The organism is Streptomyces endophyticus (assembly GCF_035798155.1).
Lineage (GTDB): Bacteria > Actinomycetota > Actinomycetes > Streptomycetales > Streptomycetaceae > Streptomyces > Streptomyces endophyticus.
In genome coordinates, this window is record NZ_JAOZYC010000002.1 from 1 (window position 1) to 181,482 (window position 181,482).

Consider the following 181,482-nt stretch of genomic DNA (forward strand, 5'->3'; position numbering starts at 1 on the left):
CCCCCGCGCGACCGGGCTGCCCGCGCGCCGGGTCGCGGAGGCCCTCGGCCACCTCGCGGAGCGCGGCTGCACGCTGCCGGCACCGCGCGGCTCCGCCCTCCCGCTCGCGGTGCCGCCGGCCACGGCGCTGCGCAATCTGATCCACCGGCACCAGGCCGAACTGCTGCGCCGCTCGGCCGAGTTGGAGGACCTGACGGGGGCGGTGGACCGGCTGGCGGCCGGGTTGGTGACCGCCACGCCCGCGGACGTCCGGGCGATGGGCATCGAGACGGTGCGCGGCGGCCGGGCCATCGCGGAGCGCGTCGCGGCGATGCTGGCCTCGGCCACCACGGAGGTGGCGCTGCTCGACCGCCCGCCGTACGCGTCCAGCCAGCCGGACGGCATGCCGACGCCTCTCGACGTGGCGGCCCCCGTGCGGCGCGGGGCGCGGGTACGGGTGGTGGTGGACCGCGATGGCCTCACCTTCGCCGGGCGGGCGCGGGGCCTCAACGACCTTGCCACGCAGGGCGTTCAGATCCGGGTCGGCAAGGACCTGCCGACGAAGCTCTTCACGGTGGACCGCAGGGTGACCCTGCTCCCGCCGACGGACGCGGCGGACCCGACGGCCTCGGCACTCGTCGTCGGCGACTCACTCCTCAGCCACGCCCTCGTCCCGCTCTTCGACGCGGTGTGGGAGCGGGCGGTGCCGATCGGCGCGGACTCCCCCGACGAGATCACGGACGAGGACCGCGAGCTGCTGACCCTCCTGGCCTCGGGCCTCAAGGACGAGTCGATCGCCCGCCGCCTGGACCTCCACGTCCACACGGTGCGCCGCCGCATCACCCGCCTGATGACGATGCTGAACGCACAGACACGCTTTCAGGCGGGTGTGACGGCGGCGCTTCGGGGCTGGCTGACGGTCTAGCCAATCAAGCCCGCTCTTTGGACGAGAGCCAGCGGGGTCCGGGGCAGAGCCCCGAGACCCCGGCCCCGTCGCAGGTCACGCGGCGACGGGAACCTCCACACCGGCGGGCGCCAGCGCCAGCTCCAACACCTGCCGCACATCGTTCACCGGGTGCACCTCCAGCTTCTCCAGCACCTCCGCAGGAACATCGTCCAGATCCGCCTCGTTCCGCTTCGGGATGATGACGGTCGTGATCCCCGCCCGGTGCGCGGCCAGCAGCTTCTGCTTGACGCCACCGATGGGCAGGACGCGGCCGGTCAGGGAGACCTCGCCGGTCATCGCCACATCCGTACGGACGAGCCGCCCGCTCAGCAGGGACGCGAGCGCCGTCGTCATCGTGACGCCCGCGCTCGGCCCGTCCTTCGGGACGGCGCCCGCGGGGAAGTGGATGTGCGCGCCGCGCTCCTTCAGGTCGGCGACGGGCAGCTCCAGTTCGGCGCCGTGCGAGCGCAGGAAGGAGAGCGCGATCTGCGCCGACTCCTTCATGACGTCGCCGAGCTGACCGGTGAGGGTCAGGCCCGCCGCGCCCGTCTCCGGGTCGGCGAGGGACGCCTCCACGTAGAGCACGTCGCCGCCCGCCCCGGTGACCGCGAGCCCGGTCGCGACGCCCGGCACGGACGTGCGCCGCTCGGCCGGGTCCTGCGCCGACTCGGGCACGTGGTGCGGCCGCCCGATGAGCGGGCGCAGATCGCCCTCGCCGACGGTGAACGGCAGCTCCCGCTCGCCCAGTTCGTGCTGCGCGGCCACCTTGCGGAGCACGCGCGTGACGGACCGCTCCAGGTTGCGTACGCCGGCCTCACGCGTGTACTCGCCGGCGAGCTTGCGCAGCGCGTCGTCACCGATGGTGACCTCGTCGACCGCGAGCCCCGCGCGGTCCAGCTGGCGCGGCACCAGGTGGTCGCGGGCGATGACGACCTTCTCGTCCTCGGTGTAGCCGTCGAGACGGACGAGTTCCATGCGGTCGAGCAGCGCCTCCGGAATCGCCTCCAGGACGTTCGCGGTCGCCAGGAAGACGACGTCGCTCAGGTCCAGTTCGACCTCCAGGTAGTGGTCCCTGAAAGTGTGGTTCTGGGCCGGGTCGAGGACTTCGAGCAGCGCCGCGGCCGGGTCGCCCCGGAAGTCGGAGCCCACCTTGTCGACCTCGTCGAGGAGGACCACCGGGTTCATCGACCCGGCCTCCTTGATGGCGCGCACGATGCGGCCCGGCAGCGCGCCCACGTACGTACGCCGGTGGCCGCGGATCTCCGCCTCGTCCCGTACGCCGCCGAGCGCGACGCGGACGAACTTTCGGCCCATGGAGTGCGCCACGGACTCGCCGAGCGAGGTCTTGCCGACGCCGGGCGGGCCGACGAGCGCGAGCACGGCGCCGCCACGACGGCCGCCGACCACGCCGAGGCCACGGTCCGCGCGGCGCTTGCGCACGGCCAGATACTCGGTGATGCGCTCCTTCACGTCGTCCAGGCCCGCGTGCTCGGCGTCGAGGACGGCGCGGGCGCCCTGGATGTCGTAACTGTCCTCGGTCCGCTCGTTCCACGGGAGTTCGAGGACGGTGTCGAGCCAGGTGCGGATCCAGGAGCCCTCGGGCGACTGGTCGCTCGCCCGCTCCAGCTTCTCGACCTCCTTGAGCGCGGCCTCGCGGACCGTCTCCGGAAGGTCGGCGGCCTCGACGCGGACCCGGTAGTCGTCGGACTCCTCGGCCGTGTCCTTGGCGTCGCCGTTCAGCTCGCGCAGCTCCTTGCGCACGGCGTCGAGCTGGCGCCGCAGCAGGAACTCGCGCTGCTGCTTGTCGACGCCCTCCTGGACGTCCTTGGCGATGGTCTCGGCGACGTCCTGCTCGGCGAGGTGGTCGCGCACGTGCTGGGTGGCGAGCCTCAGCCGCTCGACCGGGTCGGCCGCTTCGAGCAGCTCGACCTTCTGGGCGGTGGTGAGGAACGGCGAGTAGCCGGAGTTGTCGGCGAGCGCGGACACGTCGTCGATGGCCTGGACGCGGTCCACGACCTGCCAGGCGCCGCGCTTCTTCAGCCAGTTCGTGGCGAGCGCCTTGTACTCCTTGACCAGCTCGGTCACGGCGCCCGGCAGGGGGTCGGGCACCTCTTCCTCTACGGTCAGGCCCTCCACCCACAGGGCGGCGCCCGGCCCGGTCGTGCCGGCGCCGATGCGCACGCGGCCGACGCCGCGGATCAGGGCGCCGGGGTCGCCGTCGGCGAGGCGGCCGACCTGCTCGACGGTGCCGAGCACGCCGGTGTTCGCGTACGTCCCGTCGACGCGTGGAACAAGCAGCACCTTCGGCTTGCTGGGTCCAGTACGCGCGGCGGCCTGCGCGGCCTCCACGGCGGCTCGTACGTCGGTGTCGCTGAGGTCCAGGGGCACCACCATTCCGGGCAGCACGACCTCGTCGTCGAGCGGCAGCACGGGCAGGGTGAGCGGTGTGGACGTCGAAGCCATGATCTCCCCTTTGGCAGTCAAGTTGAGTTACATGGACTCAATGCATGAGAGCTCCCAGATGTTCCTCCGAGAGCGTTCGCTGTCAGCGATCACGCTGTGACCCGGCCCGCCGTCACCCCACCGGGACACCGACCACCTACGCCACGGGGCTCCGCCCCGGACCCCGCTCCTCAATCGCCGGAGGGGCTGGATTTACCCACCCCCGCCTTGGGCAATCTGCCCATCACGAGGGCACCGGCCCCGGCGGCCGTCCAACGGCAGTCGTAGCGCGCATACGGGCGGGATGCGGGACAGCTGGGAGGACGCGCTGTTCGGCGGCGCGTACCGCAGGGCCGCGCCCCGGTTCGGGTCGTGCCATGTGCGGCTGCGGCCGGAGGCGGGCGAACGGGCCACCTTCTGCTTCGGCGACAGTCACCTCGGCCCGGCCGACATCGGCACGTTCGACGCCCTGCACCCGGTGCTCGCCGCCGTGGTGGCGGAGATCCGCGCGCTGCCGCACGGGCGACCGCGCGGCACCCGCACCGGCGACCTGCTCGAAGGGCTCGGGCCGCCCGTCGAGTGGCACACCGGATTCGTGCTGCGCCCGGCGGGCCTGGACGACAAGCTCGCCGCCTTCCGGGGCCCCGCGCTGCCCTCCGCCGTCACGTCCCCCCCCTGGACTGGGCGGCGTACGGCGATCCGGATGAAGTCCTGCAGTACATCAAGCAGTTGTGGCACTGCGTGGCCAGGTTCGGATCACCCTCTGTGACGAGCGCCATGTGAGACGTGGGACACAGAAAATACCCGCGGGCCACCCACCTCGTCGGCCACAATGGCGGCCATGACGACCCTGCACGACCCCGATCCACCCGTCGTCCTCGATCGCCGCGAAGGCCCCTTCGGCGAGGTGGTCCTGCGCCGTCACGGCGACCTGCTCCAGATCATCGCCAACGGCACCTTCCTTATGGACACCTCCGACGGCCGCTCCGAGCGGCGCCTCGTCGACTCGGCGCTATCGGCGCTCTCGGCACTCCCCTCACCCGCCGCCCGCAGGAAACCACGCGTCCTCATCGGCGGCCTCGGCGTCGGCTTCTCCCTCGCGCACGCGGCCGCCGACCCGCGCTGGGGCGGCATCACGGTCGTCGAGCGGGAGCCCGCGATCATCGACTGGCACCGGCACGGCCCGCTGCGCGAGCTCTCCGCCGGGGCCCTCGCCGACCCCCGTACGGAAATCGTCGAGGCCGACCTCGTCCGGCATCTGCGCACGGCCACGGACACCTACGCCGCGCTCTGCCTCGACATCGACAACGGTCCCGACTGGACGGTCACCGAGGACAACCACACCCTTTACGGACCGTCCGGCCTCGCTGCCTGCAAGGACCGACTCGACCCGGGCGGTGTTCTCGCCGTATGGTCCGCACAGCCGTCAGCAAATTTCGAAGAAACCTTGCGGAATGCCGGATTCCAGGCGGTGCGCACCGAAGAGATCCCGGTTGTCCGGGGCGTCCCTGACGTGGTGCACCTCGCACTGAGGCCCACGTAGCCGACCGGCGGTAACTCCCCGTACGCTGACGTCCGAAACCCGATCATTCAAGCGTCAAGCGCGTCACGACGGCGCGCACTCAGGGGCGGGGCGATGGAGCAGACACACACCTCCCACAACACCACCACGACGACTCAGGGAGCCCAGCGCCGGGTCCTTGTCGTCGAGGACGATCCGACCATCGTCGATGCCATCGCCGCCCGGCTGCGTGCCGAGGGATTCCTCGTGCAAACCGCTCAGGACGGCCCGGCGGCGGTGGACACGGCCGAGGCCTGGCAGCCCGACCTGCTGATCCTCGACATCATGCTGCCCGGCTTCGACGGCCTGGAGGTCTGCCGCCGTGTGCAGGCCCAGCGTCCGGTGCCGGTCATGATGCTCACGGCACGTGACGACGAGACGGACATGCTCGTCGGCCTCGGTGTGGGTGCCGACGACTACATGACCAAACCGTTCTCCATGCGGGAACTGGCGGCGCGCGTGCACGTGTTGCTGCGCCGGGTCGAGCGGGCCGCGCTGGCCGCCACGACACCGCGCAGCGGCATACTGCGGCTCGGCGAGCTGGAGATCGACCACGCGCAGCGCCGCGTGCGGGTCAGGAGCGAGGACGTACACCTCACTCCCACCGAGTTCGACCTTCTCGTGTGCCTGGCGAACACACCGCGCGCGGTCCTCTCCCGTGAGCAGCTGCTCGCCGAGGTGTGGGACTGGGCGGACGCCTCGGGCACCCGCACCGTCGACAGCCACATCAAGGCGCTGCGCCGGAAGATCGGCGCGGAGCGCATCCGCACCGTGCACGGCGTGGGTTACGCACTGGAGACGCCGAACCCGTGAGCGGTGGGGACCGGAACCCGGCATCGGGCGGGCGGCCGCACCGGCCGCCGTTCAACCCTCAGTGGGCGTCCGGCGGTCTGCGCCCCTTCTCCGTCAAGGCGAAGCTCGGCACGCTCGTCGTCGTCTCCGTCTTCATCACCACGGGCCTGCTCATGGTGGCGATGTACACGGCGACGGAGCTGCGCTTCATCACGGTGTTCTCGATCATCGCCACGCTGCTGATCACGCAGTTCGTGGCGCACTCGCTGACGGCTCCGCTCGACGAGATGAACACGGTGGCCCGGTTCATCTCCAACGGCGACTACTCACGCCGGGTGCGCGGCGCGGGCCGGCGCGACGAGATCGGCGACCTCGCGGTCACCATCAACCGCATGGCCGACGAGCTGGCGGCCCAGGACCAGCAGCGCAAAGAGCTCGTGGCCAATGTCTCGCACGAGCTGCGCACGCCCATCGCGGGCCTGCGCGCGGTTCTGGAGAACGTCGTCGACGGGGTGATGGCCGCCGATCCCGAGACGATGCGCACGGCGCTCAAACAGACGGAGCGGCTCGGCCGCCTCGTCGACACACTGCTCGACCTGTCCCGCCTGGACAACGGCGTCGTGCCGCTGAAGACGCGCCGCTTCGAGGTCTGGCCGTATCTGTCGGGCGTCCTGAAGGAGGCCAACATGGCGGTCTCCCAGCGCGCGGGACTCGCCTCGGGCTCCGGCACCCATACGCGTACGGACGTCCATCTGCACCTCGACGTATCGCCGCCCGAGCTGACGGCGCACGCCGACCCGGAGCGCATCCACCAGGTCGTCGCGAACCTCATCGACAACGCGGTGAAGCACTCCCCGCAGCACGGCCGCGTCACCGTCTCCGCCCGGCGCGGCCCCTACCCCGAGTCGCTCGACCTCGAGGTGCTCGACGAGGGCCCCGGCATCCCGCAGTCCGAGTGGCACAAGGTCTTCGAGCGCTTCAACCGGGGCGATGCCGACGCCGGCGGCCACAAGGGCAAGGGCGACGGCGGCACGGGTCTCGGCCTCGCCATCGCGCGCTGGGCCGTGGAACTGCACGGCGGACAGATCAGGGTGGCTGAATCCACTCGGGGCTGCCGGATCAAGGTCACTCTTCCGGGAGAGCCCGGAACGCAAAGTTGACGTAGGGTTTCGGTCAGTCAAGGGTCAAGAGCGCGCCGGGCACACACGAACACGCCGGGCGCGCATCCGAACGTACCGAAACCTCGCTTGTTTCCCGCCATTTCCCGGCCCGAAACGCAACTTCCGGTGTGACTTACGTGACGGATGACCGGCCCGGTCTGCACGTCTCGCGGATGGAGGCGTAGCCTTTATTCCCGCTGTCCATCACCTTGTGAGAAGCGGAAGAGGGCGGTTAACGCCGTGTCGTCACAGTCCCCCAGTAGCTCGAGCAGCTCCACCGAGACCGACCAGGCCGGACAGGGTAAAAACCCTGCGGCGGCATTCGGCCCCAACGAGTGGCTCGTCGACGAGATCTATCAGCAGTACCTCCAGGACCCGAATTCGGTCGACCGAGCCTGGTGGGACTTCTTCGCCGACTACAAGCCAGGTGCCGCGGCCGCGGGGGCCGCGACGACCCCGAAGCCGGCCGAGAAGCCCGCGGCCCCGGCCGCACCCGCAGCACAGGCCCCCGCCGCGCCCGCGAAGCCCGCAGCCGCAGCTCCCGCACAGGCTGCCGCCGCACCCGCGCCCGCGAAGCCCGCCGCTCCGGCTGACCCCACCGCGCCGAAGCCGGCCGCTGCGGCCACCCCTGTACCGAAGAAGGCTGAAGAAGTGACGACCGAGGCCCCTGCCGGCCCCGAGCTCGTGACGCTGCGCGGCCCCGCCGCCGCCGTCGCGAAGAACATGAACAAGTCCATCGAGGTCCCCACGGCGACGTCCGTGCGCGCGGTCCCGGTGAAGCTGCTGTTCGACAACCGCATCGTCATCAACAACCACCTCAAGCGGGCCCGCGGCGGGAAGATCTCCTTCACGCACCTCATCGGGTACGCCATGGTGCAGGCCATCAAGGCCATGCCGTCGATGAACTACTCCTTCGCGGAGAAGGACGGCAAGCCGACGCTGGTCAAGCCGGAGCACATCAACTTCGGCCTCGCCATCGACCTGGTGAAGCCCAACGGCGACCGCCAGCTGGTCGTCGCGGGCATCAAGAAGGCCGAGACCCTGAACTTCTTCGAGTTCTGGCAGGCCTACGAGGACATCGTCCGGCGCGCCCGTGACGGCAAGCTCGGCATGGACGACTTCACCGGCGTCACGGTCTCCCTGACCAACCCCGGCGGCCTCGGCACCGTCCACTCGGTCCCGCGCCTGATGCCCGGACAGTCGGTCATCATGGGCGTCGGCTCGATGGACTACCCCGCGGAGTTCCAGGGCACGTCCCAGGACACCCTGAACAAGCTCGGCATCTCGAAGGTCATGACGCTCACGTCGACCTACGACCACCGGGTCATCCAGGGCGCCGCCTCCGGCGAGTTCCTGCGTATCGTCGCGAACCTGCTCCTCGGCGAGTCCGAGTTCTACGACGAGATCTTCAAGGCCCTGCGGATCCCCTACGAGCCGGTCCGCTGGCTCAAGGACATCGACGCCTCGCACGACGACGACGTCACCAAGGCCGCCCGCGTCTTCGAGCTGATCCACTCCTACCGGGTCCGCGGCCACGTCATGGCCGACACCGACCCGCTGGAGTACCAGCAGCGCAAGCACCCCGACCTGGACATCACCGAGCACGGCCTGACGCTCTGGGACCTGGAGCGCGAGTTCGCCGTCGGCGGCTTCGCGGGCAAGTCGATGATGAAGCTGCGCGACGTCCTCGGCGTGCTGCGCGACTCGTACTGCCGCACCACCGGCGTCGAGTTCATGCACATCCAGGACCCGAAGCAGCGCCGCTGGCTGCAGGACCGCATCGAGCGGCCGCACGCCAAGCCGGAGCGCGAGGAGCAGCTGCGCATCCTGCGCCGGCTGAACTCGGCGGAGGCCTTCGAGACCTTCCTTCAGACCAAGTACGTCGGTCAGAAGCGGTTCTCCCTGGAGGGCGGCGAGTCCGTCATCCCGCTGCTCGACGCGGTCATCGACTCCGCCGCCGAGAACCGGCTCGACGAGGTCGTCATCGGCATGGCCCACCGCGGCCGGCTGAACGTCCTGGCGAACATCGTCGGCAAGTCGTACGCGCAGATCTTCCGGGAGTTCGAGGGCAACCTCGACCCGAAGTCGATGCACGGCTCCGGCGACGTGAAGTACCACCTGGGCGCCCAGGGCACCTTCACCGGCCTGGACGGCGAGCAGATCAACGTCTCGCTGGCCGCCAACCCGTCCCACCTGGAGACGGTCGACCCGGTCATCGAGGGCATCGTCCGCGCCAAGCAGGACATCATCAACAAGGGCGGCACGGACTTCACGGTCCTGCCCGTCGCCCTGCACGGTGACGCGGCCTTCGCGGGCCAGGGTGTGGTCGCCGAGACGCTCAACATGTCGCAGCTGCGCGGCTACCGCACGGGCGGCACGGTCCACATCGTCATCAACAACCAGGTCGGCTTCACGGCGGCTCCCGAGTCGTCGCGCTCCTCCATGTACGCCACGGACGTGGCCCGCATGATCGAGGCGCCGATCTTCCACGTGAACGGCGACGACCCCGAGGCCGTCGTCCGCGTTGCCCGTCTGGCCTTCGAGTTCCGCCAGGCGTTCAACAAGGACGTCGTCATCGACCTCATCTGCTACCGCCGCCGCGGTCACAACGAGTCGGACAACCCGGCGTTCACGCAGCCGCTGATGTACGACCTGATCGACAAGAAGCGCTCGGTGCGCAAGCTCTACACCGAGTCCCTCATCGGTCGCGGCGACATCACCCTCGAAGAGGCCGAGCAGGCGCTGCAGGACTTCCAGGGTCAGCTGGAGAAGGTCTTCACGGAGGTCCGCGAGGCCGTCTCGCACCCGGCCGCCGCCGAGGTCCCCGACCCGCAGGCCGAGTTCCCCGTGGCCGTGCAGACGGCGATCTCCCAGGAGGTCGTCAAGCGCATCGCCGAGTCCCAGGTCAACATCCCGGACCACGTCACGGTGCACCCGCGGCTGCTGCCGCAGCTCCAGCGCCGCGCCGCGATGATCGAGGACGGGACGATCGACTGGGGCATGGGCGAGACCCTCGCCCTCGGCTCGCTGCTCCTGGAGGGCACGCCGGTCCGTCTCTCCGGCCAGGACTCGCGCCGCGGCACCTTCGGTCAGCGCCACGCGGTCCTCATCGACAACAAGACGGGCGAGGACTTCACCCCGCTCCTCTACCTGTCGCCCGACCAGGCCCGCTACAACGTCTACGACTCGCTGCTCTCCGAGTACGCGGTCATGGGCTTCGAGTACGGCTACTCGCTGGCGCGTCCCGAGTCTCTGGTGCTGTGGGAGGCGCAGTTCGGTGACTTCGTCAACGGTGCGCAGACCATCGTCGACGAGTACATCTCGGCCGCCGAGCAGAAGTGGGGCCAGACCTCCGGCGTCACGCTGCTGCTGCCGCACGGCTACGAGGGCCAGGGCCCGGACCACTCCTCGGCCCGCGTCGAGCGCTTCCTCCAGCTGTGCGCGCAGAACAACATGACGGTCGCCATGCCGACGCTGCCGTCGAACTACTTCCACCTCCTGCGGTGGCAGGTGCACAACCCGCACCACAAGCCGCTGGTGGTCTTCACGCCGAAGTCGATGCTGCGCCTCAAGGCCGCCGCGTCGAAGGTGGACGAGTTCACGGTGGGCGGCTTCCGCCCGGTCATCGGCGACACCGAGGTCGACTCGGGTGCGACGGACCCGAAGGCGATCAAGAAGGTCGTCTTCGTGGCGGGCAAGCTGTACTACGACCTCGAGGCCGAGCGGAAGAAGAGCGGCGTCACCGACACCGCGATCATCCGCGTCGAGCGTCTGTTCCCGCTGCCGGGTGCCGAGCTCCAGGCCGAGATCGCCAAGTTCCCGAACGCCGAGAAGTACCTCTGGGCGCAGGAGGAGCCGGCGAACCAGGGTGCCTGGCCGTTCATCGCGCTCAACCTGATCGACCACCTGGACCTGGCCGTCGGCGCCGATGTGCCGCACGGCGAGCGCCTGCGCCGCATCTCGCGGCCGCACGGCTCGTCCCCGGCGGTCGGCTCGGCCAAGCGTCACCAGGCCGAGCAGGAGCAGCTGGTGCGTGAGGTCTTCGAGGCGTAGGCCCCGAACCTCGGCGAGCAAGGCCGAAGGCCCGGTCCCCTTTCGAGGGGGCCGGGCCTTCGGCCTTTACCGCAGGTGCGCTCACGTCACCTGCGGTTCGAAGTCCCAGTACGGCCGGTTGCGGGCCCGCGCCGACAGGGTGTGGACGTGCTGCTTGCCCAGAGTCGCGGTCAGATCGGACAGCGCCTCCTGCTCGGTCTTCTCCGCCTCCTGCCGGTTGCCCAGGCCCCGCAGGTCGGCCGCGTGCGCGACGCGCGCCGTGAGGGTGAGCGGGTGCGTACGTCCGAGGCTCTCCGCCGCGCGCGCGGCCGCCGACCTGCTGAGGGCGGCCGCGGACTCGGTGTCGCCGACGAGGTTGCGCAGCGCCGACGCGTTGACGGCGCAGCCCACGGTCCACGGGTGGTTCTCGCCGACCGCCGCGGCCATGTCGGTCATCGCCTGCTCGATCAGCGCGTGGGCCAGATCGCGCTCGCCCACGCTGCGCAGGATCAACGCGTGGTTGGCGCGGCCCCCGGCGATGAACGGGTGCCCTTCGGCGAGCTTCTGCTCGTAGCGCGCGAGGGTGTACTCGCTGGTCTCCCGCGCCTGGTCGATGTCCCCGTGCTCGCGGATGAAGCAGCTGTGGCTGACGGCGGCGGCCAGCGTCTGCGGGTCGTTGTCCCCGAGCTGCCGTTCGTAGCGCTCCCGTACGCGGGTGAACAGCGGGCCCGCCCTGCCGTGGTCGCCGAGCCGGTACAGGCACTGCGCGAGATTGTGCTCGGCGAGCAGCGTCTGCGGGTTGTCGCCGCCCATGACGAGGCGGTACTCCCGCACGTTCTTCGCCTGCATGGACTCGGCCTCGGTGTAGCGGCCGAGCAGCCGCAGGTTCGTCGCGTAGTGGATCTCGGAGAACAGTGCCCAGGGGTGGCGGCTCTTGAGGAGCAGCTTGCGCGCCTCAAGGGTGCGCCGGTCGATGTCGAGGCTCTCCTTGTAGCGGCCGAGCAGACGCAGCGCGAAGCCCAGGTTGTTCAGGGCGTTGAGGGTCCGGGAGTCCTGTTCGCCGAGCAGCTCGCGGTAGGCCGGGTACAGCCAGTCGTACAGCTCGCGCGCCTCCTCGTAACGGCCGAGGCCCCACAGGTCGGCGCCGCGGCCCATGTTGGCGCGCAGATAGTCCAGGTCCTGCCCGCCGCGCTCGGCGAGCAGGTGGTCGACGGCGATCCGCCCGATCTCCTCGGCGCGCTCGTACTCACCGGCCGCGCGCAGCAGGTTCGACAGGTGGTAGGAGAGGTCCCAGATCCGCTGGTGGGTGTCGCCGAGCCGGCGCCGCCACGTGGCGAGGGCGCGCTCGCCGAGCTTGATGCCGGAGACGTACTCGCCCGTGAAGTACATGTAGCGCAGGCAGTTGAGGACCATGTTCTGGACCTTGCGGTCCGTGCTCTGCAGGACGTCGGCGTACTTCAGGTGCGGCACGATCGCCGCGTACTCGTCCCACAGGCGGGTGTCGGTGGCCCGGCCCGGGTCGGCGGCGGCGAGCGCCCTGCGGACGACGTCGATGAACTCGCGCCGGTCCTCGTCGGGCATGTCCTTGTGCACGATCTGGTGGACCATGCGGTGCAGGTACAGGGACTCGCCCGCGGCCGCCGACTCGTCGCCCACCGCCTCGTGCGACTCCAGGCGGACGACGGAGTACTGACGCAGCTGGTTGATCGCCTTGTTCCACAGCAGCGGGTCGTTGAGCAACCCGGCGACCTGCTCGGGCAGTTCGTCGTGCGGCATCTCCCGCAGGAGGCGTACGGGGATGAAGCCGGGCGCGAAGAACGTGCACAGGCGCAGCAGGTCGATGGATTCGGGGACGGTCTCGCGCAGCTTGTTGAGCAGGATCGACCAGGCGGTCTGGAAGGCGACCGGGAAGTCCGCGGAGACCTTGACGACGTCCTGGTCGATGCCGCCCTCCAGGAGTCCGATGTACTCCTCGACGGACATGTCCGAGTCGTTGAGCCAGCCGGCCGTCTGGTCGAGCAGCAGCGGCAGGTCCTCCAGGGCCTCGGCGAGCTGGTCGGCGTCCGGTTCGGAGAGCCGGGGCGCGCGGCGCCGGATGAAGGCGACGGACTCGCCGCGGGAGTAGACCGGCACCTCCAGGAGCTTGCTGTTGTGCTCGGTCCACTCGGGGTTCCTGGAGGTGATCAGGACGTGTCCCGGGCCCGTGGGCACCAGGTCCCAGATCTGGTCGGGTTCGTCGGCGCCGTCCAGGACGAGCAGCCAGCGCCCGTAGGGGTCACCGCGGCGCAGCGAGTCGCGCACGGCGCGCAGCCGCTCGCCGTACTCGGGCCCGGTGGGCAGGCCCAGCTTCGGGGCGAGTTCGGCCATCAGACGGCGGTACGTGACCCGGCCCTCGGCGTTGACCCACCACACGACGTCGTACTCGGAGCCGAAGCGGTAGACGTACTCGGCGGCCAGCTGCGTCTTGCCGACCCCGGACATGCCGTGCATCGTGAGCACGCCCGCGCCGGGTTCGGCGCCCTGGAGCAGGTGGTACGCGTCGTTGAGCAGCGGCTCGCGGCCCGTGAAGCGCGTGTTGCGGCGCGGTACTCCGCCCCACACCTCGGGCATGGAGGCGGGGAAGCGCGGCCCGCGCCGCTCGCCGGTGGGCAGCTCGGGCAGCGGGTCCGTCGGCAGGTCGAGCCGGTCGAGCAGGCGGCGCTCCGCCTCGTCGGCACCCATGTTGGTGAGCTGCGTCGCGGCCAGCACGGTCGTGGCGGTGGGCAGCGACGCGGTGGTCACGGAGACGGCCGCGAACCGGGCGGCTTCGGGGGCGACGACCTGGCGCAGCGCCGCGTTCCACTCCTCGTGGGTGCGCGGTCCGAGCTGGAAGTACCACTCGCTGACGATGACGAGGATGCGGCCCTCGGTGAGCATCAGGTCGCCCAGCAGGTCGGTGAGCGGGACGTCGGCACGGGAGTCCCAGCGCGCGTACACGACCCGCAGGCCGCGCCGTTCGAGGCGGTCCCCGATCCAGGCCGCCCAGGCCCGGTTGAACCCGGCGAAGCTGATGGTGACCGTGGATTTCCCGGTCCCCTTGCCGGTGGCTCCGACCGGCCTACGGATTGCGGACATGCAGCGGCCTCCCGGCACGTGAGGGTAGAACCATGCCCAGATTTTCGCCCCAACCGGACGCGAATATCACCCAGTTGACCGCATCCGGCGTGCGGCGAACAAGGTACGCGCCGCGTCCACGTAGGCACGCGCGCGTGCGGCGTGCCCGCGGGGCGGCGGGTGCTCGTCGAGCCGTTCGTACGTGGCGACCATCTGATCCACGAGGCGCCGCCCCTGCGGGGTGAGGTCCGTCGAGCCGACGACGGCCGGGAGCGCGGCTCCCACCTGCTCCTTGCAGCGTGCGTGCACGGCCCACGCGGACTCGCGCTCGGCGGTCCTGCCGACGCGGAGCGCGCGCCGCTGGAAGAAGTCGGCGAGCGCCAGATGCGAGTACGCGCCCTGGAGCAGCCCGTCGAAGGGGCGCGGGTCGGGGCGCCACGGTGCGAAGTAGCGGGCCGCGCCGCCCGCCCGGTGGAGCGGCACCAGCTGGGCGACCGTGAGGAGCTTGGTGTGCTGGAGCTCGTGGACGAGGGTCGCCGCGAACACCGGCGCCGTGGGCGGGGTGCTGCTGAGGACCGCGCCGAAGGCCTCACGCCGGGTGCCGCTGCAGGTGCCGGCCGTGGCGTCGTACGGGTCGGAGCCGGGCGGCGCGGTGAGCGGGACGAGGCAGCGCAGCAGGGCGACGGCCTCGGTGAGCCGCTGTTCGCCGCCGAGGCGCAGTTCGACGGCGGTGCCCGACCAGGCGTGCAGCCAGCGCTTGCGCTCGGCGTCGTCGAGGGTGGCGGGTCCGCCGGCGCCCCGGTAGTGCGCGCCGCCCTCCGCGCCGCGGTACGGGTCGAGGTCGTCGAGCGGGGTGGGCCCGGCGCCCCCGGTGAGGCCGGGCAGTGCGTAGGCGGGCGTCCAGGCGGGGTCGTCGGACCAGGCTCCGGTGCCGCGCTCCGGGCGGACGACGACGGGGACACAGCCGCGGTCGCGGATCTTCAACTGGCCGTATCTGTAGGTGACTTCGTACGTCGTGCCGTCCGACGCCGAGGTGTGCAGCGCGCCGAGCGAAGGCAGGCCGAGGACTCCGCCCCGGACCGACAGGCGAACACTGAAGGGGAGGCCCGCGCGGGCGGCGGACGCGGCGGCGAGCGCGCTGAAGTGGGCGAGTTCCCGGGCGAGTTGGCGGCTGCGCAGGTGCGCTCCCGGCAGGGTGGGGTCGGTGCGCAGCAGTGTCAGGCAGCGCTGGGCCCAGGGGCCCACCAGGGGGTGCAGGAGCCGTTCGCGGGCCGGTGAGCCGGCGGGCCGCCGGGCCGTGGCGTCCGCCGCCTCAAGCAGCGCCCAGTCCTCCCTGAGGCGCCTGCGGGCGGGCGGCGGGCAGACCCGTGGGTCCGCTTCCGTCGCGGCGTCCAGCACGGCGCGCAGCGTGAGCAGCCTGCGGGTGTCCTGGGCGCGGACGAGCAGCCCGAGTGCCTGCGGGCCGCCTTCGGTGCGGCCGAGTTCGGTCAGGGCGTGGTCCGGGAGTGCCGGAAGCATCACGGGTGGTCCCCTTCGGGGTGGGCGGCGGGCACCGTGTCCGCGGTGAGCACCGCCGCCACGTGACGGATGAAGCGCTGCAGGTCCGCGCAGTACACGGACGGGTTGGCGAACCCGTGTCCCGCGCGGTAGCGGTGGGCGTACTGGCCGCCGCCGCAGACGTCGAGCAGCGGGCAGGCCCGGCAGTCGGCGGCGAGCGCGGCGGCGCCCGCCTGCCGGGCCGCGACGGCGGGGTGGGCGAGCGCGGCGTCGAAGTCGTCGTGGAAGACGTCGAGTCCGGTCCAGGCGGCGCCTTCGTAGGCGGACTTGAGCGAGTCGACCTGCTCGATCGTCCCGTCGGTCTCGACGACGACGGCGTCGAACGGGGCGAGGCCGAGCGGCTCGACGGCCGAGGGCAGGCCGAGGAGCAGCGCGAGGCACTCCTCGAAGAGGCGCACCCGCGCCTCCCGGTGTCCGGCGCCCCACCAGCGGTCGAAGGCGGCGCACAGCCAGCTGCCGTACACAGTGCCGCTCGGTTCCCAACCGGGCGGCGGCGCCGACCAGTTGCCGTGCGGCAGGAGCAGGTCGAGCGTCGGCGGGCGGAGCGTGAGCAGCGACTCGTACGTCTCCACCGGGTCCTGCGCGGGGTCGATCACGGCGAGGATCCCGGCGTACGAGTCCGGGAAGCGCTCGGCGACCAGACGCGCCCCGCGGGTGGCGGCGGTCCAGGACGGGCGTCCCGCACGGTCGACGCGACGCGCGTTGTGGGCGGGCAGGCCACCGTCGAGGCTGATGCCGACGCGGACGCGGTGCCGGGCGAGGGCCGCGAGGCGCCGCTCGGTGAGGAGCGTGGCGTTGGTCTGCACGACGGCGTGCACCTCACACCCCTCGGGGGCCCGCTCGCGCACGAGGGCGGTGAAGCGGCCGAGTGTGGCGGCGCCCGCGAGCAGCGGCTCGCCGCCGTGCAGGACGAGCGAGAGGTGCGGGAGTCCGTGTACGCGCGCGTGCTCGGCGATCCGGGTCGCGGTGCGGTCGAGGACCTCGGGTGACGCGGCGGCGGGGCGGGTGCTCCAGGTGTGGTCGGGTCCTTCGTACAGGTAGCAGTAGCGGCAGGCGAGGTTGCAGCGGCCGTGCATCTTCACGACGAACTGCCGGAAGGGTGCGGGCCGTTGGTCCGGTGCCCGTGCGGCGGCGGCCCCCTCGGGGACTCCAGCGACTCCAGCCACTCCGGTACCCCCCATGCCGAGCGCCCGCAGGGCGGGCTCGCGCGTACGGGGCGCCTTCCCGGTGGGGCGCGCGGCACAAACGTGGTCGGTCCAACGTTGTCCGGTTCGCCCGCGCGGGGCGGCCGAAACCAGCTCCGCGCGAGACCGTGTCGCGTCAGAGCGCGCTGTTGAACCCCCAGAGCATCTCGCCCGGCCGCTCCTCGCGCTCCCGCAGGTCCGCCAACACCGCGTCCAGGACCGGGTGTTGTGCCTCACGTAGTTCGGCGAGGCTCAGGTCGGTGAGGTCGGGGCACGGTTCGGCCGGCTCCTGGCGTGGCTCCTGTACGTCCATGACGTTCCCCTCTCCCCGGCCGACGGCCCGGTGTCAGTCCAGCTCGGCGAGGCGCTCCGCTGTCTGCCGCGCCGTCGGTCCGCTCCTCGTCACGTTGCCGTCGGGCAGCCTCGACCACTCGCGGCGTGCCGCCCGATAGGCCTCGCGGGCGGCACGCGGGCGCGCCGCCGCTTCGTAGGTCATACCCCGCAAGTGGTGTGCCTGCGCGCCGAGAAGGACGGCTTCCTGGCGGGACCGCTCCGTATCGGCCTCCCGCTCGGCGCCGCGGGCCGACTCGGCGGCGTACCGGAACGCGTCCACCGCCTCGTCGAGTCGGGCCGGGCGGCCGAGGCTGCGGAACACCTCGAACTGCACCTGGCCGAGCTCCAGCCAGCTGCGCGCGGCCGGCAGGAAGTCGTCCGCCTCCGCGGCGGCGAGGCCCAGGAGGTACTCGGCCTCGCGCAGGTCGACGCGGTCCCCGCGCGCGCGGTAGCGCAGCATCAGGGCACGGCCGAGCAGCAGCAGCCGGTGGGCGAGCCGGGCGCTGCCCGCCGGGGTCTGGGAGCGGCAGTCCCGCAGCACCCGGATCGCCCGCGACAGCGCGTCCTGTTCGGCGGGTGCGGCCGGTTCGGCGCCCGCCCTGCTCAGCAGTACCTCACCCCACTCCGCGAGCGCGTCGGCGTGGGCCGCGGAGTCCCTCGGCATCCAGTGCGCCGCCTGCTCGAAGTGGCGTGCCGCTTCCTGGAGTTCGCGCGGGTCGCCGGACTCCGTGTGCCGGGCGCGGGCGACGCGTCCGGCACGCAGCAGGACCGCGGCGCGCAGCCGCTGGTCGCGCGCCTCCGCGAGGGCCTCGTCGACCCGCGCCGCCGCCTCGTCGAGGGCGTCACCGGAGCCGAGCAGGGCGTCCACCAGGTCGAGCAGCACCCGCACCCGCGGTACGCCGCCCGGGTCCTGCGCCTCGCTGTTCAGGGCGGTGCGCAGCGAGCCCGCGGCCTGCTCCGCATACCTGACGGCCTGCTCGCCGTCGGCCGCGGCGCCGGACAGCCGGAGCAGGATCCGGCCGTGGGCGAGCGGGAGTTCCGGCGGGTGGCGGCGGTCGGGCCAGGTGTCGACGAACGCCTCCAGCATGCCGACCGCGCCCTGGAGCAGCGCACTGTCGCCGCCGAGCCGCCACTGCGCCTCCAGGGCGCCGACGCGCTCCAGGGTGAGCCGCAGCGCCTCCTGCTCCGCCAGGTCGGGCGCCGAGCAGGCCACCGCGTACTCCCGGTCGGCCCTGCGCAGCAGTTCGAGCGCGCCGTTCCGGTCGCCGCGGCGCCTGCGGTCGGTGGCTGCGGTGGAGAGCACGCGCGCGAGGACGGCACGTTCGCGCAGCGCGTGCGGGTGGGCCGCGGCGCGCTCGGCGGCCTGCTCGGCCTCGCGCAGGAGCTCCGCTCCGCCCTGGACCTCCCACAGGAGCAGCACGCAGTGGGCGTACTCGGCCCACAGCTCGAAGTCCCGCTCCGTGAGCGACTCGTGCTCGGTGGCGCCGCGCAGCAGCTGCACCGCGTCGATGAGGTCCTGCACCATGCGCTCGCCGTCGAAGCGCGCGGCCAGCGCGCGGGCGCGGGTGACGGCGGGGTGGGTGGGCGGCGCTTCCTGTGGCCCTTCCTGTCCCGGGCGCCCGTACAGCGCGAACTGTTCGGGCAGCGGCATGAAGCGCTCCAGGACCCGCGCGGCGACCTCGGCGAAGGGTTGCGGGACCAGGTCGGCGCCGCCCGCCCCGGCGTCCCCGTTGTCGCCGCCCACGGTGTGCGGGGGCCGGTATCCGGTGCCGGTGCCGGTGCCGGTGGTGCGGTCGGTGCCCGCGTCCCCGCCGCCGTCGCCCAGCTGTGCCAGCGCGAGGGCCGGGAAGTTGGGGCCGCCCTTGTCGAAGCGGGCCTCGATGTACTCCGAGCAGTGCTTGAGGACCAGCACGGCCTCGTCCCTGCCGAGCGGCCCGAGCAGCGCCTCCTGCACGCCCGGCGCGAACTCGTACCACTGGACGCCATCGCCCTCGTGCTCCTCCTTGGCGCGCGTGAGCAGCCCGCTGAGCAGCACCTCGGCCAGTTCGGACGGCCCCGAGCCGGGCAGCATGGTGCGCTGCACCAGTTGCATCACCGGCAGGCAGAGCGGGGCCGCCGCCAGGAATCCGGCGAGCCGGCTCGCGTCCGGTGAGGCGGTGGAGCGGAACCGGGAGACCAGTTCGAGCACCGAGGGCCGCTGCGCCTGCCGGCCCGCCGAAACCCGCCGCTGGTCCGCCCTGACCCAGCCGACGGCCCCCGCGACAGGCCCCGCCCCGGCCCCCGAAAGGAGCCGCGCCCAGGCGCCGAGCGCCACCGGCTCCGGCGGCAGCACGGGCACCGGCAGCGCACCCGCGCGGGCCTGCACCGAGGGCCCCGCCGCCGTCCGCACGCGCAGCGCGGCGGCGCCGCCCAGCGCCTCGCCGCGGCTCAACTCCCCGTACGAGACCGGGAGCCGGGTCCGGTTCCACATGCGCTGCGGCAGGGGCTGGAGCACGGCGGCGGGGGCCTGCCGCGCCAGCTGGTGCAGGAGACGGTGGGCCCGGCCGCTGCGCCACAGCGGACCCGCGCAGTCGCTGATGAGGAGGGTGACCTGGCGGCCCGACGGATCGCTGAGCCGGTCGGTGGAGTGCAGCGGCGCCCCGTGCAACTCGGGGCTGCGGCTGACGGCGGCCTGCGCGTCCGGGCCCTCGTGCAGATAGCTGACCTGGATGTCCCAGAAGGCTCCCAACTGGCCGAACACCTGCTCAAGTTCGGTGAACATCCGGTCCCACACGCGCATCGAGGAGGAGGCGTCCATCACGAGGCTCAGCCGCGCGTCCGCGCGGGTCACCGCGCGGAACACGGGCAGGACGAGGCCGCCCGCGCGCGCGGTGCGCTCCGCCGTCGCCGTCTCGTCGAGCACCGAGCGCAGTGGCGGGGCGGCGCTGCGATAGCCCTGCAATGGCCGCAGGGCGCGCTGGAGTTCGAGCGGGGCGGGGAACGCGGGCGCCGCCGGGACGCCGACCGGGAGCGGGGAGCTGCGACCGGTCCGGCGCGCGCGGCCGTTGCCGGGGCGCGGGACGGGGTACAGGGCGACGCGCCGGTCGCCGGCCTCGTCGTACACGTGGGGAGCCGGCCCCTCCGGCTCCCGCTCCGCAGGCGTGGGATCCGGGACGGTCGGTATCTGTGTCGGCCGCGGCCCTTCGTAGGTGGGTCGCTCGCCGGGGACGGGCTCCTGCTGATCCGCGGTCTGCGCGGGACGCGCGTACCGGGCCAGCCACAGCGCGTCGCACAGCCCCTCGGCATCGGGGTCGAGCCCGATCTGCCGCAGCCTGGCGATGAGTTCGGCGACGGGGTCGCCGCCCTGGCGTCCGGGCTCCGAGGGCGAACCGGGCCCCTGACGCGCCGTCGCGTCGGGAGTCACCGCTTCACCTCGGGCGGTCGAGTCGCTGGATCAGGAGGTCGGCGAAGGATTCACGGCTGGTGGGAGCGGCCGCGTCGGTCAGATAGATCGCGTTCAACAACTGGTCAGTAGCGAGAAGTTCACTACGCGACCGCTCCAGGAACCGATTGATCAGATCGTCACCCGCGCGTGCCGCCTCGTCGCCGAGATGGGCGCGTACGAAGGTGGCGAGCCGGTTGTGGTCGGGCCTGCCGAGTTCGAGGTGGATGCAGCGGCGCATCAGCGGTGCGGGGAAGTCGCGCTCCCCGTTGCTGGTGAGCACCACGAACGGGAAGGCGTTGCAGCGCACCCGGCCGTCGCGGACGCGGACCTTGACGCCGTCGGCGGTGAGCACCTCCGCCTCGCCGTCCGGTAACCGGTCGGCGACCCGCTCCAGTTCGGGTATCGCGAACTCGCCCTCCTCCAGCACGTTCAGGAGGTCGTTGGGCAGGTCGATGTCGCTCTTGTCGAGCTCGTCGATGAGCAGCACGCGCGGCGTCGGCGACGGCAGCAGCGCGGTGCCCAGCGGACCGAGCCGGACATAGCTGCCGATCCCCTCGACGGCCCCCGGCGAGCCGGCCGCCGAGCCGAACCCGCCCTGCGCCGCGATCTGCACGTCCTGGAGGCGGGCGATCGCGTCGTAGTGGTAGAGCCCGTCCTGGAGCGTGGACCGGCTGACGATGGACCAGCGCAGTACGTTGCCCAGGCCCAGCTCGTACGCCACCGAGTGCGCGAGCGTGCTCTTGCCCGCGCCGGGGCTGCCCGTCACGAGCAGGGGGCGGCGCAGATACAGCGCCGCGTTGATCATTTCGAGCTCTTCGGCGCCAGGCCTGTGCAGCTCCGCCAGGTGCCGGTGCGCGCCGAGCCTGCGGTCCTCGGAACGGTCGCCCGCGCCCGATTCCTCGGTGGACCGCCCCGAGAAGTCGCGCCAGGGCGGCGGCGGAGGCAGGCGGTCGAGGCCCTCGTGGGGTTCGCCGGCGCCACGGTAGATGAGCCACTCACTGGATTCGGTCATGGTCCGGTCCTCGTCGTCACTCGTCCAGCAGGGCAGCCGAAGGGACGTGCCTCACGGTATCGATGGTTCGTGGCGCTGGTAAGGGTTCCGTGGGGAGCTGGCCTGAAGGGCTCGGCGGCGCCCCGGCGCGAAATCCGCGCGGCAGCACGGAAGTTGGGGCGTGCGATGGCCCGGCGCACGACGGCATCACGGGGCCTCCAGGAGTTCCCCGGAGCCCGGCAGCGGCTGGTTCGGATCGTCGTAGAACAGGGCGATGCCGTCGGCCCAGTACGCCTCCGTATGGCTCGCCAGGAGCTTTCTGCGCAACTCGTGGACGCGCTCCGGGAGATGCCGCGCCCCGCGCGCGTCGGCGACCGTGACGGCGGCGCCACGGTGGAACTCTCCGCACACCGCCGCCGAACGGGCCGGGCCGCGGCGCCACAGGGCGACACCGAAGCCGCCCAGCAGTATCCGGGCCAGCGCCTCGGTGTCGTCCTCGTATCGATGCTCTCCATAGCGACACATCACCGGTACGGATCCGGGCGACAGATTGCGCAACTCGAAGCTCTCCGGAACCGGCCTGGGCACCCCGTCGTCGCAGTCGAGGATCTCGGCCCGGGCGCCGTGCGCGTGCAGCCAGCGCCAGCGGTCCGCGCGGTCCGCGTCCGACTCCGGCGGGGCCGGGGCGCCGTACTCGAATCCCGGCTCGCCCGGCAGCCGGTCCCGGTCGCCGCAGCGCAGCACGACGGGGCCGCGCACGCCGAGCGGCGGTTCGTCGGGCCGCAGCCGCCAGCCGTCCACCGGCAGGTCGAGGCGGGTGTGCGGGAGCACCACCTGGAGGATCGCGGGCCACCCCGGCTCGTCGCACTGCCGGAAGGCCTCCGCGAGGGGTGCGGCGAGCCGCTCCGGGAGGGCGTCGGTCGGGGTGCGCTCGTCCTGGCGCACGCAGTCGCGCGCGCCGCCCGGCCGGGTCACGTACACCTGCCAGTCCCAGTGATCCCGCTCCCAGCCACGCTCGACGAGTTCGAGCAGCGCGGCGGGCCGGGCCGCCCGGTCCGGGGCCGGCTCGGGCGCCGCGCCGGGTGGTCTGCGCTGCCTCAGGCGCTCGACGCGCTGCTTCTCGATGCGCCGTCTGCGCGCACCGTCGAGCCGCCCCTCTCCGGCCTGCCGCACCCACTCCCACAGCGCCTCCTCCGCGCCCGCCGTGCCCGGCGTGACGAAGGGGCGCTCGGCCGAAAGGACCCGCATCGCGTAGTCGAGCACGAGCCCGCGCACGCCCTCGTCGTGCGCGCCCTCGTACAGGGCCCCGAGCCCGTCCCGCCAGCCGCGCGGCGAAGGCAGCGGGGCGCTCCCCTCGAACTCCGGGAGCGACTCCATGATGTCGAGCAGACCGCGGGTGCTGACCGGGGGCGGCAGGTCGGCGAGCCGGCCGAGCAACTGGACGCGCTCGCCCGCGGTGAGCGTCCGCCCCGGCCGCGCGCCGAGCCGGCTCTGCACATCGGCCCAGGTGTTCCGGGCGGGCTGCGACTGCCGCTGACGGTCCCGGTGGTAGCGGTCGTGGGCGTGGCAGACCGCCTGGTAGAGGTCGTCGTGCTCGGCCCGCACCGCCTGCCCCGGCACCGGCGCGGGCAGCGTGCGCAGCTGCTCGATCCCGATGGACGTGCCGCCCCGCCCGTGGTCCGCCCGCGACTTCAGTACGCCGATGACCTCGCCGCGCACCGGGTCGACGACGGGGCCGCCCGAGATCCCGTACGGCAGGTCGTTCTCCCCGAGGCGCAGCTGCACGCCGGACGACCAGTCGCCGATGGTGCCCTTGACCGCGATCGGCCCGTCGAGGCGGCACACCTGTCCGTCCACCACGGTCCAGCCCGCGTAGAAGACCTCCCCCTCGCTGTAGTACGCGGCAGGCCGCTCGGCTACGTAGACGCACTCGTGGTCGACGGGTTCGCGCAGCCGCACGAGGGCGAGGTCGGGGGCGGGCCACTTGCCGGGCACCGCCTGACCGACGCCCTCGGGGAGCGTGGCGACGACCTCCGCCGGTACGTGGGACGTGCCGCGGCCAGGGCCGCTCTCGAAGGCGACCGCCAGCTCGCCCCCTTCCCCGCCGCGCGCCACATGTGCGCAGGTCAACACCCAGTTCGGGGCGATGAAGAAGCCGCTCCCCTCGAAGCTTCCGGGTTCGTCGGCCGCACACCCGGCCCCCGTGCGATGAATGCGCACGGTGGCCGCCATGACGAGTTCACGCAGTGCAAGGAGGGCGGCATCCCGCTTGCCCGGTGCGCCCCCGTCGTGCCCTGGAGTCATGCCCCGGCCCCGGCGACGGTCGGGTCCGCTCCTCCGTGCGCCGGGGCGCCGGGCCCCTGCGGGTTCTCCAGGTCGGGCGGTCCTTCGTTCCAGGTCAGCGTGACCTTGATGCCCGCCTTCGCCTCACCGTCCGCGAGCAGCCCGACGACCTTGCCCGCCTTCGCCGTCAGCTCGACGCCGAACTCGACGCTCACCTCGTCGGGCCGCACGGCGCGCAGCGGCCGCGCGAGGGATCGCGCGACCCCCGTCACGAGCCCGTGCAGACTCTCGACACTCGCCTCGACGCGGTCCGTGAATCCGGTGTCGGAGTACGACAACTCCCCTTCGCTAACGCCAAGTTCATCGGCCGTACCGGATATCCGGGCCCACACCGGGGTCCCGTCCGGCAGCGCGATCCGCGCGACCCTTGTCTCTTCCTGCCCCATACCGCTCCCCCGTTTCCCGTTCCCCCGCGACCCCCTTGCGGGACAAGGGTCATTCCCAGGATGAGCAGCAGCTACCCCTCGGGCGGGCCTCATGGTCGCCGGTCCCCATAGGCTTGGAGGCCAGTCACACCACGTCCGCGCGTCCGCGCGGGCCCCGCACGCAGGAGAAACAGCCCCATGTACTTCACGGACCGCGGCATCGAAGAGCTGGAGAAGCGGCGAGGCGAGGAGGAGGTCACCTTCGAGTGGCTCGCCGAGCAGCTGCGGACGTTCGTCGACCTCAACCCGGACTTCGAGGTCCCGGTGGAGCGGCTCGCCACGTGGCTGGCGCGGCTCGACGACGAGGACGAGGACGAGGAGTAGGTCCTCAGGCCGCCTTCCGCGCCGCGCGCACCTTGTCGTACGCGAACCCGAGCGCCCCGTGCAGCAGGAGCAGCGCCCCTGCGGCGGTCCAGCCGCCGCTGCGCCGCCGCAGGCCGTGCACGGTGAGCGGCAGCCCGGCGGCGAGCTGGGCGGCGGCGATCAGCCGCGCTCTGGGGCCGCGCAGCCAGGGGCCGGCGCTCGTGGCCTCCACGACATCGAGCTCGGCGTGCACGGCGTCACGCCAGCCGGACCAGCTGACCTGCTGCGCGTCCGGCTGGACCCGCGCGACCTCGCGCAGCCGGTCGGCGGGTTCGCCGGGGGTCAGCCCGGCGGGGAGGGTGAGTCCGGTGCGGGTGAGCACCGCGAGCAGGCCCAGCATGCGGGCGCGGGCATCGGCCGCGCTGTCTCCGGTCTCAGCGGGGTCGGGTTTCGCGAGGGCTTCGAGGGCCTGGAGGTCGAGTACGGGGTCCAGGCCCAGGCGCGCCGCGAAGGTGCGCAGCGCCTCGGCCTCGCCGACCGGAGTGCCGTTCGCGAGCCATTCGTAGCCGACCGGGCGGCGGAACCCGGAGGCCAGCGTGAATCCGCTGCGGTCGGCGTCCCACCACAGAGCGAGCACCGGCCAGGTCGCGCCGACGGCGAGCGCGCCCGCCCAGCCACCGAGCACCCGGTCGACGGGTTCGCCGCCGCCGTCCTCCATGGACAGCCACGGCTTCGCCTCGGGCACGAGGACGCTCCACTCACGTCCGGCGCGGGTGAGCAGCATCCGCTCGCGCAGCAGCTGGGCGGCGGGCCCGACGACGGACGGTTCGGCGCGGCAGAGCAGCAGCGCACCGGCGGGTTCGAGGGACGACATGGCCCCACGCTAGGGCAAGTCGGTGCATTTCCGCAGCAATTGGACGGCCCATCGGGCGTCGGGGCACGGACTTCCGCGACAGTCTTGACTTTCCCCATCCGCGATATATCGTGTTTGACAGAGGACGCGATATGGCGCGTTCACTCCCGCCGCCGAGGAGGTCGCACCATGCCCGAGTGGTCCGTCACGGAGCCGCAGAAGCTCGTCTTCGACGAGCCGGTGTCGGCCCTGCACGTCCGCATCGTGAGCGGTGCGGTGAATGTGGTGGGGACGGCCGAGGGCCCGGCCCGCCTGGAGGTCTCGGAGATCGAGGGACCACCCCTGCGCGTGACGCAGTCGGACGGCACCCTCACCGTCGCGTACGACGACCTGCCCTGGAAGGGCTTCCTCAAGTGGCTCGACCGCAAGGGCTGGCACCGCAGCGCGGTCGTCTCGCTCGCGGTGCCGGCGGACACCCGGGTCGAGGTCGGCGTCGTCGGCGCCGGCGCCGTGGTCTCGGGCACGGAGGGGCACACAGAGGTGAAGGGCGTCACCGGCGACACGACACTCGTCGGTGTCACGGGCCCGGTGCGCACCAGCACGGTGTCCGGTGGCGTCGAGGCGCAGGCGGTCACCGGCGACCTCCGGTTCAATTCGGTCTCCGGGGACCTGACCGTCGTCGACGGCTCGGGCTCCTTCGTGAAGGCGGACACGGTGAGCGGGTCGATGATCGTGGACCTGGACCCCGCGGGGCCCACGGACGTGAGCCTGACGAGCGTCTCCGGCGAGATCGCCATCCGCATCCCGCACCCGGCGGACACGGAGGTCGAGGCGAACACGGCGAGCGGAGCGGTGTCGAACGCCTTCGAGGACCTGCGGGTGGCGGGCGCCTGGGGCGCGCACAAGATCACCGGCCGCCTGGGCGCGGGCTCCGGCAAGCTGAAGGCGACGACGGTCTCCGGATCGATCGCCCTACTGCGCAGGCCCCCCTCGGAGGAGTCCCCGCACCCTCCGGAGCCCTCGGACACCCCCGAGCCGCAGGACGCCGACCCCGCCGACAAGAAGGTGCTCTGACATGCCCCCCGTCTTCGCCCACGGCCGCCTGCGCCTCTACCTGCTGAAGCTGCTCGACGAGGCGCCGCGCCACGGGTACGAGGTGATCCGCCTCCTTGAGGAGCGCTTCCAGGGCCTGTACGCGCCCTCGGCCGGCACGGTCTACCCGCGCCTCTCCAAGCTGGAGTCCGAGGGCCTGGTCACGCACACCACGGAGGGCGGCCGGAAGGTCTACGCGATCACCGAAGCGGGCCGGGCCGAGCTGGCCGACCGCAGCGGCGAGCTGGCCGACCTCGAGCTGGAGATCCGCGAGTCCGTGGCCGAGCTGGCGGCGGAGATCAGGGACGACGTGCGGGGAGCGGCGGGCGATCTGCGCCGCGAGGTGCGTGCGGCCGCGTCCCAGACGCGCACGGCACCGGGCGACTTCACCGACACCGAGGCCTGGCGCGCCACCAAGGAAGAGGTGCGGCGCGCCAAGCACGAGTGGAAGGAGCAGGCGCGGCGCGCGAAGGACGAGAGCCGCCGGGCCCGCGAGGAGGCCCAGCGGGCGCGCCGCCAGGCCAAGGAGTCGCAGGAGCAGGTGCGGGCACAGGCGGCGGAGGACTTCCAGCGCATGGCCAAGCGCGTCCAGGAGCAGGTGCAGGACCACTTCACGCGCGGCGACTGGCCGACGGGGGTGCGCGAGGGTCTGACCGAACTGGCCAAGGAGTTCGGCGAGTTCGGCAAGTCCTGGAGCAAGGACGCCGGGCACACCGCCCCGGCTGGCCCCCCGGACGACTCCCCCGCCGCCCCCCAGTACCGCCCCCCGAGTGACGAGGTCCCCGCCGAGTACGTCCCGTCGTGGGCCTCGGAGGACTCCAGCGGCGACCCGGCCCGCGACCTGGACCGCCTCCTGGACCGCTTCCGCGACGACATCCGCGACGCGGCCCGCGACCACGGCGTCACGGAGTCCCAACTCCGGGACACCCGCCGCCACTTGTCCCAGGCGGCGGCCCACATCGGGGCGACGCTGCGGACACCGAAGGCGTAAGCCCCCGCGACCGCCACCGCCCGGGGCCGCGCACCCATCACCACGGGCGCCGACCCCGGCACGGCTCAGCCCGCCGCCGCCTCCCCGCCTCCGTACAGCACCCGCTCCACGCCGGTCGCGGTCACCCCGTGGTCCGCCAGGACCTCGGAGGCGATGCCCGGGCGGGAGGTGAGGGCGAGGAGGAGGTGCTCGTCGCCGATCGCCCGATCGTGGTGGGCGAGGGCGATGCGCAGGGAGGATTCGAGCACCCCCTTGGCCTCACGGGCGAACGGCCGGCGCCCGCCGACCTTGCGCCCACCGGTCAACACCCCCTCGCCATGGGCCTGTTCGACCCGCGCGACGACCTCTTCCACGTCGATCCCGATGCCCGCGAGCGCCTCGCTATCGGCCCGCGAGAGCCCCGCCCTGCGCCGCGCGCCCGCAAGCGCACTCCCGATGGACGTACGCCGCTCCTCCGTGTCCGCACCGAGCGCGCCGAGCACGAACGCGCCGCGCGTTCCGCTGCCGTCGAGGAGTGCGAGCACCATGTGCCCCTCGTCGACGCGCTCCGCGCGCTCCCGCTCGGCCTGGGCGACGGCCCCCTTCACCACATCCCGGGCGCCCTGGGTGAACCTCTCGAACATCGTTCATCGCCTCCCGTACTTCTTGTGCACGGCCTGCCGGCTGACCCCGAGTTCGGCCGCGATCTCCTGCCACGACCAGCCCTGATTGCGCGCACTGCGCACCTGTACCGCTTCCAGCTGCTCAAGGAGCCGCCGCAACGCGGCGACCGCCCGCAGCCCGACCCGCGGATCGCGGGCCCCCGCCTGCTCGGCGAGATCCGTCGCATCAGTCATGATGTCAATGTAGGTTGACACGCGGTCGACGTCAACCATAGTTGACAACGTGGGCACGAAAAAGGGGCGCCCGGCAGGTCACCGGCACGCCCCTCCCCGCGCCTCGTCAGCGCGTCGTCAGACGCTCAGTACGACCTTCCCGAACAGCTCGCCACCCGCCATCTTCTGGAAGCCCTCGCGGGCCCGGTCCAGCGGCAGCACCTCGTCGATCACCGGCCGGACACCCGTGGCGGCACAGAAGGACAGCAGATCCTCCAGCTCGTCCTTGGCCCCCATCGTGGAGCCGACGACCTTGAGTTCAAGGAAGAAGATCCGGTTCAGCTCCGCGGCCGGCGGGTTCGGCCCGCTCGTCGCGCCCGAGATGACCAGGGTCCCGCCCGGCTTCAGGGACTTGACGGAGTGCGACCACGTGGCGGCGCCCACCGTCTCGATCACGGCGTCCACCCGCTGCGAAAGACGCGCACCCGTCTCCACGGCCTCCACGGCCCCGAGCTCCAGGGCCCGCTTGCGCTTCACCTCGTCACGGCTGGTCGCGAAGACCCGCAGCCCCGCGGCCTTGCCGAGCACGATCGCGGCCGTCGCGACCCCGCCGCCCGCGCCCTGCACGAGGACCGAGTCACCGGGACGTACGCCGGCGTTGGTGAAGAGCATTCGGTACGCGGTGAGCCACGCGGTCGGCAGGCACGCGGCCTCCTCGAAGGAGAGCTCCTTCGGCTTGCGCAGCACGTTCCACTCGGGCACGGTCACCTGCTCGGCGAAGGTGCCCTGGTACTTCTCGGTGAGGATGGAGCGCTTCTCGCGCGGCCCGACCCCGTATCCGGTCTGGCCGATGACGGAGTGCAGGACGACCTCGTTGCCCTCACTGTCGATCCCGGCGGCGTCACAGCCGAGGATCATCGGAAGGGACTCCTCCCCCAGGCCGACCCCGCGCAGCGACCACAGATCGTGGTGGTTGAGGGAGGCGGCCTTGACGTTCACGGTGGTCCAGCCGGGCCGGTTCTCGGGGGCGGGCCGCTCCCCCAACTCCAGGCCGTTCAGCGGCTGATCACGGTCGATTCGGGCTGCGTAGGCGGCGAACATGACCTTGACGATAGGCGCCGCTCCCCCGGCCGGGGAACCACCGTCACCTGTGACACACGTCCCGTAGCCAGGAACGCCACGAACACGGGAAAGGCCCCGCCAGAGGCGGGGCCTTTCCCGAACAAGCCGAACGAGCCAGGAACTACCGGCGCGCCACACCCTCGGCGCGAGCGGCAGCGGCAACCGCCGCGGTGACGGCCGGCGCCACCCGCTCGTCGAAGGGCGACGGGATCACGTACTCGGCGGACAGCTCGTCACCGACCACCGCGGCCAGCGCCTCGGCCGCCGCGATCTTCATCGTCTCGGTGATCCGGGAGGCCCGGACCTGGAGCGCGCCGGCGAAGATGCCCGGGAACGCGAGCACGTTGTTGATCTGGTTCGGGAAGTCCGAACGCCCGGTCGCCACGACAGCCGCGTACTTATGGGCGATGTCGGGGTGCACCTCGGGGTTCGGGTTGGCCATCGCGAACACGAAGGCACCCTTCGCCATGGAGGCGACCGCGGGCTCGGGGACCGTACCGCCGGAGACGCCGATGTAGACGTCGGCACCCGCGAGGGCGTCCTCAAGGGAGCCGGACAGGCCCGCCTTGTTGGTGATCTCGGCCAGCTCGCGCTTGACCGGCGTGAGGTCCTCGCGGTCCCGGCTGACGATGCCCTTGCGGTCCGTGACCGCGACGTCGCCGAGGCCCGCTTCAAGGAGGAACTTCGCGATCGCGACGCCCGCCGCACCGGCGCCGGAGATCACGGCGCGCAGCTCGCCGAGCGTCCGCCCGCTGAGCCGGGCCGCGTTCTTCAGCGCGGCCAGCGTCACGACGGCGGTGCCGTGCTGGTCGTCGTGGAAGACCGGGATGTCGAGGCGCTCCTGGAGCTTCTTCTCGATCTCGAAGCAGCGCGGGGCCGAGATGTCCTCGAGGTTCACGCCGCCGAAGGACGGGGCGAGGCGCACGACGGTGTCGACGATCTCGTCGACGTCGTTCGTCGAGAGCGCGAGCGGCACCGCGTCCACGCCGCCGAACTGCTTGAAGAGAATGGCCTTGCCCTCCATCACCGGGAGGGAGGCCTCGGGGCCGATGTCACCGAGTCCGAGGACGGCCGAGCCGTCCGTCACGACGGCCACGACGCTCGACTTCCACGTGTAGTCGTGGACGAGCTCCGGCTGCTCGGCGATCGCGGTGCACACCTTCGCGACGCCGGGCGTGTACGCCAGGGACAGGTCGTCCTTGTCGCGGACCGGCACGGTGGCCTGCACGGCCATCTTGCCGCCACGGTGCAGCGCGAAAGCCGGATCGAAGGGCTCGTCGGAGCCCTCGTTGCCGGTACTCGCGTCGCTGCGAGGGTTGACGATCTCCGCTGCCACTTTTCTGACCCCTTAAGTCATGTTGCACAGGTTGAGGGTGGTTCCGTCCCTGATTGAGGAACGGGCGGGCACCGCGCACGCGCCGGACGGTCCTGTGGTGGGCCGCCCCGTGGGCACCTGCACGACGGACGCGCCGCACGCGCGCCCTGAGCCCCGGATGAGGGGTGTAAAGAACCTTCTTACCCGACGCGCAGTGTCGACGACGAGCCCGTCCGTGATCGATCACGCCTCGGTGACATGACTCATAGCCGAATATATGGACAAGTCCACAAGGCGATCGCACAAAACGAGGGAAGTCCGCCCGAATGGTGAGACAGCGGGCGGCCCACCGGAGATTCTCCGGTCGCCGGGCCGAAGACCCGCAGAAGATGTGGCTCCCATGCACCGCGATGTGCCCGCCTGTTGGCGTTCTTGGGTCACCCGTTATCCGATTTTGACATGGCTGACCTCCTGAATCGGTAAGTCCGAATGGCAAGATGCCGTCATCACACGAGGTCGCGACACCCGAAGGTGTGTGCCACGGCGACCAGCACGGCAACTCCCACACCCAGCCGGAGGAACCAACCATGACCGCAAGCACCACCCAGCGCACGACCGCGAAGTCCGCGAAGTCCCGGATAGCCGCGGTCGGCGCCATCGCGGTCGCCGGCACTCTGCTGCTGACCGGCTGCGGTGACCAGACGAAGTCCGACGACAGCACCAAGAGCGGCTCCAAGGCCGCGCCGCTCGCGGACAAGCTGCCGAAGGAGATCCGCGACAAGGGCGTCATCCGGGTCGGCTCGGACATCGCCTACGCGCCCGTCGAGTTCAAGGACAAGTCCGGCAAGGCGGTCGGCATCGACCCCGACCTCGCGAAGGCGATGGGCAAGCAGCTGGGCGTGAAGTTCGAGTTCCAGAACGGCACGTTCGACACCCTGGTCACGGGCCTGAAGTCGAACCGCTACGACCTCGCCATGTCGGCCATGACCGACACCAAGGACCGCCAGAACGGCGTCGACTCCGACACCGGCAAGAAGGTCGGCGAGGGCGTCGACTTCGTCGACTACTTCAACGCGGGCGTCTCGATCTACACCCCCAAGGGCAAGACCCAGTCCATCAAGACCTGGGACGACCTCTGCGGCAAGAAGATCGTCGTGCAGCGCGGCACGGTCTCCCACGACCTCGCCAAGTCGCAGGCCAAGAAGTGCCCGTCCGGCAAGAAGCTCGGCATCCAGTCCTTCGACGACGACCAGCAGGCACAGACCCGGCTGCGTTCCGGCGGCGCGGACGCCGGCTCCTCCGACTTCCCGGTCGCCGCGTACGCGGTGAAGACCTCGGGCGGCGGCAAGAACTTCCAGCTCGTCGGCGACCAGGTCGAGGCCGCCCCGTACGGCATCGCGGTCTCCAAGGACCAGAAGCAGCTGCGCGACGCGATCAAGGCCGCCCTCGACGCGATCATCAAGAACGGCGAGTACGACAAGGTCATCGCCAAGTGGGGCGTCGAGGCCGGTGCCGTGAAGTCGGCGACCCTCAACGGCGGCAAGTGACCGCGCGTTCCACGTCATTGACCGCGCGGCTCACGTCATGGACGTCCGCGACGTCGTGAAAGGCAACATCCGTGTCTGTTGACATAGACAAGACGGGCGGCGGCCCCCAGGACACACCGCCGCCCGCGACCGGGCCGACCCCCATCAAGGCGATCCCGGTGCGGCACTACGGCCGCTATCTCTCGGCCCTGATCGCCGTCGCCCTGCTGGCCCTGATCGTCTACGCGTTCGGCCAGGGCAAGATCAACTGGGGCACCGTCCCGGACTTCTTCTTCGACGACCGGGTCATCACCGGCGCCCTGAAGACGCTGCTCCTCACGGTCCTCGCGATGGCGATCGGCATCGTCGGCGGCATTCTGCTCGCCGTCATGCGGCTGTCGAAGAACCCGGTGACCAGCTCCATCGCCTGGTTCTACATCTGGTTCTTCCGCGGCACCCCGGTCCTGGTCCAGCTGTTCATCTGGTTCAACCTGGGCCTGGTCTTCGAGTACATCAACCTCGGGCCGATCTACAAGGACTACTGGTCGTCCTTCATGACGCCGTTCCTGACGGCGCTGCTCGGCTTCGGTCTCAACGAGGCCGCGTACATGGCGGAGATCTGCCGCGCCGGCCTGCAGTCGGTCGACGAGGGCCAGACCGAGGCCTCGCACGCGCTCGGCATGAGCCACGGCAAGACGCTGCGCCGCGTGATCATCCCGCAGGCGATGCGCGTGATCGTGCCGCCCACGGGCAACGAAGTCATCAACATGCTGAAGACGACGTCCTTGGTGTCGATGGTGCAGTACACCGAGTTGTTCCGGGTCGCGCAGGACATCGGTCAGCAGTCCGGCTCCCCGGTGGAGCTCTACTTCCTCGCCGCCGCCTGGTACCTGATCATGACCTCGGTCCTCAGCGTCGGCCAGTACTACATCGAGCGGTACTACGCGCGCGGCTCCAGCCGCCAACTGTCGGCCACGCCATGGCAAAAGGTGCGCGGGAGCTTGTTCTCCCTCGGCCGTCCGAACGGAGGCATGGCATGACCACATCCGCCATGGTCAAGGCCGAGCAGGTCCACAAGTCCTTCGGCCACGTCGAGGTCCTCAAGGGCATCGACCTGGAGGTCAAGCAGGGCGAGGTCTTCTGCCTCATCGGCCCCTCCGGCTCCGGCAAGTCGACGTTCCTGCGCTGCATCAACCACCTGGAGAAGGTCAACGCCGGCCGGCTCTACGTCGACGGCCACCTGGTCGGCTACCGGCAGCAGGGCGACAAGCTGTACGAGCTGCGGGACCGGGAGGTCTCGTTGCAGCGCCGCGACATCGGCATGGTGTTCCAGCGCTTCAACCTGTTCCCGCACATGACGGCGCTCGAGAACGTCATGGAGGCGCCGGTCCAGGTCAAGAAGCAGTCGAGGTCCGAGGCCCGCAAGCGGGCCCAGGAGCTGCTCGACCGCGTCGGCCTCGCCGACAAGTCGAGCAGCTACCCCTCGCAGCTCTCCGGCGGCCAGCAGCAGCGCGTCGCGATCGCCCGCGCGCTCGCGATGGAACCGAAGCTGATGCTCTTCGACGAGCCGACGTCCGCGCTCGACCCCGAGCTGGTCGGCGAGGTCCTCGACGTCATGCGCGACCTCGCCGAGTCCGGCATGACGATGATCGTCGTCACGCACGAGATGGGCTTCGCCCGCGAGGTCGGCGACAGCCTCGTCTTCATGGACGACGGCGTGGTCGTCGAATCCGGCGACCCGCGCGAGGTCCTCACCAACCCCCAACAGGAACGCACCCAGGCCTTCCTGTCGAAGGTCCTGTAAACGGGACGATCAAGCCCAACTGTGCACCATTCAAGCCCCTGCGGCGATTGAGCAGCGGGCATGGGGCAGAGCCCCAAATCAAGCCCCTGCGGCGATTGAGCAGCGGGGTCCGGGGCAGCGCCCCGCGACCGCGACGCCGTCGCCGCGGGGGCTCACCCATGCCGTCACTTCACCGCAAGCACCAACGCGTCCGACGGCGACCGCCACACCGCCCGCGCCTCCCCGAACCCGCCCCCGCGCAGCGCCTCCGCATGCCACGCCACCGACGGCATGTCCCCGTCCGCATGCTCCCCGTAGATCTCGAACCGCTCGGCCGTGGGCCCGGCCAACACCGGATCCGCCGCGGCAAGCTGCCACCACTCCGCCCAGTCCACCGCCCCGCCGGTCTTCGCGGAGTCCATCCGCGCGTGCCGCAGCGCCCGCTCCGCGGCGTTGATCCGAGGCGTCGTCTGGTCGATCATGTGGTCCGCGTTCATGAAGACGCCGCCGTCGCGGACGAGCCCGGCGACCTGACCGTAGAGCGTCGCGAGGGGTTCGGAGTGCAGCCAGTGCAGGGCGGTGGCGGTGAGCACGGCGTCGTACGAGTCGTGCGGCAGCGCCTTCGTCCACTGCGGGTCCTTGAGGTCGGCGGTCACGAACGCGACCCGCTCGTCCCCCTCGAACGTGCCACGCGCGATGGCCAGCAGCGCCGGATCGAGGTCGACGCCGACGCTCGTGGCGCCGGGGAACCGGCTGAGCAGCCGGTCCGTGATGCTCCCGGTGCCGCACGCGAGGTCGAGCACCCGGGGCGTGGACCCGACAAACGCCTCGACCATGTCGAGCATGACCCGGAACCGCTCCTCGCGGTCCGGCATGTACCACTCCTGCTGGCGGTCCCAGCTCTCCTGCCAGGCCCGCCAGTCGGTGGTACGAGTGGTGGCAGCGGTCTCGGACATGAACCCTCCCGTAATACCCTTAAGGCGCGAGCGAGTATTACCCTCGCTCGACACGACGATAGAGCGCTCCGGTAAGGACTACAAGTGGAACTGGCCTATTACTCGGACTACGCCGTGCGCCTCGTCAACACCGAGGAGCCGGTCCGCGGCAAGGACTCCCTGACCACGGTCGACGCGGTGCGCGCGCTCTTCGGCGCCAACCAAGAGGCCGCCCGCCGCGCCACGGACGCCGATCTGACCCGCTTCAGGGGCGTACGAGGACGGCTGCGCGCGGTGTTCGAGGCGGCCGACGGGGGCGACGAGGAACTCGCAGTGAACCTGCTGAACTCGCTGCTCCTGGAGTTCCCGGTGAGCCCGCAGATCTCCGGGCACAACCACCGCGACGACGACGGCCGCCCGCTGTGGCACCTGCACCTGTCCGACCACCCGTCGAACGCGACGGCCGGCTACGCCGCCATCGCCGCGATGGGCCTCGCCTTCCACCTCACCGAGTACGGCGTCGACCGCCTCGGCCTGTGCGAGGCGTCCCCCTGCCGCAACGCCTACCTGGACACTTCCACCAACCGCTCCCGGCGCTACTGCTCGGACCGCTGCGCGACCCGCGCCAACGTCGCCGCCTACCGCGCCCGCAAGCGCTTGGAGGCCGACCGGTCGCCGAGCACGGGACGTACCGCGGAGAAGGCCCAGGACAGCACCGCCGTCACCGAGCGCTGACCCTCGCCCTCGGCCCACGGCCTGCGGCGCCGCAGCCGGCCGCGCACCTTCGCGAGCACCAGCTCGTCCGGCACGACCCCGTACACCGTGCTGTCGCCCCCGGCTCCCGGGTTGTCGCCGAGCACCCACCAGCCGCCATCGCGCCGCTCGGCGATCCGCTTCACCACCAGCAGATCCTGCTGGAAGGGGTGGCGCAGGACGATCACATCGCCCGCCCGCACCCGCGCGCCGTGCTGCACCAGCATCCAGTCACCGGGGTACAGCGTCGGGACCATGGACGGCCCCTCCACCTCAATGATCTGAAACGGCACCTTCGCCTCGCGCATCTCCTCGATCGCCTCGGGCATCAGAAGACCTCCCCGGTTCCCACCGCTGCCTACGCAGCTACTCCCGCCGGACCGCTGCCCTTACGGTCCCATCCTCCACCAGTCCCAGTCCTGCCCCGGACTTTTGTCCTAAGCCGCCGGGGGCACCCGAGAAAAGCCGTTCCCCACGGAGTAATGTCGCTCCCGAGAAGACGATCACGAGGAAGGAACAGCTACATGCTTTCCCGCCTGTTCGCCCCCAAGGTGAAGGCCAGCGCTCACTGCGACCTCCCCTGCGGCGTGTACGACCCGGCCCAGGCCCGCATCGAGGCCGAGTCGGTCAAGGCCGTCCAGGAGAAGATGGCCGCCAACGACGACGCGCAGTTCCAGACGCGTGCCATCGGCATCAAGGAGCAGCGCGCCGAGCTCGCCAAGCACCACGTCTCGGTGCTCTGGAGCGACTACTTCAAGCCGCCGCACTTCGAGAAGTACCCGGAGCTGCACCAGCTGGTCAACGACACCCTGAAGGCCCTCTCGGCCGCCAAGGGCTCGTCGGACCCGGCCACGGGCCAGAAGGCTCTGGACTACATCGCCCAGATCGACAAGATCTTCTGGGAGACCAAGAAGGCCTGACCCAGGCCCTGTTCACATCAGCGACCGGCGGGCGGTGCACCTCCGCGGGCCCCTTCGGCATCCCCCTCCGGCTCCACCCCCTCCGGCATCACCCCTTTGGCACCATCAGGAGTCCCTTCTTGTCCCCGCGCCGCCCCCGCGTCCTCTACGTCACCGATCTCGCGTATCCCGCCCAGGGGCGCCGCTACGGCGACGAGGACATCGGGCTCACGTCCCGGCTGCGCTCCGCGTTCGACCTCGCCCTGTGCCACCCCTTGGACGCGACCGCGCTCATGGACGGCTTCGACGCCGTCGTGGTCCGCAACAGCGGCCCGGTGCTCGGCTACCAAGAGGCGTACGCCGAGTTCCGCGCGCAGGCACTGGAGCGCGGCACGAACGTCTACAACCCGCTGACCGGGCGCGCCGACATGGCCGGCAAGCAGTACCTCCTGGACCTGACCACGGCCGGCCACCCGGTCATCCCGACGGTCGACCGGGCGGCGGACCTGGACCGGCTGCCGAAGGCCGACACGTACATCGCGAAGCCGAAGCTGGGCGCGGACTCGATGGGCCTGCGCGTCGTACCCGCCGCCGAGCTCGCCGAACTCCCGTACGGGGACGGCCTGCTGGTACAGCCGCGCATCGACTTCCAGTACGAGGTCTCGTTCTACTTCGTCGACGACCAGCTGCTGTACGCCCTGTACGCGCCCGATCCGGCGCGCCGCTGGGAGCTGCGCCCGTACGAACCGACCGCCGCGGACCGGGCGTTCGCCCGCTCCTTCATCGAGTGGAACACGCTCCCGCGCGGCATCCAGCGCGTCGACGCCTGCCGCGCGCCGGGCGGCGAGCTGCTCCTCGTGGAGCTGGAGGACCTCAACCCGTACCTCTCGCTCGACCTGGTGGACGAGGCGACGCGGGAGGCGTTCGTGACCGCGATGGAGGCCTCGGTGCGAGCCGGCATCTGAGGCGCGGCGTCTGAGGTGGAGCGTCTGAGGTGCGGCGTCAGCCGGCGTCGGCCTCCCGCCACATGGGCCAGATCGTCGGCCCGTCCGGCAGGTCGATCGCCGTCCCGGTGAAGACGAACCCGAGGCGCTCGTACAGCTCCCGGCTGCGCGGGTTGCTGGCCTCCAGGTAGGCGGGCAGCCCCTCGCGGTCGCAACGCTCGAGCACCGGCGCCATCAGCGCGGTCCCCAGGCCCTGGCCCTGCCGCTCGGGCTGGACGCCGATCATCCACAGGTAAGCGTGCGCCCGGCCCACGGGATGCGCCTGCGCCGTCCACCGGGCTATCTGCTCCACCCGTACGTTGTCGGGGTCGACGGCCGCCCGCACCTGCGCGGGCACGTCCTCGTCGCCCTCGTCCTCCGGCTCGGCCGGCATGTCGATCCACAGCGCGACGGCCGAACCGTCCTCGGTGAGATCCACATATCCGTCCGCGAACGTCACCTCCGCGAACACCCCCATGAGCCCGGAGTGCCGCTCCCGGCGCTGCTGCTCACCGGGAAACACCCAGCCGCTGACCGGGTCGTCCATGAACGCCTCGTCGAGCAGCCGCACCACGAGATCCCGGTCCGCCTCCCCCGCACGCCTGATGCCCACACCCATCCGTCTCGCCCCTCACCCAACCAGCTGGTCCTGCACGGCCGTTGGCACTCTAGGCGATCACCCACGACCCCGCCGCCCCGGCCGGGGTGCCGTACGTGATGACGGCACCCCGGCCGGCGGACTTCAGTACCCGCGGCGCGTGACGAACTCCGCCAGGGACAGCAGGCCGTCCGCCGCCTCCGGCACCGGGACCGCCTGCGACAACCGGTCCACCGCGCGCGACATGTGGTCCGCGGCCTGCGCCTGCGCCCAGTCCCGGCCACCGGCCCGCTCCACGGCCAGCGCGATCGCCTCCAGTTCCGCCACTCCTTCCTTCTTCGGTCCCGGCGGCCCGTACAACGCCGCCAGCTCGTCCGCCGCCGCACCGCCGGAGGCGAGCGCGGCGACCACGGGCAGGGACTTCTTGCGTACGGCCAGGTCCGCACAGGCCGGCTTGCCGGTGCGGACCGGGTCGCCCCAGATCCCGATCACGTCGTCGATCAGCTGAAAGGCCAGTCCGGCACAGCGCCCGAACGCGTCGAGCGCCTCGACCTCCTCGTCGTCGGCCCCCGCGTACAGGCCGCCCACCGCGCAGGCACAGCCGAGCAGCGCCCCCGTCTTGGCCTCCGCCATGGCGAGGGTCTCCGGCAGGGACACGTCCGTCGGGTCCCGCCCCTCCAGGGCGACGTCGACGGCCTGGCCCTCGCACAGCTCCACCACGCAGGCCGCGAGCCGGGCGGCCGCTGCCGAGGCCGCCGGGTGGCCCTCCTCGGCGAGCAGGCGCTGCGCCTGGGCCTGTATCGCGTCGCCCGCGAGGATCGCGTCGGCGTCCCCGAACACCGTCCACGCGGTGGGCCGGTGCCTGCGGGTGGCGTCCCGGTCCATCACGTCGTCGTGCAGCAGCGTGAAGTTGTGGGTCAGCTCCACGGCGGCCGCCGCCCGCACCGCCCGCTCGGGCCGCCCGCCGAGGGCCCGCACCGCCGCGAGCACGAGTGCGGGCCGCACGGCCTTGCCCGCGTTCCCCGTGGCAGGCGTGCCGTCGGCGTGCTCCCAACCGAAGTGGTAGCGGGCGACGCGACGCATCGAGCCCGGCAGGGCCTCCACCGCCCGCCGCAGCTCGGGGTCGACCGCGGCCCTGGCCTGCGCCAGGATCGCCGATGCCTCCTGCGCCTCGTATCCCTCCGCCGCGGCCGCCGCGGCCACCTCTGCTGCCACGCGCGCCTGCTCTCTCACGGCTGGCTGTGTCATGGACTCACCCCTGAAAGGGCGCGGACGGTGGAGGTTCCGCTGTGGGTGGGCGCGTACCTCCTCGGTGTACCCGCCCGGTCGGACGGGGACACGGCGAACGGGGCGCGGCTCGTCACCGCCACCTGCCGACCTCGACGTTCTCCAGGACTCCGAGCGCGTCGGGCACCAGAACCGCCGCCGAGTAGTACGTCGTCACCAGGTACGAGATGATCGCCTGCTCGCTGATGCCCATGAACCGCACGGACAGGCTCGGCTCGATCTCGTCCGGGATGCCGGACTGGCGCAGTCCGATGACGCCCTGGTCCTCCTCTCCCGTACGCATGCAGATGATGGATGTGGTCCGCGCGTCCGAGACCGGGATCTTGTTGCACGGATAGATCGGCACACCGCGCCAGGTCGGGATGCGGCTCCCGCCGACGTCGATGCTCTCGGGGACCAGGCCCCGCTTGTTGAGCTCGCGGCCGAACGCGGCGATCGCCTTCGGGTGCGCGAGGAACAGCTTGGAGCCGCGCCGCCTGCTGAGCAGTTCGTCCATGTCGTCGGGGCTCGGCGCCCCGTCGTGCGGCTGCAGCCGCTGCTCGTACTCGCAGTTGCTGAGCAGGCCGAACTCCCGGTTGTTGACCAGTTCGTGCTCCTGGCGCTCCTTCAACGCCTCGACCGTGAGCCGGAGCTGGTGTTCCGTCTGGTTCATGGGCTGGTTGTAGAGATCGGCCACGCGCGAGTGGATGCGCAGCACGGTCTGGGCGACGCTCAGCTCGTACTCGCGGGGCGCGGATTCGTAGTCGACGAAGGTCCCGGGCAGGACCGCTTCCCCGACGTGACCGGCCGCGAGGTCGATCTGCTTCTCGCCGTACGCGTTGGCCCGCTGCTCGGGCAGCGAGCGCAGCTGCTGGAGGTGGTCGCGCAGCGAATCGGCGCGCTCGGCGACCTGCTCGAAGTCGCCCCGCGGCAGCGTGAGTACGGTGCACGCGGTGGCCGCTCGCGCCGTGTACTCCCAGATGCCCTCCGGGTCGAGCAGCGCCTGGTCGCCGAAGTACGCGCCGTCGGCCAGCACGCCGAGCACCGCGTCGTCCCCGTAGGGACCGGTGCCGACCTTCTCGACGCGGCCGTGTGCGAGCAGGAATACCTCGTCGGCCCGGCTGCCGAAGGAGGCGAGCAGCTCGCCGGCCGCGAACTCCCGCTGGGTGCAGCGCCGGGCGAGCTCGCCAAGCACCTGCTCGTCCTCGTAGCCCCGCAGGGCGGGGAGCTCCCCCAACTCCGCGGGGATGACCGTGACGTCGTCCCCCGTCTTCACGAACGTGACGCGTCCGTCTCCGACCGAGTAGCTGAGCCGTCGGTTGACCCGGTACGTGCCGCCCTTCACATCCACCCAGGGCAGCGTCCGCAGCAGCCAGCGGGAGCTGATCTCCTGCATCTGCGGTGCGGATTTGGTGGTCGTGGCCAGGTTCCGCGCAGCGGACGTGCCCAGACTCTTCTGCGGTTCTGGGGCCTGCTCGCGGACCTCTTCGCCTACCGACATGTGCAATGCCCTCCCGATCATGAACTGACCTGCGCGGACAAGCTTTCAGCACGGAGCGCGAGCGCACCATTACACAAATGAGCGGGAATGAATGGCGGACGGGTGGGGCATTGGGTGGGTACTTTTCGCACCCTCCCGGCTCATGTTCCGCCGGCAGCCGGAACTCGAAGATCCCGGCGCGCGTTGGTCAGGAAACGGTAAAGACGAGAAGGGTGATCACCATGGCGGGATTTATGGACCGGGCCAAGGAGCAGGCGCAGCGCGGCCTGACGCAGGGCAAGCAGAAGCTGGACGACGTGCAGGCGCAGCGCGCGGGCGGCGATCTGCTCAAGCGACTGGGCGCGGCGTACTACGCGGAGCGCAAGGGCACCGGCAGCCCGGAGGCCACGCAGCAGGCGCTGCAGGCCCTCGAGTCGCACATCGCGGCGAACGGGGACGGCGTCCTGCGCAGCTGAGCGCCCTGGCCGCCGACGCCGCGAACCTTGTGCACGTTATGCGAACAGCCGGTCACTGAACGGCAGTTCCGGGTAAAAGCGAACCGTACGAGACGGTGCGCAGTCGGCGGCCGTCGCTCCCGCCAAGGAGGCGGCCGTGGCCCCACCCATGTCCGCAAGCAGCTTCATCAAAGCCCTCAAGGACGAGGGCCTGACGGTGGTCGAAGTCGGTGACTGGCGGCATCACAACCGCAATCACATCGGCGACTGGGGCCCGTTGAACGGGGTGATGATCCACCACACGGCCACGTCCGGGAGCGCCAGCACGGTGCGCGTCTGCCGCGACGGCCACGCGAACCTGCCGGGGCCGCTGTGCCACGGGGTCATCACGAAGGACGGCCGCGTCCACCTGGTCGGCTACGGCCGGGCGAACCACGCGGGCCTGGGCGACGACGACGTGCTGCGCGCGGTGATCGCGGAGAAGGCCCTGCCGCACGACAACGAGGCGAACACGGACGGCAACAGCCGCTTCTACGGCTTTGAGTGCGAGAACCTCGGCAACGGCGACGACCCCTGGCCCGCCGCCCAGTTGGAGGCCATCGAGAGGGCGGCCGCGGCGATCTGCCGCCACCACGGCTGGACCGAGCGCTCGGTCATCGGTCACCTGGAGTGGCAGCCGGGGAAGGTCGACCCCAAGGGCTTCACGATGGCGTCGATGCGGGGGCGCATCAGGGACCGGCTCAAGTAGCCGCCCGCCGCCGAGCGGGCGGGAACCCGGCCAGGTGTCCGACAATGGCCGGGTGTCCCGCTCCACCGGCTCCGGCCTGCGCCCCCGCCTCCCGTCTCCCCTCATGGAGGTCGACGACGAGCGCTTCGCGCGCCATGGCGTGCGTCTGCTGCTGAAGCGGGACGACCTGATCCACCCGGACCTGATCGGCAACAAGTGGCGCAAGCTCGCCCGGAACCTCGACGAGGCAGCGGCGCGCGGCCGGACGATCGTCACCTTCGGGGGCGCGTACTCGAACCATCTGCGGGCCACGGCCGCGGCGGGCCGTCTCCTGGGCCTGGCCACCGTCGGCGTCGTCCGCGGCCAGGAGCTCGCCGACCGCCCGCTCAACCCGTCGCTGTCCCGCTGCGCGGCCGACGGGATGCGCCTGCACTTCGTCGACAGGTCGACGTACCGGCGCAAGACCGATCCGGACGTGCTGGCCGGGCTCCTCGACGCCGCCGGCGCCGCGGACGCGTACGTGGTGCCCGAGGGCGGCAGCAACTCCCTCGCCGTTCAAGGCTGTACGGACCTCGGCCGGGAGCTGCGCGGCCACGCGGACGTCGTCGCCCTCGCCTGCGGCACGGGCGGCACCCTCGCGGGGCTCGCCGCCGGTCTCGCCCCCGGCCAGCGCGCCGTGGGCGTCGCCGTCCTCAAGGGCGGGTTCCTGGAGGACGACGTCCGCGCCCTGCAGGAGGCCGCGTTCGGCGGTCCGCGGGGCTCCTGGCGCGTGGAGGACCGGTTCCATTTCGGCGGCTACGCGCGCGTGCCCGCCGAACTCGAGGCGTTCGCCGAGGACTTCGAGTTCCGCCACGGCGTGCCCGTGGAGCGCCTCTACGTCGCCAAAGCGCTGTACGCACTCGTCGCCCTCACACAAGAGGGCGCGTTCCCGCGCGGCACGACGCTCGCGGCGGTGATCACGGGCGCCCCCTTCGAGGGCGCTCGACCTTCGGCTCAGTCGTCGACCTCCCGGTAGGCGGCGGCCTCCTCCAGGTCCAGCTTGCGCAGCAGTGTCCGCAGCATCTCGTCGTCGATCCGCCGCTCGTCCCGCATCCGTACGAAGACCTCGCGCTCGGCCGCGATCGCTTCCCGCGCGAGCCGGCGGTACGTGTCGTCGGCGGACTCGCCGGTCACCGGGTTGGCCTGCCCGAGCCGCTCCCACACCGAGTTGCGGCGCCGCTCCAGAACGGTGCGCAGACGGTCCTGGAGGGGTGTGGGCAGGCAGTTGCGCTCGTCCCGCATCAACTCCTCCACGCGCTCCTCCGCGGCCACGGAGGCGGCGTTCTGCGCCTGGGCCTCGGCGAGCGTCTCGGCCTGCGCGTCCCGGCCGGGCAGCTTCAGGAGTTTGATGAGCGGCGGCAGCGTGAGCCCCTGGACGACGAGGGTCCCGATGACCGTCGTGAAGGTCAGGAAGAGCACCAGGTTGCGCGAGGGGAACGGCTCCCCGTCCTCCGTGACCAGCGGGATGGAGAACGCGATGGCCAGCGACACCACGCCCCGCATGCCGGCCCAGCTCACGACCAGCGGCCGCTTCCAGTCCGTGTCGCTCTCACGCGCGCGGATGCGGCGCGACATGCACCACGGCAGATAGGTGGCCGGATACGACCACACGAAGCGGATCACGACCACGAAGACGAACACTCCGACCGCGTACCAGACCGCCTGCCACACGCTGTACTCGCCGAGCCCTTCGAGGACGAAGCGCAGTTGGAGGCCGATGAGCGCGAAGACCGAGGACTCCAGGATGAACGCGACGACCTTCCACACCGCCGTCTCCTGAAGCCGTGTCTCGAAATCGACCTGCCAGGAGCGGTGCCCCAGGTAGAGCGCCACGGTCACGACGGCGAGCACCCCGGAGGCGCCCACCTGCTCCGCGACCGCGTACGCGACGAAGGGGATCAGCAGCGAGAGCGTGTTCTGCAGCAGCGCTTCCTTGAGGTGCGTGCGCAACCAGTGCAGCGGCACCATCAGCAGCAACCCCACACCGACCCCGCCGACGGCCGCCACCAGGAACTCCTGGATCCCGCCCGCCCAGCTCGCGCCCTCGCCCACCGCCGCGGCGAGCGCCACCTTGTAGGCGGTGATCGCGGTCGCGTCGTTCACGAGGGACTCGCCCTGCAGGATCGTGGTGATCCGGGAGGGCAGCCCCACCCGCCGGGCGATCGCCGTGGCGGCCACCGCGTCCGGCGGCGCGATCACCGCTCCCAGGACGAGCGCGGCCGTCAGCGGCAGGTCCGGGATCAGCTCGTACGCCAGCCAGCCCACCGCGAGCGTGGCGAACAGGACGTAGCCCACGGAGAGCAGCGCGACGGGCCTGATGTTCGCCCGGAGGTCGAGGTAGGAGCTCTCCAGGGCGGCGGTGTGCAGCAGCGGAGGCAGGATGAGCGGCAGCACGATGTGCGGGTCCAGCACGTACTCCGGGACCCACGGCACGTAGGACGCGATCAGACCGATGGCGACCAGGAGGAGCGGTGCGGGGACGGGCGTCCTGCGCGCCGCCCCAGCCACGGCCGCACTCGCGGCGACCAGACCCACCAGAGGCAATACGTCCATGACCCGCCTTCCACCGCCCTGCTCCGCGCCACCCGTCGTAACCTGGCCATCATGAACGAGTGCTCGCACGTCGCCGCGTTGCCGCACCCCGAGCCCGCACCTCTGAGCGAGACCTGCTTGGAGTGCCTGGCCGTCGGTAGTCACCCTGTGCAACTACGGCTGTGTCTGTCCTGCGGTCACGTGGGGTGTTGCGACTCGTCCCCGTACAAGCACGCGACGGCCCACCACGCCGAGACCGGCCATCCGGTGATGCGCACCTTCGAGCCTGGTGAGAGCTGGCGTTGGTGCTTTGTCGACTCGATTCTGGTCTGATCCGGCGGATCCCCGGCCCCTCCGGGGTTCGATCCACTGACGCCTGGGTACGTCAAACCGGCGCCCGCTCTTTCCAATTGAGCCCGCACACCCTCTAGCCACTGTCCGTACCCGTAGGCTTACTATGAGTGACAGCACTGGGCCGGGGGTCCCCGGGACAGGAAAGTCGGGCGCGCGGTAGCGTCACCGCAGATATATGTGGCGCATCACCCGGGGGACGACGCCTCCGGAGCCCGAAAGTGCTTGTACCACCTTGGAGGTGAGGGTGTCCCAGTTTGCAGGCGAGCCCGGGAATCAGGACTTCGTAGAAGTCCGGCTGCCGGCTGCGGGTGCCTACCTGTCGGTGCTGCGGACGGCCACGGCCGGCCTCGCGGCACGTTTGGACTTCACCCTCGACGAGATCGAGGACCTGCGCATCGCTGTCGACGAGGCCTGCGCGATCCTGCTTCAGCAGGCCGTCGCGGGCTCCGTGCTCAGCTGCGTGTTCCGGCTGGTCGACGACTCCTTGGAGGTGACGGTCTCCGCGCCGACGACCGACGGCCGGGCCCCCGAGCGCGACACCTTCGCGTGGACGGTGTTGTCGGCCCTCGCGGGCCAGGTCGACTCCACAGTGGCCGAGGACAAGACCGTCTCCATCAGCCTCTACAAGAAGCGCGGCGCGGGCCCCGGCCCGACGTGAGGAACGGGGACGGTCCGGTGCGGGACGACAAGCGCGGCACACGGGATCTCCCGGCCGACGGCACGGGCGGGATGCAGCGGCCGACCACCGGCATCCCTGAGCAGCAGGCCCTGCCGCACCCGGAGGACACGGCGGACCCGACGGCCGGCGCGGCACAGCAGGCAGCGCCGACCCCGGGAGCCGTACTTCGCGGGGGCTCAGGGGGATCGGACGCGCGACGGGCGGGATTGATGAGCGACCACGAGCGACACGGCGAGCGGCACGACCGGCACGATCCGCGGGACCGCAGCGGTGCGCGGGCGATGTTCATCGAGCTGCGCGCCCTGGCGGACGGCAGCCCGGAGTACGCGGAGCTGCGCAACAAGCTCGTGCGCATGCATCTGCCCCTGGTCGAGCACCTGGCGCGGCGCTTCCGCAATCGCGGCGAGCCGCTGGACGACCTCACCCAGGTCGCGACGATCGGCCTGATCAAGTCGGTCGACCGTTTCGACCCCGATCGCGGCGTGGAGTTCTCCACGTACGCGACGCCGACCGTCGTCGGCGAGATCAAGCGGCACTTCCGTGACAAGGGCTGGGCCGTGCGCGTACCGCGCCGCCTCCAGGAGCTGCGCCTGGCCCTGACGACGGCGACCGCCGAGCTGTCCCAGGTGAACGGCCGCTCCCCCACGGTCCATGAGCTGGCCGAGAAGCTGGCCATCTCCGAGGAGGAGGTCCTGGAGGGCCTGGAGTCGGCCAACGCGTACTCCACGCTGTCCCTGGACGTCCCGGACACGGACGACGAGTCCCCGGCGGTCGCGGACACGCTGGGGTCCGAGGACGAGGCGCTGGAGGGCGTCGAGTACCGCGAGTCCCTCAAGCCGCTCCTGGAGGACCTGCCGCCGCGCGAGAAGCGCATCCTGCTGCTGCGTTTCTTCGGGAACATGACGCAGTCGCAGATCGCCCAGGAGGTCGGCATCTCCCAGATGCACGTCTCCCGCCTGCTGGCCCGCACGCTGGCCCAGCTCCGGGACAAGCTCCTCGTCGAGGAGTGACCCACGTACGCACACGAGAAGGCGCCCGAAGCGGATCCGCTTCGGGCGCCTTCTCGTTGCGAGCTACTGGGAGGATTCTCGTTGCGAGCTACTGGGAGGACCCCGGCGTACGGATACCCAACGCGCGCGTGGTCTCGGGATTGACGAGCAGCACCAGTGAGGCGATCGACACGGCGGCGAGCGCGATGCCGCCCCCGATGGCCATGCTGTCGGCCTGCAGCAACGTGTAGGCGACCGGCAGCGCCATGATCTGCGTGATGATCGCGGGGCCGCGGCTCCAGCGCTTGCGGGCGAGCAGTCCGCGCGCGGCGAACAGCGGCAGCAGCGCGAGAACGATGAGCGTGATGCCACCGGTGGCGGCCTGCTCCGGATTGTCGGGGTGCCCGGCAAGGCCGGCAACGAGCATGTAGACGCCGCCCACGACGAGCGCGACTCCTTCGAGCCCGGACAGGGCCGCGGCGGCGATCAGTCGACCGGGGCGCGGGCCGTCTTCTTCGGAAGGTTCGGGGGCGGGGTTCTGCTCTGAGGTCACCTCTGCAACCTACCTCGGTCTGGGCCCGATCAAGGGCGCTGGGTACGCTGCCTAGCATGCGTGCACTCCTCGTGATCAATCCGGCGGCAACCACCACCAGCGCGCGCACGCGTGATGTCCTGATCCACGCCTTGGCGAGCGAGATGAAGCTCGAGGCCGTGACCACCGAGTACCGGGGCCACGCGCGCGACCTCGGCCGGCAGGCCGCGGAGAGCAAGGACATCGAGCTCGTCGTCGCTCTCGGTGGCGACGGCACGGTCAACGAGGTCGTGAACGGTCTCCTGCACCACGGCCCCGACCTCGACCGGCTGCCCGGCGTCGCCGTCGTGCCCGGCGGCTCCACGAACGTCTTCGCGCGCGCCCTCGGCCTGCCGAACCACCCCGTGGAGGCCACAGGACAGCTCCTGGACGCCCTGCGCGAGGGCCGTCGGCGCACGGTGGGCCTCGGCCTCGCCTCGGGCACCGTGGGCACGGAGGACGAGGGCGTGCCGTCCCGCTGGTTCACGTTCGCCTCGGGCCTCGGCTTCGACGCGGGCGTGGTGGGCCGGGTGGAGCAGCAGCGGGAGCGCGGCAAGCGTTCGACACATGCCCTGTACGTGCGACAGGTGGTGCGCCAGTTTCTCGGTGAGGCCGACCGCCGGCACGGCACGATCACGCTCGAACGGCCGGGCGAGGATCCGGTCACCGATCTCGTCGTCTCCATAGTCAGCAACACGTCGCCGTGGTCCTTCCTGGGCAACCGGCCGCTGTATCCGACGCCCCAGGCGTCCTTCGACACCGGCCTTGACGTGCTGGGTCTCAAGAAGCTCTCCACTCCCGCCGTGGCCCGCTACGGCACCCAGCTGCTCGCCTCGACGCCCGAGCGCGGCCCGCACGGCAAGAACGCGGTCACGCTCCACGACCTGACGGACTTCACCTTGCATTCGAAGGCGCCCCTGCCCCTTCAGATGGACGGTGACCACCTGGGGCTGCGGACGAGCGTGACGTTCACAGGCGTACGCCGTGCACTGCGTGTGATTGTGTGAGTGGAAGGGACTAAAGTCCTTCATCTCGAACGTTTGGGCCAGCATCCACCCCATGGAAGTACGGCTGTGACCTAGCCGACACCGAGGAATCAAAAAAAACTTTCCGGAAGGGGTTGTATCCGTCGCCGAGGTTTGCGAATCTCTACATGGCGCTCGGGACGGCCCGAAACATCGGCCCCACAGAGAGCCCGAATCCCCTCCTCAAAACAACGGACATCCGTCGCAGATGTGACGTTCGTCGGTTCACTTGTTGAGGGATTCGTGAAAGCGTTCACATTCACAAGCAACCCGCACGTAATACCAAGGAGAGGTAGCAGCCATGGACTGGCGTCACAACGCCGTTTGTCGCGAGGAAGACCCGGAGCTGTTCTTCCCCATCGGCAACACCGGTCCCGCGCTGCTGCAGATCGAGGAAGCCAAGGCCGTCTGCCGCCGCTGCCCCGTCATGGAGCAGTGCCTGCAGTGGGCGCTCGAGTCCGGCCAGGACTCCGGCGTCTGGGGTGGCCTCAGCGAGGACGAGCGCCGCGCAATGAAGCGCCGCGCCGCTCGCAACCGGGCCCGTCAGGCCTCCGCCTGATTCCCCACCCCGTTCGAGCCTGAGCCCGGCGGCGCGTACATCGAGTACGCATCTCCCGCCCCCGAGCCGCAGCGCGCAGTACCCCCGATGCTCCCCCAGGCTCAGCCCGGGACATGACCCGAGCAACGCGAGCAGTGAGCCCCGGACCGTTCCACGGTCCGGGGCTCACTGCTGTTCGGGCACCGCCGTTCGTGCCCCTTACCGCTATTTGCTGCTGCGTACGGGAATGTCGAGGATCACCTGCGTGCCGCGCTCCGGTGCGGGCACCATGTCGAACGTTCCGCCCAACTCGCCCTCCACCAGAGTGCGTACGATCTGCAGTCCCAGGTTCCCCGCGCGCTTCGGGTCGAAGTTCTCGGGCAGACCGACGCCGTCGTCCTGGACGGTGACCAGGAGTCGGGCCTCCTTGCTGGTGCCGCCGCGCACGGCCGAGACCTCGACCGTGCCGGTGTCGCCCTGGCTGAAGCCGTGCTCAAGGGCGTTCTGCAGCACCTCGGTGAGGACCATGGAAAGCGGCGTCGCCACCTCGGCGTCCAGGATGCCGAAGCGGCCGGTGCGCCGGCCCACCACCTGACCCGGTGAGATCTCCGCCACCATGGCGAGCACCCGGTCGGCGATCTCGTCGAACTCCACGCGCTCGTCCAGGTTCTGGGAGAGCGTCTCGTGCACGATCGCGATGGAACCGACCCGGCGGACCGCCTCCTCCAGGGCCTCGCGCCCCCGGTCGGAACCGATGCGGCGGGCCTGGAGGCGTAGCAGGGCGGCGACCGTCTGGAGGTTGTTCTTCACCCGGTGGTGGATCTCCCGGATGGTCGCGTCCTTGGTGATCAACTCGCGTTCGCGGCGACGCAGTTCGGTGACGTCGCGCAGCAGGACCAGGGAACCGATGCGCGCCCCCTTGGGCTTGAGCGGGATCGCGCGGAGTTGAATCGAGCCCTCCTCGCCCTCGACGTCGAATTCGCGCGGCGCCCAGCCGCTGGCCATCTTGGCGAGCGCCTCGTCCACCGGGCCGTGGGACGGGGCCAGTTCGGCCGTCGTCGTGCCGAGGTGATGGCCGACCAGATCGGCCTGGAAGCCCAACCGGTGGTACGCGGACAGGGCGTTGGGCGAGGCGTACTGGACCACGCCGTCCGCGTCGAGCCGGATCAGGCCGTCGCCCGCGCGCGGGGAGGCGTCCATGTCGACCTGCTGGTCAGGGAACGGGAAGGTGCCCGCCGCGATCATCTGCGCCAGGTCGGAGGCCGACTGGAGATAGGTCAGCTCCAGGCGCGAGGGCGTCCGGACGGTCAGCAGGTTGGTGTTGCGCGCGATGACGCCGAGGACCCGGCCCTCCCTGCGTACGGGGATGGACTCCACCCGCACCGGGACCTCCTCGCGCCACTCGGGGTCGCCCTCGCGCACGATGCGGCCCTCGTCGAGCGCGACGTCCAGCATGGGGCGGCGGCCGCGCGGGACGAGATGGCCGACCATGTCGTCCTGGTAGGACGTCGGCCCGGTGTTGGGCCGCATCTGGGCCACGGAGACGTAGCGCGTGCCGTCGTGGGTGGGGACCCACAGCACGAGGTCGGCGAAGGAGAGGTCGGAGAGCAACTGCCACTCCGAGACCAGCAGGTGCAGCCACTCGAGGTCGGAGTCACCGAGGGCGGTGTGCTGGCGGACGAGATCGTTCATGGAGGGCACGAGCCGAGCTTAACCGCAGGGGTACGGGGCCCCGAAAAGACCGACGGGCCGCGGCGCCGGGGGTCGGGACCCTCAGCCCTTCCCCTGGCACCGCAGCCCTTCAGGTGCACCGGCTTCCAGGTGTGCGGTCCCGGCTGCCGATCGAGGATCCGACGCGGTCAGGGCAGAGAGCGTCGGTTCCTCTGTCCGTCCTCCTGTGCGGGGAGGGCGGAAGCCACAGTTACGCATTGTGGACTAGACCATTCTCCCATGTCTATGTGTCGGCAGTGGTTTGTTCTCGTCTGTTTCTCCGATGCTCACGCCGGACCGAGTCACCGGGTCTCCGTCACCTTCGCGAGGGCGCGCGGGGCGTCGGGGTCCTGACCACGGGCGATGGTCACCTCGTACGCCAGGAGTTGGAGAGGGAGGATTTCGAGCACCGGCTGCACCTCCTCCGCCACCCCTGCGGTCGGCAGGACGAAGCCGGCGGAGGCGCGGGTCACCTGGACCTCGGGACCGACCACCATCAGATCGGCGCCTCGCCCGCGGAGCCGGTCGAGGACGGGTTGCAGGGCGTCCCCGCCCCGGCCGTCGGTGACCACGGCGATCACCGGGGAGATGTTGTCGACCATGGCGAGCGGGCCGTGCAGCAGATCGGCGCCGGAGTACGCGAGGGCGGGGATGTAGCTGGTCTCCATCAGCTTGAGGGCCGCTTCCTTGGCGGTCGGATAGCCGTAACCACGAGAGGTGATCACCATGCGCCCGGCGAAGCGGTAGCGGGCGGCCAGGGTCCGGACCTCGTCCTGGCGGGCGAGGACCTGGGCCGCGTGGTCGGGCAGCACGGCGGCGGCCGCTCCGTCGCCGCCCCGCAGGCCCTCCACGAAGAGATACAGGGCGAGCAGCGAGGCAGTGTACGTCTTCGTCGCGGGCAGCGCCTTCTCCGGTCCGGCCATGATGTCGATGTGGTGCTCGGAGACGGCGGCCAGCGGGGAGTCCGGGTTGTTGGTCACGGCGAGGGTGATCGCGCCGGCCTCGCGGGCGGCCTTCGTCGAGGCGACCAGGTCGGGCGAGCCGCCGGACTGGCTGACCGTGATGACCAGGACGTCGCGCAGATCGGGGCGGGCCCCGTAGGCCGTCGTGGTGGACATCGAGGCGAGGCCGCAGGGCAGGCCAAGCCGGATTTCGAGCAGGTACTTGGCGTAGAGCGCGGCGTGGTCCGAGGTGCCGCGGGCGGTGAGCAGGACGAAGCGAGGGGCGCGGTCGGCGACCCGGCGGGCCACGTCCTGGATGCGCGGGGCGCCGGTGCCGAGGAGACGCCGGAGCACGTCGGGCTGCTCGTGCATCTCCCGCGTCATGATCCGGCCGGGGCGCTCCGGGTCGGACGGAGTGGCGTTCATACGGGCACCTCCGGTGGGGCGACGGGGACCGGGGCCGGGCCTGGGTTCTGTCCCGGGCACCTTCCACTGTGGCCGCAGGGGGCCCGCGCCGCCTACCGGACGCTTCGAGGTGCCGAGCCACAGCGCAGCGCCGAGCATGGACGAAGACATGGACGAAGAGGTGTGGCGGAAGGCCTGACCGGCAGCGTCGCGCTCTGTTAGATTGGTCTATACCACATGTCATCCCGTCTCCTCTGACCAGAACGGCAGGCCCAGCGTGGAAGTTGTGATCGTTCCGGACGCCAAGGCAGCCGGCGAGCTGATCGCCGAGGCCATGGCCCAGCTGCTGCGGCGCAAGCCCGACGCGCTGCTCGGCGTGGCCACCGGCTCGACCCCGCTGCCCATCTACGAGGCGTTGGCGGCCCAGGTGGACGCCGGTGCGGTCGACGCGTCGAAGGCGCGGATCGCCCAGCTCGACGAGTACGTGGGGCTGCCGACCGGGCACCCCGAGTCGTACCGGGCGACGGTGCTGCGGCAGGTCGTCGACCCGCTCGGGCTGAGCGAGGCCGCGTTCATGGGGCCCGACGGCAGCGCCGCCGACGTGCAGGCCGCTTGCGAGGCGTACGACAGCGCGCTGGTCGAGGCCGGGGGCGTGGATCTGCAGCTGCTCGGGATCGGCACGGACGGGCACATCGGGTTCAACGAGCCGTGTTCCTCGCTCGCCTCGCGGACCCGGATCAAGACGCTGACGGAGCAGACCATCGCGGACAACGCGCGGTTCTTCGACGGGGACCTGAGCCAGGTGCCGCGCCATGTGATCACGCAGGGCATCGGGACGATCCTGGAGGCGCGGCACCTGGTGCTGCTCGCCACCGGCGAGGGCAAGGCGGACGCGGTGGCCGCGACCGTCGAGGGCCCGGTCGCCTCCGTGGTGCCGGCGTCCGCGCTGCAGCTGCACCCGCACGCGACCGTCGTGGTCGACGAGGCGGCCGCGTCGAAGCTGAAGCTCGCGGACTACTTCCGGCACACGTACGCCAACAAGCCGGAGTGGCAGGGGCTGTAGGCCCACCAGTCATTCAAGCCCCTGCGGCGATTGAGCAGCGGGGTCCGGGGCAGAGCCCCGAGACCTCGCCGCCGGTGGCCTCAAACCCCGACGATCGCCTCCGCCGCGGCGACCCCGCAGACCCGTGCCGCGCCGTGCGTCGCCACGTGCAGCGCTCCCCGCGGCGCGGCCTGCGGCACGCCCATCTCCACGACGACCGTGTCCGGGCGGGCGGCCAGCAGGTCGTCCAGGGCCCGGGACATCCACGGGTGCCGGTGCTCGTCGCGGACCACCGCCACCACTCGCCGCTCCCCCGCGGCGGCCAGGGTGGCGGGGCCCGCGTCGGCGCCGGTGTAGGAGCCGGTGGTGGTGCCGGGCAGCAGGCGTTCGAGTTCGGCGGCGACGCCCCACGGGGTCTCGTCGCCGACCGCGATGTTGGCGACGGGCGTGAGGGCGGCGACGTGTACGGGGCCCGAGACCGGCGCGCCGTGCTCCCCGCGCGTCACCGTGACCGCGCGGCGCGCCGCGTCGAGCCCCACCTCGGTGTTGCCCTCCCGGGTCCCGGTGCGGGCCGACGCCGTCGCCCACTTCGACAGGGCACGGACCCGCGCGGCCGCGTCCGCGAGGCGTTCCTCCGGGAGTTCACCGGAGCGCACCGCGCCCACCAGGGCGTCCCGCAGCCGCAGCACCGTGTCGTCGTCGGCGAGCCCGCCGCCCACACAGATCGCGTCGGCGCCCGCGGCGATGGCGAGGACACTGCCGCGCTCGATGCCGTACGTGCCGGAGATGGCCTTCATCTCCATGCCGTCCGTGACGATCAGGCCCTCGTAGCCGAACTCCTCGCGCAGCAGGCCCGTGAGGATGCGGCGCGACAACGTTGCCGGGTATGCCGGGTCGAGCGCGGGCACCAGGATGTGCGCGCTCATCACGGCCCGTGAGCCCGCCGCGATCGCCGCCCGGAACGGCGCGAGGTCACGGGAGTGCAGCACGTCCAGGTCGACGTCGATGCGCGGCACGTCGTGGTGCGAGTCGACCGCCGTGTCCCCGTGTCCGGGGAAGTGCTTCGCACAGGCGGCGACGCCCGCGGACTGCAGGCCCTCGACGTACGCGGCGGTGTGCCGGGCCACGAGGGCGGTGTCCGCGCCGAAGGAACGTACGCCGATCACCGGGTTGTCCGGGTTGGCGTTGACGTCCGCGGAGGGCGCCCAGTTGAGGTTGACCCCGCACTCGGCGAGGCGGTGGCCGAGCTCGGCGGCCACCGCGCGGGTCAGCGCCGCGTCGTCGACCGCGCCGAGCGCGTGGTTGCCCGGGAAGGACGAACCGGTACGCACCTCCAGGCGGGTGACGTCGCCGCCCTCCTCGTCGATGGCGACCAGGACGTCATCGCGCTCGGACCGCAACTGGGCGGTGAGCGCGGCCAGTTGCTCGGGGGTGGCGATATTGCGCCCGAACAGCCCGACCGACGCAAGGCCCTCGCCCAGCCGGCGCAGCAGCCAGTCGGGCGCCGACGTGCCGGTGAACCCGGGCTGGAGGACGGTCAGGGCGTCGCGCGTCAGAGTGTCGGTACCACGTGTCAATGTCGTCATCTGGTGGCGTTATCCCTTCACGGCGCCGGATGTGAGTCCCGTGGCCATCTTCTTCTGGATGAACATGAAGAAGATCACCACCGGCAGAGCGATCATGGTGGACGCGGCCATCAACGCGCCGTAGTCGGTGCCTCGTTCGGTCGTGAACGTCATCAGCCACACGTTAAGCGTGTACTTCGAGTCCTCGTTCATGAGGATGTACGCGAACAGGTACTCATTCCACGCGTTGACGAGGGCGAAGATCGAGGAGGCGGCGAGGCCGGGGGCGAGCAGCGGGAAGACGACGCGGCGGAACGCGCCCATCCGCGTACAGCCGTCGACCATCGCCGACTCCTCCAGCTCCACGGGGATGTTGACCACGAAGCCGCGGATCATCACCGTGGCGAAGGGCAGCGTGGAGACGAGATAGACGACGATGACGCCCCAGTACTCGTTGAGTCCGCCCATCGCGTTGAGCTGGGTGTAGATGGGGATGAGCATCGCGGTCGGCGGCAGCATCTGGACCAGGATCAGCACCATGAGGAGCGCGCGCCGGCCGGTGAAGCGGAAGCGTCCGACGGCGAGGGCGGCGAGGGTCGCGATGACCATGCCGCCGACGACGGCGGTGATCGAGATGATGAGGCTGGACTGGATCGCGGTGCCGAAGTTCGGCTGCTTCACGGCGCGGGCGAAGTTGTCGAAGGTGATCGACGACGGCCACAGCGTCTGGTCGTAGGAGCGGATCTCGTGGTTGGGCCGCAGCGCCGAGATGACGAGCCAGTAGACCGGGAAGGCCATCACGACGGCGATGCCGAGCCCGAGAACGTTGTAGCCGAGCCTGGTCTTCTTGCGGTCGGGGCGCAGCCCCGCCTTGACCGGCGTCGTGGAGGCGCTCATTCGACCTCTCCTGTCTTCATGAGCTGGCGCAGGTAGTACACGGCCACCCCGGAGAGCAGCACAACGGTGACCAGGGCGATCGCGGTGCCCTGGCTGAAGGACGTCGACGTGAACGCCTTGGAGAAGGAGTAGAGACCGAGGGTCTCGTAGTCCGGTTCGGGCTTGTTGCCGCGCAGCAGCCAGATCTGCCCGAAGACGTTGAAGTCCCAGATCACCGAGAGCGTGGTGACCATGATGAAGACGGGCTTGATGACCGGCCAGGTGACGAACCGGAAGACACCGAGGGCGCTCGCGCCGTCGAGCTGGGCGGCCTCCTCCAGCTCCGCGGGGACCTGGGTGAGGGCCGCGTACAGGGTGATCACGACGAACGGGACGGCGCCCCAGATGACGAGCGCGGCGATGATCGAGAAGCCCTGCAGCGGGTCGAGGAACCAGTTGTGTCCGAGGAAGTCCTCGCCGGCGACCTTGGCGATGAGCGTGTTGATCAGGCCGTAGTCGGAGTCGGCGAGCCAGCGGAAGATCGAGGAGGCGACGAGCAGCGGCATCGACCAGGCGGCGATCAGGGCCGTGGTGAGCGTGAGCCGTACCCAGGTCGACACGCGCAGCATCAGCAGGGAGATCAGCAGGCCGATCGCCATGGTGAGCGCGACGCAGACCACCATGAAGACCACCGTGCGGACGGTGACCTGCCAGAACTCCGCGTCGCCGAGGATGTTGGTGAACTGGTCGAAGCCGACCCACGGCGGGCTCTCGCCCGTCCACAGCTCGCGGCGTCCCATGTCCTGAAAGGACATGATCACGGTCTTGACCAGGGGGTACGCATAGACAGCGGCCAGCGCGACGATCGCCGGCAGGATCAGGAGGTAAGGGAGCGACGCCCCCTTCTTCCGCGGGGGGCGGCCGGTGCCGCGGGGACCCTTGATGCCCTTGGTGAGCACGTCCCCTTCCGGTGTGTCCGCCGTGAGCGGCGGCGGCCCGGCGGCCTTGGTGTCGGCGGCAGTCACGTGGCTGACCTTTCTCGTTCTCAACGGAAGGGGGAACGGCGGGGCCGATCGATGCCGGCCCCGCCCCTCGCTCCGGAGCCCTGGGTCCTGACGGACCTGAGGCTCAGGACTCCTTGTTGATCAGCTCGTCGATCTTGGCGTCGGCCGTCTTGGTCGCCGCTGCGACGGACTTGCCCTTGAGGACGTCGAGAAGCATGTTCTTCAGGACCTCCTCCTTCTCGATCGCGGTCCAGCCCGGGGCGATCGGTGTGAACCAGGCGCTCTCCACCGCGTTCGCCGCGGCCTCGGTCTCCGCCTTCTCCTTCAGCGGCTGCAACTGCTTGGTGTTGCTCGGCAGCACGTTCTTGGAGGTGAGGACCTCCTGGGACTTCCCGCTCGTGAACATGGAGATCCAGTCCTCGGCGAGGTCCGCGTTCTTCGACTTCTGGGTGACGGCGAGGTCGGAGCCGCCGACGAAGGACGGCAGGGTCTTGCCGTTCGGGCCCGGCATGGAGGCGACGGCGATCTTGTCCTTCAGCTTCGGGTTGCCGTTGGCCTTGCCGTCGACGACGGAGCCGGCCTCCCAGCCGTTGCCGTACAGGACGCCGGCCTTCTCGTTGGCCATCACGTTGGCGTGGTCCTGCTCGTCCTTGGTGATGTCACCCTTGTTGTACTTCTTCACCAGGTCGATGAAGTGCTGGATGCCTTCCTGCGACTTGGCGTCGGACAGGGTGCCCTTCCACTTCTTGGTGCCGTCGTCGTACGAGGCGATGCTGCCGCCGTACGCCTGGACGTAGGACATGGCGGCGTACCAGTAGCGGCCCGGCAGGTACAGCGAGGAGAAGCGCTTGTCCTTCGCGCCCTGCTTCGCCGTCTCCTTGTCCATCGCCTTGAGGAACGCGGTCTCGTCGGTGGGCAGCTTGTCGGAGCCGGTCGCCGACTTCAGCAGGTCCTTGTTGTAGATGGCGACGCGCGCACTGGAGTAGTACGGGACGCAGTACATCTTGCCCTCGAAGGAACAGGTGTCCTTGAGGCCCTTGATCCAGGAGTCGCTGTTGTCGTACTTCTTCGGGTCGATCTCGGCGAGCGCCCCGTTGAGGATGTACTGCATGGTCTCGGTGTTGCCGAGCTCGACGACGTCCGGGAACTTGTCGCCGCCCAGGGCGGTGTCGAGCTTCTTGGCCTTGTCCGCCCACTGCTGGTACGAGACGTTGACCTTGACCTTCGGGTACTTCTTCTTGAACTGCGCGTTGACGTCCTTGACCAGCTCGGGCCAGGTGCTCTGCGCGTCGACCATCAGCCAGACCGTGACGGCCCCCGTGCGGTCCTTCGGGTCCTTGCCGGCATTGCTGCCACCGTCGCCCCCACACGCCGCGACCGCGGACATCATGGCCGCGACGCCGACGGCCGCTATGAGCTTGCGCTTCATGTCACCCTCCTCAGGGATGCCTGCAACCCCCCACCCACAGCGATGACATACGGCGAGCACACGTCTGCGTACGCGGATCCGGCTGATGGGACTGGGACCTGATCTTTAATGGTGTAGACCAGTACGGGGAGCTTGGCCCAGACCAATAGGGCTGTCAAGGGTGGCCGAGAGAGGTCTCCGCGTCCGTTATCGGAACGACACCCGTGCCGCATCCGCCAAGCAGGGCAAGGGCGTTGACCGTGTACGAGTCCCCCCGGCGGGTGGACTAGACCAGACGGCCACCGGGCGGTATAAGGAGGGGTCACGGAGTCGCGTGGGCACCGGAGCCGGGAAGGCGGAGCATGAGCACCGACGTCAGCAGTGCGGAGAACGAGAGCGGGGCGCCCGTCCGCACCGCACGCGTGCCCAAGTACTACCGCCTCAAGAAGCATCTGCTCGACATGACGGAGACACTGCCGCCCGGCACCCCCGTCCCGCCCGAGCGCACCCTCGCCTCCGAGTTCGACACCTCCCGCACGACCGTCCGCCAGGCCCTCCAGGAGCTCGTCGTCGAGGGCCGGCTCGAACGGATCCAGGGCAAGGGCACCTTCGTCGCCAAGCCCAAGGTCTCCCAGGCGCTCCAACTCACCTCGTACACCGAGGACATGCGGGCCCAGGGCCTCGAGCCGACCTCGCAGCTGCTCGACATCGGCTACGTCACCGCCGACGACACGCTCGCGCAGCTCCTCGACATCTCCGCCGGCGGCCGCGTCCTGCGCATCGAGCGACTGCGCCTCGCGAGCGGGGAGCCGATGGCGATCGAGACCACGCACCTGTCGGCGAAGCGCTTCCCGGCGCTGCGCCGCAGCCTCGCCAAGTACACCTCCCTCTACACGGCGCTCGCCGAGGTCTACGACGTGCACCTCGCCGAGGCCGAGGAGACCATCGAGACCTCGCTGGCCACGCCGCGCGAGGCGGGCCTGCTCGGCACGGACGTGGGCCTGCCGATGCTGATGCTCTCCCGGCACTCGATCGACGGTTCGGGCCAGCCGGTGGAGTGGGTCCGGTCGGTCTACCGCGGCGACCGGTACAAGTTCGTCGCGCGCCTGAAGCGGCCCACCGACTAGCCGCCGGAGCGGGGCCAACTCCCCTGCCCGGTAACGGAGTAGACGCTTTCCCGCACGCGGTGTAGCGCAGCTCACATCCTCTGGCTTACGGTCCTCCCGTCGTCGCATGGACGGGGAGGACAGACCGGTGCGTACCGCTTCTCCTAGAACCATCGTTTTGTGGACCGTCGTCGCCCTGGTGGGCGCGGCCGGCTGGTCCGTACTCGCGCTCTCCCGCGGCGAGGATGTCTCCGCCGCGTGGATGGTGGCCGCCGCCCTCGGGTCGTACGCCATCGCCTACCGCTTCTACGCGAAGTTCATCGCGAACAAGGTGCTCAAGGTCGACGCGAAGCGGGCCACGCCCGCCGAGCGACTCAACAACGGCATGGACTTCCACCCCACCGACCGGCGCGTGCTCCTCGGCCACCACTTCGCGGCCATCGCGGGGGCAGGTCCGCTGGTGGGACCCGTGCTCGCGGCGCAGATGGGGTATCTGCCGGGCACCATCTGGATCATCGTCGGCGTGATCTTCGCGGGCGCCGTCCAGGACATGGTCGTGCTGTTCTTCTCGACGCGGCGCGACGGGCGTTCGCTCGGGCAGATGGCGCGCGAGGAGATCGGCCCGTTCGGCGGGGCCGCCGCCCTGGTCGCCGCCTTCGCCATCATGATCATCCTGCTCGGGGTGCTCGCGCTGGTCGTGGTGAACGCGCTCGCCGCGTCGCCGTGGGGCACCTTCTCCATCGCGATGACCATCCCGATCGCCCTGCTCATGGGCTTCTACCTGCGCGTGCTGCGCCCCGGACGGGTGTCCGAGGTGTCGCTCATCGGCGTCGCGCTGCTGCTGCTCGCGCTCATCGCGGGCCGCTGGGTCGCCGAGTCCTCGTGGGCGGACACCTTCACGCTCGCGCCCTCGACGCTCGTGATCTGGATGGTGATCTACGGGTTCGTCGCCTCGGTCCTGCCGGTCTGGATGCTGCTCGCGCCGCGCGACTACCTGTCGACGTTCATGAAGCTCGGCACCATCGCGCTGCTCGCCATCGGCGTCGTGGTCGCGCTGCCGACGCTGAAGATGGACGCGGTCACCGACTTCGCCTCGCGCGGCGACGGCCCGGTCTTCGCGGGCTCGCTCTTCCCCTTCGTCTTCATCACCATCGCGTGCGGCGCGCTCTCCGGGTTCCACGCGCTGATCTCCTCGGGCACGACGCCGAAGATGATCCAGAAGGAGACGCAGGTCCGGATGATCGGCTACGGCTCCATGCTGATGGAGTCGTCCGTGGCCGTGATGGCGCTCGTCGCCGCGAGCATCATCGACCCCGGCCTGTACTTCGCGATGAACGCACCCGCCGGAGTCATCGGCGACAGCGTGCAGTCCGCGTCGCAGGCCGTGGCCGGCTTCGGGTACTCGATCTCACCGGCGGAACTCGCGCAGGCCGCGAAGAACGTCGAGGAGTCGAGCCTGCTGTCCCGTACGGGCGGTGCGCCGACGCTCGCCGTCGGCGTCTCGGAGATCTTCTCGCAGGTCACCGGGGGCGGGCTGCGCTCCTTCTGGTACCACTTCGCGATCATGTTCGAGGCACTGTTCATCCTGACCGCGCTCGACGCGGGCACCCGCGTGGGCCGCTTCATGCTCCAGGACATGCTCGGCAACGTCTACAAGCCGTTCAGGAACATCAGTTGGAAGCCGGGGCTCCTGCTCACCAGCGCCGTCGTCGTCGGCCTGTGGGGCTACTTCCTCTGGGTCGGCGTGCACGAGCCGCTCGGCGGGATCAACCAGCTCTTCCCGATCTTCGGCATCTCCAACCAGCTGCTCGCCGCGGTCGCCCTCGCCGTCTGCACGACGCTGCTCGTGAAGTCGGGGCGGCTCAAGTGGGCCTGGATCACCGGGGTCCCGCTGATCTGGGACACCGTCGTGACGCTGACCGCCAGTTGGCAGAAGGTGTTCTCGTCCGACCCGCGCGTCGGCTTCTTCCAGCAGCGCTCGAACTACCAGGACGCCATCGACGCCGGGAAGGTCCTGCCGCCCGCGAAGACCATGGACGACATGCACACCGTGGTCACCAACTCCACGGTGGACGGCGTCCTTTCGGCCGCGCTCGCCCTCCTCATCGTCGTGGTGGTCCTCGACGCGCTGCGGGTATGCGTGAAGCACGTACGGAACCCGGGGTCGTCGAAGCTGAGCGAGGCGCCGTACGTCGAGTCCACGCTGGTGGCACCGGCCGGGCTCGTCCCCACGCAGGAGGAGAAGGCGGAGGCGCGCGATGCCGGCGTCGGCAGTGCTACGGGTGGCTAGGTATGTGCGCTGGTTCGTCCGGGAGTTGACGGACGAGAGCGCGTACGAGCGGTACGTGACGCATCTCGGGAAGACCCACCCGGGTGCGTCCGTGCCGTCCCGGCGCGACTTCGAGCGCATGCGGACGGACCGCCAGGAATCGGATCCCCGGCAGGGATTCCGCTGCTGCTGAACGGGCATGGAGACCCGTCCGTTATCCGGACGGGGGTTCCATAGATCAAGACTCTCGCTTAGATTTCCCGGGCGTTAAACATGAGATAAGTGGGATCTCTGATGAGCGAGGGGAACGGAACCGCGAATGTCCGATGCGCCTGAAGTGAAACAACCGGTGGTCACGCCGGTACGCGTGATCATTGCACTCTGTCTGGTCGCACCGTTCATCGCGATGCTCTGGGTCAGCTCCTACGCCAAGGTCGAACCGACCCTGATCGGCGTCCCGTTCTTCTACTGGTACCAGATGCTCTGGGTGCTCATCTCGACCGCGCTCACGATGATCGCGTACAAGCTGTGGCAGCGCGATCAGCGTGCCCGCAAGTCTGCTCAGTCGGCTGGAGGCCAGGCGTGAACGGCGGCGTCAACGGTGTCGCGCTCACCGTCTTCATCTTCTTCTTCGTGGCCGTCACGGTCATGGGCTTCCTCGCGGCGCGCTGGCGGAAGGCCGAGAACGAATCGCTCGACGAATGGGGCCTGGGCGGCCGCTCGTTCGGCACCTGGGTCACCTGGTTCCTGCTCGGCGGCGACCTCTACACCGCGTACACCTTCGTCGCCGTCCCCGCGGCGATCTACGCGGCCGGCGCCGCCGGCTTCTTCGCGGTGCCGTACACGATCCTGGTGTACCCGCTGATCTTCACGTTCCTGCCGCGCCTGTGGTCGGTCTCGCACAAGCACGGGTACGTGACGACCTCGGACTTCGTGCGCGGCCGCTTCGGCTCCAAGGGGCTCTCGCTCGCGGTCGCGATCACCGGCATCCTCGCCACGATGCCGTACATCGCGCTCCAACTGGTCGGCATTCAGGCCGTGTTGGACGTGATGGGCGTCGGCGGCGGCGAGAACACCAACTGGTTCGTCAAGGACCTGCCGCTGCTGCTCGCCTTCGGCGTGCTGGCCGCGTACACATACTCCTCGGGCCTGCGGGCGCCCGCGCTGATCGCGTTCGTCAAGGACGGCCTGATCTATCTCGTGATCGCGGTCGCCATCATCTACATCCCCATCAAGCTGGGCGGCTTCGAGCACATCTTCGCCGTGGCCGGCGACAAGTTCGACGCGGCGAACGAGACGGCGGGCAAACCGGTCGCCGGGCTCGCGCCGGGCTCCTCGGGCACCTGGACGTACGCGACGCTCGCCATCGGCTCCGCCCTGGCACTGTTCATGTACCCGCACTCGATCACGGCGACCCTGTCGTCCAAGAGCCGCAACGTGATCCGCCGCAACACCACGATCCTGCCGCTGTACTCGCTCATGCTGGGCCTGCTCGCGCTGCTCGGCTTCATGGCGATCGCGGCCGGGATCAAGGTGCAGAACGGGCAGTTGGCGATCCCGCAGCTCTTCGAGACCATGTTCCCCGACTGGTTCACGGGTGTCGCCTTCGCCGCCATCGGCATCGGCGCGCTGGTCCCGGCGGCGATCATGTCGATCGCCGCGGCGAACCTCTTCACGCGCAACATCTACAAGGACTTCATCAAGCCCGACGCGACCCCGGCCCAGGAGACCAAGGTCTCCAAGCTCGTGTCGCTGCTCGTGAAGGTGGGCGCGCTGGCCTTCGTCCTGACCATGGACAAGACGGTCGCCATCAACTTCCAGCTGCTCGGCGGCATCTGGATCCTGCAGACCTTCCCGGCGCTCGTCGGCGGCCTGTTCACGCGCTGGTTCCACCGGTGGGCGCTGCTCGCCGGCTGGGCGGTCGGCATGGTGTACGGCACGCTCGCCGCGTGGGGCGTCGCGTCGCCGACGCAGAAGCACTTCGGCGGCTCCTCGGCGGAGATCCCCGGCATCGGTGAGATCGGCTACATCGGCTTCACCGCGATCGTCCTCAACGTCGTCGTCACCGTCGTCCTGACCTTCGTCCTGAAGGCGGTCAAGGCCCCGGACGGCGTCGACGAGACGGCCCCCGCCGACTACACGGTCGACGCGGGCGACAAGGGCGTCCAGGTCGATCTGCCGAAGGTCGGCGCGGAGGCCGGTCACTAGGCGCGCGCTTCTGGCGAATGTGTCGGGCCCCTCCACTACGGAGGGGCCCGACACATTTTCCGGAAAGCGTTGCGGCCACGGCCGGGCGTCGCGTAACCATGGCGACGTGATCAGAACAGTGCGCCCCGATGAGTACGCCGCGCTCGGCGAGTTGAGTGCCCGCGCCTACCTGGGCAGTGGCCTCCTCGCGTTCGGCGAGGACGACTGGTACGCCGCCGAACTCCGCGACGTCGAGAAACGCGCCCGGCAGGCCGAGGTGCTCGTCGCCGAGGACCCGGACGGCCGGGTCCTCGGCGGCGTCACCTACGTCCCCTCGCACGACCACCCGTACGCGGAGTTGGCCCGCCCCTCGGAGGCCGAGTTCCGCATGCTGGCCGTCGATGTCGAGGCGCGCGGCAAGGGCGTCGGCGAGGCGCTCGTGCGGGCCGTGATCGAGCGGGCCCGGGCGGCCGGGAAGTCGGCGGTGGTGCTGTGCACCCAGCCGCTCGCGACCCCCTCGCACCGCCTCTACGAACGCCTCGGCTTCACCCGGATCCCGGACCGCGACTGGTCCCCGATCCCGGAAGTGACGCTGCGGGCGTACGAGTTGAAGCTGGCGGCCGACTGAGGGCTTGGACACGGGAAGGGGACACCGACACAACATATGGGGCTGAAGCGAAAGCCCGACACAACATGTATGCTCGCACTCGCTGTCACCACAGGGGAATCCGGTGCGAATCCGGAACTGTCCCGCAACGGTGTGCGTAGGCGTACAAAAACGCCCGCGTGAGTCCGATGACCTGTCGACGGCACGCCCGAGCCGACCGGCCCGGGCGTCGACGACGTCCGGGCCTCGCGGAAAGGGCCGGTGGACGAGGGCCCGCCATCGCGCGCCCGCGCTGCCACCTCCTCCCCGCAGGCCCCGAGCCGAGCGAGGGAGAGCCTCCACGTGACCATCGCGCCCGCCGAACCGGTCTCAGCCACCCCCCAGGACGGCCCGGGTGCCGCGCTGCTGCGCACCCTGACCGAGCTGACCACCGACCTCCCCGACGCCGACCCCGGCCGGATCGCGGCCGCCGCGCTGCGCGGCCGTTCGGCGCGGGCCGATGAGGCCGAGCTGCGCGATCTCGCCACCGAGGCCGCGGCCGGGCTGATCTCCGAGGACCCCGCCTACTCCCGGCTCGCCGCCCGCCTGCTCACCCGCTCCATCGCCGCGGAGGCCGCCTCGCAGGGCGTCACGTCCTTCACCGGATCGGTCGCCGTCGGCCACCGCGAGGGCCTGATCGCGGACCGTACGGCCGAGTTCGTACGGGTGCACGCGGCGCGCCTCGACGCGCTGATCGACGTCGCGGGCGACGACCGCTTCGGCTACTTCGGCCTGCGCACCCTGCACAGCCGCTACCTGCTGCGCCACCCGATCACCCGGCACGTCATCGAGACTCCGCAGCACTTCATGCTCCGCGTGGCCTGTGGTCTCGCCGAGGACGACAGCGTCCGCGCCCTGGACGAAGTCGCCGCGCTCTACGGCCTGATGAGCCGCCTCGACTACCTCCCCTCCTCCCCCACCCTCTTCAACTCCGGCACCCGCCACCCCCAGATGTCGAGCTGCTACCTGCTCGACTCCCCGCTGGACGAGCTCGACTCGATCTACGACCGGTACCACCAGGTCGCCCGCCTCTCGAAGCACGCCGGTGGCATCGGCCTCTCGTACTCCCGTGTCCGCAGCCGCGGTTCGCTGATCCGCGGCACGAACGGGCACTCCAACGGCATCGTCCCGTTCCTCAAGACCCTCGACGCGTCGGTCGCCGCCGTGAACCAGGGCGGCCGCCGCAAGGGCGCGGCCGCGGTCTACCTGGAGACCTGGCACTCCGACATCGAGGAGTTCCTGGAGCTGCGCGACAACACCGGTGAGGACGCGCGCCGCACCCACAACCTCAACCTCGCGCACTGGATCCCCGACGAGTTCATGCGCCGGGTCAACGCGGACCAGCCGTGGTCGCTGTTCTCCCCGGCCGACGTGCCCGAGCTCGTCGACCTGTGGGGCGAGGAGTTCGACGCCGCGTACCGCGAGGCCGAGGCCGAGGGGAAGGCCCAACGGACCATCCCCGCCCGCGATCTGTACGGCCGCATGATGCGCACCCTCGCGCAGACCGGCAACGGCTGGCTGACCTTCAAGGACGCCGCCAACCGCACGGCCAACCAGACCGCCGAGCCGGGCCACACCGTCCACTCCTCCAACCTCTGCACGGAGATCCTGGAGGTGACGGACGACGGGGAGACGGCCGTCTGCAACCTGGGCTCCGTCAACCTCGGCGCCTTCGTGGTCGAGGGCGACATCGACTGGGAGCGGCTCGACGAGACGGTCCGCACGGCCGTCACGTTCCTCGACCGCGTCGTCGACATCAACTTCTACCCGACCGACCAGGCGGGCCGCTCCAACTCCCGCTGGCGCCCTGTGGGCCTGGGCGCGATGGGCCTCCAGGACGTCTTCTTCAAGCTGCGCCTGCCGTTCGACTCGGCGGAGGCCCGCGCCCTCTCCACCCGCATCGCGGAGCGCATCATGCTCGCGGCGTACGAGGCGTCGGCCGACCTGGCCGAGCGCAACGGTCCCCTCCCCGCCTGGGAGAAGACCCGGACGGCCCGCGGCGTGCTGCACCCCGACCACTACGACGTACAGCTGACGTGGCCGGAGCGCTGGGCGGCGCTGCGGGAACGTATCGCGTCGGTCGGCATGCGCAACTCCCTCCTCCTCGCGATCGCGCCCACCGCCACCATCGCCTCGATCGCCGGCGTCTACGAGTGCATCGAGCCGCAGGTCTCCAACCTCTTCAAGCGGGAGACGCTGTCGGGCGAGTTCCTCCAGATCAACGGGTACCTGATCGACGAGCTGAAGAAGCTCGGCGTGTGGGACGCGCAGTCCCGCGAGGCGCTGCGGGAGTCCAACGGCTCGGTCCAGGGCTTCACTTGGATCCCCGACGAGGTCCGCGCCCTCTACCGCACGGCGTGGGAGATCCCGCAGCGCGGCCTGATCGACATGGCGGCGGCGCGGACCCCGTTCCTCGACCAGGCCCAGTCCCTGAACCTCTTCCTGGAGACGCCCACCATCGGCAAGCTCTCCTCGATGTACGCGTACGCCTGGAAGTCGGGCCTGAAGACGACGTACTACCTGCGCTCGCGCCCGGCGACGCGCATCGCGCGGGCCGCACGTTCGACACCCGTAACTCCTTTCCCTTCACAGCAGTTGGATGAAATGAACGATGCAGTTGCCTGTTCTCTGGAAAACCCGGAGAGCTGCGAGGCCTGCCAGTAGTCACTCGCTCCCCGGTCTGACGACCGGAGCTGGGTTCCGTCAGGAGTCAGCGCTGAGTGTCCAGCCCAGCCATCGCAAGGAGGTGTTCCGATGGTTCCGTTCAGTTCAAGTGAGAAGACCCACCCCTCCGTGCTTCCTCAGCGGCGGGCTCTGGAATCCGTGGCAGCAGACACGCCTGGGAGCAGGCACGAAACGGGTCACGGCCTCTCGGCTTCCGAGCCGGGCACTGGTGCTGAACATGGGCGAGGGGAGACGCTCGGCGGTTCACCTGCCGCCGAGCGCGTCACCGCCAACCTTTCGGTTGGGGAGAAGGCGCGTGAGCGCCATCCTGCCGTGTTCGTCCTGGACAAGCGCGGTCACGCACTACAACCCACGACACCCGCGCGGGCCAGGAAACTTCTCAGAGTCGGCCGAGCAGTTGTTGCCCGGCACACTCCATTCGTCATTCGACTGAGAGACCGAGCCGCAGCCGAATCCCAGGTCGATGGCGTCGAGCTCGGCATCGATCCCGGATCGAAGCACACCGGCATCGCCGTGTTCACCGAGCGAGCGGGTGAACGACGCGGCCGGTATGCGCTCCAGCTCGAGCATCGCGGATCCCAGATCAGGAAGAAGCTGGGACAGCGCGCGGTGTATCGGCGCGGACGCCGTTCGCGGAGCCTGCGATACCGCTCTCCCCGTTTCTCGAACCGGTCCCGGCCAGCCGGCCGACTTGCACCATCTCTCCAACACCGAGTGGACACCGTCTCGTCCTGGACCGAACGACTCACCCGATGGGCTCCTGTGCGCGCGGTGCACATTGAGCGCGTCGCGTTCGACACCCATGCGCTGAGCGCCGGTGTTCCTCTCGAAGGAGTTGACTACCAGCACGGCACCCTGGCAGGGACCGAGGCTCGCGAGTATCTCCTGGCCAAGTGGCAACGCCGTTGTGCCTACTGCGGCATCGACGGGGTACCGCTCAACATCGATCACATCCACCCACGCAGCAAGGGCGGCACCGACCGGATCGCCAATCTCACGCTGGCATGCGTCCCTTGCAATCAAGGCAAGGGCAATCGCCTCGTTGAGGAGTTCGTCAAGGATGAGGCGCACCTCGCCCAGATCCTGGCGCAGGCCAGAAGGCCGCTCCGAGATGTCGCGGCAGTGAACGCCACCCGCTGGGCGCTCTGGCGGGAACTCGACAATCGGCTGCCCAAGTCCCACTCCCTGGACGCGCTGGCCGTGGGCAATCTCCGCACTGTCACCGAATGTGTCACCTCGGTGTTGATCGTCCACTGCACCGGGCGTAGCACCTACGCCCGTACTCGTCCGGACAAGCACGGCTTCCCCCGCTTACGACTGCCGCGGCAGAAGCGGGTGTTCGGCTACGCCACGGGGGATCTGGCACGTGCCGTCGTGCCCAAAGGCAAGAACGCCGGCACCCACACCGGCCGCGTAGCGGTTCGCGCAACCGGAAGATTCAACATCACTACGTCCCACGGCATCGTCCAAAGCATCCACCACCGCCATGTCCGCCTCACCAACGAGCGGACGGCTACGGCTACTCCACCCGCCCCGAAGCAACACCCGGGGCTGATGGACACGGCACACTCCGCAAGAAAGAGTCCGCATGACCACGCCATCCGCCCGACCGAAGAACCTGCTCGACCCGGGCTTCGAACTGACCCTGCGCCCCATGCGCTACCCGGACTTCTACGAGCGCTACCGCGACGCCATCAAGAACACGTGGACGGTGGAGGAGGTCGACCTCCACTCGGACGTCACCGACCTCGCGAAGCTGTCGCCGGGTGAGCAGCACATGATCGGCCGACTGGTCGCGTTCTTCGCGACGGGCGACTCGATCGTCTCCAACAACCTGGTGCTCACGCTCTACAAGCACATCAACTCCCCCGAGGCACGGCTGTACTTGAGCCGTCAGCTCTTCGAGGAGGCCGTGCACGTCCAGTTCTACTTGACGCTGCTCGACACTTACCTCCCCGACCCGGAGGACCGCACGGCGGCCTTCGCGGCGGTGGAGAACATCCCGTCCATCCGCGAGAAGGCGGACTTCTGCTTCCGGTGGATGGACTCGGTCGAGAAGATGGACCGCCTGGAGTCCCAGGCGGACCGCCGCCGCTTCCTCCTCAACCTGATCTGCTTCGCGGCGTGCATCGAGGGCCTGTTCTTCTACGGTGCCTTCGCGTACGTGTACTGGTTCCGGTCGCGGGGTCTGCTGCACGGGCTGGCGACGGGGACGAACTGGGTCTTCCGCGACGAAAGCATGCACATGGCCTTCGCCTTCGACGTCGTCGACACCGTCCGCAAGGAGGAGCCCGAGCTCTTCGACGACGAACTCCAGCAGCAGGTCACCGACATGCTGCGGGAGGCGGTCGACGCGGAGCTGCAGTTCGGGCGCGATCTGTGCGGGGAGGGCCTGCCGGGCATGAACACGGACTCCATGCGCCAGTACCTGGAGTGCGTTGCCGACCAGCGCCTCCAGCGCCTCGGCTTCGCGCCGATCTACGGCTCGGAGAACCCGTTCTCCTTCATGGAGCTCCAGGGCGTCCAGGAGCTGACCAACTTCTTCGAGCGGCGCCCCTCGGCGTACCAGGTGGCGGTCGAGGGCTCGGTCGGGTTCGACGAGGACTTCTGACGGGCTCGGTTCCAACGGGCCGGTGGGCGCCGGATATTGAGATGCGTCACCCGCCGGCCCGTGGTCAGACTTACGGGGCATGACGGCACCCCAGGTCGCAGACGAAGTCCTCGCCTACTACTCCACCCACTTCGACGAGCACGCCCGGCTGGGCGCCTCCGCCGCCGGCGTCCTCGAACTCGTTCGTACACAAGAGCTTTTGAGGCGCCACTTGCCCGCCGCCCCGGCCTCGGTGCTCGACGTCGGCGGCGGTCCCGGCGCCCACGCCCACTGGCTGGTCGAGGACGGGTACCGCGTCCATCTCGTCGACCCCGTGGAGCGGCACATACGGGAGGCGGCGGCCGTCGGGTGCACGGTCGAGCTCGGCGACGCCCGCGCACTGAGCGCACCGGACTCCTCGTACGACGTGGTGCTGCTGCTCGGTCCGCTGTACCACCTGACCGAACGGGCCGACAGGGAACAGGTGTTGACCGAGGCACTGCGGGTCGTACGCCCGGGCGGGCTTGTCGTGGCCGCCGGGATCCAGCGGTTCGCGGCGCTGTTCGATCACGCCTCGCACGGGCGGCTGCATCTCGGCGGGCGCGAGGAGCGATCGGGGCGGGTCCTGGCGACCGGCAGGAACGAGGGCCGGGAGTTCACCTTCGCCTATTTCCACCGCGCCGATGACCTGGCGTCGGAGGTCCGGTCCGCCGGGTTCGACGACACCCGGCTGTATGGGGTGGAAGGGCCCGCCGACTCGATACTGAAGGCCGCCGAGACGGCCACCGGGCGGCAGGTCCCGCAGGAGTCCGACCTGTTCGCGTCGGCCCTGGCGGCCGCCCGGCTCGCAGAGACACATCCGGAGCTGCTGGTCGCGAGCTCGCATCTGCTGGTCTTCACGCGGCGGCCCGGTCAGGCCGCCTTCTCGTAGCGGGAGTGGTGCCCGTCGGTGTTCCGCGCGGCGGCGCGGAGCTGGCGGTCGATGCGGTGGTCGTGGGCCATGCCGTACAGGGACGGGGCGGCCAGGAGGAGGAAGACGAAGAGGACTGCGAAGTAGTTCATCGCTGTGTTCATGTCCTCTACTGTCCGCCCCTCCGCGGCCGCCCGGCAGTGGCAGGACCGTCAGCAACCCTCGAATTACTGCCACGTCTGCGGCACACTGGCAGACATGCTGAAAAACGTGGCCGCCGTGCTGCTGGACGGCGTGCATCCCTTTGAACTCGGCGTCGTCTGCGAGGTGTTCGGCCTCGACCGGAGCGAGGCCGGGCTGCCCGTGTACGACTTCGCGGTCGCCTCCGTCGAGGGGCCCTCGCTCACCACGCACGTGCCCGGCATGACGGTCTCCACCCCGTACGGCCTCGAACGGCTCGCGGAGGCCGACCTCATCGCGATCCCCTCGGCGGGCCGGCGGTTCGGCCAGTACCCGCCGGAACTGCTCGACGCGCTGCGGCAGGCGGTCGACCGGGGCGCGCGGGTGCTCAGCCTCTGCGCGGGCGTGTTCGTCCTCGGCGAGGCCGGGCTGCTCGACGGCCGCCGGTGCGCGGTGCACTGGCGGTACGCGCGCGAGCTCGCCGTCCGCCACCCGCGCACCCGGGTCGACCCCGACGTCCTGTACGTCGACGAGGGCCCGGTCATCACCTCCGCCGGGACGGCCGCGGGCATCGACGCCTGCCTCCACATCGTCCGCAAGGAACACGGCTCCGAGATGGCGAACACGATCGCCCGCCGCATGGTCGTCCCACCGCACCGCGACGGCGGCCAGGCCCAGTACGTGGAGCGCCCGCTGCCGGCGACGCGCTGCGACACGGTGGGCGGGGTGCTGGCGTGGATGGAACGGCACCTGGGCGATCCGGTGACCGTGGAGGAGCTGGCGGCGCGGGCGCACATGTCCCCGCGCACGTTCGCACGGCGCTTCCAGCAGGAGACCGGCACGACCCCGTACCGCTGGCTGCTGCGCCAACGCGTGCTGTTCGCGCAGGAGTTGCTGGAGGGCACGGACGAGACGGTGGACGCGATCGCGGCGCGCGCCGGGTTCGGCAACGCGGCGGCGATGCGCCATCAGTTCATGAAGGCGCTGGGCACGACGCCCAACGCCTTCAGAAGGACCTTCCGGGTGAGGCTCGCCTCCTAGGCCCTGCCGAGCAAGGCCCAGTCGAGCAGGGTCCTGTCGAGCAAGGGCCCTGCCAGGCAAGGCCCTGTCACCCGCGGTCAGCCGCGGGCCCGCACCCGCAGGTTCCCGTTCTTGGGACCGATGGTGATCCCCAGCTTCGCCGTCGCGTCCGTCTCGGGGGCCTGCTCGAACCGCCACCGGGACACCAACGTGCCCAGGATCAGCGTGAGTTCGACCATGCTGAAATGATCGCCCGGGCACTTGCGGTTGCCGGTGCCGAACGGCTGGTGCGCCACGTTCGCGGCGTCCGTGACGCGCTCCGGCAGCCAGCGGTCGGGGTCAAAGACGTCCACGTCGTCGAACGAGCGCGGGTCGTGCTGCATCGCGTACGGGCTGTAGACGATGTCCGTCCCGGCGGGAATGCGATACCCGCCGAGCTCCGTATCGACCCCCGAAACGCGCGTGAATATCCACACGCTGGGGCGAATACGCATCGACTCGGTAAGGAGATTCCGCATATATGCGAGTTCCCCGAGATCACCGAAAGCCACCTGCCTGTCGCCACCGGTAGCCGATTCAACCTCCTCGTACAATCGCCTTTCATGGTCGGGGTGTTCGGCGAGGAGTCCGAGCGTCCATGCAAGCGTCTTGGAGATATTCTCGCCGCCGGCCAGCAGGAGGGCGAGAACCTGATCGTGGATCTCTTGGTCGGTGACCGCTTCCCCGTCATCGTCGTGCGCGTCGAGCAATGCCACGAGAAGGTCCCCGGTGTCGATTCCCTCGGCGGCCTGAGCCCTTCGCTCGACGATGATCTCGTCGACCATGCGGTGCAATTCGGCCATCGCGCGCTCGAAGCGCCGGTTGGCCGGCAGAGGCAGCCGGTACAGCGGCCCGAAGGAAAGGATCATCCGCCGGTACATACCGGCGAAGACCGTGCCCATCGTCTCGCCGAAGCGGTCCGAGCGGTCGTCCTCCGCGTCGATGTGCAGCATGGCGCGGGCCGTGATCCGGGCCGCCAGGCGGAACATCTCGGCGTTGATGTCGACGGTCTGGCCGTCCTGCCAGCGGTCGGCCGCGGCCTGCGCCTCCTCCGCCATCAACGAGGCGTGGTCGGCCATCCGCTCGGCCCGGAACGCGGGCTGGATGGCGCGGCGCTGGCGCCGGTGCTTCTGCCCGTTACTGGTCGCCACGCCCTCACCGAGCAGCACCTCGAGCGTGTCCCACAGCGCGCCGCCGACGAGGAAGTCCGGGCTCTTCAGGAGCTTCTCGACCAGTACGGGGTCGCAGACCGCGAAGACCGTCTTGGGGCCGAGCCGCAGCCGGACCACGTCGCCGCCGTCCCGCAGTCGGGTCAGGAAGGCCAGCGGGTCACGGAGCATCTGCGGGGCGTGGCCGAGCAGCGGCGCGGCGCCGGGTGCGAGCGGCGGCAGCGACGCTCCCGCCTGGCCGGGTGCCGGGGTCGGGGGGGTCGGGGGGGTCGGGGGGGTCGGGGTCGACAGCATGGATTCCACGGTCATGCGCACTCACCTGCCTGTTCGGGGACCCGGTCGGGGACCCGGTGTGAAGCCTGCCTCGGGACGCGACCCGCGCCGGGGCCGGCGTCGGCACCGACCGGCTCGTCGCTCACGTACGGCGGATTGCTGCGGTCCTCCCAGTCGTCGACCTGATAGCGGCCCGATTCGTGGTGGAACCAGTAGACGGAACTGAACCAGTTCCGCATGTTGCCCAGACATGACCTCATGGCGACGGAGAGCTCTTTTCCTTTTTCTCCGAGAGCCTCGATGCCATTCGCGATGTTCTCGACCTCGACTTCCGCCTCAAGGAAATCGTCGACACACCCGATGACCCGGCGCCGCACTTCCGCGGCGGCTTCTGCGACGGAAAGCCCATCGTGCTCGATGAGGCTTATCCCGAGGTTGTGTAATTCGTTTCCCGCGAGTTCCTTGGGGAGGGAACACAGGTCGTTGTACCAGGCGGAGAAGTCCTGGACGGCAAGTGCCGCACGCATGAACGCCGGTGTTTTACGCACCCATGCCGGGAGTTCGTACTGCGCCGTCGCCTCGAGCAGATCTATCCAAATCCAGTGCGCGAAGGTCTGCCGGCGCAACTCTATGTACGCGTCCACGTCGGGAACGATCCCCGCCGTCCGGTTCCTGAACTCCTGGTCGTACGCGTCGATCACCGGGTGGAAGTGGCGGGCGAACCGCACGTTCCAGGTATGGCTCAGCGAGCCGTAGAACCGCTGGAGGCAGTCGGCGAACCCCGCGACCAGCGGATCCCTGTGATCCAGATGGAGCTCGGGCGCCTCGGTCGCCTCGTGCAACTGGGCGACGAGCCGCCGCCAGTTGTCCGCGCGACCGTGGATCACGTCGCGGTCGTGCCGGTCGTCCCAGGCGAAGAACCACGCGCTGTAGTCGCTGATCGTCGCGAGCAGTTCGTCGGGGGCGCCGATGTAGTAGCCCGCGACGAGGTCCGAATAGCACAGGTCGTCGGCATATTTGGCCACCTTGTCGGGCGGCATGAGCCCCATTTCCAGGAGCCAGGACCTGGTCCTTCCCTGGAGCTTCGGCCAATACGGGTGCAGCCGGCGAGGAAACCCACCCTCGATCACCGGAAGCGCCACAGCCGCCGGAACCGACGTATGTGAGAAAGCAGGCACGTAGTAACCCCTCTCTGTGGCCTGCAGCGCGCGCCTCCCGCTGTGCCGGTCGCGCGCCGTCGTGTATCCCCGCGCTTTCTATTCAGCACCATAACTGACCGCCTTGGGAACGGATTTGCTCCCCTCACTACCCCCCACTTCCTGATTCTTCACGCGGCATGACCGGATTCGGGCGGTACGCGGCCGGTCCGCACGCCCCTGCCCGAACATGCGAACGGCGCCCGGCCGGAGGTCACTTCCGTACCGGGCGCCGCTTGACGCCTCAACTCCCCCACGGGGAACAGCAGTTGCTCAGTCGTTGGGGACCACCGGGTAACGCGGCGTCCCCTCCTCCATCTGCTTCAACGCGTCCTTGCGCTCCCGCTTCGACAGCCGGTCGATGTACAGGTACCCGTAGAGGTGATCCGTCTCGTGCTGGAGGCAGCGCGCGAAGTAGCCGGTGCCACGCACCGTGATCGCGTTGCCCTTCTCGTCCCGGCCGTCGACCACCGCGTAGTCGGGGCGGGCGAGTTCGGCGTACGCCGTCGGCACGGACAGGCAGCCCTCGTTGGAGTCGTCGAGGCGCCGCTGCTCGGTGGGCAGCTCGCGCAGCACCGGGTTGCAGATGACGCCGGTGTGCCGCGCGCCGTCGTCGTCCGGGCAGTCGTACACGAAGACCTTCAGGTCCACACCGATCTGGTTGGCGGCGAGGCCCACGCCCTCGGCGGTGTGCTGGCTCGCGAACATGTCATCGACGAGCTTCGCCAGCTCGTCGTCGAACTCGGTGACGTCCCTGCACTCCTTGTGCAGCACCGGGTTCCCGACGACGGTGATCGGCCGCGACGTGCCGCGCTCCCGGTACGCCTTCTCCCGCGCCTCGCCGTCCTCGGTGTCGATGACGAAACCCTCGTCGTCCACGGGGAGGACCCCATCGGTGTGCTGCTGATCGGTGTCCTGCTGAGCCATGACGGACGCGAGCCTTCCTGGGAAACGGGGTGAGAATGCTGGTTAACAGGGTACGGGGGCCCAGCGGCGCGGCTCAGCACACCTCTTCGAGGTCCCGCCAGTCACGGGAGTCCGGCGAGTCCGCGACCCACCCGTCGAGCAGCCCGCGCACCAGAGAGGCCGGCGCGGCCACCCCGCACTCCCGCTCCGGCACCCACAGCTGCCCGTCCGTCCGGTGCCCGAGGGGCCCGGGGTGCCCCGGCTCGCTGTGGTCGTGCGGGTCGAGGTGCGTGCCGTCCCCCTCGTCGGACGGCATCCGCGACTCCGAGCACGTCCGACAGAGCAGCCGTACGGAGGACGACCAGTCCTCGGCGGCGAAGCCCGCGTCGGAGGCAAGGCGCTCCAGCGCGTCCCGGTCGTCCTCGGTGGCGGCCTCGAGCAGCACCACCCAGGTGGGGACCGGCGAGGGCGCCCACAGCTCGATCTCGTCGAAGACCGGGTACGAGTGCCCGGACGCCGTGGTCCGCTCGCCGTGCGGGACGCCGTCGTGCAGCACGACCTCGCCCCAGCGCCGCCCGGACGAAGGCAGCGGGATGGAGAGCAGCTCGATGCGCGCGGGGTCGAGCCTGCGCCCCCACACGACCTCCGCCTCGCCCTCCGGCGAGAGCCGCACGGCGGCGCTCCCGAGGTCCATCCCGGTCGGCTCCCCGGCAGCGGCGGCGCCGCCCGGCACCTTCAGCCCGTACGCCTGCCAGGCCCTGCGCGCGAGCGACCAGTCCTGCAGGGCGGTGGCGGCGATGCCCACGTTCCACCAGTCCGGTGCCCCGCCCTCCTTCTCGAGCAGGGCGACGGCCCGCAGGCCCGTGGTGCGGGCCTGCTCCCAGTCGTGCCGGAACTTGTGCAGCAGCGCGAGGTTGAACCAGGACTCCGACAGCCAGGGCTCCAGGTCCGCGGCCCGCGTGAGAAGCGCTCCCGCGTCCTCGTACCGGCCGTCGCCGATCAGCGTGAACGCACGATCCGTGGCCTGCCGCCAGGAGGCGGAGGGCCGGTGCCGTCCCTTGCCGAAGATCCTCACGATTCCCGCCTGCCGATGCTCGAGGCCTGGGCCCCCGGTCTCTGAGTTTCTGCGTGTTCTGCCTTGCTTCGCATCCAACCACGTACGGTCGGACGACCGCTCATTACCCATGGGTTACCCAACCGACCCTAGGCTCAGACCGGGCTTGCAAACCACCCTGGCCAGCGCTTCCACGACCTCCGGCTGGTACTCCCGGCCCGTGGCCAGACGCAGGCTTTCCAGGGCCCTGAGCGGCCCCTGTGGTCCCTGTTCCCTGGCCATCTCGTCGTACGCGTTCGCTGTCCGCACAATCCGGGCGGTGAGCGGCTGCTCGCGGTACGGGTCGGCCTGCCGCTCGACCACCACGGCCACCTGGGTGTCCACCCCGGTCTGGCGGACGACGGCGCCGCCGAGGAGCGCTATCCGCCGCTGCTGGGCGGGCGGCAGCGCGGCGGTGGCACCCTCGGCCACCGGGTCGACGAGCGAGAGCTGCCCGATGTCGTGCATCAGCGCCGCGTACTCGAGCACCGACAGGTCCGGCTGGGAGAGCCCCAGGTCGCGGCCGACGGCCCGGCTGAGCGCGGCCACCCGGCGGGCGTGCCCGTGCGGGGTGTAGCCGGCGATCTCGGTGGCGCGGGCCAGTGAGGTGATGGTCTGCCGGTACGTGGCCTTGACCACGGCGTACCGGCGGAACGCCAACTGGGTGAGCAGCAGCGGCAGGCTGATCAGGGGCAGCGCCCACAGCCCGGCGACGGCGACGGCGAGCGCCATGACGGCGCCCGTCGCGCACACGGCCGACCCGATCCCGAGCATCGCCCGCAGCTCGTCGCGCAGCAGCGGGCCGAACGGCCAGCGCGTCCTGGCGTGCGCCATGGCGGCGGCCAGCACGGCATCGCACAGCGCGGTCAGCACCAGCAGCCCGACGAGCAACAGTGCGTAGTACGCACCGTCCCCGAACCACCCCGCCAACACGCCTTCGTTGTAGAGCGGTTGGAAGCAGACGGCGGCGAACCCGACGGTGAGCACGCGCCGCGTCACGTGGTCGAGCGAAGCGCCCTTGCCGCGTGCCACATGCGGTATGCAGCCGACGAGCGTGCCCGCGACGACGATCGCGACGACCTGGAGTCCGCCGTGGTGCGTGGGCCGCCCCGCGACTTCCCCGAGCAACGCGTACGCGAGTGCTCCCGCGGCCCCGAGCGGCGCGGCCTCCCGGTCCTCGGCGCCGCCCCACCGCGCCAGCTCCCCCACGGCGACGAGCAGCCCGAACGCCAACGCGTTCCCCCGCTCGACGACGCCGTGCCACACGGTGTCCCCCAGGGCCGCGGAGGCGACCACCACGGCGATCCCGAACACCACCACGAGCAGCCCTGGCACCCGCCCCGGCCGGGGAAGGCCGTCCCTCTCGGCGCGGCGCTCCGGATCCGACGCCGTCACAGGGACGCCGCCGGCGGGACGGCGACGCTTTCCGGACGGGGCGGGGGCACCACCGCCTCGTCCGCCGTGACCACGGGATGCCACCCGTCCCGCTCCAGCACCCGCACCAGCGCCCCGACCATCAGCGGATCGAACTGCGACCCGGCACACCGCTCCAACTCCGCCAACGCCACCGCGACGGGCCGCGCCCGCGAATACGTCCGCGTGGAGGTCATCGCGTCGAACGCGTCCGCCACCGCCACCACCCGCGCGAACTCCGGAATCTGCGCTCCCGCGAGCCCGTACGGATATCCGCTCCCGTCGAGCCGCTCATGGTGGTGCAGGATCGCCGACCGCGCCTCGCCCAGGAACGCGATCCCCCGCACCATCTCGTGCCCGTACTCGGGATGCAGCTGAATGACCTCGCGCTCCTCGGGTGTCAGTGGCCCGTCCTTCCTCAACAACCGTGTGGGCACGCCGAGTTTCCCCACGTCGTGCAGGATTCCGGCGAACCGCAGCGCCTCCACCCGCTCCCCCGCCATGCCGAGCTCGCGGGCGATCAGCATCGACGCCTGCCCGACCCGCTCGCTGTGCCCGCGCGTGTACCCGTCCTTGATGTCGACGGCCTGCACGAGCGCCCGGATCGTGGCCTGGTGGGCCGACCACTCCCGCTGGTACTGGGCGAACACCCAGCAGGAGATGTACATCGGCAGGAGCACGAGCAGCGCGGCGAGCGGACCGTACGAGCTCGTCCACATCGTCGCCATCACGAGCCCGGCCAGCCCGTGCGCGGCCACCGGCGCGAGCATCCGCAGGAAGAGTCCGCGCCAGGCGCTGCGCACCGGGACCCGCTCCGCGGTGGCGAGCACGCCCCCGTCGAGCACGGTGAGCGCGACACAGAACGCGAGGACGGCGGCGCCACCGGGCAGGAGCGCGTACGGGAACCGGGGGTCGGCGACGGCGTCGGGCCCGCCGAGCGCGCCGAAGACCCGCGCCGCGGCCCAGGAGGCGAGGGCGAGTTGGGCCGCGCGCCACACCTTGCGCAGCCACGCGGGCCGCCGCTCGACAGAGGTGAGCAGGGCGCCGGGCAGGGCGACGAGCGCGGCTGCGGCCGGGGGCAGCAGAAACGCCCCGGCGAGCAGTACGGGGAAGAAGGTGCCCATCCCCTTGGGCGCGCGCCGCCCGACGAGCCGGCAGCGGCCGAGCTGCTCACACCCCGCGTAGAGGAACGCGAGCAGCGCGACGCCGGGCCACGAGGTGGCGGCGGAGAACGCGGGGACGGCGCAGAGAACGGCGACACCGGCGGTCAGGAGCACATACGCACGGGCCACAGGCGGAACCGACCGCATGCCCCAACTCCCTCCCCAAGGCGTTCAGTTCAGGGAGGATAGGACGGGCGGGGAGGCGCTCGTGGGGCATCGCGGGGATTGCCGGGGCCCGAGGCCCCGGATTCGCACGATCGGGTGAACGAGCGGCTCAGGCGAGCGGGTTGCCCATGCCCTCTTCGGGCGTGACCTGGCCCGAGCGGATCACTTCGATCCGCCCCATGACCTTGGCCCGCAGATCGGTGGGCACGTCGTCATGACCGCAGCACCGCTTCACCAGCTTCTTCACGGCCTGCTCCAGGCCGTACTTCTCCAGGCACGGGGAGCACTCCTCGAAGTGCACCTCGAACTTGGTGCAGTCGGAGTCCGGCATCTCATGATCAAGAAACTCATAGAGATGGTCGAGGACCTCACTGCAGTCCGTCTCGTGCGGCTCTCCGCAGCTCATGAGCCCGAGCCTTTCGCTTCGTTCGACTCTCCGGCACCAGCCGGGACGAGCCCGCGGTCACGGGCGTAGTCCTCGAGCATGCCGCGCAACTGGCGACGACCACGGTGCAGCCGGGACATCACCGTACCGATCGGTGTTCCCATGATGTCCGCGATCTCCTTGTACGCAAAGCCCTCTACGTCGGCGAGATAGACCGCGATGCGGAATTCCTCGGGGATCGCCTGCAGGGCCCGCTTCACGTCCGAGTCGGGCAGGTGGTCGAGCGCCTGCGACTCGGCGGAGCGCAGACCGGTCGACATGTGCGACTCGGCGCGGGCCAGCTGCCAGTCCTCGATCTCCTCGGCGGCACTGCGCTGGGGCTCGCGCTGCTTCTTGCGGTACGAGTTGATGAAAGTGTTCGTCAGGATCCGGTACAGCCACGCCTTGAGGTTCGTGCCCTCACGGAACTGGTGGAACGAGGCGTACGCCTTCGCGTACGTCTCCTGCACCAGGTCCTCGGCGTCGGCCGGGTTGCGCGTCATGCGCAGGGCCGCCGAATACATCTGGTCGAGGAATTCCAGCGCGTCCCGCTCGAAGCGCGCGTTGCGCTCGACGGTGCTCTCGCTCCTGCTCTCCTCGTTCTCAGGGGAGTCCGGGCGCTCGTCCGCGTGGCCGTGCTCGGTCCCTGCGTCGGTCCCTGTGACCGGACCCACCTCCTCCAACGACGTCGCGGAGCCAAACGAGACCCCGCTCGAATCGGAGGATAGACGACGATCCGGTCCGCCCGCCGCCCGAACAGGGGCGGTCTTGGCCGCGCTCAGCACGCTCCACTCCAGGTCAGGAGCGGTGGCACGGCTGGGGCAAGCGACTGAACCCATGCGGCGGACTTCCTCTCGTACGAACTCTGTGCACCGACAGTGGGCACAACAGTCGTCCCGCCCTCAACATTCCCGGCCGCTAGACGAGTGACCCGGTCCACTTCGTGACCGCGTCGGTGATGACGGCGAGGGCCTCGTCCTGGGTGATGTCCGCGCGCTTCGGGACGGCGAACCCATGGTCCCCGTAGGGGACTTCGGTGAGTTCGTACGCGCCGGACCCGGGGAATTCGGCGGGCCTGCCGAAGGGGTCGTTGCCGCCCTGTACGACGAGGGTGGGCACGCCGGCGCCGAGGAGTTCGTCGGCGCGGGACTTCTCCGGCTTGCCCGGGGGGTGCAGCGGGAAGCTGAGCGCGAGGACGGCGGCGGCGCCGAGCTCCCCCGCGGTACGGCAGGCGACGCGGGCGCCGGCGCTGCGGCCCCCGGCGATCACCGGGAGTCCGGGCTTCTCCAGAGCGGGCCAGATGCCCCGCCACCCCGTGTCGAGCGTCTTCGGGGCGGGCGCGAGCTTCTTCCCCGCGACGCGCCAGGGCTGCTCGACGAGCGCGACGGTCACTCCGTGGGCGGGCAGGGTCGCGGCGAGGGCCTGGAGGTCACGAGCCTCAATGCCGCCTCCGGCGCCATGGCTCACGGCCAGGACCAGTTTCGGCTTCTCGGCGGGATACCAGGTGATGCGGGCGTCGCCGGTTTCGGTGGGAACGAGTTCAGTGGTGCTGGTCACCCGGCCATCGTGCACCGCGGGCGCCGCCTAGAACAGCGTCCCCTCCTCGGGTCCCTCCAGTTCCTTCAGCAACTCGGGACCGTTGTTGCGCACATTGCTCACCGCCGTGGACACGGGATACGCGCGCATCAGCCCCTCCGGAGGAGGGGCGAGGAGCGTGCGGAGGTCCTCCACGTCCGTACGGGCCGGGTCCAGCCAGTCGTCCCACCGGTCCGGCGTCAGCATCAGCGGCATCCGGGGGTGGATGTCGGCGAGCGTCCGCGGCCCGTCCTCCGGCGCGACGCCGAGCGGCGCGGTCTCCGCCTCGGTGGTGATCACGGAGCACGTCACCCACCAGGCCAGCGGGTGCTCGTCCGGGAGCGTGCGGTCGTGCCAGAACTCGTAGAGCCCGGCCATCGCGAAGACCGAGCCGTCCGCGGGCGTCACGAAGTACGGCTGCTTGCGCGGCCGCTTCTTCTTGCCCTCGACCTCCAGGTCGCGCTCGGCGGCCGCGGTCACCCACTCGTAATAGCCGTCGGCGGGCATGATGCAGCGCCGTGTGGTGAAGGCCTTGCGGAACGAGGGCTTCTCGTGCACGGTCTCGGCCCGCGCGTTGATCATGCGGGCCGCGCCCTCCGGGGTCCTGGACCACGACGGCACGAGCCCCCACTTGAGCTTGCGCAGCTGGCGAACCGGACGCGGGTCATCGGCGTCTTTCACCGGGCGGTCGAGAACCGCGTAGACCTCCTTGGTAGGAGCCACATTGAAGTCACCCTCGTAGGCCTCCTCCGGCTCCCACTTCTCGATCTCAAAGATTCCTGCGAGATCCTCGGGCCTGCGACTCGATGCATAACGTCCGCACATACGTGCCACAGTGCCAGAGCGCGAAGCCGCCCGACCACCCATCCTCAGCACCGAACGGGAGCGCCGGAAAACATGGACGCCAGCCTCTGGGACCGGATCTTCGGAACCCAGTCCGACCCCGACCAGTGGGTGACGATCGCCACTGCCGTCGTCGCGCTCGCCGCGATCGTCCCGCACACCGTCTGGCGGCTGACCCGGAACGCCATCACGATCGCCCACGAGGGCGGCCACGGCCTGATCGCGCTCCTCATGGGCCGCAGGCTCGACGGCATCCGGCTGCACTCCGACACCAGCGGCCTCACCGTCAGCCGGGGCAAGCCGACCGGGATCGGCATGGTCCTGACCGCGGCCGCCGGGTACACGGCCCCGCCACTGCTCGGCCTCGGCGGCGCGGCGCTGCTCTCCGAGGGGCACATCACGCTGCTGCTGTGGCTGGCCACGGCGCTGCTCGTGGTGATGCTGGTGATGATCCGGAACGCGTACGGGGCGCTCACCGTGGTGATCACGGGCGGCGCCTTCCTCCTCGTCTCCTGGCTCGCGGGGCCGCAGGTCCAGGCCGCCTTCGCGTACACCGTCGTCTGGTTCCTGCTCATCGGCGGCGTACGCCCCGCCTTCGAGCTGCAGCGCAAGCGCCACAGGGGAGGCGCGGGCGACTCCGACGCCGACCAGCTCGCGCGCCTCACGCACGTCCCCGCGGGAATGTGGCTGTTTTTCTTCCACGCCGTCTCACTGTGCTCACTGCTCGGCGGTGGTCGCTGGCTGCTGGGGCTGTGAGCAGGTGCCTTCCCGGGGGCCGACTAGAGTTGGGGCATGACCACGAACCCGGCCCACACCGCCCTCTGGCCCGCTCCTCTCGCGAGCGGGGCCGTCGACGCGACTGTTCAGGTGCCGGGGTCCAAATCCGTCACCAACCGGGCACTCGTGCTCGCCGCGCTCGCCGCGGAGCCGGGCTGGCTGCGCCGCCCGCTGCGCTCCCGCGACACGCTGCTGATGGCGGGCGCGCTGCGCGAGCTGGGTGTGGGCATCGAGGAGACGGTGTCTTCGAGCTCCTCCGTCGCGGGGGGCCCCGACGGGTCCGGTGAGGCGTGGCGCGTCATCCCGTCCGGCCTTCAGGGGCCCGCCACGGTCGACGTCGGCAACGCGGGCACCGTGATGCGCTTCCTGCCTCCGGTCGCCTCGCTCGCCGACGGGCCGATCCGGTTCGACGGTGACCCCCGTTCGTACGAGCGCCCGCTGCACGGCGTGATCGACGCGCTGCGCGCTCTCGGCGCCCGGATCGACGACGAGGGGCGCGGCGCGCTGCCGCTGACGGTGCACGGCGGGGGCGCCCTGGAGGGCGGCCCGGTGGAGATCGACGCCTCGTCGTCGTCCCAGTTCGTTTCGGCCCTGCTGCTGTCGGGCCCGCGCTTCAACCAGGGAGTCGAGGTCCGGCACACGGGCTCGGCGCTCCCCTCCATGCCGCACATCCGTATGACGGTCGACATGCTGCGGGCGGTCGGCGCCCAGGTCGACACCCCGGAGTCGGGCGGCGAGCCGAACGTGTGGCGGGTCACGCCGGGCGCCCTGCTCGGCCGGGACATCACCATCGAGCCGGACCTCTCGAACGCGCAGCCGTTCCTGGCCGCGGCCCTGATCACCGGCGGCAAGGTGACGATCCCCGACTGGCCGGAGCACACCACGCAGCCCGGCGACGCGCTGCGCGACATCTTCACGCAGATGGGCGGCAGCTGTGAACTGACCGAGCGCGGGCTCCAGTTCACCGGCTCCGGCAGCGTGCACGGCATCGACGTCGACCTGAGCGAGGTCGGTGAGCTGACCCCCGGCATCGCCGCGGTGGCCGCTCTGGCCGACTCCCCGTCCACCCTGCGCGGCGTCGCCCACCTGCGACTGCACGAGACGGACCGGCTCGCCGCCCTCACCAAGGAGATCAACGGGCTGGGCGGTGACGTGACGGAGACCGCCGACGGTCTGCACATCCGCCCGCGCAAGCTGCACGGCGGGATCTTCCACACGTACGACGACCACCGCATGGCCACCGCGGGCGCGATCATCGGCCTCGCGGTCAAGGACGTACAGATCGAGAACGTGGCGACCACCGCGAAGACGCTGCCGGACTTCCCCGACATGTGGGCCGCGATGCTCGGGACCGACCGGGCCTAGGGGCACACCGCGATGCGCCGCTACGGCAAGCACACCGACGAGGACGACATCCGCCAGCGCCCGAACCGCAAGGGCAACCGGCCGCGGAGCAACATCCGACCCAAGCACGAGGACGCGGCCGAGGGCATGGTCCTCACGGTCGACCGCGGCCGTCTCACCGTCCTCATCGACGACGTCCCCGTGACCGCGATGAAGGCCCGGGAGCTGGGCCGCAAGGCGGCGGTCGTGGGCGACCGGGTCTCCGTCGTCGGCGATCTGTCCGGCAAGAAGGACACCCTCGCGCGCATCGTCCGCATCGAGGGCCGCAGCTCCCTGCTGCGCCGCACGGCGGACGACGACGACCCGTACGAGCGGGTGGTCGTCGCCAATGCCGACCAGCTCGCCATCGTCACCGCGCTCGCCGACCCCGAGCCGCGCCCGCGCATGATCGACCGCTGCCTGGTGGCCGCGTTCGACGGCGGCCTCACCCCGCTTCTCGTCCTGACGAAGTCGGACCTGGCCCCGCCGGACCAGATGCTCGACCTGTACGGGGCGCTCGACATCCCGTACGTCGTCACCAGCCGCGAGGAGCTGGAGGACGGCACGGCGGTGGCCCGGGTGCGCGAGCAGCTCGACGGGAAGATCACGGCGTTCGTCGGCCACTCCGGCGTCGGAAAGACGACGCTGGTCAACGCCCTGGTGCCGGACGATCAGCGGCGTACGACGGGGCATGTCAACGCGGTGACCGGGCGCGGCCGGCACACGACGACGTCGGCGCTCGCGCTGCCGTTGTCGGGGGACGCGGGCTGGGTGGTCGACACGCCCGGCGTGCGGTCGTTCGGGCTGCACCACGTGGACCCGTCGCGCGTCATCCACGCCTTCCCGGACCTGGAGCCGGGCACGGAGAACTGCCCGCGCGCGTGCAGCCACGACGAGCCCGACTGCGCCCTGGACGCCTACGTGGCGGAGGGGCACGCGGATCCGGCCCGGCTGTACTCGCTGCGCCGCCTCCTTGCGACACGGGAGCGCCGGGAGGGCGACTGAGCTCGCACGTGTTTGCCGCCGCGTCACACAGGTAAGGGCATAATCGCACCAAGCCGGACGCAAGATCACAGACATTCAGAGATCAGTGGAACGCGGGAGGCACAAGGACATGGCGTGGCTGCTGGTCGTCGTCGCGGGGATCCTGGAGACCGGGTTCGCCGTCTGCCTGAAGCTCTCCCACGGCTTCACGCGGCTGTGGCCAACGGTCGCGTTCGCCGCGTTCGCCCTCGGCAGCTTCGGGCTCCTCACGCTCTCCCTGAAGAAGCTCGACGTGGGTCCCGCCTACGCGGTGTGGACGGGCATCGGCGCGGCCGGCACGGCGATCTACGGCATGGTCTTCCTCGGCGACGTGGTCTCGGTCCTCAAGCTCGTCTCGATCAGCCTGGTGATCGCGGGCGTGATCGGCCTGCAGCTCTCGGGCTCGGCGCACTGAGCGTCCTACCGGCGTACGACCTCGCGCACCATCCGCGCGACCCCGCCCTCGCCCGGCGGGGCCATCACGCACGACAGCGCGAGCCGCACCGCCACCTCGCAGTCCCGCGCCAGCGCCTCCGCCTCGCTCTTCGCCGCACCCGGCACCCCGAGCGCGACCACGCTCCGGTCCCGCACGGCGACCACGAAGTCGCCGGGCCCCGGCAGCGGCCCGTCCGCCCTGCGCTGGGCCGGCACGGACGAGGAGGACGGCACGGCGGACAGCGTCGGTGAGGGCAGGCGCTCGCTCCAGCATCCGGTGAGCGCGGCCCGCACGAGCGGATTGCGCCGCGCGCTGACGACGGTCCACTCGGCCACTCCGTCGAGCCCGCCCTCCTTCAACGCCCGGTCCACACCCGCGAGATACGCGTCGGCCTCCCGGCGCACGAGGGCGCGTGCGAGCCCCTCCTTGCTGCCGAACTCGTTGTAGAGGGTCTGCCGGGAGACCCCGGCGACCGCCGCCACGTCGACCATCCGCACGCCGCCCCACGGTCGCCGCGCGAGCGCCGTGTAGGCCGCTTCCAGCAGGGATTCCCGCGCTGCAGGCATCGTCGCCTCCCCGGTTCGCCGGGTTTCGTAAGGCCTGTGTGGCCAGAGTTGACGCGCTCGTACGCGGTGTCAAGGGCTCTCGTCGAGCGCACCGGGCCCACCGCCGGATCGGTCCCTGTAGCAGTCGGCGTACCTCGATCGATACTGTTCACTCATGCCCGACTACCAAGATGATCTGCGGCTCGCCCACGTCCTCGCGGACGTCGCCGATGCCGCGACGATGGACCGGTTCAAGGCTCTCGACCTGAAGGTGGAGACCAAGCCGGACATGACTCCGGTGAGCGAGGCGGACAAGGCCGCCGAGGAGTTGATCCGGGGCAACCTCCAACGGGCGCGACCGCGCGACGCGATCTTGGGCGAGGAGTACGGGATCCAGGGCACGGGCCCGCGCCGCTGGGTCATCGACCCGATCGACGGGACCAAGAACTACGTGCGTGGCGTCCCGGTCTGGGCCACGCTGATCTCCCTGATGGAGGCGGGCGAGGGCGGCTACCAGCCGGTCGTCGGCGTCGTCTCCGCCCCGGCCCTCAACCGCCGCTGGTGGGCGGCGAAGGGAGCGGGCGCGTACTCGGGCCGCAGCCTGACCTCCGCTTCGCGCATCCACGTCTCCAAGGTGGGCCGCCTGGAGGACGCCTCCTTCGCGTACTCCTCGCTGACCGGCTGGGAAGAGCAGGGCAGGCTCGACGGGTTCATGGACCTGACGCGGGCCGTGTGGCGCACGCGTGGCTACGGGGACTTCTGGCCGTACATGATGGTCGCCGACGGGTCGATCGACATGTGCGCCGAACCGGAGCTCTCCCTGTGGGACATGGCGGCGCCGGCGATCATCGTCGCCGAGGCGGGCGGCAGTTACACCGGGCTCGACGGGCGTCCCGGCCCGCACAGCGGCAACGCGGCGGCCTCGAACGGCCTGCTCCACGACCAGCTGCTGAGCTATCTGCGCGCTTCGGTGTGAGCGCGCGTTGAGCTACTCGCGCGCCTGAACTCGCTTCTCGCGCCCCCTTGTTGACACTCCCTTTACCTGCAACTCTGAGAGTCCCCCCACTTGTGAACTTGTGAACCGTTTCTCGTTCCCTACGGATTCGGTGCCACAAGTACCTCACACAGGAAGGTGGCTCCATCCATGCTCGTCCGTGACGCCATGAGCACGATGGTCCTCACCATCGGCCCCAACCACACCCTGCGCCAGGCGGCCCGGCTGATGTCCGCGCGCCACGTCGGCGCCGCCGTCGTCCTCGACCCGGACGGCTGCGGAGTCGGGATCCTGACCGAGCGCGACATCCTCAACGCCCTGGGCCAGAACCAGAATCCGGACCTGGAGACCGCCGGCTCCCACACCACCACGGACGTCGTCTTCGCGACCCCGTCGTGGACCGTGGAGGAGGCGGCCGCCGCCATGGCGCACGGCGGCTTCCGGCATCTCATCGTGCTCGACGGACAGGAGCCGGTCGGCATCGTCTCGGTCCGCGACATCATCCGCCGCTGGGCCCCGGCCCGGCGACAGCCCGCCCCGCTCCCGGCGTAGACACGACAGACAGGGCCGGCTCCCCGAAGGGAACCGGCCCTGTCTGCTCAACGGTTCTCGATCAGCGCACGTCGAACCGGTCGAGGTCCATGACCTTGGCCCACGCCGCGACGAAGTCCTTCACGAACTTCTCCTGGGCGTCGTCGCTCGCGTACACCTCGGCGAGCGCGCGCAGCTCGGAGTTGGCACCGAAGACCAGGTCGGCGCGGGTGCCGGTCCACTTGACCTGCCCCGAGGCGTCGCGGCCCTCGAACTCGTCCTGCGCGGACGACGTCGACTCCCACTGGGTGTCGATGTCGGTGATGTTGACGAAGAAGTCGTTGCTCAGCGTGCCCGGACGGTTGGTCAGGACGCCGTGCTTCGACTGGTTCGCGTTGATCCCGATGGTGCGCAGACCGCCGACGAGGACGGTCATCTCCGGCGCGCTGAGGGTCAGCAGGTTCGCCTTGTCGGTGAGCAGGAACTCCGCCGGGAGGCGGTTGGCCTTGCCCACGTAGTTGCGGAAGCCGTCGGCCTTCGGCTCGAGAGCCGCGAAGGACTCGACGTCCGTCTGCTCCTGCGAGGCGTCGACACGGCCCGCCGTGAACGGCACCTCGACCTCGACGCCGCCGTCCTTGGCGGCCTGCTCGACGGCCGCGGAGCCCGCGAGCACGATCAGGTCGGCCAGGGAGACCTTCTTGCTGCCTGCGGCGTTGAAGGACTCCTGGATGCCCTCGAGCACGCGGAGCACCTGCGCGAGGCTCTCCGGGTTGTTGACCTCCCAGCCGCGCTGCGGCTCCAGGCGGATGCGGGCGCCGTTGGCGCCGCCGCGCTTGTCGCCGCCGCGGAAGGTGGAGGCGGAGGCCCAGGCCGCGGACACCAGCTGCGGGACCGTGAGGTCCGAGGCGAGGATCTGCTGCTTGAGCGTCGCGATGTCGGAGGCGTCGATGAGCTCGCCCTCGCGCGCCGGCAGCGGGTCCTGCCAGAGCAGCTCCTCGGAGGGAACCTCCGGGCCGAGGTAGCGCACGACCGGGCCCAGGTCACGGTGGGTCAGCTTGTACCAGGCGCGGGCGAAGGCGTCCGCGAACTCCGCCGGGTTCTCGTAGAAGCGCCGCGAGATCGGCTCGTAGACCGGGTCGAACTTCAGCGAGAGGTCCGTCGTGAGCATCGTCGGCAGCCGCTTGACCGAGGAGTCCTCGGGGTCCGGGATGATCGCCTCGGCGTTCTTCGCCACCCACTGGTTGGCGCCGGCCGGCGACTGCGTGAGCTCGTACTCGTACTCGAAGAGGTTCTTGAAGAAGTAGTTGCTCCACTGGGTGGGCGTCTCGGTCCAGGTCACCTCGAGGCCGGAGGTGATGGCGTCGCGACCCTTGCCGGAGCCGTGCCCCGACTTCCAGCCGAGGCCCATCTGCTGCATGGGCGCGCCCTCGGGCTCGGCGCCCACGAGGTCCGCGTCGCCCGCGCCGTGCGTCTTGCCGAAGGTGTGACCACCCGCGATGAGGGCGACGGTCTCCTCGTCGTTCATCGCCATGCGGCGGAACGTCTCACGGATGTCGCGGGCCGCGGCGATCGGGTCCGGGTTCCCGTTGGGACCCTCGGGGTTGACGTAGATGAGGCCCATCTGGACGGCGCCGAGCGGGTCCTCGAGGTCGCGGTCGCCCGTGTAGCGCTTGTCGTCGAGCCAGATCTGCTCGGGGCCCCAGTAGACGTCCTCGTCCGGCTCCCACACGTCGGCGCGGCCGCCGGCGAAGCCGAAGGTCTCGAAGCCCATGGTCTCCAGGGCGACATTGCCGGTGAGGATCAGGAGGTCGGCCCAGGAGATGTTCTGGCCGTACTTCTTCTTCACGGGCCAGAGCAGCCGGCGGGCCTTGTCCAGGTTGCCGTTGTCCGGCCAGCTGTTGAGCGGGGCGAAGCGCTGCTGGCCCGCGCCCGCGCCACCGCGGCCGTCGCTGATCCGGTACGTGCCGGCGGAGTGCCAGGCCATCCGGATCATCAGCGGGCCGTAGTGCCCGAAGTCGGCGGGCCACCAGTCCTTCGAGGTGGTCAGCACCTCGGCGATGTCGCGCTTCACCGCCGGGAGATCCAGGGAGTTGAACGCCTCGGCGTAGTCGAACTCCTCACCCAGCGGGTTCGCCACGGCCGGGTTCTTCGCAAGGATCTTCAGATTGAGGCTCTCGGGCCACCACTGCCGGTTGCCGCCACCCTGCGTCGGGTGCGCGGCCCGGCCGTGCGCGACCGGACAACCGCCCGCCTCCGCGTTGGGGTCCGTGGCAAATTCTTCGTGATTCTCGGACATTGGGGGCCCTTCCCGAGTCGTCCTGTCGCTTGGCTATAGCCGAGTCTGATCCTACAATGGACAATGTCTAAGTCAAGGAAAGCTCCAAAGTCACACCCAATCGGGGTCTAGGCCCCCTCACTGTTAGGCTGGTCCTCATGAGTGACCTGTTGGAACGACTGCGCGGACGCGGCTGGCGTATGACCGCCCAGCGGCGCGTCGTGGCCGAGGTACTCAACGGGGACCACGTACACCTCACCGCTGACGAGGTGCATGCGCGCGCGACCGCGAAGCTGCCGGAGATCTCACGGGCCACCGTTTACAACACGCTGGGCGAGATGGTCTCGCTCGGCGAGGTGATCGAGGTCGCGACGGACAAGCGCGCCAAGCGCTACGACCCGAACGCGCACCGCCCGCACCAGCACCTGGTCTGCGACCTGTGCGGCCAGATCCGCGACGTCCACCCGACGGGCAACCCGCTGACGGCCCTGCCGTCCGACGAGCGCTTCGGCTTCACCATCTCGGACGTCGAGGTCACGTACCGGGGCCTGTGCCCGAACTGCGCCGCGAAGGCGTAGCGCTCCGCCCCTCACCCTCTTGGGCCCGCACCGTGTGGTGCGGGCCTTTTGCATTGCATGCGCCAACCACGCACCCCCTTCCACAATCTGACGGGCCGTCATATTCTCGCGAGCGCCCACGAGAATCCGCCGCACCCCGGAGGGCCCATGCACCCCAAGCTCCAAGCCCGCGCACTCACCAGGACTTTCGGCACCACGCACGCCCTCGGACCGCTCGACCTGACGGTCACTCCCGGCGAGTTCGTCTGCGTGGTCGGCCCCTCGGGCTGCGGGAAGTCCACCCTGCTCCGGATAGCCGCGGGCCTCACCCGCCCCTCCGGCGGCACCCTGGAGATCCGCACCACGAGCCCCCGCCCCGCGGCCATGATCTTCCAGGACTACGGGATCTACGACTGGAAGACCGTCCTGGCCAACGTCCGCTTCGGCCTCGACATCCAGAAGACCCCGCGCAAGGAGGCGAACGCCCGCGCCCGCGACTGGCTCGCCCGGATGGGCCTCGCCGACTTCGCCGACGCCTACCCCTCCGCCCTCTCCGGCGGCATGCGCCAGCGTGTCGCGATCGCACGGGCGCTCGCGGTGGAGCCGGAGATCCTCCTCATGGACGAGCCCTTCGCGGCCCTCGACGCCCAGCTCCGCACGATCCTCCAGGACGAGCTGCTGGCGCTCACGCAGACGACGCGGACCACCACGCTCTTCATCACGCACAGCCTGGAGGAGGCGATCGTCCTCGGCGACCGGGTCCTGGTGATGTCGGCCCGGCCGGGGCGCGTGATCGCCGAGCGCAGGCCGCCGTTCGAGCGCCCGCGCACCGGCGACATCCGCGACAGCCCCGAATTCACCGCACTGAAGGGCGAGTTGTGGGATCTGCTGCGCGGCGAAGTGCACCAGGAGGCGGTCCCGGCATGAGCGCGATCACCCCGACCAAGGCCACGGACGACCTGCTGGTCCGCGCCCCCGGCCCCGAGGAACTCCACCCCACCCGCGCACGGCGCAGGCGCCGCGCCCTCGAACTCTCCCTCGCGATCGCGGTCCCCGTGGTCCTGATCCTGCTCTGGCAGCTCGCGGCCTCCCAGTCCTGGATCGACGAGCGCATCTACCCGGCCCCGTCCACGATCCTCGCCGACGGCTGGCAGCGCGCGGCCGACGGCGAACTGTGGCCGGACGTCTGGGCCACCCTGAAGCGGGTCCTCGCCGGCTACGTCATCGGCACGGTGTCGGGCTATCTCCTCGGCCTCCTCATGGGCTCGATCGCCCTGGTCCGCGCGGCACTCGAACCCCTTCTCGACGCCCTCTACGTCGTGCCGAAACTCGCCCTCCTGCCGATCTTCCTGAACATGTTCGGCCTGGGCGAGGGTCCGCAGATCGCGCTCGTCGCGGCGACGGTCTTCTTCTTCGTATGGATCTCGACGATGGCGGCGGTCATCTCCGTCCCCGTCGGCCACCGGGACGCAGGACAGGTCTTCGGCGCGTCCCCCTGGCAGATGTTCCGGCACGTCCTGCTGCCCGCCTCGCTCCCCGCCGTCCTGGTCGGCGCGCGCATCGCGGCGGGCGTCGCGGTCCTGGTCATCGTCGCCTCGGAACAGATCGCCGCGAACGACGGCCTCGGCCACCTGATCTTCGACGCCCGCGCCCTCTTCCAGAACGACGTGATGTTCGTCGGCATCGTCTGCGTCGCGGCCCTCGGCGTCCTCTTCTCCGAACTGGTGCGCCTGGCAGGCCGGTTCCTCACCCCCTGGGCCCCACGCGACCGAGGCCGCGGCCAGTCCTGACGCCCACCATCCGCACCCTCGTACGGAGGCTCCATGCGCACCAGATACGTAGGTACGACCCTGCTCACGACCGGCGCCCTGCTCCTCGGCACCGCGTCCTGCGCCAAGAACGACACCCCGTCCGACGCGGCCGCCAAGCCCCGCGCGATCACGGCGGTCGCGGGCTGCGGAAAGGGCTCCTGGACGGATCCGGCGGACCGCTCCCCCGACCGCGAGCCGGCCCGCTGCGACAAGGGCGCGCCCGCCCCGGTCGAGCTCGGCAAGCCGCGCAAGCTGACCATCGCGACGGGCACGCTGAGCGCGGAGTACGTGGCCCCACTCGAAATGGCCGTCAAGAAGGGCGAGTTCAAGAAGGAGGGCCTGGATGTGAAGCTGAAGGTCCTCCCCACCCCCGACGCCCTCCCCCTCCTCGCCAAGGGCGAGATCGACGCCCAGTGGGCCGCCCCGGAGGCCGCGGTCATGAACGGCATCCTCGGCGGCTTCGACATCAAGTGGGTGTCCGGCAACTTCTCCCCCGACCCCAAGTCCAAGAGCGGCCTGTGGGTGCGCCTCAACAAGGGGCAGAGCGCGTCCCAGGTCCGGATGGCGGGCAAGAAGATGGGCACGCTGATCGGCAAGGGGTCGGTCGCCTCGTACCCGATGAACATCGCCCTGAAGAAGCACGGCGGGGGCCTCAGCAAGATCCAGTTCCAGCAGCTCGGCTCGGCCGACGTGCTGACCGGGCTGCAGAACGGCGGCGTCGACTCGGCCTGGCTCCTCGACCCGATCTGGCGCAAGGTCGACAGCGACAAGCGCTACGCGTTCCTCGGCGGCCAGCCCCAGGGCGAGCCGCTCGGCGGCCTCCTGTACGGGCCGAACCTCCTCAGCAAGGACCCGGACGCGGGCGTCGCGTTCCTGCGCGCGTACATCCGCACCGTGAACACGTACTTCCGGGGCGACTACAAGAAGGACCCCGCCTTCGTCGCCGAACTGGCCCAACTCCTGAAGACGGACAAGAAGGTCCTGGAGGAGACGCCGTCGCTGCGGATGGACTGGGAGATCCGCTCCGGCACGACGGACCGGCTGCAAGCCGCGTACAAGGCGGCGGGCGTCTCCGAGGGCGATCCGCTGCCGGAGTCGAAGACGGTGAACAGGAAGCTGTACGAGGAGGCCGTCGGCCACAAGCCGTGAAAACGCCCGAGGCCCGGATCCTTAAAGGATCCGGGCCTCGGACTTTCAGTAGCGGGGACAGGATTTGAACCTGCGACCTCTGGGTTATGAGCCCAGCGAGCTACCGAGCTGCTCCACCCCGCGCCGTTGTGTTCACAACTCTACGGCAGTACCCCCCACCAGCGCGAATCGCCTCCGCGAGCTACGCCGACAGCTCCTGACGCAACGCGTCCCGCAACCGCCCGGCCCGCTCCGCGACCTCCGCGGGGCCCAACTCGACCGCCCTGGACGCCCACTTCTGGCCCTCGGCCAGGTCACCACGCCGCGCGCACAGCAGCGCGAGCCGAAGCGCCGCACGCCCGTGCCCCGCACCGGCCGCCCGCGTCCACCAGAGCGCCGCCTCCGGCTCACTCCCCTCCCGGGCGAGCAACAGCCCAAGGTTGAACGCGCCGTTGCGCGAGCCGGCCTCCGCGGCCTCCCGGTACCACCGCGCCGCCTCCACCACATCGCCCCGCGCGGCGGCCAGCATCCCGACCCGCACCTGCGCCCGGCGATGCCCGTGCTCGGCAGCCCGCTCGTACCACTCCTCGCACTCGCTCTTCTCGGTGACGGGCTCCCCCAGCTCGTGCCGAACGGCGGGCGGCCGCCGCACGTCGAGCAGCGAGGCGAGCCGATACGCGGCCTCTCCGCTGCCGCCCCCGGCCGCACACCGCAGGTGCCGCTCGGCGGCCTGCTCGTCGCCCTCACGCTGCCGCGCGATCCCGGCCTGCAGCGCCGCCTCGGTGTGCCCACCGGCCGCGGCCCGCTCGTACCACTGCAGCGCGGCCGCCTCGTCGTCCCGACTCGCGTACAGGATCCCCAGGTTGAACGCCGCGTCGACGCTCCCGGCCTCCGCCGCCTTGGAGAACCAGGGCTCGGCTCCGACCGCGTCCCCGTTCTGCAGGAGCAGCACCGCCAGTGCGTTGGCCGCCTCGCGGTGACCCGCGTAGGCGGCGCGGCGGTACCAGCCCTCGGCCTGCGCAGTGCGCTGCTGTTCGGCGCAGAGCAGGCCGAGGTTGTACGCGCCGTTGTTGTCGCCCGCGTCCATGGCCGCGCGGTACCAGCGCTCGGCGGTCTGCGTCTCGCCGCGCTCGGCGTGCAGGGCGCCCAGCGCGTTCGCCGCGTTGCCGTCGCCGTCCTGGGCGGCCCGCAGCCACCACACGGCGGCGCTCTCCTCGTCGCCCGCGTCGCGCAGCAGGAACGCGAGGGCGCACGCGGCGCGCGCCTCACCGTCCTTGGCGGACGTCAGGTACCAGCGCCCGGCCTCCTTCAGGTCGCCGCGCTTCTCCAGGATGGAGCCGAGGTGCAGCGCGGCCCGCCGGTGCCCGCGCGCGGAGGCCTGCCGGTACCACTGCTCGGCTTCCTCCGCGGGGTTCCTGTTCTCCCCGGAGACGAGCACGTCGGTGCCGCCTTTCCGGTCGAGCGCGCGGGCGAGCCGGTAGGCGGCCTCGCGGTGCCCGCGCTCCGCGGCGACCCGCATCCAGCGCTCGGCACCGACGTCGCTGCGGTGCTCCAGAAGATCGGCGAGCGCGTACGCGCCCAGCGTGTGGCCGTGCTCCGCGGCCTGGCGCAGCCAGTACTCGGCGGCGGGCTCGTCGCCGCGCTCGCGGAAGTGCCGGCCCAGGGCGTGCGCGGCGGGCGCGGATCCGGCGACGGCGGCGACGCGCCACCAGCCGGCGGCCTCGTCCGCGTAGCCGCGCTGGTGGAGCAGGACACCCAGATTGTTGGCGGCGGCGCGGTCACCCTCGCCCGTGGCGGCACGCAGCAGAGGCTCGGCTCCGATGAGATCTCCGCGGCGCAGCAGCATGGCGCCGAGGACGCTCATCGCCTCGACGTCGCCGGCCTCCGCGGCCAGCCGCTGGCGTGCTTCTTCCGCAGCCTCGCCGGGTTCGTCCCGATCTGTCGGCTGCACAAACCGCCCTGTCTCCAACAGAGTTGCCTTGTCCCCCATAACGTCCATCGTCGCACCACCTGCAACCTGGGTACACCTGGTATACCGCAGCCAGTGAGGTCACTTCAGCGTTTTGTCGACATGCCCACAGGGCGACAAGTGAAACACAGTTTTCTCAACTCCCCCCGAGCGGGGCAACGTTCGCACACGCTTCGCACATGCCAGTGACTCATGACAACAGGGGCCGCGACGCACCGAAGGCCCGGAAGCCTTAGCTTCCGAGCCTTCGATCATCAGTAGCGGGGACAGGATTTGAACCTGCGACCTCTGGGTTATGAGCCCAGCGAGCTACCGAGCTGCTCCACCCCGCGCCGTTGTGTTCAAACCGTACCACGGTGCGGAGGGGGCATCTGACCGGTCAGCCGCCGGCCGTCTCCTTGTCGCCGCTGCTCTTGTCGTTCTTGTTGTCCCCTGCTGCCTTGTCCGCCTTGGTCTGCGCGTCCTCGGCACGCTGCAGGGCGTCCTGGAGCCGGTCCTGGGCCTTGCCGTAGGCGGTCCAGTCGTTGTCCTTCAGGGCCTCCTGGCCGTCCTTGAAGGCCTCGTCCGCGTCCGCGAGCGCTTCCTTCACCGTCGAGTTCTCCGGCGTCTCACTCGTGTCCCCGCCGGGCTTCTCCGGTTCGGCAGGCGTGTCCCCGCTCACGTCGAAGGCCTCGTTGAGCGCCTCGGACAGCGAGTCCGCGAAACCGATCTTGTTGCCGTACGAGACCGCGACCTTGCGCATGAGTGGGTACTCGGCATTGCGGCCCTGGGCGTAGATGGGCTCTACGTAGAGGAAGCCCTTGTCGAGCGGCACCGTCAGCAGATTGCCGTACAGGACCGTCGAGTCGGCGCCCTTCATATCGCGCACCCAGTTGGCCACGGAGCCCGAGGAGTTGAGCGTGTTCTGCACCTGCTCGGGTCCCGCGACCTTGTCCTCGGTGACTCTGAGCAGCCTTATGGCGCCGTAGTCCTTACTCGTCGCGTCGGCGTCGACCGCCATGAAGGCTCTGAGGTTGGGCCGCCCGCTCGGCGTGAACGTCGTCGTCAGCGAGAACTGCTGGCTGGTCTGACCCGGCATCTTCATGGACAGGTAGTACGGCGGGACCGCGCTGTTGTCCTTCTTGGTCGGGTCGTTCGGCACCTGCCATGCGTCGGACGCGTTGTAGAACTGGTTCGAGTTCGTCACGTGGTAGAGGCTCAGCAGCTCACGCTGCACCTTGAACATGTCCTGCGGGTAGCGCAGGTGCTCCTTCAAGGAGGCCGGGATCGCGCTCTTGGGCTCGACCGTGCCGGGGAACGCCTTCTTCCAGGTCTTCAGGACCGGGTCCTTGTCGTCCCACGTGTAGAGCTTGACCTCGCCCGTGCCCGCGTCGACGGTCGCCTTCACCGAGTTGCGGATGTAGTTGACCTGGTTCTGCTGGGCCACCACGGCGCGCTGGCTGTCCGCCTCATTGAGCGAGTCGGCGGTGCTGTCGCCCAGCGTCGTACGGGACGCGTAGGGATAGCCGTTCGACGTCGTGTAGGCGTCGATGACCCACTTGATCTTGCCGTTCACGACCGTCGGATACGGGTCCCCGTCGATCGTCAGCCACGGCGCGACGGCCTCGACGCGCTCCTTCGGAGTGCGGTTGTAGAGGATCCGCGAGCCGTCACCGATGGCTCCCGAGTAGAGGATCTGCGGCTCGCTGAAGGCGACGGCGTACGCGGCACGGTTGAGCGGGTTCGCCAGATTGACGCCGCCCTTGTCCTTGTAGCTGGTCGTCTTCTGAGTGCCGTCGTCCTGCTCGTAGTCCAGCTCCTTCTGCGGCCCACCGACGATCGAGTACTGCGAGGTCTTCTCGCCGTAGTAGATGCGCTGGTTGTAGTCGCCGAGGTCGCCGGTGGTCGGCAGGCCCGACTCGGTGAACTGCGGGGCGCCACCGGAGGTTGCTGTGCCCTTCGCCGTCACGGCTCCGTAGCCGTGCGTGTAGACGAAGTGGTCGTTGATCCAGTTGCGCTTGTCGAGCTTGCTCAGATTGAGCTCGCGCAGGCCGACCACGGTGTCCTGGCCCTTGTAGCGGTCCACGTCCAGGGTCGTCGGGAACTGGTAGTACTTCCGCTGCTGCTCGAGCTGCTGGAAGGTCGGCGAGACGATGTTCGGGTCGTTGAGCCGGTAGCTGGCCGCCGAGTCGGACTCCGCCCGCTGCTTCTCGGCGTCGTCCGAACCCTTGCCCTTGTAGTCCACGGGCTTGGCCTTGTCGATGCCGTACGCCTTACGGGTCGCCTCGATGTTCTTCGTGATGTACGGGGCTTCCTTGGACTGCTCGTTCGGCTGGACCTGGAACTTCTGGACGATGGCCGGGTACAGGCCGCCGATCAGGATCGCCGAGAGCACCATCAGGCCGAAGCCGATGACCGGCAGCTGCCAGGTGCGCCGCCACAGGGTCGCGAAGAAGAGGATCGCGCAGATGACGGCGATGCAGAACAGGATCGTCTTCGCCGGCAAATACGCGTTCGCATCGACGTACCTGAGGCCCGTCCAGTTGTCCGTCGCCTTGAAGTCGCTCTGCTTCACCGCGAGCCCGTACCGGTCGAGCCAGTACGCGACCGCCTTCAGGGCCACGAACACACCCAGCAGTACGGAGAGGTGCCCGGTCGCCGCGGCCGTGGCACGCGCCCCCGGGCTGGTGATCCGCAGGCCGCCGTACAGGTAGTGCGTCAGCGCGGCGGCGACCAGGCCGATGACCGCTGCCGCGAACCCGAAGCCGAGCAGGAAGCGGTACCAGGGCAGATCGAACGCGTAGAAGGACACGTCCATGTGAAACTGCGGGTCCTTCTGGTTGAACGGCACGCCGTTCACGAACATCAGCCACGTACGCCACTGGCTGGCGGCCGAGGCTCCCGCGATCAGCCCCACGAGCGCGGTGATGCCGACGAGCAGCCACCGCTTGAAGGGCGCGATGCCCATCCGGTAGCGATCGAGACTCTGCTGCTCCATCGACATGGCGCTCAGCGGCGGACGCAGCCGGTGCGCCAGCCAGACGTTCACGCCGACGGCGAGCGCCATCAGCAGTCCGAAGACGAAGAAGAGCCCGATCTTCGTCCACAGTTGAGTCGTAAAGACGGACGAGAACTTGACCGAGCGGTACCAGAGCCAGTCGGTCCAGAATCCGGCGAACATGACGAAGGCCATGCCGAGCACGGCCAGGACGCCCAGCGTCAACAACAGCGTTCGGGCACGCCGGGAGGGTCGGCCGACTCTGATCCGCGGTCCCGTCGGGCCCCCGCCGCGGTCCGGCATCTGGAAAGCCAAGGTGTGCACCTCGAAGTTCGGTATTCGGTCGGTCGGTCGGGCCCCTGAAATCGCGGGCCCATCACCTATGCAACTTACTCACGCTTTACTCAGTTCCCGGTTCGGGGCAGGAACGAGGCAGGATTGTGACCATGCCCAACACTCCCATGGCAGCGAGCCCCCTCACCCGAGCCGTACTCGAGATCGATGAGTACACCGCCGGGCTTGGCTGGGACCAGCCCGCTCGCCTCTTCGCCCTCGTCGACACGGGCGCCCTGCGCGCCCAGGAACCCGCTCTCGCCGCCCAGCTCGGGCTCGAGGGCGAGCAGGAGGCCCCCGGCCTCACCCCGATCGAGCAGGACGAGATTCCTGCCGGAAAGCCGCTGGACGAGTTCCTCGGCACCATCGCGTGGCCCGACGCCGTCGTGGGCTGCGCCCTGACGGTCGAGCGCCTCATGCTGCCGCCGTCCGCGGAGGCGTCCGTCCCGGAGGGCCTCAGCGACGCGAAGCTCACCAAGTGGGTGGCCGCGCACCCGGACCGCCAGGAGGTCCGGATGACGGTCGGCGTGCTGCGCGACGGCACCCGCGACTCGGCGCTGCGGCTGCGCGAGAAGGACGCGACGACCGAGGTCCTCACGGGCTCGAATCTCGTACCGGGGCTCGCGGAGGCCCTGTCGGTGACGTTCGCCGAGTGACGTTTTCTTCGTCTACGTAGAGGGGCGCCACCGGTGGGTTCCGGTGGCGCCCCTCTACGTAGTGCGGTGTTTGCGCTTGCTCAGCCCTTGGCCGTGCACGTGTGCAGGTCCGCCGTGTCGCCGTTGCGGATGTCCTTCAGGGCGTCCATCGCGTCGTCCAGGGTGTCCACCTTGACCAGCGTCAGCCCGTCCGGGGTGTCCTTGGCCGCGGTGGCGCAGTTGTCCTTCGGCGTCAGGAAGTACTGGGCGCCCTTGTCGCGCGCGCCGACGGTCTTCATGCCGATGCCGCCGATGGGGCCGACCTTGCCGTCCTCGTCGATGGTGCCGGTGCCGGCCACGAACTTGCCGCCGGTCAGGTCGTCCGACGAGAGCTTGTCGACGATGCCGAGCGAGAACATCAGACCCGCGCTCGGGCCGCCCACGTCGGCGAGCTTGATGTCGATCTCGAACGGGAACGTGTGGTCGGTCCCCGCCTGGATGCCGACGATCGCGCGGCCGTCCTCGGCCTTCTCCGTCTTGATCGTCACGTTCTCCGTACGCGTCGCCTCCTTGCCGGCCTTCTCGGCGGCGGCCGCCTCCTTGACGGGCACGACCGTGAAGACGACGTTCTCGCCCGGCTTGTGCTTGGTGACGAGCTTGGCGACGTCGGCGGGCTTGGTGATCTTGGTGCCGTCGACGGACTTGATGACGTCACCGGCATGCAGCCTGCCCTGGGCAGGGCTGTCCTTGACGACGCTGGAGACGATCACCCAGGACTTCACGGGGATGCCCATCTCGTGCAGCGCCGCCACCTTGGCGCTCTCCTGGGACTGGCTGAACTCCTCGGCGTTCTGCTGCGAGGACTGCTGCTCGGTCTGGCCGTCCGGGTAGAGCGTCTCGTGCGGCACCACGATGCCGTCGTGCGCGAGCCACCCGTAGACGGCCGACGCCAGGTTCATGTTGTAGTCGGCGCTGGTGACGCGGACCGTCGTCATGTTCAGGTGGCCGGAAGCGTCGTACGTCTTGTGACCGGAAATCTGGATCACGGGTTCGCCGCCGTGGTCCCCGAGGGTGTTCACCGTCGGTCCCGGCGACATCTCCGCGTAGGGCACTTTGATGAGCACCCCCGCGCACAAGAGCGCGATCAGCATCAGGGTCGAGGCGAGCATCGTCGCAGTGCGGCGTGGCATGGAACGACAGTACGGGACGACTCTGTCGGTGCACCTGTGGGGCCGGGCCCGTCAGGTGCCCTGGTGCGACTTCTCCATCGCCTCGCGGAAACGCGCGTAACCACTGAGTTCCGTGACATCGCCGGTCTTGTGGCGCTGCCGGCCGGCCCAGATGCCCCAGAGTCCAGCAGCCACCGCAGCGACAACCGGAATGAGTAGCCACAGGAGCGCTGCCATGCCGACCTCCCGACCCCATGAGCGACTGCCACTGACGTATCAGCAGATTAACCATCCGCAGTCCCAACGCTCACCGCAGGGGGTCGGTTACGCAACCGGAACGCCCTTGGGCCCGACCGGAGTCGGCTGGAGTCGGCCGGACAGTGCCTAGCAGGCGCCGACCCACTCCTCGGTGCCGTCCGAGAACGTCTGGTGCTTCCAGATCGGCACTTCGTGCTTCAGGTCGTCGATGAGCTTGCGGCACGCTTCGAAGGCCTCGCCCCGGTGCGGGCAGGACACGGCGACGACGACCGCGAGATCGCCCACCGCCAGATCGCCGACCCGGTGCACGGCCACCAGGGCACGCACGGGGTACTCGGCGACGACCTTCTCGGCGACGCGCCGCATCTCCGCCTCGGCGGTCGGGTGGCAGGAGTAGCCCAGCTTGTCCACGTCGGCCCCGCCGTCGTGATTGCGCACGGTCCCCACGAAGAGCGCGGTGCCGCCCGCCGCGTCGTCACCGACGGCCCGGAAGACCTCGTCGACGGAGAGCGGCGTCTCTCGGATGGCGAGCAGCTTGATCGGGTCCTGTGCCCTCAGCTCGCCGGGGTGCTCGTGCTCGGTGGGTGCCATGCCCTCATCGTGCCGCACGCCGCCGACAACCGTGAATAGCGTTTTCGACCGGCACGCGCGTGTACCGGCTTGGAGCCTCCTACAGGTACGCGGGCGTCAGATGCGCCGCCGCGCCTTCCGTACCCGCCGCACCACGGCCGCCGTGCCCAGCAGAGCGACGGTCGCGCCCGCGGCACCGGCCGCCGTCGCGTCCTTGCGGCCGAGGCGTCGGCCCGCGACGGTGCGTCGGCCCGCGACCTCTTCGAGCAGTTCCGCGAGGACCTCCTCGTTGGTCCACTGGGGTCGCCACCCGGAATCGTGCAGCCGGCTACCGCTGACCACCCACGGGTACATCGTGTAGGCGAGGTCGCCCGCCGGGGAGGGCGTCAGGCCGATCCGGTGCAGCCGGGCCGCCGCGCCCAGGGCGACGGCAGAGGGCAGCTCCATGCGCCGGATGCCGCTGAGCTCCTCGACCTCCTCCTGCTCCAGCCAGCCGTCGCAGCCGACCGCGAGCTCCCCGTCGACCTTTTCCAGGGCCGCGTGCTCCAGGGCGCTGCACAGGTCGTCCACATGGCAGAACTGCCAGGCGGGCCGCGAACCGGCCACTACGAGGAGACGCGGCGACTCGAAGTACCTGGTGAGCGCCGTGTCCGTACCGCCGACGAGCACCGCCGGGCGCACCACCGTGACGTTCAGACCGGGATGCGCGCGCGGGGCGCGGCGGGCGAGCCGCTCGACCTCCAGGAGGTCGCCGACTCCGGTCGCCTCCGCGGTGGCGCGCAGCTCCGCGTCCTCCGCGAGCGGAAGCTCGTTGTCCTCAAGGGCTCCGTAGACCATCGTCGAGGTGCACAGGACGACGCGGTGCACGCCTGCGGCGGCCGCGGCGGTGAGGACCGTCTGGGTGCCCCGCACGTTGTACGCGGTGCGGGCCGCGGGGTCGGACTCCAGGTCGAGGTCGAGGGCCAGGTGCACGACGACGTCGGCGCCGCGCAGCTTCTCGGCGATGGCCGGATCCCGCACATCCAGGACGTGCCAGGTCGCGGACGTGCACTCGCCGCGCCGCTCGTCGATGGCGAGGACCTGCTTGATCTCGTCCGACGCGGCGAGCCGCTCGGTGAGCAGGGCGCCGATGCCGGACGCGGCACCGGTGACCGCGACGACGGGGCCGCGGACGGCTGGACGGGATGATGGGTTTCGCGCTGCGCGAACCTGCGGATCTGGGGAACTCACCGGGCGTCTCCAGCGGTTGTCTTCAGTACGTACCCGTATGACGCGTACGTACCAGGAGGCATCCATCCTGCCGCAGGCCATTCGTCGGCGAAGCACTGAGGCCCGATCCGGTCATGGTGTCTACGCTGGGTGTGTAGTCGGGCAGTCGCCGCCGGGCCCAGAAACCGGCGGCCCAACCAGCCGAGGAATCCCGTGAGTGACACCCCATTCGGTTTCGGCCTTCCGCCGGAGGAGCCGGAAGACGGCGACGAGGGCAAGAAGAAGGACCAGCAGGGCGGTGGCGGTCAGGGACCGGCCGGCCCATTCGGATTCGGGTTCCCGGGCCTGCCCGGCGCGGGCGGCCCGGGCGGCGAAGGCGGGGACAACCCGTTCGCGGCCATGTTCGGTTCGATGAATCCGAACGATCTGGGGGCGGCCTTCCAGCAGCTCGGCCAGATGCTCTCCTACGAGGGCGGGCCGGTGAACTGGGACATGGCCAAGGACATCGCCCGCCAGACCGTCTCGCAGGGCACGCAGGACGGCGTCAAGGACGCCAGCGTGGGCCCCGCCGAGCGCACCGCGGTCGAGGAGGCCGTGCGCCTGGCCGACCTGTGGCTGGACGACGCGACGTCGCTGCCTTCGGGCGCGCACTCGGCGGTGGCCTGGAGCCGCGCCGAGTGGGTGGAGGCGACCCTCCCGGTGTGGAAGGAGCTCGTCGATCCGGTCGCCGAGCGCGTCGGCATGGCCATGGGTGACGTGCTGCCCGAGGAGATGCAGGCCATGGCGGGCCCGCTGATCGGCATGATGCGCTCCATGGGCGGTGCCATGTTCGGCCAGCAGATCGGGCAGGCCATCGGCGTGCTCGCGGGCGAGGTCGTCGGGTCCACGGACATCGGCCTGCCCCTGGCCCCGGCCGGCAAGGCCGCGCTGCTGCCGCTGAACGTCGAGGCGTACGGCAAGGACCTCAGTGTCCCCATGGAGGAGGTCCGCCTCTACCTGGCGCTGCGCGAGGCCGCTCACCAGCGACTGTTCTCGCACGTGCCGTGGCTGCGCTCGCACCTGTTCGGTGCGGTCGAGGGGTACGCGCGCGGGATCAAGGTCGACACCTCGAAGCTGGAGGACGTGGTCGGCCAGTTCGACCCGCAGAACCCCGAGCAGATCCAGGAAGCACTCCAGCAGGGCATGTTCCAGCCGGAGGACTCCCCGGAGCAGAAGGCCGCTCTGGCCCGCCTGGAGACGGCTCTCGCGCTCGTCGAGGGCTGGGTCGACGCGGTGGTCCATGCGGCCGCGAAGCCGCGCCTGTCGTCCGCCGACGCGCTGCGCGAGACGCTGCGCCGCCGCCGCGCGACCGGTGGCCCCGCGGAGCAGACGTTCGCGACGCTGATCGGCCTGGAGCTGCGTCCGCGGCGCCTGCGTGACGCCTCGCGCCTGTGGGCCTCGCTCACGGACGCGCGCGGTGTGGACGGTCGTGACGGCCTGTGGGCACACCCGGACATGCTGCCGACGGCGTCCGACCTGGACGACCCGGACGGCTTCGTGCACCGCGACGAGCAGCTGGACTTCTCCGAGCTCGACAAGATGCTCGGCGAGGCGGCGAGCGGCGGCTCCACCGAGAAGCCGAACCTGAAGAAGGACGAGGACGACAAGGGCGAGGGCGACTCCGACAAGTGAGCCTGTACGACGACACGGTCCTCGTGCTCAAGAGCTACGAGGACCAGCCGGAACTGCGCCAGGCCTACCTGGACCATCTGTCGGAGCACGGCGCCGACGGCCTGTGGAAGCCCTGCACCGCAGGGCACATCACGGCGAGCGCCCTGGTCGTCGACCCCGCGCGCGGCCGCGTGCTGCTCACGCTCCACAAGAAGCTGCAGATGTGGCTTCAGATGGGGGGACACTGCGAGCCGGGCGACCCGACCCTGCGGGCCGCGGCCCTGCGCGAGGCGACGGAGGAGTCGGGCATCCCCGGACTCACCCTCCTGGAGGGCGGCCCGGTCCGCCTGGACCGGCACCCGATCCCGGGTCCGTGCTCCCAGCACCTGGACGTGCAGTACGCGGCGCTCGCCCCGGCCGGCGCCACGGAAGCCATCAGCGACGAGTCCTTGGACCTGCGCTGGTTCGGATACGACGAGGTGGCGGACGTCGCCGACGCCTCTGTCGTCCACCTGGTGAAGGCCACGCGGGCACGGCTCTAGAGAGGCACAGGTAAGGGGCGAGCGCCATGGGCGCTCGCCCCTTACCTGTGTGCGCCCATGGCGCGGGTCCTGCGAGCTCTAGCTCCAGACGTTGCCCTGGTTCTGGCCGCGGGCGCCCTGCTGTCCCATCCCGTACTGCGCGGCGAGGCCCCCGCCGACCGCCGCGTGCTGCGGCGGCAGCATCTCGCTGGGCTGGACCAGCGCGTAACCGCTGCCCATGAAGCTGAGCTCCCAGCCCTCTCCGGTGTTGCCCCGACGCCGCCAGACGCCGGACGAATGCGTCTGCGCCTGCATCTGCACCCGGAGCCCGGTGGACCAGGCGACGATGGCGTCCGCGTCGGCGTTGACGTACCGGTCGGGCGTGACCTGGAGCATCAGCGGCTGGCCGGACGTCATCAGCGCGACCTTGCCGTGCCCCGTGATGTTGAGCTGGTACTTGCCGGAGCCGGAGATGCCGAACTGGCTGTCCACGGCGACGACTTCGTGGTGCAGCGAGGAGTCCATCGCCAGCACGTAGCTGCTGTCGACGGTCAGACCGTCCTGTTCGACATCCACTACGTGGATGTACTGGGCGAGGTTCGCCAGGTAGACGGTGCCCTGCCCGTGGCAGCGCATCAGGCTGAGGCCCTCGCCGGTGTGCGCGCGGGCACGCTGCTGTCCCGACGTCTGGTACTCACCGTCGAACTCCATCAGCCCCTGGTAGGCGACCATCGCGCCCTTGCGGGCGAGGATGTCGTCGTGGCCTTCCAGGGCGACCCGCAGCATCTGCGGGTTCTGCACCGTGTAGCGCTCCTGGGTCTGCTGCTCGGTGTACGCGAAAAGCGGACTCTGCATGGTGTTGTTCGCTCCCCCTCAGCCCCGGACTCGGAGGCGGTCGGTGCTGTCCTCACTGGGCTGTACGACGACGATGCCTTCCCCGGAGAAGCCCATCTGGTAGGCCTCGCCGCTGCCGCGCCCGATGAGTGAGCCGGCCCTGAAGCTGCGCTTGCCCTTCACCTTCAGACTCGGCGACCAGGCGATGAGCGCGTCGGGGTCCACGTAGGTCTCGTCCTCGCCGCGGCCGCAGTCGACCACGATGGGGGTGCCGCGGGAGGTCAGCGCGACGTGTCCCTGGCCCCCGACCGTGATGTTCCACAGGCCCTGACCCGTGAACTTGGCGAGCCCCTTGACGCGCTCGACGCCCCACTGGAGGTGCGCGTCGAAGGCGAGGAGGTTGGTGCCGTTGACGGAGATCGACTCGCCGCCGAGGTTGATGACGACGACGTCGGCGCCGTAGTCGGCGAGGTAGAGCAGGCCGTCACCGGTGCACTTCATGAGAGGTGCACCCTCACCCGTGATCCAGTCACGGGCGACCTGGCGGACGGCGGGCGGGTTGGGCTCGTACTGGACGAAGCCCTCGTAGGCGACCATCGAGCCCACGCGCGCGAAGAGGTCGTTTCCGGTCTGCATGGCGACCTTCAGCATGTTGCTGCCGTGGTTCTCCATGCGGGCGGCTACCGGGGTCGGGGCGAAGCCCGCGAGCGGTTGGTTCATGACGGGCTCCCTCAGACCTCGTACGGCTGGACGACGATGAAGTTGCCGGGTGCGCCCCGGAACTGCAGGTTGACGCCTTCGCCGCTGTCGCCCGGATAGGCGTTGCGGCGCATGCGGACCTGGTTGGAGACGATCGCCTGCGCGGCCGCGGACCAGGCCACGACGGCGTTGGAGTCGGTGAATGTGGTGGGCGTGACCGGCAGCACGACGGGCGTGCCGTGGGTCTTCACGACGACCGTTCCGGTGCCCTGGAACTGGAGCACGAACAGGGCCCCTCCGGGGATGCCGTGCCCTTCGATCCTGCGCACTTCGTGCTGCAGGCTCTCGTCGAACGCGAGGACGTTCTCCGCGGAGACGCAGATCGCGTCGCCCTGGAGCTCGATGGGATGCACGTGGGTGGCCTCTTCCGCGAAGAAGACCTGGCCGCGGCCGGTGCAGCGCATCAGCTGCATTTCCTGCCCCGTGGCGTTGCCCACGATGCGGCCCGCGAACCCGGCGCCCTTGTAGCTGAATTCGACCTTGCCCTGGTAGAGCACCATGCTGCCCTGTCGGGCGAGTACGGGCTGGTCACCCCCGGCTCCGAGGTCGACACGGATCAGCTTCTTGTTCTGGAGCGTCCAGCGCTGCCCCGTAGGAGCCTCACGGAACTTCTCCAGAGCGGCGGCCACACCGGGCGCGGCGGCCTGCTGTGGGATGCCCTGCGGCGCACCCTGCGGAGAGGGAGCGGCCGGGGGCTGGCCGAAGACCTGCTGAGCAGGGGGCGTCTGGGGCTGCTGCCCGAAGCCCTGCGGAGCGGGCGGTGTCTGGGGCTGCTGGCCGTAGCCGGGCGGCAGCGTTGCGCCACCCTGGCCGGGGACCTGGCCGAACTGCGGCTGCTGGGGCGGCTGCTGGCCGTACGGGTTCGGGGCACTAGGCGCCGGGGGCGGCGGCGGGACCGTGCCGGGCGGCGTGGCGAGCGGGGCCGCGATGGTGGGCGCCGCGTGCACCGAAGGCGCGGGGGCCGGCGGGGGCGTGGGGGCCTGCGCCGGGGCGGCGTTCTGCGGCAGTGGCTCGGGCGCAGGAGCGGGCGGGGCAGGCGCGGGCGCTGGAGCAGGCGCTGCCGGGGCCGCGAAGGAAGGCGGCGCGGTGGCCTGGGCGGGCGGCGCGAAGCTGGGGGCCGCGGACTGCTGCGGGGCGGCGGCGGGCTCCTCCTCTGCGACCTCACCGCCGAAGTTCTTCAGCAGCGCATCCAGGCCTCCGTCGAAGCCCTGCCCGACAGCGGCGAACCGCCACACGTCCTTCAGATAGAAATCGCCCAGCATTACCGCACGCTCGGTGGAGAACTCACCACCCTGGAAGGAATATCGCGCGACTTCCTCACCACCGGCGACGATACGGATGTATCCGGGAGCGACCTGCGACATCTGTCCCGCCCCGTCGATGGTCGCGGTGAACGAAAGCTTTTGGATGTTCGCGGGGATCTTCTCAAGTGTGACGCGGAAGGATTCCGTGTCACCGGCCTGTGCGCCGAGCAGCTGGACGGACTCCTCGGGCGTTGTCGGCTGGTTGAAGAAGACGAAGTATCGGTCGTCGGACAACCGCTCCTCGGCGTCGAGGCCGAAGCAGCTGATGTCGAAGCTCAGTCCGGGGCCGGTGATCTGTACACCCACGTACAGATCCGTGCCTGCGGTGAGGTCACTGATCTGGGCCTTGTGGCCGCGTTGGAATTCCCTGGCCATGCGTAACGACCGTCCCCCATCCCGATGGTGATTGCGTCGCGTCAGGCTATCCGCAATCACCGACAGCGGAAGAAGTCGGTACACCCCTGGTACAGAAGCCGCGCTGAAGGACGATCAGTCGCCGCGCGCGGTGGGCAGATGCGGGAGCCGGTCGGCCGCGACCACTCCTTCGAGATACCCGCGCGCCCGCTCCGTGCGCGGGTACGCCTCCAGGAGCCTCCAGAACCGCGGCCCGTGACCGGGGACCAGCAGGTGCGCGAGCTCATGGATGAGTACGTAGTCGACGACGTACTCGGGCATGCCCTGCAGTCGGTGGGAGAGCCGGATGCTGCCCTCCGCCGGAGTGCACGAACCCCACCGGGTGTTCTGGTTCGTGACCCACCGCACCGAAGCGGGGCGGGCCTTGCCATCGAGGTACTGGTCCGAGAGGCGCTCGGCGCGGTCCGACAGCTCGGTGTCGCCGAGCACCCGCTTGCTCTCCTGCGCGGCGAGCTTGTCGAGCATGACGCCCACCCAGCGCTTCTCCTCGGCCTCCGACATGCGCGCCGGGATGAGCACCACGGTGCGATCGCCCTCGCGGTACGCGGAGACCGTCCTGCGACGCCGGGAGCTTCTGCGCACCTCGACCGCGCTCGCCCCCAGGCCGCCTGCGGGCGGGCTGGTCGTGCTGCGCTGCGTGTTCGTGGCACGGTGCAGTGGGTCGGCGGACACGCCCCGACGTTACCCGCTGGACCGGGCGGAAGTCCCGCCTCCGGAAGTCTTCGGTGCGGCCCCGCGACCCGCCCCCCGATTAGTACGACTATCACCCACAGCCTGTGGACAACTTTCCGCACGGATCCGGACGTCCGGGCATGCTGGCGGTCGATCGACGGGAACGACGCCGTCGGCACAGTACGGGGGACAGCCATGCATCCGATCCTGAAACCGGCCCTGCGGCGCGGCTGGCACGACCTGAACACGGTGCAGTTCGGGATCACGCCGGCGCACGCGGTGGTACTCGGCCCGGTCGACACGGCCACCGGCAGCTTCCTGACACTGCTCGACGGCACCCGCGGGGTTCCTCTCCTGCGGGAAGAGGCCCAGAGGATGGGCCTTCCGGACGGTCATGTGGACGCGCTCCTGGAGCGGCTGAGCGGGGCGGGACTCCTCGACGACGCGACCGGTGGTGGCAGAACCGGCGCTGAACTGCGCAAACAGACGCACGCAATGGATCGGCTCCGCCCCGACCACGCCGCCTTGACCGTCACGACATCGGAACCGGCCGAAGCGATACTGAAGTTGACCGCCCGTCGCGCGATGCGGGTCCAGGTGAGAGGCGCCGGGCGGGTGGGCGCGGTCATCGCCTCGGTGCTCACGTCCGCGGGTGTCGGCCATGTCGACGTGCGGGACGGCGGATGCGTCGAGCCTTGGGACGTGGCACCGGGCGGGCATCCGGTGGAGGCGACGGGCGAGCGCCGGGACGTGTCCGCGCGGCGGGTGGTGCGCTCGATGGCGCCTGCCAGGCCACCGCGCCCCGACCGGCGCAGGTCGGCCCCCGCGCGCCTTTCGGAGCCGGACCCCGAGGAGCCCCCGCTCTCCCTCGTGATCATCGCCCCGCGTGACGGACTCGCGGTCCACTCCCCCGATCCGGCGGCGGTCGAGGATCTGCTGGAGGCCGGCATTCCCCACCTGTACGCGGGCGTCGTCGAGGCCACCGGCGTGGTCGGCCCGTTGGTGCTGCCCGGCGGGACGGGCTGTGCGCACTGCCTGCTCCTCGGGCGCGCGGACCGAGATCCGACCTGGCCCCGGCTGCTCGCCCAGTGGAGTTCGGGACCGGCCGGCCGCCAGGTACAGGCCTGTGACCTGGGCCTTGCCACCGCTGTCGCGGGCCTCGCCGCGGCACATGGACTGGCCTTCCTCGACGGGGAGTTGCCGTCGAGCACAGGGGCACGTTGGGAGGCGGCCGCGCCGGGCCTGGACTGGCACGCCCGACCGGTGTGGCCACATCCGCAGTGCCCGTGTGGTGCGGGTGAGAGAGGTAACGGGCAGGAGGTCTCCGTGGACGCCGTGCCGCACGACACAATGGCCGGGTAGGCAATGGCTGCCGGCACCACGGCACCCGGGCATACGCGGCATGACTGTTCGGCACTTGGAGGGGTGTATGTCTGATCTTCCCCGGAAGGCGGTTACCCGTACCGCCAAGCTGGCAGCGCTGCCGATCGGCTTCGCGGGTCGCGCGACCTGGGGCATCGGCAGACGCATCGGCGGCAAGTCCGCCGAGCTCGTCGGGCGGGAACTGCAGCAGCGCACGGCGGATCAGCTGTTCAAGGTGCTGGGTGAACTCAAGGGCGGGGCCATGAAGTTCGGGCAGGCACTGTCCGTCTTCGAGTCCGCCCTCCCGGAGGACGTCGCGGGCCCGTACCGCGCCGCCCTGACGAAGCTCCAGGAAGCCGCGCCCCCGATGCCGACCCGCACCGTGCACGCGGTTCTCGATGAGCGGCTCGGCGAGCAATGGCGTGAGCTGTTCCTCGAGTTCGAGGACAAGCCCTCGGCCGCCGCGTCGATCGGGCAGGTGCATCGCGCCGTGTGGCACGACGGTCGAGAGGTCGCCGTGAAGGTGCAGTACCCGGGCGCGGGCGAGGCCCTGCTGTCGGACCTCGGCCAACTGAGCCGCTTCGCACGCCTGTTGGGACCCCTGATCCCGGGTATGGACATCAAGCCGCTCATCGCCGAGTTGCGCGACCGGGTTTCCGAGGAACTGGACTACGCGCTGGAGGCGCAGGCCCAGCGGGCACACGCGGAAGAGTTCGACGGCGACCCCGACGTCGTGGTGCCGCACGTGGTGCACCAGTGCGAGCAGGTACTGGTGACGGAGTGGATCGACGGGACACCGCTCGCCGAGATCATCGACAACGGCAGCGAGGACGAGCGCGATCGCGCAGGTCAGCTACTGGCCCGCTTCCTGTTCTCGGGGCCCGCGCGCACGGGCCTGCTGCACGCGGATCCCCACCCGGGCAATTTCCGGCTGCTGCCGGACGAGGAGGGCGGCTGGCGCCTCGGCGTCCTCGACTTCGGCACGGTCGACCGGCTGCCGGGCGGCCTGCCCGACCCGATCGGTGTCTCCCTGCGCAGGACGCTCGACGGCGAGGCGGAGGCGGTCTACGAGCTGCTCTGCGAGGAGGGCTTCGTCAAGGAGTCGATAGAGCTCGAACCGGACGCGGTGCTCGACTACTTGTTGCCGATCATCGAGCCGGCCCGCGTCGACGCCTTCACGTTCACCCGCTCCTGGATGCGCAATCAGGCGGCCCGGATAGCCGACCCCCGCTCCCCCGCCCATCAGCTGGGCAAGCAGCTCAACCTGCCGCCGTCGTACCTGCTGATACATCGGGTGACGCTCAGCACGATCGGGGTGCTGTGTCAGCTCGGCGCCACCGTGCGGCTGCGGGACGAGCTGGAGGCCTGGGTGCCGGGCTTTGCCACCGAGGACGCGACGGGGGCCGAGGAGTGGCCGGCGGCGGAGGCCTGATCACCACCAGTCGGAGTCGAGCCGTCCCTCGATGGCCCTGATGTTCTCTCGGGCGCAGGCGTCGCAGAAGTACCGCCGGGTGCCGCCCTCGACGGAACACGTCCAGGTCAGCGGGAGTTCCAGGACTGCCGTGCCACACCGCGCGCACGCGAGGGCCTGGTGGTCGGGCTGCTGCTGCGCGGAGTCCCCGCCAGGAAGAGACGTCACCCGGCGACGATAACTCGATGAACCGATGAACGCCGGGCACCACACGCCTCGGGGGCCGGTCCGCTTCGGACCGGCCCCCGAGGGAGCAGCCGCACTGTCGCGGCGCATGTCGACGAACCGCGTCGGCGGTTCGGTTACTGCATGACGGCCATGGCGAGCGCACGCCGGGCGCGCAGCGAAGCGCGCTCGGCACGGCGCTGCATCCGGCGGGCGGTGGCCAGGCGCACGGCCCGGCGTTCGCTCTCGGCCACCCGCAGCTGCTCGTGCATATGCGCACGAGCCAGGGCTTCTGGGATGAGTTGCATCTGACGGGTCCTGTTCTGGCGCGACTCGTTCGCGCCGGAGGTGGTGAAGTCTGGGATCGCGGAACCTGCGGGCTCGCTCGTGGACGGCTTCATCGGGGCCTGCTTCTTGGGGTCGTGCGTCAGGGGGCGGTCGATCGTTCCGGGGGCGTTCATGCCACGACCGGGTTCTTGCGCGGGCGGCCACGCGGCCGCTTCCGGGCGACGACAACGCCCTGGACGAACAGTTCGCCACCCCAGACGCCCCACGGCTCACGCCGCTCCTTGGCGCCGGCGAGGCAGGCCTCCATCAGCGGGCAGGTACGGCAGAGGGACTTGGCGTACTCGACATCCGCCGGCGACTCCGCGAAGAAGACCTCGGGGTCGTAGGCACGGCAGGGGACGGGCACGTCGAGGTTCTCGATGGCGTCGTCGAGCGCGGTGAGCGCGGTCAGCGGGTTCAAGGTGGAGTCCTCCGTGGACACGGGCTGGGAAAGAGGGTCTGAAGGCGGTACGGACGGGGCGTGCGCTTCGAGTTGCACGGTGTCTTCTTCCTCGTCTGGTCGTCCGGCCGGTGGGCCGGGTGGCGGTGGTACCGGGTTCTTTTCTTGTCCCGAGGCCCCTTCGCTCTGGTTCCTCGGAAGATCGCTGGATCTTCCGGGAAAACAGAAGGGCCGCGGATCCCGGATGGGGTTCCGCGGCCCTGAAGGCGCCTGCCTGATCTCCTCAGGCTGGATCGCTCCAGGGTTTGAGCCCACGGAAGGCCCACATCGTGTGGTGCTGCGTCGTCTGCTTCCGGAATCCGGCACCGGCCGCCGCAAAGGCATAGGCCTGAGCCTGTGCCGTCGCTACTGCTTCCGGTGCCTTCGTCGGTCGCTCATTGCGCTCGCGAATGGGAAGACCCGCGAGGGACATGCCGGACTCCGGACGCGTGGCGGAGACGCCAGACAGACCGGTGCCCAGGTTCGAGGAGCCGAGCAGGCAGGAAGCGACGACCGAGCGATCGGTCATTTTGACGGTGCTGATGGAGCTGGCGTTGATGCTGATCACTGGAATCGCCTCCTCTCGGCGTCTCGGGGGACCGGTGCGAACCGGTCCGACGGCATTCAAGTACAACACGGAACCAGGGCCTCCGAGAAGGCCGCTGCTTTCGTGATTAAGAACCTATGGGGATTGTTGGGGCATGCGCAAACTATTTTTTCGACGAGTTCGCGTCAGTCGTCCCCCGCCTCGTCATCGGGCTGTTCACCAATCGCCTGACCTGCGCAAATAGCGAGGACATCGGAACCGTACGTCCGAAACTTCCGGCGTCCGACGCCCGGGATGCGGGACAGTTCGGCCGCGTCCTCGGGGGCGGTCTCGGCGATGGCGATCAAGGTCTTGTCCGTGAAGACGCAGAACGCGGGCTGGCCGAGGTCCGCCGCCGTGCGGCCGCGCCACTCGGTCAGTCGCTCGTACAGCCCCTCGTCCATGTCCGACGGGCAGTCCTCACAGCGCATCAGCTTCATCTCTGCGGCCTCGAGGGTGCGCCCGCACACACGGCAGCGGGCCACCTTCCGCTCGCCCCTGGGGCGTGTGGTGCCGGGCGACTCGCGGGCGCCCGCGCGCGTTCCGAACTCGATGCCGCCACCCCCCGCACTCGCTCCGCGCCCCGCCGAGCCCGTCGACCCCGGCCGAAGCCCGTCGAGGAACCGGCTCGGCCTGCGGTTCGGGCGGCCGCCCGGCGAGCGGGACAGCGCCCAGGAGAGACCGAGGTGGCGCCGCGCGCGGGTCACCCCGACGTACAGGAGGCGCCGCTCCTCCTCGATCTGCTCGTCGGTCTTGGCGTAGGTGATCGGCATCATGCCCTCGGCGAGGCCGACCAGGAACACCGCGTCCCACTCGAGGCCCTTCGCCGCGTGCAGCGAGGCGAGGGTGACACCTTCCACGGTCGGGGCGTGCTGCGCGCTCGCCCGCTCGTCGAGTTCCGCCACGAACGCGCTCAGGGTCGCGGTGGGCTCGGCTCTCGCGAGGTCCCCCGCGAGCCGGGCGATGGCGGCGAGCGACTCCCAGCGGTCGCGCACGGCACCGGAACCCGCGGGCGCCTCGGTGGTCCAGCCTGCGCCGGACAGGACGGCTCTGACCTGGGAGGGCAGATCGACGGCCTCGTCGAGCCCCGCGTCGTTGTCGCCGAAGCGGGCCGCCGCTCGCAGCTCGTGGTGCGCCTTTCGCACCTCGGCCCGCTCGAAGAAACGCTCGGCGCCGCGCAGCTGGTAGGGCACGCCCGCGTCGGCGAGGGCCTGTTCGTAGATCTCCGACTGCCCGTTCGTCCGGAACAGGATCGCGATCTCACCGGCCGACACCCCGGAGTCGATCAGCTCCCGGATGCGGCCTGCGGCGCCTTCGGCCTCGGTGGGCTCGTCCGCGTACTCGATGTAGGTCGGCTCGGGGCCCGCCTCGCGCTGCGAGATCAGTTGCAGGCGGTGCTCGGCGGCGCGACCGCTCGCTCTGGTCAGGACCCCGTTGGCAAGGTGCACGACCTGGGGCGAGGAGCGGTAGTCACGGACGAGCTTGACGACGGTGGCACTGGGATGACGCGTGCGGAAGTTGAGCAGGTGGTCGGGGGTGGCCCCGGTGAAGGAGTAGATCGTCTGGCTGGCGTCACCGACGACGCAGAGACTGTCGCGCTCGCCGAGCCACAGGTCGAGCAGGCGCTGCTGGAGCGGGCTGACGTCCTGGTACTCGTCGACGACGAAGTGCTGGTACTGGGCACGGACCTGCTCGGCGATGTCCTGCCGGTCCTGGAGGATGCCCACGGTGAGCAGCAGGACGTCCTCGAAGTCGATGACGGTGCGGTCCCGCTTGAGGGTTTCGTACGCGGAGTAGATCTGGGCGATCTCCGCGGGGTGCCGGGGCGCCTCACGACCTGCCTTGTGCACCGCCGCGGCGTAGTCACCGGGGACGGTCTGCGTGACCTTGGACCACTCGATCTCCGAGGTCACGTCGCGCAGCTCACCGCGGTCCAGGCGCAGGCGCGAGGCGGCCGCGGCGTCGGCGACGAGTTGGATCTTGCGGTCGACGAGCCGGGGCAGCTCCCCGCCGACCGCCTTGGGCCAGAAGAACTGGAGCTGGCGCAGGGCAGCGGAGTGGAAGGTACGGGCCTGTACCCCCACGGCGCCGAGCTGCCTGAGCCGGCCGCGCATCTCACCGGCGGCACGGTTGGTGAAGGTGACGGCGAGGACGGAATGGGGCTGGAGGATCCCCGCGCGGACGCCGTACGCGATGCGGTGGGTGATCGCCCGCGTCTTGCCCGTGCCCGCGCCCGCGAGCACACACACCGGACCGTGCAGGGCCGTCGCCACGGCGCGCTGCTCGGGGTCGAGCCCCTCGAGCACCGCGTCGGCGTCACTCGGCGGAGCCGAATACTGGCCACGGCCGGGATCCCGCGGGAACAGGGTGGAGTGCGTTGCTGCTGTCACCCTGCCATGCTGCCAGGTCCGCGGGGACGGATGCGTCGCGTTGTCCACAGGCGCCGACCGTTAGTCGTACCAATGCGTTCGACGTGCGGGAATGGTCGCCGCTCCGCGTACGTTCGACTGATTGCGAACACGCACCCCCAGCCACCGAAGGAGCACGAGGAAATGCCGGGCACTGTGACGATGTACAGCACCACTTGGTGCGGCTACTGCCAGCGGCTGAAGAAGCAGATGGACCGTGAGGGCATCGGGTACAACGAGGTCAACATCGAGCACGACCCGGAGTCCGCGGCTTTCGTCGAGAAGGCGAACGGCGGGAACCAGACGGTCCCCACGCTCCTCGTGGTGTCCGACAGTGGCGCCGAGTCGGTCATGACGAACCCGTCCCTGGCCCAGGTCAAGCAGGCCATCGCCGCCTGAGTCGCCCAGCGCCGAGCGAATGGCCCCCGCCCGCCCACGGGTACGGGGGCTTTCCGCTGTCCGGGATCCGGTCAGACGACCAGCAGCACGACCAGCACGGCGAGGACGACCAACAAGACGATCATCGTCAGCAGGTTCGCCGCACGATTGCCGGTGATGTCCTGGTTGCCCCGGCGCCTGAGCGCCCACTCACGCCGCCGGGCCGCCGCTTCCTCTTCCCGCCTGCGCTGTTCCGCAGAGCCTGCCATGGTCCTGCCCCCTTGCGTCAGGGCTCCTTGAACCACCCTCGCACGAGGTCAGCGGGCCCGCAGATGACTCACAGCGCGTCGCTGGGCTTCGGCAGGGGCTTGCCGTACCACAGTTCGATCAGCCGGGCCGCGATCGAGATCCCGTAGGGAGGCATGACCTCACCGGAATCGAAGGCGGTCCGCAGGTCCTCGCGGGAGAACCAGCGCGCCTCATGGATCTCGTCACCGTCCACGTTGATCTCGAAGGACGTGGCGTGCGCCATGAAGCCGAGCATCAGGCTCGACGGGAACGGCCAGGGCTGGCTGGCGACGTACTCGACGTCACCGACGACGACGCCCGCCTCCTCGAAGACCTCGCGCCGCACCGACTGCTCGATGGACTCGCCGGGCTCGACGAAGCCGGCGAGCGTCGAGAAGCGCCCTTCGGGCCAGTGCACCTGGCGGCCGAGCAGGATGCGGTCCTGCTCGTCCGTGACGGCCATGATCACGGCCGGGTCGGTGCGCGGGTAGTGCTCGGCTCCACAGGCCTGGCAGCGGCGGATGTGGCCCGCGGCGGCGATGACGGTGCGTTCGCCGCAGCGGGAGCAGAAACGGTGCAGGCGCTGCCAGTTCTCCAGGGCGACGGCGTGCACCATGAGGCCCGCGTCCCGCTGCGAGAGGAGCATCCCCGCCTCACGCAGCCCGGCCGGGCGGGCGGACTGGTCCATGCGCCCGGGAAGCGTGTCCTTCTGGAGCGCGAAGTAGCTCACGCCGTCCTCGTCGGTACCCAGGAAGTAGCGATGCGCCTCGGTGAGGGGCGCTTCGAAGGCCGGGGTCATGACCAGTTCCGTCGTGCCGTCCGGTGTCTCGTCGATGAGCGCCTGACCACCCGAGACCACGAAGACGCGGGTCGTGGGGTGGCTCCACGCGGCGGCGAGCCAGGCCTCGTCGAGGCGGTGGTGCGCCGCGCGGTCGATTCCGCTCGGCGCGGAGAGCGAGAGGGGTCGCGCTGCGGCGAGGTCGGCGGTTCGGTCGGTCCAGGTGGTCACGAGTGCTTCCAACTCCCCCGGTGGAATGGGTGGTTCGGCGGGCGGTTCGGCGAGGTGGGTGCGGGTGCGAGTGCCTCAATCAGTGTGCATCTGCCCAGCTCTCCGCGAGATCGCCCCACAGATAGGCGGTTGTTTCGACACCCTTCATGAGGAGGTCGAGTTCGACCTTCTCGTTCGGGGCGTGCCAGCCGTCGGAGGGCACGGAGATGCCCAGGAAGAGCACCGGGGCGTCGAGGACGTCCTGAAGGTCGGCGGCGGGCCCCGAGCCGCCCTCGCGCGTGAAGCGGATCTCCTGCTCGAAGGCCTGTCCCATGGCGCGTACGACGGACTTCAACGCCGGGTGGTCGAGCGGTGTGAGGCAGGGGCGGGTGGCGGCACCGAAGGTGACCGTGTGGCGGATCCCCGCGGGCAGCTGCTCGGCGACCCAGGCGGTGACGGCCTTCTCGATGTGGTCCGGATCCTGCCCGGCGACCAGCCGGAAGGAGAGCTTGAGCATCGCGGAGGACGGCACGATCGTCTTGCCGCCGGGGCCCTGATAGCCACCGCCGATGCCGTTGACCTCGGCGGTGGGTCGGGCCCAGATGCGCTCCAGGGTGCTGTGCCCGGCCTCTCCGTAGGTGGCACGGGACTTCGCCGTGCGCAGCCACTGCTCCTCGTCGAACGGAAGCTCCGCGAAGAGTTCGCGCTCCCGGTCGGTGAGCTCCACGATGCCGTCGTAGAAGCCGGGGACGGCCACGCGCGCGTGCTCGTCGTGCAGCGCGGCCACAAGGCGGGCGGCCGCGGTCGCCGGGTTCGGGACGGCACCGCCGAACGAGCCGGAGTGGATGTCCTGGTCGGGCCCGTACAACTCGATCTCGCAGTCGGCGAGACCGCGCATGCCGGTGCACACCGTGGGGGTGTCCTCGGACCACATGCCGGTGTCGGAGACGATCACGGCGTCCGCGGCCAGGCGCTCCTTGCGCTCCTCCACGAGGGCACGGAAGTGCGGGGAACCCGACTCCTCCTCGCCTTCGATGAGGAACTTGAGGTTGACCGCAGGTGCGGTGCGGCCGGTCGCGATCAGGTGGGCGCGCACGCCAAGGGTGTGGAAGAACACCTGTCCCTTGTCGTCGGCCGCCCCGCGCGCGTGGAGACGGTTTCCGATGACGACCGGCTCGAAGGGGTCGGTGTCCCAGCCGTCCTCGCGAGCGGCGGGCTGCACGTCGTGATGCCCGTAGACGAGGACCGTGGGGGCCTCGGGGTCGCCCGAGGGCCACTCGGCGAACACGGCGGGGGCGCCGGGCGTCTCCCACACCTCCGTGGTCGGGAAGCCGGTCTCGGCGAGCTTCGCGGCAAGCCAGTCGGCGCTGCGCCGCACGTCCGGTGCGTGATCGGGCTGGGCGGACACGGAAGGGATCCGCAGCCACTCGGCGAGGTCGTCGAGGAAGGTCTCACGGTGGTTCTCGACGTACGCACGGACTGTGCTGACGGCGGTGTCAACGGGCTTGCTCATGGTCACGAGCCTATCCGCCCACCCGAACGTGTTCGTCCGGCGGTTCCTCCACGGGCTCCGCCGGCTGCTGCGGGTCCTCCAGCAGGAGCCGCTCCAACTCTTCCCGGCCCGGCAGCCGACGCGGCCTGACCGTCTCCCCGGTGCGTACGTACAGGAAGGCGGCGCTCACCGACTCCAGGGGCACGCCCTGCTGCTCGGCCCAAGCAAGCCGGTAGACAGCCAGCTGGAGGGGGTCGGCGGTCTTCCGGTGGGCCGTCTTCCAGTCCACGATCTCGTACGTCGCCTCGTCGCCGTCGCCCTCCTTGTAGACAGCGTCGATACGGCCGCGGACGACGCGGCCCGCGATGGCCAGCTGGAAGGACGTCTCGACCCGGTAGGGCGAGCGATGGGCGTACGGGGTGCGCTCAAAGGCTTCCTTGAGTGCCTCCAAGTCTCGCTCGTCCGCGATCTCGGCATCGCTGCCGGGCAGCTCCTCCGGGTCGAGCATGGGCAGCCGCAGCTCTTCGAAGCGCGCCTCGATCCAGGCGTGGAACCGGGTGCCCCTGCGGGCCGCCGGCTGCGGCGGCTGGGGCATGGGGCGGGCGAGCTCCTGGGCGAAGGCATCCGGGTCGGCGGCCATCCGCAGCAGCTGGGACGCGGTGAGCGTGTGCGGGACGGGAACGTCGCGCACGGCGGCGCGGGCGCGCAACAGCTCGCCGGTCAGCGCGTCGAGGTCGCGGTCCCAGGAGGCGATGGTGCGCGCCTCCTCCGGGGTGAGCTCCGACTCCGGGGCGGGAGCGGGATGCGGCACGGCCGGGGCCGCTCGCTCGGGCTCGGCCACGCGCGCGTGGGCGTCGGCCGGAGGCGCGTCGTCCTCGTAGGGGTCGTGGTCGCCCGCGTCCGGGACGTAGTCGTCCTCGTAAGGGTCGAAGGGCGGTTCGTCGTCCTCCGGTGGCGGTGGCCAGTCGGGGTCCTCGAAGGGCGGCTCGTCGAGGACGGCGGGGTGGGTCTCCGTGTGGGCGTGCGCGGCCTCGGGCCCCGCGGCTCGCTCCAGGTGGGCGAGGACCGTGTGGGCGGCGGCCCGGCGCCGGGCCCGCGCCTCCTCGTCCAGCGGCAGCGGCCAGGAGTGCTCGACCGAGTTCTCTTGGAGGGCCGGGTTCTCCTCGTCCTCCGCCGGTTCGTCCGCCCAGGCCTCGATCTCGCCGTGCCCGGCAGCACAGTGCTCGTACAACGCCTGAAGGAAGTCCGACGGGCCGCGCCTGCGCTTCTGGGACGGCCCCCACCAGTGCCCGGAGCCGAGCAGCAGGGAGCGCGGGCGCGTGAACGTGACGTATCCCAGGCGCAGTTCCTCGGTGTACTGGTGGTCCTTCATGTCGGCGTGGAAGGCCTTCATGCCCTTGGAGTCCCACGTCTCGATCTCGGGCAGCGTGGCGCCGTCACCGCGCAGTTCGTGCGGCAGGACCTTGGCCTGTGCCGTCCACTTCTCACGACCTTGGGTGCTCGGGAACGTGCCGTTGACGAGGCCGGGAACGGCGACGACATCCCATTCGAGGCCCTTGGACTTGTGAGCGGTGAGCACCTTCACGGTGTCCTCGCCACCGGGCAGCGCGTTGTCGAGGCCCTTCTCGTACTGCGCCGCGGTGCGCAGGAACCCGAGGAAGGCAAGCAGCGTGGCGGAGCCGTCGTTGGCCGCGAAGGACGCGGCGACGTCGAGGAAGTTGGACAGCGTCTCGCGCCGCCGGGCCGCCAACGCGTGCGGGGACGCGGAGAGTTCGACCTCCAGGCCGGTGACCGCCAGGACACGGTGCAGCACGTCCATGAGGGGGTCGGACAGCGAGCGGCGCAGCTCGCGCAGTTCGGTGGCGAGCCGGGCGAACCGCACGCGCGCGTCCGGTGAGAACGGCAGGCCGTCGCCGTCCTCCTCGGTGTCGGTCGAGGTCTCCAGGAACGTGTCGAGCGCGTCCGCCAGCGATATCACCTCGGAGGGGTCGACCCCCTCGACGGCCGCGGCCAGGCGCCGGTCCGCGTCGTCGTCCTCTCCCCCGCGCGCGTGGGAGACCAAAAAGCGTGCCCGCCGCCCGAGGAGTGCGAGGTCCCGCGGGCCGATGCGCCAGCGCGGGCCGGTCAGCAGCCGCACGAGGGAGGCGTTGGCACCGGGGTCCTGGAGGACCTCGCACATGGCGACCAGGTCGGCGATCTCCGGGAGGTGCAACAGGCCGGAGAGTCCGACCACTTCGACCGGGATGTCGCGGGCGACCAGGGCGCCCTGGATCTCGGCGAAGTCGGTCGCGGTGCGGCAGAGCACGGCGATCTCGCCGGGCGCCGTTCCCGTGGCGACGAGGTGGCCGATGGAGTCGGCGAGCCAGTCGATCTCCTCGCTGTGCGTACTCAGGAGGGCGCAGCGCACGACGCCGTCCCCCTCGGCTCCAGGGGCGGGCCGCAGGGCCTCCACGCCCGCGTGCATCGCACGGAGCGGCTCGGCGAGCCCGTTGGCGAGGTCGAGCAGGCGGCCGCCGCTGCGCCGGTTCTCACTGAGCGCGAAGCGGGTGGCCGGGCGCCCGTCCGCGTACGCGAAGTGGCGCGGGAAGTCGTCGAGGTTGGCGACGGAAGCGCCGCGCCACCCGTAGATCGCCTGGCAGGGGTCGCCGACCGCGGTCACCGCGTGGCCCGTTCCCCCGCCGAAGAGGCCCGCGAGCAGGATCCGCTGGGCCACAGAGGTGTCCTGGTACTCGTCGAGCAGGACCACGCGGAACTCGTCGCGCAGGATCTCGCCGACCTCGGGCCGCGTGTCGGCCAGCGTCGCCGACAGGGCGATCTGGTCGCCGAAGTCGAGGAGGTCCCGGGTGCGCTTGGCCTCCCTGTAGTGCCCCACGAGCTCAGCCAGCTCCAGGCGTGCGGCGGCCGCCTCGGGCACCTTCCGCAGATCTGCGTTGCTGAGCTTGACGCCTTCGAGGGCGCGCAGCAGCTCATGGTCGTACGCGCGCAGCTTGCCGGGCTGTACGAGGTGTTCCGCCAGCTCGCCGTCCAACGTGAGGAGATCGCTGACCAGGTCGGCGAAGGAACGCGTGAGGGCGGGGTAGGGGCCGGGTGCTTCGCGCAGCACGCGCGCGGCGAGCTGGAAGCGGGTGGCGTCGGCGAGCAGCCGCGTCGTGGGTTCGAGCCCGATGCGCAGACCGTGGTCGGTCAGCAGACGGCCCGCGAAGGCGTGGTACGTGGAGATCACGGGCTCGCCCGGGGGGTTGTCCGGATCGATGGCGTCGGGGTCGGTGACGCCCGCCTTGATCAGGGCCTTGCGAACACGCTCGGCCAGTTCCCCGGCCGCCTTGTTGGTGAAGGTGAGGCCCAGGACCTGCTCGGGGGCGACCTGACCGGTGCCGACCAGCCAGACCACGCGTGCGGCCATCACCGTCGTCTTGCCGGAGCCGGCTCCGGCAACGATCACCTGCGGGGCGGGCGGCGCGGTGATGCAGGCCGTCTGCTCCGGGGTGAACGGGATGCCGAGCAGCTCTTTGAGTTGCTCGGGGTCGGTGAGGCGCGTGGTCACCTCATCGAGGCTAACCGGCACCACTGACAGCGCCGTCCTGTTCCGGCTCAGTGGAGGCGCACGTCACTCGACGACGTGTTTGCCCTCCGGACGCGCGCTGCACGAAGCACGGAAGGCGCAGTGCGTGCAGTGCTGCCCGGTCGTCGGTACGAAGCGCTCGTCGAGGACCTTGCCGGCCGCGGTGGCGAGGAGGTCGCCGACCCACTCCCCTTCGAGGGACTCTTGTGCCTGCACCTTCGGCAGCGCCTCGCCGCCGTCCTTCTTGGCGGCGCCCTGGCGGAGCTGCACCAGTTCGGCTCCTCCGGAATGCGGACGGACTCCGTCGAAGATCTCGTCGACCACGCCTTCGTTCACGGCGAGCTGGTACACGGCGAGCTGTGGGTGGCGGGCGACGTCCGCGGCGCTCGGTACCTGCTTGCCGGTCTTGAAGTCGACTACGTAGGCGCGGCCCTCGGCGTCTCGCTCCACACGGTCCATGGAGCCGCGGATGCGTACTTCGTAGGAGCCTGCCTCGAGCGTCACGTCGAAGTCGTGCTCGCTGGCGACAGCGGTGCGGCCCGTGCGGTCCATGACGTGCCACTGAAGGAATCGTTCGAGCGCGGCGCGGGCGTTCTCCTTCTCCTGGGCCGACTTCCAGGGCGCGTCGAAGGCGAGGGAGTCCCACACGGAATCCAGGCGCTCCATGAGGACGGCGAGGTCGGCGGGCGTGCGCCCGGAGGCGACCTCGTCGGCCAGGACGTGCACGACGTTGCCGAAGCCCTGGGCCGCGGTGGCGGGGGCGTCGGCCTTCACCTCGCGGCCGAGGAACCACTGCAGGGCGCAGGTGTTGGCCAGCTGGTCGAGGGCGCTTCCGGAGAGGACGACGGGCTTGTCGCGGTCGCGCAGCGGGACCTTGCTCTCGGTCGGCTCGTACATGCCCCACCAGCGGTACGGGTGGGCGGACGGCACGAGCGGTCTTCCGTCGTCGCTGAGCGCCGCGAGCTGGGCGAGGCGGCGCGCGGCGGCCTCGCGCAGCCCCTCGGAGACACGCGGGTCGACCGTCGTGGCACGCAGTTCGGCGACGAGCGCGGCCACCGCCAAGGGGCGGCGCGGGCGCCCGCTGACGTCCTTGGGTTCCACGCCCAGCTCGGTCAGGAACCGGGACGGCTGGTCGCCGTCGTCCGCGGGCGCCTTCACCGCGGTGACGACGAGCCGCTCCCGCGCGCGCGTGGCGGCGACGTAGAACAGGCGTCGTTCCTCTGCGAGCAGCGCTCCGGGGGTGAGGGGTTCGGCGAGACCGTCGCGTCCGATGCGGTCGGCCTCCAGGAGTGAGCCGCGGCGCCGCAGATCGGGCCACAGTCCCTCCTGGACGCCCGCGACGACGACGAGCCGCCACTCCAGGCCCTTGGAGCGGTGGGCGGTCATCAGGCGCACGGCGTCGGGGCGCACGGCCCGTCCGGCGCGGGTGTCGGCCGCGATGTCCTGGGCCTCCAGTTCCTCCAGGAAGTTGTGGGCGCCACGGCCTCCGGTGCGCTCCTCCGCGCGCGAGGCGACGGCGAACAGGGCGCAGACGGCGTCCAGATCACGGTCCGCGTTGCGCCCGGCCGCGCCGCCTCGGCGGGCGGCGCGCTCCAGCCGGCTCGGCCAGGGGGTGCCGTTCCACAGCTCCCAGAGGGCTTCCTCGGCGGTGCCGCCGTCGGAGAGCTTCTGGCGGGCGGTGGCGAGGAGCGCACCAAGACGCTGCGCGCCACGGGCGTACGTCGGGTCGTGCAGAGCGAGCCGTTCGGGCTCGACAAGGGCACGCGCGAGCAGCTCGTCCGAGGGCGGCGGCAGCGCGTTCCCTGACGCGCGCTCCTCCTCGCGCAGCGCGCGCCCCAGGCGGCGCAGATCGGCCGTGTCCATCCCGGCGAGCGGTGAGGCCAGGAGTTCGAGAGCCGTCTCGGTGTCGAGCCGGTACTCGCCTTCCGAAGTGTCCGAAGTTTCCTGGGCGTCCTGGGTGTCCGAGGTATCTGCCCGGGCCACCACCTTGAGGGCCGTCAGCAGCGGCGTGACCGCCGGTTCGTGGCGCAGTGGCAGGTCGTCGCCGTCGATGTCGAGGGGGACGCCAGCTGCCGTGAGCGCGCGCCGCACCGCCGGAATGCTGCGCGAGCCGGCGCGCACCAGGACGGCCATGTCGCTCCACGGGATGCCGTCCTCCAGGTGGGCACGCCGCAGGATGTCCGCGATGTTGTCGAGTTCCGTACCGGACGTCGGATACGTGTAGACCTCGGTCCTGCCTCCGTCGCGTACGGGCGACAGCTCACGGTGGGCACGCACCTTGTGCGCGGGCAGCCGGGTCAGTGGCATCCGCTGGGTGATGCGGCGCGTCGCCTCCAGGAGACGGGCGCCGGAACGCCGGGATGTGGTGAGCACTTCGACCGGGGCGGGGGCGCCGTCCGCCTGCGGGAAATCTCCGCGGAAGTCCAGAATGCCGTTCACGTCCGCGCCCCGGAACGCGTAGATCGACTGGTCCGGGTCGCCGAAGGCGACGAGCGTGCGCCCCCCGCCCGCGAGCGCGTGCAGCAGCCGCACCTGGGCGGGGTCGGTGTCCTGGTACTCGTCGACGAACACGGCGTCGTACTGCGTGGCGAGCCGATCCGCGACCTCCGTGCGGCGCGCGAGGAGCACGGCGCGATGCACCAGTTCCGCGTAGTCGAGCACGCCCTGCGCGTCGAGGACGTCCAGATACTCGGCAAGGAAGGTAGCGGCCGCCCGCCAGTCCGGGCGGCCGATGCGGCGCGCGAACGCGTCCAGGGCGGCAGGACCCAGCCCCAGCTCCCGGCTCCGGGCGAGGACCGCGCGCACCTCGTCGGCGAAGCCCCGCGTGGTGAGGCACGCGCGCAGCTCGTCGGGCCAGCGCACATGCGCGAGCCCCGCCTGTTCCAGGTCGATCTGCCCCGCGAGCAGTTCCCGTACGGCGACGTCCTGCTCGGGACCCGACAGCAGCCGCAAGGGCTCCACGAAGAGATCCGCGTCCTGGTGGGCACGGACCAGGGCGTAACAGAACGAGTGGAACGTCGTCGCCTGTGGGGCGTGTGCGGCGCCGATGCGCTGCGCCATGCGGTCACGCAGTTCGACCGCGGCCTTCCGGCTGAACGTGAGCACCAGGATGCGTTCGGGGTCGGTGCCCTTGGCGATGCGCGCCGAGACGGCCTCCACGAGAGTCGTGGACTTGCCCGTTCCGGGTCCGGCCAGGACGAGGAGCGGCCCGTGGGCATGGTCAACCACCGCACGCTGATGTGCGTCCAGACGAGGGGGGTCCACCTGAGCCGGCGGGGTACGCACCAGTCGGTACGCACCGGGGAGCCCCTGTCGAACCTGGTGCTGCGACAGGTGCCGGGTGGACGAGGAGGAGCTCACGTGGATCGCTGGTCCTGGTGGGTGTGCTGGTGGTCGAAGAGCCGTCCGCGTGAAGCGGTGGCCATGGAGTGAAGGAGGTGTCTGTCATCGACGGTGCCGTCGACGCTACGCCGTCGAGTGTGGCGGAAGCCGGGCTTCCGGCGCCTCTCCCGCACTCCTCCGGGCGCAGATGTGCCCGGTCTCACCAACGGACACGGGGCCGCCGAAGTGCCCCGCATGCCCCGTTTCCCCCATACGGGCCACCGGCACCCCACCCGCGCGCGGGATGGCCGAAGCTGTCAATTGTGAGCTTCCGTACCCGCCCGGCCGTCCCACCGCGCGCGTCTCATGTCGAGGCGTGGCAGGTGGCCCTCGGCGGTCCGGGAGGCCTCACGCAAGGGCGTGCCCTCCTCCCTGTAGTGGTCGAGCGCGCGCAGCTCGTTCCCCGGCAGGAACTGCCCGTCCGCACGGACCACACGCCACCACGGAACCGCGCCTCCGTAGAGCGCCATCACCCGCCCCACCTGGCGGGGCCCGCCCTCCTCGAGCCATTCGGCCACGTCCCCGTACGTCATGACCCGCCCGCGCGGGATCAGCTCCGCGACGTCCAGGACCCGCTCCGCGTACGCGGGAAGCTCTCCCGCCGGTTCGCTCTCCTTGCTCATCCGACCCATCCTGCCGCACGGCACCGACAGCGCGGAGGGACGTACGAGAGGCGGCCCGGACAGACGGGGACGACGAGGCCTGCAGCGGACTCCCGCCTCCTCGAATGCACCCTGATGCCCCCCTATGGCGGTGTGGCATGCCACCATCGTGCGGACGGTGACTGGTGATACGAGATCAAGAAGAGACCACGGAGCAGCAGAGCGTGCACCCCGACAAGGCGGAGGGCACCTCTGTGGCACCGGCGCGCCCTGACGAAGCGGCCGATCAGGCCGCCGAAGCGAAGCACGAGCAACCGTTGCACGACCCCGACTGTGCCGAGGGGGACACGCACGCCGAGCAGGTAGACGGTGACGAACCGCTGCTCCCCGCGCGCGTGCACCGCCCCTCCGACCTCATGCGGCTCCTCGTCGGCCTGCTCGCCGTCGTCGTGATCATGGCGATCGCGGCATTCGCACACGGCACGACCTCGGGCTTCGCCCAGGACATCGACAAGGGCACCGGCCAGGCACCCGACCTGCTGACCAAGTTCGCGGGTCTCGCGTCGAGCATCGCCATCCTGTTGGTGCCGGTCGCGTTCGCCATCGAGCGGCTCATCAAGCGCGACGGCCTACGGATCGCCGACGGAGTCCTCGCCGCGGTCCTCGCACACGGAGTGACGCTCGCGACGGACCTGTGGGTCGCCAAGGCCGCCCCGCAGTCCATCCAGGAAGCGCTCACCACGGTGTCGCCCGGTGACATCCACGCACTGACCGACCCGGTGCACGGCTACCTGGCGCCCGTCATCGCCTATATGACGGCCGTCGGCATGTCCCGGCGACCACGGTGGCGCGTCGTGCTGTGGGTGGTGCTGCTGCTCGACGCCTTCGCGATGCTCGTCACCGGCTACACGACACCGTTCTCGATCATCCTGACGGTCCTCATCGGCTGGACCGTCGCCTACGGAACGCTGTACGCCGTCGGCTCCCCGAACGTGCGCCCTACAGGGCAGACGCTCCTCGCCGGCCTGCGCCACGTCGGCTTCCACCCCGTCAACGCCTCCCGTGAGGAAGCCCATGAGGGCACTACGGAGAACGGCGACCGGGGGCGGCGCTACTTCGTCACCCTGGAGGACGGCCCACCGCTGGACGTCACCGTGGTGGACCGGGAGCAGCAGGCGCAGGGCTTCTTCTACCGCGTGTGGCGACGCCTGACGCTGCGCGGCATCACGCAGCGCCGCAGCCTCCAGTCGCTGCGCCAGGCCCTGGAGCAGGAGGCGCTGCTCGCCTATGCGGCGATCGCCGCCGGGGCGAACGCGCCGAAGCTGATCGCGACGTCCGAGCTCGGCCCCGACGCCGTCATGCTCGTCTACGAGCACGTCGGCGGCCGGTCCCTGGACTCGCTGCCGGACGAGGAGATCACCGATGAGCTGATGCGCGACACCTGGCACCAGGTCCAGGCGCTCCAGTCACGGCGGATCGCGCATCGCAGGCTGGCCGGCGATGCGATTCTGGTGGATCGTTCCGGCACCGTCATTCTCACGGATCTGCGGGGCGGCGAGATCGCCGCGGGCGACCTCGTGCTCCGCATGGACATCGCCCAGCTGCTCACGACGCTCGGCCTTCGGGCAGGCGCCGAACGCACCGTCGCGTCCGCCGTGGGAGTCCTGGGCCCGGACACCATCGCCGACTGTCTGCCGCTGCTGCAGCCGATCGCGCTCACCCGCTCCACCAGGGCGACGCTGCGCAAGCTCGGACGTGAGCGTGCCCAGCGCGAGCGCGAGGCCGTCCTGGAGGCGTCCAGCAAGGCCAAGCAGGCGCGCATCGAGGAGACCACCACCAGCGACACCGGCAAGGTGTCCGTACGCGCTGAGAAGAAGTCCGAGAAGGCGGAACGCCAGGCCGAGAAGCGGGCCCTCGACGAGGCTCTGGACGAGGCCCGCGAGGAGGATCTGCTGACCCAGATCCGCCACCAGGTGCTGCGCATCCGGCCACAGGCGCCCGTCGAACCGGCCCGCCTGGAGCGCATCAGGCCGCGCACGCTGATCAGTTTCATCGCCGGTGCGATCGGCGCGTACTTCCTGTTGTCGCAGCTCACCCACATCGACTTCGGGGCGATCGTGGGCGAGGCCGAGTGGGGCTGGGTCGGCCTCGCGGTGCTGTTCTCCGCGCTCAGCTACGTAGCCGCCGCGATGAGCCTGCTCGGCTTCGTGCCGGAACGCGTCCCCTTCATGCGGGCCGTAGCGGCCCAGGTCGCCGGTTCCTTCGTGAAGATCGTGGCGCCGGCGGCGGTCGGTGGAGTGGCACTCAACACGCGTTTTCTGCAGCGTGCGGGGGTGCGTCCGGGGCTCGCTGTGGCCAGTGTGGGCGCCTCGCAGCTGTTCGGCATGGGCAGCCACATCCTGCTGCTGCTGACCTTCGGTTACCTGACAGGGACGGAGAAGACGCCCTCCTTGTCGCCGTCCCGCACGGTCATCGCGGGCCTGTTGACCGTCGCAGTGCTCGTCCTTGTCATGACGTCGATTCCGTTCCTGCGGAAATTCGTCGTCACGCGCGTGCGCTCACTTTTCGCCGGTGTCGTGCCGCGCATGCTCGATGTGCTGCAGCGGCCGCGGAAGCTGCTCACGGGCATCGGCGGCATGCTGCTGCTGACCGCCTGCTTCGTGATGTGCCTCGACGCCTCGATCCGTGCCTTCGGGGACGAGACCCAGACCACGATCAGCCTGGCCAGCGTCGCGGTGGTCTTCCTCGCCGGCAACGCGCTCGGCTCGGCCGCCCCGACACCGGGTGGCGTGGGTGCCGTCGAGGCGACCCTGACGGTGGGTCTGATCGCGGTCGGCCTGCCCAAGGAAGTAGCGGCACCCGCGGTACTGCTGTACCGGCTGCTGACTCTGTGGCTCCCCGTCCTCCCTGGATGGCTGTTCTTCAACCACCTGACAAGGAAGGGCGCCCTCTAGGGGACTTGCCCCCCGGGCGCGGACCTCACTCGCACAGCCCGCAGCCCGAGCGTCCCGCACCCCGCCACCGCAGGATGGACGCATGCCCAATCCGTCCTGGTCCCGTACCGCTGCCCTGACCGCCGCCACCCTGCTGTCCGTATCGCTCGCGGCATGCAGCAGCGACAGGGAGGACGACGTGGATCTTCCGTCCCAGGAGCTGAGCTGGAAGGACTGCCCCGCACCAGCGGAGTCCCAGGGCGGCGGTGACGCTCCTTCGCCGCTCCCTGGCGGCGCCGAGTGGCAGTGCGCCACCATGAAGGCGCCGCTCGACTGGGACGAGCCCAAGGGCGACACGATCGACCTGGCGTTGATCCGCGCCAAGGCGAGCGGGGACGACGACAAGCGGATCGGCTCGCTGATCTTCAACTTCGGCGGTCCCGGCGGCTCCGGGGTCACCACCCTCCCGGCCTTCGGCTCCGAGTACGCGAAGCTGCGCACCCGCTACGACCTCGTCAGCTTCGACCCGCGCGGGGTGGGCCGCAGCGCGGGCGTCAAGTGCGAGGACGACAAGCAGCTCGACGAGTACTTCCAACAGGACTCGACGCCGGACGACACCGCGGAGCAGAAGAAGCTCGTCGACAACATCAAGACGTTCAACGGCACGTGCGAGAAGAACTCCGACAAGGTGCTCCCCCACGTACGCACCACGGACGCGGCCCGCGACATGGATCTCATGCGCCAGGTCCTCGGCGACGACAAGCTGCACTACTTCGGTATCTCCTACGGCACCGAACTGGGCGGCGTCTACGCCCATTTGTTCCCCAAGAAGATGGGCCGCGCCGTGTTCGACGGCGTCGTCGACCCCACGCAGGACCCGGAGGAGGGGGCGCTCGGCCAGGCGAAGGGCTTCCAGCTCGCCCTCGACAACTACGCCGAGCACTGCACATCCCAGGCCGAGGACTGCCCCGTCGGGGACACTCCGCAGGACGTCAAGACCAAGATCGCAAAGCTGCTCGACGAGCTCGGGGAGAAGCCGATCCCGGGCATCTTCCCGCGCGACCTCACGCAGACCGCGGCGACCAACGGGGTCGCGCAGGCCCTGTACTCGCAGGACTTCTGGGAGTACCTGACCGATGGCCTCCAGCAGGCCTACAACGGTGACGGCAAGATCCTCATGGCACTGTCCGACTCCATGAACGGGCGCAACGAGGACGGCAAGTACAGCAATATCCAGGCCGCCAACATCGCCATCAACTGCGCCGACGACAAGCCCCGCTACAAGGCGAAGGACGTCGACGCGAAGCTGCCGGAGTTCCGCAAGGCGTCCCCGATGTTCGGCGACTACCTGGCCTGGGGCATGCTCAACTGCTCCGGCTGGGCCGTCGACGGGGCCGCCGAGCACCCGGACGTCAGCGCGCCGGGCTCCGCCCCGATCCTCGTCGTCGGCAACACCGGCGACCCGGCCACCCCGTACGAGGGGGCGAAGAAGATGGTCGACGCGCTCGGCGAGGACGTGGGCGTCGAGTTGACGTACGACGGCCAGGGGCACGGGGCCTACGACAGCGGAAACAAGTGCGTGCACGGCGCCGTGAACACCTACCTCCTCAGCGGGAAGCCCCCGAACGAGGGAACGGTTTGCAAGTGATCTCGGAGTTGTCCACAGGCCGAGTCGGATGTCCGTGGGCGCTCCTACGATGGCTTGACTGTCTCTCGAACGGGGGCAGTTGAGGGGGGAGGTGCCATGGCGGCACAGGATTCGCGTGTGCCCGCGGGCACACGCACACGCTGGGGAAAGGGCGTCCGGGGGCTCGCCCTGGCCGCGGCCGTCGTGCTGACGGCCGGGCCGGTCACGGGCTGCAGCGGTTCGGGCGAGCGCGGCGACGGAGGCGATCCGAAGCCACCGTCGGCCTCCGCTTCACGCCCAGCCGACGCGGCGCCGGGCGACGGCGGCTCCCCCGCCCTCCCTTCGTCCCTCACCGGCCAGCACCTCGACTGGGGCCGTTGCCGTGCGCACGCGGGCTCGCCCGCGCCCGGTTCCGATTGGCAGTGCGCGACGCTCAAGGCGCCGCTCGACCATGCCGAGCCGACCGGGCCCACGATCGACCTGGCCCTCATCCGCACCAAGGCTCGGGGCGACAGGGGCGATCGGATCGGGTCCCTGCTGTTCAACTTCGGCGGCCCGGGCGGCTCCGGAGTGGAGCTGCTGCCGGCCCTTGCCCCGCAGTACTCGAAGCTGCGTGAGCGCTACGACCTGGTGAGCTTCGATCCGCGCGGCGTCTCGGCAAGCCGCGGGCTGGACTGTCGCAGCGACAAGGTGACGCAGGCGGCCGAGTCCATCGACCTCACTCCGGACACCTCAGCGGAGGAGACGGCGTATCTCAAGGATGCCGTCGCATTCGGCAAGGGCTGCAGCAAGCAGGCCGGCGCACTGCTCGCCCATGTGTCGACCACCGAGGCCGCGCGCGACATGGACCTCATGCGTCAGGTCCTCGGTGACAAAAGGCTCCACTACATGGGTGTCTCCTACGGCACCGAACTGGGCGGAATCTACGCCCACTTGTTCCCCGACAAGGTCGGTCGGCTCACCCTGGACGCCGTGGTCGATCCGACCGCGGGACGCATCGGGCAGGCCGAGAACCAGGCCCGCGGATTCCAGCGGGCCCTCGACAACTACTTCAGGTCACGCGGCAAGGACCCCCAGGAGGGTTCGCGTGACGTCGCCGCACTCCTGAAGAAGCTCGACGCGAAACCTCTGCCCGCCCCGGGCGGCCGCGAGTTGAACGAGTCGCTCGCGACGACCGGCATCGCGGTCACCCTGTACAGCAAGACCAGCTGGCCCGCCCTGACGCGAGGCCTGCGGGACGCGGAGCGGGGCGACGGCACCACCCTGCTCGCGCTCGCCGACTCGTACAACAACCGTGACGCGAGCGGGCGTTACGGCACGGCGAGTCACTCGCAGCGGGCGATCTCCTGCCTCGACGACAAGGTGCGCCCCACGGTGCGGGAGACGAAGGAGCGGCTGGCGAAGTTCCGGAAGATATCGCCCGTGTTCGGGTCGTACATGGGCTGGGACACCGCGGGTTGGTGCCATGACTGGCCGGTTCCGGGCCAGTGGGACGAGCCGGATGTGAGCGCGCGGGGCGCGGCACCGGTTCTTGTCGTGGGCAACACCGGCGACCCGGCGACCCCCTACGAGGGCGCGCGCCGCATGGCCGACGAGTTGGGCACGGGCGTCGGCGTCGAGCTGACGTGGAAGGGCGAGGGACACGGGGCGTACGGCTCGGGCAGCGCCTGCGTGGACTCGACGGTCGACGCGTATCTCCTGGAGGGGCGAATACCGCGCGACGGCAAGGTGTGCTCCTGACGGCGAGCGTCCGCCCCGATACGACGGACGGGCCTCGCGCACAGTGCGCGAGGCCCGTCCGATCAGCTCACAGTGGCTGAGCCGAGGCTCAGTAGACCGGCTTGTCCGGCTCGATCTGGTTGACCCAGCCGATGACGCCGCCGCCGACGTGCACGGCGTCCGAGAAGCCCGCGGACTTCAGCACGGCGAGAACTTCCGCACTGCGGACACCCGTCTTGCAATGCAAGACGATCTTCTTGTCCTGCGGCATGCTCTCCAGGGCCGTGCCCATGAGGAACTCGCCCTTCGGGATCAGCTTGGCGCCCGGGATGGAGACGATCTCGTACTCGTTCGGCTCGCGGACGTCGATGATCTCGATGCTCTCGCCGTCGTCGATCCACTCCTTGAGCTGCTTCGGAGTGATCGTGGAACCGGCGGCGGCCTCCTGCGCCTCATCGGACACGACGCCGCAGAAGGCCTCGTAGTCGATGAGCTCGGTGACGGTCGCGTTCGGGCCGCAGACCGCGCAGTCGGGGTCCTTGCGGACCTTGACCTGGCGGTACTGCATCTCGAGGGCGTCGTAGATCATCAGGCGGCCGACCAGCGGGTCGCCCACGCCGGCCAGGACCTTGATCGCCTCGGTGACCTGGATGGAGCCGATGGACGCGCACAGCACACCCAGGACACCGCCCTCGGCGCAGGAGGGGACCATGCCGGGGGGCGGGGGCTCCGGGTACAGGCAGCGGTAGCACGGCCCGTGCTCGGACCAGAAGACCGAGGCCTGACCGTCGAAGCGGTAGATGGAACCCCACACGTAGGGCTTGTTGAGCAGCACGCACGCGTCGTTGACGAGGTAACGCGTCGCGAAGTTGTCCGTGCCGTCGACGATCAGGTCGTACTGGCTGAAGATGTCCATCACGTTGTCGGCCTCGAGCCGCTCCTTGTGAAGGATCACGTTCACGTACGGGTTGATGCCGAGGACCGAGTCCTTCGCGGACTCCGCCTTGGACCGGCCGATGTCGGCCTGGCTGTGGATGATCTGGCGCTGCAGGTTCGACTCGTCGACCTCGTCGAACTCCACGATGCCGAGCGTGCCCACGCCCGCAGCGGCCAGGTACATGAGGGCCGGCGAGCCAAGGCCACCGGCGCCCACACAGAGCACCTTGGCGTTCTTCAGCCGCTTCTGCCCGTCCATCCCGACATCCGGGATGATCAGGTGGCGGGAGTACCTGCGGACCTCGTCTACGGTGAGCTCAGCAGCTGGCTCGACCAGGGGTGGCAGCGACACGGGGACTCCGTTGGTCGGTATCTACGTACGGTTGTTCCGTCTGTAACACTGCCACGCCCCCCTTCATTCCGAGACACCGCGTCCGATGCGCGAGACGATTTCGTCCCAGTAACCGGGCATCCCCTCCCAGGGTTCGGCCGAGTCGCCCCGGTCCGTGCGATCGGTGAAGTAGATCGTGCCCGCACCCTGCCAGCGCGCGATGCGCAGCGCCTCCTCGAGATGACCGAGGGGCATTCCATGGACGAAGTGGCAGAACCGCTCGTGCGGATAGTCGGCGGTCCACTCGGCGACCTGGGACCAGCGGTAGTCGCTCCAGGGTCCGGAGAAGGTCACCAACTGGTCGGCGCTCTCGGCGTATCCGGGGTACGGGTGGGTGCCGTGGTTGAACACGATGTGCGCGTCGTCGACAAGGGCGCGCAGGGTCGTGGCGGCGCGCCGGACCTCGGGGAGCGCGGCCCGCTCGGTGGGGCAGCAGTCGAAGTAGAAGCCGTCCACCTGGTACCAGTCGAGGAAGCGGTGCGCGTCGGAGACGAGTTCACCGAAGGCGCGGGCGCCATAGGCCAGGTCCAAGTGACCAAGGACACGCACCCCGGCCTGTCGAAGCCGGCCCGCGGCCTCCAGGCAGTGCTGGTCGGGGCGGGCCCCCGGACCATTGGCGACATTCAGAACAACCCAGTGCAAAGGCGTTGCGGGGCGGGTGAGTTCGGCCCACTCTGCGGGCGCGACGAGGGGGTGTGCGAAACCGGGGATGCCGAAGCCGAGTCGTACGTCGGTGCTCGACAGGCCAGTCGCGGTCGGGGTCAGATACGGCATGCCGCCTCCATCCAGATGTCGGCGAGGGACTCTTCGAGGTTGATGCGGGGACGCCAGCCGAGCCGGTCGCGGGCCGTGCGCACGTCGGCCTGCTGCCAGCCGCCGCAGCCGTCGGGATACGGATACGCGCCCGGCCCGGGAGGCATCCCGTGGTCCGATTCGTTTCGGGGGTGGCCGACGGATGTCCGCATCCCGACAGCGGGGCCGTCGAGTTCATGGAGGGATCCGCCGAAACCGGCGACGCGGGCGAGCACGGCGGCGGCGTCCCGCAGTCGCACGGCGCGGCCCGAGCCGATGTTGATGACGCCCTGCGCGGCGGAGAGCGATGCGGCGTGCACGGCGCGCGCCACGTCCCGTACGTCGATGAAGTCGCGCTGGGCACCGAGACCGCCCAGTTTCAGTTCGCCGTCACCGGCCTGCATCGCGCGGCGCATCGCCTCGGCGAGCCGGCCGAGCGGGGAGCCTGCCGGGGTGCCGGGCCCCGCGGGCGAGAAGACGCGCAGGACGACGGCGTCGAGGCCGGATCCGAGAACGAGTTCGGTGGCGGCGAGCTTGCTGACGCCGTACGGGCCGCCCGGCCGGGGCACCGCGTCCTCCGCGGTGGACGAGCCGGGCTGCGCGGGCCCGTACTCGGCGCCGCAGCCGATCTGCACGAGGCGGGCGCCGCAGCCGCTGCGCCGAAGGGCCTCGCAGACGGTGGCGACGGCGACGGTGTTGTGCCGGGTGAGTTCACGGGCGCCGCCGCGGGTGGCACCGGCGCAGTTGATGACCACTCCGGGGTGGACGGCGTCCAGGAAGCGGGTGAGTGCGCCCGGGCTGCCGGTGGCGAGGTCGAAGCGGACGTCGGCGTCGTCGCCCCGGCCGAGCGTGGTCAGCTGTACCGCGGGGTCGGCCAGCAGGCGGTCGGTGACGAAGCGGCCCAGATACCCGTTGGCTCCGATCAGCAGAACCCTCATCGGGTGCCTCCCAGGGGTCGCGCTCCGGTCCCTCGGGGCGCTCCGAGGGCGTCGCGCACTCCGCGCGCTGCGCGCGGGGCGCACCGGTCGTGGATTCCGCGCTGCCCGTGAGGTCCGGAGTATCCGGCGTATCCGGCGCCTCCGGGAGGAGGGGTGGTCATCTGGCGTTCTCCTTATGAGGGTTGCCCTGGGTCTTCGGATGAGCCCGCGGTGTCGGCCCCACGGGCAGGGGGTGGTCCTGGTCATCTGGCGTGTGCTGGACGCGGTGGCACGGCGCGCTCGACGGAGGCGGCGATACCGGGGGTGGTGGTCATGGCGCCCAGCCGATCGGGCCGTCCGCGTTCGCGTGGGCGGAGGCTCGGGTCAGGGTGCGGGTGGCGTGCACGAGGAGGACGAGGGCGGCGACGGCGCAGGCGACCGTCGGCACGATGCCCGCGCCGACCGCGTCGACGGCGGTCTCGACGGGCAGGCCCAGGACGTCGCAGCCGGGCAGTCGTGCGGCGAAGACCGCGGCGACGGCCAGAATTTCGACGGCGACGGCGGCGCCCAGCGCGACAGCGGGGGCGTGCGTACGGCGGTGCGCGGCGAGGAGGCGGGCGAGCAGCAGCAGTACGCCCAGGGCGCCCGCTCCGGCGTAGTCCACCTTCTCGTCGAGTACGGCGCCGGCCAGCACGAGGAGCGCGACGAGGGCGAGCGCGAACAGGGCCACGGCTCCGAGGAGCAACGGGCGTACGGAGGCGGCGAATTCGGCGAGCCCCCGGCTTGCGGCGAGGCGGCGGCGCGCCCCGCCCGAGAAGAGCTGGGCGCACCAGGTGGCCGGTGCCACGGCGACGGCGAGCGCGACCAGCGGTGCGGTCGCGGGGGCCCAGGGCTCATCGGGCCCGCCCGCGAGCGCGGCGTCGAGGAGGCCGTCGCCGAGGAGGGCGTACGCGAGCAGCCAGCAGGACCACAGCCGGGCCGAGGCGGCGGAGGGCCCATCGGCCGCGCGCAGCGGCCCGTGGCGCAGTGTCGCGCGAAGGGCGACGAGGGTGGCGAGCGCACCGACGAGGCCGATGGCCAGGCGCGCGGTGCCCGCCGTGGCGTGCAGGCCGAACAGCGTGAGCGCGCAGACGGCGCCCGGCAGCAGCGCGAGCCCGGCCCACAGGCCGCGCACGCCGGTGGCGGGGCCGATGGCCTCGACGACGGGCCGGTACGGGTCGCCGTCTCTCGACGCACGGGCGTACATCTCCTCGGCGAGCGAGAACACGTCCTTGTGGCGGAAGCGGGCAGCGGTCCTGTCGGTGACGCCGTGGGCCTCAAGACCCGCGGCGATCTCCAGCGGGTCGACGGCCCGCTCGCACAGTTCACGATGCCGGTGCATCAATCCCTTGACCGGGTCGGCACCGGAGCGGCGGTGGACGGGGCGGAGGTTGGCGCCGCGGGGATCGGCGTCACGGGAGTCGTCGCCGCGCGGACCGACGATCCGCGCGACATCGGCACGGTGGTCGGCCTCCGTACGGGAGTCGACGTCACGGAAGTCGTCATCACGGGAATCGGCGCTGCGGGATTCGGCGCTACGGGTCTCGACGCTGCCGGTGTCGGCACCATTGGTGTCGGCACCACGGGACTCGATACCGCTCGGCTCAACGTCACTGAGCTCGCTGTCACTGAGCTCGACGTCACTCCGCTCCACGTCACGGGACTTCACATCGCGGGACTCCGCATCGCGGGACCCCACGTCCCGGGACTCCGCATCGCGGGGCCCGGCGCCAAAGAACTCCGCGACACCGACACCAGCACCAGCCCCGCCGCCGGCACCATCAGCACCAGCCCCGTCGCCGCCCGCATCACCCTCACCATCCGCGCGCCCCCGGGCACCGCCCCCGTCGTCGAGGACGGACAACCGCCAGGCAGCCGGATCACGCAGCAATCCCACGTCCAGGTCCTCCAGGTCCTCCAGGTCGGCCTGTTCCGTGGAGGCCCGGTCGACGTCCACCTCGCCGCCGGCGCGGCCACCACCGCGCGCCCCCAGCGCGTCCGCCGACCCGGCGCCCCACGCTCCGGCGCTCACCGGTACTCGGGGCGCATCGGCGTCGCCCCCGGTACCGATGTCGTCGAACGCGGCACGCTCACTCGTGCGTTCGCTGATCCGCCCGGTCATCCGTCCGCCTCCCCGCTGCCCTGCGTCATCCCGGCCAACTGCTCCCGCGCATCGCCACCGGCTCCCCAACTCGTCCCGGCGGCTCCGCCCGCGCGTCCGGCCAGCCACGCGCCGCCCCGGTCCCCCGTGCTCTGCGTGGTCCAGCGGCCCGGCACATGGGCCTCCGGCGGGTAGGCGAACGGCAAGGGGTCGCCCGCGTCGTCGACGACCTCCCGGCGCACCGGGCAGCGCGAGACGATCTCCAGGTAAATGCTGTGAAATGCCGTGATGTTCTGCTCGGCGGTGAACAGCTCCAGGGCGCGCGCTCGTGCCGCCGCACCGAGCCGTTCGCGCCGCGCGGGGTCGCGCAGCAGCGCCACACACGCCTCGGCGAGCGCGCGCGGGTTGCGCGGCGGCACCACGAGCCCCGTGCCACCGATCACCTCGACGACGGCGCCCGCGTCCGTGGACACCGTCGCCCGCCCGCAGAACATGGCCTCGACCAGGCTGATCGGGAAGCCTTCGACGACGCTGGACAGGACGACGACGCCGCAGGATCCGTAGACATCGGCGAGGTCGGGGGCCTCGGGGGCGCCCAGTTCCTCGAAGGAGACGGGGTTCTCGCCCACGGCGTGGATCCCCTCCGCCTCGTCCGGGAAGAGCTGCGCGGCGAGGGCCTTGCAGTGCCCGAGATACAGCGCGGCCTCGCGGTCCGCCGCGAGATCCGAGGCGTCCGCCCCACCGCCGCCGTGCCCACCACCGCCGTGCCCACCGGGCGCCCTTCCGGGGACGAACCCGTCGGCCGGCCATCCACTGCCATCCACAGCGCCCGCGCCCGCGGCAGCGCCCGCCGCGGCCCCCGGAACCGAGCCCGCCTCCGGCACCCCCACGATGCGCAGCCGGGCCTTCGGCTCTTCCTTGCGGATCTCGGAGAACGCGTGCAGCAGGGAGATCAGGTCCTTGGAAGGGTCGATGCGCCCGACCCAGACGAGGGTGTCCGGATCGCCCGGCCCTTCCCGCTCGCCCACCTCGGCGAAGTGGCCGGCCTCCATGCCGGGGTGAATGGTGCGCAGCTTGGCGCGGTCGGCACCGCACCGCTCCTGCCAGCGCCGCGCATGCGCGTTTCCGGGGGTGATCACGGCGGCCTGCCGGTAGACCTCGGCGGCGAGCCGACCGTGGAAGGCGGCGAGGAGCGCGCGTACCGGCGCGCTCAACTCGGCGTCACCCGCGGCGATGTACCGGGCCCTGAGCTGCACCCCGTACTCCGTGACGAGCAGCGGCACCCCGTAGAAGTGCTTGGCGATCAGGCCGGGCAGGGCGGCCGCGCCGCCGGAGGCCGCGTGGCAGAGATCGACGGACGCGAGCCCGCCCCCTCCGGACAGCCCGGAGGGAAAGCCCGAAGAAGAACCGGACGAAGAACCCGAGGTCGCCCCCGACGGCGAAGCCGAAGCCCCCGACGTCTCGTCCGCCGTCGAACCGGACGCCATCACCGACGCCGAACCCGCCGAGTGGCCCGAGGCGTCGAACCCGGACCCGTCCTCGTACCAGTCCAGCGACAGCGGCCGCAGTTCACGCTCCACGTGCGCGGCGAAGGAGAGCAGATCGGGCACGCGGGCCGCGCGCACCGCTCGGAGTGCGCCCGGCGCACGGCACGCGCGCTCCAGGATGCGGACGGCAGCCTCGGAACGCAGGGAGACGCCAAGGCCGCCCTCGTCGCGGGCGAGTTCGGCAAGCCCGTACAGCGCGTTGGCGAAACGGTCCGCCTCGCTCGACCCCATGCCGTCCGACCCCATGTCGTCCGACGTCGCATCGGCCGATGTCGCGTCGGCCGACACCACGGCCTCGACCAGCTCCCGGTACAACGCGGCGAACCGGCGCCGGGCCCGCCGCCCGAACACGCCGTCGCGCGCGCCGCTCTCGCTCCCGGCTCCCGCCGCCCACATCGGCGCGGTCCGCACGCGCATGACCTGAGGCGGCAGTTCGAGCCACCCCGCGTCCTCCTGCTCCTGGCTGGTGGCGAGCGCGTAAAGGTCGAACTCATGCTGCTCGAGCCCGCGCACGAGCCGGTCGCACCAGAGTCTGGCCTCACCGCTCACATACGGATAACCACCCTCGGTAAGCAGTCCGATGCGCACGCGTACACCCCCGATCTCCCATACAGGGAGCCGCCGTTGGATTGGCGGCTCGCAGCGGGACGAACGTATGCGGACATGCCGGTGGCGTGACGGACGGTTGTCCATCACGCCACCAAAAGGGGTGAACGGGCGTAACTTTCCCGCACGCGCGACGTTCGGTCGCGCTAAGAGATCAAACGGCTACATATAGCTACGTAGCGTCAACCCTTGGGAAAGGCCCAGGGGTTGGGCTTGCACGTGATCCCGCCGGATGTCAGGAACTTGGTCTGCTGCTGCATGACCGGCGCGAGCGAGCCGTTCTGCGAGCAGCTCACGTGGTTGAAGCCGAGCCGGTGACCGACCTCGTGATTGATGAGCATCTGCCGGTACGGGTGGATGGCGGTGTCGCCGAGCACGTCGTCGTACGTCTTCGAGCCCTGGGCCCACCGGTACGCGTTGATCATCACGCGGTCGGTGGCGGCGGAGTCGCACGACACGTTGTCCTCGGTGGTGTCGAGGCCCGACTTCGCGCACCAGTCGGCGGTCGTGCCCGGGCTCGCGAGCGTGATCACGAAGTCCGGCTTCCCGGAGGAGACCCGCTCGAAGGTGCGGGCGCTGTCGTGGGCCCAACTCCGCTTGTCGTTCAGGGTCTTCTGGACCGCCTGCGCGAACAGCGACCCGTCGAGCCCGAGCCCCTTCTCCACGTCGACGCGGTAGCGGAACTTCTGCCCGCTGCCCGGCGCCTTGTCGGCCCCGGGGACCGCCGCGAACGAACCGGATGCCTTCAGATCCGCCGCGAGCGGGTACTTCTTGGCCATCTTCTGCCCGTACGTCGCGGGGGCGGCCTGCGCCGTCTCCTTCGGGGCGGCCCGCTGGTCGGTACGCGAGGCGGAGCCACCGTGGGGACGACTGCCCTCGGCGGCCTGCGCCCGCGCGTCACGCGCGGAGCCGTCGTCCGTATCGGCGACCTGCCCCGCGACGACCACGGCGAGCACGGTGGTGACGGCCGCGGCGGCGATGCCCGTGAAGGTCATGCCCCTGCCACGCTTCTCGCGCCCGCCGTCGGACTCGACCGGCGTCCGGTCCTCCGGCGGCGCAGGCGGCCCGGCGGGCCCGGCGTCCCACTCGGTCACGCGCGCGTACGGGTCCGTACCCACAGGGGCACGGGAATCCGCGGGGGCATCGGAACCCGCAAAGGCGTCGAAACCCGCAGGCGCGTTGGGACCCGCAGGGCCGTCGAAGCCCGCAGGCGCGTCGAACGCATCGATGTAGTCCTGCCGCGGGTTCCCCTGAACCGATGCGCCCTGATCCGGTGTTCCCTGAACCGGTCGCTCCCGCCGCGGCCGTGGCCCCGGCAGTGCCGAATCGGCCGGAACCGTCACACCCTGCTCGGGACCGCGCGCCGACGCGACGGGGCCCGCGACCCGCGGCACGGACGCGCCCCAGCCGCCACCCGGCTCCCGCGCCTCGGGGTGGCCGCCACGCACCGGCCCGGCCCCCGGACGCGCGGACGTGTGCCCCGGGAAGGGGGGACGCCCGGCCACCGACGGCGGGGCCGGCGCAGGCGGCGCCTCGGCGGGCCCCCTTCGCCTGCGCCCGGTACCCCCGCCCGGCCGCGACGGGGCATGCGTCTCGGCCTCCACCTGCTGTACGTGGACGGTGTCCTCTGCTGCGCTGTCTGCCGATCCTCGGCGGCTATGCCGTCCCACAGGCCGCCTCAGCTCCCCAATGTCGTGTGGTCGTCGGTGCCGGACGCGTCACTCGCGGCGTCACCGACACTACTGGAGCTCCCGCGCCTCTTGTTCAACGCTTCGGTGTCGGCGAGGAGTTCCCGGAACGACGTCGCGACCGTTTGCGGGTACTCCATCATCGCGACATGCCCCGCGTCCGGGAGCGTGAGCAGCCTGGAGCCCCGGAAGGCACGTGCCGCGCGGGCCGCCATCCGGTACGAGACCAGCAGGTCACGTCCTCCGTATATGAGCTGCGTCGGCGCGAGCACGCGCTCGGCCTGCCGCCAGAGGCCGTGCTGCCCGCCGAGTGTGTACGCGTTCACGACACCGCGCGCGGAGCGGGTCATCGCGTCCCAGAAGTACGGAAGTTGGAGCCGCCGTTCCATTTCCTCCACGGCCACCCTGAAGCCCTCGGGCGTGACCCTGTTCGGGTCCCCGTAGCAAAGGGCCATGACGCCGCGCACCCGCTGCTCCGGCGTCCACTCCTTCGTCAGGCGCGTGAAGAGCGGGGCGACACCGGGCACCGCGAGCAGGCCGGTCGGCAGGGCGGTGCGCTGCACCCGGATCTCCGGCAGCGCGGGCGACACCAGGGTCAGCGTGCGCACCAGGTCGGGACGCGCGGCGGCCACGCGCGTGGCGACGGCTCCGCCCAGCGAGTTACCGAAGAGGTGCACGGGACCGCGCCCCTGTGCGTCCAGATAGCGAATGACCGCGCGCGCGTGCCCGGTCACCGAGTAGTCGCCGTCGTCCGGTGGCGGCGAGTCGCCGAACCCCGGCAGGTCGACCGCCTCCCCGTCGACGACGTCCTCGAGCAGCGACATCAGCGCCGACCAGTTCTGCGATGAGCCGCCGAGCCCGTGCACGTACAGCGCGGGCGGCAGCCCCTCGTGCGCTCCGGGACGGGCCCGGACCGACAACGTAAGGCCGGGGAGCGCGACCGATCGCAGGTGCTCCCCCTCCGCGACCTCGACGGCGCCCGGCGTGGGCGTCGCGGCGGCGATGACGGCAGGCACGCGCGGCGAATCGGTCGAAGACATGCGACATATGTTACGAGACGATCACACAGTGGATCGCGTGTTCGCCATCACAGATCCAAACGCCGCACGGCCGGGCGGCTTCACCCCGGGGACTCCCGTGTCGCTCGGAAGATCCCCATGCCGCTCGGGAGACCCTCCGTACGACTCAGGAGATCCGCGAAAGTCGCATAGCGCCCCGATCGGGTGTCTCCTACGCTCGATATCAGGGCACCCGTCCACGCACGGACAGGTGAGGAAGGGAGCCATCGATGACGGTCGACCCGAGCGACCCCGAGACCTTCGCGGAGCGCCGCCCCGCCGAAGTGGGCGTGGAGACCCCCGAGGCCGACACCGCTGAGCAGTACACGGACCTCGCGCCCGAGCAGGACGACGAGCCCGACCCGGAGGCCGACCCGGACACCGCGAACGAGGCGGACCGGGCGGAACAGGCCCGCGTCGTCGCGATCGACGAGGACGACTACCGGTGAGCGGTGCGCCACGATCCACCCATTTGTGACCACAGATGTGACATCGGGCTCACTACATGCGGTTTTCACAGCAGTCCGGTCCGTGAAATTCTGCGCTCGCACCGCACACATCAGGGTTACTCAAAAGTACGATGACGTCGCGGCGCACACCGCGTACGGACAATCTTGGGAGGCGGCGTGACAGCCATCGAGCAGACGGAGGCAGCGCGCCCCAAGGGCACACGCCTGCCGCGCCGTGCCCGACGCAATCAACTTCTGGGCGCGGCCCAGGAGGTTTTTGTAGCGCAGGGGTACCACGCGGCCGCGATGGACGACATCGCCGAACGGGCCGGCGTCAGCAAGCCGGTGCTCTACCAGCACTTTCCCGGCAAGCTCGAGCTCTACCTGGCGCTGCTCGACCAGCACTGCGAGTCCCTGCTGCAGTCGGTCCGCACGGCGCTCGCCTCCACGACGGACAACAAGCAGCGCGTGGCGGCGACCATGGACGCCTACTTCGCGTACGTGGAGGACGAGGGCGGCGCGTTCCGGCTCGTCTTCGAGTCCGACCTGACGAACGAACCGGCGGTGCGCGAGCGCGTCGACCGGGTCAGCCTGCAGTGCGCCGAGGCGATCTCGGACGTGATCGCGGAGGACACGGGCCTTTCCAAGGACGAGTCGATGCTGCTCGCGACGGGCCTCGGCGGCGTCTCGCAGGTCGTCGCGCGCTACTGGCTGTCCAGCTCGAGCCCGGTCGAGCGCGACACGGCGGTGCAACTGCTGACGTCGCTCGCCTGGCGCGGCATCGCGGGTTTCCCGCTGCACGGCGCGGAGCATCACTGAGCACGCGCCCGTGAGCGCACGCCCGCGCGCACACGGCCCGGCCACACTGCTCACTTTGTTCCCGTCCGGCTGTTCGCTCTTGGCGTGCAGTCGTGGCGCCGGGAGTCTCGCCTGGCCGGGCTAATGTTTGCTGGGTACGGCGCGGTCTTCCGCGCACATCACGGATCGTCGGAGGGACAAGGCCGTGGAGGTCAAGATCGGCGTGCTGCACACGCCTCGCGAGATCGTTCTGGAGAGCGACCAGTCCGCCGAGGAGGTCGAGAGCGCGGTGTCCGCGGCGCTGTCCGGCAAGTCCCAGCTCCTCTCCCTGAAGGACGAGAAGGGCCGCAAGGTCCTGGTCCCCGCCGAGCGCCTCGCCTATGTCGAGCTCGGCGAACCGTCGGCGCGGAAGGTGGGCTTCGGCCCGCTGTAGAGCTTCCCGTCAGGGACGCGCGGACAGAACGTGAAAGGCCTGATGGCACAGCTGCCATCAGGCCTTTTGCATGTTCACAGCGAGCGCACGGCCGATCCTCGCGCGGAGGGTTGCACCCGGGAGGCCAGGGGTAGACCGGCTACGTCCGAAGTGCACCCAACCGGCCGCGCGGGAGGTATCCGCACCATGCTTCTCGAAGCTCTCGGCTCCGTACTGCTCGGCATGGCACTCGCCCTCGGGGCGGGCCGTCGACTGCCGCACCGGCTGCCGTCACGCACACTCGTGCTGCCGACCGGCATCGCGGGCGCCCTGTTCGGGGCGTTCGTCACCCACAGCGCGCTGGGTCCCGGCCATGCGATCGCCACGCTCGTGGGCGCGGTCGCGATGTCCGTGGCCCTTCTCTCACTGCTGCTGCGCCCCACCCGGGGCAGAGCGCGGCAGCAGCTGACTCCGTATGCGTAGACACAGCAGACACAGCACGGACAGAAGAACCAGAAGAATCAGAAGACGTCGCTAGGCGGCGAGGCCGAGCGCTGCCATCCGCTTGGTGTGCGCCTCGGTGATCCGCGAGAACATCTTGCCGACCTGGGCCAGGTCGAAGCCGTCGGCCACGCCCCCGACCAGCATCGTCGACAGCGCGTCCCGGTCCGCGACCACCCGCTGCGACTGCGAGAGCGCCTCCCCCATGAGCCGCCGGGCCCACAGGGCGAGCCGGCCGCCCACGCGCGGGTCGGCCTCGATCGCGGCGCGCACCTTCTCCACGGCGAACGACGCGTGGCCGGTGTCGTCGAGCACGGCGAGGACGAGCGAGCGGCTCTCCGAGTCGAGGCGGGCCGCGACCTCCCGGTAGAAGTCGGACGCGATCGAGTCGCCGACGTACGCCTTGACCAGGCCCTCGAGCCAGTCCGACGGGGCGGTCTGGCGGTGGAAGCCGTCAAGGGCGTCGACGAACGGGTCCATCGCGTCGGTCGGCTCCACGCCGACCGCCGAGAGCCGGTCGCGCAACTGCTCGAAGTGGTGGAACTCGGCGGACGCCATCTTGGCCAGCTCCGCCTTGTCGGCCAGCGTGGGCGCCAGCTTCGCGTCCTCGGCGAGCCGCTCGAACGCCGCCAGCTCTCCGTACGCGAGCGCGCCCAGCAGGTCGACGACGGCGGCGCGATAGTTGTCGTCCGCGGACGCGGTGGCCCAGTCCTGGGCGGCGATACCGGTGAGGCCCTGGTTTGCTTGGGGTGCTTCGGTGGTCGGCGTGGCGTTGTCAGGCGTCTCCATGAAGCGCACAATAGCCCGCTCTCCGCGTCCCGGAAGTCCCTGGTCAAGGAGTGTGACGACGGCTACGTGCGGCATTCGGCCATCGCACATGCGCGATTCCGGGGTATGGTGGTAAAGAGCCCGCCGAGTGCAAGGCGCCTCCAAGGTGCTTCTGCGCACTTCGGACGGGCCTCATGAATGAGGATGCCCGGTCGGAGGCCCGATCGGCTCCGACCCGACAGCCCTCCGGGTCGTACGTCACAAGGCGTACGGACCTGAGGAGGGGCCCTCAGCGGCACGAGCGCTCGAGCGTCGGCAGTGGTCCCGCGCTTTCCGGTCCACCCGATCCCCGCATACCGCGGCTCGAGTCCGGTGTACCGACCGGCACGGTCACGACCCCCGCGTTCGCCTCGCGCCGCACCTCACAGAAGAGGCAACACCCTGACTACGCAGACTTCGACTTTCCGTCAGCTCGGCATTCTTCCCGAGACGGCGGAGGCCCTTGAGGCCGTCGGCATCATCAATCCCTTTCCCATCCAGGAGATGACCCTCCCCGTCGCCCTCTCGGGCTCGGACGTCATCGGCCAGGCCAAGACCGGCACGGGCAAGACCCTCGGTTTCGGCCTTCCGCTCCTGGAGCGCGTCACCGTCCCCGCGGACGTCGAGGCCGGCCGGGCCACGCCCGAGCAGCTGACCGACGCCCCGCAGGCCCTCGTCGTCGTCCCGACGCGCGAGCTGTGCCAGCAGGTGACCAATGACCTCCTGACCGCCGGCAAGGTGCGCAATGTGCGCGTCCTCGCCATATATGGCGGGCGTGCGTACGAGCCCCAGGTCGAGGCCCTGAAGAAGGGCATCGACGTCGTCGTCGGTACGCCCGGCCGACTGCTCGACCTGGCCGGCCAGAAGAAGCTGAACCTCTCGCACGTGAAGGCGCTCGTCCTCGACGAGGCCGACGAGATGCTCGACCTGGGCTTCCTGCCCGACGTCGAGAGGATCATCAACATGCTTCCGGCGAAGCGTCAGACGATGCTGTTCTCGGCGACCATGCCGGGCGCCGTCATCGGCCTGGCCCGCCGCTACATGTCGCAGCCCACGCACATCCGCGCCACCTCGCCGGACGACGAGGGCGCGACCGTGCGGAACACCGCGCAGCACGTGTACCGCGCGCACAACATGGACAAGCCCGAGATGGTCTCGCGCATCCTGCAGGCCGAGGGCCGCGGTCTTTCGATGATCTTCTGCCGTACGAAGCGCACGGCCGCGGACATCGCCGACCAGCTCAAGCGGCGCGGCTTCGCCTCCGGCGCCGTCCACGGCGACCTGGGCCAGGGCGCCCGTGAGCAGGCGCTTCGCGCCTTCCGTAACGGCAAGGTCGACGTGCTCGTGTGCACCGACGTCGCCGCGCGCGGTATCGACGTCGACGATGTGACGCACGTCATCAACTACCAGACGCCCGAGGACGAGAAGACCTACCTGCACCGCATCGGCCGCACCGGCCGCGCGGGCAAGAAGGGCATCGCGATCACGCTGGTCGACTGGGACGACATCCCGCGCTGGCAGCTGATCAACAAGGCTCTTGAGCTGGACTTCAACGACCCGGTCGAGACCTACTCCTCCTCGCCGCACCTCTACGAGGAGATGAACATCCCGGCGGGCACCAAGGGTGTCCTGCCGCGCTCGGAGCGCACGCGCGCCGGGCTCGACGCCGAAGAGGTCGAGGACCTGGGCGAGACCGGTGGCCGCGGGGCGTCGTCCTCGCGCGGCGGCCGTGGTGGCCGAGGCGACCGCGATCGTGACCGGGACCGTGACCGTGACCGGGAGCAGCGCGAACAGCGCGAACAGCGTGAGCGCCCGGCGCGCACGCCGCGCCGCCGTCGCCGTATGCGCGGTGGCGAGCCGGTCGGCGCCGGGGAGGCCACGGCCACCTCCGCACCCGCGTCCGCCCCTGCGTCTGCGTCTGTTCCCGCTCCCGCGGAGGAGTCCGCCGAGCCGCGGACGCCGCGTCGTCGCCGCCGTACGCGCGGTGGCGCGGGCGCCCCGTCGGTCGCACCGGTGGCCCCCGCCGCCGAGGCGGTCGTGGAGACGGTCGAGGCGGAGATTCCCGCCCAGCCGCGTCGTCGTACGCGCAAGAAGGCCGAGGCCGCCGTCGAGACGGTGGAAGCCGTGCCGACGGCCACGGAGCCGGAGCAGGCCGAGCCGAAGGCGAAGCCCGCGCGCACCCGCAAGAAGGCGGAGGCCGCGGTCGACACGGCCGAGGCCACCGAGGCCAAGCCCGCCACGCGGACCCGCACCCGCAAGAAGGCCGAGCCGGTCGTCGAGACCGCTGAGGTGGCCGAGGTCGCCGAGGCCAAGCCGGCCCGGACCCGTACGCGCAAGAAGGCGGAGGCCGCGGTCGACACCGCGGAGGCCACCGAGGCCAAGCCCGCCACGCGGACCCGCACCCGCAAGAAGGCCGAGCCCATCGTCGAGACCGCTGAGGTCGCCGAGGTGAAGCCGGCGCGGACGCGCAAGAAGGCCGAGCCCGTCGCCGAGGCGGCGGACGCGAACGAGGCGAAGCCGGCCCGGACCCGTACGCGCAAGAAGGCGGAAGCCGCGGTCGACACGGCCGAGGCCACCGAGGCCACCGAGGCCAAGCCCGCCACGCGGACCCGCACCCGCAAGAAGGCCGAGCCCATCGTCGAGGCCGCTGAGGTCGCCGAGGTCGCCGAGGCCAAGCCGCGTCGTACGCGCAAGAAGGCGGAGGTCGCCGTCGACACCGCGGAGGCCACCGAGGCCAAGCCCGCCACGCGGACCCGCACCCGCAAGAAGGCCGAGCCGGTCGTCGAGACCGCCGACGCCGTCGAGGCGAAGCCCGCGCGGACCCGCAAGAAGGCCGAGCCCGTCGCCGAGACGGCCGAGGCGAAGCCGCGTCGCACGCGCAAGAAGGTCGTGGCCCCCGAGGCCTGATCGATCCACGGCGAAAGGCCCGGATCCCGCTGCTGCGGGGTCCGGGCCTTCGTTGTCGGTGGCTGCGCGTAATCTCGGCACATGAGCAGGCCCGCGACCTTCACTCCGCCGCCCGGCACCCGTGCGCACCGCCTCCGCACCGCCCGTGGCGACTTCGCCGCGCTCACCGGCGAGCCGGCCGGCGGCCCGGTCCTGGGCACCGCCCTGCTGCTGCCCGGGTTCACGGGGAGCAAGGAGGACTTCATCGAGCTGCACGCCCCGTTGAGCGCGGCCGGTTACCGGACCGTCGCCGTGGACGGCCGCGGGCAGTACGAGACGGAAGGCCCGCAGGACGACGAACGGCCGTACCAGCAGCGCGAGTTGGCGCTTGACGTGCTCGCGCAGGTGGCGGCGCTCCAGGCCGCCGGGGGAACCAACCGGGTGCATCTGCTGGGCCACTCGCTCGGCGGGCTCGTCGCGCGCTCGGCGGTCATCGAGGATCCCGCCCCGTTCGCCTCGCTCACGCTGATGTCCTCTGGCCCCGCCGCCGTGGCACAGCCCCAGCAGGAGCGCGCCAAGCTGCTCCAGGACGCCCTCGCCGCGCTCGACATGGCCCAGGTGTGGGAGGCGATCCAGGGCCTGGATGCCCCCGAGGACGCCGCCGACCTCCGCGGTGACGGCGAGGATCTGCGCCGCCGCTGGATGCGGAACAGCCCGGCCCAGCTGATCGCCACGGCGGGGCAGCTGCGCACGGAGCCGGACCGGGTGGACGAGCTCGCCGCGCTGGGCCTCGCGGTACATGTGCTGTCGGGCGAGCGGGACGACACCTGGCCCGTGCCGCTCCTGGACGACATGGCGACACGCCTCGGTGCCGAGCGCACCGTCGTCGCCGGGGCCGAGCACTCGCCCAATACCGACCGGCCGGGGGCCACGGCCGCCGCCCTCGCCGCCTTCTGGGACCGGCATCCGGCGGCGTAACACAGCACCTCACGGGCCTCTCGCGGCACTGCTGACGCACGAGTAATTAGCCGATCGAAAAATTTCCTTAGCGTAGGGAATGTTTGCAGCGGGCAACTCGTTGTACCCACAGGAACGCGCGGCACCGCTGCCGCGCAATTCACTCTTAACGGCCGGGCAACCGCCCGGCCGTACGGCGGGAGCAAGCTGAGAAGCCCCCGCACCAGTAGTTCTCCTTCAGGAGGATCACCAGACGAAGGGAGAAGCCCTTGCGCTTCGAAATCATGCGACTCGACGATGTCGACGGCACCGCCGTGGACAGCACCGTCGTGGACGCCGCCTCCGTCAACCGGATCGTTCAGCAGGCCGCCGCCATCGGGCAGCGCCTCTACATCCGCCCGGCAGAGTCGTCCGCCTCGTAACGGCGTAAGCGACTCCCCCACTTCGAAGCCCCCGTACGCACGATGCGTACGGGGGCTTCGCTGCGGTCCGGGGCTCTCAAGAACTCAGGACAGCCTGGAGTTCAGGGCGGTCACGAGCCCTGGATCACCTGCGTCACGCCGTTGATGATCTGCTGCACCGCGATCGCGGAGAGCATCATGCCCGCGAGCCGGGTCACCAGGACCACGCCGCCGTCCTTGATGACGCGGATGATCACCAGCGAGTAGCGCATCACCAGCCACAGCACCACATGGATCGCGATGATCGCGGACCAGACGGAGAGCTGACCGCCCACCGAGTCCGCGTCCTGCACGGCGAGGATCACGGAGACGATCGCGCCGGGCCCGGCCAGCAGCGGCATGCCGAGCGGCACGAGGGCGACGTTCACGTCCTTGGTCTGCTTGGGCTCGTCCGTCTTGCCGGTGAGCAGGTCGAGCGCGATCAGGAGCAGCAGCAGACCGCCCGCGATCATCAGGGCCGGGACGGAGACGTGCAGATAGGCCAGGATCTGGTTGCCCAGGACGCCGAAGACGGCGATGACGCCGAAGGCGACGCAGACCGCCTGGAAGGCCATGCGCTTCTGGACCTTGGCGGGGCGGCCCGCGGTGAGGGCGAGGAAGATCGGGGTGATTCCGGGGGGATCCATAATCACAAAAAGCGTGAGAAAAAGGGATCCGAAGACGGCAGCGTCGAACACGGTGGGGTGCCTTGCGAGAGTGGTGCGGAAGGGTGGGTCGAGGTGAGTACGGGGCGCGTCAGACGCCGTGTCCGCCGGCGCCCGGAACCGGGAAGGCGCCCGTGGCGCGCCGCGTGATCTCCCCGTAGACCTCGGGGTCGGTGGTGTACTCGCCGAGCACGCACGTCTTACGGCTGCCGTGGTAGTCCGAGGACCCGGTGACCAGCAGGCCGACGTCGGCGGCGAGGCCCCTGAGGCGGTCGCGGGTCACGGCGTCGTGGTCCATGTGATCGACCTCGATGCCGTCGAGCCCGGCCTCCGCCAGCTTCGCGATCGCCGACTCGGGCACGGTGCGGCCGCGCTTGGCGGCGGCGGGGTGCGCGAAGACGGTGACGCCGCCGGCGGCCTTGACCAGGCGGATCGCCTCGAAGGGGTCGGTCTCGTGCTTCGCGACGTACGCGCGCCCGCCGTCGGCGAGCCAGTCGTCCGTGAAGGCGTCCGAGACCGTCGGTACGACGCCGAGCTCGACCAGCGCCGAGGCGACGTGCGGGCGGCCGACCGAACCGTCGCCCGCGATGCGCGCGACCTGCTCCCAGGTGACGGGGACGCCGAGCTCGCGGAGCTTGGCGATCATGCCCTTGGCGCGCGGCACCCGGTCGTCGCGGACCAGCTCGCGCTCGGCGAGCAGGGCCGGCTCCTCGGGGTCGAAGAGGTACGCCAGCATGTGCATGCCCACGCCGTCGAGGCGGCAGGAGAGCTCGGCGCCGGTGACGAGGGTCAGCCCCTCGGGCAGGGCCGCGAAGGCCTCGGCGTGCCCGCGCGTGGTGTCGTGGTCGGTGAGGGCGACGACGTCCAGGCCGGACGCCGCGGCGTTCCGTACGAGTTCGGCCGGGCTGTCCGTGCCGTCGGAAGCGGTGGAGTGGGTGTGCAGATCGATGCGCACGGCTGCGTACTCCAGGCTCGACGGACTGACGGGGACCGCTCAAGGATAACGGGGATTCCAGCACCCCCGTCACCACTGAACCGGGCGCGGACCCCTTACCTGACCCTCGCTCTGGAGTCTCATTTCATGATGCGCGGCGACAGCGCCCCGCACGGCAGCAGGTCCACCTCGGCCCCCGCGTCCCGCAGGTCCGTGAGCACCAGCTCGTCGTACATCAGCACCCCCGTCTGCTCCGGCCACACGACCGCCCACAGCCACAGGCCGCGCGCCTCGCCGGCGAAGACCGCCCGGTCGTCCGGCGTGCCGGAGACGTGCCACATCGGGGTGGGCCGGCCCGCGGCGAGCACCTTGGCCTGCGGGGGCCCCGAGACCTCCATGTACGGACCGGGGTCGGGGCCGTCGATCCCCGCGTAGCGCGCGCCGAGCCCGACGCCCAGTTCCTCGGCGACGAGCACCAGCTCACCGGCGCCACCGAGCGGCCCCGGGCCCGAGCAGGCGACGGCGGTGGCGCGGCCGCCGTGGCGCTCGTCCCCCGCGTTGGCCACGCCGGTGAACAGCCAGCCGACGGGCAGTGGCCACGGCATCCAGACCGGCACCCGCGCACGCCGCACCACGACGCTGAGCGCCTCGACACTGGGCGGGATCACGGGCTGCATCGGGTGCACGGTCCCGTGCACATCGCACTGCCAGGAGTCGGCAAAGAGTCCGGGAGCCCTGACCCGGCCACCACACTTCGGGCAACTGGGTTCGCCCCTCATAGAGCCCCACGGTCCTCCCCGTCCCGCGCCGCGTCAAGGACGATCACCCGTCCGGAGGGCACCACCGTGGCGCCGCCGTGGCGCCCCACCCGAAGAAGGTAGATGTAGCTTGCATTAATTAGCTGCTCTAACTTATTATGTGTATACGCCAACGATCCAAAGGACTCGAAGGACTCGAAGGAGCAGCAGGCATGAGCCACAGCAGTACAGGAGGTCCCGCCGAAGGGGACACGTTCGACGCAGGTGCGGGCAGCATCCTGCGTCAACCGAAGGCGGTCTGGGCGACCGCCGGGGCATCCGTCGTCGCCTTCATGGGCATCGGCCTCGTCGACCCGATCCTGCCCTCGATCGCCAAGGGCCTCGAAGCGACACCGAGCCAGGTCTCCCTGCTCTTCACCTCGTACTTCCTGATCACCGCCATCGCCATGCTGGTGACCGGGTTCGTCTCCAGCCGCATCGGCGGCAAGAAGACCCTCCTCGTCGGCCTCGCCCTCGTGGTGATCTTCGCGGCGCTCGCGGGCACGTCCGGTTCCGTCGGGGAGCTGGTCGGCTTCCGCGCGGGCTGGGGCCTCGGCAACGCGCTCTTCGTGTCGACCGCGCTGGCGGTCATCGTCGGCGCCGCCGCCGGTGGCAGCGCCGCCGCGATCCTCCTCTACGAGTCCGCGCTCGGGCTCGGCATGGCCTGCGGGCCGCTCGTCGGCGCGCTGCTCGGCAACTCCAGCTGGCGCTACCCGTTCTTCGGCACCGCCGCGCTGATGGCCATCGGCTTCCTCTGCATCACCGTGTTCCTGAAGGAACAGCCGAAGCCCGCGAAGAAGACCTCGATCCTCGACCCGATCAAGGCGCTCGGCCACGGCGGCCTCGCGTCCGCCGCGATCTCGGCCTTCTTCTACAACTACACGTTCTTCACGGTGCTGGCCTTCACGCCGTTCGTGCTGAACATGACCCCGTACAAGTCGGGCGCCGTCTTCTTCGCCTGGGGTCTGCTGCTCGCACTGTTCTCGGTGATCGTCGCGCCGCGCATGCAGGCCCGGTTCGGCTCGCTCAAGGTGCTCGGCGGCTCGCTGGTCCTGCTCGCCCTGGACGTGCTCGTCCTCGGATACGGCAACCACACCACGGCCATCGTCTGCACGATCCTGTCCGGCGCCTTCATCGGCGTGAACAACACCGTCTACACCGAGCTCGCGCTCGGCGTCTCGAACGCGCCGCGGCCGGTGGCGAGCGCCGGTTACAACTTCGTCCGGTGGTTCGCCGCCGCGGCCGCCCCGTTCTTCGCGCCGAAGATCGAGGAGTGGAGCAACATCCACATCCCGTTCGTCGTCGCCGCGATCACGGCGGTGCTGGGCGCGGTCGTGGTCTGGGTGCGCAGGAGCGCACTCACCCACGAGGCCGAGGAGTTGGAGCCGAAGCACGCCACCGAGGACGGCGTCTCGGTCTACGCGAACTGACCGGTTCTCAGTCCAGGGTTACGGACTTGCGCAGTGGGTCGCGCAGGTCCGTTCCGCCGTTCAGCCACTTCTCCTGGAGCGCGGCGCCGCCGTGCACCCGCTTCCACGCCGCCTCGTTCGGCGTCATGGGAAGCAGCGGCAGGAAACGTACGGGGTCCAGGGGGTCGTCCAGATCCAGGTCCTCGATCAGTCCGCCCGGCTCCGCGACGAGGGCCGAGGTGAACGGGGCGCCGGGCCACAGCGGTTCGCCCACGTCGAGCGAGGCGCCCGGCGCCACGACGACACCCTCGACCTGCGGGGAGGCCGCGAGGACCGCGAGCGGGCGCAGCACCTTGTCGGTGTCGGCGAGGCCGGCGCGGACGGTGAGGACCAGCTCCGCGCGAGGGCCCTTGACGGGGTCGGCGAGGGCCGCCGTCGGGTCGGTCATCGGGGACGCGGCCATGCCGAGAGTGGCGTAGCGCACGACGTTTTGGGAGACGTCTGTGAAGCGCAACACCTCGATCCGGTCGGTGCCGAGGAAGGTGACCGCCGCGCGCGCGTCCGGTTCACCCAGGGTTGTCCGGAGTCGCGCCTCCACGAGCGCAAGAACTTCTGCCATCCCGCGAGCATAGATCTCGCACCCAACGGGTAAGGACGGGGCCCGCTTTCGCCGGTCGGCTGATAGTCTTGGCCGCTGGTCGGGACAACACGCAGTGCGTGTCCGCCGAGGGCCCCACGCGGGCCCGTCGGGAAACCGACCCGTTTCACGTCCCCCACGGGGGACCGGCCGGAGGAGGTGGGGCTGTCATGGATCGAAGTCGACCGTGCAGTACTACCCGTTCTTCCGGCCTGTAGGGCCCAGGGCCTCATCTCACCCGCAGTCAGCCGCACATCATGCTGGCCGCGCCTGCCGGAAGAGCACTTCGTTCCCCTGATCTCATCGACGTCCGCCTCGGATGTCGCGATCTGAATCAGTCAGCGAAGCCGCCCAGTGTCGGTGCGGTGCTTCCCGCTTTGTGGACGTGCAGCATGTCCCGGTTCCCGGTTGACCAGGACGTCCTCATTCCGGGTGGTTCCACCCGACGCGCGGCGACTCCCGCCCGCGAAGGAGCCTGCCCATGTCGATGATGCGCGACCTGCGAGCCGCCGTCCGTCCCTCGCTGCGCAAGAGCGTCGCCCCGTACGCCAACGAGGCCCGCACCTCGTACGACTTCACGCGTGACGCGGCGGCCTGCTCGGCCGTCGTGGACTGTGCCGTGTACCGCGACGGGGTCCGCGTCCCGTCCTCCGAGTGCCTCACGCCCGGCGGCGCGAAGCACCAGGTGCGGCGCGACGGCGGCTTCGCCTGGATCGGCCTGCACGAGCCGACCGAGGAGGAATTCGCCGGTATCGCCGCGGAGTTCGGGCTTCACCCGCTCGCCGTGGAGGACGCCGTCCACGCCCACCAGCGGCCCAAGCTGGAGCGCTACGACGACACGCTGTTCACCGTCTTCAAGACCATCCACTACGTGGAGCACGCCGAACTCACCGCCACCAGCGAGATCGTGGAGACCGGCGAGGTGATGTGCTTCACCGGCCGGGACTTCTTCATCACCGTCCGGCACGGCGGGCAGGGCTCGCTGCGCGCGCTGCGGCATCGGCTCCAGGACGACCCCGAGCTGCTCGCCAAGGGTCCGAGCGCCGTGCTGCACGCGATCGCCGACCACGTCGTCGACGGATATCTGGCCGTGGCCGACGCGATGCAGGACGACATCGACGAGGTCGAGACCGAGGTCTTCTCGCAGCCCGGCAAGGGCTCCCCGCGCGGTTCGGACGCGGGGCGGATCTACCAACTCAAGCGCGAGGTACTGGAGTTCAAGCGGGCCGTCGCCCCGCTGCGGCGCCCGCTGCAACTGCTCAGCGAGCGGCCGATGCGGCTGATCGACCCGGACATCCAGAAGTACTTCCGGGACGTCGCCGACCACCTGGAGCGCGTGCAGGAGCAGGTCATCGGCTTCGACGAGCTGCTGAACTCGATCCTCCAGGCCAATCTGGCGCAGGCCTCCGTGGCCCAGAACGAGGACATGCGCAAGATCACCTCGTGGGCCGCGATCATCGCCGTACCGACCATGGTCTGTGGTGTGTACGGCATGAACTTCAAGTACATGCCGGAGCTGCACTGGCGGTTCGGCTATCCCCTGGTGCTCGGTGTCACCGTCGCCGCCTGTTTCTCGATCCACCGGATGCTGAAGCGCAACGGGTGGCTCTAGGGCCTGTCGGTGGCGCTGGCTACGCTTCCCGTATGACGACTGCTGAACTGCTCGATGCCGCCCTCGTCGAAGAGGCCACGAAGAAGTCCGGGCTGATCTGGGTACGTGGGGACCGGGGCGTGGAGCGGGCCCTGTGGCACGTGTGGCACGAGGGCGCGGCGTGCCTCGTCGGCGACGGGCCCGGCGAGCAGCCGCTGCCCGACCTCGTCGACGGCGGCTCGGCGCTTGTCACCGTGCGCAGCAAGGACAAGGGCGGGCGGCTCGTCGGCTGGCGGGCGAAGGTCGTCGAACTGGCCGCGGGTACGGAGACGTACGAGGCCGTGGTGGGCGAGCTGAAGGGCAAGCGGCTGAACGCGCCGGACTCCGAGACCATGATGGAGCGGTGGGCCCGGGAGTGCCGGGTGCTCCGCCTTGAGCCCGTGGGTGGTGTACCGGAACCGGCGTCCGACGGGTCGTTGGCCGCGGCCCCGGTGGGGTCGCCGGCCACCACGCGGAATCCGGTGCCGGCGGGGCTGCCGAAGCTGTTGGCTCGGCGGAAGCGGCGTTGACGTCTCGGGGCTCCGCCCCGGACCCCGCTGGCTCTCGTCCGAAAGGCGGGGCTTGATTGTGGGTCAGCCCGGCAGGGCCTGGCCGTAGTCGACCGTTTCCGTGGACTTGGGTTCGCGGAGGGTGAAGTCCTTGCCCCAGTCGCTGAGTTGGATGGTGCCGGCGCCCCCGGCCCGCTCCAGCCGCATCGGGTACGCGCCGCCCTCCAGGGACACGTCGAGGGTGCCGCCCGCGCCCTTGCCGCCGGTCAGCTCGACCGTACGGACGCCGCCCGCCGAGCCGCGCCCGCCCTTCGCCAGCGTGCCGTGCAGCGCGAGCAGGCCGTCGAGCAGCACGCCCTTGTCGGTGAACGTGCTCAGCCGCTGGTAGGCCGGGTCGCCCTTCGGCACCTTCACGTACTTGCCGTCGAGCTTCTGCGCGGCGTTGCCCGCCCCGTGCCCGTCCTTGCCGTCCTCGGAGTGCGTCCAGAAACCGGCGCCCGCCTTGAGGTACAGGTGGTCGCCGACCCGCAGCAGCCGGAACGTGCCGCCGCCGGTGCTCACCGACCCCGTGCCGCCGTCGGCCTTCAGCCGCATGTCCAGCTTGTACGTCTTCTTGTTGACGACCACCGTGCCGGCGACGCGCACCGCGTCCGCGCCGCGGGCCGCCCGGACCGTACGGGACTGGATCTTGGCCGGGGCCAGCTTGCCGACCCCGTTCGTCCCCGCGTCCGGGTCCTCCTCACTGCACGCAGCGAGGCCCACCGCGAGCCCCGTACACATCACGCCCACCATGAGTGTCCTGCGGGTACGACGGGTGAGGGGGCGCAGGGTCACGGGCGGACTACCTCTCGTACGGCAGCTGGGTGCGGACAGGTACGGCAGCGTACCCCCGCGATCTGCGGTTACCCGCCCGGGTCTGGTGGCCGACGCGCAAAGGCGCGGGGAACGGGGAACGGCTAGCCTGGGCGAGAAATTGCCTGTATATCCGGACGAATGCGAAGGAAAACGGAAGGAGGCGCGCGACGGTATGGCTGGAGCCGCTCCCCGGATCTTCGTGTCGCACCTCTCCGGCATCGCCGTCTTCGACCCGAACGGTGATCAGGTGGGCCGCGTGCGCGACCTGGTGGCGATGTTGCGCGTGAGCCGCAGACCGCCGCGACTGCTCGGGCTCGTCGTCGAACTGTCGACCCGACGGCGCATCTTCCTGCCGATGACCCGCGTCACCGGGATCGAGTCTGGCCAGGTCATCACCACGGGCGTGCTCAACGTCCGGCGCTTCGAACAGCGGCCCACCGAACGCCTGGTCCTCGGCGAGATCCTCGACCGGCGCGTACGGCTCGTGGAGACCGGCGAGGAGGTCACCGTCCTCGACGTCTCCATCCAGCAACTGCCCGCGCGCCGCGACTGGGAGATCGACCGGATCTTCGTAAGGAAGAGCACCCCGAAGCGCGGCGCGTTCCGGCGCGCCAAGGGCGAGGCGATCACCGTCGACTGGTCGGGCGTCGACGGCTTCAACCTGGAGGAGCACGGGCAGGGCGCGGAGAGTCTGCTCGCCACGTTCGAGCAGCTGCGCCCCGCCGACCTCGCCAACGTGCTGCACCACCTCTCCCCCAAGCGCCGCGCGGAGGTCGCCGCGGCGCTCAGCAACGAGCGCCTGGCCGACGTCCTGGAGGAACTCCCCGAGGACGACCAGATCGAGGTGCTCGGCAAGCTGAAGGAGGAGCGCGCCGCCGATGTCCTGGAGGAGATGGACCCGGACGACGCCGCCGACCTCCTCGGCGAACTCCCCGAGGACGACAAGGAACGCCTCCTCGACCTGATGAAGCCCAGCGAGGCGGCGGACGTGCGGCGCCTGATGGCGTACGAGGACCGGACCGCGGGCGGCCTGATGACGACCGAGCCGATCGTGCTGCGCCCCGACTCGACGGTCGCGGAGGCCCTCGCCCGCATCCGCAATCCCGACCTGTCCCCCGCGCTCGCCGCGCAGGTGTACGTGTGCCGGCCGCCGGACGAGACGCCGACCGGCAAGTACCTGGGCACGATCCACTTCCAGCGGCTGCTCCGCGACCCGCCGTACACGATGGTCAGCTCGATCCTCGACGACGATCTGCAGGCGCTGACCCCGGAGGCCGAGCTGCCGGAGATCGCCGGGTTCTTCGCGACGTACGACATGGTGGCCGCGCCCGTCGTCGACGACAGCGGCTCGCTGCTCGGCGCCGTGACGGTGGACGACGTACTGGACCACATGCTGCCGGAGGACTGGCGCGAGCAGGAGTTCCACCCCGAGTCCCTCGGCTTCGCCGGGGAGGTGGGCCATGCCGACTGAAGGTGGCGAGCGCGAGGCCCCGCGCCGGCCGCGCATCCGGCTCGACCAGCCGCGCGCGCCGAAGCGGAAGCTGATCCCCGATTACGACCCCGAGGCCTTCGGCAGGCTCTCGGAGCGGATCGCACGCTTCTTGGGGACGGGCCGGTTCATCGTCTGGATGACGGTGCTCATCATCGTGTGGGTGGTGTGGAACATCGTCGCGCCCCACGATCTGCGCTTCGACGAGTACCCGTTCATCTTCCTGACCCTGATGCTGTCGCTGCAGGCCTCGTACGCCGCCCCGCTGATCCTGCTCGCGCAGAACCGGCAGGACGACCGCGACCGGGTCAATCTCGAACAGGACCGCAAGCAGAACGAGCGCTCCATCGCCGACACCGAGTATCTGAGCCGCGAGATGGCGGCCCTGCGGATCGGGCTGGGCGAGGTCGCGACGCGTGACTGGATCCGCTCCGAGCTGCAGGACCTCATCAAGGAGCTGGAGGAGCAGCGGCAGTCCGCTCCGGGGTCCGGGGTATTCCCCGCGGAGCGCGAGCGGGGACGTGACGTAGACGACCGCTGACAGGGCTTTCCGGGTGCGGGTTACCCCGCCGTAGACTCGGGTGCATGGCTACGGAAGACGCGGTGCGCGAGGCACTCGCGACAGTGAACGACCCCGAGATCCACCGCCCCATCACCGAATTGGGGATGGTCAAATCAGTGGATATCGGTGCGGACGGAGTCGTCGCGGTCACCGTGTATCTGACGGTCTCGGGCTGCCCGATGCGATCGACGATCGAGAACAACGTGCGGGACGCCGTCGCCGCCGTCGAGGGCGTGACCGAGGTGCAGGTCACCCTCGATGTGATGAGCGACGAGCAGCGCAAGGAGCTGGCGACCGCGCTGCGTGGCGGCACCGCCGAGCGCGAGGTCCCGTTCGCCAAGCCGGGCTCGCTGACCCGCGTGTACGCGGTGGCCTCCGGCAAGGGCGGCGTCGGCAAGTCCTCGGTGACCGTGAACCTGGCGGCCGCGCTCGCCGCCGACGGCCTGAAGGTCGGCGTCGTCGACGCGGACATCTACGGGCACAGCATCCCGCGCATGCTGGGCGCCGACGGCAAGCCCACCCAGGTCGAAGACATGATCATGCCGCCGTCCGCGAACGGCGTGAAGGTCATCTCCATCGGCATGTTCACGCCGGGCAACGCGCCGGTCGTCTGGCGCGGGCCGATGCTGCACCGCGCGCTCCAGCAGTTCCTCGCGGACGTGTACTGGGGCGACCTGGACGTGCTCCTGCTCGACCTGCCGCCCGGCACCGGCGACATCGCCATCTCGATCGCCCAACTGGTCCCGAACGCCGAGATCCTGGTCGTCACCACGCCGCAGCAGGCCGCCGCCGAGGTCGCCGAGCGGGCCGGGTCGATCGCCGTGCAGACCCACCAGAAGATCGTCGGCGTCGTCGAGAACATGTCCGGGCTGCCCTGCCCGCACTGCGGCGAGATGGTCGACGTGTTCGGCACGGGCGGCGGGAAGCTGGTCGCCGAGGGCCTGACCAGGACCACGGGTGCGGAGGTGCCGGTGCTCGGCTCCATCCCCATCGACGTACGCCTGCGCGAGGGTGGCGACGAGGGCAAGCCGATCGTGCTGACCGCCCCGGACTCCCCCGCGGGCGCGGCGCTGCGCGACATCGCGGACAAGCTCGGCGGCCGTCAGCGCGGCCTTTCGGGGATGTCGCTCGGAATCACGCCGCGCAACAAGTTCTGACTGCTGGCTTCTGGCTTCTGGCTTCTGACTTCTGACTTCTGGCGAGGTTCGACAGAACGGCGGGCCGCCCTTTCCGGGCGGCCCGCCGTTCTTCGTCACACGTCCGGTTCCTGTTCCAGCGCCGCGATGTCCTTCACGACGGAGAACCCGAGCCCGTACGCGCTCATGCCCCGCCCGTACGCGCCCAGGTGCACCCCGGCCTGCGTGGAGCCGGCGAGCACCCAGCCGTACTCGGACTCCCGGTAGTGGAACGGGGTCGGCACGCCGTCGACCGGCAGCGTCAGCGTCGCCCAGTCCTCGGACGCGAGATCGTCCGCGAGCACCCACGCCGTCTCGGTCTGCTGCTCCAGCCAGTCGTCGCGCAGCGTGTGGTCCATCTGCAGCGGCCAGGTGTAGGAGAGCAGCCCGACGCCGGCGAGCCAGGCCGCCGAGGCGACGGACGTGGCCTCCAGTACGCCGGTGCCGTCGGCGGTGCGCCGTACCGGATTGGCGGCGACGGTCACCACGACCGCGAACCGCTCGGTGTCTTCCGTGAGCTCGCTGCGTACGGAGGGCGCGTCACCGTGCCCGATCGAACCGTGCTCCACGGAACCGTCCGCCGTGGTGCCGACCTGCATCAGCCAACGCGGTCCCGTGAAGGCCTCGTCGAGGCCGTACCACGGGAAGGGCGCCAGCAGGTAGCCGTCGACCGTGCGCCGGGCCGTGAGGGCCTCGTCGGCCCCCTCGGTGGCCGGCGCCTGCGCGCCTACCCGACTCGTCGTCTCCATGTACCCGGCCGCCTCCTCGCTCAGTTACGGACCGGCGCGGGCCGCCCCCCTCGGGCGTTCTCACGTCCGCTCCGCGCAACAACAAGGCAGGATGCCACACCGGTTCCGCGGGGCCCGGTTTCGTCAGGCGCGGTTCAGCCGTGTTCGGGGTGGTTCGAGGGGGTTCAGGTCGCGTCCGCATCGAAGGGCGGCGGCTCGATGGCGGCCGGCTTCTCGGAACCCTCGGGGCGCTTCCGCATGTCGACCTCGGGCCGCTTCTGCATGTCCACGCGGCCGCCGCCGGTCCCGCTCGACGATCCGGAGTCCTCCAGCTCGCCGACGGTGTGCGCCGCGTCGGAGACCTCGGCCATCTCCTTCTTCAGGTCGAAGCCGTTGCGAATCTCCTTGAGCCCCAGCTCGTCACTGTCCAGCTGCTTGCGGATGAACGTCTTGGGATTCAGGTCCTCGAACTCGAAGTCCTTGAACTCCGGGCCGAGTTCGTCGCGAATGTCCTGCTTTGCACTGTCCGAGAATTCCCGGATCTTACGGATGGTGCGTGAGACGTCCTGAATGACCTTCGGGAGCTTGTCGGGGCCGAAGACGAGAACGGCCAGCACGACGATCGTCACGACCTCCAGCGGGCCAATGTCGTTGAACACCTTGCACTCCTAGCGTGTCCTCGGCCCGCGGTCGAACATCAGCAGCAGGTCTTTGGCAGGGTCCGGCAGCGGACCCGGTCCACGGTACCCGGCCCACCTGTCCATTCGGTAGCCACCGGGGAACCTCCAGGATCGCGCATCCCGCGCCATGACCGGTCAGGAGTCGGTCAGCCGCCGTCGGCGGAACCGAGAACGAGCGGCATCTCCCGTTCCTTTCCACCCCGTTCGACCATGAGGACCAGTTTGTCCTTGGGGCGGTGGGTGCGGATCTTGACGATCAGCTCCTCGCCGGAGTGCACGCGGACGCCGTCGACCTCGGTGATCACATCGCCCGGCTCGATCCCCGCCCTGGCTCCCGGTCCGCCCGGACTGACGGCCGAGCCGCCGCTGTTGCCCTTCGAGCCGACGCGGGCACCGTCGCCCGAGAAGTCCATGTCGAGGGTGACCCCGATCACCGGATGCGTCGCCCGCCCGGCGTTGATCAGCTCCTCCGCCACGCGTTTCGCCTGGTTGACCGGGATCGCGAAGCCGAGGCCGATGGAGCCCGACTGTCCCTCGGGCAGCTCCGAACCCCCGGTGTCGGCCGACCGGATCGCGCTGTTGATGCCGATCACGCGGGCCTTCGCGTCGACCAGCGGGCCACCGGAGTTACCGGGGTTGATGGACGCGTCGGTCTGTAGCGCGTCCACGTAGCTGACGTCGCTCCCGTCGCCCTTCTCGCCGCCCGCCGTGATGGGCCGCCCCTTGGCGCTGATGATGCCGGAGGTGACCGTGTTCGCCAGGTCGAAGGGGGCGCCGACGGCGACGACGGGGTCGCCCACCTGCACGTTCTCGGAGTTGCCCAGGGGCAGCGGCTTGAGCCCGCGCACCCCGGACACCTTGATCACGGCGAGGTCGTAGCCGCTGTCGTGTCCGACCAGATCGGCTCGGGCGCTCTCGCCGCTGGAGAACGTGACGGATATCTCACCGTCGGAGTCCGTCGACGAGACGACGTGATTGTTCGTGAGGATGTGCCCCTGGCCGTCCAGTACGAAGCCGGTGCCGGTGCCCTCCTCCGACGAACCCGAGGTGTGGATGGTGACGACGCCGGGCAGGGTCTGCGCCGCGATACCGGCCACGCTGTCGGGGTCCCGGTGCTTGGACTCGGCGTCGGCCTGCGGCAGTCGGATGTTCGCCCCGACGCCGGTCCGCTCCATGTACGACCCGATCGCCCCACCGATGCCTCCGGCGGCCAGGGCAATGACCACGGCCCCCACCACGAGCCTGCGCCTCCGCCGGGGCGGCGCGGTCGGCGCGGTCGGCCCGGAGTCCGGCTGGTGCCAGGGGCGGTGGGCAAAATCAAGCCCCGCTCTGGGACGAGAGCCAGCGGGGTCCGGGGCGGAGCCCCGTGACGTGGGAACGGTCGACCGCTCCGCCACCTCACCCTTGGCGGAGCCCTCCGTGGGATACCCCTCGTCCATGTCCCGCCGCTCTCCCCAAGCCTGGCCCACGGCACCGCACCGCCGACTCCCACGCGCGCGACCCGGATCAGCACCCGACGCACCGCCTCACCTGGATTCAACCAGGTTCGACGGCGCGGGCGCAGAGAGTGTCAGCGCAGCGACGAAGGACGGGACGACGCGGTCGGCAACGACGCCGAGGCGGCGGCGAGGCCCGCTCCGAAGGAGGTGCCGTCGGACGAGGCCGACGGCGGGGCGGAGGGGCGCGGCGCGAACGAGACCGCGACGGCGGGGGCCGCGGGGCGTATGAGAGGCGACATACGGGCCGCACCGGCCAGCAACGGCGTCGAGAACGGATAGCCCGCGCTCTCCGCGTGTCCCCCGCCGGGCAGCAGCGGCGCACCCGCCTCGGTCGGCGAGACGGGCGCCGCGAGGGCGCCCCCACGCTGGCCGAGCAGCGAGGTGTTCGACCTGCGGCGCTGCGTGTCCGAGGCCGAAGCGGCACCGGACGGCTGATTGCGCAGCGGCGTGACATTGCTGCCGGAGCCGCCACCGCGCGCGTCGGCGTTGTCGACCGGGGCCGCGGTCGTGACCCCGCCGAGCGCGATCGCGGCGAGCGACACCGCACCGGCCGCGGCGAACGCGAAGCGTCGGGAGCGGGAGCTCCGGTCGCTCTCGTGCCGGTCGGGACGGGTCACTTCGTGGATGCGGAAGCCGTGCTGATCACTGGGGAGAACGGCGGCGTGCGCGCCGGACGGCGCGTAGCCGAAGGGCTCCGGGTCTACGTCGAAGACTCCCTGACCGAAGCCCCGGATCCCCCCGAGCGGTCGGCCACTGCCGAATCCGCCTCCCCCGAACGATGTGCCACCGTCGGTGTCACCTCCCGCGGGCAGCCCCTGGAGGCGGGCGAGAAAGCTGTCGGAGGGCGGCGGCGGGGCCGCCTGCGCGAAGACGCTCTTGAGGCGGCGCTGGGCGTCGGCCTCGGCCTTGCATTTGGCACAGGTCGCCAGGTGCGCGAGGACGCGCTCACGGGCGTCGTGGTCCAGCTCGCCGTCGACCAGGGCGGCCAGCCTGTCCCCCAGGTGTTCGTCGGCCGCGGTCTGTTGGCGTTCGGCAGGATTGAGACGTGATCCACTCACGCGGGCGCGCCCCCTCCTCCGAGGACGGGGAAGGACCCCGTGGACGCGAGCGTGCGACGCTCCTTGCGGGCCTCGGGCGAGCGGTGCTGCAGCGCCTTGCGCAGCTGCGAGCGGCCGCGGTGGATACGGCTGCGGACCGTGCCCAGCTTCACGCCGAGGGTCGCGGCGATCTCCTCGTAGGAGAGGCCCTCGATGTCGCACAGGACGACGGCGGCACGGAACTCGGGCGCGAGGGTGTCCAGCGCCTGCTGGACGTCGGCGTCGAAGTGCGCGTCGTTGAACACCTGCTGCGGCGACGGCTCTCTGCTGGGCAGCCGCTCGGCGGCGTCGTCACCCAGCGCGTCGAAGCGGATGCGCTGCTTGCGACGGACCATGTCGAGGAACAGGTTCGTGGTGATGCGGTGCAGCCAGCCCTCGAAGGTGCCGGGCGTGTACGTCGAGAGCGAACGGAAGACACGGACGAAGACCTCCTGCGTGAGGTCCTCCGCGTCGTGCTGGTTCCCGGTCAGGCGGTACGCGAGACGGTAGACGCGGCCACTGTGCGTGCTGACGATCTCCTCCCACGAGGGGGGAGTCCACGCCTGCGATTCCGCATCGGCGGCAAAGGTCGCGGTCTGCGCGGAGTCAACGGTGCGGATTCGGTCAGCGGTGTTGGTCACGGATTTCGGCTCACCCGCCGACCTGAGAAGACGCCGGAGCCGTCCTCCCCGATCCACAGGCGCAGCCGCACCTCCCCTATCGGCTCTGGTGGTGTCCAGTGGAGCACCTACCATAACCACTCCGTCCGTTAGCTCCGGATAAGCGTTTTTACTCAGATTTGCCGGTCGCCTCTCGACCGCCGCCCGCACGGCTGTCGCCATCGCGTTCTCCCCCGCTGTTCCCCGTGTCCAGCCTGCTCTTTCCCCCTGTCTGTTCAAACGCGCGGTCCCATCTGCGAGTTCCCGCCACCAACGGATAAAGTCACGCGCAGGCATCCACGGGGACGGGAGAGGGCCATTACCGGCAACCGGCAGACGAGTTGGGCGTTCGCCGACGCCTTTGTCGCCGAGGACGACGCGACTCGGTGGGCTCGTGACCGGGCCCGCGAGACAGGGCTGTGCCCGGTGTCCCCCGGCGCGGGCGCGGCGTTGGGGATGCTCGCTGCCACGGTAGGGGCGAAGGCCGTCGCCGAGATCGGTACGGGCACGGGCGTGTCCGGGGTCCACCTGCTGCACGGGATGCGGCCCGACGGCGTCCTCACCACGGTCGATCCCGAGCCGGAGCGGCAGCAGTTCGCGCGCCAGGCGTTCCGCGCCGCCGGCTTCGCCAGCAACCGGGCCCGGTTCATTCCCGGCCGCGCCCTCGATGTGCTGCCACGGCTCGCCGACAGCGGCTACGACCTGGTCTTCTGCGATGGCGACCGGCTGGAGTGCCTCGACTACCTCGCTGAATCGTTGCGCCTGCTGCGGCCCGGTGGCCTGGTCGTCTTCCAGGGGGTCCTCGCCGAGGGGCGGACCGTCGACTCGGGGCCGCAGCCGGTGGAAGTGGTGCGCCAGCGCGAGTTGCTGCGGGCCGTACGGGAGAGTTCCGAGCTGCTCGCGTCGCTGCTGCCGGTAGGCGACGGGCTGCTCTGCGCCGTCAAGCGCTGAAGCGGTCGAGGCGGCTGCGGTCGAGGCGGCGGCGCCCCGGGCCCGGTTCCCTGTGCACACACGACTGCCCCGGCACCGATGTGTGCCAGGGCAGTCGAAAAGGTATGGTCGCTCGCGCGTCAGCCGAGGACCGGTCCAACCCCACCTCGGCGGGGAATGGACGCGGGTGCAGAAGGTGTCAGCCCACTACCTTCTTCAGTTCGTCACCGAGGGCGCTCGCCTCGTCCGGCGTCAGCTCGACCACGAGCCGACCGCCGCCTTCGAGCGGAACGCGCATGACGATGCCCCGCCCCTCCTTTGTCACCTCGAGCGGGCCGTCACCCGTTCGCGGCTTCATGGCCGCCATGCTCGTTCCCCTTCCTGAAACCAGCTCATCGTCAGCCGACGGCCCTCTGGGTGGGCACACGTCACCGGCATCGAACACATTGCTTCCAGGTCATTATCCCGCATCGCGGGACCCGATGACCAACATCGGTCGGCATCGCTTGCACAACGCGCTCGACCAAAACCACTCAATTCGGGGATCCGACTGCGATACTGCGCCATCTTCGGACCCCAGCCGACGCGAATTTGTTAGACGCAGGTCACATGCCGAGACCGTTCCATGGGTCGTGATCTACGTCATGCTGAGCACGGACGACTGAGCGACCGCATAGGAGGAGTCCCATGGCCGACACCGTGCTCTACGAGGTGAGCGACGGGCTCGCGACGATCACGCTGAACCGCCCCGAGGCGATGAACGCGATGAACACCGAGGCCAAGGTCGCCCTCCGCGACGCGGTGCAGTCGGCCGCGGCCGACGAGACGGTACGGGCGGTGCTGCTGACTGCGTCCGGCGACCGGGCGTTTTGCGTGGGTCAGGACCTCAAGGAGCACGTCGGCTCGCTGCTGGCGGACCGAGAGTCCGGCGAGGGCCGCACCATGAACACGGTGCGCGAGCACTACAACCCGATCGTGCGGGCCCTGACCCAGATGCCGAAGCCCGTGGTGGCCGCGGTGAACGGCGTGGCGGCCGGCGCCGGATTCGGGTTCGCGCTCTGTGCCGACTACCGGATCGTGGCGGACAGCGCGTCGTTCAACACCTCGTTCGCGGGCGTGGCGCTCACCGCCGACTCCGGGGTCTCCTGGACGCTGCCGCGCCTGATCGGCCCCGGCCGCGCGGCCGACCTGCTGCTCTTCCCGCGCTCCCTGAAGGCGCAGGAGGCTTACGAGCTGGGGATCGCGAACCGGCTCGTACCCGCCGCCGAACTCGCCGAAGAGGCCCGGAAGGTGGCACGCACGCTCGCCGAGGGGCCGACCGTCGCCTACGCCGCGCTGAAGGAGTCCCTCGCCTTCGCCGGGGACCACTCCCTCGACGAGGCGCTCGACAAGGAGGACGAGCTGCAGGCGCGGGCCGGCGCCTCCGAGGACCACACCATCGCGGTGCAGGCCTTCATCGCGAAGGAGCGGCCGAAGTACCTCGGCCGCTGACCCGGTTCACACCGGACTCATACCGTCGTACGCGCGCGGGACACGCAGTCCGCCAGGTGGTCGTTGACCAGGCCGCAGGCCTGCATCAGCGCGTAGGCCGTCGTCGGGCCGACGAAGCGCAGGCCGCGCTTCTTCAGCTCCTTGGAGAGGGCCGTCGACTCGTCGGTGATCGCCGCCACGTCGCCGAGCACCTTCGGGACCGGGCGGGCGGCGGCGTCCGGCGCGTACGACCAGATCAGCTTGTCCAGCTCGCCGGGCGACCAGTCCACGAGCACGCGCGCGTTGGCCAGCGTCGCGTCGATCTTGGCCCGGTTGCGGATGATGCCGGTGTCGGCGAGCAGGCGCTCGCGGTCGGCGTCCGTGAAGGCCGCCACGTCCGCGATCTTGAATCCGGAGAACGCGGCGCGGAAACCCTCGCGGCGTCTGAGGATCGTGATCCAGGACAGGCCCGACTGGAACGCCTCGAGGGAGAGGCGCTCGAACAGCGCGTCGTCGCCGTGGACCGGACGGCCCCACTCCTCGTCGTGGTACGCGACGTAGTCCTCGGTCGAAAGACCCCAGGGGCAGCGCGGCTCTCCGTCGGGTCCTGGGACGGCGCCTCCTGTCGGCTCGCTCACCGGAACCCCTCCCCCGTCTCGAATCCGAACCCGTACTCACCAGGTGGCGTGTAGCCCGTGTCCTGGCCCCGGTCGGGCGGCTGCGGGCCGGCCCGGGTGTGGGCCGAGGTGAGGGCGGCCTCCAGCTCCGTGATGCGCGCGTCCCGCTCGGCCAGTTCGGCCCCGAGGCGGTTCAGCGCGTCGTCCACCTCCGCCATGCGGTAGCCGCGCACCGCCGTGGGCAGCCGGAGCGCCTCCAGGTCGGCGGGGTCGAGCGGGCGGTCGGGTGGCAGCGGGTCCGCGTAGAACTGGGACGGCTCGTCGCGCAGCGTGCCGCTGTCGCCGCCGCCGATGACCGCGAACGTCACCGCCGCGATCACCACGACCAGCGCGGCGACCAGAAACAAGAACATGACCATGTCTGCCGTCCCCTGGGTTCGACCGGGCCGTGCGGCCCTCAACCGTCAGGCTTCGATCGTGCCATGCCGCACCGACAGTTAAGGTCGCAGACGATGTTCAACCGGGAACGAGAAGGAGAGTCACAGGGGATGCTCAGGCTGGGCCAGCACGAATTCGGTGCGCACGAGCCGGTGATCATGGCGATCGTGAACCGGACCCCGGACTCCTTCTACGACCAGGGCGCCACGTTCCGGGACGAGCCCGCGCTCGCCCGCGTCGAGCAGGCGGTGTCCGAGGGCGCCATGATCGTGGACATCGGCGGGGTGAAGGCCGGTCCCGGCGAGGAGGTCACCGCCGAGGAGGAGGCGCGGCGGACCGTCGGCTTCGTCGCCGAGGTGCGGCGCCGCTTCCCCGACGTGATCATCAGCGTCGACACCTGGCGGCACGAGGTCGGCGACGCCGTGTGCGAGGTGGGCGCGGATCTGCTCAACGACGCGTGGGGCGGTGTCGACCCGAAGCTCGCGGAGGTCGCGGCGCGCCACAAGGTGGGCCTCGTGTGCACGCACGCGGGCGGCGCCGAGCCCCGCACGCGCCCGCACCGGGTGACGTACGAGGACGTGATGGCGGACATCCTGGACGTGACGGTCGGATACGCGGAGCGGGCCGTCGCCCTCGGGGTGCCGCGCGAGTCCGTGCTGATCGACCCCGGTCACGACTTCGGGAAGAACACGCGGCACTCCCTGGAGGCGACGCGGCGGCTTCCGGAGATGGTCGACACCGGGTGGCCGGTGCTCGTCTCGCTGTCCAACAAGGACTTCGTCGGCGAGACCCTCGACAAGCCCGTGAAGGAACGGGTCATCGGGACGCTCGCGACCACGGCGGTGTCGGCGTGGCTCGGGGCGCAGGTCTACCGGGTGCACGAAGTCGCCGAGACGCGACAGGTCTTGGACATGGTGGCGTCCATCGCGGGACACCGGCCCCCGGCGGTCGCCCGCCGGGGACTCGCGTAACGGCCCTCTTAAAGGGGCCTACTTACCGGTCTCCTTGGTGACCAGCGTGATCGCCTCCTCCACGTCGTCCGTGATGTGGAACAGCAGCAGGTCCGCCTCCGAGGCCTTGCCCTGGGCGATCACCGTGTTCTTCAGCCAGTCGACCAGGCCGCTCCAGTACTGCGAACCGAAGAGGACGATCGGGAAGCGCGTCACCTTCGTGGTCTGCACGAGGGTGAGCGCCTCGAAGAGCTCGTCCAGGGTGCCGAGGCCGCCCGGGAGCACCACGAAGCCCTGGGCGTACTTCACGAACATCGTCTTCCGTACGAAGAAGTAGCGGAAGTTCAGGCCCAGGTCGACGTACGGGTTGAGGCCCTGCTCGAAGGGCAGCTCGATGCCGAGGCCGACCGAGGTGCCCTTGGCCTCCACGGCGCCCTGGTTGGCCGCCTGCATGGCGCCGGGGCCGCCGCCGGTGATCACCGCGAAGCCGGCCTCCACCAGCGCCTTGCCGATGGCGACGCCCGCCGCGTACTCCGGGGAGTCCTCCGGGGTGCGCGCGGAGCCGAACACGCTGATCGCGGGCGGCAGTTCGGCGAGCGTGCCGAAGCCCTCGATGAACTCGGACTGGATGCGCAGGACCCGCCACGGGTCGGTGTGCACCCACCCCGACGGGCCTTCGGTGTCGAGCAGACGCTGGTCGCTCGTCCCTGGCTGCATCTGATCACGGCGCCGGACCACCGGCCCCGTCCGCTGCTCCACAGGACGTCGCTTGCCCTCCGGGTTACTCATCGTCCGCTCCCTTCCTGCGCAGGTATCACGCACTTACGTAGAGCAAGGGTAGGTCTACGCGGGTTACATACGAGGGACCTCGACGTATCAGGAAGTGGTGAGCCAGGAGGCCAGGCGCTTCTCGCCCTCCAGGATGAGCGAGGTGTCGACCCGCTCGTCGATCTTGTGGGCGAAGATCGGGTTGCCGGGGCCGTAATTGACCGCGGGGACGCCGAGCGCGCTGAAGCGGGAGACGTCGGTCCAGCCGAACTTGGGGCGCACCTCGCCGCCCACGGCGGCCACGAAGGCGGCGGCAGCGGGGTGGTTGAGGCCGGGGCGCGCGCCGCCCGTGTGGTCGTCGACGACGAACTCCTCGATGGGGCAGCCGGCGAAGAAGTCGCGGACGAACTGCTCGGCCTCCTCCATCGACCGGTCGGGCGCGTAGCGGAAGTTGACCGTGACCGCGCACGCGTCCGGGATGACGTTGGTGGCGACGCCGCCCTCGATGCGGACCGCGTTGAGGCCCTCGTGGAACTCCAGGCCGTCGACGACCGGCTTGCGCGGCTCGTAGGCGGCGAGGCGCTCCAGGATCGGGGACGCGGCGTGGATGGCGTTGTCTCCCATCCACGCGCGCGCGGAGTGGGCCCGCTCGCCCTTGGTCTTCAGGATGACGCGCAGGGTGCCCTGGCAACCGCCCTCGACATCGCCGTTCGTCCCCTCCAGGAGGATCGCGAAGTCGCCCTCCAGCCAGTCGGGGTGGGCGTCGGCCACATGCCCGAGCCCGTTGAGGTGTGCGGCGACCTCTTCGTTGTCGTAGAAGACGAAGGTGAGGTCGCGGTTGGGCTCACGGACCGTCTGCGCGATCCGCAGCTGGACCGCGACGCCCGCCTTCATGTCGCTGGTGCCGCAGCCCCACAGCACGCCGTTCTCGTCGAGCCGCGACGGCACGTTGTCGGCGATCGGGACCGTGTCGATGTGCCCCGCGAGGATGATCCGCTCGTCGTGCCCCAGGTCCGTGCGGGCCACGATGTTGTTGCCGTAGCGGTCGACCGTGAGGTGCGGCAGCCCCCGCAGGGCCTCCTCGATCGCGTCGGCGAGCTCCTTTTCGCTGCCACTGGGCGAGGCGAAGTCGACCAACTGCGCCGTGAGGCGCGCGGCGTCCTGCGTGAGGTCAAGGGGGGTGCGGTCCATGGCGCCGAGCCTAATACCCATGGGGCGAGGGGCCTGTCAGTGGACTCCAGTACCTTGGACGCGTGCCTGAGCCCCCCACTCTCGTCCGGCGCGGCCGCCTCCTTCGTATCGGCGCGGCCGTCGTCGTGCTGCTCGCCGTGGCCACGTACGTGGCCGTGCAGTACGCCACCGGGGGCCGCTCCAAGTCGAGATGCACGGTCATCTCGGCGAACGGGGACGGGGCGACGTACGCGTTCACCTCCGAGCAGGCGGTGAACGCGGCGACGATCGCCGCCGTCGGCACCTCGCGCGGCATGCCCGAGCGCGCCGTCACGATCGCCCTCGCGACGGCGCTGCAGGAGTCGGGGCTGCGCAATATCGACCACGGCGACCGGGACTCGCTCGGCCTGTTCCAGCAGCGCCCCACGAAGGGCTGGGGCACCGCGGAGCAGATCATGGATCCGGCGTACGCGTCCGAGCGCTTCTACGCGCACCTGGCGAAGATCCCCGGCTACTCGCGGCTCCCGCTGACCGCGGCCGCGCAGCGCGTGCAGCTCAGCGGCTATCCGCAGGCGTACGCGAAGCACGAGCCGGACGCCACGTTGCTGGCCGCCTCGCTGACCGGTCGCGCCGCCGCCTCGCTCACCTGCGACGGCCGGGCGGTCGGTGGCGACAGCGCGCGGTCCGGCGACCCCGCGCGCGTACGGGCCGCGCTCGCCCGTGACTTCGGGCGGGACGTGGCGCCCGCGAAGGGGCCGGGCGAGGGTTCCGTCCGCGTCCCCGTGCCCGCCACCGTCGACTCGGCCGAGGGCGGCGAGCGGCAGCGCGGCTGGGAGCTGGCGCAGTGGGCGGTGGCCAACTCCTCGGCGCTGCGCATCGAGCGGGTCTCCTACGCGGGCCGCGAGTGGGCCGCCGGTGAGTCAGGGGACAAGTGGCGCAAGGCGTCGCCCGCGAAGCGGGGCGGAATGTCCGGTCCTGCGGCCTCGATGTCCGTCGGCGAGGTCCGGATCGTCACTGGGCAGTAGTCCGGGCGCTCACTCGAACGGGTAACGCGGATCATGCTGGGTGGACGCCGACAGGGCACCTTCGAGTGAGGTGGGGCCACGACCCCAGAACCCTTGTGAGCAGGGAGCTGTAAGGGTTCTGCAGCGGTCGGCGATGCGTGCACTTTGCCCGTTTCTGCCCACAACTGATAATGCGACGCATTACGAACCCTTTACGTTTCCGACCCGCAACCTTCCAGGGGCCTGGGGCGGTTGTCACGGCGTCCGGTCGCCGCACGGCAACCGGGCACCCAACGTTCTCTCCCGTCTAAGGAGCATCATGTCCCTCCCCCTGACCCGCCGGATCGCCCGTGCCGCGCTGCTCGTAGCGGCAGGAGCGGCGCCCGTGGTCGGTGCGGCCGGCTCCGCGAGCGCCGCCGACCTCCCGGCCACGACCGACCTGGGCGGTGTGACCGCTCTGGACGGTGCGAACCTGGGTGGCACCGTCGACAGCGCGGCTCAGAGCACCACCGGGCTCGCGGGTGACGCCGGCAGCAAGGCCGTCAAGAAGGCCGTGCCGACGGCGGGCAAGGTCGCCGGCAAGAGCGCCAAGACCGTCACGCCGGCCGCGCAGGAGACCGCGGGCGGGGCGGCCGGCAGCGCGGGTGACGCGCTCGGCGAGACGGCCGGCGCCGCGACCGACGGCGGGCTGCCGGTGGGCGGTGGCGACCTGCCGACCAGTTCGCTGGGCGGCCTGCCGATCGGCTGACCACCGGTTCAGCACAACGGGGTGCCGGGGGCGTGCTGCTCCCGGCACCCCGTTGTGGTGCGTCGCCCGGACCGGACGCCGTCAGGTCAGTCGGTTCACCGCTGCCGCCACGCGCTCGTCCGAGGCCGTCAGGGCCACGCGTACGAAGGTGGCGCCCGCCTCTCCGTAGAAGTCGCCAGGAGCCACCAGGATGCCGAGGTCGGCCAGGGCGGAGACCGTGTCCCAGCAGGACTCGTCGCGGGTGGCCCAGAGGTACAGGCTCGCCTCGCTGTGCTCGATGCGGAAGCCGTGGGCCGTCAGAGCCGAGCGCAGCGCCTCGCGGCGGGCCGCGTAGCGCTCCCGCTGCACCCGCACGTGCTCGTCGTCGCCGAGCGCCGCGACGACCGCCGCCTGTGTCGGCGCGGAGGTCATCATGCCGCCGTGCTTGCGGATCTGGAGGAGCGGGCCGAGCACCGAGGCGTCGCCCGCGATGAACGCCGCGCGGTAACCCGCCAGGTTCGAGCGCTTCGAGAGCGAGTGGACCGCGACCAGACCCTCGTGCGAGCCGCCGTTGACGTCCGGGTGCAGGACCGAGACCGGGTCGGCCTCCCAGCCCAGCTCCAGGTAGCACTCGTCGGAGAAGACCAGGATGCCGTGCGACCGCGCCCAGTCCACGATGCGCTTCAGTTCGTCCTTGCCCAGCACCCGACCCGTGGGATTCGACGGGGAGTTGAGCCACAGGAGCTTCAGGCCGGTCGGGTCGAGCTCGGTCGGGTCGTCGTAGACGACGTAGTCCGCGCGGGCCAGGCGGGCGCCGACCTCGTACGTGGGGTACGCGAGGCGGGGGTAGGCGACCTTGTCGCCGGGGCCGAGGCCCAGCTGCGTGGGGAGCCAGGCGACCAGCTCCTTGGAGCCGACGACCGGCAGGACGTTCGTGTGGTCGAAGCCGCGGGCGCCGAGGCGGCGTTCGCACCAGCCGACGAGCGCGTCACGCAGCTCGGGGGTGCCCCAGACCGTCGGGTAGCCCGGCGAGTTCGCGGCGTCGACCAGCGCCTTCTGGATCAGCTCGGGCACCGGGTCGACGGGCGTGCCGACGGAGAGGTCGACGATGCCGTCCGGGTGCGCCGCGGCCGTCTTCTTGTACGGCTCCAGCTTGTCCCAGGGGAAGGTGGGGAGACGGTCGATGGGGGCCGGGACGGTGGACACCTGGGGGCTCGCTTTCCTCGTGATGCTTTCTTCGCGACGTGGTGGGCAAATGCCTCGGTCCCGTACGGCAGTCAGAGCCGTACGGGACCGGGGCAGCGCCTGTGCGTACCGCTGAACTCGGTTACTGGTTCTGCGGCGGCAGCGCGGCGATGAAGGGGTAGTCCTTGTCGATCAGGCCCATCTTCGAGGCACCACCGGGCGAGCCGAGATCGTCGAAGAACTCGACGTTCGCCTTGTAGTAGTCCTTCCACTCCTCCGGAGTGTCGTCCTCGTAGAAGATCGCCTCGACCGGGCAGACCGGCTCACAGGCGCCACAGTCGACGCATTCATCCGGGTGGATGTACAAGGACCGCTTGCCCTCGTAGATGCAGTCGACCGGGCACTCCTCGATGCACGCCTTGTCCTTGACGTCGACACAAGGCTGCGCGATGACGTAGGTCACGCTGTCGTTCCTCCTCGATAGGGCGCTGGCGGGCCTCCGCAGGCTCCGCCGCCTGGCGCGCGGGAGCGCGGCGTCGTCGATGCCCGCCTCTAGTATCTCCGTTCCCGGGCATGATCCGAACAGGAGGGGTGGGCCGAGCTGTGGAATTCACTGCGGGCGGACGCCTGGAAGTCCGCATTTCAGGCGATGACGTGGGGAAACGCGTCTCTGTGCGACGGGTGAGCGGAGAGGTTTCCGCGGGTCGAAAGTTCATCGACACGGTCGGTGTTCTCACATCGTGGAACGACGGTGTGCTCCTCGTCACACGGAGAAACGGTGAAGGTGTGCGGATCGAGGAGTCCGCGCTGGTCGCGGGGAAGGTCGTACCGGCCGCGCCCGCCCGTCGCCGCGGCCCCTCGGCCACGTATCCGGAGCTCGCTCGCGTCGCCTCGCGCGCGTGGCGGCCGATCGAGAGCGAGCGGCTCGGCGAGTGGGAGCTGAGGGCCGCCGAGGGATTCACCCGGCGGGCCAATTCGGTGCTCCCTCTGGGGGACCCGGGACGTCCGCTCGACGACGCGCTGAGCCACGTACAGGAGTGGTACGCGGCCCGTGGCCTTCCGGCGTACGCGCAGACGGCGACCGGGGCCGAGGGGGCGCAGGAAGTCCTGTGCGCCGGTCTTGAGGAGCGCGGGTGGGTGCGCGAGGTGAGCGCCGAGCTGCGGATCGCCGCGCTCGCGCCCATCGGGGACGCGCCGGACGCGCCGCACGTGCTGCTGAGCCGCGAGCCGGACGAGGCGTGGCTCGCGCGCTACCAGCGCAAGGGAGCGAGCGAGGTCGCGCTGAAGGTGCTGTGCGCCGGGCCCTCGGTGTGGTTCGCGACCGTGCCCGGCGAGGGTGATGTGCCCGCCGCGATCGGGCGGTGCGTGGTCGACGGGCGGTGGGCCGGGTTCGCCGCCGTCGAGGTCGACCCTGCGCAGCGGCGTCGAGGACTCGCCACGGACGTGATGACGGCGCTCGCCCGGCAGGCGCTCGACGAGGGCGCGTCGGCGGCCTGGCTCCAGGTCGAGGCGGAGAACGAGGGAGCGCGCGCCCTGTACGACCGCCTGGGTTTCGCCACACATCACGCGTACCACCACTACCGTGCCCCCGGAACGGCGTGACGGTTCATGCCGTAGCGACGAATGCCGTACCGATTGCTGCCGTATCGATCGGCCTGAGAGGGCACGAGGCACGTATGTCCCCCCATCTTTCCCCCCGTTCCACGGAGCTGCGACGGCGGTTCGCCGAAGAGGCGCGGGCCGAGCGGCCCGATCTGGCGCAGCTGTGTCTGCTGCTCGCCGCGCAGGGCGACGCCTCGCTCGACGAGGCCGGTATGGACGCCGTGCAGATGGAGCTGGACGAGCTCGCCGGACGGCTGCCGTACCGGCCCGGCTCACCGCACGACTGGGCCACCGCGTGCGCCGACCTGCTCGGCGCGCGCACCGGTTTCCACGGCACGCCGAACGACTACCAGCGGCTCGAGTCGTCCCTCCTGCACGAGGTCGTACGGCGCCGCAGAGGGCTGCCGATCCTGTTGTCGGTGGTGTGGCTGGAGGTGGCCCGGCGGGCCGGGGCGCCGGTGTGCGGGGTGGCCCTGCCGGGGCACTTCGTGGTCGGCTTCGGCCCCGCCGGCGAGCAGGTGCTGGCCGATCCGTTCGACGGTGGGCGGGTGCTGACGGGGGCCGACGCGCAGACGCTCGTGGCGGGGGCGACGGGCGGCCCGCTGGATCCGTCGATGCTGCGGCCCGCCGATCCGCTGGACGTGGTGCTGCGGATCCTCAACAACATCCGGGCATGGGCGGCGACGCGGCCCGAGCGCTCCGATGTGGCGCTGTGGGCCGTGGAGCTGTCGCTGCTGCTGCCCGCGCACCCGGCCCGACTGCGCTACGAGCGGGCCCAGCTCCTCGTACGCCGCGGGGACTTCGTGAACGGGGCGGTGGAGCTGGAGGCGTACGCGGACGTGGTCGGGGCCGTCGACGAGAACGCGGCGGAGTCGGTGCGGGAGCAGGCGCGGGCGGCCCGCGCGATGCTGAACTGAGCCACCGCGTACGGCAGAAGGCGCGCTACAGCCAGCCCTTCTCCCGCGCGGCGGCCACCGCCTCCGCGCGGTTGCGCACCGCCAGCTTCTGGATCGCCACCGACAGGTAGTTGCGGACCGTGCCCTGCGACAGGTGCAGCGCGGTCGCGAGCTCCGCGTTGGTGCGGCCGTCCGCCGCCGCGCGCAGCACCTCGCGCTCGCGGTCGGTGAGCGGGTTGGCGCCCTCCGCGAGGGCCGCCGCCGCCAGCGAGGGGTCGATGACGCGTTCGCCCGCGAGCACCTTGCGCACGGCGTCGGCGAGCTGCGCCGCGGGGGCGTCCTTGACCAGGAACGCGGCCGCGCCCGCCTCCATGGCGCTGCGCAGATAACCGGGCCGGCCGAAGGTGGTGAGCACGACGACCTTCAGCTCCGGGAGGGCTTCGCGCAGATGGGCCGCCGCCTCGATGCCCGTGCAGCCCGGCATCTCGATGTCGAGGAGCGCCACGTCCACCGCGTGCGCGCGGGCGGCCGCCACCACCTCGTCGCCGCGCGCCACCTGCGCGACGACCTCGATGTCCGCCTCGAGTCCGAGCAGCGCGGCCAGCGCCTCACGCACCATCGACTGGTCCTCGGCCAGCAACACCTTGATCGTGCTCATGCGGCGGATCCTACGGACGCCGGGACCCGGGCCACCAGGCGGAAGCCGCCCCCGCGTGCCGCGCCCGTCTCCAGGGTGCCGTCGGCCGCGGTGAGGCGTTCGGCGAGGCCGGTGAGGCCGTTGCCCGGAGGCGCCCCTGAGGGGCCCGAGCCGTCGTCCTCCACGGTCAGTTCGACGCGGGGCCCTTCGAGGGTCTCGCGCCGCGTGACGTCGACGACGCAGCGGCGCGCGCCACTGTGCCGTACGACATTGGTGACGGCCTCGCGCAGTGTCCAGGCGAGCGCCGACTCCTGCGCCTCGGGCAGTTCCGGGGCCTCGGAGGGCACGTCCGCGGTGACGCCCGCCGCGGTCAGCGCGGCCCCGGCGCCCGCGAGTTCGGTGGCCAGGCGGGCGCGCCGGTAGCCGCTGACGGCCTCGCGCACGTCGACCAGGGCCTGCCGGCTGACCTTCTCGATGTCGGCGACCTGGCCGGCCGCCTTGTCGGGGTGGTCCGGCAGCATCCGCCCGGCCAGCTCGCTCTTGAGCGTGATGAGCGAGAGGGAGTGGCCGAGCAGGTCGTGCAGGTCGCGGGCGAGGCGCAGGCGCTCCTCGTTGGCGGCGAGCTGGGCGACCTGGGCGCGGGCCTCCCGCAGCTCACTGGTCGTACGGACCAGTTCGCGTACGCCGATCATGGAGAAGCCGGCGAGCAGGGCGGGCACCAGGAGCCAGTACTGCGGCTCCGTGTCGAGGAGCAGTCCTACGCCGACCATGACGGCCGTCGTCGCGAGGATCGCGAGCCGCGTCCAGCGCAGTGGCAGGACCGCCCCGCAGGCCACGGAGATGTACACGAACAGGACGAGCCAGTCGGCCCCGAGGGTCAGGCAGAGCGTGACGGCGAGCACCGGGAGCACGGCCAGGGCGGCGTGCGCCGCGAGCCGCCCCACCGGCCTGGCCATCCGGCGCATGACGAGGACGACGTAGCAGCCGACGAAGGCGACCAGGCCGAGCGCGCCGAGGACCGTGCCCGTCGGGCCGTAGTCCCCCTGCACCAGGTCGACGACCGGGCTGCCGAGGAAGGCCAGCCACATGCCGATCCAGAGGAGCTTCAGGAGGGTCTCGCGGCGGCTCTCCGCCGGCTGCCCGATCTTCGGAACCCCGTCCTGCCCGTCCCGTTCCGTACTCACGCCTTCAACGTGTCCTTCCGGTACAGCCAGGCCGCGCCGCCCGCGAAGAGCAGGAAGTACACGACGAGCAGCGCGACGTCCTTGGCCTCGGGGGCGCCACCCAGCTCGATGGCCTGGCCGAGGGCAGCGTACGCGTGGGTGGGCAGCCATTTCGCGATGTCCTGGAGCCACTGCGGGAATCCGGTCGTCGGCATCCACAGGCCGCCCAGGATGGAAAGGCCGAAGTACGTGATCATCGTGATCGGCCGGACGGCGTCGCCGGAGGCGAGGTAGCCGATGGCCACCCCGAGCGCGGCGAAGACGAGGCTGCCGGCCCAGATCGAGCCGGTCAGCGCGAGCCACTGCCAGGCGTCGAGCCGTACGTCCTTGAGGGCCGCGGCCACGACGAAGACGATCACGATGGACGGGAGCGAGACGACGGCGGCGCTCGCGGTCTTCGCGAGGACGTAGCCGCGTCCGGGCAGCGTGGTGAGCCTCAACTGCCGTACCCAGCCGTTCTCCCGCTCCTTCGCGATGCGCTCGCTGTTGCCCATGAGGACGGCGGTGAGCGCGCCGAAGGAGGCCATCGAGACCATCATGAACGCGGGGAGGTTCAGTCCGGTGCCGTCGACCATGGTCGAGGTGTCGGACTTGCCCGCGATCAGCAGGAACAGCACGGACGGGTAGATCACGGAGAAGAACAGGAACTTCCGGTTGCGCAGGGCGCGGGTGAGTTCGAGCTTGATCAGACTGTTCATCGGGCCTTGGCCTCCTCAGCCTCGGTGATCGCCACGAAGGCCTGTTCCAGGCCGAGTCCGGCGACTTCGAGATTTCGCGGGTAGACGCCGAGCCCGTAGAGCGCGTGCACGGTCGCGTCGGCGTCGGTGGACTGGATGCGCACGGACCGACCGCTGACGGCCACGCCCGTGAGGAACGGCAGGCCCTTGATGGCGGCTTCGTCGATCTCGCCCTCCAGGTCGAAGGAGACCCTGCGGGCGCCGGCCTTCGCCTTGATCTCGGCGGCGGTGCCGTCGGCGAGGAGGCGGCCGCGGTGCAGCACGAGGACGCGGTCGGCGATCGCGTCCGCCTCCTCCAGGTAGTGCGTGGCGAACAGCACCGTGCGGCCCTGCTCGGCCTGCTCGCGCATGGTCGCCCAGAACGCCTGCCGTGCGCTCACGTCCATGCCGGTCGTCGGCTCGTCGAGGACGATGAGGTCGCTGTCGCCGGCCGTGGCGAGGGCGAAGCGGACGCGCTGCTCCTGGCCGCCCGAGAGCTTGTTGACCTTGCGGTCGGCGATCTGTGCGAGTCCCGCGCGGGCGAGGACCTCGTCGGCCGGGTACGGCTTCGGGTGCAGGGCGCAGCCGAGCCCGACGAGTTCGCGCACGGTCACCTCGTCCATCAGGCCGCCGCTCTGCAGCATGGCGCCGACCCGGCCCGCCGTGATCGCCTCGCGCGGGCTCGTGCCGAAGACGCGGACCTCGCCGGTGTCGGCGGGGCGCAGGCCGAGGAGCAGGTCGAGGGTGGTGGACTTGCCCGCGCCGTTCGGGCCGAGCAGGGCGACGGTCTCGCCCGCGTGCAGTTCGAGGCCCAGGTCGTCGACCGCCCGCACGGTGCCGTACGTCTTCGTCACCCCGCTGAAGGTGACCGCTGCGTGTGTCGTCATGGCATTCAGCGTCGCCGGTCGGCGGGGGTGCGCGGCAGTGTCGTCAAGCGTGAGTCCCGCATGACGGATGTCATGCGGGACTCGTGACGCGGGTGCGCGGGCGGAGCTCCTTCGGGCCTACGAGGCGTTCGTCTGGATCTCCGCGGTGCGCTCGGCGGAGGTCTTGCCGAGCAGCGCCTTGCCGATGGCGGCGGCCACGTCCGTGGGCTGGACCGGCGTCTTCTTGCCGGTGCCGCGGGTGACCAGGACGCCGTCGAAGGTCGTGCCGTACAGCTTCTTGAGCTCCGGGAGGTTGTACTTCTCGACCAGCTTCCCGTTGACCGGCTGCACGCTGAGGATCTTCGGCAGCGACTTGTCGGGGCCGAACTGGATCGAGGCGCCGCCCGCCTTGACCGTGATCAGTCCGGACATCGCGGGCTCGGCGAACTGCTGCATCTTCCGGTCGACCTCGGCGTCCGAGATCGTCGGCTTCTGCGTCGACGTCGCCAGCGGGACCGCTCCGGACGCGCCGGTCTCGATCTGCGCGTGGTACGCGTCCTTGACCGCGGCGGCCGACTGGGCGAGGTCGATCCCCTTGCCCGTCTTGCCGTAGACGGGAACGGCCTTGCCCGGCGCGAACTTGATCGTGCCGTCGCCGGACGCGGCGGCGCCGCCGGCGGCCCGCTGCAGGGACGCGGCCAGCTTCTCCTCGTCGACAGGCATGACGGGGGCGACGACCCGCTCGTTGCCGAACAGCGAGCCGATCACCGAGACGGGGTTGTAGTCGCTGCCCGCGGCCGCGGCCACGGTCGACGCGGTGTCGAAGGAGAGGCCCGCCTGGGCCGGCCTCATCGCCACGGTCTTGCCGCCGACCTGCAGCTTCAGCGCCTGTTCCGTGCGCTTGCCGAGGGCGTTCTCCAGCTTGGTGGTCGCCTCGTCGCGGGTGCCGCCGCCGATGTCGACGCCGGCGACGGTGGTGCCCTTCGGGACGTCGGCGTGGTTCATCAACAGGCCCGCGCCGTACGCGACTCCGGCCAGGCCGACGACGCCCGCGCCGAGCAGCACCAGCTTGTTGCGGCCCTTCTTCTTGGGCGCGGGGGTGGACGGCACCGGGTCGGGCAGCTTCGGCGGGGTGTGCACCGCGGGGCCGTCCGGGCCCTGCTGGAACGGGTCGGAGGCGCCGGGGGCCTTGGGGCCGCCACCGGCGGAGGGGACGACCCGCATGCCGCTGGTGAGCGTGTCACCCGAGACGTTGCCACTGGAGGTATTGCCACCCCCGGGCGGCTCCGGGGCCGGCTTCTGCGGCGTGAGGATCGCGGTGTCGTCGCTCATCCGCGGCGGCGACTGACCGGCGCCGGGGACCGGCGGGTTGGGTGCGCTGGGCGGCACCATCGGGCCGTCGCCCACGGCGGGGCCCGTGGTGGGGCCGGCGGGCCGGGTGGGCCCTTCGCCACGGTCGGGCGCGCCCGGGTCCTGGTTGGCGGAGAAGAACGGCAGGTCGTCG

Annotated in this window: 164 protein-coding genes, 2 tRNA genes, 1 pseudogene and 1 riboswitch; of the genes and pseudogenes, 74 read left to right on the plus strand and 93 right to left on the minus strand. The window is 70.7% G+C overall.

The window, feature by feature from the left end; translation table 11 throughout:
• Positions 1-904: helix-turn-helix transcriptional regulator (locus OKJ99_RS01705; RefSeq protein ID WP_326013834.1), on the plus strand; the 904-nt coding region annotated here is incomplete at its 5' end.
• Between the two features lie 75 nt (positions 905-979).
• Here the strand turns inward: OKJ99_RS01705 and lon are convergent.
• A complete protein-coding gene (lon, locus tag OKJ99_RS01710) occupies positions 980-3,388 on the minus strand; it encodes an endopeptidase La (protein WP_326013835.1) in 2,409 nt (802 codons plus the stop codon).
• Between the two features lie 283 nt (positions 3,389-3,671).
• Between lon and OKJ99_RS01715 the strand changes: the two genes are divergently transcribed.
• The 5 genes from OKJ99_RS01715 to OKJ99_RS01735 all read left to right on the plus strand — a co-directional run bounded on the left by OKJ99_RS01715 (position 3,672) and on the right by OKJ99_RS01735 (position 10,933).
• Positions 3,672-4,136, plus strand: coding sequence for a DUF3626 domain-containing protein (locus OKJ99_RS01715; protein WP_326013837.1), 465 nt, complete (start codon positions 3,672-3,674; stop codon positions 4,134-4,136).
• Positions 4,137-4,208: 72 nt separating this feature from the next.
• Entirely contained in the window at positions 4,209-4,910 is a 702-nt protein-coding gene (locus OKJ99_RS01720; protein ID WP_326013838.1) for a spermidine synthase family protein, read from the plus strand.
• Between the two features lie 93 nt (positions 4,911-5,003).
• Positions 5,004-5,741: a response regulator transcription factor gene (locus OKJ99_RS01725; protein ID WP_266714016.1), complete on the plus strand. Its 738-nt coding sequence runs from the start codon at positions 5,004-5,006 to the stop codon at positions 5,739-5,741.
• 77 nt (positions 5,742-5,818) lie between these two features.
• The gene (locus OKJ99_RS01730; RefSeq protein WP_326014009.1) at positions 5,819-6,880 is read left to right on the plus strand and encodes a HAMP domain-containing sensor histidine kinase; all 1,062 of its coding nucleotides are present in this window, start codon (positions 5,819-5,821) and stop codon (positions 6,878-6,880) included.
• 240 nt (positions 6,881-7,120) lie between these two features.
• Positions 7,121-10,933: a multifunctional oxoglutarate decarboxylase/oxoglutarate dehydrogenase thiamine pyrophosphate-binding subunit/dihydrolipoyllysine-residue succinyltransferase subunit gene (locus tag OKJ99_RS01735; RefSeq protein ID WP_326013840.1), complete on the plus strand. Its 3,813-nt coding sequence runs from the start codon at positions 7,121-7,123 to the stop codon at positions 10,931-10,933.
• Between the two features lie 81 nt (positions 10,934-11,014).
• Here the strand turns inward: OKJ99_RS01735 and fxsT are convergent, their stop codons facing one another.
• The 8 genes from fxsT to OKJ99_RS01775 form a co-directional block, all read right to left on the minus strand.
• A complete protein-coding gene (gene fxsT, locus OKJ99_RS01740; RefSeq protein ID WP_326013841.1) occupies positions 11,015-14,026 on the minus strand; it encodes an FxSxx-COOH system tetratricopeptide repeat protein in 3,012 nt (1,003 codons plus the stop codon).
• Positions 14,027-14,092: 66 nt separating this feature from the next.
• Entirely contained in the window at positions 14,093-15,523 is a 1,431-nt protein-coding gene (locus tag OKJ99_RS01745; RefSeq protein WP_326013842.1) for an aKG-HExxH-type peptide beta-hydroxylase, read from the minus strand.
• Positions 15,523-16,638 (minus strand): FxsB family cyclophane-forming radical SAM/SPASM peptide maturase, encoded by a 1,116-nt coding sequence (locus OKJ99_RS01750; RefSeq protein ID WP_326014010.1) that lies wholly within the window; start codon positions 16,636-16,638, stop codon positions 15,523-15,525. The genes OKJ99_RS01745 and OKJ99_RS01750 overlap by 1 nt, the downstream gene beginning before the upstream one ends.
• 244 nt (positions 16,639-16,882) lie before the next feature.
• Positions 16,883-17,059: an FxSxx-COOH cyclophane-containing RiPP peptide gene (gene fxsA, locus OKJ99_RS01755; RefSeq protein ID WP_326013843.1), complete on the minus strand. Its 177-nt coding sequence runs from the start codon at positions 17,057-17,059 to the stop codon at positions 16,883-16,885.
• A 33-nt stretch (positions 17,060-17,092) separates the two neighbouring features.
• On the minus strand, positions 17,093-20,482 hold the full coding sequence (locus OKJ99_RS01760) for an SAV_2336 N-terminal domain-related protein (RefSeq protein WP_407700627.1): 3,390 nt from the start codon (positions 20,480-20,482) through the stop codon (positions 17,093-17,095).
• A 4-nt stretch (positions 20,483-20,486) separates the two neighbouring features.
• Positions 20,487-21,515 carry an AAA family ATPase gene (locus OKJ99_RS01765; protein WP_326013845.1) on the minus strand — a complete coding sequence of 343 codons (1,029 nt, stop codon included), beginning with the start codon at positions 21,513-21,515 and terminating at the stop codon, positions 20,487-20,489.
• 186 nt (positions 21,516-21,701) lie between these two features.
• The gene (locus OKJ99_RS01770; RefSeq protein ID WP_326013846.1) at positions 21,702-23,798 is read right to left on the minus strand and encodes a VMAP-C domain-containing protein; all 2,097 of its coding nucleotides are present in this window, start codon (positions 23,796-23,798) and stop codon (positions 21,702-21,704) included.
• Positions 23,795-24,223 carry a CU044_2847 family protein gene (locus OKJ99_RS01775; RefSeq protein WP_326013848.1) on the minus strand — a complete coding sequence of 143 codons (429 nt, stop codon included), beginning with the start codon at positions 24,221-24,223 and terminating at the stop codon, positions 23,795-23,797. Before OKJ99_RS01775 ends, OKJ99_RS01770 begins: the two co-directional genes overlap by 4 nt.
• A gap of 177 nt (positions 24,224-24,400) precedes the next feature.
• On the opposite strand from OKJ99_RS01775, the gene OKJ99_RS01780 reads away from it, so the two are divergent.
• Entirely contained in the window at positions 24,401-24,586 is a 186-nt protein-coding gene (locus OKJ99_RS01780; protein WP_030190019.1) for a DUF6104 family protein, read from the plus strand.
• A 4-nt stretch (positions 24,587-24,590) separates the two neighbouring features.
• Here the strand turns inward: OKJ99_RS01780 and OKJ99_RS01785 are convergent, their stop codons facing one another.
• Entirely contained in the window at positions 24,591-25,439 is an 849-nt protein-coding gene (locus OKJ99_RS01785) for a hypothetical protein (RefSeq protein WP_326013850.1), read from the minus strand.
• 168 nt (positions 25,440-25,607) lie between these two features.
• Between OKJ99_RS01785 and OKJ99_RS01790 the strand changes: the two genes are divergently transcribed.
• Together OKJ99_RS01790 and OKJ99_RS01795 are read left to right on the plus strand one after the other, a co-directional pair.
• Entirely contained in the window at positions 25,608-26,492 is an 885-nt protein-coding gene (locus tag OKJ99_RS01790) for a DUF4097 family beta strand repeat-containing protein (protein WP_326013851.1), read from the plus strand.
• A gap of 1 nt (position 26,493) precedes the next feature.
• Complete coding sequence (locus OKJ99_RS01795) at positions 26,494-27,501, plus strand: helix-turn-helix transcriptional regulator (protein WP_326013852.1); 1,008 nt, start codon at positions 26,494-26,496, stop codon at positions 27,499-27,501.
• A 65-nt stretch (positions 27,502-27,566) separates the two neighbouring features.
• Here OKJ99_RS01795 and OKJ99_RS01800 read toward each other — a convergent pair whose 3' ends face one another.
• The 4 genes from OKJ99_RS01800 to OKJ99_RS01815 all read right to left on the minus strand — a co-directional run bounded on the left by OKJ99_RS01800 (position 27,567) and on the right by OKJ99_RS01815 (position 30,774).
• On the minus strand, positions 27,567-28,124 hold the full coding sequence (locus OKJ99_RS01800) for a Clp protease N-terminal domain-containing protein (RefSeq protein WP_326013854.1): 558 nt from the start codon (positions 28,122-28,124) through the stop codon (positions 27,567-27,569).
• A 3-nt stretch (positions 28,125-28,127) separates the two neighbouring features.
• Positions 28,128-28,337 carry a helix-turn-helix domain-containing protein gene (locus OKJ99_RS01805; RefSeq protein ID WP_267069270.1) on the minus strand — a complete coding sequence of 70 codons (210 nt, stop codon included), beginning with the start codon at positions 28,335-28,337 and terminating at the stop codon, positions 28,128-28,130.
• A gap of 117 nt (positions 28,338-28,454) precedes the next feature.
• Positions 28,455-29,417 (minus strand): zinc-binding dehydrogenase, encoded by a 963-nt coding sequence (locus OKJ99_RS01810; protein ID WP_326013856.1) that lies wholly within the window; start codon positions 29,415-29,417, stop codon positions 28,455-28,457.
• A gap of 142 nt (positions 29,418-29,559) precedes the next feature.
• Positions 29,560-30,774, minus strand: a complete 1,215-nt coding sequence (locus OKJ99_RS01815; RefSeq protein WP_326013857.1) for an NAD(P)-dependent malic enzyme — start codon at positions 30,772-30,774, stop codon at positions 29,560-29,562.
• 566 nt (positions 30,775-31,340) lie between these two features.
• Between OKJ99_RS01815 and OKJ99_RS01820 the strand changes: the two genes are divergently transcribed.
• From OKJ99_RS01820 to OKJ99_RS01830, 3 genes are all read left to right on the plus strand, one after another.
• Positions 31,341-32,300: an ABC transporter substrate-binding protein gene (locus tag OKJ99_RS01820; protein ID WP_326013858.1), complete on the plus strand. Its 960-nt coding sequence runs from the start codon at positions 31,341-31,343 to the stop codon at positions 32,298-32,300.
• Positions 32,301-32,371: 71 nt separating this feature from the next.
• The gene (locus tag OKJ99_RS01825) at positions 32,372-33,319 is read left to right on the plus strand and encodes an amino acid ABC transporter permease (RefSeq protein WP_326013859.1); all 948 of its coding nucleotides are present in this window, start codon (positions 32,372-32,374) and stop codon (positions 33,317-33,319) included.
• Positions 33,320-33,330: 11 nt separating this feature from the next.
• Positions 33,331-34,083 (plus strand): amino acid ABC transporter ATP-binding protein, encoded by a 753-nt coding sequence (locus tag OKJ99_RS01830; RefSeq protein WP_326014012.1) that lies wholly within the window; start codon positions 33,331-33,333, stop codon positions 34,081-34,083.
• A gap of 164 nt (positions 34,084-34,247) precedes the next feature.
• On the opposite strand, the gene OKJ99_RS01835 is transcribed toward OKJ99_RS01830, so the two are convergent.
• A complete protein-coding gene (locus OKJ99_RS01835) occupies positions 34,248-35,018 on the minus strand; it encodes a class I SAM-dependent methyltransferase (RefSeq protein ID WP_326013860.1) in 771 nt (256 codons plus the stop codon).
• Between the two features lie 84 nt (positions 35,019-35,102).
• On the opposite strand from OKJ99_RS01835, the gene OKJ99_RS01840 reads away from it, so the two are divergent.
• Positions 35,103-35,732 carry a CGNR zinc finger domain-containing protein gene (locus OKJ99_RS01840; protein WP_326013862.1) on the plus strand — a complete coding sequence of 210 codons (630 nt, stop codon included), beginning with the start codon at positions 35,103-35,105 and terminating at the stop codon, positions 35,730-35,732.
• Here the strand turns inward: OKJ99_RS01840 and sodX are convergent.
• Positions 35,636-36,079, minus strand: coding sequence for a nickel-type superoxide dismutase maturation protease (gene sodX, locus OKJ99_RS01845; RefSeq protein ID WP_326013863.1), 444 nt, complete (start codon positions 36,077-36,079; stop codon positions 35,636-35,638). The genes OKJ99_RS01840 and sodX overlap by 97 nt on opposite strands.
• A 195-nt stretch (positions 36,080-36,274) precedes the next feature.
• Here sodX and sodN point away from each other — a divergent pair, with 195 nt between their 5' ends.
• Both sodN and OKJ99_RS01855 read left to right on the plus strand, forming a co-directional pair.
• Complete coding sequence (gene sodN, locus OKJ99_RS01850; protein ID WP_266713972.1) at positions 36,275-36,670, plus strand: superoxide dismutase, Ni; 396 nt, start codon at positions 36,275-36,277, stop codon at positions 36,668-36,670.
• 119 nt (positions 36,671-36,789) lie between these two features.
• Positions 36,790-37,614 carry an ATP-grasp domain-containing protein gene (locus OKJ99_RS01855; protein WP_326013864.1) on the plus strand — a complete coding sequence of 275 codons (825 nt, stop codon included), beginning with the start codon at positions 36,790-36,792 and terminating at the stop codon, positions 37,612-37,614.
• Positions 37,615-37,651: 37 nt separating this feature from the next.
• On the opposite strand, the gene OKJ99_RS01860 is transcribed toward OKJ99_RS01855, so the two are convergent.
• The 3 genes from OKJ99_RS01860 to OKJ99_RS01870 form a co-directional block, all read right to left on the minus strand.
• Positions 37,652-38,251, minus strand: a complete 600-nt coding sequence (locus OKJ99_RS01860) for a GNAT family N-acetyltransferase (protein WP_326013865.1) — start codon at positions 38,249-38,251, stop codon at positions 37,652-37,654.
• Between the two features lie 123 nt (positions 38,252-38,374).
• A complete protein-coding gene (locus tag OKJ99_RS01865) occupies positions 38,375-39,478 on the minus strand; it encodes a family 2 encapsulin nanocompartment cargo protein polyprenyl transferase (protein ID WP_326013866.1) in 1,104 nt (367 codons plus the stop codon).
• Between the two features lie 112 nt (positions 39,479-39,590).
• Positions 39,591-40,997, minus strand: coding sequence for a family 2B encapsulin nanocompartment shell protein (locus OKJ99_RS01870; protein WP_326013867.1), 1,407 nt, complete (start codon positions 40,995-40,997; stop codon positions 39,591-39,593).
• 221 nt (positions 40,998-41,218) lie between these two features.
• Between OKJ99_RS01870 and OKJ99_RS01875 the strand changes: the two genes are divergently transcribed.
• From OKJ99_RS01875 to OKJ99_RS01885, 3 genes are all read left to right on the plus strand, one after another.
• Positions 41,219-41,452: a hypothetical protein gene (locus OKJ99_RS01875; protein ID WP_266718860.1), complete on the plus strand. Its 234-nt coding sequence runs from the start codon at positions 41,219-41,221 to the stop codon at positions 41,450-41,452.
• Positions 41,453-41,588: 136 nt separating this feature from the next.
• Positions 41,589-42,179: an N-acetylmuramoyl-L-alanine amidase gene (locus OKJ99_RS01880; RefSeq protein ID WP_326013868.1), complete on the plus strand. Its 591-nt coding sequence runs from the start codon at positions 41,589-41,591 to the stop codon at positions 42,177-42,179.
• A gap of 103 nt (positions 42,180-42,282) precedes the next feature.
• Positions 42,283-43,173, plus strand: a complete 891-nt coding sequence (locus OKJ99_RS01885) for a 1-aminocyclopropane-1-carboxylate deaminase/D-cysteine desulfhydrase (protein WP_326014014.1) — start codon at positions 42,283-42,285, stop codon at positions 43,171-43,173.
• Here the strand turns inward: OKJ99_RS01885 and OKJ99_RS01890 are convergent.
• The gene (locus tag OKJ99_RS01890) at positions 43,152-44,750 is read right to left on the minus strand and encodes a Na+/H+ antiporter (protein WP_326013869.1); all 1,599 of its coding nucleotides are present in this window, start codon (positions 44,748-44,750) and stop codon (positions 43,152-43,154) included. The two genes, OKJ99_RS01885 and OKJ99_RS01890, sit on opposite strands and share 22 nt — an antisense overlap.
• A 51-nt stretch (positions 44,751-44,801) precedes the next feature.
• On the opposite strand from OKJ99_RS01890, the gene OKJ99_RS01895 reads away from it, so the two are divergent.
• The 3 genes from OKJ99_RS01895 to OKJ99_RS01905 all read left to right on the plus strand — a co-directional run bounded on the left by OKJ99_RS01895 (position 44,802) and on the right by OKJ99_RS01905 (position 46,772).
• Positions 44,802-45,062: a UBP-type zinc finger domain-containing protein gene (locus tag OKJ99_RS01895; RefSeq protein ID WP_326013871.1), complete on the plus strand. Its 261-nt coding sequence runs from the start codon at positions 44,802-44,804 to the stop codon at positions 45,060-45,062.
• A 265-nt stretch (positions 45,063-45,327) separates the two neighbouring features.
• On the plus strand, positions 45,328-45,741 hold the full coding sequence (locus OKJ99_RS01900) for an ATP-binding protein (protein WP_326013872.1): 414 nt from the start codon (positions 45,328-45,330) through the stop codon (positions 45,739-45,741).
• Positions 45,738-46,772, plus strand: coding sequence for an RNA polymerase sigma factor SigF (locus OKJ99_RS01905; RefSeq protein ID WP_326013874.1), 1,035 nt, complete (start codon positions 45,738-45,740; stop codon positions 46,770-46,772). Before OKJ99_RS01900 ends, OKJ99_RS01905 begins: the two co-directional genes overlap by 4 nt.
• A gap of 88 nt (positions 46,773-46,860) precedes the next feature.
• Here OKJ99_RS01905 and OKJ99_RS01910 read toward each other — a convergent pair whose 3' ends face one another.
• Positions 46,861-47,304 carry a hypothetical protein gene (locus OKJ99_RS01910; RefSeq protein ID WP_326013876.1) on the minus strand — a complete coding sequence of 148 codons (444 nt, stop codon included), beginning with the start codon at positions 47,302-47,304 and terminating at the stop codon, positions 46,861-46,863.
• A gap of 56 nt (positions 47,305-47,360) precedes the next feature.
• Between OKJ99_RS01910 and OKJ99_RS01915 the strand changes: the two genes are divergently transcribed.
• The gene (locus OKJ99_RS01915) at positions 47,361-48,329 is read left to right on the plus strand and encodes a diacylglycerol/lipid kinase family protein (protein WP_326013877.1); all 969 of its coding nucleotides are present in this window, start codon (positions 47,361-47,363) and stop codon (positions 48,327-48,329) included.
• 319 nt (positions 48,330-48,648) lie between these two features.
• Positions 48,649-48,906 carry a WhiB family transcriptional regulator gene (locus tag OKJ99_RS01920; RefSeq protein WP_016639615.1) on the plus strand — a complete coding sequence of 86 codons (258 nt, stop codon included), beginning with the start codon at positions 48,649-48,651 and terminating at the stop codon, positions 48,904-48,906.
• Positions 48,907-49,110: 204 nt separating this feature from the next.
• Here the strand turns inward: OKJ99_RS01920 and OKJ99_RS01925 are convergent, their stop codons facing one another.
• Together OKJ99_RS01925 and OKJ99_RS01930 are read right to left on the minus strand one after the other, a co-directional pair.
• Positions 49,111-50,577, minus strand: coding sequence for a sensor histidine kinase (locus OKJ99_RS01925; protein WP_326014015.1), 1,467 nt, complete (start codon positions 50,575-50,577; stop codon positions 49,111-49,113).
• A gap of 320 nt (positions 50,578-50,897) precedes the next feature.
• Positions 50,898-51,962 carry an SIS domain-containing protein gene (locus tag OKJ99_RS01930; RefSeq protein ID WP_326013878.1) on the minus strand — a complete coding sequence of 355 codons (1,065 nt, stop codon included), beginning with the start codon at positions 51,960-51,962 and terminating at the stop codon, positions 50,898-50,900.
• A 256-nt stretch (positions 51,963-52,218) separates the two neighbouring features.
• Here OKJ99_RS01930 and nagB point away from each other — a divergent pair, with 256 nt between their 5' ends.
• Positions 52,219-53,004: a glucosamine-6-phosphate deaminase gene (gene nagB, locus OKJ99_RS01935; RefSeq protein WP_326013879.1), complete on the plus strand. Its 786-nt coding sequence runs from the start codon at positions 52,219-52,221 to the stop codon at positions 53,002-53,004.
• Between the two features lie 80 nt (positions 53,005-53,084).
• Here nagB and OKJ99_RS01940 read toward each other — a convergent pair whose 3' ends face one another.
• The 4 genes from OKJ99_RS01940 to OKJ99_RS01955 form a co-directional block, all read right to left on the minus strand.
• A complete protein-coding gene (locus OKJ99_RS01940) occupies positions 53,085-54,569 on the minus strand; it encodes a glycoside hydrolase family 3 protein (RefSeq protein WP_326013881.1) in 1,485 nt (494 codons plus the stop codon).
• A gap of 9 nt (positions 54,570-54,578) precedes the next feature.
• On the minus strand, positions 54,579-55,445 hold the full coding sequence (locus OKJ99_RS01945; protein WP_326013882.1) for a carbohydrate ABC transporter permease: 867 nt from the start codon (positions 55,443-55,445) through the stop codon (positions 54,579-54,581).
• A complete protein-coding gene (locus OKJ99_RS01950; protein WP_407700632.1) occupies positions 55,442-56,383 on the minus strand; it encodes a carbohydrate ABC transporter permease in 942 nt (313 codons plus the stop codon). Before OKJ99_RS01950 ends, OKJ99_RS01945 begins: the two co-directional genes overlap by 4 nt.
• A 169-nt stretch (positions 56,384-56,552) precedes the next feature.
• Positions 56,553-57,857 (minus strand): extracellular solute-binding protein, encoded by a 1,305-nt coding sequence (locus tag OKJ99_RS01955; protein ID WP_326013885.1) that lies wholly within the window; start codon positions 57,855-57,857, stop codon positions 56,553-56,555.
• 341 nt (positions 57,858-58,198) lie between these two features.
• On the opposite strand from OKJ99_RS01955, the gene OKJ99_RS01960 reads away from it, so the two are divergent.
• The 10 genes from OKJ99_RS01960 (at position 58,199) to OKJ99_RS02005 (ending at position 70,250) form a co-directional block, all read left to right on the plus strand.
• A complete protein-coding gene (locus OKJ99_RS01960) occupies positions 58,199-58,963 on the plus strand; it encodes a GntR family transcriptional regulator (protein ID WP_326013886.1) in 765 nt (254 codons plus the stop codon).
• A gap of 127 nt (positions 58,964-59,090) precedes the next feature.
• Positions 59,091-61,232: a carbon starvation CstA family protein gene (locus tag OKJ99_RS01965; RefSeq protein WP_326013888.1), complete on the plus strand. Its 2,142-nt coding sequence runs from the start codon at positions 59,091-59,093 to the stop codon at positions 61,230-61,232.
• Positions 61,201-61,404: a YbdD/YjiX family protein gene (locus tag OKJ99_RS01970; RefSeq protein WP_326013889.1), complete on the plus strand. Its 204-nt coding sequence runs from the start codon at positions 61,201-61,203 to the stop codon at positions 61,402-61,404. Before OKJ99_RS01965 ends, OKJ99_RS01970 begins: the two co-directional genes overlap by 32 nt.
• A 126-nt stretch (positions 61,405-61,530) precedes the next feature.
• Complete coding sequence (locus OKJ99_RS01975; protein WP_326013890.1) at positions 61,531-61,797, plus strand: DUF3311 domain-containing protein; 267 nt, start codon at positions 61,531-61,533, stop codon at positions 61,795-61,797.
• Complete coding sequence (mctP, locus tag OKJ99_RS01980; RefSeq protein ID WP_326013891.1) at positions 61,794-63,419, plus strand: monocarboxylate uptake permease MctP; 1,626 nt, start codon at positions 61,794-61,796, stop codon at positions 63,417-63,419. Before OKJ99_RS01975 ends, mctP begins: the two co-directional genes overlap by 4 nt.
• A 106-nt stretch (positions 63,420-63,525) precedes the next feature.
• A complete protein-coding gene (locus OKJ99_RS01985; protein ID WP_326013892.1) occupies positions 63,526-64,026 on the plus strand; it encodes a GNAT family N-acetyltransferase in 501 nt (166 codons plus the stop codon).
• 94 nt (positions 64,027-64,120) lie between these two features.
• Positions 64,121-64,199, plus strand: a riboswitch (cobalamin riboswitch).
• Positions 64,200-64,347: 148 nt separating this feature from the next.
• Complete coding sequence (locus tag OKJ99_RS01990; protein WP_326013893.1) at positions 64,348-66,708, plus strand: ribonucleoside-diphosphate reductase subunit alpha; 2,361 nt, start codon at positions 64,348-64,350, stop codon at positions 66,706-66,708.
• A 90-nt stretch (positions 66,709-66,798) separates the two neighbouring features.
• Positions 66,799-68,499 (plus strand): RNA-guided endonuclease IscB, encoded by a 1,701-nt coding sequence (gene iscB, locus OKJ99_RS01995; RefSeq protein ID WP_326013894.1) that lies wholly within the window; start codon positions 66,799-66,801, stop codon positions 68,497-68,499.
• Complete coding sequence (locus tag OKJ99_RS02000; protein ID WP_326013896.1) at positions 68,384-69,340, plus strand: ribonucleotide-diphosphate reductase subunit beta; 957 nt, start codon at positions 68,384-68,386, stop codon at positions 69,338-69,340. Before iscB ends, OKJ99_RS02000 begins: the two co-directional genes overlap by 116 nt.
• A 79-nt stretch (positions 69,341-69,419) precedes the next feature.
• The gene (locus OKJ99_RS02005; RefSeq protein WP_326013897.1) at positions 69,420-70,250 is read left to right on the plus strand and encodes a class I SAM-dependent methyltransferase; all 831 of its coding nucleotides are present in this window, start codon (positions 69,420-69,422) and stop codon (positions 70,248-70,250) included.
• On the opposite strand, the gene OKJ99_RS02010 is transcribed toward OKJ99_RS02005, so the two are convergent.
• Positions 70,232-70,393: a hypothetical protein gene (locus tag OKJ99_RS02010; protein ID WP_326013898.1), complete on the minus strand. Its 162-nt coding sequence runs from the start codon at positions 70,391-70,393 to the stop codon at positions 70,232-70,234. The two genes, OKJ99_RS02005 and OKJ99_RS02010, sit on opposite strands and share 19 nt — an antisense overlap.
• A 94-nt stretch (positions 70,394-70,487) precedes the next feature.
• Here OKJ99_RS02010 and OKJ99_RS02015 point away from each other — a divergent pair, with 94 nt between their 5' ends.
• Complete coding sequence (locus OKJ99_RS02015) at positions 70,488-71,450, plus strand: helix-turn-helix domain-containing protein (protein WP_326013899.1); 963 nt, start codon at positions 70,488-70,490, stop codon at positions 71,448-71,450.
• A 77-nt stretch (positions 71,451-71,527) separates the two neighbouring features.
• On the opposite strand, the gene OKJ99_RS02020 is transcribed toward OKJ99_RS02015, so the two are convergent.
• The 10 genes from OKJ99_RS02020 to OKJ99_RS02065 form a co-directional block, all read right to left on the minus strand.
• Positions 71,528-72,946: a cytochrome P450 gene (locus tag OKJ99_RS02020; protein ID WP_326013900.1), complete on the minus strand. Its 1,419-nt coding sequence runs from the start codon at positions 72,944-72,946 to the stop codon at positions 71,528-71,530.
• Positions 72,943-74,088, minus strand: a complete 1,146-nt coding sequence (locus OKJ99_RS02025) for a terpene synthase family protein (RefSeq protein ID WP_407700628.1) — start codon at positions 74,086-74,088, stop codon at positions 72,943-72,945. Before OKJ99_RS02025 ends, OKJ99_RS02020 begins: the two co-directional genes overlap by 4 nt.
• A 291-nt stretch (positions 74,089-74,379) precedes the next feature.
• Positions 74,380-75,033, minus strand: a complete 654-nt coding sequence (gene def / locus OKJ99_RS02030) for a peptide deformylase (RefSeq protein WP_326013901.1) — start codon at positions 75,031-75,033, stop codon at positions 74,380-74,382.
• 73 nt (positions 75,034-75,106) lie between these two features.
• Complete coding sequence (locus OKJ99_RS02035; protein WP_326013902.1) at positions 75,107-76,087, minus strand: tetratricopeptide repeat protein; 981 nt, start codon at positions 76,085-76,087, stop codon at positions 75,107-75,109.
• Between the two features lie 114 nt (positions 76,088-76,201).
• Positions 76,202-77,500 carry an HD-GYP domain-containing protein gene (locus OKJ99_RS02040; RefSeq protein WP_407700629.1) on the minus strand — a complete coding sequence of 433 codons (1,299 nt, stop codon included), beginning with the start codon at positions 77,498-77,500 and terminating at the stop codon, positions 76,202-76,204.
• A complete protein-coding gene (locus OKJ99_RS02045; RefSeq protein ID WP_326013903.1) occupies positions 77,497-78,828 on the minus strand; it encodes an HD-GYP domain-containing protein in 1,332 nt (443 codons plus the stop codon). The genes OKJ99_RS02040 and OKJ99_RS02045 overlap by 4 nt, the downstream gene beginning before the upstream one ends.
• A 127-nt stretch (positions 78,829-78,955) precedes the next feature.
• A complete protein-coding gene (gene rsrA / locus OKJ99_RS02050) occupies positions 78,956-79,252 on the minus strand; it encodes a mycothiol system anti-sigma-R factor (protein WP_266713907.1) in 297 nt (98 codons plus the stop codon).
• A complete protein-coding gene (locus OKJ99_RS02055; protein WP_326013904.1) occupies positions 79,249-79,944 on the minus strand; it encodes a sigma-70 family RNA polymerase sigma factor in 696 nt (231 codons plus the stop codon). The genes rsrA and OKJ99_RS02055 overlap by 4 nt, the downstream gene beginning before the upstream one ends.
• Positions 79,945-80,188: 244 nt before the next feature.
• A complete protein-coding gene (locus OKJ99_RS02060; protein ID WP_326013905.1) occupies positions 80,189-80,827 on the minus strand; it encodes an alpha/beta hydrolase family protein in 639 nt (212 codons plus the stop codon).
• 27 nt (positions 80,828-80,854) lie between these two features.
• A complete protein-coding gene (locus OKJ99_RS02065) occupies positions 80,855-81,670 on the minus strand; it encodes an SOS response-associated peptidase (protein WP_326013907.1) in 816 nt (271 codons plus the stop codon).
• A 72-nt stretch (positions 81,671-81,742) separates the two neighbouring features.
• On the opposite strand from OKJ99_RS02065, the gene OKJ99_RS02070 reads away from it, so the two are divergent.
• From OKJ99_RS02070 to OKJ99_RS02085, 4 genes are all read left to right on the plus strand, one after another.
• The gene (locus tag OKJ99_RS02070) at positions 81,743-82,444 is read left to right on the plus strand and encodes a M50 family metallopeptidase (RefSeq protein WP_326013908.1); all 702 of its coding nucleotides are present in this window, start codon (positions 81,743-81,745) and stop codon (positions 82,442-82,444) included.
• Positions 82,445-82,480: 36 nt separating this feature from the next.
• The gene (gene aroA, locus OKJ99_RS02075) at positions 82,481-83,830 is read left to right on the plus strand and encodes a 3-phosphoshikimate 1-carboxyvinyltransferase (RefSeq protein ID WP_326013909.1); all 1,350 of its coding nucleotides are present in this window, start codon (positions 82,481-82,483) and stop codon (positions 83,828-83,830) included.
• A gap of 12 nt (positions 83,831-83,842) precedes the next feature.
• Positions 83,843-84,853, plus strand: a complete 1,011-nt coding sequence (gene rsgA / locus OKJ99_RS02080) for a ribosome small subunit-dependent GTPase A (protein ID WP_326013911.1) — start codon at positions 83,843-83,845, stop codon at positions 84,851-84,853.
• Between the two features lie 109 nt (positions 84,854-84,962).
• Positions 84,963-85,286, plus strand: a complete 324-nt coding sequence (locus tag OKJ99_RS02085; RefSeq protein WP_326013912.1) for a DMT family transporter — start codon at positions 84,963-84,965, stop codon at positions 85,284-85,286.
• 5 nt (positions 85,287-85,291) lie between these two features.
• Here the strand turns inward: OKJ99_RS02085 and OKJ99_RS02090 are convergent, their stop codons facing one another.
• Positions 85,292-85,873 (minus strand): TetR/AcrR family transcriptional regulator, encoded by a 582-nt coding sequence (locus OKJ99_RS02090; RefSeq protein WP_326013913.1) that lies wholly within the window; start codon positions 85,871-85,873, stop codon positions 85,292-85,294.
• A gap of 154 nt (positions 85,874-86,027) precedes the next feature.
• On the opposite strand from OKJ99_RS02090, the gene hisN reads away from it, so the two are divergent.
• Both hisN and OKJ99_RS02100 read left to right on the plus strand, forming a co-directional pair.
• Complete coding sequence (gene hisN / locus OKJ99_RS02095; protein WP_326013914.1) at positions 86,028-86,828, plus strand: histidinol-phosphatase; 801 nt, start codon at positions 86,028-86,030, stop codon at positions 86,826-86,828.
• Positions 86,829-86,996: 168 nt separating this feature from the next.
• Positions 86,997-87,398, plus strand: coding sequence for a CBS domain-containing protein (locus tag OKJ99_RS02100; RefSeq protein WP_326013916.1), 402 nt, complete (start codon positions 86,997-86,999; stop codon positions 87,396-87,398).
• Positions 87,399-87,459: 61 nt separating this feature from the next.
• Here the strand turns inward: OKJ99_RS02100 and katG are convergent, their stop codons facing one another.
• Positions 87,460-89,673, minus strand: coding sequence for a catalase/peroxidase HPI (gene katG / locus OKJ99_RS02105; protein WP_326013917.1), 2,214 nt, complete (start codon positions 89,671-89,673; stop codon positions 87,460-87,462).
• Between the two features lie 137 nt (positions 89,674-89,810).
• On the opposite strand from katG, the gene OKJ99_RS02110 reads away from it, so the two are divergent.
• The 4 genes from OKJ99_RS02110 to OKJ99_RS02125 all read left to right on the plus strand — a co-directional run bounded on the left by OKJ99_RS02110 (position 89,811) and on the right by OKJ99_RS02125 (position 93,169).
• Positions 89,811-90,230 carry a Fur family transcriptional regulator gene (locus OKJ99_RS02110; protein ID WP_326013918.1) on the plus strand — a complete coding sequence of 140 codons (420 nt, stop codon included), beginning with the start codon at positions 89,811-89,813 and terminating at the stop codon, positions 90,228-90,230.
• Positions 90,231-90,377: 147 nt separating this feature from the next.
• Positions 90,378-91,136 carry an ABC transporter ATP-binding protein gene (locus tag OKJ99_RS02115; protein ID WP_326013920.1) on the plus strand — a complete coding sequence of 253 codons (759 nt, stop codon included), beginning with the start codon at positions 90,378-90,380 and terminating at the stop codon, positions 91,134-91,136.
• Positions 91,133-91,999 (plus strand): ABC transporter permease, encoded by an 867-nt coding sequence (locus OKJ99_RS02120; RefSeq protein WP_326013921.1) that lies wholly within the window; start codon positions 91,133-91,135, stop codon positions 91,997-91,999. The genes OKJ99_RS02115 and OKJ99_RS02120 overlap by 4 nt, the downstream gene beginning before the upstream one ends.
• A gap of 33 nt (positions 92,000-92,032) precedes the next feature.
• The gene (locus OKJ99_RS02125; protein ID WP_326013922.1) at positions 92,033-93,169 is read left to right on the plus strand and encodes an ABC transporter substrate-binding protein; all 1,137 of its coding nucleotides are present in this window, start codon (positions 92,033-92,035) and stop codon (positions 93,167-93,169) included.
• 49 nt (positions 93,170-93,218) lie between these two features.
• On the opposite strand, the gene OKJ99_RS02130 is transcribed toward OKJ99_RS02125, so the two are convergent.
• From OKJ99_RS02130 to OKJ99_RS02145, 4 genes are all read right to left on the minus strand, one after another.
• Positions 93,219-93,292, minus strand: a tRNA-Met gene (locus OKJ99_RS02130).
• Between the two features lie 58 nt (positions 93,293-93,350).
• Positions 93,351-95,147 (minus strand): tetratricopeptide repeat protein, encoded by a 1,797-nt coding sequence (locus OKJ99_RS02135; protein WP_326013923.1) that lies wholly within the window; start codon positions 95,145-95,147, stop codon positions 93,351-93,353.
• 228 nt (positions 95,148-95,375) lie between these two features.
• Positions 95,376-95,449, minus strand: a tRNA-Met gene (locus OKJ99_RS02140).
• Between the two features lie 47 nt (positions 95,450-95,496).
• Positions 95,497-98,397, minus strand: coding sequence for a UPF0182 family membrane protein (locus OKJ99_RS02145; protein ID WP_326014018.1), 2,901 nt, complete (start codon positions 98,395-98,397; stop codon positions 95,497-95,499).
• Positions 98,398-98,540: 143 nt separating this feature from the next.
• Between OKJ99_RS02145 and OKJ99_RS02150 the strand changes: the two genes are divergently transcribed.
• Positions 98,541-99,083: a PPA1309 family protein gene (locus tag OKJ99_RS02150; protein ID WP_326013924.1), complete on the plus strand. Its 543-nt coding sequence runs from the start codon at positions 98,541-98,543 to the stop codon at positions 99,081-99,083.
• A gap of 80 nt (positions 99,084-99,163) precedes the next feature.
• Here OKJ99_RS02150 and OKJ99_RS02155 read toward each other — a convergent pair whose 3' ends face one another.
• The 4 genes from OKJ99_RS02155 to OKJ99_RS02170 all read right to left on the minus strand — a co-directional run bounded on the left by OKJ99_RS02155 (position 99,164) and on the right by OKJ99_RS02170 (position 102,289).
• Entirely contained in the window at positions 99,164-100,252 is a 1,089-nt protein-coding gene (locus OKJ99_RS02155; RefSeq protein WP_326013925.1) for a YlbL family protein, read from the minus strand.
• A gap of 51 nt (positions 100,253-100,303) precedes the next feature.
• The gene (locus OKJ99_RS02160; protein ID WP_326013926.1) at positions 100,304-100,468 is read right to left on the minus strand and encodes a hypothetical protein; all 165 of its coding nucleotides are present in this window, start codon (positions 100,466-100,468) and stop codon (positions 100,304-100,306) included.
• 147 nt (positions 100,469-100,615) lie between these two features.
• Positions 100,616-101,080, minus strand: a complete 465-nt coding sequence (locus OKJ99_RS02165) for a molybdenum cofactor biosynthesis protein MoaE (protein ID WP_326013927.1) — start codon at positions 101,078-101,080, stop codon at positions 100,616-100,618.
• A gap of 96 nt (positions 101,081-101,176) precedes the next feature.
• Positions 101,177-102,289, minus strand: a complete 1,113-nt coding sequence (locus tag OKJ99_RS02170) for an SDR family oxidoreductase (RefSeq protein WP_326013928.1) — start codon at positions 102,287-102,289, stop codon at positions 101,177-101,179.
• 192 nt (positions 102,290-102,481) lie between these two features.
• Here OKJ99_RS02170 and OKJ99_RS02175 point away from each other — a divergent pair, with 192 nt between their 5' ends.
• Together OKJ99_RS02175 and OKJ99_RS02180 are read left to right on the plus strand one after the other, a co-directional pair.
• Positions 102,482-103,939 carry a zinc-dependent metalloprotease gene (locus OKJ99_RS02175; RefSeq protein ID WP_326013929.1) on the plus strand — a complete coding sequence of 486 codons (1,458 nt, stop codon included), beginning with the start codon at positions 102,482-102,484 and terminating at the stop codon, positions 103,937-103,939.
• Positions 103,936-104,460 (plus strand): NUDIX hydrolase, encoded by a 525-nt coding sequence (locus OKJ99_RS02180; RefSeq protein ID WP_326013930.1) that lies wholly within the window; start codon positions 103,936-103,938, stop codon positions 104,458-104,460. The genes OKJ99_RS02175 and OKJ99_RS02180 overlap by 4 nt, the downstream gene beginning before the upstream one ends.
• A gap of 78 nt (positions 104,461-104,538) precedes the next feature.
• Here OKJ99_RS02180 and OKJ99_RS02185 read toward each other — a convergent pair whose 3' ends face one another.
• From OKJ99_RS02185 to OKJ99_RS02200, 4 genes are all read right to left on the minus strand, one after another.
• Positions 104,539-105,294, minus strand: coding sequence for an AIM24 family protein (locus tag OKJ99_RS02185; protein ID WP_326013931.1), 756 nt, complete (start codon positions 105,292-105,294; stop codon positions 104,539-104,541).
• 18 nt (positions 105,295-105,312) lie between these two features.
• Complete coding sequence (locus tag OKJ99_RS02190; RefSeq protein ID WP_326013932.1) at positions 105,313-105,993, minus strand: AIM24 family protein; 681 nt, start codon at positions 105,991-105,993, stop codon at positions 105,313-105,315.
• Between the two features lie 11 nt (positions 105,994-106,004).
• The gene (locus tag OKJ99_RS02195; protein ID WP_326013934.1) at positions 106,005-107,711 is read right to left on the minus strand and encodes a TerD family protein; all 1,707 of its coding nucleotides are present in this window, start codon (positions 107,709-107,711) and stop codon (positions 106,005-106,007) included.
• Between the two features lie 114 nt (positions 107,712-107,825).
• Positions 107,826-108,422 carry a M48 metallopeptidase family protein gene (locus tag OKJ99_RS02200; RefSeq protein ID WP_326013936.1) on the minus strand — a complete coding sequence of 199 codons (597 nt, stop codon included), beginning with the start codon at positions 108,420-108,422 and terminating at the stop codon, positions 107,826-107,828.
• A 195-nt stretch (positions 108,423-108,617) separates the two neighbouring features.
• On the opposite strand from OKJ99_RS02200, the gene OKJ99_RS02205 reads away from it, so the two are divergent.
• Together OKJ99_RS02205 and OKJ99_RS02210 are read left to right on the plus strand one after the other, a co-directional pair.
• A complete protein-coding gene (locus tag OKJ99_RS02205; RefSeq protein ID WP_326013937.1) occupies positions 108,618-109,784 on the plus strand; it encodes a TOMM precursor leader peptide-binding protein in 1,167 nt (388 codons plus the stop codon).
• Between the two features lie 67 nt (positions 109,785-109,851).
• Positions 109,852-111,216, plus strand: a complete 1,365-nt coding sequence (locus tag OKJ99_RS02210) for an ABC1 kinase family protein (RefSeq protein WP_326013939.1) — start codon at positions 109,852-109,854, stop codon at positions 111,214-111,216.
• Here OKJ99_RS02210 and OKJ99_RS02215 read toward each other — a convergent pair whose 3' ends face one another.
• From OKJ99_RS02215 to OKJ99_RS02235, 5 genes are all read right to left on the minus strand, one after another.
• The gene (locus OKJ99_RS02215) at positions 111,217-111,423 is read right to left on the minus strand and encodes a hypothetical protein (protein ID WP_326013940.1); all 207 of its coding nucleotides are present in this window, start codon (positions 111,421-111,423) and stop codon (positions 111,217-111,219) included.
• Between the two features lie 134 nt (positions 111,424-111,557).
• Entirely contained in the window at positions 111,558-111,881 is a 324-nt protein-coding gene (locus tag OKJ99_RS02220; RefSeq protein WP_326013941.1) for a hypothetical protein, read from the minus strand.
• Positions 111,878-112,246, minus strand: a complete 369-nt coding sequence (locus OKJ99_RS02225) for a WhiB family transcriptional regulator (RefSeq protein ID WP_266713846.1) — start codon at positions 112,244-112,246, stop codon at positions 111,878-111,880. The genes OKJ99_RS02220 and OKJ99_RS02225 overlap by 4 nt, the downstream gene beginning before the upstream one ends.
• Before the next feature lie 184 nt (positions 112,247-112,430).
• Positions 112,431-112,754 (minus strand): hypothetical protein, encoded by a 324-nt coding sequence (locus tag OKJ99_RS02230; protein ID WP_326013942.1) that lies wholly within the window; start codon positions 112,752-112,754, stop codon positions 112,431-112,433.
• A 164-nt stretch (positions 112,755-112,918) separates the two neighbouring features.
• Positions 112,919-115,162, minus strand: coding sequence for an ATP-dependent DNA helicase UvrD2 (locus OKJ99_RS02235; RefSeq protein ID WP_326013943.1), 2,244 nt, complete (start codon positions 115,160-115,162; stop codon positions 112,919-112,921).
• Positions 115,163-115,324: 162 nt separating this feature from the next.
• On the opposite strand from OKJ99_RS02235, the gene OKJ99_RS02240 reads away from it, so the two are divergent.
• Positions 115,325-115,579, plus strand: a complete 255-nt coding sequence (locus OKJ99_RS02240) for a mycoredoxin (RefSeq protein ID WP_326013944.1) — start codon at positions 115,325-115,327, stop codon at positions 115,577-115,579.
• A 71-nt stretch (positions 115,580-115,650) separates the two neighbouring features.
• Here the strand turns inward: OKJ99_RS02240 and OKJ99_RS02245 are convergent, their stop codons facing one another.
• The 6 genes from OKJ99_RS02245 to OKJ99_RS02270 all read right to left on the minus strand — a co-directional run bounded on the left by OKJ99_RS02245 (position 115,651) and on the right by OKJ99_RS02270 (position 125,901).
• Positions 115,651-115,827, minus strand: a complete 177-nt coding sequence (locus tag OKJ99_RS02245; protein ID WP_326013945.1) for a hypothetical protein — start codon at positions 115,825-115,827, stop codon at positions 115,651-115,653.
• 68 nt (positions 115,828-115,895) lie between these two features.
• Entirely contained in the window at positions 115,896-116,855 is a 960-nt protein-coding gene (gene nudC / locus OKJ99_RS02250; RefSeq protein WP_326013946.1) for an NAD(+) diphosphatase, read from the minus strand.
• Between the two features lie 79 nt (positions 116,856-116,934).
• Complete coding sequence (locus OKJ99_RS02255) at positions 116,935-118,347, minus strand: dipeptidase (protein ID WP_326013948.1); 1,413 nt, start codon at positions 118,345-118,347, stop codon at positions 116,935-116,937.
• Positions 118,348-118,357: 10 nt separating this feature from the next.
• Positions 118,358-121,870, minus strand: a complete 3,513-nt coding sequence (locus OKJ99_RS02260; RefSeq protein WP_326013949.1) for an ATP-dependent DNA helicase — start codon at positions 121,868-121,870, stop codon at positions 118,358-118,360.
• 63 nt (positions 121,871-121,933) lie between these two features.
• The gene (locus tag OKJ99_RS02265; protein WP_326013950.1) at positions 121,934-125,248 is read right to left on the minus strand and encodes an ATP-dependent helicase; all 3,315 of its coding nucleotides are present in this window, start codon (positions 125,246-125,248) and stop codon (positions 121,934-121,936) included.
• Positions 125,249-125,526: 278 nt separating this feature from the next.
• A complete protein-coding gene (locus OKJ99_RS02270) occupies positions 125,527-125,901 on the minus strand; it encodes an MGMT family protein (RefSeq protein WP_407700630.1) in 375 nt (124 codons plus the stop codon).
• Positions 125,902-126,056: 155 nt separating this feature from the next.
• Here OKJ99_RS02270 and OKJ99_RS02275 point away from each other — a divergent pair, with 155 nt between their 5' ends.
• The 3 genes from OKJ99_RS02275 (at position 126,057) to OKJ99_RS02285 (ending at position 132,171) form a co-directional block, all read left to right on the plus strand.
• On the plus strand, positions 126,057-128,825 hold the full coding sequence (locus OKJ99_RS02275) for a lysylphosphatidylglycerol synthase domain-containing protein (RefSeq protein WP_326013952.1): 2,769 nt from the start codon (positions 126,057-126,059) through the stop codon (positions 128,823-128,825).
• Between the two features lie 82 nt (positions 128,826-128,907).
• On the plus strand, positions 128,908-130,452 hold the full coding sequence (locus OKJ99_RS02280) for an alpha/beta hydrolase (protein ID WP_326013953.1): 1,545 nt from the start codon (positions 128,908-128,910) through the stop codon (positions 130,450-130,452).
• A gap of 96 nt (positions 130,453-130,548) precedes the next feature.
• On the plus strand, positions 130,549-132,171 hold the full coding sequence (locus tag OKJ99_RS02285) for an alpha/beta hydrolase (RefSeq protein WP_326013954.1): 1,623 nt from the start codon (positions 130,549-130,551) through the stop codon (positions 132,169-132,171).
• 88 nt (positions 132,172-132,259) lie between these two features.
• On the opposite strand, the gene moeZ is transcribed toward OKJ99_RS02285, so the two are convergent.
• From moeZ to OKJ99_RS02320, 7 genes are all read right to left on the minus strand, one after another.
• Positions 132,260-133,438: an adenylyltransferase/sulfurtransferase MoeZ gene (gene moeZ / locus OKJ99_RS02290; RefSeq protein ID WP_326013955.1), complete on the minus strand. Its 1,179-nt coding sequence runs from the start codon at positions 133,436-133,438 to the stop codon at positions 132,260-132,262.
• A 63-nt stretch (positions 133,439-133,501) separates the two neighbouring features.
• Complete coding sequence (locus tag OKJ99_RS02295) at positions 133,502-134,251, minus strand: spherulation-specific family 4 protein (protein ID WP_326013957.1); 750 nt, start codon at positions 134,249-134,251, stop codon at positions 133,502-133,504.
• Positions 134,239-135,207 (minus strand): NAD-dependent epimerase/dehydratase family protein, encoded by a 969-nt coding sequence (locus tag OKJ99_RS02300; protein WP_326013958.1) that lies wholly within the window; start codon positions 135,205-135,207, stop codon positions 134,239-134,241. Before OKJ99_RS02300 ends, OKJ99_RS02295 begins: the two co-directional genes overlap by 13 nt.
• A 310-nt stretch (positions 135,208-135,517) precedes the next feature.
• Positions 135,518-137,347 carry a hypothetical protein gene (locus tag OKJ99_RS02305; RefSeq protein ID WP_326013959.1) on the minus strand — a complete coding sequence of 610 codons (1,830 nt, stop codon included), beginning with the start codon at positions 137,345-137,347 and terminating at the stop codon, positions 135,518-135,520.
• Positions 137,344-139,461 carry a DUF3492 domain-containing protein gene (locus OKJ99_RS02310; RefSeq protein WP_326013960.1) on the minus strand — a complete coding sequence of 706 codons (2,118 nt, stop codon included), beginning with the start codon at positions 139,459-139,461 and terminating at the stop codon, positions 137,344-137,346. Before OKJ99_RS02310 ends, OKJ99_RS02305 begins: the two co-directional genes overlap by 4 nt.
• A gap of 200 nt (positions 139,462-139,661) precedes the next feature.
• Positions 139,662-141,149 (minus strand): DUF3152 domain-containing protein, encoded by a 1,488-nt coding sequence (locus OKJ99_RS02315; RefSeq protein ID WP_326013961.1) that lies wholly within the window; start codon positions 141,147-141,149, stop codon positions 139,662-139,664.
• A gap of 8 nt (positions 141,150-141,157) precedes the next feature.
• A complete protein-coding gene (locus tag OKJ99_RS02320) occupies positions 141,158-142,207 on the minus strand; it encodes an alpha/beta fold hydrolase (protein ID WP_326013963.1) in 1,050 nt (349 codons plus the stop codon).
• A 248-nt stretch (positions 142,208-142,455) separates the two neighbouring features.
• On the opposite strand from OKJ99_RS02320, the gene OKJ99_RS02325 reads away from it, so the two are divergent.
• The 4 genes from OKJ99_RS02325 (at position 142,456) to OKJ99_RS02340 (ending at position 144,367) form a co-directional block, all read left to right on the plus strand.
• Positions 142,456-142,674 (plus strand): hypothetical protein, encoded by a 219-nt coding sequence (locus OKJ99_RS02325; RefSeq protein WP_326013964.1) that lies wholly within the window; start codon positions 142,456-142,458, stop codon positions 142,672-142,674.
• Positions 142,675-142,851: 177 nt separating this feature from the next.
• Complete coding sequence (locus OKJ99_RS02330; RefSeq protein WP_326013966.1) at positions 142,852-143,493, plus strand: TetR/AcrR family transcriptional regulator; 642 nt, start codon at positions 142,852-142,854, stop codon at positions 143,491-143,493.
• A 184-nt stretch (positions 143,494-143,677) separates the two neighbouring features.
• Positions 143,678-143,905 (plus strand): DUF3107 domain-containing protein, encoded by a 228-nt coding sequence (locus OKJ99_RS02335; protein WP_326013968.1) that lies wholly within the window; start codon positions 143,678-143,680, stop codon positions 143,903-143,905.
• A 186-nt stretch (positions 143,906-144,091) separates the two neighbouring features.
• Positions 144,092-144,367: a hypothetical protein gene (locus OKJ99_RS02340; RefSeq protein WP_326013969.1), complete on the plus strand. Its 276-nt coding sequence runs from the start codon at positions 144,092-144,094 to the stop codon at positions 144,365-144,367.
• Positions 144,368-144,418: 51 nt separating this feature from the next.
• Here OKJ99_RS02340 and OKJ99_RS02345 read toward each other — a convergent pair whose 3' ends face one another.
• Entirely contained in the window at positions 144,419-145,174 is a 756-nt protein-coding gene (locus OKJ99_RS02345; RefSeq protein WP_326013970.1) for a ferritin-like fold-containing protein, read from the minus strand.
• A 522-nt stretch (positions 145,175-145,696) separates the two neighbouring features.
• Between OKJ99_RS02345 and OKJ99_RS02350 the strand changes: the two genes are divergently transcribed.
• The 3 genes from OKJ99_RS02350 (at position 145,697) to OKJ99_RS02360 (ending at position 149,457) form a co-directional block, all read left to right on the plus strand.
• On the plus strand, positions 145,697-148,099 hold the full coding sequence (locus OKJ99_RS02350; RefSeq protein ID WP_326013971.1) for a DEAD/DEAH box helicase: 2,403 nt from the start codon (positions 145,697-145,699) through the stop codon (positions 148,097-148,099).
• 81 nt (positions 148,100-148,180) lie between these two features.
• Positions 148,181-149,056, plus strand: coding sequence for an alpha/beta fold hydrolase (locus OKJ99_RS02355; RefSeq protein WP_326013972.1), 876 nt, complete (start codon positions 148,181-148,183; stop codon positions 149,054-149,056).
• 248 nt (positions 149,057-149,304) lie between these two features.
• On the plus strand, positions 149,305-149,457 hold the full coding sequence (locus OKJ99_RS02360) for a hypothetical protein (RefSeq protein ID WP_306317966.1): 153 nt from the start codon (positions 149,305-149,307) through the stop codon (positions 149,455-149,457).
• Positions 149,458-149,567: 110 nt separating this feature from the next.
• Here the strand turns inward: OKJ99_RS02360 and OKJ99_RS02365 are convergent, their stop codons facing one another.
• The 3 genes from OKJ99_RS02365 to OKJ99_RS02375 all read right to left on the minus strand — a co-directional run bounded on the left by OKJ99_RS02365 (position 149,568) and on the right by OKJ99_RS02375 (position 151,853).
• Positions 149,568-150,173, minus strand: coding sequence for a MarC family protein (locus tag OKJ99_RS02365; protein WP_326013973.1), 606 nt, complete (start codon positions 150,171-150,173; stop codon positions 149,568-149,570).
• 58 nt (positions 150,174-150,231) lie between these two features.
• A complete protein-coding gene (locus tag OKJ99_RS02370) occupies positions 150,232-151,095 on the minus strand; it encodes a PHP domain-containing protein (protein ID WP_326013975.1) in 864 nt (287 codons plus the stop codon).
• A gap of 119 nt (positions 151,096-151,214) precedes the next feature.
• Complete coding sequence (locus tag OKJ99_RS02375) at positions 151,215-151,853, minus strand: DUF6758 family protein (RefSeq protein WP_326013976.1); 639 nt, start codon at positions 151,851-151,853, stop codon at positions 151,215-151,217.
• A 191-nt stretch (positions 151,854-152,044) separates the two neighbouring features.
• Here OKJ99_RS02375 and OKJ99_RS02380 point away from each other — a divergent pair, with 191 nt between their 5' ends.
• Positions 152,045-153,301, plus strand: a complete 1,257-nt coding sequence (locus OKJ99_RS02380) for an MFS transporter (RefSeq protein ID WP_326013977.1) — start codon at positions 152,045-152,047, stop codon at positions 153,299-153,301.
• A gap of 7 nt (positions 153,302-153,308) precedes the next feature.
• Here OKJ99_RS02380 and OKJ99_RS02385 read toward each other — a convergent pair whose 3' ends face one another.
• The gene (locus tag OKJ99_RS02385; protein WP_326013978.1) at positions 153,309-153,899 is read right to left on the minus strand and encodes a suppressor of fused domain protein; all 591 of its coding nucleotides are present in this window, start codon (positions 153,897-153,899) and stop codon (positions 153,309-153,311) included.
• A gap of 499 nt (positions 153,900-154,398) precedes the next feature.
• Between OKJ99_RS02385 and OKJ99_RS02390 the strand changes: the two genes are divergently transcribed.
• A complete protein-coding gene (locus OKJ99_RS02390) occupies positions 154,399-155,529 on the plus strand; it encodes a magnesium and cobalt transport protein CorA (protein WP_326013979.1) in 1,131 nt (376 codons plus the stop codon).
• Between the two features lie 32 nt (positions 155,530-155,561).
• The gene (locus OKJ99_RS02395) at positions 155,562-156,077 is read left to right on the plus strand and encodes a hypothetical protein (RefSeq protein ID WP_326013980.1); all 516 of its coding nucleotides are present in this window, start codon (positions 155,562-155,564) and stop codon (positions 156,075-156,077) included.
• 63 nt (positions 156,078-156,140) lie between these two features.
• On the opposite strand, the gene OKJ99_RS02400 is transcribed toward OKJ99_RS02395, so the two are convergent.
• Positions 156,141-156,848: a hypothetical protein gene (locus OKJ99_RS02400; protein ID WP_326014019.1), complete on the minus strand. Its 708-nt coding sequence runs from the start codon at positions 156,846-156,848 to the stop codon at positions 156,141-156,143.
• Between the two features lie 235 nt (positions 156,849-157,083).
• Here OKJ99_RS02400 and OKJ99_RS02405 point away from each other — a divergent pair, with 235 nt between their 5' ends.
• The 3 genes from OKJ99_RS02405 to OKJ99_RS02415 are packed head-to-tail and all read left to right on the plus strand — an operon-like array spanning position 157,084 to position 160,119.
• Positions 157,084-158,382 carry a magnesium transporter MgtE N-terminal domain-containing protein gene (locus OKJ99_RS02405; RefSeq protein ID WP_326013981.1) on the plus strand — a complete coding sequence of 433 codons (1,299 nt, stop codon included), beginning with the start codon at positions 157,084-157,086 and terminating at the stop codon, positions 158,380-158,382.
• Positions 158,372-158,941: a DUF1003 domain-containing protein gene (locus tag OKJ99_RS02410; RefSeq protein ID WP_326013983.1), complete on the plus strand. Its 570-nt coding sequence runs from the start codon at positions 158,372-158,374 to the stop codon at positions 158,939-158,941. The genes OKJ99_RS02405 and OKJ99_RS02410 overlap by 11 nt, the downstream gene beginning before the upstream one ends.
• A 44-nt stretch (positions 158,942-158,985) precedes the next feature.
• A complete protein-coding gene (locus OKJ99_RS02415; protein ID WP_326013984.1) occupies positions 158,986-160,119 on the plus strand; it encodes an Mrp/NBP35 family ATP-binding protein in 1,134 nt (377 codons plus the stop codon).
• 95 nt (positions 160,120-160,214) lie between these two features.
• On the opposite strand, the gene OKJ99_RS02420 is transcribed toward OKJ99_RS02415, so the two are convergent.
• The 5 genes from OKJ99_RS02420 to sigE form a co-directional block, all read right to left on the minus strand.
• Positions 160,215-160,886, minus strand: a complete 672-nt coding sequence (locus OKJ99_RS02420; RefSeq protein ID WP_326013986.1) for a hypothetical protein — start codon at positions 160,884-160,886, stop codon at positions 160,215-160,217.
• A gap of 164 nt (positions 160,887-161,050) precedes the next feature.
• Positions 161,051-161,524 (minus strand): sec-independent translocase, encoded by a 474-nt coding sequence (locus OKJ99_RS02425; protein ID WP_326013987.1) that lies wholly within the window; start codon positions 161,522-161,524, stop codon positions 161,051-161,053.
• Between the two features lie 167 nt (positions 161,525-161,691).
• The gene (locus OKJ99_RS02430; RefSeq protein ID WP_407700631.1) at positions 161,692-162,771 is read right to left on the minus strand and encodes a S1C family serine protease; all 1,080 of its coding nucleotides are present in this window, start codon (positions 162,769-162,771) and stop codon (positions 161,692-161,694) included.
• 344 nt (positions 162,772-163,115) lie between these two features.
• Entirely contained in the window at positions 163,116-164,102 is a 987-nt protein-coding gene (locus OKJ99_RS02435; RefSeq protein WP_326013988.1) for an anti-sigma factor family protein, read from the minus strand.
• Positions 164,099-164,875: an RNA polymerase sigma factor SigE gene (sigE, locus tag OKJ99_RS02440; protein ID WP_326013989.1), complete on the minus strand. Its 777-nt coding sequence runs from the start codon at positions 164,873-164,875 to the stop codon at positions 164,099-164,101. The genes OKJ99_RS02435 and sigE overlap by 4 nt, the downstream gene beginning before the upstream one ends.
• 156 nt (positions 164,876-165,031) lie before the next feature.
• Here sigE and OKJ99_RS02445 point away from each other — a divergent pair, with 156 nt between their 5' ends.
• Positions 165,032-165,730, plus strand: coding sequence for an O-methyltransferase (locus OKJ99_RS02445; RefSeq protein ID WP_326014021.1), 699 nt, complete (start codon positions 165,032-165,034; stop codon positions 165,728-165,730).
• 178 nt (positions 165,731-165,908) lie between these two features.
• Here OKJ99_RS02445 and OKJ99_RS02450 read toward each other — a convergent pair whose 3' ends face one another.
• A complete protein-coding gene (locus tag OKJ99_RS02450; RefSeq protein ID WP_266713770.1) occupies positions 165,909-166,076 on the minus strand; it encodes a DUF3117 domain-containing protein in 168 nt (55 codons plus the stop codon).
• A 320-nt stretch (positions 166,077-166,396) separates the two neighbouring features.
• Here OKJ99_RS02450 and chcB point away from each other — a divergent pair, with 320 nt between their 5' ends.
• Positions 166,397-167,200 carry a 2-cyclohexenylcarbonyl CoA isomerase gene (gene chcB / locus OKJ99_RS02455; RefSeq protein ID WP_326013990.1) on the plus strand — a complete coding sequence of 268 codons (804 nt, stop codon included), beginning with the start codon at positions 166,397-166,399 and terminating at the stop codon, positions 167,198-167,200.
• Between the two features lie 17 nt (positions 167,201-167,217).
• On the opposite strand, the gene OKJ99_RS02460 is transcribed toward chcB, so the two are convergent.
• The gene (locus OKJ99_RS02460) at positions 167,218-167,817 is read right to left on the minus strand and encodes a DNA-3-methyladenine glycosylase I (protein ID WP_326013991.1); all 600 of its coding nucleotides are present in this window, start codon (positions 167,815-167,817) and stop codon (positions 167,218-167,220) included.
• Positions 167,814-168,215, minus strand: a complete 402-nt coding sequence (locus tag OKJ99_RS02465; RefSeq protein ID WP_326013993.1) for a DivIVA domain-containing protein — start codon at positions 168,213-168,215, stop codon at positions 167,814-167,816. Before OKJ99_RS02465 ends, OKJ99_RS02460 begins: the two co-directional genes overlap by 4 nt.
• A 129-nt stretch (positions 168,216-168,344) precedes the next feature.
• Between OKJ99_RS02465 and folP the strand changes: the two genes are divergently transcribed.
• Positions 168,345-169,205, plus strand: coding sequence for a dihydropteroate synthase (gene folP / locus OKJ99_RS02470; RefSeq protein ID WP_326013994.1), 861 nt, complete (start codon positions 168,345-168,347; stop codon positions 169,203-169,205).
• 18 nt (positions 169,206-169,223) lie between these two features.
• On the opposite strand, the gene OKJ99_RS02475 is transcribed toward folP, so the two are convergent.
• On the minus strand, positions 169,224-169,973 hold the full coding sequence (locus OKJ99_RS02475) for an LOG family protein (RefSeq protein WP_326013995.1): 750 nt from the start codon (positions 169,971-169,973) through the stop codon (positions 169,224-169,226).
• Positions 169,974-170,060: 87 nt separating this feature from the next.
• Positions 170,061-171,143 (minus strand): succinyl-diaminopimelate desuccinylase, encoded by a 1,083-nt coding sequence (dapE, locus tag OKJ99_RS02480; RefSeq protein WP_326013997.1) that lies wholly within the window; start codon positions 171,141-171,143, stop codon positions 170,061-170,063.
• A gap of 62 nt (positions 171,144-171,205) precedes the next feature.
• Here dapE and OKJ99_RS02485 point away from each other — a divergent pair, with 62 nt between their 5' ends.
• Together OKJ99_RS02485 and OKJ99_RS02490 are read left to right on the plus strand one after the other, a co-directional pair.
• Positions 171,206-172,147, plus strand: coding sequence for a heavy metal transporter (locus OKJ99_RS02485; protein WP_326013998.1), 942 nt, complete (start codon positions 171,206-171,208; stop codon positions 172,145-172,147).
• A 298-nt stretch (positions 172,148-172,445) separates the two neighbouring features.
• Positions 172,446-172,874: an ATP-binding protein gene (locus OKJ99_RS02490; protein ID WP_326013999.1), complete on the plus strand. Its 429-nt coding sequence runs from the start codon at positions 172,446-172,448 to the stop codon at positions 172,872-172,874.
• Positions 172,875-172,955: 81 nt separating this feature from the next.
• On the opposite strand, the gene OKJ99_RS02495 is transcribed toward OKJ99_RS02490, so the two are convergent.
• Positions 172,956-174,059: a bifunctional succinyldiaminopimelate transaminase/glutamate-prephenate aminotransferase gene (locus tag OKJ99_RS02495; protein WP_326014000.1), complete on the minus strand. Its 1,104-nt coding sequence runs from the start codon at positions 174,057-174,059 to the stop codon at positions 172,956-172,958.
• Between the two features lie 121 nt (positions 174,060-174,180).
• Entirely contained in the window at positions 174,181-174,501 is a 321-nt protein-coding gene (fdxA, locus tag OKJ99_RS02500) for a ferredoxin (RefSeq protein ID WP_266713752.1), read from the minus strand.
• A 140-nt stretch (positions 174,502-174,641) separates the two neighbouring features.
• On the opposite strand from fdxA, the gene OKJ99_RS02505 reads away from it, so the two are divergent.
• Complete coding sequence (locus OKJ99_RS02505) at positions 174,642-175,640, plus strand: GNAT family N-acetyltransferase (RefSeq protein WP_326014002.1); 999 nt, start codon at positions 174,642-174,644, stop codon at positions 175,638-175,640.
• Positions 175,641-175,714: 74 nt separating this feature from the next.
• A complete protein-coding gene (locus tag OKJ99_RS02510) occupies positions 175,715-176,557 on the plus strand; it encodes a transglutaminase-like domain-containing protein (RefSeq protein ID WP_326014003.1) in 843 nt (280 codons plus the stop codon).
• 25 nt (positions 176,558-176,582) lie between these two features.
• Here OKJ99_RS02510 and OKJ99_RS02515 read toward each other — a convergent pair whose 3' ends face one another.
• From OKJ99_RS02515 to OKJ99_RS02535, 5 genes and pseudogenes are all read right to left on the minus strand, one after another.
• The gene (locus OKJ99_RS02515; RefSeq protein WP_326014004.1) at positions 176,583-177,194 is read right to left on the minus strand and encodes a response regulator transcription factor; all 612 of its coding nucleotides are present in this window, start codon (positions 177,192-177,194) and stop codon (positions 176,583-176,585) included.
• Entirely contained in the window at positions 177,191-178,357 is a 1,167-nt protein-coding gene (locus OKJ99_RS02520) for a sensor histidine kinase (RefSeq protein WP_326014005.1), read from the minus strand. The genes OKJ99_RS02515 and OKJ99_RS02520 overlap by 4 nt, the downstream gene beginning before the upstream one ends.
• The gene (locus tag OKJ99_RS02525) at positions 178,354-179,094 is read right to left on the minus strand and encodes an ABC transporter permease (protein ID WP_326014006.1); all 741 of its coding nucleotides are present in this window, start codon (positions 179,092-179,094) and stop codon (positions 178,354-178,356) included. The genes OKJ99_RS02520 and OKJ99_RS02525 overlap by 4 nt, the downstream gene beginning before the upstream one ends.
• Positions 179,091-179,999: an ABC transporter ATP-binding protein gene (locus tag OKJ99_RS02530; protein WP_326014007.1), complete on the minus strand. Its 909-nt coding sequence runs from the start codon at positions 179,997-179,999 to the stop codon at positions 179,091-179,093. The genes OKJ99_RS02525 and OKJ99_RS02530 overlap by 4 nt, the downstream gene beginning before the upstream one ends.
• A gap of 117 nt (positions 180,000-180,116) precedes the next feature.
• Positions 180,117-181,482 (minus strand): annotated as a pseudogene (locus OKJ99_RS02535) (hypothetical protein); the annotation flags it as partial.

Excerpts from the sequence above, each read along its gene's own strand:
- OKJ99_RS02400 (WP_326014019.1), bottom strand. The coding sequence starts at position 156,848 with ATGGTGGGCGTGATGTGTACGGGGCTCGCGGTGGGCCTCGCTGCGTGC.
- iscB (WP_326013894.1), top strand. The coding sequence starts at position 66,799 with ATGGTTCCGTTCAGTTCAAGTGAGAAGACCCACCCCTCCGTGCTTCCT.
- OKJ99_RS02015 (WP_326013899.1), top strand. The coding sequence starts at position 70,488 with ATGCTGAAAAACGTGGCCGCCGTGCTGCTGGACGGCGTGCATCCCTTT.
- OKJ99_RS02325 (WP_326013964.1), top strand. The coding sequence starts at position 142,456 with ATGACGGTCGACCCGAGCGACCCCGAGACCTTCGCGGAGCGCCGCCCC.
- OKJ99_RS02160 (WP_326013926.1), bottom strand. The coding sequence starts at position 100,468 with ATGGCAGCGCTCCTGTGGCTACTCATTCCGGTTGTCGCTGCGGTGGCT.
- OKJ99_RS01925 (WP_326014015.1), bottom strand. The coding sequence starts at position 50,577 with ATGAACGATCTCGTCCGCCAGCACACCGCCCTCGGTGACTCCGACCTC.
- OKJ99_RS01715 (WP_326013837.1), top strand. The coding sequence starts at position 3,672 with ATGCGGGACAGCTGGGAGGACGCGCTGTTCGGCGGCGCGTACCGCAGG.
- OKJ99_RS01830 (WP_326014012.1), top strand. The coding sequence starts at position 33,331 with ATGGTCAAGGCCGAGCAGGTCCACAAGTCCTTCGGCCACGTCGAGGTC.
- OKJ99_RS01820 (WP_326013858.1), top strand. The coding sequence starts at position 31,341 with ATGACCGCAAGCACCACCCAGCGCACGACCGCGAAGTCCGCGAAGTCC.
- fxsT (WP_326013841.1), bottom strand. The coding sequence starts at position 14,026 with ATGTCCGCAATCCGTAGGCCGGTCGGAGCCACCGGCAAGGGGACCGGG.
- OKJ99_RS01785 (WP_326013850.1), bottom strand. The coding sequence starts at position 25,439 with ATGTCGTCCCTCGAACCCGCCGGTGCGCTGCTGCTCTGCCGCGCCGAA.
- OKJ99_RS02045 (WP_326013903.1), bottom strand. The coding sequence starts at position 78,828 with ATGCGGTCGGTTCCGCCTGTGGCCCGTGCGTATGTGCTCCTGACCGCC.
- OKJ99_RS02005 (WP_326013897.1), top strand. The coding sequence starts at position 69,420 with ATGACGGCACCCCAGGTCGCAGACGAAGTCCTCGCCTACTACTCCACC.
- OKJ99_RS02380 (WP_326013977.1), top strand. The coding sequence starts at position 152,045 with ATGAGCCACAGCAGTACAGGAGGTCCCGCCGAAGGGGACACGTTCGAC.
- OKJ99_RS01940 (WP_326013881.1), bottom strand. The coding sequence starts at position 54,569 with ATGACGACATTGACACGTGGTACCGACACTCTGACGCGCGACGCCCTG.
- OKJ99_RS02385 (WP_326013978.1), bottom strand. The coding sequence starts at position 153,899 with ATGGCAGAAGTTCTTGCGCTCGTGGAGGCGCGACTCCGGACAACCCTG.
- OKJ99_RS02340 (WP_326013969.1), top strand. The coding sequence starts at position 144,092 with ATGCTTCTCGAAGCTCTCGGCTCCGTACTGCTCGGCATGGCACTCGCC.
- OKJ99_RS01835 (WP_326013860.1), bottom strand. The coding sequence starts at position 35,018 with ATGTCCGAGACCGCTGCCACCACTCGTACCACCGACTGGCGGGCCTGG.
- OKJ99_RS02110 (WP_326013918.1), top strand. The coding sequence starts at position 89,811 with ATGAGTGACCTGTTGGAACGACTGCGCGGACGCGGCTGGCGTATGACC.
- OKJ99_RS02350 (WP_326013971.1), top strand. The coding sequence starts at position 145,697 with ATGACCCTCCCCGTCGCCCTCTCGGGCTCGGACGTCATCGGCCAGGCC.
- OKJ99_RS02195 (WP_326013934.1), bottom strand. The coding sequence starts at position 107,711 with ATGGCCAGGGAATTCCAACGCGGCCACAAGGCCCAGATCAGTGACCTC.
- OKJ99_RS02390 (WP_326013979.1), top strand. The coding sequence starts at position 154,399 with ATGTCGATGATGCGCGACCTGCGAGCCGCCGTCCGTCCCTCGCTGCGC.
- OKJ99_RS01790 (WP_326013851.1), top strand. The coding sequence starts at position 25,608 with ATGCCCGAGTGGTCCGTCACGGAGCCGCAGAAGCTCGTCTTCGACGAG.
- hisN (WP_326013914.1), top strand. The coding sequence starts at position 86,028 with ATGCCCGACTACCAAGATGATCTGCGGCTCGCCCACGTCCTCGCGGAC.
- OKJ99_RS02530 (WP_326014007.1), bottom strand. The coding sequence starts at position 179,999 with ATGACGACACACGCAGCGGTCACCTTCAGCGGGGTGACGAAGACGTAC.
- OKJ99_RS02210 (WP_326013939.1), top strand. The coding sequence starts at position 109,852 with ATGTCTGATCTTCCCCGGAAGGCGGTTACCCGTACCGCCAAGCTGGCA.
- OKJ99_RS02510 (WP_326014003.1), top strand. The coding sequence starts at position 175,715 with ATGTCCCCCCATCTTTCCCCCCGTTCCACGGAGCTGCGACGGCGGTTC.
- OKJ99_RS02375 (WP_326013976.1), bottom strand. The coding sequence starts at position 151,853 with ATGAGGGGCGAACCCAGTTGCCCGAAGTGTGGTGGCCGGGTCAGGGCT.
- OKJ99_RS02415 (WP_326013984.1), top strand. The coding sequence starts at position 158,986 with ATGGCTACGGAAGACGCGGTGCGCGAGGCACTCGCGACAGTGAACGAC.
- lon (WP_326013835.1), bottom strand. The coding sequence starts at position 3,388 with ATGGCTTCGACGTCCACACCGCTCACCCTGCCCGTGCTGCCGCTCGAC.
- OKJ99_RS01885 (WP_326014014.1), top strand. The coding sequence starts at position 42,283 with ATGGAGGTCGACGACGAGCGCTTCGCGCGCCATGGCGTGCGTCTGCTG.
- OKJ99_RS02185 (WP_326013931.1), bottom strand. The coding sequence starts at position 105,294 with ATGCAGAGTCCGCTTTTCGCGTACACCGAGCAGCAGACCCAGGAGCGC.
- OKJ99_RS02475 (WP_326013995.1), bottom strand. The coding sequence starts at position 169,973 with ATGAGTAACCCGGAGGGCAAGCGACGTCCTGTGGAGCAGCGGACGGGG.
- OKJ99_RS01775 (WP_326013848.1), bottom strand. The coding sequence starts at position 24,223 with ATGGGGCAGGAAGAGACAAGGGTCGCGCGGATCGCGCTGCCGGACGGG.
- OKJ99_RS02065 (WP_326013907.1), bottom strand. The coding sequence starts at position 81,670 with ATGTGCGGACGTTATGCATCGAGTCGCAGGCCCGAGGATCTCGCAGGA.
- OKJ99_RS02285 (WP_326013954.1), top strand. The coding sequence starts at position 130,549 with ATGGCGGCACAGGATTCGCGTGTGCCCGCGGGCACACGCACACGCTGG.
- dapE (WP_326013997.1), bottom strand. The coding sequence starts at position 171,143 with ATGGACCGCACCCCCCTTGACCTCACGCAGGACGCCGCGCGCCTCACG.
- OKJ99_RS01875 (WP_266718860.1), top strand. The coding sequence starts at position 41,219 with ATGGCGGGATTTATGGACCGGGCCAAGGAGCAGGCGCAGCGCGGCCTG.
- OKJ99_RS01780 (WP_030190019.1), top strand. The coding sequence starts at position 24,401 with ATGTACTTCACGGACCGCGGCATCGAAGAGCTGGAGAAGCGGCGAGGC.
- OKJ99_RS01800 (WP_326013854.1), bottom strand. The coding sequence starts at position 28,124 with ATGTTCGAGAGGTTCACCCAGGGCGCCCGGGATGTGGTGAAGGGGGCC.
- OKJ99_RS01770 (WP_326013846.1), bottom strand. The coding sequence starts at position 23,798 with ATGACTCCAGGGCACGACGGGGGCGCACCGGGCAAGCGGGATGCCGCC.
- sigE (WP_326013989.1), bottom strand. The coding sequence starts at position 164,875 with ATGGTAGGTGCTCCACTGGACACCACCAGAGCCGATAGGGGAGGTGCG.
- OKJ99_RS02120 (WP_326013921.1), top strand. The coding sequence starts at position 91,133 with ATGAGCGCGATCACCCCGACCAAGGCCACGGACGACCTGCTGGTCCGC.
- OKJ99_RS02150 (WP_326013924.1), top strand. The coding sequence starts at position 98,541 with ATGCCCAACACTCCCATGGCAGCGAGCCCCCTCACCCGAGCCGTACTC.
- OKJ99_RS02145 (WP_326014018.1), bottom strand. The coding sequence starts at position 98,397 with ATGCCGGACCGCGGCGGGGGCCCGACGGGACCGCGGATCAGAGTCGGC.
- OKJ99_RS02305 (WP_326013959.1), bottom strand. The coding sequence starts at position 137,347 with ATGACCGGGCGGATCAGCGAACGCACGAGTGAGCGTGCCGCGTTCGAC.
- OKJ99_RS01970 (WP_326013889.1), top strand. The coding sequence starts at position 61,201 with ATGCCGGCGTCGGCAGTGCTACGGGTGGCTAGGTATGTGCGCTGGTTC.
- aroA (WP_326013909.1), top strand. The coding sequence starts at position 82,481 with ATGACCACGAACCCGGCCCACACCGCCCTCTGGCCCGCTCCTCTCGCG.
- OKJ99_RS02355 (WP_326013972.1), top strand. The coding sequence starts at position 148,181 with ATGAGCAGGCCCGCGACCTTCACTCCGCCGCCCGGCACCCGTGCGCAC.
- OKJ99_RS02000 (WP_326013896.1), top strand. The coding sequence starts at position 68,384 with ATGCGCTACCCGGACTTCTACGAGCGCTACCGCGACGCCATCAAGAAC.
- OKJ99_RS01890 (WP_326013869.1), bottom strand. The coding sequence starts at position 44,750 with ATGGACGTATTGCCTCTGGTGGGTCTGGTCGCCGCGAGTGCGGCCGTG.
- OKJ99_RS02490 (WP_326013999.1), top strand. The coding sequence starts at position 172,446 with ATGTCCCTCCCCCTGACCCGCCGGATCGCCCGTGCCGCGCTGCTCGTA.
- OKJ99_RS02125 (WP_326013922.1), top strand. The coding sequence starts at position 92,033 with ATGCGCACCAGATACGTAGGTACGACCCTGCTCACGACCGGCGCCCTG.
- OKJ99_RS01750 (WP_326014010.1), bottom strand. The coding sequence starts at position 16,638 with ATGCACGGCCGCTGCAACCTCGCCTGCCGCTACTGCTACCTGTACGAA.
- OKJ99_RS02020 (WP_326013900.1), bottom strand. The coding sequence starts at position 72,946 with ATGACCGTGGAATCCATGCTGTCGACCCCGACCCCCCCGACCCCCCCG.
- OKJ99_RS01945 (WP_326013882.1), bottom strand. The coding sequence starts at position 55,445 with ATGAGCGCCTCCACGACGCCGGTCAAGGCGGGGCTGCGCCCCGACCGC.
- OKJ99_RS01975 (WP_326013890.1), top strand. The coding sequence starts at position 61,531 with ATGTCCGATGCGCCTGAAGTGAAACAACCGGTGGTCACGCCGGTACGC.
- OKJ99_RS02190 (WP_326013932.1), bottom strand. The coding sequence starts at position 105,993 with ATGAACCAACCGCTCGCGGGCTTCGCCCCGACCCCGGTAGCCGCCCGC.
- OKJ99_RS02320 (WP_326013963.1), bottom strand. The coding sequence starts at position 142,207 with ATGTCTTCGACCGATTCGCCGCGCGTGCCTGCCGTCATCGCCGCCGCG.
- OKJ99_RS02420 (WP_326013986.1), bottom strand. The coding sequence starts at position 160,886 with ATGGAGACGACGAGTCGGGTAGGCGCGCAGGCGCCGGCCACCGAGGGG.
- OKJ99_RS02085 (WP_326013912.1), top strand. The coding sequence starts at position 84,963 with ATGGCGTGGCTGCTGGTCGTCGTCGCGGGGATCCTGGAGACCGGGTTC.
- OKJ99_RS02465 (WP_326013993.1), bottom strand. The coding sequence starts at position 168,215 with ATGGTCATGTTCTTGTTTCTGGTCGCCGCGCTGGTCGTGGTGATCGCG.
- fxsA (WP_326013843.1), bottom strand. The coding sequence starts at position 17,059 with ATGGACGTACAGGAGCCACGCCAGGAGCCGGCCGAACCGTGCCCCGAC.
- OKJ99_RS01795 (WP_326013852.1), top strand. The coding sequence starts at position 26,494 with ATGCCCCCCGTCTTCGCCCACGGCCGCCTGCGCCTCTACCTGCTGAAG.
- OKJ99_RS01865 (WP_326013866.1), bottom strand. The coding sequence starts at position 39,478 with ATGACACAGCCAGCCGTGAGAGAGCAGGCGCGCGTGGCAGCAGAGGTG.
- OKJ99_RS02405 (WP_326013981.1), top strand. The coding sequence starts at position 157,084 with ATGGCTGGAGCCGCTCCCCGGATCTTCGTGTCGCACCTCTCCGGCATC.
- sodN (WP_266713972.1), top strand. The coding sequence starts at position 36,275 with ATGCTTTCCCGCCTGTTCGCCCCCAAGGTGAAGGCCAGCGCTCACTGC.
- OKJ99_RS02220 (WP_326013941.1), bottom strand. The coding sequence starts at position 111,881 with ATGAACGCCCCCGGAACGATCGACCGCCCCCTGACGCACGACCCCAAG.
- OKJ99_RS02205 (WP_326013937.1), top strand. The coding sequence starts at position 108,618 with ATGCATCCGATCCTGAAACCGGCCCTGCGGCGCGGCTGGCACGACCTG.
- OKJ99_RS02410 (WP_326013983.1), top strand. The coding sequence starts at position 158,372 with ATGCCGACTGAAGGTGGCGAGCGCGAGGCCCCGCGCCGGCCGCGCATC.
- OKJ99_RS02255 (WP_326013948.1), bottom strand. The coding sequence starts at position 118,347 with ATGAGCAAGCCCGTTGACACCGCCGTCAGCACAGTCCGTGCGTACGTC.
- OKJ99_RS02245 (WP_326013945.1), bottom strand. The coding sequence starts at position 115,827 with ATGGCAGGCTCTGCGGAACAGCGCAGGCGGGAAGAGGAAGCGGCGGCC.
- OKJ99_RS02155 (WP_326013925.1), bottom strand. The coding sequence starts at position 100,252 with ATGCCACGCCGCACTGCGACGATGCTCGCCTCGACCCTGATGCTGATC.
- OKJ99_RS01920 (WP_016639615.1), top strand. The coding sequence starts at position 48,649 with ATGGACTGGCGTCACAACGCCGTTTGTCGCGAGGAAGACCCGGAGCTG.
- OKJ99_RS02100 (WP_326013916.1), top strand. The coding sequence starts at position 86,997 with ATGCTCGTCCGTGACGCCATGAGCACGATGGTCCTCACCATCGGCCCC.
- OKJ99_RS01745 (WP_326013842.1), bottom strand. The coding sequence starts at position 15,523 with ATGCTTCCGGCACTCCCGGACCACGCCCTGACCGAACTCGGCCGCACC.
- rsrA (WP_266713907.1), bottom strand. The coding sequence starts at position 79,252 with ATGAGCTGCGGAGAGCCGCACGAGACGGACTGCAGTGAGGTCCTCGAC.
- OKJ99_RS02070 (WP_326013908.1), top strand. The coding sequence starts at position 81,743 with ATGGACGCCAGCCTCTGGGACCGGATCTTCGGAACCCAGTCCGACCCC.
- OKJ99_RS02280 (WP_326013953.1), top strand. The coding sequence starts at position 128,908 with ATGCCCAATCCGTCCTGGTCCCGTACCGCTGCCCTGACCGCCGCCACC.
- chcB (WP_326013990.1), top strand. The coding sequence starts at position 166,397 with ATGGCCGACACCGTGCTCTACGAGGTGAGCGACGGGCTCGCGACGATC.
- OKJ99_RS01870 (WP_326013867.1), bottom strand. The coding sequence starts at position 40,997 with ATGTCGGTAGGCGAAGAGGTCCGCGAGCAGGCCCCAGAACCGCAGAAG.
- OKJ99_RS02165 (WP_326013927.1), bottom strand. The coding sequence starts at position 101,080 with ATGGCACCCACCGAGCACGAGCACCCCGGCGAGCTGAGGGCACAGGAC.
- OKJ99_RS01960 (WP_326013886.1), top strand. The coding sequence starts at position 58,199 with ATGAGCACCGACGTCAGCAGTGCGGAGAACGAGAGCGGGGCGCCCGTC.
- OKJ99_RS02295 (WP_326013957.1), bottom strand. The coding sequence starts at position 134,251 with ATGCCGTATCTGACCCCGACCGCGACTGGCCTGTCGAGCACCGACGTA.
- def (WP_326013901.1), bottom strand. The coding sequence starts at position 75,033 with ATGGCTCAGCAGGACACCGATCAGCAGCACACCGATGGGGTCCTCCCC.
- OKJ99_RS02300 (WP_326013958.1), bottom strand. The coding sequence starts at position 135,207 with ATGAGGGTTCTGCTGATCGGAGCCAACGGGTATCTGGGCCGCTTCGTC.
- OKJ99_RS02450 (WP_266713770.1), bottom strand. The coding sequence starts at position 166,076 with ATGGCGGCCATGAAGCCGCGAACGGGTGACGGCCCGCTCGAGGTGACA.
- OKJ99_RS02115 (WP_326013920.1), top strand. The coding sequence starts at position 90,378 with ATGCACCCCAAGCTCCAAGCCCGCGCACTCACCAGGACTTTCGGCACC.
- OKJ99_RS01805 (WP_267069270.1), bottom strand. The coding sequence starts at position 28,337 with ATGACTGATGCGACGGATCTCGCCGAGCAGGCGGGGGCCCGCGATCCG.
- katG (WP_326013917.1), bottom strand. The coding sequence starts at position 89,673 with ATGTCCGAGAATCACGAAGAATTTGCCACGGACCCCAACGCGGAGGCG.
- OKJ99_RS01895 (WP_326013871.1), top strand. The coding sequence starts at position 44,802 with ATGAACGAGTGCTCGCACGTCGCCGCGTTGCCGCACCCCGAGCCCGCA.
- folP (WP_326013994.1), top strand. The coding sequence starts at position 168,345 with ATGCTCAGGCTGGGCCAGCACGAATTCGGTGCGCACGAGCCGGTGATC.
- OKJ99_RS02515 (WP_326014004.1), bottom strand. The coding sequence starts at position 177,194 with ATGAGCACGATCAAGGTGTTGCTGGCCGAGGACCAGTCGATGGTGCGT.
- OKJ99_RS02090 (WP_326013913.1), bottom strand. The coding sequence starts at position 85,873 with ATGCCTGCAGCGCGGGAATCCCTGCTGGAAGCGGCCTACACGGCGCTC.
- OKJ99_RS01930 (WP_326013878.1), bottom strand. The coding sequence starts at position 51,962 with ATGAACGCCACTCCGTCCGACCCGGAGCGCCCCGGCCGGATCATGACG.
- sodX (WP_326013863.1), bottom strand. The coding sequence starts at position 36,079 with ATGCCCGAGGCGATCGAGGAGATGCGCGAGGCGAAGGTGCCGTTTCAG.
- OKJ99_RS02525 (WP_326014006.1), bottom strand. The coding sequence starts at position 179,094 with ATGAACAGTCTGATCAAGCTCGAACTCACCCGCGCCCTGCGCAACCGG.
- OKJ99_RS02010 (WP_326013898.1), bottom strand. The coding sequence starts at position 70,393 with ATGAACACAGCGATGAACTACTTCGCAGTCCTCTTCGTCTTCCTCCTC.
- OKJ99_RS02135 (WP_326013923.1), bottom strand. The coding sequence starts at position 95,147 with ATGGACGTTATGGGGGACAAGGCAACTCTGTTGGAGACAGGGCGGTTT.
- OKJ99_RS02345 (WP_326013970.1), bottom strand. The coding sequence starts at position 145,174 with ATGGAGACGCCTGACAACGCCACGCCGACCACCGAAGCACCCCAAGCA.
- OKJ99_RS01720 (WP_326013838.1), top strand. The coding sequence starts at position 4,209 with ATGACGACCCTGCACGACCCCGATCCACCCGTCGTCCTCGATCGCCGC.
- OKJ99_RS01725 (WP_266714016.1), top strand. The coding sequence starts at position 5,004 with ATGGAGCAGACACACACCTCCCACAACACCACCACGACGACTCAGGGA.
- OKJ99_RS02395 (WP_326013980.1), top strand. The coding sequence starts at position 155,562 with ATGACGACTGCTGAACTGCTCGATGCCGCCCTCGTCGAAGAGGCCACG.
- OKJ99_RS01955 (WP_326013885.1), bottom strand. The coding sequence starts at position 57,857 with ATGAAGCGCAAGCTCATAGCGGCCGTCGGCGTCGCGGCCATGATGTCC.
- rsgA (WP_326013911.1), top strand. The coding sequence starts at position 83,843 with ATGCGCCGCTACGGCAAGCACACCGACGAGGACGACATCCGCCAGCGC.
- OKJ99_RS02270 (WP_407700630.1), bottom strand. The coding sequence starts at position 125,901 with ATGGGTCGGATGAGCAAGGAGAGCGAACCGGCGGGAGAGCTTCCCGCG.
- OKJ99_RS01860 (WP_326013865.1), bottom strand. The coding sequence starts at position 38,251 with ATGGGTGTGGGCATCAGGCGTGCGGGGGAGGCGGACCGGGATCTCGTG.
- OKJ99_RS02240 (WP_326013944.1), top strand. The coding sequence starts at position 115,325 with ATGCCGGGCACTGTGACGATGTACAGCACCACTTGGTGCGGCTACTGC.
- OKJ99_RS01810 (WP_326013856.1), bottom strand. The coding sequence starts at position 29,417 with ATGTTCGCCGCCTACGCAGCCCGAATCGACCGTGATCAGCCGCTGAAC.
- OKJ99_RS01765 (WP_326013845.1), bottom strand. The coding sequence starts at position 21,515 with ATGACCGAATCCAGTGAGTGGCTCATCTACCGTGGCGCCGGCGAACCC.
- OKJ99_RS01915 (WP_326013877.1), top strand. The coding sequence starts at position 47,361 with ATGCGTGCACTCCTCGTGATCAATCCGGCGGCAACCACCACCAGCGCG.